The organism is Herbiconiux daphne (assembly GCF_024979295.1).
In the GTDB taxonomy this organism is placed as follows: Bacteria; Actinomycetota; Actinomycetes; order Actinomycetales; family Microbacteriaceae; genus Herbiconiux; species Herbiconiux daphnes.
Genome location: NZ_JANLCJ010000001.1, coordinates 726,277 through 956,962, shown reverse-complemented (window position 1 = coordinate 956,962; position 230,686 = coordinate 726,277). Strand labels below are relative to the sequence as shown.

206 protein-coding genes, 1 tRNA gene, 4 pseudogenes and 1 riboswitch (2 of these 212 running past the window's edge) are annotated in these 230,686 nt (G+C 69.0%); of the genes and pseudogenes, 76 read left to right on the top strand and 135 right to left on the bottom strand.

Annotated features, from left to right (window positions below):
- The 5 genes in view from gatA to mnmA are tightly spaced (at most 40 nt apart) and all read right to left on the bottom strand, a layout consistent with a single transcriptional unit that may run on beyond the window.
- On the bottom strand, positions 1–487 hold the 5' end (the start) of the coding sequence (gene gatA, locus N1032_RS04800) for an Asp-tRNA(Asn)/Glu-tRNA(Gln) amidotransferase subunit GatA (RefSeq protein ID WP_259537804.1). Its footprint begins 1,058 nt before the window's first position; only the first 487 of its 1,545 coding nucleotides appear in the window; it begins with the start codon at positions 485–487; its stop codon lies beyond the left edge, outside the window.
- Positions 487–786, bottom strand: a complete 300-nt coding sequence (gene gatC, locus N1032_RS04795) for an Asp-tRNA(Asn)/Glu-tRNA(Gln) amidotransferase subunit GatC (protein ID WP_259537803.1) — start codon at positions 784–786, stop codon at positions 487–489. Before gatC ends, gatA begins: the two co-directional genes overlap by 1 nt.
- 40 nt (positions 787–826) lie before the next feature.
- On the bottom strand, positions 827–2,137 hold the full coding sequence (locus N1032_RS04790) for an alpha/beta hydrolase (protein ID WP_259537802.1): 1,311 nt from the start codon (positions 2,135–2,137) through the stop codon (positions 827–829).
- A complete protein-coding gene (gene ligA, locus N1032_RS04785) occupies positions 2,134–4,701 on the bottom strand; it encodes an NAD-dependent DNA ligase LigA (RefSeq protein ID WP_259537801.1) in 2,568 nt (855 codons plus the stop codon). Before ligA ends, N1032_RS04790 begins: the two co-directional genes overlap by 4 nt.
- A complete protein-coding gene (mnmA, locus tag N1032_RS04780) occupies positions 4,701–5,888 on the bottom strand; it encodes a tRNA 2-thiouridine(34) synthase MnmA (RefSeq protein ID WP_259537800.1) in 1,188 nt (395 codons plus the stop codon). Before mnmA ends, ligA begins: the two co-directional genes overlap by 1 nt.
- Before the next feature lie 96 nt (positions 5,889–5,984).
- On the opposite strand from mnmA, the gene N1032_RS04775 reads away from it, so the two are divergent.
- Positions 5,985–6,962, top strand: coding sequence for an endonuclease/exonuclease/phosphatase family protein (locus tag N1032_RS04775; protein WP_259537799.1), 978 nt, complete (start codon positions 5,985–5,987; stop codon positions 6,960–6,962).
- Positions 6,963–7,101: 139 nt separating this feature from the next.
- Here the strand turns inward: N1032_RS04775 and N1032_RS04770 are convergent, their stop codons facing one another.
- Both N1032_RS04770 and N1032_RS04765 read right to left on the bottom strand, forming a co-directional pair.
- Positions 7,102–8,034, bottom strand: a complete 933-nt coding sequence (locus tag N1032_RS04770; protein ID WP_259537798.1) for a hypothetical protein — start codon at positions 8,032–8,034, stop codon at positions 7,102–7,104.
- A 205-nt stretch (positions 8,035–8,239) separates the two neighbouring features.
- Positions 8,240–9,439: a cysteine desulfurase family protein gene (locus tag N1032_RS04765; protein WP_259537994.1), complete on the bottom strand. Its 1,200-nt coding sequence runs from the start codon at positions 9,437–9,439 to the stop codon at positions 8,240–8,242.
- A gap of 62 nt (positions 9,440–9,501) precedes the next feature.
- Between N1032_RS04765 and glgX the strand changes: the two genes are divergently transcribed.
- Entirely contained in the window at positions 9,502–11,562 is a 2,061-nt protein-coding gene (gene glgX / locus N1032_RS04760) for a glycogen debranching protein GlgX (protein WP_259537796.1), read from the top strand.
- 133 nt (positions 11,563–11,695) lie between these two features.
- Here the strand turns inward: glgX and N1032_RS04755 are convergent, their stop codons facing one another.
- A complete protein-coding gene (locus tag N1032_RS04755; protein WP_259537794.1) occupies positions 11,696–13,165 on the bottom strand; it encodes a DHA2 family efflux MFS transporter permease subunit in 1,470 nt (489 codons plus the stop codon).
- Between the two features lie 77 nt (positions 13,166–13,242).
- Between N1032_RS04755 and N1032_RS04750 the strand changes: the two genes are divergently transcribed.
- Complete coding sequence (locus N1032_RS04750; protein WP_259537793.1) at positions 13,243–13,866, top strand: TetR/AcrR family transcriptional regulator; 624 nt, start codon at positions 13,243–13,245, stop codon at positions 13,864–13,866.
- A 641-nt stretch (positions 13,867–14,507) separates the two neighbouring features.
- Here the strand turns inward: N1032_RS04750 and glgP are convergent.
- Positions 14,508–17,108 (bottom strand): alpha-glucan family phosphorylase, encoded by a 2,601-nt coding sequence (gene glgP / locus N1032_RS04745; RefSeq protein WP_259537792.1) that lies wholly within the window; start codon positions 17,106–17,108, stop codon positions 14,508–14,510.
- 177 nt (positions 17,109–17,285) lie between these two features.
- On the opposite strand from glgP, the gene N1032_RS04740 reads away from it, so the two are divergent.
- From N1032_RS04740 to N1032_RS04730, 3 genes are all read left to right on the top strand, one after another.
- On the top strand, positions 17,286–19,343 hold the full coding sequence (locus N1032_RS04740; RefSeq protein WP_310795918.1) for a maltotransferase domain-containing protein: 2,058 nt from the start codon (positions 17,286–17,288) through the stop codon (positions 19,341–19,343).
- The gene (gene glgB / locus N1032_RS04735; RefSeq protein ID WP_407932999.1) at positions 19,343–21,562 is read left to right on the top strand and encodes a 1,4-alpha-glucan branching protein GlgB; all 2,220 of its coding nucleotides are present in this window, start codon (positions 19,343–19,345) and stop codon (positions 21,560–21,562) included. Before N1032_RS04740 ends, glgB begins: the two co-directional genes overlap by 1 nt.
- Before the next feature lie 123 nt (positions 21,563–21,685).
- Positions 21,686–21,811, top strand: coding sequence for a hypothetical protein (locus N1032_RS04730; protein ID WP_259537790.1), 126 nt, complete (start codon positions 21,686–21,688; stop codon positions 21,809–21,811).
- Here N1032_RS04730 and N1032_RS04725 read toward each other — a convergent pair.
- Both N1032_RS04725 and N1032_RS04720 read right to left on the bottom strand, forming a co-directional pair.
- Positions 21,808–22,776 carry a tetratricopeptide repeat protein gene (locus N1032_RS04725; RefSeq protein WP_407932998.1) on the bottom strand — a complete coding sequence of 323 codons (969 nt, stop codon included), beginning with the start codon at positions 22,774–22,776 and terminating at the stop codon, positions 21,808–21,810. The genes N1032_RS04730 and N1032_RS04725 overlap by 4 nt on opposite strands.
- Positions 22,773–24,590: a hypothetical protein gene (locus tag N1032_RS04720; protein WP_259537788.1), complete on the bottom strand. Its 1,818-nt coding sequence runs from the start codon at positions 24,588–24,590 to the stop codon at positions 22,773–22,775. Before N1032_RS04720 ends, N1032_RS04725 begins: the two co-directional genes overlap by 4 nt.
- 180 nt (positions 24,591–24,770) lie before the next feature.
- On the opposite strand from N1032_RS04720, the gene N1032_RS04715 reads away from it, so the two are divergent.
- Positions 24,771–25,826, top strand: coding sequence for an AI-2E family transporter (locus N1032_RS04715; protein ID WP_259537787.1), 1,056 nt, complete (start codon positions 24,771–24,773; stop codon positions 25,824–25,826).
- A 39-nt stretch (positions 25,827–25,865) separates the two neighbouring features.
- On the opposite strand, the gene N1032_RS04710 is transcribed toward N1032_RS04715, so the two are convergent.
- The 16 genes from N1032_RS04710 to N1032_RS04635 form a co-directional block, all read right to left on the bottom strand.
- Positions 25,866–26,585 carry an alpha/beta hydrolase gene (locus N1032_RS04710; RefSeq protein WP_259537785.1) on the bottom strand — a complete coding sequence of 240 codons (720 nt, stop codon included), beginning with the start codon at positions 26,583–26,585 and terminating at the stop codon, positions 25,866–25,868.
- Positions 26,586–26,589: 4 nt separating this feature from the next.
- Positions 26,590–26,892 carry a hypothetical protein gene (locus N1032_RS04705; RefSeq protein WP_259537784.1) on the bottom strand — a complete coding sequence of 101 codons (303 nt, stop codon included), beginning with the start codon at positions 26,890–26,892 and terminating at the stop codon, positions 26,590–26,592.
- Positions 26,893–26,992: 100 nt separating this feature from the next.
- Positions 26,993–28,624: a cation:proton antiporter gene (locus N1032_RS04700; protein ID WP_259537783.1), complete on the bottom strand. Its 1,632-nt coding sequence runs from the start codon at positions 28,622–28,624 to the stop codon at positions 26,993–26,995.
- 82 nt (positions 28,625–28,706) lie between these two features.
- Positions 28,707–29,360, bottom strand: a complete 654-nt coding sequence (locus N1032_RS04695; RefSeq protein WP_259537782.1) for an aggregation-promoting factor C-terminal-like domain-containing protein — start codon at positions 29,358–29,360, stop codon at positions 28,707–28,709.
- Positions 29,361–29,365: 5 nt separating this feature from the next.
- Positions 29,366–30,055, bottom strand: a complete 690-nt coding sequence (locus N1032_RS28260) for an aggregation-promoting factor C-terminal-like domain-containing protein (RefSeq protein WP_310795917.1) — start codon at positions 30,053–30,055, stop codon at positions 29,366–29,368.
- Between the two features lie 27 nt (positions 30,056–30,082).
- Positions 30,083–31,789 carry a dipeptide ABC transporter ATP-binding protein gene (locus N1032_RS04685; RefSeq protein ID WP_259537781.1) on the bottom strand — a complete coding sequence of 569 codons (1,707 nt, stop codon included), beginning with the start codon at positions 31,787–31,789 and terminating at the stop codon, positions 30,083–30,085.
- The gene (locus tag N1032_RS04680; protein WP_259537780.1) at positions 31,786–32,823 is read right to left on the bottom strand and encodes an ABC transporter permease; all 1,038 of its coding nucleotides are present in this window, start codon (positions 32,821–32,823) and stop codon (positions 31,786–31,788) included. The genes N1032_RS04685 and N1032_RS04680 overlap by 4 nt, the downstream gene beginning before the upstream one ends.
- A 2-nt stretch (positions 32,824–32,825) precedes the next feature.
- Complete coding sequence (locus N1032_RS04675) at positions 32,826–33,911, bottom strand: ABC transporter permease (protein WP_259537778.1); 1,086 nt, start codon at positions 33,909–33,911, stop codon at positions 32,826–32,828.
- Positions 33,912–33,984: 73 nt separating this feature from the next.
- A complete protein-coding gene (locus N1032_RS04670) occupies positions 33,985–35,610 on the bottom strand; it encodes an ABC transporter substrate-binding protein (RefSeq protein WP_259537990.1) in 1,626 nt (541 codons plus the stop codon).
- 201 nt (positions 35,611–35,811) lie between these two features.
- Positions 35,812–36,369 carry a DivIVA domain-containing protein gene (locus N1032_RS04665; protein ID WP_259537776.1) on the bottom strand — a complete coding sequence of 186 codons (558 nt, stop codon included), beginning with the start codon at positions 36,367–36,369 and terminating at the stop codon, positions 35,812–35,814.
- Between the two features lie 48 nt (positions 36,370–36,417).
- A complete protein-coding gene (locus N1032_RS04660; RefSeq protein ID WP_259537775.1) occupies positions 36,418–37,374 on the bottom strand; it encodes a phosphatidate cytidylyltransferase in 957 nt (318 codons plus the stop codon).
- A gap of 19 nt (positions 37,375–37,393) precedes the next feature.
- On the bottom strand, positions 37,394–37,948 hold the full coding sequence (frr, locus tag N1032_RS04655; RefSeq protein WP_259537774.1) for a ribosome recycling factor: 555 nt from the start codon (positions 37,946–37,948) through the stop codon (positions 37,394–37,396).
- A 48-nt stretch (positions 37,949–37,996) separates the two neighbouring features.
- Positions 37,997–38,716 carry a UMP kinase gene (gene pyrH / locus N1032_RS04650; protein ID WP_259537773.1) on the bottom strand — a complete coding sequence of 240 codons (720 nt, stop codon included), beginning with the start codon at positions 38,714–38,716 and terminating at the stop codon, positions 37,997–37,999.
- A 129-nt stretch (positions 38,717–38,845) separates the two neighbouring features.
- Complete coding sequence (gene tsf / locus N1032_RS04645) at positions 38,846–39,673, bottom strand: translation elongation factor Ts (protein WP_259537771.1); 828 nt, start codon at positions 39,671–39,673, stop codon at positions 38,846–38,848.
- 78 nt (positions 39,674–39,751) lie between these two features.
- Positions 39,752–40,777 carry a 30S ribosomal protein S2 gene (gene rpsB / locus N1032_RS04640; protein WP_259537770.1) on the bottom strand — a complete coding sequence of 342 codons (1,026 nt, stop codon included), beginning with the start codon at positions 40,775–40,777 and terminating at the stop codon, positions 39,752–39,754.
- 206 nt (positions 40,778–40,983) lie between these two features.
- Positions 40,984–42,492, bottom strand: a complete 1,509-nt coding sequence (locus N1032_RS04635; RefSeq protein ID WP_259537769.1) for a sugar porter family MFS transporter — start codon at positions 42,490–42,492, stop codon at positions 40,984–40,986.
- A gap of 88 nt (positions 42,493–42,580) precedes the next feature.
- On the opposite strand from N1032_RS04635, the pseudogene N1032_RS28255 reads away from it, so the two are divergent.
- Positions 42,581–43,123, top strand: a pseudogene (locus tag N1032_RS28255) (peptidoglycan DD-metalloendopeptidase family protein); the annotation flags it as partial.
- A gap of 133 nt (positions 43,124–43,256) precedes the next feature.
- Here the strand turns inward: N1032_RS28255 and N1032_RS04625 are convergent.
- From N1032_RS04625 to N1032_RS04580, 10 genes are all read right to left on the bottom strand, one after another.
- A complete protein-coding gene (locus tag N1032_RS04625; protein WP_259537768.1) occupies positions 43,257–44,192 on the bottom strand; it encodes a tyrosine recombinase XerC in 936 nt (311 codons plus the stop codon).
- A gap of 376 nt (positions 44,193–44,568) precedes the next feature.
- Positions 44,569–45,468: a phosphodiesterase gene (locus tag N1032_RS04620; protein ID WP_259537767.1), complete on the bottom strand. Its 900-nt coding sequence runs from the start codon at positions 45,466–45,468 to the stop codon at positions 44,569–44,571.
- A gap of 88 nt (positions 45,469–45,556) precedes the next feature.
- Positions 45,557–46,795 carry a DNA-processing protein DprA gene (dprA, locus tag N1032_RS04615; RefSeq protein ID WP_259537766.1) on the bottom strand — a complete coding sequence of 413 codons (1,239 nt, stop codon included), beginning with the start codon at positions 46,793–46,795 and terminating at the stop codon, positions 45,557–45,559.
- Positions 46,792–48,327, bottom strand: coding sequence for a YifB family Mg chelatase-like AAA ATPase (locus N1032_RS04610; protein WP_259537989.1), 1,536 nt, complete (start codon positions 48,325–48,327; stop codon positions 46,792–46,794). Before N1032_RS04610 ends, dprA begins: the two co-directional genes overlap by 4 nt.
- Positions 48,324–48,689, bottom strand: coding sequence for a YraN family protein (locus tag N1032_RS04605; RefSeq protein ID WP_259537765.1), 366 nt, complete (start codon positions 48,687–48,689; stop codon positions 48,324–48,326). Before N1032_RS04605 ends, N1032_RS04610 begins: the two co-directional genes overlap by 4 nt.
- A gap of 119 nt (positions 48,690–48,808) precedes the next feature.
- Positions 48,809–49,132 (bottom strand): DUF2469 domain-containing protein, encoded by a 324-nt coding sequence (locus N1032_RS04600; RefSeq protein WP_022898285.1) that lies wholly within the window; start codon positions 49,130–49,132, stop codon positions 48,809–48,811.
- Positions 49,133–49,144: 12 nt separating this feature from the next.
- Positions 49,145–49,867, bottom strand: a complete 723-nt coding sequence (locus tag N1032_RS04595; RefSeq protein ID WP_259537988.1) for a ribonuclease HII — start codon at positions 49,865–49,867, stop codon at positions 49,145–49,147.
- Positions 49,867–50,694, bottom strand: a complete 828-nt coding sequence (lepB, locus tag N1032_RS04590; RefSeq protein WP_259537762.1) for a signal peptidase I — start codon at positions 50,692–50,694, stop codon at positions 49,867–49,869. Before lepB ends, N1032_RS04595 begins: the two co-directional genes overlap by 1 nt.
- An 87-nt stretch (positions 50,695–50,781) precedes the next feature.
- Positions 50,782–51,129 carry a 50S ribosomal protein L19 gene (gene rplS / locus N1032_RS04585; RefSeq protein WP_259537758.1) on the bottom strand — a complete coding sequence of 116 codons (348 nt, stop codon included), beginning with the start codon at positions 51,127–51,129 and terminating at the stop codon, positions 50,782–50,784.
- A 174-nt stretch (positions 51,130–51,303) separates the two neighbouring features.
- Entirely contained in the window at positions 51,304–51,801 is a 498-nt protein-coding gene (locus tag N1032_RS04580) for an MFS transporter (RefSeq protein WP_259537757.1), read from the bottom strand.
- A 95-nt stretch (positions 51,802–51,896) separates the two neighbouring features.
- Here N1032_RS04580 and map point away from each other — a divergent pair, with 95 nt between their 5' ends.
- Positions 51,897–52,667, top strand: a complete 771-nt coding sequence (gene map / locus N1032_RS04575; protein ID WP_259537987.1) for a type I methionyl aminopeptidase — start codon at positions 51,897–51,899, stop codon at positions 52,665–52,667.
- Between the two features lie 72 nt (positions 52,668–52,739).
- Here map and trmD read toward each other — a convergent pair whose 3' ends face one another.
- The 5 genes from trmD to rpsP all read right to left on the bottom strand — a co-directional run bounded on the left by trmD (position 52,740) and on the right by rpsP (position 55,803).
- Positions 52,740–53,471: a tRNA (guanosine(37)-N1)-methyltransferase TrmD gene (trmD, locus tag N1032_RS04570; RefSeq protein WP_259537756.1), complete on the bottom strand. Its 732-nt coding sequence runs from the start codon at positions 53,469–53,471 to the stop codon at positions 52,740–52,742.
- Between the two features lie 22 nt (positions 53,472–53,493).
- The gene (locus N1032_RS04565) at positions 53,494–54,432 is read right to left on the bottom strand and encodes a type IV toxin-antitoxin system AbiEi family antitoxin domain-containing protein (protein WP_259537754.1); all 939 of its coding nucleotides are present in this window, start codon (positions 54,430–54,432) and stop codon (positions 53,494–53,496) included.
- 96 nt (positions 54,433–54,528) lie between these two features.
- Positions 54,529–55,125 carry a ribosome maturation factor RimM gene (gene rimM / locus N1032_RS04560; protein ID WP_259537986.1) on the bottom strand — a complete coding sequence of 199 codons (597 nt, stop codon included), beginning with the start codon at positions 55,123–55,125 and terminating at the stop codon, positions 54,529–54,531.
- Entirely contained in the window at positions 55,118–55,354 is a 237-nt protein-coding gene (locus tag N1032_RS04555; protein ID WP_259537752.1) for an RNA-binding protein, read from the bottom strand. Before N1032_RS04555 ends, rimM begins: the two co-directional genes overlap by 8 nt.
- A 2-nt stretch (positions 55,355–55,356) precedes the next feature.
- A complete protein-coding gene (gene rpsP, locus N1032_RS04550) occupies positions 55,357–55,803 on the bottom strand; it encodes a 30S ribosomal protein S16 (RefSeq protein ID WP_259537751.1) in 447 nt (148 codons plus the stop codon).
- A 174-nt stretch (positions 55,804–55,977) separates the two neighbouring features.
- Here rpsP and N1032_RS04545 point away from each other — a divergent pair, with 174 nt between their 5' ends.
- Positions 55,978–57,111, top strand: coding sequence for a glutamate--cysteine ligase (locus tag N1032_RS04545; RefSeq protein ID WP_259537750.1), 1,134 nt, complete (start codon positions 55,978–55,980; stop codon positions 57,109–57,111).
- A 175-nt stretch (positions 57,112–57,286) separates the two neighbouring features.
- On the opposite strand, the gene N1032_RS04540 is transcribed toward N1032_RS04545, so the two are convergent.
- Positions 57,287–58,099: an LLM class F420-dependent oxidoreductase gene (locus N1032_RS04540; RefSeq protein WP_259537748.1), complete on the bottom strand. Its 813-nt coding sequence runs from the start codon at positions 58,097–58,099 to the stop codon at positions 57,287–57,289.
- A 50-nt stretch (positions 58,100–58,149) separates the two neighbouring features.
- Positions 58,150–59,727 (bottom strand): signal recognition particle protein, encoded by a 1,578-nt coding sequence (ffh, locus tag N1032_RS04535; RefSeq protein WP_259537747.1) that lies wholly within the window; start codon positions 59,725–59,727, stop codon positions 58,150–58,152.
- A gap of 108 nt (positions 59,728–59,835) precedes the next feature.
- Between ffh and N1032_RS04530 the strand changes: the two genes are divergently transcribed.
- From N1032_RS04530 to N1032_RS04515, 4 genes are read left to right on the top strand one after another with little or no spacing between them, the layout of a single operon-like run.
- Complete coding sequence (locus N1032_RS04530) at positions 59,836–60,267, top strand: MarR family winged helix-turn-helix transcriptional regulator (protein WP_259537746.1); 432 nt, start codon at positions 59,836–59,838, stop codon at positions 60,265–60,267.
- Between the two features lie 34 nt (positions 60,268–60,301).
- A complete protein-coding gene (locus N1032_RS04525) occupies positions 60,302–61,660 on the top strand; it encodes an MFS transporter (RefSeq protein WP_259537744.1) in 1,359 nt (452 codons plus the stop codon).
- A gap of 37 nt (positions 61,661–61,697) precedes the next feature.
- On the top strand, positions 61,698–62,582 hold the full coding sequence (locus tag N1032_RS04520) for an LLM class flavin-dependent oxidoreductase (RefSeq protein ID WP_259537743.1): 885 nt from the start codon (positions 61,698–61,700) through the stop codon (positions 62,580–62,582).
- 60 nt (positions 62,583–62,642) lie between these two features.
- Positions 62,643–62,900 (top strand): LPXTG cell wall anchor domain-containing protein, encoded by a 258-nt coding sequence (locus N1032_RS04515; RefSeq protein ID WP_259537742.1) that lies wholly within the window; start codon positions 62,643–62,645, stop codon positions 62,898–62,900.
- A 27-nt stretch (positions 62,901–62,927) separates the two neighbouring features.
- Here N1032_RS04515 and N1032_RS04510 read toward each other — a convergent pair whose 3' ends face one another.
- Positions 62,928–65,204 (bottom strand): LLM class flavin-dependent oxidoreductase, encoded by a 2,277-nt coding sequence (locus tag N1032_RS04510; RefSeq protein ID WP_259537741.1) that lies wholly within the window; start codon positions 65,202–65,204, stop codon positions 62,928–62,930.
- Positions 65,205–65,269: 65 nt separating this feature from the next.
- Here N1032_RS04510 and N1032_RS04505 point away from each other — a divergent pair, with 65 nt between their 5' ends.
- The 5 genes from N1032_RS04505 to araA all read left to right on the top strand — a co-directional run bounded on the left by N1032_RS04505 (position 65,270) and on the right by araA (position 71,610).
- Positions 65,270–65,710 (top strand): winged helix-turn-helix transcriptional regulator, encoded by a 441-nt coding sequence (locus N1032_RS04505; RefSeq protein WP_259537740.1) that lies wholly within the window; start codon positions 65,270–65,272, stop codon positions 65,708–65,710.
- A 495-nt stretch (positions 65,711–66,205) separates the two neighbouring features.
- Positions 66,206–67,303 (top strand): LacI family DNA-binding transcriptional regulator, encoded by a 1,098-nt coding sequence (locus N1032_RS04500; protein ID WP_259537738.1) that lies wholly within the window; start codon positions 66,206–66,208, stop codon positions 67,301–67,303.
- Between the two features lie 115 nt (positions 67,304–67,418).
- A complete protein-coding gene (locus N1032_RS04495; RefSeq protein WP_259537737.1) occupies positions 67,419–69,158 on the top strand; it encodes a xylulokinase in 1,740 nt (579 codons plus the stop codon).
- A gap of 191 nt (positions 69,159–69,349) precedes the next feature.
- A complete protein-coding gene (locus N1032_RS04490) occupies positions 69,350–70,096 on the top strand; it encodes an L-ribulose-5-phosphate 4-epimerase (protein WP_259537985.1) in 747 nt (248 codons plus the stop codon).
- A complete protein-coding gene (araA, locus tag N1032_RS04485) occupies positions 70,093–71,610 on the top strand; it encodes an L-arabinose isomerase (protein WP_259537736.1) in 1,518 nt (505 codons plus the stop codon). Before N1032_RS04490 ends, araA begins: the two co-directional genes overlap by 4 nt.
- 96 nt (positions 71,611–71,706) lie before the next feature.
- Here araA and N1032_RS04480 read toward each other — a convergent pair whose 3' ends face one another.
- Genes N1032_RS04480 through N1032_RS04470 form a run of 3 tightly spaced genes read right to left on the bottom strand, consistent with a single transcriptional unit; the run spans position 71,707 to position 75,151 of the window.
- Positions 71,707–72,687: a sugar phosphate isomerase/epimerase family protein gene (locus N1032_RS04480; protein ID WP_259537735.1), complete on the bottom strand. Its 981-nt coding sequence runs from the start codon at positions 72,685–72,687 to the stop codon at positions 71,707–71,709.
- Positions 72,684–73,931, bottom strand: coding sequence for a dihydrodipicolinate synthase family protein (locus N1032_RS04475; RefSeq protein ID WP_259537734.1), 1,248 nt, complete (start codon positions 73,929–73,931; stop codon positions 72,684–72,686). Before N1032_RS04475 ends, N1032_RS04480 begins: the two co-directional genes overlap by 4 nt.
- The gene (locus N1032_RS04470) at positions 73,928–75,151 is read right to left on the bottom strand and encodes a Gfo/Idh/MocA family protein (RefSeq protein WP_259537984.1); all 1,224 of its coding nucleotides are present in this window, start codon (positions 75,149–75,151) and stop codon (positions 73,928–73,930) included. The genes N1032_RS04475 and N1032_RS04470 overlap by 4 nt, the downstream gene beginning before the upstream one ends.
- A gap of 531 nt (positions 75,152–75,682) precedes the next feature.
- Here N1032_RS04470 and N1032_RS04465 point away from each other — a divergent pair.
- Positions 75,683–76,519 carry an alpha/beta fold hydrolase gene (locus N1032_RS04465; protein ID WP_259537731.1) on the top strand — a complete coding sequence of 279 codons (837 nt, stop codon included), beginning with the start codon at positions 75,683–75,685 and terminating at the stop codon, positions 76,517–76,519.
- An 86-nt stretch (positions 76,520–76,605) separates the two neighbouring features.
- Here N1032_RS04465 and ftsY read toward each other — a convergent pair whose 3' ends face one another.
- The 5 genes from ftsY to N1032_RS04440 all read right to left on the bottom strand — a co-directional run bounded on the left by ftsY (position 76,606) and on the right by N1032_RS04440 (position 80,312).
- Positions 76,606–77,478 (bottom strand): signal recognition particle-docking protein FtsY, encoded by an 873-nt coding sequence (ftsY, locus tag N1032_RS04460; protein ID WP_259537729.1) that lies wholly within the window; start codon positions 77,476–77,478, stop codon positions 76,606–76,608.
- Positions 77,471–77,743: a mycoredoxin gene (locus N1032_RS04455; protein ID WP_259537725.1), complete on the bottom strand. Its 273-nt coding sequence runs from the start codon at positions 77,741–77,743 to the stop codon at positions 77,471–77,473. The genes ftsY and N1032_RS04455 overlap by 8 nt, the downstream gene beginning before the upstream one ends.
- A 28-nt stretch (positions 77,744–77,771) precedes the next feature.
- The gene (locus tag N1032_RS04450; protein WP_259537723.1) at positions 77,772–78,749 is read right to left on the bottom strand and encodes a ribose-phosphate diphosphokinase; all 978 of its coding nucleotides are present in this window, start codon (positions 78,747–78,749) and stop codon (positions 77,772–77,774) included.
- A complete protein-coding gene (gene glmU / locus N1032_RS04445) occupies positions 78,750–80,207 on the bottom strand; it encodes a bifunctional UDP-N-acetylglucosamine diphosphorylase/glucosamine-1-phosphate N-acetyltransferase GlmU (protein WP_259537722.1) in 1,458 nt (485 codons plus the stop codon).
- Between the two features lie 33 nt (positions 80,208–80,240).
- A tRNA-Gln gene (locus N1032_RS04440) sits at positions 80,241–80,312 on the bottom strand.
- Between the two features lie 118 nt (positions 80,313–80,430).
- Between N1032_RS04440 and N1032_RS04435 the strand changes: the two genes are divergently transcribed.
- Positions 80,431–80,931 carry a MarR family winged helix-turn-helix transcriptional regulator gene (locus tag N1032_RS04435; protein ID WP_259537720.1) on the top strand — a complete coding sequence of 167 codons (501 nt, stop codon included), beginning with the start codon at positions 80,431–80,433 and terminating at the stop codon, positions 80,929–80,931.
- On the opposite strand, the gene N1032_RS04430 is transcribed toward N1032_RS04435, so the two are convergent.
- The 3 genes from N1032_RS04430 to N1032_RS04420 all read right to left on the bottom strand — a co-directional run bounded on the left by N1032_RS04430 (position 80,928) and on the right by N1032_RS04420 (position 85,318).
- Positions 80,928–81,482, bottom strand: coding sequence for a cell wall-binding repeat-containing protein (locus N1032_RS04430; protein ID WP_259537983.1), 555 nt, complete (start codon positions 81,480–81,482; stop codon positions 80,928–80,930). The genes N1032_RS04435 and N1032_RS04430 overlap by 4 nt on opposite strands.
- A 30-nt stretch (positions 81,483–81,512) precedes the next feature.
- Positions 81,513–83,240, bottom strand: a complete 1,728-nt coding sequence (locus tag N1032_RS04425; protein ID WP_259537719.1) for a cell wall-binding repeat-containing protein — start codon at positions 83,238–83,240, stop codon at positions 81,513–81,515.
- Between the two features lie 206 nt (positions 83,241–83,446).
- Positions 83,447–85,318, bottom strand: coding sequence for an ABC-F family ATP-binding cassette domain-containing protein (locus N1032_RS04420; protein WP_259537718.1), 1,872 nt, complete (start codon positions 85,316–85,318; stop codon positions 83,447–83,449).
- 115 nt (positions 85,319–85,433) lie between these two features.
- Here N1032_RS04420 and N1032_RS04415 point away from each other — a divergent pair, with 115 nt between their 5' ends.
- Positions 85,434–86,453: a polyamine aminopropyltransferase gene (locus tag N1032_RS04415; RefSeq protein ID WP_259537717.1), complete on the top strand. Its 1,020-nt coding sequence runs from the start codon at positions 85,434–85,436 to the stop codon at positions 86,451–86,453.
- A 179-nt stretch (positions 86,454–86,632) separates the two neighbouring features.
- Here the strand turns inward: N1032_RS04415 and N1032_RS04410 are convergent, their stop codons facing one another.
- Genes N1032_RS04410 through N1032_RS04395 form a run of 4 tightly spaced genes read right to left on the bottom strand, consistent with a single transcriptional unit; the run spans position 86,633 to position 89,488 of the window.
- Complete coding sequence (locus tag N1032_RS04410; protein WP_259537714.1) at positions 86,633–87,121, bottom strand: YdeI/OmpD-associated family protein; 489 nt, start codon at positions 87,119–87,121, stop codon at positions 86,633–86,635.
- Between the two features lie 10 nt (positions 87,122–87,131).
- Positions 87,132–87,773, bottom strand: a complete 642-nt coding sequence (locus N1032_RS04405) for a Pr6Pr family membrane protein (protein ID WP_259537712.1) — start codon at positions 87,771–87,773, stop codon at positions 87,132–87,134.
- Between the two features lie 9 nt (positions 87,774–87,782).
- Positions 87,783–89,066: an RNA polymerase sigma factor gene (locus N1032_RS04400; RefSeq protein WP_259537711.1), complete on the bottom strand. Its 1,284-nt coding sequence runs from the start codon at positions 89,064–89,066 to the stop codon at positions 87,783–87,785.
- Positions 89,063–89,488 carry a YciI family protein gene (locus N1032_RS04395; protein WP_259537710.1) on the bottom strand — a complete coding sequence of 142 codons (426 nt, stop codon included), beginning with the start codon at positions 89,486–89,488 and terminating at the stop codon, positions 89,063–89,065. Before N1032_RS04395 ends, N1032_RS04400 begins: the two co-directional genes overlap by 4 nt.
- 122 nt (positions 89,489–89,610) lie before the next feature.
- Here N1032_RS04395 and N1032_RS04390 point away from each other — a divergent pair, with 122 nt between their 5' ends.
- Entirely contained in the window at positions 89,611–90,147 is a 537-nt protein-coding gene (locus N1032_RS04390) for an adenine phosphoribosyltransferase (RefSeq protein WP_456319115.1), read from the top strand.
- 85 nt (positions 90,148–90,232) lie between these two features.
- Here the strand turns inward: N1032_RS04390 and N1032_RS04385 are convergent, their stop codons facing one another.
- The 10 genes from N1032_RS04385 to rsmI all read right to left on the bottom strand — a co-directional run bounded on the left by N1032_RS04385 (position 90,233) and on the right by rsmI (position 101,464).
- A complete protein-coding gene (locus tag N1032_RS04385) occupies positions 90,233–91,168 on the bottom strand; it encodes a 4-(cytidine 5'-diphospho)-2-C-methyl-D-erythritol kinase (protein ID WP_259537708.1) in 936 nt (311 codons plus the stop codon).
- 9 nt (positions 91,169–91,177) lie between these two features.
- Entirely contained in the window at positions 91,178–91,960 is a 783-nt protein-coding gene (locus N1032_RS04380; RefSeq protein WP_259537706.1) for an alpha/beta fold hydrolase, read from the bottom strand.
- 222 nt (positions 91,961–92,182) lie between these two features.
- On the bottom strand, positions 92,183–93,550 hold the full coding sequence (locus N1032_RS04375; protein ID WP_259537705.1) for an NtaA/DmoA family FMN-dependent monooxygenase: 1,368 nt from the start codon (positions 93,548–93,550) through the stop codon (positions 92,183–92,185).
- A 41-nt stretch (positions 93,551–93,591) separates the two neighbouring features.
- Positions 93,592–94,749, bottom strand: a complete 1,158-nt coding sequence (locus N1032_RS04370; RefSeq protein ID WP_259537704.1) for an FAD-dependent oxidoreductase — start codon at positions 94,747–94,749, stop codon at positions 93,592–93,594.
- Between the two features lie 129 nt (positions 94,750–94,878).
- Positions 94,879–96,126, bottom strand: coding sequence for an alpha/beta hydrolase family protein (locus tag N1032_RS04365; RefSeq protein ID WP_259537703.1), 1,248 nt, complete (start codon positions 96,124–96,126; stop codon positions 94,879–94,881).
- Positions 96,127–96,175: 49 nt separating this feature from the next.
- A complete protein-coding gene (rsmA, locus tag N1032_RS04360) occupies positions 96,176–97,015 on the bottom strand; it encodes a 16S rRNA (adenine(1518)-N(6)/adenine(1519)-N(6))-dimethyltransferase RsmA (protein WP_259537981.1) in 840 nt (279 codons plus the stop codon).
- An 89-nt stretch (positions 97,016–97,104) separates the two neighbouring features.
- Entirely contained in the window at positions 97,105–97,986 is an 882-nt protein-coding gene (locus N1032_RS04355) for a TatD family hydrolase (RefSeq protein ID WP_407933007.1), read from the bottom strand.
- Between the two features lie 32 nt (positions 97,987–98,018).
- Positions 98,019–99,587 (bottom strand): methionine--tRNA ligase, encoded by a 1,569-nt coding sequence (gene metG, locus N1032_RS04350; protein WP_259537701.1) that lies wholly within the window; start codon positions 99,585–99,587, stop codon positions 98,019–98,021.
- Positions 99,588–99,638: 51 nt separating this feature from the next.
- Complete coding sequence (locus tag N1032_RS04345) at positions 99,639–100,562, bottom strand: NADP-dependent oxidoreductase (protein WP_259537700.1); 924 nt, start codon at positions 100,560–100,562, stop codon at positions 99,639–99,641.
- Positions 100,563–100,645: 83 nt separating this feature from the next.
- The gene (gene rsmI / locus N1032_RS04340) at positions 100,646–101,464 is read right to left on the bottom strand and encodes a 16S rRNA (cytidine(1402)-2'-O)-methyltransferase (protein ID WP_259537698.1); all 819 of its coding nucleotides are present in this window, start codon (positions 101,462–101,464) and stop codon (positions 100,646–100,648) included.
- Between the two features lie 62 nt (positions 101,465–101,526).
- Between rsmI and N1032_RS04335 the strand changes: the two genes are divergently transcribed.
- Positions 101,527–103,182 carry a dolichyl-phosphate-mannose--protein mannosyltransferase gene (locus tag N1032_RS04335; RefSeq protein WP_259537697.1) on the top strand — a complete coding sequence of 552 codons (1,656 nt, stop codon included), beginning with the start codon at positions 101,527–101,529 and terminating at the stop codon, positions 103,180–103,182.
- An 8-nt stretch (positions 103,183–103,190) separates the two neighbouring features.
- Positions 103,191–104,219 (top strand): YeiH family protein, encoded by a 1,029-nt coding sequence (locus N1032_RS04330; protein ID WP_259537695.1) that lies wholly within the window; start codon positions 103,191–103,193, stop codon positions 104,217–104,219.
- 761 nt (positions 104,220–104,980) lie between these two features.
- Here the strand turns inward: N1032_RS04330 and N1032_RS04325 are convergent.
- The gene (locus tag N1032_RS04325) at positions 104,981–105,295 is read right to left on the bottom strand and encodes a DMT family transporter (RefSeq protein ID WP_259537694.1); all 315 of its coding nucleotides are present in this window, start codon (positions 105,293–105,295) and stop codon (positions 104,981–104,983) included.
- Between the two features lie 15 nt (positions 105,296–105,310).
- Positions 105,311–105,373: riboswitch (guanidine-III (ykkC-III) riboswitch) on the bottom strand.
- A 62-nt stretch (positions 105,374–105,435) separates the two neighbouring features.
- On the opposite strand from N1032_RS04325, the gene N1032_RS04320 reads away from it, so the two are divergent.
- The gene (locus tag N1032_RS04320) at positions 105,436–109,254 is read left to right on the top strand and encodes an AfsR/SARP family transcriptional regulator (RefSeq protein WP_259537693.1); all 3,819 of its coding nucleotides are present in this window, start codon (positions 105,436–105,438) and stop codon (positions 109,252–109,254) included.
- 3 nt (positions 109,255–109,257) lie between these two features.
- Here the strand turns inward: N1032_RS04320 and N1032_RS04315 are convergent, their stop codons facing one another.
- Together N1032_RS04315 and N1032_RS04310 are read right to left on the bottom strand one after the other, a co-directional pair.
- Positions 109,258–110,073, bottom strand: a complete 816-nt coding sequence (locus N1032_RS04315; RefSeq protein ID WP_259537692.1) for an ABC transporter permease — start codon at positions 110,071–110,073, stop codon at positions 109,258–109,260.
- Positions 110,070–111,092 (bottom strand): ATP-binding cassette domain-containing protein, encoded by a 1,023-nt coding sequence (locus N1032_RS04310; protein WP_259537689.1) that lies wholly within the window; start codon positions 111,090–111,092, stop codon positions 110,070–110,072. The genes N1032_RS04315 and N1032_RS04310 overlap by 4 nt, the downstream gene beginning before the upstream one ends.
- Positions 111,093–111,314: 222 nt before the next feature.
- Between N1032_RS04310 and N1032_RS04305 the strand changes: the two genes are divergently transcribed.
- Positions 111,315–112,166, top strand: coding sequence for a sulfurtransferase (locus tag N1032_RS04305; protein ID WP_259537688.1), 852 nt, complete (start codon positions 111,315–111,317; stop codon positions 112,164–112,166).
- A gap of 127 nt (positions 112,167–112,293) precedes the next feature.
- Here the strand turns inward: N1032_RS04305 and N1032_RS04300 are convergent, their stop codons facing one another.
- The 4 genes from N1032_RS04300 to N1032_RS04285 all read right to left on the bottom strand — a co-directional run bounded on the left by N1032_RS04300 (position 112,294) and on the right by N1032_RS04285 (position 116,097).
- A complete protein-coding gene (locus N1032_RS04300; RefSeq protein WP_259537687.1) occupies positions 112,294–114,297 on the bottom strand; it encodes a thioredoxin domain-containing protein in 2,004 nt (667 codons plus the stop codon).
- Between the two features lie 82 nt (positions 114,298–114,379).
- Entirely contained in the window at positions 114,380–115,105 is a 726-nt protein-coding gene (locus tag N1032_RS04295) for a DUF1684 domain-containing protein (RefSeq protein ID WP_259537685.1), read from the bottom strand.
- A 34-nt stretch (positions 115,106–115,139) separates the two neighbouring features.
- A complete protein-coding gene (locus N1032_RS04290) occupies positions 115,140–115,436 on the bottom strand; it encodes a transcriptional regulator (RefSeq protein ID WP_259537684.1) in 297 nt (98 codons plus the stop codon).
- Entirely contained in the window at positions 115,429–116,097 is a 669-nt protein-coding gene (locus N1032_RS04285) for a hypothetical protein (protein ID WP_259537682.1), read from the bottom strand. The genes N1032_RS04290 and N1032_RS04285 overlap by 8 nt, the downstream gene beginning before the upstream one ends.
- Before the next feature lie 154 nt (positions 116,098–116,251).
- On the opposite strand from N1032_RS04285, the gene N1032_RS04280 reads away from it, so the two are divergent.
- The 4 genes from N1032_RS04280 (at position 116,252) to N1032_RS04265 (ending at position 123,468) form a co-directional block, all read left to right on the top strand.
- Complete coding sequence (locus N1032_RS04280; RefSeq protein WP_259537680.1) at positions 116,252–117,055, top strand: alpha/beta fold hydrolase; 804 nt, start codon at positions 116,252–116,254, stop codon at positions 117,053–117,055.
- An 89-nt stretch (positions 117,056–117,144) separates the two neighbouring features.
- Positions 117,145–121,281, top strand: a complete 4,137-nt coding sequence (hrpA, locus tag N1032_RS04275; RefSeq protein ID WP_259537678.1) for an ATP-dependent RNA helicase HrpA — start codon at positions 117,145–117,147, stop codon at positions 121,279–121,281.
- A 123-nt stretch (positions 121,282–121,404) separates the two neighbouring features.
- On the top strand, positions 121,405–122,613 hold the full coding sequence (locus tag N1032_RS04270) for an MFS transporter (RefSeq protein ID WP_259537675.1): 1,209 nt from the start codon (positions 121,405–121,407) through the stop codon (positions 122,611–122,613).
- 72 nt (positions 122,614–122,685) lie between these two features.
- Positions 122,686–123,468 carry an aldo/keto reductase gene (locus N1032_RS04265; RefSeq protein ID WP_310795924.1) on the top strand — a complete coding sequence of 261 codons (783 nt, stop codon included), beginning with the start codon at positions 122,686–122,688 and terminating at the stop codon, positions 123,466–123,468.
- Between the two features lie 66 nt (positions 123,469–123,534).
- Here the strand turns inward: N1032_RS04265 and N1032_RS04260 are convergent.
- A pseudogene (locus tag N1032_RS04260) lies at positions 123,535–124,515 on the bottom strand (aldo/keto reductase).
- A gap of 76 nt (positions 124,516–124,591) precedes the next feature.
- A complete protein-coding gene (locus N1032_RS04255) occupies positions 124,592–124,807 on the bottom strand; it encodes a hypothetical protein (RefSeq protein ID WP_259537670.1) in 216 nt (71 codons plus the stop codon).
- 163 nt (positions 124,808–124,970) lie between these two features.
- On the opposite strand from N1032_RS04255, the gene N1032_RS04250 reads away from it, so the two are divergent.
- Entirely contained in the window at positions 124,971–125,858 is an 888-nt protein-coding gene (locus N1032_RS04250; RefSeq protein WP_259537668.1) for a DUF4349 domain-containing protein, read from the top strand.
- Positions 125,859–125,919: 61 nt separating this feature from the next.
- Here the strand turns inward: N1032_RS04250 and N1032_RS04245 are convergent, their stop codons facing one another.
- From N1032_RS04245 to hutH, 9 genes are all read right to left on the bottom strand, one after another.
- Positions 125,920–127,194 carry a glycoside hydrolase family 3 N-terminal domain-containing protein gene (locus N1032_RS04245; protein WP_259537666.1) on the bottom strand — a complete coding sequence of 425 codons (1,275 nt, stop codon included), beginning with the start codon at positions 127,192–127,194 and terminating at the stop codon, positions 125,920–125,922.
- Positions 127,191–128,360 carry an acyl-CoA dehydrogenase family protein gene (locus N1032_RS04240; RefSeq protein WP_259537664.1) on the bottom strand — a complete coding sequence of 390 codons (1,170 nt, stop codon included), beginning with the start codon at positions 128,358–128,360 and terminating at the stop codon, positions 127,191–127,193. Before N1032_RS04240 ends, N1032_RS04245 begins: the two co-directional genes overlap by 4 nt.
- A gap of 9 nt (positions 128,361–128,369) precedes the next feature.
- The gene (locus N1032_RS04235; RefSeq protein WP_259537662.1) at positions 128,370–129,443 is read right to left on the bottom strand and encodes an LLM class flavin-dependent oxidoreductase; all 1,074 of its coding nucleotides are present in this window, start codon (positions 129,441–129,443) and stop codon (positions 128,370–128,372) included.
- Entirely contained in the window at positions 129,443–130,408 is a 966-nt protein-coding gene (locus N1032_RS04230) for an ATP-grasp domain-containing protein (protein WP_259537660.1), read from the bottom strand. The genes N1032_RS04235 and N1032_RS04230 overlap by 1 nt, the downstream gene beginning before the upstream one ends.
- 171 nt (positions 130,409–130,579) lie before the next feature.
- Entirely contained in the window at positions 130,580–131,791 is a 1,212-nt protein-coding gene (gene hutI, locus N1032_RS04225) for an imidazolonepropionase (RefSeq protein WP_259537658.1), read from the bottom strand.
- Positions 131,788–133,437: a formimidoylglutamate deiminase gene (locus N1032_RS04220; RefSeq protein WP_259537656.1), complete on the bottom strand. Its 1,650-nt coding sequence runs from the start codon at positions 133,435–133,437 to the stop codon at positions 131,788–131,790. The genes hutI and N1032_RS04220 overlap by 4 nt, the downstream gene beginning before the upstream one ends.
- A complete protein-coding gene (locus N1032_RS04215; RefSeq protein ID WP_259537654.1) occupies positions 133,434–134,822 on the bottom strand; it encodes an allantoate amidohydrolase in 1,389 nt (462 codons plus the stop codon). The genes N1032_RS04220 and N1032_RS04215 overlap by 4 nt, the downstream gene beginning before the upstream one ends.
- On the bottom strand, positions 134,819–136,492 hold the full coding sequence (gene hutU / locus N1032_RS04210; RefSeq protein WP_259537638.1) for a urocanate hydratase: 1,674 nt from the start codon (positions 136,490–136,492) through the stop codon (positions 134,819–134,821). The genes N1032_RS04215 and hutU overlap by 4 nt, the downstream gene beginning before the upstream one ends.
- Before the next feature lie 55 nt (positions 136,493–136,547).
- On the bottom strand, positions 136,548–138,137 hold the full coding sequence (gene hutH / locus N1032_RS04205) for a histidine ammonia-lyase (protein WP_259537636.1): 1,590 nt from the start codon (positions 138,135–138,137) through the stop codon (positions 136,548–136,550).
- 98 nt (positions 138,138–138,235) lie between these two features.
- Here hutH and N1032_RS04200 point away from each other — a divergent pair, with 98 nt between their 5' ends.
- A complete protein-coding gene (locus tag N1032_RS04200; protein WP_259537634.1) occupies positions 138,236–139,012 on the top strand; it encodes an IclR family transcriptional regulator in 777 nt (258 codons plus the stop codon).
- Between the two features lie 777 nt (positions 139,013–139,789).
- Here the strand turns inward: N1032_RS04200 and N1032_RS04195 are convergent.
- Positions 139,790–140,311, bottom strand: coding sequence for a gamma carbonic anhydrase family protein (locus N1032_RS04195; RefSeq protein WP_259537632.1), 522 nt, complete (start codon positions 140,309–140,311; stop codon positions 139,790–139,792).
- A gap of 19 nt (positions 140,312–140,330) precedes the next feature.
- Positions 140,331–142,019, bottom strand: a complete 1,689-nt coding sequence (locus N1032_RS04190; protein ID WP_259537630.1) for a Na+/H+ antiporter — start codon at positions 142,017–142,019, stop codon at positions 140,331–140,333.
- A gap of 45 nt (positions 142,020–142,064) precedes the next feature.
- Between N1032_RS04190 and N1032_RS04185 the strand changes: the two genes are divergently transcribed.
- Positions 142,065–142,466, top strand: coding sequence for a DUF3592 domain-containing protein (locus N1032_RS04185; RefSeq protein WP_259537628.1), 402 nt, complete (start codon positions 142,065–142,067; stop codon positions 142,464–142,466).
- A gap of 16 nt (positions 142,467–142,482) precedes the next feature.
- Entirely contained in the window at positions 142,483–143,703 is a 1,221-nt protein-coding gene (locus N1032_RS04180; protein WP_259537626.1) for a low temperature requirement protein A, read from the top strand.
- Between the two features lie 15 nt (positions 143,704–143,718).
- Here N1032_RS04180 and N1032_RS04175 read toward each other — a convergent pair whose 3' ends face one another.
- Positions 143,719–145,395, bottom strand: a complete 1,677-nt coding sequence (locus tag N1032_RS04175; RefSeq protein WP_259537624.1) for an AMP-binding protein — start codon at positions 145,393–145,395, stop codon at positions 143,719–143,721.
- Positions 145,396–145,454: 59 nt separating this feature from the next.
- Here N1032_RS04175 and N1032_RS04170 point away from each other — a divergent pair, with 59 nt between their 5' ends.
- Positions 145,455–145,607: a hypothetical protein gene (locus N1032_RS04170; RefSeq protein ID WP_259537622.1), complete on the top strand. Its 153-nt coding sequence runs from the start codon at positions 145,455–145,457 to the stop codon at positions 145,605–145,607.
- Here N1032_RS04170 and N1032_RS04165 read toward each other — a convergent pair.
- The 5 genes from N1032_RS04165 to N1032_RS04145 form a co-directional block, all read right to left on the bottom strand.
- Positions 145,604–145,816, bottom strand: a complete 213-nt coding sequence (locus N1032_RS04165; RefSeq protein ID WP_259537620.1) for a hypothetical protein — start codon at positions 145,814–145,816, stop codon at positions 145,604–145,606. The two genes, N1032_RS04170 and N1032_RS04165, sit on opposite strands and share 4 nt — an antisense overlap.
- Positions 145,817–145,861: 45 nt before the next feature.
- Positions 145,862–146,569 carry a hypothetical protein gene (locus N1032_RS04160; protein WP_259537617.1) on the bottom strand — a complete coding sequence of 236 codons (708 nt, stop codon included), beginning with the start codon at positions 146,567–146,569 and terminating at the stop codon, positions 145,862–145,864.
- Between the two features lie 138 nt (positions 146,570–146,707).
- On the bottom strand, positions 146,708–147,946 hold the full coding sequence (locus N1032_RS04155; RefSeq protein WP_259537615.1) for an FAD-dependent oxidoreductase: 1,239 nt from the start codon (positions 147,944–147,946) through the stop codon (positions 146,708–146,710).
- A gap of 112 nt (positions 147,947–148,058) precedes the next feature.
- The gene (locus N1032_RS04150; RefSeq protein WP_259537606.1) at positions 148,059–148,967 is read right to left on the bottom strand and encodes an endonuclease domain-containing protein; all 909 of its coding nucleotides are present in this window, start codon (positions 148,965–148,967) and stop codon (positions 148,059–148,061) included.
- Positions 148,968–149,143: 176 nt separating this feature from the next.
- The gene (locus tag N1032_RS04145; protein WP_259537604.1) at positions 149,144–150,763 is read right to left on the bottom strand and encodes a DUF7059 domain-containing protein; all 1,620 of its coding nucleotides are present in this window, start codon (positions 150,761–150,763) and stop codon (positions 149,144–149,146) included.
- Positions 150,764–150,792: 29 nt separating this feature from the next.
- On the opposite strand from N1032_RS04145, the gene N1032_RS04140 reads away from it, so the two are divergent.
- The 3 genes from N1032_RS04140 (at position 150,793) to N1032_RS28250 (ending at position 156,109) form a co-directional block, all read left to right on the top strand.
- Positions 150,793–152,352, top strand: coding sequence for a carboxylesterase/lipase family protein (locus N1032_RS04140; RefSeq protein WP_259537603.1), 1,560 nt, complete (start codon positions 150,793–150,795; stop codon positions 152,350–152,352).
- A gap of 99 nt (positions 152,353–152,451) precedes the next feature.
- Complete coding sequence (locus N1032_RS04135; protein WP_259537602.1) at positions 152,452–153,210, top strand: HAD-IIB family hydrolase; 759 nt, start codon at positions 152,452–152,454, stop codon at positions 153,208–153,210.
- Between the two features lie 253 nt (positions 153,211–153,463).
- A complete protein-coding gene (locus tag N1032_RS28250) occupies positions 153,464–156,109 on the top strand; it encodes a LuxR C-terminal-related transcriptional regulator (RefSeq protein WP_310795916.1) in 2,646 nt (881 codons plus the stop codon).
- Between the two features lie 33 nt (positions 156,110–156,142).
- Here N1032_RS28250 and N1032_RS04120 read toward each other — a convergent pair whose 3' ends face one another.
- Entirely contained in the window at positions 156,143–157,483 is a 1,341-nt protein-coding gene (locus N1032_RS04120) for a glycosyltransferase family 2 protein (RefSeq protein WP_259537601.1), read from the bottom strand.
- 359 nt (positions 157,484–157,842) lie between these two features.
- On the opposite strand from N1032_RS04120, the gene N1032_RS04115 reads away from it, so the two are divergent.
- From N1032_RS04115 to N1032_RS04090, 6 genes are read left to right on the top strand one after another with little or no spacing between them, the layout of a single operon-like run.
- On the top strand, positions 157,843–159,207 hold the full coding sequence (locus N1032_RS04115; RefSeq protein ID WP_259537600.1) for a nucleotide sugar dehydrogenase: 1,365 nt from the start codon (positions 157,843–157,845) through the stop codon (positions 159,205–159,207).
- Between the two features lie 52 nt (positions 159,208–159,259).
- On the top strand, positions 159,260–160,282 hold the full coding sequence (locus N1032_RS04110; protein WP_259537598.1) for an NAD-dependent epimerase/dehydratase family protein: 1,023 nt from the start codon (positions 159,260–159,262) through the stop codon (positions 160,280–160,282).
- On the top strand, positions 160,282–162,093 hold the full coding sequence (gene glmS / locus N1032_RS04105) for a glutamine--fructose-6-phosphate transaminase (isomerizing) (protein WP_259537597.1): 1,812 nt from the start codon (positions 160,282–160,284) through the stop codon (positions 162,091–162,093). Before N1032_RS04110 ends, glmS begins: the two co-directional genes overlap by 1 nt.
- A 28-nt stretch (positions 162,094–162,121) precedes the next feature.
- Complete coding sequence (locus N1032_RS04100; RefSeq protein WP_259537596.1) at positions 162,122–163,636, top strand: polysaccharide deacetylase family protein; 1,515 nt, start codon at positions 162,122–162,124, stop codon at positions 163,634–163,636.
- Positions 163,633–164,457, top strand: a complete 825-nt coding sequence (locus N1032_RS04095; protein ID WP_259537595.1) for a hypothetical protein — start codon at positions 163,633–163,635, stop codon at positions 164,455–164,457. The genes N1032_RS04100 and N1032_RS04095 overlap by 4 nt, the downstream gene beginning before the upstream one ends.
- Positions 164,458–164,499: 42 nt before the next feature.
- Positions 164,500–165,192, top strand: a complete 693-nt coding sequence (locus N1032_RS04090) for a FadR/GntR family transcriptional regulator (RefSeq protein ID WP_259537594.1) — start codon at positions 164,500–164,502, stop codon at positions 165,190–165,192.
- Between the two features lie 77 nt (positions 165,193–165,269).
- Here N1032_RS04090 and N1032_RS04085 read toward each other — a convergent pair whose 3' ends face one another.
- The 6 genes from N1032_RS04085 to N1032_RS04060 form a co-directional block, all read right to left on the bottom strand.
- The gene (locus tag N1032_RS04085) at positions 165,270–166,256 is read right to left on the bottom strand and encodes an ABC transporter substrate-binding protein (RefSeq protein ID WP_259537593.1); all 987 of its coding nucleotides are present in this window, start codon (positions 166,254–166,256) and stop codon (positions 165,270–165,272) included.
- Positions 166,257–166,353: 97 nt separating this feature from the next.
- Complete coding sequence (locus tag N1032_RS04080; RefSeq protein ID WP_259537592.1) at positions 166,354–167,364, bottom strand: ABC transporter permease; 1,011 nt, start codon at positions 167,362–167,364, stop codon at positions 166,354–166,356.
- Complete coding sequence (locus tag N1032_RS04075) at positions 167,364–168,878, bottom strand: sugar ABC transporter ATP-binding protein (protein WP_259537591.1); 1,515 nt, start codon at positions 168,876–168,878, stop codon at positions 167,364–167,366. The genes N1032_RS04080 and N1032_RS04075 overlap by 1 nt, the downstream gene beginning before the upstream one ends.
- Before the next feature lie 148 nt (positions 168,879–169,026).
- A complete protein-coding gene (locus N1032_RS04070) occupies positions 169,027–169,884 on the bottom strand; it encodes an amidohydrolase family protein (protein WP_259537590.1) in 858 nt (285 codons plus the stop codon).
- A complete protein-coding gene (locus tag N1032_RS04065; RefSeq protein ID WP_259537589.1) occupies positions 169,881–170,852 on the bottom strand; it encodes an aldo/keto reductase in 972 nt (323 codons plus the stop codon). The genes N1032_RS04070 and N1032_RS04065 overlap by 4 nt, the downstream gene beginning before the upstream one ends.
- 56 nt (positions 170,853–170,908) lie before the next feature.
- Complete coding sequence (locus tag N1032_RS04060; RefSeq protein ID WP_259537588.1) at positions 170,909–172,201, bottom strand: L-fuconate dehydratase; 1,293 nt, start codon at positions 172,199–172,201, stop codon at positions 170,909–170,911.
- Between the two features lie 151 nt (positions 172,202–172,352).
- Between N1032_RS04060 and N1032_RS04055 the strand changes: the two genes are divergently transcribed.
- From N1032_RS04055 to N1032_RS04025, 7 genes are read left to right on the top strand one after another with little or no spacing between them, the layout of a single operon-like run.
- Positions 172,353–173,201, top strand: a complete 849-nt coding sequence (locus N1032_RS04055) for a fumarylacetoacetate hydrolase family protein (protein ID WP_259537587.1) — start codon at positions 172,353–172,355, stop codon at positions 173,199–173,201.
- A gap of 48 nt (positions 173,202–173,249) precedes the next feature.
- Positions 173,250–173,996, top strand: coding sequence for an SDR family NAD(P)-dependent oxidoreductase (locus N1032_RS04050; protein WP_259537980.1), 747 nt, complete (start codon positions 173,250–173,252; stop codon positions 173,994–173,996).
- Positions 173,997–174,011: 15 nt separating this feature from the next.
- The gene (locus N1032_RS04045; protein ID WP_259537586.1) at positions 174,012–174,452 is read left to right on the top strand and encodes a hypothetical protein; all 441 of its coding nucleotides are present in this window, start codon (positions 174,012–174,014) and stop codon (positions 174,450–174,452) included.
- A 10-nt stretch (positions 174,453–174,462) separates the two neighbouring features.
- A complete protein-coding gene (gene alr, locus N1032_RS04040; RefSeq protein WP_259537585.1) occupies positions 174,463–175,608 on the top strand; it encodes an alanine racemase in 1,146 nt (381 codons plus the stop codon).
- Positions 175,605–176,606 (top strand): D-alanine--D-alanine ligase, encoded by a 1,002-nt coding sequence (locus N1032_RS04035; RefSeq protein ID WP_259537584.1) that lies wholly within the window; start codon positions 175,605–175,607, stop codon positions 176,604–176,606. Before alr ends, N1032_RS04035 begins: the two co-directional genes overlap by 4 nt.
- Positions 176,603–177,988, top strand: a complete 1,386-nt coding sequence (locus N1032_RS04030; protein WP_259537583.1) for a sensor histidine kinase — start codon at positions 176,603–176,605, stop codon at positions 177,986–177,988. Before N1032_RS04035 ends, N1032_RS04030 begins: the two co-directional genes overlap by 4 nt.
- Entirely contained in the window at positions 177,985–178,647 is a 663-nt protein-coding gene (locus N1032_RS04025) for a response regulator (RefSeq protein ID WP_259537582.1), read from the top strand. The genes N1032_RS04030 and N1032_RS04025 overlap by 4 nt, the downstream gene beginning before the upstream one ends.
- A 225-nt stretch (positions 178,648–178,872) precedes the next feature.
- Here the strand turns inward: N1032_RS04025 and N1032_RS04020 are convergent, their stop codons facing one another.
- Positions 178,873–179,715: an SDR family oxidoreductase gene (locus N1032_RS04020; RefSeq protein WP_259537581.1), complete on the bottom strand. Its 843-nt coding sequence runs from the start codon at positions 179,713–179,715 to the stop codon at positions 178,873–178,875.
- 170 nt (positions 179,716–179,885) lie between these two features.
- Between N1032_RS04020 and N1032_RS04015 the strand changes: the two genes are divergently transcribed.
- The 3 genes from N1032_RS04015 to N1032_RS04005 all read left to right on the top strand — a co-directional run bounded on the left by N1032_RS04015 (position 179,886) and on the right by N1032_RS04005 (position 182,291).
- Positions 179,886–180,842: a helix-turn-helix transcriptional regulator gene (locus N1032_RS04015; protein ID WP_259537580.1), complete on the top strand. Its 957-nt coding sequence runs from the start codon at positions 179,886–179,888 to the stop codon at positions 180,840–180,842.
- A gap of 2 nt (positions 180,843–180,844) precedes the next feature.
- Positions 180,845–181,438, top strand: coding sequence for a dihydrofolate reductase family protein (locus N1032_RS04010; protein WP_259537979.1), 594 nt, complete (start codon positions 180,845–180,847; stop codon positions 181,436–181,438).
- A gap of 199 nt (positions 181,439–181,637) precedes the next feature.
- Positions 181,638–182,291 (top strand): M15 family metallopeptidase, encoded by a 654-nt coding sequence (locus N1032_RS04005; protein WP_259537578.1) that lies wholly within the window; start codon positions 181,638–181,640, stop codon positions 182,289–182,291.
- Positions 182,292–182,309: 18 nt separating this feature from the next.
- Here N1032_RS04005 and N1032_RS04000 read toward each other — a convergent pair whose 3' ends face one another.
- The 3 genes from N1032_RS04000 to aceA form a co-directional block, all read right to left on the bottom strand.
- Positions 182,310–183,923, bottom strand: a complete 1,614-nt coding sequence (locus N1032_RS04000) for a Na+/H+ antiporter (protein ID WP_259537576.1) — start codon at positions 183,921–183,923, stop codon at positions 182,310–182,312.
- Positions 183,924–183,961: 38 nt separating this feature from the next.
- Positions 183,962–185,617, bottom strand: a complete 1,656-nt coding sequence (aceB, locus tag N1032_RS03995; protein WP_259537575.1) for a malate synthase A — start codon at positions 185,615–185,617, stop codon at positions 183,962–183,964.
- A gap of 90 nt (positions 185,618–185,707) precedes the next feature.
- Positions 185,708–187,009, bottom strand: coding sequence for an isocitrate lyase (aceA, locus tag N1032_RS03990; RefSeq protein WP_259537574.1), 1,302 nt, complete (start codon positions 187,007–187,009; stop codon positions 185,708–185,710).
- A 263-nt stretch (positions 187,010–187,272) separates the two neighbouring features.
- Between aceA and N1032_RS03985 the strand changes: the two genes are divergently transcribed.
- The 3 genes from N1032_RS03985 (at position 187,273) to N1032_RS03975 (ending at position 190,077) form a co-directional block, all read left to right on the top strand.
- The gene (locus tag N1032_RS03985; RefSeq protein ID WP_259537572.1) at positions 187,273–187,746 is read left to right on the top strand and encodes a cupin domain-containing protein; all 474 of its coding nucleotides are present in this window, start codon (positions 187,273–187,275) and stop codon (positions 187,744–187,746) included.
- Positions 187,743–188,471, top strand: a complete 729-nt coding sequence (locus N1032_RS03980; RefSeq protein WP_259537571.1) for an alpha/beta hydrolase family protein — start codon at positions 187,743–187,745, stop codon at positions 188,469–188,471. The genes N1032_RS03985 and N1032_RS03980 overlap by 4 nt, the downstream gene beginning before the upstream one ends.
- A 175-nt stretch (positions 188,472–188,646) precedes the next feature.
- Positions 188,647–190,077: a helix-turn-helix domain-containing protein gene (locus N1032_RS03975; protein ID WP_310795915.1), complete on the top strand. Its 1,431-nt coding sequence runs from the start codon at positions 188,647–188,649 to the stop codon at positions 190,075–190,077.
- 34 nt (positions 190,078–190,111) lie between these two features.
- Here the strand turns inward: N1032_RS03975 and N1032_RS03970 are convergent, their stop codons facing one another.
- From N1032_RS03970 to N1032_RS03960, 3 genes are all read right to left on the bottom strand, one after another.
- Positions 190,112–190,456 carry a hypothetical protein gene (locus N1032_RS03970; protein WP_407932997.1) on the bottom strand — a complete coding sequence of 115 codons (345 nt, stop codon included), beginning with the start codon at positions 190,454–190,456 and terminating at the stop codon, positions 190,112–190,114.
- Positions 190,456–190,890, bottom strand: a complete 435-nt coding sequence (locus tag N1032_RS03965) for a prevent-host-death protein (RefSeq protein ID WP_259537977.1) — start codon at positions 190,888–190,890, stop codon at positions 190,456–190,458. The genes N1032_RS03970 and N1032_RS03965 overlap by 1 nt, the downstream gene beginning before the upstream one ends.
- A gap of 112 nt (positions 190,891–191,002) precedes the next feature.
- A complete protein-coding gene (locus N1032_RS03960; RefSeq protein ID WP_259537569.1) occupies positions 191,003–192,025 on the bottom strand; it encodes an aldo/keto reductase in 1,023 nt (340 codons plus the stop codon).
- 93 nt (positions 192,026–192,118) lie between these two features.
- On the opposite strand from N1032_RS03960, the gene N1032_RS03955 reads away from it, so the two are divergent.
- A complete protein-coding gene (locus N1032_RS03955; protein ID WP_259537568.1) occupies positions 192,119–192,685 on the top strand; it encodes a TetR/AcrR family transcriptional regulator in 567 nt (188 codons plus the stop codon).
- A 21-nt stretch (positions 192,686–192,706) separates the two neighbouring features.
- Here the strand turns inward: N1032_RS03955 and N1032_RS03950 are convergent, their stop codons facing one another.
- A complete protein-coding gene (locus N1032_RS03950) occupies positions 192,707–193,321 on the bottom strand; it encodes a TetR/AcrR family transcriptional regulator (RefSeq protein WP_259537566.1) in 615 nt (204 codons plus the stop codon).
- A 121-nt stretch (positions 193,322–193,442) separates the two neighbouring features.
- Here N1032_RS03950 and N1032_RS03945 point away from each other — a divergent pair, with 121 nt between their 5' ends.
- Together N1032_RS03945 and N1032_RS03940 are read left to right on the top strand one after the other, a co-directional pair.
- Positions 193,443–193,841, top strand: a complete 399-nt coding sequence (locus N1032_RS03945; protein WP_259537565.1) for a nuclear transport factor 2 family protein — start codon at positions 193,443–193,445, stop codon at positions 193,839–193,841.
- A gap of 110 nt (positions 193,842–193,951) precedes the next feature.
- A complete protein-coding gene (locus tag N1032_RS03940) occupies positions 193,952–194,335 on the top strand; it encodes a cupin domain-containing protein (protein WP_259537564.1) in 384 nt (127 codons plus the stop codon).
- A gap of 273 nt (positions 194,336–194,608) precedes the next feature.
- On the opposite strand, the gene N1032_RS03935 is transcribed toward N1032_RS03940, so the two are convergent.
- Positions 194,609–195,010, bottom strand: coding sequence for a hypothetical protein (locus N1032_RS03935; protein WP_259537563.1), 402 nt, complete (start codon positions 195,008–195,010; stop codon positions 194,609–194,611).
- 52 nt (positions 195,011–195,062) lie between these two features.
- Between N1032_RS03935 and N1032_RS03930 the strand changes: the two genes are divergently transcribed.
- Positions 195,063–195,434, top strand: a complete 372-nt coding sequence (locus N1032_RS03930; protein WP_259537562.1) for a PH domain-containing protein — start codon at positions 195,063–195,065, stop codon at positions 195,432–195,434.
- Positions 195,435–195,999: 565 nt separating this feature from the next.
- On the opposite strand, the gene N1032_RS03925 is transcribed toward N1032_RS03930, so the two are convergent.
- From N1032_RS03925 to N1032_RS03915, 3 genes are read right to left on the bottom strand one after another with little or no spacing between them, the layout of a single operon-like run.
- The gene (locus tag N1032_RS03925) at positions 196,000–196,392 is read right to left on the bottom strand and encodes a hypothetical protein (RefSeq protein ID WP_259537561.1); all 393 of its coding nucleotides are present in this window, start codon (positions 196,390–196,392) and stop codon (positions 196,000–196,002) included.
- On the bottom strand, positions 196,335–196,580 hold the full coding sequence (locus N1032_RS03920) for a hypothetical protein (RefSeq protein WP_259537560.1): 246 nt from the start codon (positions 196,578–196,580) through the stop codon (positions 196,335–196,337). Before N1032_RS03920 ends, N1032_RS03925 begins: the two co-directional genes overlap by 58 nt.
- Positions 196,581–196,582: 2 nt before the next feature.
- Positions 196,583–197,167, bottom strand: a complete 585-nt coding sequence (locus N1032_RS03915) for a helix-turn-helix domain-containing protein (protein WP_259537559.1) — start codon at positions 197,165–197,167, stop codon at positions 196,583–196,585.
- 72 nt (positions 197,168–197,239) lie between these two features.
- Here N1032_RS03915 and N1032_RS03910 point away from each other — a divergent pair, with 72 nt between their 5' ends.
- Both N1032_RS03910 and N1032_RS03905 read left to right on the top strand, forming a co-directional pair.
- Positions 197,240–197,539 carry a cupin domain-containing protein gene (locus tag N1032_RS03910; protein WP_259537558.1) on the top strand — a complete coding sequence of 100 codons (300 nt, stop codon included), beginning with the start codon at positions 197,240–197,242 and terminating at the stop codon, positions 197,537–197,539.
- Entirely contained in the window at positions 197,533–197,703 is a 171-nt protein-coding gene (locus N1032_RS03905) for a cupin domain-containing protein (protein WP_259537556.1), read from the top strand. Before N1032_RS03910 ends, N1032_RS03905 begins: the two co-directional genes overlap by 7 nt.
- 238 nt (positions 197,704–197,941) lie before the next feature.
- Here N1032_RS03905 and N1032_RS03900 read toward each other — a convergent pair whose 3' ends face one another.
- Genes N1032_RS03900 through N1032_RS03870 form a run of 7 tightly spaced genes read right to left on the bottom strand, consistent with a single transcriptional unit; the run spans position 197,942 to position 203,579 of the window.
- Positions 197,942–198,964, bottom strand: a complete 1,023-nt coding sequence (locus N1032_RS03900; protein ID WP_259537555.1) for an NADPH:quinone reductase — start codon at positions 198,962–198,964, stop codon at positions 197,942–197,944.
- Positions 198,965–198,980: 16 nt separating this feature from the next.
- Positions 198,981–200,006, bottom strand: coding sequence for a major royal jelly family protein (locus N1032_RS03895; protein ID WP_259537554.1), 1,026 nt, complete (start codon positions 200,004–200,006; stop codon positions 198,981–198,983).
- Positions 200,007–200,017: 11 nt separating this feature from the next.
- Positions 200,018–200,443, bottom strand: coding sequence for a GlcG/HbpS family heme-binding protein (locus tag N1032_RS03890; protein WP_259537553.1), 426 nt, complete (start codon positions 200,441–200,443; stop codon positions 200,018–200,020).
- 57 nt (positions 200,444–200,500) lie between these two features.
- Positions 200,501–201,184: an alpha/beta fold hydrolase gene (locus N1032_RS03885; protein WP_259537551.1), complete on the bottom strand. Its 684-nt coding sequence runs from the start codon at positions 201,182–201,184 to the stop codon at positions 200,501–200,503.
- Between the two features lie 14 nt (positions 201,185–201,198).
- On the bottom strand, positions 201,199–201,678 hold the full coding sequence (locus N1032_RS03880) for a hypothetical protein (RefSeq protein ID WP_259537550.1): 480 nt from the start codon (positions 201,676–201,678) through the stop codon (positions 201,199–201,201).
- Positions 201,679–201,711: 33 nt separating this feature from the next.
- A complete protein-coding gene (locus N1032_RS03875) occupies positions 201,712–202,314 on the bottom strand; it encodes an HdeD family acid-resistance protein (RefSeq protein ID WP_259537549.1) in 603 nt (200 codons plus the stop codon).
- An 11-nt stretch (positions 202,315–202,325) separates the two neighbouring features.
- On the bottom strand, positions 202,326–203,579 hold the full coding sequence (locus N1032_RS03870; RefSeq protein ID WP_259537548.1) for a PucR family transcriptional regulator: 1,254 nt from the start codon (positions 203,577–203,579) through the stop codon (positions 202,326–202,328).
- A 331-nt stretch (positions 203,580–203,910) separates the two neighbouring features.
- Between N1032_RS03870 and N1032_RS03865 the strand changes: the two genes are divergently transcribed.
- The 3 genes from N1032_RS03865 to N1032_RS03855 all read left to right on the top strand — a co-directional run bounded on the left by N1032_RS03865 (position 203,911) and on the right by N1032_RS03855 (position 205,290).
- Entirely contained in the window at positions 203,911–204,159 is a 249-nt protein-coding gene (locus tag N1032_RS03865) for a phosphatase domain-containing protein (protein WP_259537547.1), read from the top strand.
- A 512-nt stretch (positions 204,160–204,671) separates the two neighbouring features.
- A complete protein-coding gene (locus N1032_RS03860; RefSeq protein ID WP_259537546.1) occupies positions 204,672–204,956 on the top strand; it encodes a hypothetical protein in 285 nt (94 codons plus the stop codon).
- Positions 204,943–205,290, top strand: coding sequence for a ribbon-helix-helix protein, CopG family (locus N1032_RS03855; protein ID WP_259537545.1), 348 nt, complete (start codon positions 204,943–204,945; stop codon positions 205,288–205,290). The genes N1032_RS03860 and N1032_RS03855 overlap by 14 nt, the downstream gene beginning before the upstream one ends.
- 145 nt (positions 205,291–205,435) lie before the next feature.
- Here N1032_RS03855 and N1032_RS03850 read toward each other — a convergent pair whose 3' ends face one another.
- Complete coding sequence (locus N1032_RS03850; RefSeq protein WP_259537542.1) at positions 205,436–205,624, bottom strand: hypothetical protein; 189 nt, start codon at positions 205,622–205,624, stop codon at positions 205,436–205,438.
- 352 nt (positions 205,625–205,976) lie between these two features.
- On the opposite strand from N1032_RS03850, the gene N1032_RS03845 reads away from it, so the two are divergent.
- Entirely contained in the window at positions 205,977–206,114 is a 138-nt protein-coding gene (locus tag N1032_RS03845) for a hypothetical protein (protein ID WP_259537541.1), read from the top strand.
- A gap of 242 nt (positions 206,115–206,356) precedes the next feature.
- Here the strand turns inward: N1032_RS03845 and N1032_RS03840 are convergent, their stop codons facing one another.
- The 3 genes and pseudogenes from N1032_RS03840 to N1032_RS28380 all read right to left on the bottom strand — a co-directional run.
- A complete protein-coding gene (locus tag N1032_RS03840) occupies positions 206,357–207,670 on the bottom strand; it encodes a S1 family peptidase (RefSeq protein ID WP_259537540.1) in 1,314 nt (437 codons plus the stop codon).
- A gap of 180 nt (positions 207,671–207,850) precedes the next feature.
- Positions 207,851–208,231 carry a hypothetical protein gene (locus tag N1032_RS03835; RefSeq protein ID WP_259537539.1) on the bottom strand — a complete coding sequence of 127 codons (381 nt, stop codon included), beginning with the start codon at positions 208,229–208,231 and terminating at the stop codon, positions 207,851–207,853.
- Positions 208,232–208,295: 64 nt separating this feature from the next.
- Positions 208,296–208,550: pseudogene (locus N1032_RS28380) on the bottom strand (MFS transporter); the annotation flags it as partial.
- A gap of 645 nt (positions 208,551–209,195) precedes the next feature.
- Between N1032_RS28380 and N1032_RS03825 the strand changes: the two are divergent.
- The 4 genes and pseudogenes from N1032_RS03825 (at position 209,196) to N1032_RS03810 (ending at position 214,312) form a co-directional block, all read left to right on the top strand.
- Entirely contained in the window at positions 209,196–210,110 is a 915-nt protein-coding gene (locus N1032_RS03825) for an AbiJ-NTD4 domain-containing protein (protein ID WP_259537537.1), read from the top strand.
- A 619-nt stretch (positions 210,111–210,729) separates the two neighbouring features.
- Positions 210,730–210,873 (top strand): annotated as a pseudogene (locus N1032_RS03820) (translation initiation factor IF-2 N-terminal domain-containing protein); the annotation flags it as partial.
- Between the two features lie 414 nt (positions 210,874–211,287).
- Positions 211,288–212,595: an ATP-binding protein gene (locus tag N1032_RS03815; RefSeq protein WP_259537976.1), complete on the top strand. Its 1,308-nt coding sequence runs from the start codon at positions 211,288–211,290 to the stop codon at positions 212,593–212,595.
- A 490-nt stretch (positions 212,596–213,085) separates the two neighbouring features.
- The gene (locus N1032_RS03810; RefSeq protein WP_259537536.1) at positions 213,086–214,312 is read left to right on the top strand and encodes a hypothetical protein; all 1,227 of its coding nucleotides are present in this window, start codon (positions 213,086–213,088) and stop codon (positions 214,310–214,312) included.
- Between the two features lie 226 nt (positions 214,313–214,538).
- Here the strand turns inward: N1032_RS03810 and N1032_RS03805 are convergent, their stop codons facing one another.
- From N1032_RS03805 to N1032_RS28375, 3 genes are all read right to left on the bottom strand, one after another.
- Complete coding sequence (locus N1032_RS03805) at positions 214,539–218,102, bottom strand: ATP-binding protein (protein ID WP_259537535.1); 3,564 nt, start codon at positions 218,100–218,102, stop codon at positions 214,539–214,541.
- Positions 218,103–218,617: 515 nt separating this feature from the next.
- A complete protein-coding gene (locus N1032_RS03800) occupies positions 218,618–218,818 on the bottom strand; it encodes a hypothetical protein (protein WP_259537534.1) in 201 nt (66 codons plus the stop codon).
- A gap of 754 nt (positions 218,819–219,572) precedes the next feature.
- Complete coding sequence (locus tag N1032_RS28375) at positions 219,573–219,767, bottom strand: ribbon-helix-helix protein, CopG family (protein WP_407932996.1); 195 nt, start codon at positions 219,765–219,767, stop codon at positions 219,573–219,575.
- An 80-nt stretch (positions 219,768–219,847) separates the two neighbouring features.
- Here N1032_RS28375 and N1032_RS03795 point away from each other — a divergent pair, with 80 nt between their 5' ends.
- From N1032_RS03795 to N1032_RS03785, 3 genes are read left to right on the top strand one after another with little or no spacing between them, the layout of a single operon-like run.
- Complete coding sequence (locus N1032_RS03795; RefSeq protein WP_259537531.1) at positions 219,848–219,994, top strand: hypothetical protein; 147 nt, start codon at positions 219,848–219,850, stop codon at positions 219,992–219,994.
- A complete protein-coding gene (locus N1032_RS03790) occupies positions 219,991–220,149 on the top strand; it encodes a hypothetical protein (RefSeq protein WP_259537530.1) in 159 nt (52 codons plus the stop codon). Before N1032_RS03795 ends, N1032_RS03790 begins: the two co-directional genes overlap by 4 nt.
- A 43-nt stretch (positions 220,150–220,192) precedes the next feature.
- Positions 220,193–220,612, top strand: coding sequence for a hypothetical protein (locus tag N1032_RS03785; protein ID WP_259537529.1), 420 nt, complete (start codon positions 220,193–220,195; stop codon positions 220,610–220,612).
- Between the two features lie 29 nt (positions 220,613–220,641).
- Here N1032_RS03785 and N1032_RS03780 read toward each other — a convergent pair whose 3' ends face one another.
- The 3 genes from N1032_RS03780 to N1032_RS03770 form a co-directional block, all read right to left on the bottom strand.
- Positions 220,642–222,201 carry a Fic family protein gene (locus N1032_RS03780; RefSeq protein WP_259537528.1) on the bottom strand — a complete coding sequence of 520 codons (1,560 nt, stop codon included), beginning with the start codon at positions 222,199–222,201 and terminating at the stop codon, positions 220,642–220,644.
- 288 nt (positions 222,202–222,489) lie between these two features.
- The gene (locus N1032_RS03775) at positions 222,490–223,752 is read right to left on the bottom strand and encodes a Glu/Leu/Phe/Val family dehydrogenase (RefSeq protein WP_259537527.1); all 1,263 of its coding nucleotides are present in this window, start codon (positions 223,750–223,752) and stop codon (positions 222,490–222,492) included.
- Between the two features lie 140 nt (positions 223,753–223,892).
- Positions 223,893–227,351 carry a bifunctional proline dehydrogenase/L-glutamate gamma-semialdehyde dehydrogenase gene (locus N1032_RS03770; protein WP_259537526.1) on the bottom strand — a complete coding sequence of 1,153 codons (3,459 nt, stop codon included), beginning with the start codon at positions 227,349–227,351 and terminating at the stop codon, positions 223,893–223,895.
- A gap of 128 nt (positions 227,352–227,479) precedes the next feature.
- Between N1032_RS03770 and N1032_RS03765 the strand changes: the two genes are divergently transcribed.
- Positions 227,480–228,388 (top strand): LysR family transcriptional regulator, encoded by a 909-nt coding sequence (locus N1032_RS03765; protein ID WP_259537524.1) that lies wholly within the window; start codon positions 227,480–227,482, stop codon positions 228,386–228,388.
- On the opposite strand, the gene N1032_RS03760 is transcribed toward N1032_RS03765, so the two are convergent.
- The 3 genes from N1032_RS03760 to N1032_RS03750 form a co-directional block, all read right to left on the bottom strand.
- Entirely contained in the window at positions 228,374–229,600 is a 1,227-nt protein-coding gene (locus N1032_RS03760) for a metal-dependent hydrolase family protein (RefSeq protein ID WP_259537523.1), read from the bottom strand. The two genes, N1032_RS03765 and N1032_RS03760, sit on opposite strands and share 15 nt — an antisense overlap.
- The gene (locus N1032_RS03755; protein ID WP_259537522.1) at positions 229,597–230,100 is read right to left on the bottom strand and encodes a GAF domain-containing protein; all 504 of its coding nucleotides are present in this window, start codon (positions 230,098–230,100) and stop codon (positions 229,597–229,599) included. The genes N1032_RS03760 and N1032_RS03755 overlap by 4 nt, the downstream gene beginning before the upstream one ends.
- A gap of 61 nt (positions 230,101–230,161) precedes the next feature.
- Positions 230,162–230,686, bottom strand: partial view of a PucR family transcriptional regulator gene (locus tag N1032_RS03750; RefSeq protein WP_259537519.1) — the final stretch only. It continues 978 nt past the right edge of the window; 525 of the gene's 1,503 nt are visible here — the last part of the coding sequence; its start codon lies off the right edge, out of view — the gene reads right to left on this strand; its stop codon occupies positions 230,162–230,164.

Genomic DNA, 230,686 nt, shown 5'->3' with positions numbered 1-230,686 from the left:
AGCCGCCGCCGGAGCCGCCGGGGATGCGCTCGAGGTCCCACGGGTTGTGGGTGGGACCGTAGGCGGAGTGCTCGGTCGACGAGCCCATGGCGAATTCGTCCATGTTCGTCTTGCCGATCGGCACGAGGCCGGCGGCGCGGAGCTTGGTCATGACGGTGGCGTCGTAGGGCGGAATCCAGCCCTCGAGAATGCGGCTGCCGCTTGTGGTGGGCATGTCGTTGGTGACGATGACGTCTTTGATGGCGATCGGCACGCCGGCGAGCGGATGCAGCGACTCACCGGCCGCCCGGCGCTGGTCGATCGCGGCCGCCGTCGCGAGGCTCAGGTCGGGGGCGGTGTGCAGGAAGGCGTGCACCTCGCCGTCGACCGCGGCGATGCGGTCGAGGTGGGCCTGGGTGGCTTCGACGGCGCTGATCTCGCTCGACGCGAGCTTCTGGGCAAGGGCGTCGGCCGAGAGCCGCACGAGTTCGTGGTCGTGGTGGGCCATCACTGCTCCTCTCCGAGGATCGCCGTGACGCGGAACCGCGAACCGTCGTGGTCGGGCGCACCGGCCAGGGCCTGCTCGGTGGTGAGGGTCGCGCCGGGCACGTCGTCGCGGTAGACGTTCTGCAGCGGGATCGGGTGGCTGGTCGCCGGCACGTCGGGCGTGGCGACCTCGGAGACCTTCGCGACGTTGTCGACGATCGAGCCGAGTTCGCTCGTGAGACTCTCGATCTCGTGGGGAGTCAGGGCGATCCGGGCGAGGTTGGCCAGATGGGCCACCTGCTCCTGGGTTATTTCGGACATGGTGCTCCGTGGTTCGATTCGCGAGGGGTGTAGGGCAATTCTATTCGGTGCCGTCATCCGGTTCGGCCGAGTGCGGTGCGCCGTCGGCCAGTGCTCCCACGGCGACGGGTGCCGCAGTGACCCGGTCGAGGAACTCGATCGTGCGGTCGAGGGCCACGAAGGCGTCGCCGTAGTCGAGATGGAACTGGTATTCGTGTGGCAACGACGGCACGTGATCGGCCGGCCAGAACAGCGGGGTGACATCGGCGCCGAGGGCGCGCAGGCGGTCGACGAGACGCTTCGACTGGCCGGCCGTGAGGCCGTCGCCGTTGCCGCCCGACACGAACGCCGGTGGAAAGGCGGCGGTGACGACGTCGAGAGTCGACATCGAACGCCCGGTCGCCGTGGTCGACCAGTGCTTGTCGCCGGTGTAGGCCCAGAGGGCCGCTTTGAATCCCCAACCGACGATGCCGGTCGCGTTCTCCATCGCCGCGAGGTCGTAGAGCCCGCAATGCAGCACCACGCCGGCCAGCTGGATGGCGTCGAGCGAGGGCCGGATGCCCAGCGACGCCGCGTAGGCGGCATCGGTCGTGAGCACGGCGAGTTGGCTCGCCAACTGCGCCCCCGCCGAGTCGCCGGCCAGCACGATGCGGCGCGGGTCGATGCCGAGCTCGTCGGCGTGGTCGACGAGGTGGCGGAGAGCCTCGTTCAGTTGAGTGAGCGCGGTGGGATAGGTCGCCTCGGGCGCGATCGTGTAGTCGAGGCCGACGGCAGCGTAGCCCCGCACGGCGAGCAGTTTCAGGTAGGGCAGCACGTCGGCCTTGCTCCCCGAGATCCACGCGCCGCCGTGGATCCAGACCACGACCGGCCGCGCTTCGGTGCTGGCCTGGGCACCGACTCCGGCTTCGGCTCCGGCCCCGTGTTCGGCCCCGTCTTCGGCTCCGTTTTCGGCTCCGTCTTCGGCTCCGGCCGCCGTCGGAGCCGGCGTCACGATGTCGAACGTCGTGTCGCCGCCGCGCACACGCCGAGCGCTGCCGGAGCGACCCGCCCGGCCTGGGTTCGGGGGCGCGTACCGGATGTCGCGACGCTCTACGAACCCAGAGCTCGGCACATGCGGTGCCATCTCGGCGAGGGTGGCGCGTGCGCCCCGCTCGAAGACCCGCCGGATGAGCAGTGCCGCCGGCCAGGGCGTCGCCCGGAGGGCCGCGACTAGCGCCACGACCATCGCGACAACCGCGCCGACCACGATCACCAGGCCGCGCGCCCGGAGACCGCTCGCGTGACCCGCCGCTGCCGCGCCGACGACAGTTGACCGGCCGCTCGGTCTGTGACCGGTCGCCTCACCCGCTGCCACCGACTGCACGCCGTTCATTCGGCCGGTCGGCCCTCGGGCCCACCCGGGTGAGTGTCGCCGGCACCGGCGTCGTCATCAGCTGTTTCCGCACCGCCTTCCGCGGTCGCATCGACGAGCTGTGAACCGGCATCCGGCGCGGCACCTGCCGGGGCGTCGGCGTCGGCGTCGGTCGGCTCGGAACCGGCATCCGGCGCGGCATCTGCCGGAGCGTCGGCGTCGGCGTCGGTCGGCTCGGAACCGGGAGGTGGGCCGAGCGCTTCCGGGCCCTGCGTCACCAGGATGGCGAACTCCGCCGCATCGATGATGCGAAGCCCCAGGGCTTCAGCCTTGCCGAGCTTCGAGCCCGCACCGGGGCCGGCCGCGACGAAGTCGGTCTTCTTGCTCACGCTCGACGCCGCCTTGCCGCCCGCTTCGATGATCGCCTCGAGTGCGCCCTCGCGCGTGAAGCCCTCCAGCGATCCGGTGGCGACGACGGTCACGCCCTCGAGCACTCCCCCGCTGCCGACGGCTGCTCCCGGGCCCGGGTGGCCGGGGGTTGTGAACTGCACGCCCGCCTCGGTCCAGCGATCGAGGATCTCGACGTGCCAGTCGACCGCGAACCACTCCATCAGGGCGTCGGCGATGATGCCGCCCACGCCGTCGACCGCGGCCAGCTCTTCGCGGGTGGCCGCGCGCATGGCCTCGAGCGACCCGAAGTAGTCGGCGAGCGCACGGGCCGCGACCGGACCGACGTGCCGGATGCTCAGCGCCACCAGCATCCGCCAGAGCGGCTTGGTCTTGGCCGACTCGATGTTGGCGAGCAACTCGATCGCGTTGCTCGACGGCACCGATTCGGCGTCGCCCCAGAACTCTTCGGCGTCGGGATCGAACGCCGGATCGGCGTCTCGGCCGCTCTTGCGCCGCTTGCGCCGGAACGGGGTCACGAGTTTCGGGGATCCGTCGTCGTTGAGCTTCTGCAACCCGGTCTCGTTGTCGCGCACGATCACGCGGATGGGGAACAGGTCGTCCATCCGCAGCGAGAACAGCCCGGCCTCGGTGACGAGCGGGGGTTCAGCGGGCTCGGAGGGCTGCGTGAGCGCCGCCGCCGACACCTCGCCGAGACCCTCGATGTCGAGCGCCCCGCGGGAGCCGACGTGTTCGACCCGGCCCCGCACCTGCGCCGGGCAACTGCGCGCGTTGGGGCAGCGCAGATCGATGTCGCCCTCTTTCGCCGGCGCGAGCTTGGTGCCGCACTCCGGGCAGAATTCGGGCATCACGAACTCGCGCTCGCTGCCGTCGCGCAACTCGACCACCGGACCGAGCACCTCGGGAATGACGTCACCGGCCTTGCGCAGCACGACCGTGTCGCCGATCAGCACACCCTTGGCCTTCACCACGTCTTGGTTGTGCAGGGTCGCCTGGCGCACCTCGGAGCCGGCCACCTCGACCTTCTCCATCACCGCGAACGGCGTGGCGCGCCCGGTGCGCCCGACGCTCACCACGATGTCGAGCAGCTTCGTGTTCACCTCTTCGGGCGGATATTTGTAGGCCGTCGCCCACCGCGGCGCCCGGCTGGTCGCGCCCAGCTCGGCGTGCAGCGCCAGGTCGTCGACCTTCACGACGATGCCGTCGATCTGGTGCTCCACGCTCGCCCGGTGCACACCGTAGTAACGGATGAACTCCGCCACCTTGCCGATCGTGTCGAACACCTTGTAGTGCGTCGAGGTCGGCAGGCCCCAGCTCGCCAACAGCTCGTAGACCTCGGACTGGGCCGCGACCGGCGGATCGGCCCACGCCCCGATGCCGTGCACGAGCATCTGCAGCCGGCTGAGGCGCGCGGCCACGAGCGCGAGCTGCTTCGCGTTCTTGCCCTCGGACTTCTGCCGCAGCGATCCCGCCGCCGCATTGCGGGGGTTCGCGAACACGCGCTCGCCGGCGGCCTCCTGGGCTGCGTTCAACTCGTCGAACGCGGCGACGGGAAAGAAGATCTCGCCTCTCACCTCGACGAGCGGCGGATGCCCAGAGCCCGACAACCGGGCGGGGATGGTCTTGATCTGCAGCACGTTCTCGGTGACGTCTTCGCCGACCACACCGTCGCCGCGGGTGGCCGCCGTGACGAGAACGCCGAACTCGTAGCGCAGGTTGATCGCGAGCCCGTCGATCTTCAGCTCGCTGAGATAGCGCACGGTGGAGCGACCCGCGTCGCGCTCGACCTTCGCGGCCCACTCGTCGAGCTCTTCTTCGCTGAACACGTTGTCGAGGCTCAGCATGCGCTCGGCGTGCGTGACCGGGGTGAACATGGTGGTGACCGCACGGCCGCCCACCGTCTGGGTGGGGCTGTCGGGCGACTGCAGCTCGGGGTGTTCGCGCTCCAGCTCGCCGAGCCGGCGAACCAGGGCGTCGTAGTCTTTGTCGCTCGCGGTCGAGGCGTTGTTCTCGTAGTACTCGTCGCGCAGCTCGAGGATGCGCGTGGTCAGTGCGTCGGCCTCGGCCTTCGCCTCTTCGAGATCGCTCGGCGTCTCGTCGGGGAGCGCCTCAGCGGCCCCCTCGGACACGCTCGACCCGTCGGCCCCATCGCCGCGGGAGGTGACGCGCGCCGCCATCAGACCGCGACGCCGCTCGAGACCGCCCCAGCACCCACCGGGACGGCACCAACCGGAACAGCACCCACCGGAACAGCACTGACCGTGCGGTCGATCGTGCACTGGCCCAGCACCCGTGTGCCGACGTAGACCACGGCCGTCTGACCCGGCGCGACTCCGTTCAACGGTGTGACGGGGGTGATGACGAGTTCGGAACCGACCTCGCCGTCGACCGTCGACTCCCGCACGCGCGCGACCGCGTCGACCGGGTCGGCGTGGGCCCGAATCTGCACCTGGCAGTCGAAATCGATCTGCGGGTGGGAGGGCGCGAGCCCCGCCCACGTGAAGCGCGAGCCGGCGATCTCGGCGATGTCGAGCGCCTCCTTCGGCCCGACCACGACCGTGTTCGTCACCGGACGCACCTCGAGCACGAACCGCGGCTTGCCGTCGGACGCCGGCATGCCGAGCTTGAGGCCGCGTCGCTGCCCCACGGTGAACGCGTGGGCGCCCTCGTGGGAGCCGACGACGGCACCCTCGCGGTCGACGATTTCACCGGTCGCGGTGCCGACCTTCTCGGCCAGCCAGCCGCTGGTGTTGCCGTCGGGGATGAAGCAGATGTCGTGGCTGTCGGGCTTGTTGGCTACTGAGAAGCCGCGCGCAGCGGCCTCCGCCCGCACCTCGGCCTTCGACGGCGTGGCCCCGAGTGGGAACATGCTGTGCGCGAGCTGCTCGGCAGTGAGCACGCCGAGCACGTAGGACTGGTCTTTCGCCCACGCAGCTGCGCGATGCAGCTCACGATTGCCCGCGGCATCCGTCGTCACCGTGGCGTAATGACCGGTGCACACCGCGTCGAACCCCAGGTCGAGTGCCTTCTCGAGCAGGGCGGCGAACTTGATGCGCTCGTTGCAGCGCATGCAGGGGTTGGGGGTGCGGCCTGCCGTGTATTCGGCGATGAAGTCGTCGACGACGTCGGCCTTGAAGCGCTCCGAGAAATCCCACACGTAATAAGGGATGCCGATCTTGTTGGCGGCGCGCTGCGCATCCATCGAGTCTTCGATCGTGCAGCACCCGCGGCTGCCGGTGCGGAGGGTGCCGGGCATGCGGCTGAGGGCGAGGTGCACCCCGACGACGTCGTGACCGGCCTCGACCGCCCGTGCGGCGGCGACCGCGGAGTCGACGCCTCCGCTCATTGCTGCGAGAACTTTCATACTTCCAGCATACGGTGGGGTTCTGACAGTCGGATTGTCCGCGATTCATTTGTGGATAAGGGGGAATGCCCAGTCTGCCGGTGCAGAATAGGCCTGATGTCAGCTCTACTCGAGGCGCCGCGAGAGACCCGAGACTCCTCATCGCGGAGGAGCACCCGCACGCGCTCGGGCCTCGCCGTGCTCGTGTGCATCGCGGCACTCGGCCTGGCGGCCGTGCTCGGTCTGCACGTGCTCGTGCCCGATCTGCTGGGCCTCGGCCTCATCGTCGATTCGGCGCTGCCATGGTTCGGTCTGGCCATTCCTGTGCTGCTCGTGCTCGCCTTCGTCACCCGCGCGAAGGGCGCGGTCATCGCCGCGCTCGTGCCGACGGTGGTGTGGGGCGTCATGTTCGTGCCCGCGATCGTGCCGCTGGCCTGGAGCGCCCCCGCGGCATCCGGTGACACCCTCACGATCGCGAGCCAGAACGTCGAGGCCGACTCCGGCACGGCCGCCGAATCGGCCACCGCGCTCGCAGCCTCGGGTGCGCAGGTCATCGCGCTGCAGGAGATGGATGCCGACGCGCGCGAGCAGGTCGAAGGGGTGCTGAGCGACTCCTACCCCTATTCCTACGGCATCGGCACCGTCGGAGTGTGGAGCACCTACCCGATCGAGAACGCCCAGGCGCTCGACCTCGGACTGGGCTGGCAGCGTGCGATCGCGGCCGACCTCGCGACGCCTACGGGTCTGGTGAGCATCTACGTGATCCACGCGGCATCCGCTCGCCCGGGCGACCACGCCGATCGCGACACCATGCTCGCGAATCTCGCCGACTACATCCCGCGCGACGAGAACGACCGCATCCTGATGGTGGGCGACTTCAACGCGGGCTCGTCGGACCGCACCATCGCCGGCCTCACCGGGCAGCTCTCCGAGGCCAATCAGACCGGCGGCGGCTTCGGCTTCACCTGGCCCGCCTCTTCGCCGGTAACGCGCCCCGACCACGTGCTGCAGCGCGGCATGGAGGTCACGTCGAACACCACGCTGCGGGTCGGCGGCTCCGACCACCTCGCGGTGCTCACGACCCTCAACCTGTAGCGTCGCGCGCCGCCCCCTGCCCGGGCACGCGCAAGCCGCACCCGCGGTCGCGCTCGCGGTCGCGCAAAACGTCGTTCCCACCCCGTTTCGGGTGCTTTTGCGCGACCGCGCCGCCCGCCGCCGCGCGCACAGCCCGCACTCACGCGCCGAGCGCCCACCGCACCCGCTCGACGGTGCCCGCTCGTTGCCGGAACAGGCCGCCCTTGCGCACCTCCACGACGGTCCACCCATCGGCGCGGAAGTCTTCGACGCGGGTCACGTCCTTCTCGAACTGGGCTTCGTCGGTGCGATGCTGGCCGCCGTTGTATTCGACGATCACGCGATGGGCGGGGTAGACGAGGTCGCCGTAGCCGAGCAGCCGGCCACGCGCGTCATGGATCGGCGCGTTCAGCAGCGGCTCGGGCAGGCCGGCGCGCATCAGGGCGAGGCGGAGCACGGTCTCGGGGCGCGACTCGGCCCCGACCCGAACCAGCGCGGCCGCCGTGCGGAGCCGCGCGGCGCCGGGTGCGCGAGCGGCCGAAGCGCGCTCGAGCAACTGCGGCAACGAGATGTGCGGCCGCGGGTCGCCGCGCGCCGAGACGATGGGCTTGAGCACGAGGTGATCACCCGCCGCGACCAGATCGTCGAAGGCGAGCAACGGGCCGAGCTGGCACCACGTCGATGCGGGGTCAGCCACTCGAACACCCGTGCGCTCCACAACCCGCACGCGTTCGTCGGCGAGTCGGTGGCCGATCACCCCGTTCGCCCGCGGCAGCGCGTGGGGCTTCAGCACCGACACGTCGAGCGGCCGATGCGCCATCGCGGGTGGGAGCGGCGCTCCCCAGAGCGCGGCTGCCGTGACGTGGCTGAAGAAGTGGCCGGCCGGGCAGCGTCGTTGGTAAGCGGCGCACAGGGTCAACAGGGCCGCCGGCGGGTCGGGCGGAAGCGCGAGGTCGGCAAGTCGCACTCCGTGGAAGGGGCGCGCGAGGTCTTGGCCCCGCAAGCGCCCCCTACCGATGCCCCGGGCCTCGCCCTCGGCAACCGAGAACGGATGCTCGAGAAGGTCCCTGGGGAGCGGGATGTGACGCGGCATCCCGCCATTGTGCGGGCCCGCAGGCCCCACGAGGAGTTATCCACAGCCCGGACGCCCTCCGCGAACCCACCCGGTCGCGCAAAAGCACCGAAACCTCGGTTGAGCGAGCCTTTTGCGCGACCGGGAGGCAAGTGGGGGAAGCGGGGATCGCGAGGCGTCCGGGGAAGCGGGGAGGACGGGGAAGAGACGCCGAAAAGCGGGCGCGTCAGCGGCCCGGCGTCACCACGCGGTCGGCGAAGCCGGCCTTGCGGGCCGACGCGTACGCGGCCGGCAGCGCGGCCACGAGCGCGTCGACCTCCGCCGCCGTGGTGCCGTGCCCCAGGGTGAACCGCAGCGCTCCGCGGGCTTCGTCGTCGGGCACCCCCATCGCCGTCAGCACGTGCGACACCTCGGGAACCCCGGCCTGGCACGCCGACCCCGTCGACACCGAGAACCCGGCCACGTCGAGCACGAACAGCAACGAGTCGCCCTCGCACCCCGGGAACGTGAAGTGGGCATTGCCCGGCAGGCGACCGGATGCCGCGGGGTCTCCCCTCAGCACGGCGTCGGGCACCGCGTTCCGCACGCCGGCCACGAGTCGGTCCCGCAGCACCGCGAGCTCCCCCACGAATGAGCCGCCACCGCCGAACTCGCGCAGCACCGCCGACGCCGCCGCCGCGAACGCCACCGCCCCCGCGACATCCTGGGTTCCCGAGCGCACGCGCTGCTGGTTGCCACCGTGGATGAGCGGCTCCACCTCGCTCCGGCGCGACAACAGCAGGGCCCCGATGCCCACCGGGCCGCCGATCTTGTGCGCCGAGATACTCATCGCGGCCGCGCCCACCGCGTCGAAGTCGAGCGGCAGGTAGCCGTAGGCGGCCACAGCGTCGACGTGCACCGGCACCCCGAAACGCGTGGCGACCGCGACGAGGGCGGCGACATCCTGAACCGTTCCGACCTCGTTGTTGGCCCACAGCACCGACACCAGCGAGACCGCGGCTCCGTGCTCCGCGAGCGCCTCGTCGAGCACCGAGGGTGCCAGACGCCCCAACGCGTCGACCGGCAACCACACCACGCGGGCGCCCTCGTGGCGCACGAGCCACTCCACCGCGTCGACGGTGGCGTGATGCTCGCCGCCGGGCACGAGCACCACCGGGCGGGCGGCATCCTGCTGCCTCTTCCAGAACAGTCCCTTGATGCCGAGGTTGATCGACTCGGTGCCGCCCGAGGTGAAGATGACCTCGATCGGCTCGGCGCCGACCGACGCGGCCACGACTTCGCGCGACTCCTCGAGCAGGCGTTTGGCCTGCTGGCCCTGACTGTGGATCGACGAGGGGTTGCCCACCACACCGAGTGCGTCGACGTAGGCCGAACGGGCCTCCGGAAGCATCGGCGTGGTGGCCGCGTGATCGAGGTAGACGGGCATCGGGTTCTCGGCGATTCCTTGCGATTTCATGGGATTTGTCGGCTGCAACTACTCTAAGTCTCATGACTGCGGCCGACCCATTCGCGCGGATGGGCGTGCGCCAGACTTCTCACGGCGGAGAGCTGCGCGTGTGGTCAGAGACGGCGACGAGCATCGAGCTCTGCCTCTATGACGACAAAGACCCCAACTGGGTCGTGAAGTCGGTTCCGCTGACACCGGATGCCGCGGGCGTCTGGACCGCGAGAACCCGCTCACTGGCTCCCGGCCGCCGCTACAGTCTGCGGGTCGACGGCCCGGATGGCCCGTTGAACGCGTTCGATCCCGAGCTCGCGCTGCTCGACCCCTACGCCCGCGGTCTCGTGCGATCGGGTCGCGAGCAGTGGCGGAGCGTGGTGGTCGACGAGGAGTTCAACTGGAACGGCGTCGGCAAGCCGAACACCCCGCTCGACCACACGGTCATCTACGAGGCCCACGTCAAAGGGTTGTCGAAGCTCAACAACCGCATCCCCGAGAACCTGCGTGGAACCTACGCCGGCCTCGCCCACGACACCAGCATCGGCTACCTCAAGAGCCTCGGCGTCACGGCGGTGGAGTTGCTGCCCGTGCACGCGTTCGTCTCCGAGCAGCGGCTGCAGAAGCAGGGGCTCACCAATTACTGGGGCTACAACACCCTCGGCTTCTTCGCGCCGCACAACCTCTACGCCTCGCGCGCCGCTCAGGGTCAGGGGCCGAGCGCCGTGCTGCGCGAGTTCAAGGGCATGGTGAAGCTGCTGCACGAGGCCGGCATCGAGGTCATTCTCGACGTGGTCTACAACCACACCGCCGAAGAGGGGCGGATGGGCCCGACCACGAGCTTCCGCGGCATCGACAACGCCGGGTACTACCGGCAGACCAGCCGCGGCGACTACGTCGACGTCACCGGCTGCGGCAACTCGATCAACACGTCCACCCCCGCCGTGTCGCGCATGATCCTCGACTCGCTCAAGTACTGGGCCAACGACGTGCAGGTCGACGGCTTCCGGTTCGACCTGGCCGCCACGCTCGGGCGCAACGCCGACAACTATTTCGACCACGAGCATCCGCTCATCACCGGCATCGTGAGCGACCCCGAGCTCGCGGGCGTGAAGATGATCGCCGAGCCGTGGGACGTCGGCATGGGCGGCTGGCAGACAGGCAACTTCCCGGCCGGCTGGTCGGAGTGGAACGACCGCTTCCGCGACCGCATGCGCAAGTTCTGGCTGCGTGACATCAAGTCGATCCGCGAGAACGGGAACCCCGGCGACGGCGTCGGCATGCTGGCCACGCGCATCGCGGGCTCGTCGAACACCTTCGCGCAGCAGCGCGGGCCGCTCGCCTCGGTGAACTTCGTCACCGCCCACGACGGCTTCACCCTCGCCGACCTCACCGCCTACAACGTCAAGCACAACGTGGGCAACGGCGAGGCCAACCGCGACGGCAGCGACAACAACATGTCGTACAACCACGGCATCGAGGGCCCCACCACCTCGCGCACCATCGAGCAGTCGCGGCGGCGGGCCATGCGCAACCTCATGGGCACCCTGCTGCTCTCGGCCGGCGTGCCGATGATCACGGCGGGCGACGAGTTCGGGCGCAGCCAGAAGGGCAACAACAACGCCTACTGCCACGACTCCGAGCTCACCTGGCTGAGCTGGGACCGCCGCACCTGGCAGAAAGACCTCTGGCGCACCACGCAGCACCTGCTCCGGATGCGCCGCGAGAACCCCGCGCTGCGACCGGTGCACTACGGCGTGTTCGGTGAGCGCACCCCGAGTGCGAGCCAGATGGACTGGTATGACGCGGGCGGCGACACCATGTCGGTGCCCGACTGGAACTCGCCCGAGAACCGCACCCTCATCTACGTGGCGGCGTCGACGCCCGAGCACGAGGAGCTCAATCGCATCCTCACGGTCATCCACGGTGTCGAGGCGCCCGAGCGCGTGACCCTGCCGTCGCACGACGGGGTCGAGGCCTATGAGCTCCTCTGGGACTCGGCGCAGGACACGCCCGCCCCGCACCACCACGACCAGCCGCTCCCCCGGTTCGCCCCGGGCGACGTCGTGGATGTCGCGCCCACGTCGATGCAGCTCTATAGAGCTGTCTAGAGGGCTACCCAGAAGTCCAGCACGCACTCGCCGACCGCGGGCCGCGCTCGACGACCCAGGGTGAGCGCGCGGCCGCGACAGCGACCGCACGCGAACATGTCGCCCGCGCCGCAGAGGCGGCGGCGCGGACGCGTCAGTGCCGCTCTTGGCTGCGACCAGCAGGCAAGAGCAGCGCTGTAAGCGCAGCTAGCAAAAGCGCGGCCGCCCCCACCCAGATTGCCGGGATGGCGGCATCCACGTAGCCCGTGGGGGTGAACTCGCCGCCGTTGGCCGTGAAGATCGCGGTGAGCACGGCGATGCCGAGGGCCACGCCGATCTCGCGCAGGGTGGAGTTGGTGCCCGAGGCCTTCGCGTTGTCCTGCGGCGACATGTTCACGAGCACCGCCGTCGACGACGGGGCGAACACGAGCCCCATGCCGACCCCGGCGAACAGGAACGCCGGCAGCAGCGTGCCGTAGGCGACATCCGGAGTCATCGTGAACGCGAACCAGCCCACACCGATCGCCTGCAGCGACAGCCCCACGACGATGAGAAGTCGCGTGCCCACCCGCGGCACGATGAAGCCGGCGAGGGGCGCGATGACCATGGGGGCGAGCGTCCACGGCATGGTCAGGATGCCGGCCTCGAGCGGCGTCTTGCCCTGAACGATCTGCAGGAACTGGATGAGGATGAAGATCGCCCCGAAGATGCCGAAGCTGAATACGAGGCCCACCACGTTCGCCACCGAGAAGCTGCGGTCGCGGAACAGCCGCAAGGGCAGCAGCGGGTTCGCCGCGCGCGACTCCCAGAGCACGAACGCCGCCAGCAGCACGGCGCCGCCGATGATCGATCCGAGCACCTCGAGGCTCGACCAGCCGGCGTCGTTGCCCCGGATGATTCCGTAGACCACGCCCAGCACCCCGACTCCCGCGAGCAGCACACCCACGAGGTCGGCCCGCAGGCGCGCCCCGAAAGAGTTCGGCAGCGCGAGCAGCACGAGCGGGAACGTGACGATGCCGACCGGCACGTTGAGCCAGAAGATCGCGTCCCAGTTCCAGCCCTGGATGACCGCGCCACCGATGAGCGGACCGAGCGCCACACCGAGACCCGAGATTCCACCCCAGATGCCGATCGCGAGCGGCCGCATGCGGGCGCTGACCGAGCCGACCAGCAGCGTCAGCGACAGCGGCATGAGTGCGGCGGCGCCGGCGCCCTGCACGGCGCGGGCCGCGATGAGCATCCACGGTTCGGTGCTCACCGCGCAGAGCGCCGAGGCGACCGTGAAGATGCCGATGCCCCAGAGGAACACGGTGCGCCGCCCGAGCCGATCGCCGAGGGCGACCGCGAACAGCATGAGGCTCGCGAAGCTGAGCGTGTAGGCGTTGACGAACCACTGCAGCTGCTCCACCGAGGCCGAGAGCTGTTCGCCGAGCACGGGCAGGGCGCTCGTGACCACGAGGTTGTCGAGCGTCGCCATGAACATCGGCAGCGAGGCGGCCAGCACCGCGAGCCAGATCGGGATGCGCCGCTTCGGGGCCGGGCCGACGGCGCCTTCTGCCTTGGCAGCGCCGGGCACCCCGGACGTGCCCGCCGGCGTCTGCGGCACGGACTGCGTGATCGCCATGAGCAATCCTCTCGAGAGTTTGGTAATCAAATGATTACAACCATCACCCTAAGTAATCAGCTGATACCATGTCAAGCGTGACCGACAAGAAGCTCCGGATGCCGGCAGACGAGCGCCGCGCCCTCATCATCGATGCCGCGACGACCGTGTTCGGAGACGCCGGCTACGCCGGCGCCACGACCGACATGGTGGCGCGGGCGGCCGGCGTCAGCCAGCCCTACGTGGTGCGCATGTTCGGCACGAAGGAGCGGTTGTTCCTCGAGGTGCTGCACCGCGCGCTCGAGCGCCTGCTCGCGTCGTTCCGAGAGGCCATCGCCGCCGATCCGGCCGTGCCGCTCGAGCGCCGCCTGGGCCTTGCGTATTTCGAGCTGACCACCGACCGCGGCATCCTGTTGTCACTCATGCACGCCTTCGCGCTCGGGGCAGACCCCGTCATCGGCCCGGCCGCGCGCTGCGGCTTTCTCGACGTCTACCGCCTGCTGCGCGACGAAGCCGGCATGACCGCCGCCCAGGCGACCGACTTCCTCGCCGGGGGCATGCTCGCCAACGTCGTGCTCGGCGTGCGCATGCTCGACGACTACGACACCGACCCCACGGTGCGCGAACTCATGCAGTCGGTCTTCCCCGAGAAGCTCGACATCATCCGCAGCTCGCACCCGGCACTCCGGGCCCCCGCCGCGTCGCGCGCGGCGCGGGACTGACCCCCCCCCCCCCCCCCCCGCCCCGTGAGAAGTCACAATCCGGTGCAAATGCCCCGGGAAGCATCGAAAAGTGACTTCTCGGCGAGGTAGGCGCGTTTGGAGCGAAATCTCGGCCCGCCCCACCCGCCGCACCACGCCCAGTCCCGCGAGAAGTCACAGTCCGGTGCAAATGCCTACGTGAAGCACCGAAAAGTGACTTCTCGGCGGTAGTGGGGGCGTCGGGAGCGAAATCTCGGCCCACCCCGCTCGCGGCGCACCCAGCTCGACGCCACGCGAGAAGTCACTATCCGGTGCAAACGCCCAAGGGAAGCACGTAAAAGTGACTTCTCGGCGGAAGTGGGGCGTCGTGAGCGTAATCTCGGCCCGCCCCACTCGCGGCGCACCCAGCCCGGCGCCACGCGAGAAGTCACAATCCGGTGCAAATGCCCCCGGGAAGCACGCAAAAGTGACTTCTCGGCGGAGGTGGGCGCTGTGGCGACGAGGAGCCTACCGCCACGACGCCCGCGCCACGACGCCCCGCGAGAAGTCACTATTCGGTGCAAATGCCCACGAGGAGCACCCGAAAGTGACTTCTCGGGCGCGTGGGGCACCGGGAGGAGGGGCAGCGGTCCGCGCCTCAGCACCCCGCGCGCGGACCCACGTCAGTGCGCGACAGCGATGAGACCCATCTCCGCGGGCGACGCCAAGTAGGCGTGCTTCGGCACCACACGCACGGTGTAGCCGAACGAGCCGGCGCGCGCGAGTTCGACGGTGCCCGAGTAGACGCGGGGGGCCGACTCGTCGACGTCGGCCGAGGAGGGCGCCCCCGACGGGTGCGCGGCACCGGCGTGCGGGGTGGTCAACTCGACCGTGGCCGGGTCGGAGAGGTCGTCGCCGTGCACGGCGTGGCCGTAGACCACCTCGACCGCCACGTCGTCGGGGGTGAGCCCATCGAGCTGGATGTGCGCTCGCACGTGCAACGTGTCGCCGACCTGCGGGGTGTCATCGAGGCCGCCGGACTCGACGTGCACGACCGAGACGCCCGACCAGGCAGCGCGCACCTTCGCCTTCCACGCCGAGAGCTCACGAGCGGCCTCGTAGTCGTCGGCCGACATCGCGCGCTCGGCCTCGGCGGCGGGCACGTAGAGGCGCTCGACGTATTCGCGCACCATGCGCTCGGCCGAAAGCTCGGGCGAGAGGGTCGCCAGCGTGTGCCGGATCGACTGCAGCCAGTTCGCCGGGATGCCGTCGGAGTCGCGGTCGTAGAAGCGCGGCGCGACCTGGTTCTCCATCAGGTCGTAGAGCGCCTCCGACTCGAGGGTGTCACGCTCCTCGCTGTCGCCCGCCGAGTCGGCCGTGGGAATCGCCCAGCCGTCTTCGCCGTCGTAGTACTCGTTCCACCAGCCGTCGAGGATCGAGAGGTTGAGCCCGCCGTTGAGCGCCGCCTTCATGCCCGAGGTGCCACAGGCCTCCAACGGACGCAGCGGGTTGTTGAGCCAGACATCCGTTCCCGGATAGAGCAACTGCGCCATGCCGATGTCGTAGTTCGGCAGGAACACGATGCGATTGCGCACCTCGGGGTCGGAGGCGAACTGCACCAGCTTCTGAATCAGCCGCTTGCCCTCCTCGTCGGCCGGGTGCGACTTGCCGGCGATCACGAACTGGATCGGCCGCTCCGGGTTCAGCAGGATCGACTTCAGCCGCACCGGGTCGTGCAGCATGAGCGTGAGCCGCTTGTAGGTGGGCACCCGCCGCGCGAACCCGATGGTCAGCACGTTCGGGTCGAGCAGCGTCTGGAACCACGACGGCGGAATCGAATCGGGGTTCTGCTCGCGCCACGCTTCGGTCACGCGGCGTCGCGCGTCGTGCACGAGCTGCCGCCGCATGTCGCCGCGCACCGCCCAGATCTCGCCGTCGCTCACCTCTGCGGAGTGCCAGTCGACCCGGGTGGTGTCGCCCGAACCGAGCTTGGTGCTGGCCAGGGCCTGCAGCAGCGGGTCGGTCCAGGTGGGCGCGTGCACACCGTTGGTCACCGAGGTGATCGGCACGTCGTCGCGGTCGAAGCCGGGCCAGAGCGGCGCGAACATGCCCCGGCTCACGTCGCCGTGCAGCTTCGAGACGCCGTTGGCGCGCTGCCCGAGCCGCAGCCCGAGCACCGCCATGTTGAACACGTCGGGCGACCCGCCGTCGTAGTCCTCGGCGCCCAGCGCGAGCACCGAGGCCACCTCGAGGCCGGGCAGCATGTCGGTGGAGAAGTAGCGCTCGACGAGCGAACGGTCGAACCGGTCGATGCCCGCCGGAACCGGGGTGTGCGTGGTGAACACGGTGCCCGCGCGCACGACCTGCAGCGCCTCGTCGAACGAGAGCCCGCCGCCGATCAGGCTCGAGATGCGCTCGAGGCCCTGGAACCCGGCGTGCCCTTCATTGGTGTGGTAGACCTCCGGCATGGGCGCGTCGGTCAGTTCCGACAGCACCTCGAGCGCCCGCACCCCGCCGATGCCGAGCAGCAGCTCCTGCAGCAGACGGTGCTCGCCGCCGCCGCCGTAGAGGCGGTCGGTCACCGAGCGCAGGTCGTCGTCGTTGTCGGGGATGTCGGTGTCGAGCAGCAGCAGCCGCACCCGCCCCACCTGCGCCTGCCAGATGCGGGCGTAGAGCGCGCGATCGCCGGGCAGGGCGAGAACGATCTGCGCCGGGGTGCCGTCGGCGAGCCGCAGCACCGACAGCGGCAGACCGTCGGGGTCGAGCACCGGGTAGCTCTCCTCCTGCCAGCCGTCGCGCGAGATCGACTGGGTGAAGTAGCCCGAGCGATAGAACAGGCCCACGCCGATGATCGGCACGCCGAGATCGGATGCCGCCTTCAGATGATCCCCGGCCAGGATGCCGAGGCCGCCCGAGTACTGCGGAAGGGCTGCCGCGATGCCGAACTCCGGCGAGAAGTAGCCGATGGACTGCGGACGCGGGCCGTCGAGCGACTGGTACCAGCGCGGCTCGCCGAGGTAGGCGTCGAGATCGCCGCGCAGGCTGTTCGCCCACGCCACGAAGCCCTGGTCGGCCGCGAGCTGGTCGAGGCGCTCGGGGCTCACGGCGCCCAGCAGGGCGACGGGATCGCCCTGCGTCGACCGCCAGTCGTCGGGCGAGATGTGGGCGAAGATCTGCCGGGTGGGCTCGTGCCACGCCCAGCGGAGATTGGCCGCCAACTCGCCGAGAGCCGACAACGACTCGGGCAGAACGGATCGGACGGTGAACCTGCGGATCGCCTTCACGCGATTATCTCCTTCTTCGGCGTCGGGACGCCTGTCGAACGACGGTCGCCGTGGTGCAGGGAGACGACCGCCCCAGCCTAGAGCAGTCGTGTGACGAGGTCATGTCGGCCGTGCGGCCCCGCGTCGAGAGTGCCCGCCACACCTTGCAGCAGGGGTCTTTGTCGGTAGGGTCGGATTGTGGCAGCATCTCGAGACACGACGGCACCGAAGCCCTTCCAGCCCGCGATCGGACGCATCCCGATCCTTCAGGCGTTCCCCCAGGTCGACGGCGGGCGATGGCCCGCCAAGGGCTTCGTCGGCGAGGTCATCCCGTTCGGGGCCATCGTGTTCCGCGAGGGGCACGACGCGGTCGGCGCCCACCTCGAGCTCGAGGCGCCCGACGGCACCCTGATCGACCGACCACTAACCCGCACCTACCCGTGGGACGACGAGTGGCGCGGGCTCGCGCAGGTCACCTCGCCCGGTCACTGGCGCTTCCGCATCCGCGGCTACTCCGACGACTACGCCACCTGGGCCCACAACGCCACCATCAAGATCGCGGCCGGCATCGACGTCGAGCTCATGTTCGACATCGGCGCGCAGCTGTTCTCGCGCCTGGCCGCCGAGCAGACCCGTCCCGCCGACGAGCGCGACCTGTTCGCGCGGGTCTCGGCCGAACTGCGCCAGACCGCAGGGCCCGCGAGCGAGCGCCTCGGCCTCGCCTACGGCACCGCGGTGACCGACGCCCTGCGGGTGCACCCGGCGCAGAGCCTCGTCACCTACTCCGACTGGCTGCCGCTCAAGGTCGAGCGCACCCGCGCCGGAGCGGGCTCGTGGTACGAGTTCTTCCCGCGCTCGATCGGCGCGAAGCAGTCGGCCGACGGCACCTGGAAGAGCGGCACCTTCCGCTCGGCCGCGAAGCGCCTGCCGCAGGTGGCCGAGATGGGCTTCGACGTGCTCTATCTGCCCCCGATCCACCCCATCGGCGAGGCATTCCGCAAGGGCCGCAACAACACGCTCGACCCCAAGCCCGGCGACCCGGGCTCCCCGTGGGCCATCGGCGGCGCGGCCGGCGGTCACGACACGGTGCACCCCGAGCTCGGCACGATCGCCGACTTCAAGTACTTCCTCGGCCAGGCCAAGAAGGCCGGGCTCGAGGTGGCGCTCGACTTCGCCCTGCAGGCCTCGCCCGATCACCCGTGGGTGACGGCGCATCCGGAGTGGTTCACCACGCTGCCCGACGGGTCGATCGCCTACGCCGAGAACCCGCCCAAGAAATACCAGGACATCTACCCCATCAACTTCGACAACGACTCCGACGGCATCCGGGTCGAGGCGCTGCGCCTGCTGGAGTACTGGATCTCGCTCGGCGTCAAGATCTTCCGCGTCGACAACCCGCACACCAAGCCGCTCGATTTCTGGGAGTGGGTCATCCACGAGGTCAACACCGCGCATCCGGAGGTCGTCTTCCTCGCCGAGGCCTTCACCCGGCCGGCTCCGATGCGCGCCCTGGCCAAGGTGGGTTTCCAGCAGTCCTACAGCTACTTCACCTGGCGCAACACGAAGGTCGAGATCGAGGAGTTCTTCACGAGCATCTCGCAGGAGACGGATGCCTACTACCGCCCCAATCTCTTCGTGAACACGCCCGACATCCTCACCGAGTACCTGCAGTTCGGCGGTCGGCCGGCCTATCGCATCCGTTCGGTGCTCGCGGCCACCGGAGCGCCGTCGTGGGGGGTGTATTCCGGGTTCGAGCTGATCGAGAACGTGGCGCGCCCCGGTGCCGAAGAGAACATCGACAACGAGAAGTACGAGTTCCGTCCGCGCGACTTCGCGGCCGCCGAAGAGAGCGGGCACTCGATCGCGCCCGACATCACGCAACTCAACCGGATCCGCCGCGACCACCCGGCCCTCGGCCAGCTGCGCAACCTGCGGTTCCACGGCAGCGACGACGACTCGATCGTGGTCTACTCCAAGCACCTCGACGCCGAGTTCACGCCCGACGGCGTCGCCGACACCGTGATCGTGGTGGTGAACGTCGACCCGCACTCGGTGCGCGAGACCACGGTGCACCTCGACCTCGCGCTGCTCGGCCTGCCGGCGGGGGCGACGTTCGAGGTCACCGACCTCTTGTCGGAGAACGTGTGGGAGTGGTCGACCGACAACTACGTGCGACTCGACGCCTTCACGCAGCCCTCCCACATCCTGCACGTCTCCCACCGACCCGATCACGACAACGAAGGTGGCGCATCCTGATGTCGCATCCCGATGGCACGACAGCCCTGACTCTTCCCGAGATCCCGGTCGACGTGCTCGCGCGCGTCGCGAGCGGCTCGTACTACAACCCGCACGAGGTGCTCGGTCAGCACCTCGTGAACGCGACGGATGTCTCCGACCCGGTCACCGTCATCCGCACGCTCCGCCCGCTGGCCAGCGAGGTCAGCGCCGTGCTCTCCAACGGCGCCCGCGCGCAGCTCACGCACCTCTACGGCGGCATCTGGCAGGGCTTCACCCTGACCGGGCTGAACGACTACCGCATCGAGGCCCGCTACGATGACGGCAGCGTCTGGACGGCCGACGAGCCCTACCGCTTCTCGCCGACGCTCGGCGATCTCGATCTGCACCTGATCGGCGAGGGCCGGCACGAGCGGCTGTGGGACGTTCTGGGCGCCCGCGTCGAAGAGAAGTGGGGCGTCGACGAACCCTCGGCCGGCACCGCGTTCGCCGTCTGGGCGCCGCACGCCAAGGCCGTGCGGGTGATCGGCGACTTCAACGGCTGGGACGGCGTGCGGCACGCCATGCGCAGCCTCGGCTCCACCGGCGTGTGGGAGTTGTTCATCCCTGAGCTCGGGGCCGGCAGCAACTACAAGTTCGAGATCCTCACCCAGGCCGATCAGTGGGTGCGCCGCGCCGACCCGATGGCGCGCTACACCGAGGTGCCGCCCCTGACCGCCTCGGTCATCGGCACGACGTCATACGAGTGGAACGACGCCGAATGGATGCGCCAGCGCGCCGCCCATGACCCGCACACGCACCCGATGAGCGTCTACGAGATGCACGTCGGCTCGTGGAAGCTCGGGCTCGACTACCGGTCGCTGGCCGACGAGCTCATCCCCTACCTGCAGAACCTCGGGTTCACGCACGTGGAGTTCATGCCCTTGGCGGAGCATCCGTTCGGCGGCTCGTGGGGCTACCAGGTCACGTCGTACTACGCCCCGACCTCGCGGTTCGGTCACCCCGACGACCTGCGCTACCTGATCGACCGCCTGCACCAGGCGGGCATCGGGGTGCTCGTCGACTGGGTGCCCGGGCACTTTCCGAAAGACGAGTGGGCGCTCGCCCGGTTCGACGGCGAGGCCGTCTACGAGCACCCCGACCCACGACGCGGTGAGCAGCCCGACTGGGGCACCCTGGTGTTCAACTTCGGCAACAGCCAGGTGCGCAACTTCCTCGTGGCGAACGCGCTCTACTGGCTCGAGGAGTTCCACCTCGACGGCCTGCGGGTCGACGCAGTCGCGAGCATGCTCTACCTCGACTACTCGCGCAAAGAGGGCGAGTGGCTGCCCAACCAGTACGGCGGCCGCGAGAACCTCGAGGCCATCAGCCTGCTGCAGGAGGCGACGGCGACGGCCTACAAGACCAACCCCGGCATCGTCATGATCGCCGAGGAGTCGACCTCGTGGCCCGGCGTCACCCACCCCACCGACCGCGGAGGCCTCGGCTTCGGCATGAAGTGGAACATGGGCTGGATGCACGACACGCTCAACTACATCGAGCAGGACCCGATGTGGCGGTCGTATCACCACGGCGAGATCACGTTCAGCTTTCTCTACGCCTTCAGCGAGAACTTCATGCTGCCGATCTCGCACGACGAGGTCGTGCACGGCAAGGGATCACTGCTCAGCAAGATGCCCGGCGACCACTGGCAGATGCTCGCCAACCTGCGCGCCTACCTCGGCTTCATGTGGGCGCACCCCGGCAAGCAGCTGCTGTTCATGGGCCAGGAGTTCGGGCAGCCGTCGGAGTGGAGCGAGGAGCGCGGCCTCGACTGGTGGATTCTCGACCAGCCGGTGCACCAGCAGTTGCTGGCCCTCGTGGCACACCTCAACCGGGTCTACAAAGAGAACCCGGCCCTGTGGGCACTCGACAACGAGCCGGCGGGCTTCGAGTGGATCGACGGCGGGTCGTCGTCGCAAAACCTCGTGTCGTTCCTGCGCTGGGACTCCGAAGGCAACCCGATCGCCATCCTGATGAACTTCTCGGGCGCTCCGGTCGGCCCCTACCGCGTCGGCCTGCCCTTCGGCGGCCGCTGGGACGAACTCGTCAACACCGACGCCGTCGAATACGGCGGCTCGGGCGTGGGCAACTACGGCTCCGTCGAGGCCGAGTACGTGCCCTGGTCGGGCCGCCCGGCCTCCGTCGAGCTCACCCTGCCCCCGCTGGCGGCGCTGTTCTTGAAGCCGCACAAAGGTTAGGGACGCGAAGGGGGCTGGATTCTCACTCCCCGCCTAAGGGTTGAGCGGAGCTCAAAGGCGGCGGGGAGGAAGAATCCAGCCCCCTTCGCTGTGCTTGAGCACGGCACTGCACGCAACAGGCCTTTGTCGACGACCCAAGGTGACGGCGTGGCCGCGCGAGCGACCGCGTCGTCACATGTCGCGCGGCGCCTGGCAGGGACCGGCGACGCCCGTCGCAGCCGCGCGAAGCACGGCCGCGACGGCAGCTAGTACAGCAGGGCGGCCAGGCGGCGGCGCGCCGTGGCGACACGGGGGTCGTCGGTGCCCACGACCTCGAAGAGTTCGAGGAGGCGGGTGCGGATGAGGTCTTTGCCGGCGGCATCCTGTTTCGGGAACAGGGTGAGCAGGCGGTCGAAGGCGTCGTCGATGTGGCCGCCGGAGAGATCGAGGTCGGCGACCAGCAGCTGGGCCTCGAGGTCGTCGGGGTTCGCGGCCGCGGCGTTGCGGATCTCGTCGAGCGACTTGTCCTGCAGCCGTGCGAGCAGCTTGACCTGTGCCAGACCCGCCACCGCGAGCGAATCGCGGGGGTTCTGGGCGATGGCCGTCTGGTATTCCTTGATGGCGGTGGCGTAGTCGCCGTTCGCGATGGCGTCGTAGGCCTCGGCGTGGTGCGGCGGCAGGGGTTCTTCGACGGGCTCGGCCGGAGCGGCATCCGGGTCGACGCCCTCGACCGCGACGGTGCCGGTGACGCCGTTCTGCGCGGCCAGCTGCAGCACCTGCTCGATGACCGCGCGCACGTCGGCCTCGGGGTAGGCGCCCGCGAAGAGCGACACGGGGCGGCCGCCGACGAGGGCGGCGACCGTGGGCACCGACTGCGCCTGGAAGGCCTGAGCGAGCTGCGGGTTGGCCTCGACGTCGACGCCGACGAGCACGATGCGACCGGCGTATTCGGTGACGACCTTCGCCAGCACGGCGCTCAGCTCGGTGCTCTGCTCGGCCCAGGACGCCTTGAGGTCGACGATGACGGGAACCGTGTTCGACAGGTCGATGAACTGGGTGAACGTGGTGTCATCGGCCTCGAGCACGAGCGAGGGCAGCACGCCGACGGGGGCGCCGGGCGCGGCCGGAGCGCCCGCGGCACCGGCACCGGGCGCCGGCGAGTTGGCGCGGTTCACGAGCGACGACAGGTCGACGGCGCCGCGCAGGTTGGCGGCGGAGGGCGGGGGCATGCTCACGGCAACTCCTTCGCTTGAACGAGGCCCTGGCTGAAGCCCAGCAACTCGGCCTTACCAGTGTCTCCGAACGGGGGGATGTAGAACAACAGCTGATAGCCGTACACCGCTTCAACGCCCTTGGCGGTCTCGGTGATTCCCGACAGGGCCTTCACCGCGCCCTCGGCGCTCACCGTGGCACCCGACTCCACGGGCTTCACGGTCTCGGACTCGCTGAGGTCGACCGCCACGAGGGCGCCCGACTCGCTGGTGGCGAGGGCGATGCTCTGACCGGATGCCGCCACCTGGGCGAAATCGATGGTGGCCGTGGTGGGCAGGCCGGCCTTCTTCGCGTTCTTGTAGTCGACGCCGACCTGGGTGCGCAGGGTGTCGCCCGTGGCATCGATCTGGTCGATGTACTGGCTGGAGTCGCCGACCGACAGGATGTCGGCATACGCCGTCTTCAGCTGGTCGGGGGTCATCTTCAGCAGCTTGGTGTCGGGCGCCAGGCGGGTCGTGCCCACGCTCGCCGCGGCGACGGGAGGAAGGCTCGTGTCGGGCTCGAGCGTGATCTCGTAGTAGACCTTGAAGTTCGACCGCGGGGTCTCCTGCACGAGCATGAGTGCCACCGGGGGCACCGCGGCGTCGTCGCCCTGCACGATCGTGAAGACCGTCTTCGGCCACACGTCACTCGCCTGCGGCAGCACCACCTGCAGCGGACCGGCCGGGATGGCCTGCGGCGCCGGGTATTCCGGGTAGCCGGCACGGATGGCGTAGGTGGCCGACCGGAGTTCGAGGGCGGGGCCCGAGAAGCGGTTGGCCAGGGTGTCGGTGCTGCTCGAGGCATCCGCTTCGGCCGTGACCGACGAGATGTTCGCGACGATCGCCTCGAGCTGCGCCTCGGTGACGGCGGGGATGGGGCTGTCGTCGTCGACGGCCTCGGTGGGCTCGGTCGAGTCGGTGGCGGGCGTCGCCGTCGAACCGTCGGCACCGGGCGTCGCGGTGGCCGCGGCCGTGCCGGTGGCGGCCGGCGCGGGCTGGGGCCAGTAGTCGGCCGAGCAACCGCCCAGGGCGACGAGTGAGGCGAGCGCGATCGGAACCGCGATCGCCGGGGCGATGGAGCGGCGGCCGCGCCTGACGCCCGACTCGATGGCGTTGGTGCGCGAGGCCGAGAAGCGCTTGCCCTTCGGCAGTGCCGGCGGCTTCCGCCGAGGCCGCTGGGAGCGGCGCATGTGCAGCAGCCCCAGGATGAGCAGCACGAGGCCGGCGAGCAGGAACGCGACGCCCGCCACCAGCAGGGGGCCGACCCACGGGGTGGCGTTGGCGATGGGCCACGAGATCTTGATGGTCGTGGGCGCGGGCTGCGAGCCGTCGGAGGCGACGATCACGGAGTAGCCGGCGGGCAGGTTGACGGTGCGGTACATCGCGCCGTCGGCCGTGAACTGCTCGAGCCAGAGGTCACTGCCGGCCGGGTTCGCCGAGCCGCTCGCGACGTTGTCGGCGGCATCCGGATCGGCCGGGACCGCGGTCGACACCAGGTCGCCGGTGGTGGAATCGGCCGTGACCGAGTCGTATTCGGAGCCGTCGAGCCACGCCGCGACGTCGGCCGTGCGGCCGTAGGCGGCGAAAACGGTGTCGCTGCCGCTCAGCACGAGGGTCTGCTTGCCGTCGTGCGCACGGAGCGCCGACGAGTCGATCATGGCGTAGGGAACATCGCCGTCGAGCTCGACCGTCGAGGTCACGGTGTTCGGCGGAAGGAACACGGTTCGTTGCGCGACGCCGACGCCGATCAGCGCGGTCGCGATGATGAAGGCGAAGATGGCGAAGATAAAGCGCACGAAGACTCCTGACAAAGACATTAAAAGATAGCCGATGGAGCCTGGCGTCTCACACAGGGTACGTTCAGGGGGCGTTCACCACGACACGGAACCCGCGTGCGTCGATGCATGATCGTGATCTTCGGCGCCCCATAGGATTGAGCAACGTCCGCCGGGACGCCGCATCCGAGGGAGCCCTCCGTGAAGATTCAGAACGCGTTCACGCTCGGCCTCGTGGCCACGCTCGGGGTGGGCGTCGGCCTTCTGATCCTTGGGGCCGTGGTGTCTCTGGCCACGATCCTCACCTACATCGGCGTGGCGCTGTTCATCGCGCTGGGCCTCGATCCGATCATCTCGTGGCTCGAACGCAAGCACTGGCCGCGCTGGCTGGCCATCCTCACGGTGCTCGTCGCGGTTCTGGGCGTCTTCACAGGCCTGGTGTTCGCCGTGGTGCCGATCATCGTCGAGCAGATGTCGCAGTTGTTCGGTCTGGTTCCGAACCTCATCAACCAGGTTCTCGATCAGAACTGGCGCGACAGCGTCACCGATCAGCTCGGCGGATTCATCGACGTCAACGAGGTCTACAACGCCGTGGTGACCTACTTCCAAGACGCCGGAAACGTCACGGCCCTGGCCGGCGGCGCGCTCGAGGTGGGCATCGGCATCGCCAGCGGCTTCTTCGGGGCCGTCGTGGTGCTCATCCTGACCCTCTATTTCACGGCATCGCTCGGCGGCATGAAGCGCTCGGTCTACCGGCTCGTGCCGGCCTCGAAGCGGGAGCGCTTCGCCGACCTCAGCGAGCAGGTGACGGGAGCGGTGGGCCGCTACGTCGTGGGGCAGATCAGTCTGGGCCTCATCAACGGTGTGCTGAGCTTCATCTTCCTGTCGATCATCCAGGCTCCGTTCCCCGCGGTGCTGGCCTTCCTCGCCGGCGTGCTGTCGCTCATCCCGCTGGTCGGAACCATCTCGGGCTCGACCATCATCGTGCTGGTCTGCCTCATCCCCGGGCTCGGGTCGCCTCTCACCGCGCTGGTCGCGGCGATCTACTACATCGTCTACATGCAGGTGGAGGCCTACCTGCTGAGCCCGAAGATCATGAACCGCGCGGTCTCGGTGCCCGGCTCGATCGTGGTGATCGCGGCGCTGGCGGGTGGCACGCTGCTCGGGGTGCTCGGCGCCCTGGTGGCCATCCCGATCGCGGCGAGCTTCCTGCTCATCATCAAGCAGGTCGTCATCCCGATCCAGAACGAGCGCTGACCGTTCGGGCGCCGCGCCGATCGGGCGCCATCCGGCCGGTCAGGCCTCGTAGGTCTCCGGCAGCGGGTAGGCGGCCGCGTTGACGCGCGCCACGATCTCGTTGAGCACCCGGCGGGTCTGGGGCTCCCCCACCCACAGGTGCTTGGCGCCCTCGACCTCGACCAGTTCCATGCTGGGCACCGAGGCGAACCGTTCCCGCGCTTCGGCCGGCCGCAGGAAGTCGTCGTGCTCCGGAACGAGCGCGACCAGGCGCTTGCCGTTGCCCTCCCAGGCCGCCACCTCGTCGGCGCTCGCCCGGTGCAGGGGCGGCGACAGCAGGATGGCGCCGTCGATCGGGTACTGCGCACCGTAGCGCAGCACCAGTTCGGTGCCGAACGACCAGCCGACGAGCCACGGATGCGGCAGCCCCCGCTCGGCCACGAAGTCCATCGCCGCCTTGAGGTCGAAGCGCTCGCCCTCGCCGTGGTCGAACGCGCCCTCGCTCGTGCCCCGCGGCGACGAGACGCCGCGCAGGTTGAACCGCAGCACGGCCAGGTCGGCGAGCGCAGGGAGTCGTGCCGCGGCTTTGCGGAGCACGTGCGAGTCCATGAAGCCGCCGTGGGTGGGCAGCGGATGCAGCGTCACCAGCGTGGCGACCGGGTCGCCCGACACCGGCAGCGCGAGTTCTCCCACGAGGGTGAGCCCGTCGTCGGTGTGCAGCTCGATCTCCTCGCGGCGCGAGGGCAGCTCGGTGTTGCTGCGGATGAGGGTGGTGGTCACGGCGTCAGCCTCCGATTCTCCAGCAGTGGGTGTGCCAGTGCCGCCGGGCGGCGAGGTCGCTCGCGTCGCCGAGCACGCCGTCGGCCCGCCAGGTGACCAGGTGGGCGACTCCGGGGGCGACGGTCAGGCCGCAGCCGGGGCAGATGTAGCCCTTCACCGCACTCGCCGCCGACACCGGCTGCACGTTCCAGGCTCCGTCACGACGGTGCTCGACCTTCTTCCAGCCCGCGAGCAGCCGCGAGAGGTCGTTCTCGTCGTCGCCGTCCCCGTCTGCGGCGCGACGGCGCGGACGGTTGTTGCGAGGCATACCCCAAGTCTACGAGCGACTCCTCCCGCCGAGTTGCGCCAAAGTGACCGTCCCGCGGACGCGGACGGTCACTTTGGCGCAATTCGGCGGGAGGGGGGGGTCAGTGGGGGCCATCGGAGGACTGCAGGCGCGACTCCTCCTGGTCGAGCATGACCTGCGCCCGCACGAGGATGCGGGAGGAGTACTCGCCCCGCGTGCGCGCGTCGAGCAGCGCGGCCCGCTCGGCCCGCAGCACCGAGAGGCGCAGCACGCGGTACTGCTCGTGCGGCGCCGATCCGCCCGCGTCGGCCGCGTGCGCCCGCTCCCAGGCCGACTCGCTACGCAGGTCGGCGTCGCTGCGCACCCGGTCGACCACGCTCTCGTCGACCACCTCGCCGTTCGGCAAGCTGACCTCGGGTGTCTCGAGCACCCGCAGGCCCGCCGCGCGGAGCTCGTCGACGAGCGTCGCGAACTCCGCGTGATCGGCCGCCTCGTCGATGCCCTTGAGCCGGGTGACCCGGATGATCCAGGGCAGCGTGCCACCCTGCAGGATGAGCGTGACGATCGACACCGTGAAGGCGATCAGCACGAGCTGGTTGCGGTAGGGCGTGCCCTCGGGCAGCGACTGCGCGGCCGCCACCGTGACGACGCCGCGCATGCCCGCCCAGGAGAGCACCACGCCACCTCGCCAGCCCGTGGCCTCCGCGGCATCCGTTCCCCCCGGATCCCGCCGATGCGCACGCGCCTGCTGCACCGCGAGCAGCGGCCCCACGAACGCGAACCGGATGACGAGCAGCACGAGAGCGGCGCCGAGGCCCAGCACGACCGAGCCCACGGCGTTGAGGTTCTGACTCTCGCTGCTCTGCACGGTGGCCGCGACGAAGATGTCTTTCAGCTCGAGCCCCATCAGCAGGAACACGCCGTTCTCGAGCAGGAACTGGATGGTTCGCCAGTTGAGGCGCTCGCTGATGCGCGTCGACGCCGTGAAGTGTTTCGCCCCCATGTGCCCGGTGTAGAGACCGGCGACCACGACGCTGAGAACTCCGGATGCGCCGATCGCCTCGGCCGGGATGTAGGCGATGAACGGAATGATGAACGACACCGCGGTGGTGAGCACGGAGTCGTTGATCTTCGACCGCAGGAAGACCGTCACGAAGCCGATGACGAGACCGATGGCGATGGCCGCCACCGACGAATACGCGAAGTCGACGACGCCGCCGCCGACGCCGCCGAGTGCCAGGGTGCCGGCCGTGGCGCCGATCGCGGTGCGCAGCAGCACGAGGGCCGACGCGTCGTTCACGAGACTCTCGCCCTCGAGCACGGCGATCAGGCGCGGCGGAAGACCGAGGCGCTTTCCGATCGAGGTGGCGGCGACGGCATCCGTGGGGCTGATCACCGCGCCGAGGGCGATGGCCGCGGCGATGTCGAGGTCGGGCAGGATGAGGAACAGCAGGAAACCGGTGATGAAGGCGCTGACGATCACGAGCAGCACCGAGAGCACCGAGATGGCGCCGAAGTTCTTGCGGAAGTCGACCAGCGGCAGGTTGATGGCCGACGAGTAGAGCAGCGGCGGCAGCACTCCGGCCAGGATGACCTCCGACGGCACGTGCACCGGAGGCACGCCGGGGATGATCGAGATGCCCAGGCCGATGACGACGAGCACGATCGGGGTCGCGAGACGCAGTTTCGGCGACAGCACCGACACGCCGACGATGATGATCAGGCAGATCACTGCGACGAGCTCGAGCCTCATGCGCTCAGCCTACTGAAACGCCGCCGCTCGCTCGGCGCGCCGCCACCAGGCGTCTGACCTGCCGGTCAGGGGCACGACGGGATCAGTACCAGCCGCGGTTCTCCGACGACGCCCACGCCTCACACGGCGTGCCGTAGGAGCCGGCGATGTACTGCAGGCCCCAGTTGATCTGCACGTTGGGGTCGGACTCCCAGCCCGGGCCCATCTTGCTGCCCGGCAGGGCCTGCGGGATGCCATAGGCGCCCGAGGGGTTCGACGCGGTCGGGTTCCAGCCCGATTCGCGGTTCCACAGCGCGAGTAGGTAGTAGTAGTTCTGCTCGCCCCAGCCGTAGCCCATGACGGCCTGGTAGGCGATGTCCTGCAACGACCCCGGGGCGGGCGGGCCCGGCGTGGGCACCACGTTGGTCTCGCAACCGCCTCCCGCAGCGGCAGCGGCGGGCTCGTCGGTCGTCACGGCCGGCAGGGCGACGGGAACCGCCACGGGCTCCGGCGCCGGGGGCTCTTTCACCGTGTAGCCGTCGCGGGTGACCGCGGATGCCGCGCCTCCTGCGACCGAGAGCGACTGCTCTCCTCCGGCCGACGCGATCACCGTCGGTGCGAACCCCTGCGACGCGTTCGCGCCGACCGAGTGCGGGTCGACGGCGAAGAGCAGCACGAAAGCAGCGGCGACCCCGAACGCCATCACTTGAAGCCCGACGCGCACGACGGGGTTGGTGGAGGTTCGGGTGGAGGACATCTGCATCAATACCAGTGCACGGCGTCGGAATGCGCAAGGGCGGTGACCGGATCGCCGTAGACGCCCTGGATGTAGTTGAGGCCCCAGGTGATCTGCGTGGCCGGGTTGGTGAGCCAGTCGTCGCCGGCCGACGCCATCTTCTTGCCGGGCAGGGCCTGCGGGATGCCGTAGGCGCAGCTGGAGGCGTTGAGGGCGTTGACCCGCCAGCCCGATTCGCGGCTCCACAGCGCGATGAGGGCGTCAAGCTGCGGGCCGGTCCAGCCGCGCTCGGCGGCGAGGGCTGCCGCGATGACCTGGGCTCCGGCGGGGTCGGCGACCGCGGCATCCGGATTCGGGCAGCCGGAATCGCTCGTCGACGAGCTCGTCGACTCGGTCGACACCTTCGTCTCGACGATCACGGGCTTCGGCGCCTCGGTGACCGAGTAGGCGTCGCGGAAGATGCTCGCGGCCACGGTGCCGCTCACGTCGAGTCGCTGCGCCGAGGCGGTCTCGGCCGTGAAGGTGCCCTCGAACGATGACGAGGCGGATGCCGCGCCGATGTTCGGGGCGACCACGGTGACGAAGACGCTGGCGGTGACGGCGGCCAGCCCGAGGCCCTGCAGCACCACCCGGCCGGTGTTCGTGGTTCGCCGACCGACGCCACGAACCCGGGGTGGGGTCTGCGTGCGCGCTTCGATCAAGGAGTGCTTTGCCACGATTTGAACGATTTTAGCCCATGCGACCTAATTCGCCCCAGCCTCGGCCTGGATGCGGGCCAGAAGGGTGCGCCGGGCGGCCTGTTCCACGGGGTCGGGAACGGGCAGCGAGGCGATGAGACGGCGGGTGTAAGGGTCTTGAGGGTCGCCCAGCACCTCGGCTCCCGTGCCCTCCTCGACGAGCTTCCCGTGGTAGAGCACGGCGATGCGATCGGCCAGCAGGTCGACCACCGCGAGGTCGTGGCTGATGAAGAGCGCGGCGAACCCGAACTCGAGCTGCAACTCGGCGAACAGCTCGAGCACCCGAGCCTGCACCGACACGTCGAGCGCGGAGGTCGGCTCGTCGGCGATGAGCAGCTTCGGCCCGAGGGCGAGCCCGCGCGCGAGGCTGGCCCGCTGCCGCTGGCCGCCGCTCAGCTCGTGCGGGAACCGGTCGCCGTAGCTCTTCGGCAGCTGCACGGCCTCGAGCAGCTCGTCGACGCGCTTGCGGGCCTGGGCCGGGTTCTTCGCGCGGCCGTGGATGACGAGCGGTTCGGCGACGGCGTCGGCGATCGTGAGCAGCGGGTTGAAGCTCGCCGCCGGGTCTTGGAAGACGAAGCCGATGTCGGCGCGCAGCGGCTTGAACCGGCGCTCCTGGAAGTCGAGCATCTCGAACCCGAGCACCTTGAGCGAGCCGCCCGTGATGCGGGTGAGGCCGCCGATGGCGCGGCCGATCGTGGTCTTGCCCGATCCGCTCTCGCCGACGAGCCCGAGCACCTCGCCCGGGCCGATCGAGAACGACACGTCGTCGACTGCCCGGAAGCCCTTGGCTCCGAAGCGGCCCGGGTATTCGATCGTGAGATGGGATGCCTCGACCACCGGCACGTCGACGACACCGCCCTCGTTGCGCTCGGCCCGCACCCGTTGCCGCTCCTCGGTGCGCACCCGGCCCTGGCCGATGCGGGGCACGGCGTCGAGCAGCCGCCGGGTGTAGTCGGCCTGCGGCGACGCGAACAGCGTCTTGGCGTCGGCTTCTTCGACGACCTTGCCCTGGTACATCACCGCGACGCGGTCGGCGAGGTCGGCCACGACGCCCATGTTGTGGGTGATGAGCACGATGGCGGTGTCGAACTCGTCGCGCAGGCGCCGCAGCAGCTCGAGGATCTCGGCCTGCACCGTCACGTCGAGCGCCGTGGTGGGCTCGTCGGCGACGATCAGGCCGGGGTTCAGCACCAGGGCCGACGCGATCACGACGCGCTGCTTCTGGCCGCCCGAGAACTGGTGCGGATAGTGGTTCACCCGCACCTCGGGGTCGGGGATGCCGACCTTGCGCAGGATCTCGATGGCCTCGAGCTTCGCCTCGGCCCGGGAGTACTTGCCGTGGGCGCGCAGCCCCTCGGCGATCTGCCAGCCGACCGTGTAGACGGGGTTGAGCGCGGTGGAGGGCTCCTGGAACACCATCGACACGTCGGCGCCGCGCACGGCCCGCAACTGCTTCTTGGTCAGCGACACGACGTCGGAGACCGAGTCGCCCTCACTGCTCGTCAGCAGCACGGCGCCGCCGACGGTGGCGGTCTCGGGCAGGAGGCCCAGGATCGTCTTGGCGGTGACCGTCTTGCCACTGCCCGACTCCCCCACGATGGCGAGCACCTCACCGCGGTTGACCGTGAGGCTCACGCCGTCGACGGCCTTGACGGCACCGGCATCCGTGGCGAACGAGATGGTCAGGTCGCTGATGTCGACGACGGGGGTCATGCGTTCTCCTCCTGGATGTCGAGGTCGGAGGGCAGCGGGCGGTCGACCGAGGTGAGCGACATCGTGCCCGACTTCTCCTTGACCCGCTTGCGCCCGCGCAGACGCGGGTCGGCGAGGTCGTTGAGGCTCTCGCCCACCAGGGTGATGCCCATCACGGCCAGCACGATCGCGAGGCCCGGGTAGAGCGCCGTCCACCAGATGCCGCTCGTGACGTCGGAGAGCGCCTTGTTGAGGTCGTAGCCCCACTCCGCTGCGGCCGTGGGCTCGATTCCGAAGCCGAGGAAGCCGAGGCCCGCGAGCGTCAGCAGCGCCTCGGACGAGTTGAGCGTGAAGATGATCGGCAGCGTGCGGGTGGCGTTGCGCAGCACGTGCCGGAACATGATGCGCGGGGCCGAGGCGCCGAGCATCTTGGCCGATTCGACGTAGGGCTCCGCCTTGATGCGGATGGTCTCGGCCCGGATGACGCGGAAGTACTGCGGGATGAACACCACCGTGATCGACAGCGCGGCCGCCAGGATGCCGCCCCAGAGGCTCGACTGGCCGCCCGAGATCGCGATCGACAGCACGATCGCGAGCAGCAGCGACGGGAACGCGTAGATCGCGTCGGCGATGACGACGAGCACCCGGTCGAGCCAGCCACCGATGTAGCCCGACACGAGACCCAGCAGGATGCCGGCGAAGATCGAGCACAGCACGGCGATGATGATCACCAGGATGGCGGTCTGCGCACCCCAGATCACGCGCGAGAACACGTCGTAGCCGCCGACGGTGGTGCCCATGATGTGGGCTGCGCTCGGGGGCTGCTGTGCCCCGAACGGACCCGAGGCATCGCGCAACTGGGCGAAGCCGTAGGGCGCGATGAAGGGCGCGAAGATGGCGACCAGGATGAAGACGGCGGTCAGGGCGAGGCCGGCGATCAGCATGCCGCGTTGCAGGCCGACGCTCTGGCGCAGCTGCTTGAGAACGGGCAGCCGGCTGAGCAGCCCGGGCTTGGTGGGCGGCAACGTGGTGACGGGTTCGGCGGTGGTGGTCATGCCTAGTACCTCACTCGCGGGTCGATGAGCGCCGCGATGATGTCGACGATGAAGTTGGTGAGGGCCACGATCACGGCCAGCAGGGCGACGATGCCCTGCACCGCCACGAAGTCGCGGGCCGCCAGGTAGGCCGCGAGCTGAAAGCCGAGGCCTTTCCATTCGAAGGTGGTCTCTGTCAGCACCGCGCCGCCGAGCAGAAGCGCGATCTGCAGGCCGATCACCGTGATGATCGGAATGAGCGCGGGCTTGAAAGCGTGCTTGCGCACGAGCCGGGCTTCACCGACACCGCGTGAGCGGGCGGCATCCACGTAGTCGGTGCCGAGCGTGCCGATGACGTTGGTGCGCACGAGCCGCAGGAAGACGCCCGCGGTGAGCAGGCCCAGGGCGATGCCGGGCAGCACGGCGTGGGCGAGCACGTCGCCGATCGCCGCCGGGTTGCCGAGGGCGATGGCGTCGATGAGGTAGATGCCGGTCTTGTTGGGCAGGGTCTGCATCGAGAGCTCGGTGCGCGTCGTCGCGCGCCCGGCCACCGGGAGCCACTGCAGCCAGACCGAGAAGACGAGCTTCAGCAGCATGCCGGCGAAGAACACCGGGGTGGCATACCAGAGGATGGCGAAGATGCGCAGCACGGCGTCGGGCAGGCGGTCGCGGTAGTAGGCGGCGAGCATGCCGAGCGGGATGCCGACGATGAAGGCCACGATCAGGGCGTAGAAGGCCAGTTCGAGCGTCGCGCCACCGTAGGTGAGCAGCACCTCGGTGATGGGGCGGTTGTCGCTGATGGTGTTGCCGAAGTTGCCGGTGAACACCTGGCCGAGGTATTCGAGGTATTGCACGATCACCGGCCGGTCGTAGCCGGCGGCGTGGATGCGCTCCTGCAGCTGATCGGCGGTGAGCCGGCCGCCCTGCGCGGCCGTGATCGGGTCGCCGACCGTGCGCAGCAGGATGAAGACGAGGGTGACCAGGATGAAGATGGTCGGAAAGATCAGAAGGAACCGCACGAGCAGGTAGCGCGCGAACCCGCCTCCGGCGCTCTTGGGTTTCGGGGCGACCACCGACGGTGCGTCGGTCGGAAGCAGACTTGTCGTCATCGTTGCCAATCAGTCGGTGACCGAACGAAGGGCGGCCGGTGTGAACCGGCCGCCCCCGTTGCGGATGTGAGTGCTAGCCCTTAGTCAGCGGAGCGTAGCGGAACTTGAAGGATGCGTCGAGGGTGACCCCGTCGACATCCGTTCCCGCCACCGCGACCTGGGCGCCCTGCAGGTAGGGAACCGTCGAGAGATCGGCGGCCACCTTGGCCTGGATGTCCTCGATGATCGCCTGGCGAGCGGCCGGGTCGGCCGTCGACGCCTGCTGCAGGATGAGGTCGTTGACCTCGGGGTTGTCGTAGTGGTTGCCGAGGAAGTTCTCCGTGAGGAAGAACGGCGTCAGGTAGTTGTCGGCGTCGGAGTAGTCGGGGAACCAACCCAGCTGGTAGGCCGGGTAGAGGTCTGCCGTGCGGTCCTTCGCGTACTGCACCCACTCGGTCGACTGCAGGTTGACCGTGAACAGTCCGTCGGCCTCGAGCTGGTCTTTGATCAGCGCGTACTCGTCACCCGAGGAGGGGCCGTAGTGGTCGGGGCTGTACTGCAGGTTCAGCTCGACGGGCGTGGTGACGCCGGCGGCCTCGAGGGTCGACTTGGCCTTGTCGGCCGAGGGGCCGCCCTGGCCGTCACCGTAGAGGTCTTTCAGCACCTCGGTCGCGCCGGTCAGACCGGCGGGAACGAAGGAGTACAGGGGCGTGTAGGTGCCCTTGTAGACCTGGTCGGCGATCTCGTCGCGGTCGATCAGGTCGGCGACGGCCTGACGGACCGCGGTGGCCTTCACGGCATCCGGCTCGGTTGAGGTGGCGCCGAAGGGCTGCGTGTCGAAGTTGAACGTGATGTAGCGGATCTCTCCACCCGGGCCGTCCCACACCTTGACCTTGTCGTTCTTCGACAGGTCGTCGACGTCGGTGGCCGAGAGGCTGCGGAACGCCACGTCGATGTTGCCCTCCTGCACGTCGAGCTTGAGGTTCGACGAGTCGGCGTAGTACTTGGCGTTGATCGGCGACTCGGCGGCGGGCAGCACACCCTTGTAGCCGTCGAAGGGCTCGTAGGAGATGAGGTTGTTGAAGTCGTAGCTCGTGATCTTGTACTGACCGGCGAACGCCTCGCCCTTCACGATGTCTTCGTCGGGCGTGATCGCGTCGGCGGAGAAGACCTCTTCGTCGACGATCGGGCCGGCCGGGCTCGACAGGATCTGCGGGAAGACCTGGTCGTCGGGGTTCTTCAGGTTGAAGACCACGGTCAGGTCGTCGGGGGCGTCGACGCTGTCGAGGTTGTAGAGCAGCGACGACGGGCCGTTGGGGTCGGCGATCGCGATGTCGCGGTCGAAGGTGAACTTCACGTCGGACGAGGTGAGCTCGTTGCCGTTCGCGAAGGTGAGCCCCTCTTTGAGCTTGACCGTGTATTCGGTCGGGCCCGTGAATTCGGCGCTCTCGGCGATGTCGGGCTCGACGTCGGGGCTGCCGTAGGGGGTGTTCATGAGGAACGGGAAGACCTGGTTCATCACGGCGAACGAGCCGTTGTCGTAGGAGCCGGCCGGGTCGAGCGTGGTGACCTTGTCGGTGGTGCCGACGATGATGGCGTCGCCTGCGCTGGCGGTGTCGCCTCCCGAGCCACCGGCGCAGCCGGTCAGAACGAGTGCGAAGGCGGCCCCACCGGCCGCGACGACGAGTGATCGCCGGGCGAATTTGGATGCGGATGTCATATCCGTCATTACCTCTTCCTGTTGTGTCGTGCGAAGCGCTAGCCGAGCGCCAGAAATCGCCTCAGCACGCTTTTGCTGTGAGACATGGCTAACACATAGCTCTGTCGTCGCCCAACCGGCGGGGTCTCCGGGAGCGGATTCTTTACGCGATCGAAATGTTCGGCGCAATGTGCGCACTAATTACCCATTCGGCGCAAGAAATCAGCGCACGGCCAGCATCACGTCGACCGCGGCATCCAGCACGGCGTCGACCTGCAGTTCGCTGTAGCCGCCTCGTTTCGATCGGAACACGGCGGTGCGCACGTCGGTGACCGTGACATCCGCGCCGGCGCGGAAGTATTCGATCAGCCCGTCGGCGAAGGCGTCGACGTCTTTGGGGTGGTAGCCCACGCGCAAGAATCCCGCGCGATCGAACTTCTGGCCGTCGGGCCGCTCCAGCCGCACGAGGATCTCGGCCGCCCGGTTGCGCGCCCCGGCGAACCACTCCTCGTCACCCGCCGCCTGATAGGCGCGGTCGCGTTCCCGCAGGGCGAAGGCGTCTTCGAGCCGCTCGAGCGCGGCGTCGACTGCCGGCGCGTAGTAGCCGCCCTTGCGCATTGTGAAGGCCATGTGCCGCACCATGTCGCTGGTCAGCGAGTAGTCGCCGGATGCCGCGTCCCGGTCGTCGTAGGCCAGGCGCGCCTTGTTCAGAAAGTCGTCGACCTCGTTCACGTCGTAGCCGAGGCTCGAACTGCGGGTGCGGGGAAAAGGAACGCTCACGCGTCTATTGTGCCAACGATTCGCCCGCAACTCTGCCTGCTGGCGCGCTCAGCTCGCGAAAACGACCCACAGCACGTAGGCCGCGGCGGCCGAGGGGAGGATGGAATCGAGCCGGTCGAGGAACCCGCCGTGGCCCGGAAGCCACGAACTCATGTCTTTGATGCCGATGTCGCGCTTCAGCAGCGACTCCGACAGATCGCCGACCGTGGCGGTGGTCACGATGACCGCGCCGAGGATGAGACCGAACCACCAGGGCTGCTGCAACATGAAGATCGCCAGCAGCACTCCCCCGATGAGCGCCACCAGCGCAGCGCCGGCGAGGCCCTCCCAGGTCTTCTTCGGGCTGATGGTGGGCGCCATCGGGTGCTTGCCGAAGTTCAACCCGCTCGCGTAGGCGCCGACGTCGGTCAGCACCACCACCACGATGAACGCCAGCACCCACCACTGGCCACCCTCCTGGGCGAGCAGCAGCACGGCGACACTGCCGAGGAACGACACGTAGACCTGCACGAAGGTGCTGGCGGCGAGATCGCGCACGAGCCCGGCGGCATCCGGTCGCGGCGGCAGGAAGGCCACCTCGACCAGGCGCCACAGCGCCACGAAGACCACGCCGCCCACGAACACCAGCCACTGGCCCTCGGCGCCCCAGAAATAGGATGCCGGCACCAGCGCGACCCCGGCGATCATGGTGGGGATGCGCGGCACGTGAATCGAGGCGTGCCGCAGCGCGGTGGCCAGCTCGAGGGTGGCGAACGCGACCAGCACGGCGGCGAGGATCATGAAGATCCACTTGAAGAACACCAGGCTCAGCACCATCACCGCCGCCAGCACGAGGCCGATGGCGATGGCGGAGATGAGGTTGCGGCCCGACCGCGCCGTTATGCGCTCGTTGGCTTCGTCGAACTGCTCTTTGCGGGCCTTGACCTGAGCCTGGATGTCGGCGCGCGAAAGCGACCTCGGCCGCCTGGTCGGTGGCGTCCGGCTCGGGCCGGGTTCGTGGCTCATGGCAGGCGACCCTTCGAGGTCAGACCTCGAGGAGCTCGGCTTCTTTGCGCTTCAAGGCGTCGTCGACCGCGTCGACCGACTTCTTGGTGATGAGTTCGAGCTCCTTCTCGCCGCGCGAGACCTCGTCGTCGCCGACCTCGCTCTTCAGCGCGTCGAGGTCGTCTTTCGCCTTGCGCCGGATGTTGCGGATCGACACCTTGCCGTCTTCGGCCTTGGTGCGCACGATCTTCACGTATTCCTTGCGGCGCTCCTCGGTGAGGTCGGGCAGGGTGATGCGGATGATGTTGCCGTCGTTGGTGGGGTTCGCGCCCAGGTTCGGAACGTCGCGGATCGCCTGCTCGATGTCGCGCAGCGCACCCTTGTCGTAAGGCGTCACGATGAGCGTGCGCGCCTCGGGGTTCTGCAGCGAGGCGAGCTGCGCCAGCGGGGTCGGGGTGCCGTAGTAGGGAACCATGATCTTCTGGAACAGCGCGGGGTTCGCGCGGCCCGTGCGCACCGTCGAGAAGTCGTCTTTCGCCACATCGACGGCTTTGTTCATGCGCTCGGTCGCGTCGGCCAGTACATCCGCAATCACTTCGAACTCCTTCGGGATCAGTCGTGTCAAGTGTAGTCAGTGCTGCCGTCAGTCCGAGGTGACGAGGGTTCCGATGCGCTCGCCGCGGATGGCCTTGGCGATGTTGCCGGCCGGCTCCATGCCGAAGACGTGCATGGGCATGCCGTTGTCCATGCAGAGGCTGAAGGCGGTGGAGTCGACCACTTTGAGGCCCTGCTGCAGCGCCTCGTTGTAGGTGAGCTTCTCGAGCTTCACGGCATCCGCCACGATGCGCGGGTCGGCGGAGTAGACCCCGTCGACGCCGTTCTTGGCCACGAGCACCTCGTCGGCGTGCGTCTCGAGAGCTCGCTGGGCCGCGACCGTGTCGGTCGAGAAGTAGGGCAGCCCGGCGCCGGCGCCGAAGATGACGACGCGGCCCTTCTCGAGGTGCCGGATGGCGCGGCGCGGAATGTAGGGCTCGGCGACCTGGGTCATCGAGATGGCGCTCTGCACGCGCGTCTCGGCCCCGGCCTGCTCGAGGAAGTCCTGCAGGGCGAGGGCGTTCATCACGGTGCCCAGCATGCCCATGTAGTCGGCGCGCCCGCGGTCCATGCCGCGCTGGGAGAGTTCGGCGCCACGGAAGAAGTTGCCGCCGCCCACGACGATCGCGACCTCGACCTCTTTGGCCGCTTCCGCGATCTCACGGGCGAGACCGCTGACGACGTCGGGATTGACCCCGAGCGAGCCGCCCCCGAATGCTTCACCGGAAAGTTTGAGTAGTACCCTGCGCTTGTGTTCCGGCTCTGACATTCGCGTCGCGTCCCTTCGTCGTGCCTGTCTCAGGCTATCGTTCCCGCGAACGGCCGGAAGCCGCGGCGGGCAGGAAAAAGGGCCCGGATCTGTCGACCCGAGCCCTTTCTCGTGAGTTCTCTTCCGAGCTTACGCGCCGACCTTGAAGCGGGCGAAACCGGTGACTTGGATGCCGGCATCCGCCAGCACCTTCGAGACCGAGAGCTTGTTGTCCTTCGCGTAGTCCTGCTCGAGCAGGGCGACCTGCTTGAAGTAGGCCGTGACGCGACCCTCGACGATCTTGGGCAGGGCCGCTTCGGGCTTGCCCTCGTTCTTCGAGATCTCGGTCACGAGCGCGCGCTCCTTCTCGACCGCGTCGGCCGGAACGTCTTCGCGAGCGAGGTACTGCGGGTCGGCGAACGAGATGTGCTGCGCGATGGAGCGAGCGGTCTCGGCGTCGTCGCCCGTGTAGGCCACGACCACGCCGACCTGCGGGGGCAGGTCTTTGCTGGTCTTGTGCAGGTAGATCTCGAACGCGTCGCCGGTGAGGCGCACGATGCGTCGGAGCTCGATCTTCTCGCCCAGGATCGCGGCCTCGTCGTTGATGACGTCGGCCACGGTCTTGTCGCCGGCCGGGGCGGCCAGCGCCTCGTCGACGGTGGAAGCACCGGCGGCGAACGCGGCGTCGAGCACGACGTTCGCGAGCGCGATGAACTTGTCGCCCTTGGCCACGAAGTCGGTCTCGCAGGCGAGCTCGATCATCGTGGCGGCGCCGTCGCCCTGGGTGGCGGCGACGAGGCCCTCGCTCGTGGAGCGGTCGGCACGCTTCGCGTTGCCCTTCGCACCCTTGAGACGCAGGATCTCGACGGCCTTCTCCATGTCACCATCGGCCTCGACGAGGGCGTTCTTGGTGTCGACCATGCCGGTGCCGAGCTGCTCGCGCAGCGCCTTCACATCGGCCAGGCTGATTGTTGCCATTTGCTACTGACTCCTTGAGATGTTGTCTGCGTCGCCGTTGTTCGCGGCGACGTGGAGGTGTCTGTGCCCGACGCGCCTCTACTCGGCGGCGGGGGTCTTCTCGGCGGGGGTGGCCTCGGCTTCGATCTTCGCCTCGGTCTCGGCGTCGGACTCCACGTGGTGCTCGACGACCAGCGACGGGTCGGTGATCTCGGCCAGGTCGGCCACGGCACCGGCGTCGGCGTCGTTCTCTTCGGTGGGCGTCTCGGCGGCGATGACCTCGGCCACGGCTTCGACGTTCTCGGGGCCGGTGACGAGACCGTCGACGGCCTCGATCTTCTCGGCCTCGCTCTGCGGGGTCTCCGACGCCTGCAGCAGCTCGCGCTCCCACTCGGCCAGCGGCTCGGCGGGGGCGTCGCCCTCTTCGGGCTTCTGGTGACGCTGGATGAGGCCCTCGGCGGCGGCGTCGGCCACGATGCGGGTCAGCAGGGCGACGGAACGGATCGCGTCGTCGTTGCCCGGAATCGGGTAGGTGACCTCGTCGGGGTCGCAGTTGGTGTCGAGGATGCCGATGACCGGGATGCCCAGCTTCTTGGCCTCGTCGATCGCGAGGTGCTCTTTCTTGGTGTCGACGACCCACAGCGCCGACGGCGTCTTGGTGAGGTTGCGGATGCCGCCGAGCGACTTGTGCAGCTTGTCGAGCTCGCGCTTCTTGATGAGCAGCTCTTTCTTCGTGAACCCGCTCTTCGCGGTGTCTTCGAAGTCGAGCTCCTCGAGCTCCTTCATGCGGGCGAGTCGCTTCGACACCGTCTGGAAGTTGGTGAGGAGGCCACCGAGCCAGCGCTGGTTCACGTAGGGCTGGCCGACGCGGGTCGCCTGCTCGGCGATGGACTCCTGAGCCTGCTTCTTCGTGCCGACGAAGAGGATGGTGCCGCCGTGGGCGACCGTCTCCTTGACGAAGTCGTAGGCCTTGTCGATGTAGCCGAGCGACTGCTGCAGGTCGATGATGTAGATGCCGGAACGCTCGGTGAAGATGAAGCGCTTCATCTTCGGGTTCCAACGGCGGGTCTGGTGCCCGAAATGCACGCCGCTGTCGAGCAGCTGGCGAATGGTTACGACGGCCATGAGCCGGTCTCCTGTTCTCAGCGCGCGCCACAGCCTCCACGGCCGGGGGCACGCCATTCTCGGTTTCTCTTCGCGACGGTGGCCGCGAATCCTGGTGCCCGGCGCGCATCCGACCCCCTCGTGAGAAAGGGACCGATTGGATGCGGACTGCCGATTGGGCACGCGTAGTCACCCCGACATGCGAGGTGCTCCGAGAATCATACCATTCAGCTGGGTGTGGCGGCGGCCTCGCGTTTGCGGCCGCGTTCGACCTTCAAGCTGTCCATGCTCTCGAGCGACCGGCCCTTGGTCTCGGGCACCGCGAAGAACACGAACACGAACGACACCAGGGCGAAGAACGTGTAGAGCCCGTAGGTGAAGGCGAGCGAGAAGGCCGACAGCGCCGGGAAGGTCTCGGTGATGGCGAAGTTGGTCAGCCACTGCGCCGCCGCGGCGACACCGAGCGCCTTGCCGCGGATGCGGTTCGGGAAGATCTCGCCGAGCAACACCCAGACGATCGGGCCCCAGGTGGCGCCGAAGAAGATGACGAAGAGGTTCGCACCCACCAGGGCGAGCGGGCCCCAGGCCCCGGGCAGCTGCGGGGCGCCGTCGACGAGCTGCGACTGCGAGAACGCCACCGCCATCAGGCCGAGCGACACCACCATGCCGGCAGAACCCGTGAGCAGCAGGGGGCGGCGGCCGATCTTGTCGACGAAGAAGATGGCCACGAAGGTCACGGCGACGTTGATGATGCTGGTGACCACCGAGATGGTGAAGCTCGTGCTCGAGTCCGTGGTGTCGAAGCCGACCGAGCTCCAGAGGCTGGTGGAGTAGTAGAAGATGACGTTGATGCCGACCAGCTGCTGGAACATCGACAGCAGGATGCCGACCCAGACCACGGGGAGCAGACCGAACATCTTGCCGCGGAGGCTGGCGGTGCGGGCGTTCTCGCGGTCTTCGCGCAGGCTCTTCTCGATCTCGTCGAGGGCAGGGTCGACCTCGCTGGCCGGGATGACGCTGGCGAGCACTTTTCGCGCGTCTTCCTTGCGGTCTTTGCCGGCGAGATAGCGCGGGGACTCCGGAAGCCGCCAGGCGAGCAGGCCGTAGACGATGGCGGGCACGGCGCAGGCGATGAACATCCAGCGCCAGGCGTCCTGACCGAACCAGAGCGGTTCGTTGGCGCCGCCCGCCGCGCCCTGCAGCAGGGTGTCGGAGAGCAGGGCCGCGAAGATACCGAGGGTGATCGCGAGCTGCTGCAGGCTGGCGAGGCTGCCGCGCACGGCCTTCGGCGCGATCTCGGCGATGTAGGCCGGGGCGATGACGCTCGCGATGCCGATTCCGAGACCGCCGATGACGCGCCAGGCGATGAGGTCCCAGACGGCGAACGCGAAGCCCGAGCCGATCGACGAGACGAGGAAGAGTCCGGCGCCGATGAGCATGACCGGGATGCGGCCGATGCGGTCGGCGAGCCGGCCTGCGAAATAGGCGCCGATCGCGCAGCCGAGCAGCGCACAGGCGACCACGAAGCCGGACAGTAGCGGGAGGTCGCCGAGAGCGAAGTCCTCGTCGATCGCCTTCACCGCGCCGTTGATGACGGAGGAGTCGAAACCGAAGAGGAACCCGCCGAGGGCCGCAGCGATCGACAGGGCGATGACCTTGCGGCGCAGCTTGCCGGCAAGGTGGGGATCGTCGGCCTTGGGTGTCGGTCGGGCGGTTCCAGGGTCATTCGTGGTCATGACGGACTCCTTCGTGCCGATGTCGTACCGGGGCGCGGGCTTCCCGTCCGCTCCCCCACAACATCGATCCTGGCACGAATAGTGCACAATGGCGGCCAACTCGTTCCGCGGCGCGCGGCTCGTCGCCAGGGTAGGCGGCATGGAGCTGTGGAGCGTGGTGCGTCGAGTGGCGGGGTGGGCCGCGCGGGTCGGGGTGGGGTGCGCGGTGTTGGTGGCGCTGGTGGTGGCGGCCGGGGCCGCCGGGCCGGCTGGAGCGGCACCGGTGGGGTCGGCGGCGGCCGATGCGGAGGCGGGCGGGATCGCGCGTGCGGCGGTCTCGGGTGGCCGGCGGGAGTGGCAATGGCCGGTGGTGGCGCCGGCGGTAGTGGTGGCCGAGTTCGTGGCGCCGGCCGACCGTTACAGCGCGGGTCATCGAGGTGCCGACCTCGCGGCCGCTGCCGGCGCGATGGTTTTGGCGCCGCACGACGGCGTGGTCGCGTTCGCCGGACCGGTCGGCGGCCGACCGGTGGTGGCGATCGAGCATCCGGATGGCTATCGGTCGAGCGTCGAACCCGTGATCGCGCTGGAGGGTGTGGCGGTCGGAACGCCGGTCGCTCGAGGTCAGCCGATCGGCAGGGTGGCCGTCGGCGGTCATTGTGGCAGTGCGTGTCTGCACTTCGGCGTGAGGCTCGGCGAGGCCTATTTGAACCCGCGGTCACTGGTGGGCGTCGTTCCGCGGGCCGTGTTACTGCCTCTGCAGAGGGCACTCCAGGGTGCCGGCGCGCTCAGGCGCGGGGGTGCGCCGCCTGATAGGAGGCGCGAAGGCGCTCGACGGTCACGTGCGTGTAGATCTGGGTGGTGCCGAGACTCGCGTGGCCGAGCATCTCCTGCACCGCCCGCAGGTCGGCTCCCCCATCGAGCAGGTGGGTGGCGGCGGTATGACGAAGAGCGTGCGGGCCTGCGGGACCGGTCCCGGGAACCGATTCGAGCAGTCGTGCCACGAGCTCGTAGACCGATCGGGTTCCGAGACGTCCGCCCCGCACCCCGACGAACAGGGCGCGCCCACTGGCTCTGGTGGACGGCGGCACCGCGGCGGATTGCCGTTGCAGGAGGTTTGGCCGCGAGCGCGCGAGGTAGTCCGCCAGGGCGAGATGCGCCGGTTGTCCGAACGGAACGACGCGTTCCTTCGAACCCTTGCCGATCACGCGAACCGTGCGACGGTCGAGATCGAGATCGTCGAGGTCGATGCCGACGAGTTCTGAGACGCGCAGGGCCGAGGCGTAGAGCAGTTCGACCACGGCCAGGTCGCGCAGAGCGACGGGATCGCCGTCGCGTGCCGCCTGTTGCAGATGGTCGAGCACGCCCCCCATGGAGTCGTTGGAGAGCACGCGCGGAAGGGTGCGGTCGGGCTTCGGTGCCCGCAGCCGCGTGGCGGCGTCGATCCCGATCGCGCCCGAACGCCGCAACCACGCCGAGAACGTCTTCACGGTGGCGGAGCGGCGCGCGAGGGTCGACTTGGCGAGCTCCCGTTGTGAGGCGGCCCAGAGCCAGTCCCGGTAGAGGTCGAGGTCGAGCTGCGCCACGTCGTCCACACCGCGAGCGGCGGCGAATCGTTCGAGGTCGGCGAGATCGGAGTCGTACGACCGCGCAGTGTGCTCCGAGTACCCGCGCTCGAGTCGCAGGTAGCGCCCGTAGTCGGCGCGTGCGTCCGAGATCTTCACTCCCCCAGCATGCCCGCAACCCGCCGATTCCCGACGCCCCGACGCGGCGCGCTGCCCACCCGGCAAGCCGCCGATTCGCGACGCCCCAACGCGGCGCACTGCCCACCCGGCAAGCCGCCGATTCGCGACGCCCCAACGCGGCGCACTACCCACCCGGCAAGCCGCCGATTCCCGACGCCCCAGCGCGGCGCACTGCGCACCCGAGCGCCCGCCGGTTCGTGACGCCCGACGCGGCGCGCGGCGCACCCGGCGTCGCACCTGGCCAGTCTCGAGGCCTAGCCGACTCGTGCAGACGCACACTCACAGGGCGAGCCCACGCAGAATCCCTGTCGGCGCGCCGCGAGGATGACGGGCCGGCCTTGCGTGGCGGGGGCTGTCAGGTCGCGGCGGGCGGCGACTGGCGCGAGAAGGCCTCGCGCTGCTCGGCTTCGGGGAGGGCGTAGACGCGGTCGACGAATTCGTTGTCGAAGCCCGAGACCACCGGAAAGTCGCCGATGGGCACGATGGAGTGCACGATGCGGTCGTCGTAGACGTGCACGATCGAGAACGACTGTCCCCCGCCGACGCCGGCGAGCCGACCGCGCACGGCGGCGACATCCATCGTGTAGCAGGTGGCGGCGGCGACCGAGACCTGCACTCCTGCGAACATGCTCGTGGTGGAGTAGTGCAGGTGACCGCCGAGAATGGCTCGCACGTCGCTGCCGGCGATGACGTCGGCGAGTTCGTTCTGACGCTGCAGCTCGAGGATGGGCATGAGCGGGATGGTGGTCGGAATCGGCGGGTGATGCAGCGCCACGATCGTGCCTTCGGGCGCCGGGTCGGCGAGTTCAGCCCGCAACCACGCGAGTTGCTCGGCCGAGAGTTCGCCGTGGTGGTAGCCGGGAACGCTCGTGTCGAGGGCGATCAGCCGCAGGCCGCCCAGGCGGATGCTCGTCACCACCGGATCACCCAGCGGCGCCTCGTCGAGCAGGTCGACCCGCATCCGGGCCCGGTCGTCGTGGTTGCCCATGACCCACAGCACCCGGGCACCGAGTCGCTCGGCCGCCGGATCGACGATGCTCCGGATGCGCCGATAGGCGTCTTCTTCACCGAGGTCGGCGATGTCTCCGGTGAACACGAGAGCCTCGGGGCGGATGCCCGAGTTCTCGAGCTGGCGCAGCGCCTGCGTCAACGTCGCGTCGGTGTCGACCGTGCCGTAGAGGGGCTTCTCGCCGGCGAGGAAGTGCGTGTCGCTGATGTGGACGATCGTGTGCAGGGGCTCACCGTATTGAGACATGACCACCAGTGTCGCAGACCGAGGTTGCCGGCTCGGAACTCGGGGGTCACGCGCAGGTGTACGCCACACTCAGCACGCGCTCGCCCGCTCACGTTCTCGTCCACCCGATCGGCGTCTCGCGCACGGCGCCATCCAGGGCGAGGGCGCCGAGCACGCCGGCGACGGCTCGCGGCGACATCCCGGCCCGCTGCGAGATGTCGGCGGTCGAGCGTGCCGATCGACGGCTCAGCGAGTCGAGCACCCGAACCGATTCGGAGTCAGCCCCGGACTCGGCCTCGCGAAAGCCCGGCAAGGGCACGTCGACCGGCCCGAGCACCAGTTCGACCACCTCGGCCGCCGACGTGACGCACACCGCATCGAACTCCCGCATCAGCCGGTGGCACCCGGCCGAGGTGACGCTCGTCACCGGCCCGGGGACCGCGCCCAGCGGGCGCCCCATCGCCGCCGCGTGACCGGCGGTGTTGAGCGAGCCCGACCGACGCCCGGCCTCGACCACGACCGTGGCGTGACTCGCCGCCGCGATCAACCTGTTGCGTTGCAGAAACCGCCACTTCGTGGGCGCCGCTCCGCACGCGACCTCGGACGCGATCGCCCCTACCGCCTCGATGCGCAGCAGCAGATCGTGGTGGGCGGCGGGATAGAGCCGGTCGACCCCGCCGGCGAGATAGGCGATGGTCGTGCCGCGACTCGCGATCGCGGCCCGGTGGGCCATGCCGTCGATGCCGTAGGCCGCGCCCGAGACCACCGCGAACCCGCGGTCGCAGAGACCTGACGCGAGATCCATCGCCACGTGCTCGCCGTAGTTCGTGGCATCGCGCGAGCCGACGATCGCGACCGACCCGCCCGGATGGTTCAGCCGCCGCACGTCGCCGCGCACCCAGAGCGCCAACGGTGCGTGCTCGCCGAGCGCCTCGAATCCCCGAGGCCAGGCATCGTCGGCCGGGCTCAACAGCCGGGCACGGCAGTGAGCCGCCGAGCGGAGCGCCGCCACGACGAGCCGCGACGACAGACGAGGTCGCCACCGGTCGAACGCGCCCGCGAGGTCGGCGTCGGCCAGGTCGTGGCCGCCGGCCGGCAGAGCCGCCAGCGCCGCCAGCCAGTCCTCGGGCTGTCGTTGCTCGATCAGCATCGAGAGAGCGCGATCGGCGCCGAGAGCCGCCACCACGAACCCCGCGATGGCGTCGCCGGGCTCGGCCAGCAGCGACCAGGCCGCGGTCGCGAACAGCCGTGCGATCGCCGCGTCGTCGAGCTCGACGCCCGGCCCCGCAGCGCTCGTCTTCTCTATCAAGGACCGCACCAGTGCGGTGTCGAGCTCGTAGACGCTCATGCCGCCACCGACTTGCGCAGATAGAGCGCCCAGCCGACCTGCGACTCGGTGGGGGCCGACCCGCCCTCGAGATCGGCGATCGTCCACGCCACACGCAGCACGCGGTCGTAGCCACGCATGGTGAGGGTTCCACGTTCCAAGGCGCGATCGATGGCGGCCGTCACCCCACCGGCCAGTCGCCGCCCGCGGGCGCGGAACCACGATCCTGGCACCTCGCTGTTCGTCTTCCACGGAGTGCCGCGCAGCCGGTCTCGCGCCACCGACCGAGCGGCCTCCACCCGGGCCCGCGCATCCGCTGTAGTGGTGCGCGACCCGTCGTCGGCCACGAGCCGCATCGCCGACGCCGTCACGCGGTTGACCCGCAACTGCAGGTCGACCCGGTCGAGCAGCGGGCCCGACAACCGGGCGAGATAACGCCGCCGCGCCATCGGGGTGCAGGTGCAGGCGATGTCGCTCGTGCCGAACTGCCCGCACGGGCACGGATTCGCCGCCAGCACGAGCTGGAATCGGCCCGGGAAGTGCGCGATGGCATTGGCCCGGTGGATCGTGATGGTTCCCGACTCGAGCGGCTGACGCAGCGAGTCGAGAACCGAGCTGGGAAACTCGGGGGCTTCGTCGAGGAAGAGCACGCCGTGGGCGGCCCGCGCTGCGGCACCCGGACGGATCAGCTTCGAACCACCGCCCACGAGCGCTGCCGCCGACGACGTGTGGTGCGGGCACTCGAGAGGTGGGCGCACGATGAGCCCGCTGAGCGGGCGACCGGCCAGCGACGACAGTGACGTCACCACGAGCGACTGCTCCGGATCGAGGTCGGGCAGCAGCCCGGGCAGCCGCTGCGCGAGCATCGTCTTTCCGGCTCCAGGGGGCCCGAGCATCATCAAGTGGTGCCCTCCGGCCGCGGCCACGACGAGCGCCTCGACCGCGTCGGGATTGCCGACGACGTCGCCCAGGTCTCCCGCCGGCTGGTCGACATCGACCCGCGGGTGCTGCACGAGGGGCTCGACGGGCGTCGGGTCGAGTTCGGCGCCGTGGTGGATGAGGGCGTCGCGCAGCGATGCCACCGTCGTGATCTCGACATCCGGAACCAGATGCGCCTCGTCGTCGTTGCCCCGGGGCACCACGAAGCGGCGGAAGCCCGCCGCACGCGCCGCGACGATGGCCGGCAGAACGCCTTGCATCGGCCGCACCCGCCCGTCGAGGCTGAGCTCGCCGAGATGCACGACCGACGAGATCGCGTCGGCCGCGATGCTGCCCTCGGCGGCCAGCACGGCCACGGCGATCGCCAGATCGTAGGCGGAGCCGTGCTTCGGCAACGACGCGGGCGACAGGTTCACCACGATCTTCTTCGCCGGCAACGGGCAGCCGTCGTTCGCGGCGGCAGCCCGCACACGGTCTTTCGCGTCGGAGAGCGCCGCGTCGGGCAGGCCGATGAGCTGGAAGCCCGGGATGGCGTTGGCGATGTGCGCCTCGACTTCCACCACGGCGCCGGTCATGCCCAGCAGGGCCACCGAGAGAGTGCGCGCGACCATCAGACCACCGCGCGCAGGTGGCTGATGACGGGCTCGCCGTCGGCCGGGCACAGGATGCCGACGACGTCGACCCGCACATCACGATGTCGTTCGCCGTCGGACGCGTGCGCGGCCACCCACGCGGCCGCGAGCAGATGCAACCGCCGCAGCTTCGCCGGCGTGATGGCCTCGAAGGGGTGCCCATAGGCATCCGTCGTTCTCGTCTTCACCTCGACGATCACGAGCACCGCGCCGTCGTAGGCCACGATGTCGATCTCGCCGACCGGGCATCTCCAATTGCTGGCCACCACCCGGAACCCGGATGCGGTCAGATGGTCGGCCGCGAGCTTCTCGCCGCGCCGACCCAGTTCGTCTTTCGCCTTCATGTGGCTACCTCCGCCACCAGGGTGCGGGAGCGGAGGGGCGGATAGCGCGGAGGAGCCGAACTGGGGAGAACTTCTAGCCCTGCCCGAGGTGGTGCAGGAGAAGTCGGGCAGCCGCCGGACTACTCGTCGAGCGCGAGTTCTTTCGGCAGCTCGAAGTCTTTGCTCGAGAGCTCTTCGACGTTGACGTCTTTGAAGGTCAGCACGCGCACCGACTTCACGAAGCGGTCGGAACGATAGACGTCCCACACCCACACGTCGTTCATGGTGAGCTCGAAGTAGAAGTCGTGCTCGGTGTCGCGGCGTGCGAGCTCGACCTCGTTCGCGAGGTAGAACCGGCGCTCGGTCTCGATCACGTACTTGAACTGCGAGACCACGTCGCGATATTCGCGGTAGAGGGCCAGCTCGACCTCGCGGTCGTAGTCTTCGAATTCGTCTTCGTCCATCGTGGCTCCAGTCTAGGCCGCGGAGCCGTCGGCCCGCGCCGCGTCGAATTCCTCGAAGCCGTCGAGCATCGGAGTCGGGTCGCCGTTGACGAAGCTCGACAGCCAGGTGTGCCGGTGCAGATCGGTGGCGCCGAGCGACAGGATGCCGCTGCGGTGCTCTTCGCTGCCATATCCCTTGTTGCGCGCCCAACCGTAGCCTGGGAACACATCGTCGTGCTCGATCATCATGCGATCGCGGGCGACCTTGGAGAGAACAGAGGCGGCAGCGACCGACGCGCAATCGCGGTCGGCCTTGATGCGGGTGCGCACCGTGAGCGGTGTGGAGATCGCCCGCGAGAGGTAGTCGAAGTTGCCGTCGAGCAGCACGGTCGCGGACTGCACGTCGACCCCCGCGGCGATCAGCTCGGTCAGCGCTCGCTGGCCGGCGAGCCCGAGGCAGGCGGTGATGCCGAGGGCATCGATCTCGAAGGCCGAGGCGTAGCCGACCGCGTGCGCGACCCCCCAGCGGCCCGCGACCGGCGCGAGCTCCTCCCGCCGCTGCTCGGAGAGCATCTTGGAGTCACGCAGGCCCTTCGGCACGCGGGTCGACCGGCGCACCTCGACCACGCACAACCCGACCGCCACCGGGCCGGCGAGAGCGCCGCGCCCCACTTCGTCGCAGCCGATGATCACGCCGTCCTGCCGGCCGAGCAGCTTGCGCTCGAACGCGAGCGTCGGGTCGGCGACGGGAGTCATCACTCCGGGCTCCCCGCCGACGAGACGGCCGGCGCGGGCTCCGGCGTCGTGCTCGAGGGCCCCGCCCCCTCGACGGCCACGTCCGCGGCATCCGGAACCCCGCTGAAGACGGAGCCGTAGTTGTCGAGCCAGGTCCAGTGCTCGACCGGCCAGGTGACGAGCACGGCCCGGCCGACGACGTTGTCTTCGGGCACGAAGCCGTTGCCCGGTTTGTCTTGGTTGAAGCGGGAGTCGGCGGAGTTGTAGCGGTTGTCGCCCATGACCCAGAGCGAGTTCGCGGGAACGGTGATGTCGAAGGGCTCCTGCGACACGGCCGAGACGCCGTCGGGCAGCTTGAGGTAGGCGGACTCATCGAGCGGCACGCCGTTGACCGACATCTGCCCGAGCGCGTTGCAGCACACCACGTGGTCGCCGGGCAGGCCGATCACGCGCTTGATGAGGTGGTCGTTCGCGTCGTCGGCGGCGAGCCCGACACCCTGCAGCACCCAGTCGAGCGCGGCGGCGACCGGGTTCTTCTGCACCTCGATGGCCGGGGGCAGCCAGCCGCCCGGATCTTTGAAGACGACGACGTCGCCGCGCGAGAGCGGCATCACCTTCGGCTCGAGCTGGTTGACGAGGATGCGGTCGTCGATCTGGAGGGTGTTCTCCATCGACCCCGACGGGATGTAGAACGAACGCACCAAGAAGGTCTTGATGAGAACGGATGCGACCAATGCGATCACGAAGATGATCAGCAGATCGCGCGCGAAGAGCCACGCACTGCGCGACCTCTTCGAGCGTCGGTCGTCTTTCTGATCTTGCCGTGAGGGCAGAGATGTTTCTGTCATTTAACCACCTGAGCTCCCGAACCACTGTAGTGGTCGGGAGCTCAGGATAACTCTCGGCGTGCGCGCGGCACGCGGCGAATTCAAAGGCTACGCGTCGCGCTTCTCTTTGATCTTCGCCTTCTTGCCGCGCAGGTTGCGCAGGTAGTAAAGCTTCGCGCGGCGCACGTCACCGCGGGTGACGACCTCGATGTGGTCGATCACCGGGGAGTGCACCGGGAAGGTGCGCTCGACGCCCACCTGGAAGCTGACCTTGCGCACGGTGAAGCTCTCGCGCACGCCCTCGTTCTTGCGGGCGATCACGACACCCTGGAAGATCTGGATACGCGAACGCGTACCTTCGACGATGTTCACGTGCACCTTGACGGTGTCGCCGGCACGGAAGTCGGGGATGTCGGTGCGGAGCGAGGCCGCATCGACGGAATCGAGGATATGCATTGTTGTTCGCATTCTGCGCCCGCCACGGGTCGAGCACGGCTTTGAAGTCGGTAAGTGATGTGCCGGATGATTGCTGGCTCCCCTGTGGCAGAGCCGGGCCGTGGCACAAGGGTCAATTGTGCCACAGATCGCACGGATGCCGCAAAGCGCTGCCGCGGCATCCGCTCGCCTCGCTCAGATGCGGGGTGGGATGCGGCGATCGCTCGTCTCGATGACGATGTACTCGCCATCGATGCGGGGCTTCTGCGGAGGGCTCTGGATGCGCGCGGCCTGCGCCTCGAAGTTCGCCAGCGCCGTGCGCACGCGGCGCCTGGTCTCGACCACGAGCTGGATGATGCCCGACCAGAACAGGGCGATGACGGCGATGACGCTCAGTGTGCCGAGCAGCGCGGTGGCGGGCGTGAAGAAGCCGACGGCGATGATGAGGCCGTGCAGCACGGTCAGGAGGGCCACATCGAGCCACGAGACGGCACGCTCGGCGCGCACGTCTTTGCGGGCGAAGATGAGGCCCGCGGTGGCCAGCATGCCGACGGTCAGCATCATGACGCCGACGATGAGGCCGAGGATCTGCCAGGAGGTGGCGGCGAAGATTCCCCAGCCCACCAGGATCCAGGCGGGGAGGATCACCGCAGCGGGGAACTGCCAGTAGAAGAAAGCCCGACGGATGAACACGCCACTAGAGTATGCAGCCACTCCGGATGTTCGCTGAGACTCCGGTCGGTAGGGTCTTCATGGGCGCTACGAAGACGCCCGATGAAAGGAGCATCATGATCGAGCTCAAGACCCCCGCCGAGATCGAGCAGATGCGTCCGGCCGGCGCGTTCGTCGCCGAGGTGCTCACCGAACTGGCCGCGCGGGTCGCGGTGGGCGTGAACCTGCTGAAGCTCGATCAGATCGCCCACGACATGATCCGGGCCCGGGGTGCGGAGTCGTGCTACATCGACTACCACCCGTCGTTCGGCGCCTCGCCGTTCGGCAAGGTGCTCTGCACGAGCGTGAACGACGCGGTGCTGCACGGGCTGCCCTTCGACTACGCGCTGCGGGAGGGCGACGTGGTGAGCCTCGACTTCGCGGCCTCCGTCGACGGCTGGGTGTCGGACTCGGCGCTCACCGTGATCGTGGGCACCCCGCGCTCGCCCGAAGACACGCGGTTGATCGAGGTCACCACCGAGGCCCTCGCCGCCGGCATCGCTGCGGCTCAGCCCGGCGGACGCCTCGGCGACATCTCGGCGGCCATCGGCGCGGTCGCCTCGGCGGCCGGCTACGGCATCAACACCGACTTCGGCGGGCACGGGGTTGGCCGCACCATGCACGGCGACCCGCACGTGCCGAACAACGGCCGCGCCGGCCGCGGTCTGCCGTTGCGGCCGGGGCTCGTCATCGCCATCGAGCCGTGGTTCCTCGAGAGCACCGACAAGATCTACACCGACAAAGACGGCTGGACGCTGCGCTCAGCCGACGGCTCGACGGGGGCGCACATGGAGCACACCGTCGCCATCACCGAGTCGGGGCCGCTCGTGCTGACCGCCCGTTCGTAGGGACGGGTCGCCGGGTCACTCCTGCGGCGGGTCGTTCCGGCGGCGGCTCTGGCGGGTCGTTCTGGCGGGTCGCTACGCCGGGTCGCCGGCGCCCGGCGGCAGCAGGTCGGGCCGCACCCGGCGCGTGCGCTCGAGCTGCTGTTCGCGGCGCCAGCGGTCGATCGCGCCGTGGTTTCCGCTCAGCAGCACGGGCGGCACCTCGAGGCCCCGCCACTGGGCCGGTTTGGTGTAGCTCGGATACTCGAGCAACCCGTCCTCGTGCGACTCCTCGACGAGGCTCTCGGGGTTGCCGACGACCCCCGGGATGAGCCGCCCGATCGCCTCGATCATCGCCATCACCGCGACCTCTCCCCCGTTCAGCACGTAGTCGCCGATGCTCACGAGCCTCACCTCGGCGCGGGTGGCGGCGTGCTCGAAGACACGCTGGTCGATGCCCTCGTAGCGCCCGCAGCCGAACACGAGGTGCTCGCGCCCGGCGAGTTCGCGCGCCATCTTCTGGGTGAACACCTCGCCCGCCGGTGACGGGAAGATGACCACGGGGGCTCCCGTGCCGGTGACGGGATCCGCGGCGTCCGTCGGTCCGAGGATCGTGTCGAGCGCCTCGCCCCACGGCTCCGGCTTCATCACCATGCCGGCGCCGCCGCCATAGGGGGTGTCGTCGACGGTGCGGTGGCGGTCGTGGGTGAACTCCCGCAGGTTGTGGGCGGTCACGTCGAGCAGGCCGGTCTGGCGAGCCTTGCCGAGCAGCGAGATGTCGAGCACGTCGAAGAACTCGGGAAAGATCGTGACGACGTCGATGCGCATGCGCAAAGCCTAGCCGCGGCGTTCAGGGCGAGATCGCGGAGGCCGCCGGGCCCGCGAGGCCCGCGCGCCGGTGTCGCGGGCTCCAGCGGTGCTCCTCGCGCGCGACCAGAGCGCGGATCAGGGCGATCACGCGACCCCACTCCGTCATCACCTGGTCGTAGGTGAGGCGCACGACGAGGTAGCCCTGCTCGAGAAGCGCGAGGTCGCGGCGACGGTCTTCGTCGTAGGCCGTGTTGGTCGAATGGAACTCGCGCCCGTCGAGCTCGACCACGAGGCGGTCTCCCACGAGCAGATCGACGCGACCGGCCCCGGAGATCGGCACCTGCGTGCGGTAGGGGATGTTGTAGCGGTGCAGGCCGAGGCGCGCCTTGGTCTCGAGGCCGGATTGCGAGGTGCCGTCGACGAGGTCGAGGTAACGCTGGTACGACGGGGGCAGCTCGCCCAGGAGGAAGGCGAGATCAGTGAGCGAGATGCGGTTCTTGTTGAGGGCCGAGTCGAGGGTGACGATGGCGTCGGCCTTGCTCTGGCAGGCGATGGAGTGCAGCAGCGCCCACTCGAGGGTGTCGACCGGGCCGACGGGCTCGTCGAGACCGTAGGCGCGACGGGAGCGGTGCACGACGACACCCCAGCGCTCGGGGTCGCCGAGCGGCACGCGGCGGTCATGGGGCGCGGCCAGGTGAGTCGCCCGGTTCGCCACCCGCACGTGCAGCCGATCGTCGCGTGCACACCAGAGCCGCTCGTGCCGCAGCACCGAGAGGCAACTGAGCCGCCCGCCGACGCGGACGGCCCGCAGCACTTCCGGCGGGCCGTCCGGCAGGCCGACCCAGCCCGAACGCAGGCGCAGGATCTCGCCCGAGCGGATCGCCCGGCCTATCGCGGACAGGCTCACCCCGGCGAGCTGCAACTGCACGGTCGATGCCACCCCGCCTTCCATCGCGAGCCGCTCTAGAACCTGATTCATGCTCACATAATGACGGGCGGCGCGAAAAAAGCTGCAAATAACGAAGACCGACGCCCTATATGGGGTCGGTCTTCGTTATTTGCAGCTTTTTCTGCCTCAGGCGGAGGGGGTCGCGCCCTCGTCCGCCGGGGGCGGGGTGTCGTCGGGGTCGTCGGGCAGCTCCTCGAAGAGGCCCGCCGGCGGCGTGACCGTCACGATGCCCGCCGCGAGGTCGACCGACGGCACGATCGCCTTGACGAACGGCACCATCACCTCTCCCCCGGGAGTCTTGACGATGAGCAGGTCTTGCGCCGGCAGGTGCTCGACGAGCTTGACCGAGCCGACCTCGACGCCGTCGCGCACGACTTTCAGCCCGACGAGCTGGTGGTCGTACCACGCGTCTTCCTCGTCAGACGTCGCGTTCTCGTCGAGGTCGATCCAGAGGATCGCCTTGACGAGCGCCTCCGCCGCGGAACGGTCGGCAACGTCTTTGAAGAATCCCACCGGGTGCCCGTTGTACCAGCGCAACTCGTTCAATTCGAGCGACTTGCCGTGCCACGGTGACGAGGTAGGCACCTGCAAGGTGAACACCGCGCCCGGAACGAAGCGTCGTTCCGGGTCGTCGGTGAACAGCTCCAGCTTGATCGCGCCCTTCAGCCCGTGGGCTTTGGTGAGGCGGCCGACCCGGAGTTGGGTCTTCTTGTTCTCAGAAATCGGTGTCCACCACGTCTACGCGCACGCGCTTGCCGTCGGCCAGCGCGCTGACGAGGGTGCGCAGCGCTTTCGCCGTGCGACCCGAGCGGCCGATCACGCGGCCGAGGTCGTCGGGGTGCACGCGCACCTCGAGAACCTCGCCGCGCGGCGAGCTCTTCGTGATGACCCGCACCTCGTCGGGGTTGTCGACGATCCCCTTGACGAGGTGCTCGAGAGCCGGAGCGAGCAAGGTCAGGCCTTGTCTGCGTCTTCGGCGACCGCGGCGTCGGCCTCGGTCGCGTCAGCAGCCTCGGCCTGGGCGGGAGCCTCGACCGGTGCGGCCTTGGGCTCGGCCTTTGGCTTCAGGACCGGCTTCTTCTTCTCGTCGGCGACGAAGGCTTCCTTCTCGCCCTTGACCTTGACGGTCGACACGGCGTCTTTGTCGCCCTTGAACTTGCCCCAGTCACCCGTGAGCTTCAGAAGGGCGGCGACCTGCTCGGTCGGCTGTGCGCCGACGCCGAGCCAGTAGAGCGCACGCTCGGAGTCGACCTTGATGACCGAGGGCTCCTCGGTCGGGTGGTACTGACCGATCTCCTCGATGACGCGACCGTCGCGCTTGGTGCGCGAGTCGGCCACGACGATGCGGTAGTAGGGCGCCCGGATCTTGCCGAGACGCTTAAGACGGATTTTGACAGCCACAATTCTCCTGTGTGATGTTGAGGTGGGCGAACTGACAGCCGTGAGCGTGGGGGCACACTCGGCAAAAGCTCTAAGGGAATCCGTGCCGCCTGATTAGAGGGTCGGGCGAGGACGGACTCGACTGGCTATTCTGACAGATAACGCGCTCGAAGCGGTAATTCCGAAGGGTTTCCCATGCAGATCAGGTTCGCCGAGTCCGAACGATCCACCCTCGGCATCGAGTGGGAGGTCGCGCTGGTCGAGCGCAGCTCCGGCGATCTGGTGTCGGTGGCCGGCGAGGTGCTCCAGACGCTGCAGGGCCCGAACGGCGAACCGCACCCCCAGATTACGGGCGAACTGCTGCTCAACACCGTCGAGCTGGTGACCCGGGTGCACCACCGCGTCGCCGACGGCGTCGCGGATCTGCAGGCCCAGCTCGCCGAAGTGCGGGCCATCACCGACCCCCTCGACGTCGAGCTCATGTGCGCCGGATCGCACCCCTTCGGCCAGTGGTTCGAGCAGACCGTCACCGACAAGGAGCGCTACCACAAGCTCATCGACCGCACCCAGTGGTGGGGCCGCAACATGATGATCTGGGGCATCCACGTGCACGTCGGCATCGACGACCGCGAGAAGGCCCTGCCGATCGTGAACTCGCTGCTCAACTATTACCCGCACCTGCAGGCACTCAGCGCGTCGAGCCCGTTCTGGGGCGGCGTGAACACGGGCTACGCGAGCAACCGCGCGCTGATGTTCCAGCAGTTGCCGACGGCGGGCCTGCCCTACCAGTTCGGCGGCTGGGCGAACTACGAGGAGTACGTCGACGACCTCATCCACACCGGCGTGATCAGCGACCACACCGAGGTGCGGTGGGACATCCGGCCGAGCCCCCAGTGGGGCACGGTCGAGATGCGCGCCTGCGACGGACTCTCGAGCCCCGAGGAGATCGGAGCCGTCGCCGCCCTCATCCAGTGCCTCGTCGACGACATGTCGCAGCGCCTCGACGACGGCGAGGAGCTGCCGACCATGCAGCCCTGGTTCGTGCGCGAGAACAAGTGGCGCGCGGCCCGTTACGGAATGGATGCCGAGATCATCCTCAATTCCGCCGGCGACGAACAGCTGGTGACGGATGCCGTGCGCGGCGAACTCGAACGCCTCGCCCCGGCCGCCGAACGGCTCGGCTGCGCTGCTGAACTCGACCAGGTCAACCTGATCCTCGACCACGGCGCCAGCTACCAGCGCCAACTCCGCGTGGCCGAAGAAAACGGCGGCAGCCTCCGCGCGGTAGTCGCCTCCCTCACCAAGGAACTCCGCCACGGATTGAACTAGCCCCGTCGTTCCGACACTTCAGCCGGCATCGAACGCAACAGGCCGTACTCGACGACCCAAGGTGAAGGCGTGGCCGCGCAGCGACCGCGTCTTCACATGTCGCGTCGCGCCGGGCGGGGACCGGCGCGACCCGAGGAGGCCGCGCGCAGCACGGCCCCCGAGGCAGCCAGCACAGCTATGAGCTCACGCTGTCCCGCCACCTCACCAGATCCCGCACGCCCTGCATGTCGATGTCGGGGCCCGTCACTCCGAGGGTGAAGAGGGTGACGCCGAGTTCGAGCTGGCGGTCCATGTCGGGCAGGCCGTCGCCGCGGGCTCCGCGGGTGCCGACCGAGATCTCGATCTCGGAGACGTCGCGGCCGACCTTCTCGGCCCACTCGCCGAGAACGCCGAGCTTGCGCTCGAGGGTCGCGGTGTCTGAGAACGAGTGCCAGATGTCGGCGTGCTGGGCCACGATGCGCAGGGTCTTCTTCTCGCCGCCACCGCCGATCAGCACGGGGATGTCGCGCGTGGGCGCCGGGTTGAGCTTCGCCCAGCGCGCTTCGATGCGCGGCAGTGCCTCCGACAGTGAGTCGAGCCGCTGGCCGGCGGTGCCGAACTCGTAGCCGTACTCGTCGTAGTCGCGCTCGAACCATCCCGAGCCGATGCCGAAGACCAGGCGGCCGACCCCGCCGTCTTTCGCCGAGATGTGGTCGACCGTGCGGGCCATGTCGGCCAGCAGGTCGGGGTTGCGGTAGCTGTTGCAGGTCACGAGCGGACCGAACTGGATGCGCGAGGTCTGCTCGGCCCAGGCGGCCAGCATCGTCCAGCCCTCGAAGTGCAGGCCGTCGGGGTCACCCGAGAGCGGGAAGAAGTGGTCCCAGTTGAAGGCGATGTCGACGCCGAGGTCTTCGAGCTCGGCGAGGGTGTCGCGAATGGTCTGGTAGGAGGAGTGCTGGGGAGCGATCTGCACGCCGATGCGGACCGGCCGAGAAGAGGGGGTTGTCATGGTTCCAGCCTAGGCACGCATGATGCCCCGGCGCGCCACGCCCCGAACCGCTAGCGCAGGAACCGCTGCAGCGCCTCGAGCTCTTCAGGGCTCGGGTTGCCCGGTGCGCCCTCGGCGGGCTTGGAGCCGAGACCGAAGCCCGCTCCCCCGCCCGAACCGGCCGCGATCGCCGGCTTCTGCCCCGAGGCGAGCGCCGCGTTCTCGGCCGCGCGCTTGGCAGGGTTGCCCGACCGCGAGCCCTTCTTCTTGGGCTGCTGCTTGCCGCGGCCGCCGCCGAACCCGGCGCCGGGGATGGGCCCCATCCCGGGCACGTTCGGCACGCCACCCTTGGCCACGGTCTTCATCATCTTCGACGCCTGGTCGAAGCGCTGCACGAGCTGGTTGACGTCGGTGACCGTCATTCCCGATCCGCGCGCGATGCGAAGCCGCCGCGAACCGTTCAGCAGCTTGGGGTTCTGCCGCTCGGCCTTGGTCATCGACTGGATGATCGCCTCGGTGCGCACGATCTCTTTCTCGTCGAAGTTCTCGAGCTGCTGCTTGAGGCCGCCGGCACCGGGCAGCATGCCCATCATCTTCTTGATCGAGCCGACGTTGCGCAGCTGCTGCATCTGCTTCAAGAAGTCTTCGAGCGTGAACGAATCGGTCGCGAACTTCTCGGCGACCTTGCGTGCCTCGTCTTCGTCGAACGCCGACTGCGCCTGCTCGATCAGCGACAGGATGTCGCCGAGATCGAGAATTCGCGACGCCATCCGGTCGGGGTAGAACGGCTCGAAGTCGTCGAGCGTCTCGCCCGTCGAGGCGAAGATGATCGGGCGGCCGGTGACCGAGGCCACCGAGAGAGCCGCACCACCGCGGGCGTCGCCGTCGAGCTTGGTGAGCACGACGCCGGTGAAGTCGACGCCCTCCTGGAAGGCGCGAGCCGTGGCCACGGCATCCTGGCCGATCATCGCGTCGATGACGAAGAGCACCTCGTCGGGGTCGACGGCCTTGCGGATGTCGGCAGCCTGCTTCATCATCTCGGCATCGACGCCGAGGCGACCCGCGGTGTCGACGATGACCGTGTCGTACTGCTTGTCGATGGCGAACTTGATGGAGTCTTTCGCCACGCGCACCGGGTTGCCGACGCCGTTGCCGGGCTCGGGCGCGAACACCGGCACGCCGGCCTGGCCGCCCACGATCTGCAGCTGGTTCACCGCGTTCGGGCGCTGGAGGTCGGCCGCGACGAGGATGGGCGTGTGCCCCTCCTTCGCCAGCCACTTGGCGAGCTTGCCCGCGAGCGTGGTCTTTCCGGCGCCCTGGAGGCCCGCGAGCATGATGATGGTCGGCGGCTTCTTCGCGAATTCGAGGCGGCGCTGCTGCCCGCCGAGAATCTCGACCAGTTCTTCGTTGACGATCTGCACCACCTGCTGCGCCGGGTTCAGCGCGCGGTTGACCTCGTCGCCGAGCGCGCGCTCGCGCACCTTGCCGGTGAAGTCCTTCACGACCTCGAGGGCGACGTCGGCATCGAGCAGGGCGCGACGGATCTCACGCACGGTGCTGTCGACATCCGCGGGGCTCAGCTTTCCCTTCGTGCGCAGGTTCTTGAAGGTTTCGGCGAGCCGGTCCGAGAGATTTCCAAAAGTAGCCATCGTGCACCCAGTTTAACCGGTCGAGCCCGGCAATCGGCTGCGTTCGCGGAGCGCACAGCGCCACCACGACCATTTCGTTAGCAAGGCTAATGAGCGTATGCTAACTACATGCCTGAAACCGCCCCCGCCCTCTCGCTCAGCAGTGACCTGCGCAACGCGACCCTGCGGCTGGCCCGGCGCATCCGGCTCGAGAAGGCTGACGACGAACTGAGCGAGTCGCAGACCAGCGTGCTCGCCTACCTCTCGCGCAACGGCGAGCAGACCCCGAACGCCCTCGCCGCCTGGGAGCACGTGTCGCCGCCCTCGATGAACCGCACCCTCAACGCCCTCGAGAGCGCGGGCTACATCGCGCGTACGCCGTCGGGCGACGACCGCCGCAAGGTGATCGTGTCGGTGACGGATGCCGGCCATGCGGTGGTCGCCGAGACCCGCCGTCGTCGCGACGCCTGGCTCGACCGGCGGCTCGCCGCGTTGACCGCGACCGAGCGCGCCACCCTGGAGTCGGCCGCCGGCGTCATCCGAAAGGTGCTCGAACAGTGACGGCGCCCGTCAGCCGACCGGCCGGAGGTGTCGGGTGAGCGCGATGTTCCGCTCGCTGGCGAGCATCAACTACCGCATCTGGTTCGCCGGTGCGCTCGTGTCGAACGTCGGCACCTGGATGCAGCGCACCGCTCAGGACTGGATCGTGCTCACCGAGCTCACCGACCACGACGCGGCCGCGCTCGGCATCACGGTGGCCCTGCAACTCGGGCCGCAGCTGTTGCTGGTGCCGGTGTCGGGCCTGATCGCCGATCGCCTGAACCGGCGGCACACCCTGATGGCCACGCAGATCGCGATGGGCGTGCTCGGAGCCGGCCTCGGCATCATCGTGCTTGCCGGGGTGGCGCAGCTCTGGATCGTCTACGTCTTCGCGCTGCTGCTCGGCGTCGCCTCAGCCATCGACGCGCCGGTGCGCCAGACCTTCGTGGCCGAGCTCGTCTCGGGCGCCAACGTGTCGAACGCCGTGGCGCTCAACTCGGCGTCGTTCAACGCGGCGCGCACCATCGGGCCCGCCATCGCCGGGGTGCTGGTGGCGGTGATCGGCGCCGGCTGGGTGTTCATGATCAACGCCCTGACGTTCGCGGCGGTGGTGGTGTCGCTGAAGTTCATCCGCATCGGCGCCGCCCAGCTGATGGCGAAGGCGCCGCGGCAAAAGGGGCAGCTGCTGGCGGGTTTCCGCTACGTGCGCGGCCGACCCGACATCGTCATCATCTTCGTGATCGTGTTCATCATCGGCACGTTCGGCTTCAACTACCAGATCTTCACCTCGACCATGGCGACCGTGACCTTCGGCCAGGGCTCGGCCGGCTTCGGCCTGCTGTCGTCGATCATGGCGGTCGGTTCCGTGGCCGGGGCGCTCGTGTCGGCGAGCCGCGACCGGCCGCGGGTGCGACTCGTCTTCCTCGCCACGGCGGGATTCGGCGTGAGCGCTCTGGCCGCTGCGCTGTCTCCCGGCTACTGGGTGTTCGCCGGCACCCTCGTGCTGATCGGCTTCTGCGGCCAGATTCTGATGACCACGGCGAACGGCACCGTGCAGACCACCACCGATCCGATGATGCGGGGCCGCGTGATGGCCCTCTACATGGCCATCTTCATGGGCGGCACGCCGATCGGCGCACCCCTCGTGGGCGCGATCGCGAACACCCTCGGCCCGCGCTGGGCCCTGGGGGTGGCCGCCATCGCCGGGTTCGCCGCGTTCGGTGTGGGCCTCGTCTGGCTCGTGCGGCACCGCCACCTGCGCGTGCGCTTCGGGGAACGCCGGCGCCCCCGCCTGGTGTTCGGCAGCGCGGGCGACGAGACGCTCACCGGTTCGATCAGAGCCGTGGATGCCGCCGACGAAGAGGAACTCGAAGAAGACCTCGCCCTCGACGAGGCCGAGGCGAAACGAGCCTGACGTCGACGGTGTCGGCGCCGGGTGCTTGACTCGTCGCATGCGACACGGAATCGTCATCCTGCCCCAAGACCCCTGGCCCGAGGCCCGCCGCAAATGGGTGCTCGCCGAGCAACTCGGCTTCGATCACGCCTGGACCTACGATCACCTCTCCTGGCGCTCGCTCGCCGACCAGCCCTGGGGGGCCACCCTGCCCACGCTCACGGCGGCGGCGATGGTGACCGAACGCATCCGGTTGGGCACCTTCGTGGCCTCGCCCAACTTTCGGCACCCAGTTCCGTTCGCCAAAGAACTCGCCACCGTCGACGACATCGCGGGCGGGCGGCTCACGCTCGGGGTCGGATCGGGCGGCACGGGGTTCGACGCATTCGTGCTGGGCCAAGAAGAGCTCACGCCCCGCCAGCGCCACGAGCGGTTCGCCGAGTTCGTGACGATGCTCGACGAACTGCTGCGCTTCGAGCAGCCCGGCTCCTCCGGCATCTCGAGTGCCGGCTCGTGGTTCACGGCGCACGAGGCACGCATGGTCGGAGCCCCGGCGCAGTCGCCGCGGCTGCCGTTCGTGGTCGCGGCCAACGGGCCCAAGGGGCTTGCACTCGTCGCCCGATTCGGCGAGGGGTGGGTGACCACGGGAGACGAGAGACTCACGGGCGACGCGTGGTGGCGTGGGGTCGCCGAGCTGTCGCACCGGCTGGATGAAGCGGCGGCGGCATCCGGTCGCGACCCCCGATCGATCGACCGCTACCTGTCGCTCGACTCCAGCGCCGTCTATGCGCTCGAGTCGGCGAGCGCGTTCGCCGACTCGTCGCGGCGGGCGGAGGAGCTCGGCTTCACCGACGTGATCACCCACTGGCCTCGGGCGGAGGGCATCTACGCCGGGTCGGAAGACGTGCTCGTCGCGGCCGCCGACGCGATGCGGGCCTCGTGAACGCGATGCCGGCGTCAGGAGGGGGTGCAGAACGCGGGCCGAGGGGGCTACGGTGAGGGCATGAGTATCGGAGGCGGAATCGCGCTGATCGTGATCGGCGCCATCTTGACGTTTGCGCTGAACTTCGAGGTGGAGTGGATCAACCTCGACCTCGTCGGCTACATCTTCATGGCGGCCGGCCTCGTGATCCTGATCATCGGGCTCGTGTTCCTGCTGCGCCGCCGGCAGTCGGTGTCGACCACGCGCACCGGCATCGACCCGGCCAACGGGCAGCAGGTCACCCAGCGCCGCAGCGAGAGCGACGACCCGCTGCGCTGAATGAGCGGGGCTTCGATCCGCTGAGGCTCAGCCCTGCATGAGGCGCGGCACGACGTTGAAGTTGTCGCGGAAGACGTTCTGCGGGTCGAGGCGCTCTTTGAGGGCGCGCAGCCGCTCGAGTGTGGCCGGCGGGAACGCGTCGGCGATGCGCTCGGGCCGCAGGTCGGTCTCGAAGCTCAGGTAGAGTCCGTCGAAATGTTCGGCGAGGTCGTCCCAGAGCACGTCGAGGCGATCGCGATTCGAGCCGAAGGCGACGACGGCGAAGTTGGCCGAGCGGTTGCCGTAGGCGGTGGCGTGCGGGTCGACGTCGGCGACCGCCCCGCCCACCGCACGGATCTGGAAGAAGTACACGGCGCCGGTGGCCAGCATCCGTTCGGCCGCGGCCGCGAACTCGGGTGTGATGTGCTCGATCAGTCCCGACCGTGCGACGGGGTCGCCCTGCCCGTCGTGGTCGCCGCCCTGCGCGTTGGCCATGATGCCCGAGTAGGGAATCAGCTGCACCGACTGATCGAGCAGCGGGGCGATCTCGGCGAGCGGCTGCAGGCGCTCGATGATGGTCTCGGGGTCGCTCGAGTCGACCACGGCGAGCACCTGGGCCACGGCCGGCTGCCCCGGGCGCGGACGGCCCATGATCATGAAGCTCGTGAGGTCGCGTGGGGCGGCCTCGACCTGCGCTCCCCACGCCTCGAGGAAACCGGCGGTGTCGCTCGCGTCGAACGCGAGCTGGGCCCAGCCGAGGTCGCCGACCTCGTCGACCTCGAACTCGAACGACACCACGATGCCGAAGTTGGCGCCCGCACCGCGCACCGCCCAGAACAGGTCGGGGTTCTCGTCGGCGCTCGCCCGCACGACCGATCCGTCGGCGAGCACCACGGTCGCGGCGCGCAGATGGTCGATGGTGAGACCATGCTCGCGCACCAGCCAGCCGATGCCGCCCGCCGTGGCGAGCCCGCCCACGCCCACTCCCCCGTAGTCGCCCGAACTGAGCGCCCAGCCGTGCCGGCCGAGTTCGGCGGCCACGTCCATCCAGCGGGCGCCCGGTTCGAGGCGCACCCGCTTCGAGGCCTCGTCGAGCACCTCGATCGCGTTGAGCTTGGAGAGGTCGATCACGATGCCGCCGTCGTTGGTCGAACGGCCGCTGATGCCGTGGCCGCCGGAGCGCACGGCGAGGGGAACGTCGGGATGCGCTCGGGCGAAGGCCAGCGCTTCGACGACCTCGTCGACCGACCGCACCTGGAACACCAGTCCGGGCGACCCTCCGCGCATGTAGGTGGAGCGCACGCGCGAGAAGTCGAGGTCGCCCGGCTCGATCACGGTGGCGGCGAGCGATTCCGGCACGGCGTCGTAGTCGATGCCCTCACGACGGCGGGCGAGCGCGATGGAGTTGCGCACCCGGCGCTCGACGGTGCTGTCGACGCCGAGTTCACGTTCGACCGCCTCGCGCAGCGCCGGTGCCACCTCGAGCGCGAACTGCTGCATCACGGCGGCGTCGTCCGACGCAAGGATGAACGTGCCGATGCCCTCCTCGAGCACGAGCGGCAGCAGCTGCTCCACCCATTGCGCGGCCGGGCCGTCGAGCATGCCGCCGCTCACGGGCGAGAACCGGCCGCCGATGTTGAGGAGCCGGCGGATCTCGCGCGGGTCGCGCCCGGCATCCGTCGCCGCCTCGTCGATGGTGGCCTGTCCGCGCCGCAGATCGCCGGGCTGCAGGTAGGCGAGCGACGGGAGCCAGCCGTCGCCTTTGCGCCCGGTGAGCCGCAGCATCCGGGGCTTCAGGGCGCCGATCCAGATGGGGATCTCGTGGGCTGCGGCGGGACCGCGTTTGGCACCGTCGACATGGTGCACGTCGCCGGGCACGCGGAGGGGGCTGCGGTCGCCGACGTTCCAGATGCCCCGGATGACGTCGATCGCCTCACTGAGGGCGTCGACGGCTTGGCCGGGGGTGAGGCGTGTTCCGCCCATGGCGGCGATGGCGTCCCAGAACCCGCCGGCGCCGAGCGCGAGGTCGAAGCGGCCTCCCGAGAGCAGGTCAAGGCTCACTGAGGCGCGCGCGGTGACCGCCGGCGGGCGGAGCGGAACGTTGAGCACGTTGGGTGCGATGTGGATGCGCTCGGTCTGGGCGGCGACCCAGGTCATGAGGGTCCAGGTGTCGTGGAAGCCGGGCTGGTAGGGGTGGTCTTGAAAGGTCACCAGGTCGTAGCCGAGCTGCTCGCTGAGCTGGGCGCGGGTCACGGCAGCGGCCGGCGGGTTGTTCGCGGGGGTGATGAAGGTTCCGAACTGCAGGCGGTGACCGTAGTGAGGCATGCCACCAGCATGCGACGTGGATCGGCCTGTGACCAAACACGCCGTTAGTGACTTACTATAGGTGAGTGACTAATGAATGGCACCACATCGACGACGCGGAGTGCCGACGGTTCCAGTCGTCGGTCGAACTGGTCGGAAAGCGGTGGAGCTCAGGCATCCTGCTGGCGGTCGCGCAGGGCGCCGAACGGTTCACCGAGATTCTCGCCACCGTCACCGGGCTCAGCGACCGGCTGCTCTCGCAGCGCCTCAAGGAGCTCGAGCAGGCGGGCCTGCTGCAGCGGGCGGTGATCGCGACCACGCCCGTGCAGGTGAGGTACCACCTGACCGAGCGCGGCGCCGACCTGATGCGGTCGCTGCAGCCGCTCGTGGCGTGGGGGCAGCGGTGGGGCGCGGGGGCTGGTGGTAGTGCTGGTGCCGGTGGTGCTGGTGCCGGTGCTGAAGAGATCGACCGCGAAGCTCTGCGGGCGAAAGCCCCGACAGACTCCCCGTTGGCGCGCTCGAACTGAACCTCCCGGCGGCTCCGCGGCTGTGGTGTCGGGAGGCCGCAGGGCGCCCGACCCGCCGTTGGGAGGCCACGACGGCCTCCCGACGACCGATTGGCCGCCCGAAGGCGCGACGAGGACGTCGGCGAATGGCGCCGAGGGGTTCGGCCGACGGTCGACTCGCCGGTACCCTCGGGAGGCCGCAGAAGACTCTGGCACCGTCGGGAGGCCGCTGGGGCCTCCCGAGCACCGATCGGCCTCCCGATGCTGCGCCGATGTGGTGAACCGCTTCAGTCGGCGCTGCGTCTTGAGCACGCTCAGGAGGCAGCAGGAGTCCATGGCTCCCTCGGGAGGCCGCAGAGGACTGCCGCGCCGTCGGGAGGCCGCTGCGGCCTCCCGAGGGCGGGTCGGCCTCCTGACGGCGGGGTCGGGCGGGGTGAGGGGCGCGCGGGCGGCGGCATCCGGGGCCGCGGACTGTGCGCGAGGTGGGGCGACGAGGGCGGCGTGCATAATCGAGGCATGACGCTCGAACGCAATTCCGAGGCGGCGCGGCCGCGCGCGGCGAGCGTGTTCGACGTGGCGAAGGCGGCCGGAGTCTCGCACCAGACGGTGTCGCGGGTGCTCAACGAGCATCCGAGTGTGCGCCCGGCGACGAAGCAGAAGGTGCTCGACGCGATGGCCGCCCTCAACTACCGGCCGAACCTCGCGGCCCGGGCGCTCGTGACCAGCCGATCGCGCATCATCGGCATCCTCTCGACCTCGAGCGGCGAATACGGACCGGCGTCGAGCATCGCCGGCGTCGAAGCCGCCGCTCGGAGTCGCGGTTACAGCGTCAACATCGCGAACGCCGACGGATCCGACCAGGCCTCCATCGACGAAGCCCTCAACCACCTCGCCGATCTGTCGGTCGAGGGTCTCGTGGTGGTCGCACCACAGCTGCACGTGCTGGCCGCGCTGTCGACGCGGTCGTTCGGCATCCCCTACGTCACGCTGCAACGACTCGGCACGTTGCCGGCAGGCGACCCGGATGCCGCGGCCGCGGCGTCGGCCGGCGCGACCGATGCCGTTCCGTCCGCCGACCCCGGCACCACCCCTAGCCCGCCCGTCGAACTCGCACTCGACCAGGTCGACGGCGCGAGGATGGCGACCGCCCACCTGATCGCGCTCGGCCACCGTCGGATCGCGCACGTCGCCGGCCCCGCCGACTGGGTCGACGCATCCTCTCGGCTCGCGGGCTTCGAGGCTGAGATGGCGGCGAACGGCCTGACCGCGACGGCGGTGGTCGACGGCGACTGGAGCGCGACCTCGGGTTTTCGGGCGTCGCCCAGGCTGCTCGAGAGCGGAACGACGGCGGTGTTCTCGTCGAACGACCAGATGGCGCTCGGGCTGATCCATGCCTTCCACGTCGCCGGGCTCGACCTGCCGCGCCAGATGAGCGTCGTGGGATTCGACGACATCCCCGAGGCCGAGCACTTCTGGCCGCCGCTCACCACCGTGCGGCAGGACTTCGACGAGCTCGGGCGCCGCTGCGTCGCCCAGCTGCTCGGCGACGAAGCAGCGCCCCCGTCGGTCGACCCCTCGCTCGTCGACCGCGCCTCCTCCGCGCGGCCCGAGTAGCCGGGCGACCGAGACTTTCGTCAGGGAGGCGGCTTTCGTCTCGCAGGTGGATGTCGTACACTCGATCCGAAATGTGATCGATCACATGCAGCGAGCCGAAGGAGCCCCGTCGCCCATGAGCGAGTCACCCGCCGAGCTAGACACCCCCGCCGACGAGGCCACCCCCGCCGCCCGCACCAACGCCGCCGCCGCCATCGCCGCGGGCCGCGCCTCGCTCGGCATCGAACTCGGATCCACCCGCATCAAGGCCTGCCTCATCGGCGACGACCCCTCGGTGGTGCTCGCGGTCGGCAGCCACGACTGGGAGAACCAGTTCGTCGACCGCATCTGGACCTACTCGCTCAACGACGTCTGGTCGGGCCTCCAGGCCGCCTACGCCGACCTCGTCGCCGACGTCGCGACCCGCTACGGCGTGACCCCCACGACCTTCGGTGCCATCGGCGTCTCGGCCATGATGCACGGCTACCTCGCGCTCGACGGCGACGGCGAGTTGCTCGTGCCGTTCCGCACCTGGCGCAACACCACCACCGGCCCGGCGGCGGCGCAGTTGAGCGAGCTGTTCGGCGTCAACATCCCGCTGCGCTGGTCGATCGCCCATCTGCAGCAGGCCGTGCTCGACCAGGAGCCGCACTTGCAGCAGCTCGCCGGCATCACCACCCTCGCCGGCTACGTGCACCAGCGGCTGACCGGCCGCAACGTGCTCGGGGTCGGTGATGCGTCGGGCATGTTCCCCATCGACTCGTCGACCAACGACTACGACGCCGAACTCGTCGAGCGCTACGACGAGCTCGTCGCCCAGGCGGCGCCCGGGCTGCGCCTCGAGAATCTGCTGCCCGACGTGCTCGTGGCGGGCGAATCCGCCGGCGAACTCACCGCCGACGGCGCCGCGCTCCTCGACCCGACCGGAACGCTCCAGCCCGGCGCACTCCTCTGCCCACCCGAGGGCGACGCCGGCACCGGCATGGTCGCGACCTGCTCGGTCGCGCCGCGCACCGGCAACGTCAGTGCCGGCACGAGCATCTTCGCGATGGTCGTGCTCGAGCGCCCCCTCGCTGAGGTTCACCACGAGCTCGACCTCGTCACCACCCCGGCGGGCGACGCCGTGGCGATGGTGCACTGCAACAACGGCGCCAGCGAGCTCGCCGCGTGGGCCGCACTCTTCGGCCGCTTCAGCGCCGCGGCCGGCTCGCCCATCGACGACGACCGCGTGTTCGACGTGCTGTTCCGCGAGGCGCTCGCCGGCGAACCCGACGCGGGCGGACTCCTCGCCTACAACCACCTCGCCGGCGAACCCATCGCCGGACTCACCGAGGGCCGCCCACTCGTCGTGCGCACCCCCGACAGCCGCCTGACCCTGCCAAACTTCATGCGCGCGCAGCTCTACGGCGTGTTCGGCACCCTCGCCCTCGGCATGCGCGTGCTCGCCGACGAGAACGTCACGCTCGACCAGATGTTCGCCCACGGAGGCATGTTCCGCACCGCGGGTGTGGCCCAGCGCTTCCTCGCCGGCGCCCTCGACGCCCCCGTCTCGGTCGCCGCCACCGCCTCGGAGGGCGGCGCGTGGGGCATCGCCGTGCTGGCCGCCTACGCGTCGTCGGTCGCCCGGGCCACCGCATCGACGGGGGCTCCGGATGCCGCCACCACCACCTCGACGAGCACACCGGATGCCGCCACCCCCGCCGCAGCCGGCCTCGACGGGCTGGCGCTCGACCGCTACCTCCGCGACCACGTGTTCGCCGGCACCACGTTCGAGACCGCGGCCCCCGACCCGGCCGACGTCGCCGGGTTCACCACCTACCTCGACCGTTACCACGCCGGCCTCGCCGTCGAGCGCGCCGCGGTCGACGCGCTGTAACCGGACGCCACCCAAACCAGCGGCCCCCGCCACCACGCCAAACGACCCCCGCCACCCCACCAACGACACCCACCATCCACCACCCACCAGCGACACCCACCACCCCCACCAACGACACCCACCTCGTCCACCCCCACCCCCCACCCACAAGGAGCCGCCCAGTGACACCACTCGACGACCTCGACACCCCGGTGTCCGCGACCACCGCGCCCGCGGCATCCGGAGCCCCCTTCGCCCCCTCGCCCGAGCTCGCCGCCTCGATCGACGCCGTGCGCGCCGACGTCGCGAAGCTGCACGCGCAACTCACCCGCTACGGACTCGTGGTGTGGACGGGCGGCAACATCTCGGGCCGCGTGCCCGGGGCCGACCTCTTCGTCATCAAGCCCTCGGGCGTCGACTACGACGACCTCGCGGCCGAGAACATGATCCTCTGCGACCTCGACGGCGCCGTCATCCCGGGCACGCCAGGCTCCGACCGGTCGCCGTCGAGCGACACCGCGGCGCACGCCTACGTCTACCGCAACATGCCCGACGTCGGTGGTGTGGTGCACACCCACTCCCCCTACGCGGTGGCCTGGGCGGCGCGCGGTGAGTCGATCCCGTGCGTCACCACGGCGATGGCCGACGAGTTCGGCGGCGAGGTGCCGATCGGACCGTTCGCCATCATCGGCGACGACTCGATCGGCCGCGGCATCGTCGAGACGCTGAAGGGCCACCGCTCGCGGGCGGTGCTGATGAAGAATCACGGCCCCTTCACCATCGGCAAGAACGCGCGCGACGCCGTCAAGGCCGCCGTGATGGTCGAAGACGTCGCCCGCACCGTGTTTCTCACCCGCCAGCTCGGCGAACCTCAGCCCATTCCGGCCGAGGCCATCGACTCCCTCTTCAACCGCTACCAGAACGTCTACGGACAAGACCCGACGGGATCACTGAATTGAGCACTCTCCCCACCACCCTCGAACCCTATGAGATCTGGTTCTTCACCGGCAGCCAGAACCTCTACGGCGAAGAGACCCTCCGCCAGGTCGCCGAGCAGTCGCAGCAGATCGCGGCGACGCTCGACGACGCATCGGTCATCCCTGTGAAGATCGTGTGGAAGCCGGTGCTGAAAGACAGCGACTCCATCCGCCGCGCCGCCCTCGACGTGAACGCCGACGACAAGGTGATCGGCGTCATCGCGTGGATGCACACCTTCAGCCCCGCGAAGATGTGGATCGCCGGACTCGACGCCCTGCAGAAGCCGCTGCTGCACCTGCACACGCAGGCGAACGTCGAGCTGCCTTACGCCGACATCGACTTCGACTTCATGAACCTGAACCAGGCGGCCCACGGTGACCGCGAGTTCGGCTACATCCAGACCCGCATGAGCGTGGCGCGCAAGACCGTGGTGGGTCACGCGTCGAACCCGATCGTGCAGCAGCAGATCGCCGACTGGGCGCGCGCGTCGGCCGGATGGCAGGCCGTCAAGACACTCAAGCTCGCACGCTTCGGCGACAACATGCGCTACGTGGCGGTGACCGAAGGCGACAAGACCGAGGCCGAGATCCGGTTCGGGGTGCAGGTCAACACCTGGGGCGTCAACGAGCTGGCCGAGGCGGTCGACGCGGCGAGCGAGACGGATGTCGATGCTCTCGTGGCCGAGTACGAAGAGCTCTACGACGTGGTGCCCGAGTTGCGCAAGGGCGGTGACCGGCACCAGTCCCTGCGCGATGGCGCCGCGATCGAGCTCGGCCTGCGCTCGTTCCTCGAGGCGGGCGGCTTCGGCGCGTTCACGACGAGCTTTGAAGACCTCGGTTCGCTCAAGCAGCTGCCTGGCCTCGCCGTGCAGCGGTTGATGGCCGAGGGCTACGGCTTCGGCGCCGAGGGCGACTGGAAGACCGCCATCCTCGTGCGTGCCGCCAACGTGATGGGCGCCGGGCTGCCCGGTGGCGCGTCGCTGATGGAGGACTACACCTACGACCTGGTCGAGGGAGCCGAGACGATCCTGGGCGCCCACATGCTCGAAGTGAGCCCGTCGCTCACCACGGCGAAGCCGACCCTCGAGATCCACCCGCTCGGCATCGGCGGCAAAGACGACCCGGTGCGCCTGGTGTTCACGGCCGACCCCGGCCCCGCGGTGGTGGTGGCGATGAGCGACATGCGCGACCGGTTCCGCCTCGTGGCCAACGTGGTGGAGGTCGTGGAGCCTCGCGCCCCGCTGCCGAACCTTCCGGTGGGCCGCGCGGTGTGGCGCCCGGAGCCGTCGTTCGCGACCTCCGCCGCCGCCTGGCTGACCGCCGGGGCCGCGCACCACACCGTGATGTCGACGGCCGTGGGCATCGAGGTGTTCGAGGACTTCGCGGCGATCGCGAAGACCGAGCTGCTCACCATCGACGCCGACACCACCCTCAAGGGCTTCGCCAACGAGGTGCGCTGGAACCAGGCCTACTACCGCCTGGCGCAGGGCCTCTAGCCCGGCACGACCCTTCGCGAGTGGGCACTTTCGGCGGCAAAACCCTCGGTTTTGCGCCGAAAGTGCCCACTCGCGAAGGGGAGGGCGGGGTGAAGGTCAGAGGTGGGGGTGCACGAGGGTCGCGTAGCGGCGCGCCAGGGTGGCCAGAACCTCGGCGCCGGGAGCCGCCCAGACCTCGGCGTTGAAGATCTCGACCTCGATGTCGCCGGTGTAGCCCGCGGTCGCCACCGCCCGCGTGAACGCGGGGAAGTCGATGTGCCCGTCGCCCATCATGCCGCGCGAAAGCAGCGTGTCGGCGGGCAACGGGGTGATCCAGTCGCAGACCTGGTAGCTCACGATGCGCTCCCCCGCGCCGGCCCGCGCGATCTGCTGCTCGACGCCCGGCTCCCACCAGAGGTGGAACGTATCGACCACCACGCCGACCTCGTCGGCCGCGAACTGCTCGGCGATGTCGAGCGCCTGCGCCAGGGTCGACACGACCCCGCGGTCGGCGGCGAAGATCGGGTTCATCGGTTCGATGCCGAGCACGACCCCGCGGGCCTTCGCTTCCAGCGCGAGCGCGGCCACGGCCTCCGCTGCGCGACTACGCGCCCCGACCAGGTCTTTCGACCCCTCGGGCAGCCCGCCCGGCACGAGCACCAGGGTGGGTGCACCGAGTGCCGCCGCCTCGTCGAGCGCCCGCAGGTTCTCGTCGTGGGCGTTGCGTCTTTCGACCGGGTCGGCCGTGGTGAAGAACCCGCCGCGGCAGATGGTCGACACCCGGAGTCCGGATGCCTCGATCCACCCCACGGCGGTCGCGAGACCGACCTCGGCGATGGGTTCGCGCCAGAGTCCGATCGACGAGAGGCCGGCCGCGACGGTTCCGTCGATGGCCTCCCGCAGGTTCCAGTTCGCCGTGGTGCGCTGGTTGAGCGACAACCGCGCGAGCCGGGCATCGCCGGCACGGGGCGTCGGCGTGCCGGCCGGGAGGCCGCTCGGCACGTCGAACTCGGCCTCGGGGGCGACGCCGCCGGCGGGAATCGGGTTTGACCCTTTGCCCGAATCGACGAGGCCGACCGGCGGCCGGACATCCGTCATCGCGTCGCCCCGAGGGTGGCCGCCACCAGGCCGAGGCGGTGCGCCGCGAGCTCGGGGTCGGGCAGCAGCCGCGCCCCGTTGAGCAGCTCGAACACCCGGGCCAGGTGTGGCAGGCTGCGCGCCGACTGGAGGCCGCCCACCATCTGGAACCCGTTCTGCTGCCCCGTCAACCACGACGTGAAGGCGATGCCCACCTTGTAATAGAACGTGGGCGCCTCGAAGATGTGCCGCGAGAGCTCGAGCGTCGGCGCCATCTCGGCGTCGTAGCGGTCGAGATCGCCGTCGTCGAGCGCGGCGAGAGCAGCGGATGCCGCGGGCGCGATGGCCGCGAAGGCGCCGAGCAGCGCGTCGGAATGCCCCTGGTCGTCGCCCCGGATGAGTTCGGGGTAGTTGAAGTCGTCGCCGGTGTAGAGGCGCACGCCCGCCGGAAGCGCGCGCCGCAACGCGACCTCGTGCGACGCGTCGAGCAACGACACCTTGACGCCGTCGACCTTGCCGGCGTGGGCGCGAACGAGCTCGAGGAACGTGTCGGTCGCGGCCGCGACATCCGTCGACCCCCAGTAGCCCGCGAGCTGCGGGTCGAACGCCTCGCCCAGCCAGTGCAGCACGACCGGCTGCGACACCTGGCTGAGGATGCGATCGTAGGTGGCGAGGTAGTCGTCGGGACCGGTGGCGGCGCGGGCGAGATGGCGCGATGCCATCACGATCACCTGCGAGCCGGTGCCCTCGACGAAGGCGACCTGCTCGAGGTAGGCGTTCTGCACGTCGGCGAGCGTCGCCGACGTGCCCGCGGCGGCCGCGACGGCCGCATCAAGCAGGTGGTCGGTGCCGGCGCCCGAGGCGATACGCGCGCCGAACTCCTTCGCCTGCGCGGCGCTGCGCGAGATGAGCTGCCGGATGGCGGGCCAGTCGAGGCCCATGTTGCGCTGCGCCGTGTCCATGGCTTCGGCCACACCGAGGCCGTAGCGGAACAGGTTGCGGCGAAAGGCGAGCGTCGCCTCCCAGTCGATGGCGGCCGGGGCGCCGGGCACGTTGTCGCCGTGCGGGTCGGCCACCACGTGGGCCGCCGCGAACGCCACCCGCGAGGAGTAGGGCTGCGGATGCTCGACCCAGGCACGCGGTGCGTTCAACTCGATCTCGCGCCAGCCGTCGGCGGTCGGCAACGAGACGGTGCCGAGGGCTGCGGGCGAGGGGGCTGCGGCATCCGGGGCCGTCGCGGGGGCGGCATCCGTGGTGCTCGTCATGCCTCGACCCTCTCGGACTCGACCCTCTCGATCTCGGCCAGCACGGCCTCGGGTGAGGGAGCGGACGGGGAACCGGAGGCGGACGGGGACGTCGGTGCCGCGTCGACCTTCTCGATCACGATGCGGCGCCCCTCGGCCGACGACTGCAGGCCGGCGTCGACCAGCTGCAGCCCGCGCACGCCCGCGGCGAGGTCGTAGGGGTGCGGGCGGCCGGCGACCACGTCGTGCAGGAACTGCTCCCACTGGGCGCGGAAGCCGTTGGTGAACTCCTGGTTGTCGGGAATCTGGGTCCACTGCGACGGGAAGTCCTGGTCGGTGGGCAGGTCGGGGTTCCAGACGGGCTTCGGGGTGTTGACGCGCGGCTGCACCTTGCAGCCGAACAGCCCGGCGACGGCCGAACCGAGGGTGCCGTCGACCTGGAACTCCACCAGTTCGCCGCGGTCGACCCGCACCGCCCAGCTGGAGTTGATCTGGGCGATGATGTCGCCCTCGAGCTCGAAGATGCCGTAGGCCGCGTCGTCGGCGGTCGCTTCGTAGCGGTTGCCCTGCTCGTCCCAGCGCTCGTGGATGTGGGTGACGGCCTTGCTCGAGACCGCCTCGACCCGGCCGAAGAGGTTCTCGAGCACGTAGTTCCAGTGGCAGTACATGTCGAGCGTCATGCCGCCGCCGTCTTCTTCGCGGTAGTTCCAGCTCGGGCGCTGCGCGGGCAGGAAGTCGCCCTCGAACACCCAGTAGCCGAACTCGCCGCGCACGCTGAGGATGCGGCCGAAGAAGCCCGAGTCGATCAGGCGCTTGAGTTTCAGCAGGCCGGGGAGGTAGAGCTTGTCGTGCACGACACCGTTGATGACCCCCGCCGCATCGGCCGCCGCCACGAGCTCGAGGCCGTCGGCGACGGAGTTGGCGATGGGCTTCTCGGTGTAGATGTGCTTGCCGGCGGCGATGGCCTGCAGGATGGCGTCTTTGCGGGCGCTCGTCACCTGGGCGTCGAAGTAGATGGTCGCCGTCTCGTCGGCCAGGGCCTCGGCGAGGTCGGTGGTGTACTCGGCCACGTTGTGCAGGGCCGCGAGTTCGGCGAGCTTCTCGGCGTTGCGGCCCACGAGGATCGGCTCCACCTGGATGCGGTCGCCGTTCGGCAGGAGCACGCCCCCGTCGTCGCGGATCGCGAGGATCGACCTCACGAGGTGCTGTCGGTAGCCCATGCGCCCGGTGACGCCGTTCATGATGATGCGGAGTGTCTGCGTCGACACGGCGCCTCCGTTCTGTCGGGGTCTGTCTGCGCTTCCGCCTTCGCGGTGGAAAGCGCTTTCCATCTCCCACGACTATGACAGAAACTCCTGCGCGAGTCCAGCCCCAGGCCGCGCGAGCCCTGCGTGCCGGGTTGGGGGTGCCGCGCGGCACCCGTTGAGTTGCGCCAAAGTGCCCGACGAGCGAGCTCGATCGGGCACTTTGGCGCAACTCAACAGCCGGCGCTCGGCGCGCAGCGCCGGGCGCCGGGCGCTGGGGGCGGCGGCGCTAGGGCTGCGAGTTGCGGCGCACGGGCTGGCGACGGTAGCCGTCGCGTCGCACCTCGACGACGGAGGCCGCCGCGCCGAGTGCTGCGATGAGGGCGAGAACCGTCAGGAAGATCATCATGAGTGCACCTCCAGATGCGTCGGGTGGCCACGAGCGTAGCGGCCACTTGACCTTGCTCGCTCGATTGGCTCAATCATCCGCTGAATTTGGCCTCACCTCAAGATGCCACATTGCTCGCGGTGGACACTGCCGCCGCCGACGTCGAGTGCGGGTACCGTGAAGAGGTGGACTTCGCGACCAACCCCGCCGACGGCACACGCATCGCCTACCGAGCGATCGGCGAGGGCTCCCCGCTCGTGCTCGTGCACGGCACCGCCCTCTCGCAGGCGATCTGGCGCGGGTTCGGCTACCTGCGCGAGTTCACCCGCGACCACCGGGTCATCACGCTCGACCTGCGCGGCCACGGCCGCAGCGACAAGCCGCACTCGGCCGGCTCCTACGCCATGCACCTGTTCGCCGCCGACGTGCTCGCCGTGCTCGACGCGCTCGAGATCGAGGCCGCCCACTACGCCGGCTACTCCCTTGGCGGGCGGGTCGGCTTCTCACTCGCGGCGGCGCATCCCGGCCGGCTTCGCAGCTTCGTCAGTCTCGCCGGCGCGCCCGGCACCGGCGGCGGTGCCTTCGACCGCGTCTTCTTTCCGGGCAGCCTGCAGGCGCTCGAGTCGGGCGGCATGGCCGGCTTCCTCGAGGGGTGGGAGCGGGCATCCGGAGCCCCACTCGACCCCATCACCCGTGGCGCCTTCGCCGCCAACGACGCCGCCGCTCTGGCCGCCTACATGCGCGAGACCGAGCGCGACGAGCGGGTTCCGGATGCCGCCCTCGCCGCCCTGCCGATGCCCGTGCTGCTCGCGGCCGGCTCGCGCGACCCCGAACGCCTGCGCGCCGCCCACCACGTGCGCGGCCTGCTCCCCACCGCCGAACTCGCCGTGATCGAGGGCGCCACCCATGCCGACACCCCGCGCCACCCCGAGGCCCTCGCCCTCACCCGCGCCTTCCTCGACCGCCTCGCCCCCTAGCCCCACCTTCGCCGAGTTGCGCCAAAGTGCCCGACGAGCGCGCTCGTTCGGGCACTTTGGCGCAACTCGGCGAAGGGGGAAGGGGGCTAGCCCACGAGGTTCTGGGCGAAGACGTGGGGGGTGAAGCCGGTGAGGTCGTTGATGCCCTCGCCCTGGCCGACGAGCTTGATCGGGATGCCCGTCTTCTCCTGCACCGCGAGCACGAACCCGGCCTTCGCCGAACCGTCGAGCTTCGTGATGACGAGGCCCGTGACCCCCGCGTGCTGGATGAAGGCGTCGGCCTGCGCGAGCCCGTTCTGCCCGGTCGTGGCGTCGAGCACGAGCAGCACCTCGGCGATCGGCGCCTGCTTCTCGATGACGCGACGGATCTTGCCCAGCTCGTCCATCAGACCCCCCTTGGTCTGCAGGCGTCCGGCCGTGTCGATCAGCACGATCTCGGTGCCCGTGCGCTTGGCCATCTCGATGGTCTGGAAGGCGACGGATGCCGGGTCTTGCCCCTCGTGCTGCGGACGCACCACCGCGGCACCGGCGCGCTCGGCCCAGGTGGCGAGCTGCTCCACCGCGGCGGCACGGAACGTGTCGGCCGCCCCGACCACCACCGAGCGGTTGTAGGTCTTGAGGAAGCGCGCGAACTTGCCGATCGTGGTCGTCTTGCCCACGCCGTTCACGCCCACGACCAGCACCACGGCCGGGCGCTCGGTGAGCTTCAGCGTGGGGTCGTATTTCGACAGGCGCTCCTCGATCGACTCGCGGAGCATCCGCTGCAGGTCTTTCGGGTCGGTGGTCGAATAGCGCTGCACCTTGGCCCGCAGGTCGTCGACCACCTCGTCGGTGACCGCGGGGCCGAAGTCGGCCTTGATCAGCGCGTCTTCGAGGTCGGTCCAGGTGTCGTCGTCGATGGTGCGCTTGGCGAACATGCCTCGCAGGGCGCCCGATAGCGACCAGGGGCGATCAGCCAATGCGCTCAGCCACTTCGCGCACCGAGGGGTTGGTCGCGGTCGAGCCGTCGGGGAAGACGACCGTGGGAACCGTCTGGTTGCCGCCGTTGACCGAGGCCACCAGTTCGGCCGTGCCGTCGACCTCTTCGATGTTCACCTCGGTGAACGGGATGCCCTGGGCGTTGAGCTGCGACTTGAGGCGCGCGCAGTAGCCGCACCAGCTGGTCGAGAACATGGTGATGCCGCCGGCATCCGGCGTGTAGGTGTCGATCGAGGCGATGCTCATGACACCCAGTTTAAGCCCGGTCGGCGGCCTAGGCGTCGCCGTCGAACATCGTGGTGACCGACCCGTCGCTGAAGACCTCGTTGATGGCCCGGGCGATCAGAGGCGCGATGGGGAGCACGGTCAGGCGGTCCCAGTGCTTCTCGGGCGGCAGCGGCAGGGTGTCGGTGACCACCACCTGGTCGATCGACGGCGACTGCAGGATCTCGGTGGCCGGGTCGGAGAACACGGCGTGCGTCGCGGCGACCACGACCCCGGTCGCGCCGGCGGCCTTGAGTGCCTCGGCAGCCGCCACGATGGTGCGCCCGGTGTCGATGAGGTCGTCGACGAGCAGGCAGACGCGGCCGTTCACGTCACCGACGATCTCGTGCACGCTGACCTGATTGGGCACGCGCGGATCGCGGCGCTTGTGGATGATGGCGAGCGGGGCGCCGAGCTTGTCGCTCCAGATGTCGGCCACGCGCACGCGGCCCATGTCGGGGCTCACGACCGTGAGGGTCGACGGATCGAGCGACTGGCGCATGTGCTCGAGCAGCACCGGCATCGCGAAGAGGTGGTCGACGGGGCCGTCGAAGAAGCCCTGGATCTGCGCCGCGTGCAGGTCGACCGACATGATGCGGTCGGCGCCGGCGGCCTTGAAGAGATCGGCCACCAGCCGGGCCGAGATCGGCTCGCGGCCGCGGCCCTTCTTGTCTTGCCGGGCGTAGGGGTAGAACGGGGCCACGACGGTGATGCGCTTGGCGGAGGCGCGCTTCAGGGCGTCGACCATGATGAGCTGCTCCATGAGCCACTCGTTGATCGGGGCGGTGTGCGACTGGATGACGAACACGTCGCTGCCTCGCACGCTCTCGCCGTAGCGGATGTAGAGCTCGCCGTTCGCGAACGTGCGCGCCTCGGTGTCGACGAGCTTCGTGCCGAGTTCGGCAGCGATGTCCTGCGCCAGCTTCGGATGCGCTCGCCCCGAGACGACGACGAGGCTCTTCTCTCCGCTGGCCTTGATTCCGGACACCTATTCTCCAGTCTGTTCGGCCTCGACGGCCGTCTGCGACCCGGCCGCCTGCGCCGCCGTCGCCGCATCCGTTCCGGGCCGATTCTGCTCGACCCACCCAGCCATGTTGCGCTGAGGTGCCACGTTGATCGCCAGAGCGCCCGCCGGAACGTCTTTGCGAACGACCGTGCCGGCGCCGGTGTAAGCACCGTCACCAATCCTAACCGGGGCGACGAACACGTTGTGCGACCCGGTGCGAACATGCGAGCCCACCTGGGTGCGGTGCTTGTTCACGCCGTCGTAGTTGGCGGTGATCGTGCCGGCGCCGACGTTCGAGCCCACGCCGACCTCGGTGTCGCCGATGTAGGACAGGTGCGGCACCTTGCTGCCGGCCCCGATGTGCGAGTTCTTCGTCTCGACGAACGTGCCGATCTTGCCGTCGGCGTCGAGCACCGTGTTGGGCCGCAGGTAGGAGAAGGGGCCCACGGATGCGCCGGCGCCGATGACGCTGAGCGTCGCGTCGGTGCGCTTCACGACCGCGTTCTCGCCGACCTCGCAATCGACGAGGGTGGTGTCGGGGCCGATGGTGGCGCCGCGGGCGATGGTGGTGGCGCCCTTGATCTGGGTGCCGGGCAGCAGCTCGACGTCTTCGCCGAAGCTGGCCTTGAGGTCGATCCAGGTGGTGGCCGGGTCGTGCACCGTGACGCCGTTGAGCTGCCAGCCGCGCACGATCAGGGCGTTGAGCTTGGCGGCGGCCTCGCTGAGCTGCGCGCGGTCGTTGACGCCCGCGACCAGCCACGGCTCCGAGACCGCGAGAGCCGCGACATCCGACCCCGCCCGGCGCAGCAGGCCGATGACGTCGGTGAGGTATTTCTCGCCCTGCGCGTTGGCCGTGGTGACATGGGCGAGCTGGTCGCGCAGTTCGGCGACACCGAAGACGTAGACGCCGGCGTTGATCTCACGCAGGGCGCGCTCGGAGTCGGTGGCGTCTTTGTGCTCGACGATGCGGTCGAGCAGTCCGTCGGGGGTGCGCACGATGCGGCCGTAGCCGGTGGCGTCGTCGAGTTCAGCAGAGAGCAGGGTCGCGGCCGCGGCGGTGGCGCGGTGCTCGGCGATGAGTCCGCGCAGGGTGTCGGCGTCGAGCAGCGGCACGTCGCCCGAGACGACGAGCACGTCGCCGTCGAAGTCGGCGGGCAGACCGGCGACGGCCTGTTCGACGGCGCGGCCGGTGCCGGGCACGTCGTCTTGGTCGACGATGATGCTCGAGGGGAAGTGGTCGGCGATCACCTCGACGACACGGTCGCGCTCGTGGCGCACGACCGAGACGGTGTAGGCGGCATCCAGTTCGCCGGCGGTGGCGAGCACGTGCCCGATGAGCGGCACGCCCGCGATCTCGTGCAGGAGCTTGGGCGTCTGCGACTTCATGCGGGTGCCCTGGCCGGCGGCCAGGACGATGATGGCGAGTCTCTGGTCAGTCATGTCGTTCCTCTTCCCATTCCCGGCCGAAAACCGCTCCGCCTCCAGGGTTCGAACCTAGACCTAACAGCTCCAAAGGCTGTCGTGCTGCCATTACACCAAGGCGGACCACCGGGATGGCTCCCGATGCAGTAGTCCAGTCTGCCAGACGCGGCGCGTGCTGGGCCTCCTCGGCGTGGGCCGGGGCGCCACTTCCGCCCGCGGCCGGGATGACGATAATGGGTGGATGACCAACAGGGACGCCCGCGACTCGGTCGACGAGATAGTCGAAGCCTGGATGCGCGAGCACCCGGGGCTCGACTTCTCGCCGCTGAAGATCTTGTCGCGCGTCACGCGGCTGGCGAAGCAGCTCGAGAAGACCAGGCGGGCCTCGTTCGCGACGGCCGGGCTGGAGTCGTGGGAGTTCGACGTGCTCGCCGCGCTGCGCCGCGCAGGGCATCCGCATGAGCTCAGCCCGAAGGCGCTGCTCGGGCAGACCTACGTGTCGAGCGGCACCATGACGAATCGCATCGACGGCATGGTGCGGCGCGGCCTCGTGGAGCGGCGCACCGACCCCAACGACGGGCGCGGCGTGCTGGTGTCGATGACGGATGACGGGCGAGACCGGGTCGACGCGGCCATCTCGCATCTCGTGGACGCCGAGACCGAGCTGCTCTCGGGGCTGTCGAAGGCCGACCAGGAGCGTCTCGCGGCGTTGCTGCGGCGGTTGTCGCTCGACATGGCCTAGGGCTCGCGGCCGGCCGCGCCCGTCGGCACCCCGTCACCGACTGGCCGGAGGTACTTCGCGAGCGCCGTCTTCACGGCGTCGGAAACGGTGTTCGTTCCGCCGAGAACGACGATGCGGGTCGGATTGAGTCGGTCGAGTTCTGCGGCGACGGCCGCGGGAATCTGATCGGCTGTCACGAGCAGCACGGGACCACGGTTCTGCATCGCGGCAGCGGAACCCGACAGCGCGTCGGGGAACACGGCCCCGGATGCGACATACACGATGTGCGCCTGCTCTTTGAAGGCCGTGGCCGAGACCGCCGCCGAGACGGCGAACCGGTCAGCACCGTCGATGCGGATGGTCGGCGCCGTGGCGCCCAGCTCGGTCACGACCTTCTCGTCGATGGTGTTGCGGCCACCGAGCACGACGATCCGGCTCGGCGCGAGCCGCTGGAGCTCGGTCGCGACGGACGCGGGGATCGCGTCTTTGGTCACGAGCAATACCGGCCCGCCGGCGCTCCCGGCAGCGGCCGAGCCCGACAGAGCGTCGGGGAATGTCGCCCCCGACGCGATGAAGACCGGCGGATGCTCCCCGCCCGCAGATCAGGCACGGCCGAACACCGACTTCGACACGTTCGCCGACACATCATAACGATCAGCGCCATCGACTCGCGTCACCGACGGCGCGTAGGCCGACAAGGCCGATTGCACGGTCGAGTCGATGCTGTTCGTTCCTCCGAGCACGACGATCCGCTGCGGCGCCAGTCGATGCAGCTCAATGCCCACGAGTGTCGGGATCGCGTCCTTCGTCACCAGCAGCACCGGCCCCCGCTCCGCGCCGGCAGCGGCAGACCCGGACAGCGCGTCGGCGAACCCGGCCCCGGATGCGATGTAGACCACCGGAACACCCGTACCGAAGGCGTCGGTCGCGACCCCGGCCGACACCGCGAACCGGTCAGCCCCACCAATCCGATCGACACGCGGCACCTCCCGAAGGTCATGCACGAAGATCTGCGGCCGCCGGCCCGTCACGCCCGGCACGGCATCCGTCGCATCCGATGCGAACACCACCTTGTCACCGTTCGCAGTGAGCGCCGGGTCTGCGGAATACCCGTCGCACATCCCGCCGGTGACCGCCGAACGGCACACCAACGACGTTCGGAGGACACCGAAAGTGCGAACGTAAGCCCTGGCGGACACCATAGGTCTCAACCCCCCGGTCTCGGGGACAAGACTTGTGGCGTTCGAGTTGAAGGCGATGCGTGAGCCGTCGGCCGAAATATCAGGGTCGAAACTGTCGCCGTTCGCGAACGACGTTCCTGCGACATCGAGCGACACGGCGACAGTGCCGTTGACGTCGAGATCTCTGAGGTAGACCTGCGACAGCCCGTTTCCGCCAAGCCTGGTGAGGTTCGCGGCCGTGCTCGTGAATGCGACCTCGCGGCCGTCGCGAGACAGTGAGGGGGAGCTGGAGTCGCTCACGCCGGCGTCTGCGCCAGAAACACCGACGCTGACCATCTCGATCATCGACCGGTCAGTATCGTTCACGTATATCTGCGTCGAGCCTCCGGTATCCACACCGGTGAGCGACGCCGCCGTCGCGAAAGCAACAGCCCCTCCATAGGCGGACACCGAGGGGAACATCGCGTCGAGCGCAGCGGCATGTCCGGAGGCGTCGCCACTCACCAGCGAGGTCACATCCCGCTCGCGACTGAAGACCTCGAACACGCCGGGCGTGGGAACCGCGGTCAAATTCGTCGCGTTACTCGAGAAAACGATCCTCGCTCCGTCTTCTGAGATGTCGACCTGGATGGCCCGTCCGTTCGCGGCACCGGGCACCACGTCGTTCGTCGCACTGACGAGAGCGATCGTGCCGCTCGCCCGCGACCACAACAGCACCTGCGCAACGGCGAACCGCGTGCTGACCAGATTGGTGGCTGTGGAGATGAATGCGACGAAATTGCCGTCGCCAGAGATGACAGCGCGGTCGGATTCCCCGTCTCCGAACACCCCCGAGGCGGCGCTGACCGCACGGGTCGACCCGTCGGCGGTGTCGCGAAGAAACACCTGACTGTGACGGGCCGTGGTCGGGACCGACACGAGGTTGGACGCCATGGAGCTGAACACCACGAACCGCCCATCGGATGACACCGAGGGTTGCGACGAGTAGTCGTTGCCGATCTGGCCCGGCATCGAATCGGCGACACTGACCAGTTTCGTTTCTGCCGGCGTCAACGTTTCCGCATACGCCGGCGTGCCCGCTGAAGACGCCAGACTTGCAAGCATGATCAGGACGGCCACTGGCCGCATCAGGAACGGGGGACGCGCCATCTCGACCTCATTCCTTCCCCCGTAGTACTGAGCATAGCTCAATTATTCCCGGCTCGTGAGAAATACGCACCGACTGCAGAGAGATGTTGATGAAGGATGAGGGGCGCGACCGGGTCGGCGCGGCCATCTCGCATCCGAGACCGTGTTACCGTCGGGGGTTCTCGAAGGCAGACCAAGAGCGTCTCGCGGCCGCGTTGCGGCGGGGGTCAGTCGAGCAGCTCCGAGAGCTCGAGCCAGCGGGTCTCGAGGGTGGTGATCTGCTCCTCGAGCGCGGAGAGATCGGCGGTGAGCGCGGCGAGACCGACGTAGTCGCTCTGGTCGAACTCGGCGATGCGGTGGTGCTGGGCGTCGATCTGACCGGTGAGCTTGTTGATGCGGCGCTCGAGCGACGAGCGCTCCTTCTCCGCGGTGCGCAACTCGGCGCCCGAGAGTGCGGGGGCAGCGACGGCGGCACCGGATGCCGCACCCGAGGTGCCGGCCGACGCGAGAGCCGCGGCATCCGTTCCCCCGGCGGGCAGGCTCGACGAGGTGCCGCCCGGTCCGCGATCGCGGGCGCGCGCGTCGGCCGAGCCCGCCCCCTGCTTGCGCAGCGTGAGGTATTGCTCGAGCCCACCCGGCAGGTGCCGGAACTTTTGGTCGAGCACCGCGTACTGCTGGTCGGTGACGCGCTCGAGCAGGTAGCGGTCGTGCGAGACCACGAGCAGCGTGCCCGGGAACGAGTCGAGCAGGTCTTCCAGCGCCGCGAGCATGTCGGTGTCGAGGTCGTTGGTGGGCTCGTCGAGGATGAGCACGTTCGGCTCGTCGAGCAGAATCAGCAGCAGCTGCAAGCGGCGCTTCTGGCCTCCCGAGAGGTCTTTGACGGGCGTGGTGAGCTGGGCGCTGGTGAAGCCCAGGCGCTCGAGCAGCTGACCGGGCGTGAGCTCCTTGCCGCCCGCGACATACGAGGTGCGATAGCGGCCGATGACCTCGCTGACGCGGTCGTTCATCACGTCTTCGAGCTCGGCGAGCTGCTGGGTGAGGCTCGCGATCTTGACGGTCTTGCCGCGCTTCACCCGGCCCGAGGTCGGTTCGACCGCGCCGGTGACCAAGCCGAGCAGCGTCGACTTTCCGGCGCCGTTGACGCCCAGGATGCCGGTGCGCTCGCCCGGGGCGATGCGCCACTCGACGTCTTGAAGCACGGGCCGGCCGTCGAACGAGACCGAGGCGTCGAGGATGTCGACCACGTCTTTGCCGAGGCGGGCGGTGGCCATCTGGGTGAGCGACACGGTGTCGCGCACGGGCGGTTCGTCGGCGATCAGCTCTGCCGCGGCATCCATGCGGAACTTCGGCTTCGACGTGCGGGCCGGCGCGCCGCGGCGCAGCCACGCGAGCTCCTTCTTCATGAGGTTCTGGCGCTTCGACTCCATCGTGCTCGCCATGCGGTCGCGCTCGACGCGCTGCAGGATGTAGGCGGCGTATCCGCCCTCGAAGGGCTCGATCAGGCGGTCGTGCACCTCCCAGGTGTCGGTCGACACCTCGTCGAGGAACCACCGGTCGTGCGTCACGACGGCGAGTCCGCCCGAGCCGGCGGGCCAGCGGCGCTTGAGGTGCTGAGCGAGCCAGGCGATGCCCTCGACGTCGAGGTGGTTGGTGGGCTCGTCGAGGAAGATGATGTCCCAGTCGCCCACCAGCAGGGCCGCGAGCGCCACCCGACGGCGCTGCCCGCCGGACAGCGTGCCGATGACGGCGTTCCAGTCGATGTCGCCGAGCAGGCCGCCGATGACGTCGCGCACCCGCGCGTCGCCCGCCCACTCGTGCTCGTCGAGGTCGCCGACGACCGCCTGGGCGACGGTGAGCGAGGAGTCGACGGTGTCGGCCTGGTCGAGCATGCCGAGGGTCACGCCGCGGCGGCGGGTGACGCGCCCGCTGTCGGGTTGAATGCGCCCCGAGAGCAGCGAGAGCAGCGTCGACTTGCCGTCGCCGTTGCGGCCGACGATGCCGACGCGGTCGCCCTCGTTCAGGCCCACGGTGACGGAATCGAAGATGACTCGGGTCGGATATTCGAGATGGAGCGCCTCAGCGCCCAGAAGATGAGCCACCCGTCGAGGGTACCCGGTTCACCTGGGGCCCCGGCCGGGTTTCGCGCTGGGTTTCGCGCTGGGCGTCGCGCTGGCCGTCGCGCTGGCCGTCGTGGCAGCGACGTAAACTGTGCGGGTGCCGAAGCATCGCAGGTCGTTCTCACTGCAACTCGATCACCGCCGGGCCCGGCTGACCCTGCTCGACCGCAAGGCGGCACGCTACGAGCTCGAGGTCGACGGCATTCCGCAATCGGTGGTGTCGGTCAACGACCCCACGACGCTCGAGTACCCCTACATCCGGCACATCGCTCGAGCACTGGATGCCGCGGCACCCACGGGAGGGCCGCTGTTCACCGTGCACCTCGGCGCCGGCGCGCTCACGCTTCCCCGCTACGTCGAGGCGACCCGGCCGGGGTCGCCGCAACTCGTGGTGGAGTTCGAGCCCGCGCTCTTCGAGGCGGTGGTGACCGCGCTGCCGCTCGCCGAGGGCAACGACGTGCGCGTGGTCTTCGGCGATGCCCGCGCCGTGGCGGATGCGCCGCTGCCGGCGACGACGGATGCCGGCCCGGGGGCAGGTGACGGCCAGGTGCCGGGTGTCGGCGCGGCGGCGGATGCCGGCACGGGGGCGGGTGTCGGCCAAGCGGCGGGTGACGGCCAGGCGGCGAGCCTCAGCCCCGAGAGGCCGCCCGCCGCGGCCGGCGTGCCCGTCGCCGACGACACCTCCTGGGTCGGCGCCGAGTTCACGGTGGTGGACCTCTGGGACGCCGCCGTCATCCACCAGCGCGTCGCGACCCTCGAGTTCTACCGGCGCGTGGCAGCGCGGGCGGCCGAGGGCGGAGTGGTGGCGGTGAACCTGCTCGACGGGCATCCGTTCGATTACTCCCGGCGGCAGGCCGTGACGCTCGCGGCCGTGTTCGCGCACGTGGCGGTGGTGCTCGACGCGGGTCCCGACGACGACGAGGGCCCGCTCGGCAACGTGCTGGTGTTCGCCAGCGACGAGCCGCTCGAGCTCGTGGCGCGCCCCGACCTGCTCAGCACACCTCAGCCGCACGTGCTGCACGGTGCGACGCTCGAGGCCTGGACCGCCGATGCCGCCCTCATGACCGACGCCGACGGCACCGACTCCCCCGACCCCGACGACCCGCGCTGGGACTGACCTCCGCCCACCACCACCGCCCGGCCCCACCGTGCAGTGCGGCGCCGGGCGGCGGTGGCTGGTCGGTCGCTACGGACGCGGCTTCGGAGGCATGGTGCCCATGACGGTGGCCTTTCTCGATCGGGACGGGGGTTCGGCCACCGTATGCCCGGCGCGCCCTCCAGCCGCCTGAGTAATCTCTACTTCACTCGTTTGCGCTCGGCGACCATCGCCGGCAGCCGGGCGATGCGCGCAGCGCGCGTGTCGGGCCTCTTGGCGCCGTCGATCCACTGCTGATATTCGCGCTGATGGCTGTAACTCAAGGCCTCGAACGCCTCGGCCTGCCCGCTCTCGGCGAGCGCGGCGCGGGCGTCGGCTCCCAGCTCCACCACGCGCGGAGCCTCGTCGACCCGCAGCACGACGTGCACCCGATCGCCCGCCTCCTTGCCGATGCGCGCCCGGATCTCCTTGAGCAGCACGAGCATGTGCTCGTCGCCGCCCATCTTCATCAACGACCCCCGGTAGGGCTCGCCATCGATGGTGGCGGCGACGGGAACGCGGCCCTTCACCCCGAAGAGCTCGGGCACGCTGAACGGGAAGATCACCCACGCACTCGCGTTGGCGACATCCGTGTTACGCACGATCACGGCGTCGAACTCGACGGCGCCCGGGTCTCGGTAGTCGACCATGACGCCGACGCTACCGAGCGCCGCGCAGGACGCGTGTGCGGCTCAACCCGATCACCGCGCAGGCCATCAGCCCGATGAAGCCCGCGATCGCGACCACGTAGACGGCGACCGCGCCGTAGCCCCCGGGTTGCGCGGGGTTGAGGAACGGGTAGGGATACCACCCCACGATCGGCCCCCTGATCATGGTGTACACCGACCACACCAGCGGGAACGCGATGATGACCCAGATCGACTGCCAGCGCAGCGGCGACTTGCCCGGCGCGAGGATCCACACCAGAACGATGTAGATCGGTGCGATCAGGTGCAGCACCTCGTTCGACCACGCGAGCGTGCGGCCCTGCTCGAGCGTGATGCCGCGCAGCAGCAGGTTGTAGACCACGCCCGTCGTGGCCATGTAGGTCACCACGGCCGCGAGCGACAGGTTGAACCAGGCCGGATCCCGCCGCCGCGTGAAGCCGTAATAGGCGCCGATCAGCAGCGCCACCGCGGCGAGCGCGTTCGACAGGATGGTGAAGTAGCTGAAGAAGTTCACCAGGAAATGCGCGACGCCCTCGGCCGGGGTGACCTCGAGGCTGTAGATGAGCTGCCCCACGATCGCGGCGATGATGATGCCCGCCGCGACGATGCGGATGACCCCGAAGACTGTGCGCATGGCCACACTCTAGCGAGGGGTGCCGACGTCGAGACCGGCCGCTTTCGCCCGCAGCACGTCGCGCTCGCGCTCGTTGGCGGTCAGCGCGGCGGCCGCCTCGAGCTCCCGCCGCGCCTCGGTGAACCGGCCGAGGCGCGAGAGCAGCTCACCGCGCACGCTCGGCAGCAGGTGCGACCCGGCGAGCGCGCCCTGCGCGACGAGCCCGTCGACCACGAGCAGAGCGGATGCCGGCCCGGTGGCCATCGACACCGCCACCGCCCGGTTCAGCTCCACCAGCGGGTTGGGTGCGATGCGCCCGAGTGCCTCGTAGAGCAGCACGATCTGCGCCCAGTCGGTGTCGTCGACGCTCGGAGCCACGGCATGGCACTCGGCGATGGCGGCCTGCAGCGCGTAGTTGCCCCGCCCGCGGCCGAGCGCCCGCGCGCTCGAGTCGGCCCGCGCGAGGGCTGCCCGGCCGCGCACGATCTGGGCGCGATCCCAACGCGATCGGTCCTGGTCGGCCAGCAGCACCGGTGTGCCGTCGGCCCGCACCCGGGCGGCGAAGCGCGAGGCCTGCAGCTCCATCAACGCGACCAGGGCGTGCACCTCGGGCTCGCGCGGCAGCAGTCCTTCGAGCACGCGGCCGATGCGCAGGGCTTCGTTCGCGAGCTCGGTGCGCATCCAGCGGTCACCGGATGTCGCGGCATACCCCTCGGTGAAGATCAGGTAGACCACCCCGAGCACCGGCCCGAGCCGCGCTCGCCATTCACTGGGGTCGGGCACCTCGAAGGGCACCTTCGCCGCCGCCAGGGTCTTCTTCGCGCGCACGATGCGCTGCTGCACGGTCGCCACGGGAACGAGGAAGAGCCGCGCGAGCTCCTCGGTGGTGAGCCCGCCGATCACCTTCAGGGTGAGGGCGACCTGGGCCTCGCGCGAGAGCACGGGGTGGCAGGCCGTGAAGACCAGCCGCAGCACGTCGTCGTCGATCGGCTGCCAGGAGTCGACCGCCGCGGGCTCTCCCGTTGCCCCGCCCCACCGGGCTTCGAGGTCGTGCGCCAGCGCGCGGTAGCGGTCGTCGAGGCGCTCGCGCCGGCGCCAGCCGTCGATCGCCTTGCGCTTCGCCACGGCGGTGAGCCAGGCGCCGGGGTTCTGCGGCACGCCCGACTCCGGCCACTGGGCCAGCGCGTCGACCACCGCCTCCTGCGCCAGGTCTTCGGCGAGGCCGACGTCGCCCGTCATCGTCGCGAGCGTCGCGACGACGCGCGCGCTCTCGATGCGCCAGACGGCGTCGACCGTGCGCCGCACGTCGGTCATTTCGAGCTCTGCTCCTCGCGCCAGCCCTCTTCCTTCTTGAGGAACTCGTTGTCGGCGAAGTCCTGGAAGTCGCTCATGTCGGTGACCCGGCGCACCTCGAGCTTCGAGCCCTCGCCGAGCGGCGCGCGGCTGGCCCACTCGGCGGCCTCCTCCTTCGACGACACCTCGATGATCCAGAATCCGCTGAACAGCTCGTGGGTCTCGCCGTAGGGGCCGTCGGTGACGATGGGGGTCTCGGCCGAGAAGTCGACGACGAAGTTCTGCGACATGTCGTCGGCCAGTCCGTCGCCGGCCAGCAGCACGCCCGCCTTCATCATCGACTCGTTGTAGGCGCCCATCTGGTTGATGATCTGCTCGAAATCGGCCTTCTCGTAGGCCTTCTTGGCCGCCTCGGTCGATCGCATGATCAGCATGAACTTCATGATTGTCTCCTTGTGGGTGGGGCCGCCGATTGCGTCCTCTAACTATGACGTCGAACGGCGGGCGCACGGATCGACATCGCCCGGAAAAAAGTTTCGCCGGCGTGCGCGAATAGCATGGCAAGGTGCCAGAAACCGACATCGCCGCCATCATCCGCGGCGGAATGACCGAGACGCCCGACTTTCCGCAGCCCGGCATCCTGTTCCGCGACCTGTCGGGCCTGTTCGCCGACGGCCCGTCGCTGCGCGCGGTCGCGGGCGCCCTGCTCGACGGGTTCGGCGAGATGGACGCCGTGGTGGGCGTCGAGGCGCGGGGCTTCGTGCTCGGCACCGCCGCCGCCGTGAACGCGGGGCTCGGGATGCTCGCGGTGCGGAAGGCCGGCAAGCTGCCGGGCGACGTGCTCACCGAGAGCTACGACCTGGAGTACGGCACCGCCGCGCTGCAGGTGCACCCCGATACGCTGCCGGCGGGCTCCCGGGTGGTGATCGTCGACGACGTGCTCGCCACCGGCGGCACCCTGGCCGCGACCTTGCGGTTGATGGAGCGAGCCGGGTGGCGGGTGGTCGGGATCGCGGTCGTCATCGAGCTGGTCGACCTCGGCGGCCGCGCCGCGCTCGAGGCCCTCACCGACGCACCGATCGAGGCGCTGCTCACGCTCTGAGGCGCGAATCAGCGGAGATTCGCGGGTTCGTGCACCCCTGATGGACGAACCGACGATTTCCCGCTGATTCGGAGCGCGCGACGGCTCAGTCGCCGACGACGCGCGCGCCCGCGACCGGGCCGGTGACCCGCACCACGTGGTAGCGGGCGGCGCTCAGCGCGATCTGCAGCTCGAGCGCCCCGTCGATGTCGGCGGCCAGGAACGCGACGGTCGGCCCGGAGCCGGAGACGAGGCCGGCGAGGGCGCCGTTCTCCTCGCCCACTTCGAGCACGGCGGCGAGCCCCGGGCTCAGGTGCAGCGCCGGCGCCTGCAGGTCGTTGTGCAGCGACTCGGCGAGCATGTGCGGGTCGCCCGCACGCAGCGCCTGCAACACGTCGGCGTCAACCGTCGGCTGGCCGCGGGCGGGGAAGATGTCTTGCGAGTGCCGCTCGCGGTGCCGGTCGAGCTCGCGGTAGACCTCGGGAGTCGACACGCCGTGGTCGGGCAGCACCAGGATCCAGTGGAACTGACCCTTCGCGAGGGCCGGGCTCAGCTGGTCGCCGCGGCCCGTTCCGATCGCGGTTCCGCCGGTGAACGCGAAGGGCACGTCGGCGCCGAGTTCGGAGGCGAGGGTGAGCAGCTCTTCGCGGCCGACATCCGTTCCCCAGAGCGTGTCGCAGGCCAGGAGGGTGGCCGCCGCGTCGGCCGAGCCGCCGCCCATGCCACCCGCGATCGGCACGTTCTTGTCGATCGTCAACCGCACGCCCTCGCGGTAACCGGTCTTGCGCGCCAGCAACCGGGCCGCGCGGATGGCGAGGTTCGAGCCGTCGGTCTCGAGCGACGAGGTGTCGATGTGGCCGCCGAACTCGACCGAGAAATCGCTGGCCGGCGACGCGTAGACGTCTTCGTAGAGCGAGACCGCCTGGTAGGCCGTCGCGACGTCGTGGTAACCGTCGTCCATCACGGCGCCGACCTTGAGGAACACGTTGATCTTGCCCGGAGCCCTCACGTGCACGGTCTTCGTGAGGCCCCGATTGGTCATGCCTCCAACCTATCCCACGAGGCGGAGGGCTTCTGCGACCACCCTCTCAGGGTCGTCGCGCTGGACGGAATGGCCGGCGCCGGCCACCACGGTGTAGCCGAAATCGCCGGCCGCGACGGTCAGCCGATCACCCTCGGCGGCCGAGAACGATGCGCCCAGCGCGGGGTCGGCGGCCAGCACCCGCACGGCGACCGACGCCGGGATGCGCGCCGCGACCGGCTCCAGCTGCCACTCGGAGTTGTCGCGCACGGTGTGCTCGATCACGAACGCGCTCACCAGGCGAACGGCGTTCGCCTTCTGCACCGCGTCTTCGAGCTGCCAGCGCGGGTTCTTCTGCAGCAGCGCGGCCGGATCGGTCTGGTCGAGGTCGCCGAGCAGGTCGGCGACCAGCGCCTCGACGTCGGAGGGCAGCACCGAGAACACGGGGTCGACGAGCAGCAGGGCACGGGCCCACCGGGCGTGTGCCTCGGCCGTGACCGTGGCCACGGCACCGCCGAGGGAGTGCCCGATCACGAGATCCCACGGCCCGTCGTGGGATGGTATGAGAGCGGCCACGTCGGCGGCGTGGTCGGCGAGGGCGTAGCGCGTGGTGCGCGGCGATGCACCGTGCCCGCGCAGGTCGGGAGCGGTGACCGACCACCCCGCCTCGGCGAGAGCGCTCGCCACCCGCCACCAGGTGCCGGCCGACGACCCCAGGCCGTGGAGCAGCAGGGCGGCCGGGCGGGCATCGGGGGCGCCCCACCGCAGGGTCGGGAGGCGAACGGCGAACGGAGCGGGCGGGTTCGAGGTCACGACTCGATCCTCGCACCCGCGCCGTCGGCGCGTGCGGGCCCGACGGTCACAGAAGCGCGATTTCCCGCCAGCGCCGAGGCTGATCGGTCAGCGGATGCGGAAATAACGACGACCGACCCCGTATATGCCGCCGCTCTTCGGAATTTCGTCATCCGCTAACCGATACCGTCGCCGGCCCGGAGCCCCGAGCCCGCCCCGCGAGCCCCACGCTCCGAGCCCCGCCTACGCCGACGCGCGCGCCGGCTCGGCGCCCACCCGCGAACCGCCGTCCGCCACCGCGTGCCGGTTCTCGGGCACCGCGAGACCCAGGTGCGACCGCAGCGTGTCGCCCTCGTACTCGCCGCGGAACAGGCCCCGCGCCCGCAGGATCGGCAGCACCTCGCCGGTGAACCGCCGAAAATCGCTCGGCAGGTTCTGCAGCAGGATGATGCCGTCGAGCGCCCCCTCGGTGAACCACCGCTCGAGCTCGTCGGCCACGGTCTCGGCCGTGCCCGCGAAGGGCGACGGCGTGAACCCGGTGAAATGCAGCACGGTCTCGCGCAGCGTGAGCCCGTGCTCGCGGGCGTAGGCCTTGATCACCCGCGACTGGGTGCGCGCGCTGAGCTCGCCGATGTCGCCGAGCTCGGGGAACGGGGCGTCGAGATCGTACTGCGTGAAGTCGTGCCACCCGAAGGCACGGCTGAAGATGCCGAGCTGCTTGTCGAACGGCTTGGCGTCGTGGATGGCGCGCTCGATCGCGCGGGCCTCCTCGACCGTGTCGGCGACGATCGGCGACACCCCGGGCAGCACCAGGATCTCGTCGCCGCCGCGGCCGCGCGCGAGTGCCCGGGCCTTGATGTCGGTGTAGAACGCCTGACCGGCCTCGAGCGACGGCGCGAAGGTGAAGACCGCCTCGGCCACCTCGGCACCGAGATCGCGCCCCTCGTCGGAGTTGCCGGCCTGGAAGATGACCGGCTGCCCCTGAGGCGACCGGATGGCGTTGAGCGGCCCCTCGACGTCGTAGTACTGCCCGTGGTGGCTCACCGGGTGCAGCTTCGACGCGTCGACGAACCGGTCGCCCTCGACGTCGTAGGGGAAGGCGTCGTCTTCGTAGGAATCCCAGAGCTCCTGCACCACGCGCACGTGCTCGAGGGCCCGGCCGTAGCGCTCGGTGTAGTCGTAGTGCTGCTCGCGGCCGTACTGGCCTGCCGTGCCCTCGTCGGTGGAGGTGACGATGTTCCAGCCCGCGCGACCGCCTGAGATGAGATCGAGCGAGGCGAACCGCCGGGCCGTGTTGAACGGCGAGTTGTACGAGGTCGACAGCGTGCCCACGAGGCCGATGCGCGAGGTGGCCGTCGAGACCGCGGCGAGGATGGTGAGCGGCTCGAGCCGGTTGAGATAGTGCGGCGGCGAGTCGGGGGTGATGAAGGTCGAGTCGGCGATGAAGAAGAAGTCGAGCTTGCCCTCTTCGGCGATGCGAGCCCATTCGATGTACTTCTCGATGCGCACGCCGGCGTCGGGGGCGAGCTCGGGGTTCTTCCAGAGCGAGTGCTGGCCCGGTCCGCCCACGCCGTGGTAGGCCGCGCCGATTCTGAGGTGTCGTGTCGTCATAGCCACGATTGTGACGAGCGGGCCAAACAAACGGTGTTTGTTTACCGTTTGTTTCGAGCCGCTCGCAGCGAGAACATCGCCGGAGCCCGGATGCCGTCGACCAGGTCGGCCAGCAGCCGCCCCACCACCGGGGTGAACTTGAAACCGTGGCCCGAGAAGCCGGCTCCGACCGCCACCGGCCCGATGCGGTCGATCACGAAGTGGGAGTCGCGGGTCGACGTGTAGGTGCAACTGATCTCGGCGAACGCGTCGGGGTCGACCCCCGGCAGCCACTCCCCCGCGTAGCGGCGCAGGGCGGCGAGCTGCCGGGGCTCCGACCGGAAGGTGCGCGCATCCGGATCGGCGACCGGCCCCACCCCGTGCCAGCCGGCCTTGATGCCCTCGCCCGGCGTCTGCACGCCGTAGACCGGCGAGCGCCAGTAGCCGTAGCGCCGGTCGCCGGCCGTCGGGTAGTGGTTGAACCCGGGCCACGCCGCGGCCGGGTCACGGGGCCGGAAGTGGGCGGGCTGCTCCTGCGTGACGGTGAGCCGCGGCAGCACGACGGCGCCGCCCACGAGCTTCGCCGTCCAGGCCCCGAGGGTGACGACGAGGCGGCGGCACTCGAAAACCTCCGGCTCGCCGAGGGGCTCGCCCGCGGCATCCGTTCGCACCACCTCGACCTGAGCCCGCTCGTCGCCGAGAATGCGGATGCGGGTGACCCGCGCGTGGTGCTCGACCTGCGCCCCGTGGGCCACCGCGGCCGCCTGCAGCGCCGCCACGCTCGCGTCGGCATCGATGCGGCCCGCCTGCGGGAGGTGCAGCACGGTCTGATCGAACCGGATGCCGGGCCAGCGCTCGTCGGCGAGCGCGGGTGGCACGAACTCGGCGTCGAAACCGAAGTTCGGCAGCACCCGGGCGATCTCGTCGAACTCGGGGTTCTGACCGTGGTTCACCATGCCGGTCTGCTCGAGCAGCCGCTCGCCGGTCTCACGCTCGAGCTCCCGCCATTCGCGGTGCGCGTCGGTCAGCATGCGCAGGTAGACGGGGTCGCTGTAGGCGAGGTTGAAGTTGCGCGAGGCCCCGTGCGACGCTCCGAGAACGTGCCCGGGCGCGAATCGCTCGAACAGCGTCACCTCGGCACCCCGGCGGGCGAGCTGCCAGGCGGCGGCGGATCCCATCGCCCCACCGCCCACGACGATGGTGTCGAGGTGCGTTGGCATGCTCTGAAAATATGTGCCCCGCACGGGTGGCGCGAGTCGGTCGAAACACAAGGTAAGACGAAGACCCTTTGTGACGGATGCCGCGACGGATGCCACGACGGATGCAGCCGCCGCTGGGCTCGGGCAGCGCTAGCCGGCGCGGCCCAGCTGCTCGTCGAAGAAGCCGAACATGCGCGCCTCGGTCAGCTGCCGCCCGAGCGGCTGGCAGTGGAAGTTCGCTCCCTGCTCCCGGGTGAATCGGGCGAGCACTTTCTCACCGGGCAGGGCGTCGAAGAGCTGCTGCGACTGACCGGGCCAGAACTGCTCGTCGTCGGGCGATGTGATGAGCAACGGGGTGCTGATCTGTTGCACGACATCGCGCAGGTTGTAGCCGAGCACCGCGGTGTAGGTGTCGAAGTCGGTCGACATGCCGTAAGGCCGACGACGGAACGCCAGCGTCGCTGCGAGCTTCGGATCGGCCGACGCCTGCTGCATGCCGCCGTTGAAATCGGCGGAGTCACCCGAGGTCAGCAGGTCGATCATCGCCGTCGGCAGGTGCGCCGTCCACGATGTCGACACGTCCATCACACCGGGATCGGCGACGGCCGCGACGAAGCGCTTCTCGAACGCGAGGGCCCGTGGCAGCCAGTATCCGGCTTGGCTGATGCCGTAGGCGAGCAGCCTCGTCGCATCGACATCGGTGCGCGCCGCGAGGGTGTCGACGACGGGCGTCAGCACGGCCTCCCAGTCGGGGCGGAACGGCACCCCGTGGTCGAACAGCATCGTCTGCTGACCCGGCCCGTCGTAGAGGAACGCGTTCCATCCGCGAGCCACGGCGGTCGACGCTCCGGCCGCCCACAACGACGAGATCGAGCCGTCGCTGCCGTTGGTGAGCACGAGCGTCGGGCGGGGCGCGCCCGAGTCATCCGGGCGGAACAGATAGCCCGGCAGCGTCGTGTTCTCGTAGGGCACCGCCACACGCTGGGCAGCGGCACCGGATGCGTCGACGAACGCGTCGAAGGCCGCCCGGTGCAGCGCGAACACGGGCGCGAACAGGGTCTGATCGGTCATGGCATCGCTGAACCCGATGGAGCGGGAGTAGGCATCCGCGGCCCCGAGGAAGAAGCGGGCGGCCGCCTGCTGGTGACCCGCGGTGGCACTCGCCTCGGCCTCGGCGTGGAGGGCGTCGGCCGCCGCCCGCCATGCGACGTACCAGCTGTCGGCGTCGCCGTCTTTCACCCGCGCGATGGTGGCGAGCACCAGACCCACGTCGAAGAATCCCTGCGCCGCGTTGCCGAGAGCGGTTCTCGCCTCGAAGTCGAAGTCGGGGTCGCGGAAGAAGCCGGTCGAGAACACAGCGTTCGGGGTGCTCGCCGCCGCGGTCGGGGAATCGGTCATCGGCTCTCCTCATCTCGGGTTCGCCCGAGCCCAGGCCAGCGAGCGGGCGTCACCGGAGCGAAGCCTTCGCCACGGCCAAGAAGTCGTGTACCGAGAGCTGCTCGCCGCGCGAGGTCGGCTCGACGCCGGCGTCGGTCAGGATGCGCGACGCGGCCTGCGAGTCGCCGAGCACCACCGAGAGCGACTGGCGCAGCATCTTGCGCCGCTGCTGGAACGCGGCGTCGACGATCTCGAACGTGCGCACCCGCAGCTCCTCCGACGCGAGCCCCGTGCCCACCCGCTCGAACCCCACGAGCACCGAGTCGACGTTGGGCACCGGCCAGAACACCTGACGGCTCACCTGCCCGGCGGTGCGCCAGGTGCCATACCACGCCGCCTTCACGCTCGGACTGCCGTAGACCTTCGACCCCGGCGGGGCGGCGAGACGGTGGCCCACCTCGGCCTGCACCATCACGACACCCGCCGTGATCGACGGAAAGTGCTCGAGCAGGTGCAGCAGCACGGGCACCGACACGTTGTAGGGCAGGTTCGCGACGAGGCGCGACGGCTCGCCGGGCAGCTCCCGGATGCGCAGGGCGTCGTCGCGGATGACGGTGAGCTGAGCGTCGGGGGCGAGCTGCGAGACCGTCAGCGGCAGCTGCTCGGCCAGTCGCCGGTCGATCTCGACCGCCACGACCGAGGCGCCGGCTTCGAGCAGCCCGAGGGTCAGCGATCCGAGGCCCGGACCCACCTCCACGACGGTGTCGCCGGGCTCGACCTTCGCCACCCGCACGATCTTGCGCACCGTGTTGGCGTCGATGACGAAGTTCTGCCCGAGCTTCTTGGTGGGGTTGAGGTCGAGCAGGGCGGCGAGATCACGGATCTCGGCCGGACCGAGCAGGGAGACCACGGATGAATCGGCCGCACCGGCCGCCGCGCCGCCGGGTTGCTCGCCGCCGGGCTGGTCGCCGCCGGACTGCTCGCCGCCGGGCTGCTCGGTCACGACGCCTGCACGGGGTCGTCTTCCCAGCGGCCGTAGACGAGCTCGGTGTTCGACGAGATCTGCGCGGCCAGCATCGACACGTCGGTGCCGAGGTGCGCTGCCATCGCGCGGAGGGTGTGGGGAATGAGGTAGGGCGCGTTGGGGCGGCCGCGGTAGGGCATCGGCGTGAGGTAGGGCGCATCCGTCTCGACCAGCAGCAGCGCCCGCGGGGCGACCTCGAGCGCCTCGCGCAGGTTGCCCGCGTTCTTGAACGTGACGTTGCCGGCGAACGACATGTACCAGCCGTTCTCGGTGCAGATCTCGGCGAGCTCGGCGTCACCCGAGAAGCAGTGGAACACCGTGCGCTCGGGAGCCCCGACGCGTTTCAGCGTCTCGATCACCTCGGTGTGCGCGTCGCGGTCGTGGATCTGCAGCGCGATGCCGTTCTCTTTCGCGATCTCGATGTGGGCCTCGAACGACCGGTACTGCGCCGCCCGCCCGTCGTCGCCGGTGCGATAGAAGTCGAGCCCGGTCTCGCCGACCGCGCGCACCCGCGGCCAGGTGGCGAGCTCGGCGATCTCGGCGAGCGCCGCCTCGAGGCCGCCGGCGGCGTCGTATTCGGGGGCGTCGTTGGGGTGGATCGCCACCGCCGCCAGCATGCGCGGCTCGCGGGCCGCCTGCTCGGCCGACCAGCGGCTCGTCTCGAGATCGGTGCCGACCTGCACCACCCCGCGCACGCCGACCGCCGACGCCCGGTCGAGGTGCTCGTGGTAGTCGATCGGGTCGTCGCCGTCGGCGACCTCGAGGTGCGTGTGGTTGTCGTAGACCGGCACCACCAGCGCCTCGGGCAGCGGCGGGTAGGTCTGGTCGCCGCGCTCCGAAGGCTCGCGCTTGCGCAGGTAGGCGGGCGGCTCCTGCGGGTCGACGAACGTCAAGACGCCTCGACCTCGATGCGGGGGAACAGCGCCTGCAGAGGCTCGACGCGGGGCTCGCCCTTCCACTCCCAGGCGGAGCGGATCGGCTGCTCCTCGACCGATCCCGTGCCCGACAGCGCCGCCCACAGCTTGGCCGCGGCCTCGGGCACCACGGGCGACAGCAGCACGGCGAGGGTGCCGAGGCCGCGCACGGCGGTGTTGAGCACGGTGGCCAGGCGGTCGGCGTTCGCCGGGTCTTTGGCGAGCACCCAGGGCTCCTGCAGCGTGATGTAGCCGTTGAGCTCGTCGACCAGCTGCCAGATCGCGGCGATCGCCTCGTGCACGGCCAGGCGCTCGATGGCCTCGTCGGCGGCGGCGGTCGCGCGCTTCTCGGTGGCACGGATGGCGGTCTCGGCCTCGGTGACCGTCGAGGGCACGGCATCCGGAATCGTGCCGTCGTGGTAGCGCGTGACCATCGCGATCACCCGCGACGCGAGGTTGCCGAAGCCGTTCGCGAGCTCGGCCTGGTAGCGCGCCGACAGGTCTTCCCAGCTGAACGAGCCGTCTTGACCGAAGCTGATGGCGCGCATGAAGTAGTAGCGGAACGCATCGGAGCCGAAGGTGTCGGTGATCTGCTCGGGCGCGATGCCGGTGAGCTTCGACTTCGACATCTTCTCGCCGCCGACGAGCAGCCAGCCGTGGCCGTAGACCTGCTTCGGCACCTCGAGCCCTGCGGCCATCAGCATGGCGGGCCAGATCACCGCGTGGAAGCGGGCGATGTCTTTGCCGACGATGTGCGTCGCCGGCCAGCGGCGCTCGAACTCGGCCTGGTCGTAGCCGTAGCCGATCGCGGTGATGTAGTTCAGCAGCGCGTCGAACCACACGTAGACGACGTGCGACTCGTCCCACGGCACCTTGATGCCCCAGTCGAAGGTCTGGCGCGAGATCGAGAGGTCGGTGAGACCGCGGCGCACGAAGGCGACGATCTCGTTGCGCACGCTCTCGGGCTGAACGAAGTCGGGGCGGGCGGCATAGAGGTCGAGCAGCGGCTGGGTGAAGTCGCTCATGCGGAAGAAGTAGTTGCGCTCCTTCAGCAGCTCGACCGGCTTCGAGTGGATCTTGCAGACCAGCTGGCCCTCGTATTGCCCGGTGCCCTCTTCGAGGTCGGTGAGCTGCTTGTACTCCTCGCAGCCGACGCAGTAGTAGCCCTCGTACTCGCCGGTGTAGATGTAGCCGGCGTCGTAGAGGCGCTGCAGGAAGAGCTGCACGTTGATCTCGTGCCGGTCGTCGGTGGTGCGGATGAAGTCGTCGTTCGAGATGTCGATCGTGTTGAGCAGCGGCTGCCAGGCCTCGGCGACGAGCTTGTCGCTCCACTCCTTCGGCGTCATGCCGTTCGCGGTCGCGGTGCGCAGGATCTTCTGGCCGTGCTCGTCGGTGCCGGTGAGGAACCAGGTGTCGTCGCCCGCCTGCCGGTGCCATCGGGCGAGCACATCGGCCGCGACCTCGGTGTAGGCGTGCCCGATGTGAGGAACGTCGTTCACGTAGAAGATCGGCGTTGTGACATAGAACGAGGAGCCGTCGGACATGCTGACCATCCTAAAGGCCCCGGATGCCGCGGCGGCGCTGTGTGACCGGGCTCACTCCATGCGCAACACGATCTTGCCTCGCACGTGCTCGTTCCCGAGCCGGTCGTAGGCCTCGGCGACCCGTTCGAGTGGATAGACGGCCTCGATGGGCACCCGGAGGGCGCCTTCGACGATGAGGGCGGCGAGCTCTCGGATGGTGGGGCTGCCACCGCCCTTCGCGTTGCCCTCGGCCTTCACGCCGAACCGGTCGACCGCCGCGAAGTCGGCGATGGTGTCGATGCGGTCGGGCGCGACCCCGAGCTCGATGGCCAACTCGACGTTGCCGCTGCCGAAGGTGTCGATGAACGCGTCGACGCCGTCGGGCGCCGCCTCGCGGATGCGCTCGGCCACCCCGTCGCCGTAGGTCACCGGAATGATGTCGAAACCGCGCAGGAAGTCGTGGTCGGCTTCGCGAGCGGTGCCGATCACCACCGCGCCGGCGTGGTGCGCGAGCTGCGCCGCGATGATGCCCACTCCTCCAGCGGCTCCGGCCACGACCACCACGTCGCCCGCACCTGCTCCGACCGCACGCACGGCCGCGAAGGCGGTGGTGCCGGCGACGTAGAGGGTCGACGCCTCTTCCCAGGTGACGCCGGCGGGCTTCGCGGTGACGTTCTCGGCCGGCACCACGACGTCGGTCGCCTGCGACGAACGCTCGTCGCTGAAGCCGATCACCTCGTCAACGAGTCCGAACGAGGTCACTCCGTCGCCGAGAGCCGACACCCGGCCCGCGAAGTCGCTGCCCTGCCCCGACGGGAACGTGGCCGGGAACTGCTCGTGCCAGAGGCCTTCGCGGATCTTCGCCTCGCCCGGGTTGATCGACGCGGCCACCACCTCGACGCGCACCTGCCCCGGTGCCGGGTCGGGCCGGTCGACCTCCACGACCTTCAGCACATCGCTGCCACCGTAGTTCGAGAACCGGACTGCTTTCGTCATCGAGACCTCCTGGGTTGCGCGTTCTCTTCCATCCAACCCCGATCCGCCGGCGGGTATGCCCGTTCCCGGCGGCGGAATCGCGCTCAGCGCTTCGCGGCCAGGGCGCCCTCGTAGAGGTCGCGGCGGCTGAGCCCCGTGGCTTCGGCGATGCTCGCGGCGGCGTCTTTCAGACGGTAGCCGTCGCTGACGAGTTCCTGCACCTGCGTCACGCCGGTGGCCAGGTCGACCTCGAGCGCCTGGGCTCCGGCCACGACGATGCAGATCTCGCCCTTCACCCCGGCCGCCGCCCACTCGGCGAGCTCGGCCGCGGTGCCGCGCTTCGCCTCCTCATAGAACTTCGTGAGCTCGCGCACCACCACCACCCGGCGGTCGGCGCCCAGCACGGCGGCGAGGTCGGCCAGCGAGTCGGCGAGACGGTTCGGCGACTCGAAGAACACCATCGTGCGCGGTTCGCGCTCGAGGGCCCGGAAGGCCGACATCCGTTCGCCGTGCTTGCGCGGCAGGAATCCCTCGAAGGTGAAGCGGTCGGTGGGCAGTCCCGACAGGGCGAGGGCCGTGACCACCGCCGACGGGCCGGGCACGACGGTCACGTCGACGCCGGCCTCGACCGCGGCCACGACGAGTTGGTAGCCCGGATCGGAGACCGTCGGCATGCCGGCGTCGCTCAGCAGCACGAGATCGGTGTCGCGGGCGAGCTCGACCAGACCGGCCGACTTCTCGCGCTCGTTGTGTTCGTGCAACGGGATGAGCCGGGGCCGGTTCTCGATTCCGAGGCCGCGCAGCAGCTTCGCCGTGACGCGGGTGTCTTCGGCCGCGACCACCTCAGCGGCCTCGAGCAGTTCGATCAGCCGCAGCGAGGCATCCTTGAGGTTGCCGATGGGCGTCGCGGCGAGAATGAGCATGGGTCCAGTGTCGCATTCGCGTCGCGAGGGCTCCGCGGAAGCGCAGCCGTTAGCATGGCCCGGTGAGCACAGAGGTGACGCCAGGCCCCCCGACCGGCCCCGTCGACGTCGCGGTCTCTGTCGACGACGCCGCCCCGCCCCCTCCCGCGCACGCGGTCGAGCCCACCGGCTCGCGCCTCGACGACTGGTGGGTGCGCACCATCAGCACGCCGGCACGCGAGCGGCTCTGGCGCTGGGGCGCGCCGCTCGCCGTCACCCTTCTGGCCGCGGTGCTGCGCCTGGTCGACCTCGCGCATCCGCATGCCCTCGTGTTCGACGAGACGTTCTATGTGAAAGACGCCTGGACCACCTGGAACCTCGGCTACGAGGCCAATTGGCCCGCGAACCCGGATGCGCAGTTCGCCGCCGGCGACACCGACATCTTTCAGAACACCGGTTCGTTCGCCGTGCATCCGCCGCTCGGCAAGTGGATCATCGGTCTCGGCATGGCGGCCTTCGGCCCCGACAGCTCGGTCGGCTGGCGGATCGCGGTGGCGGTGGCCGGCATCCTGCTCGTCCTGCTCACCGCGCTGATCGCGACCAAGCTGTTCAAGTCGACCCTGCTCGGCGCCATCGCCGGGTTCCTGCTGGCCATCGACGGCCACGCCATCGTGATGAGCCGGGTGGGTCTGCTCGACGGGCTGGTGGCGTTGTTCTGCCTGCTCGGGGTCGGCGCCGTGCTGATGGATCGCGACTGGCACGCCACGAGACTCGCGGCCGCCGTGGCCGCCCGAACGGTCGGCGACGAGAAACCGGCCTGGGGCCCGGTGCTCTGGTGGCGGCCGTGGCTGCTGGCGGCGGCGCTCGCCTTCGGCTTCGGGTCGGGCATCAAGTGGTCGGCCTTCTACTTTCTCGCCGCGTTCGGCCTCTATCTGATCGTCGTCGACGCTCTCGCCCGGCGCCGGCTCGGCATACCGTTCTGGTTCAGCTCGGCGGTGCTGAAGCAAGGGCCCGCGACATTCCTGCTGCTGGTGCCGACCGCGGCCGCGGCCTACCTGGTGACCTGGATCGGCTGGTTCGCGACCTCCGGCGGCATGTATCGCAACTGGGCGCAGAGCGCGGGCGGCGAGTGGACGGGCGCGTTGTCGTGGGTGCCGCTGTCGGTGCAGAACTGGTGGCACCTCGAAGTGGCGGTCTACGACTACCACGTCAACGAGCACTCGCCGCATCCCTACCAGGCCAACCCGTTCTCGTGGCTGTTCCTGGTGCGGCCGACGCAGATGTTCGTGCAGTCGCTCGACCCGAGCGCGTGCGGCGGGCAGGTCTGCTACGAGAACATCACGTCGATCGCCAACCCGGTCATCTGGTGGTGTTCGACGGCGGCGCTGTTCTATCTGGTCTACCGGCTGGTGCGCAAGCGCGAGTGGCAGGTGGCGCTCGTGCTGATGGGCATGGTGGCCGGCTACCTGCCATGGCTGCTCTACGTGAACCGCACGATCTTCCAGTTCTACACGATCGCGTTCGAGCCCTACATGATTCTGGCGCTCACCTTCGTGGTGGGGCTGGCGCTCGGTTCGCGCAGTGATCCGCGCTGGTTGCGCAGCCGCAACATCGCGATCGTGGGGGCGTTCCTGCTGTTGTGCTCGCTGGTGTCGGCGTTCTTCTACCCCGTCTGGGTCGGCATGCCCGTGCCCGCGTGGTTCCTCAGCCTGCACTACTGGTTGCCCACCTGGCGATGAGGGCCGCGATGGGCGGCCTCGGCGGCCTCGCGGGCCTTGCAGTCGCCGGGGCGGCAGCGCTGGTGGCCTTCGGGCTGCATCTGCTGCTGCCGGCGGTTCCGCTGCTCACCGCGGCGGTGGGGCTCGGCATGGTCGCGGGCCAGATCCCGGCGTGCCAACGGCTGCTCGACGGGGTGCTGAAGCCGGGGATCGCGATCGCGGCCCGGCGGCTGCTGCGCATCGGCATCGTGCTGCTCGGGCTGAAGCTCAGCCTGGTCGACATCGCCGGGCTCGGTTGGCAGACGATCGTGCTGATCGTGCTGATCGTCGCCATCACCTTCGTGGCGACGTTGTTCTTCGGGCGGCTGATGCGGCTGCCCGGCACCCAGCCCATCCTGATCGCGGCCGGCTTCTCGATCTGCGGCGCGTCGGCGATCGGCGCGATGAGCGCCGTGACGCGCAGCAAAGACGAGGACACCGCGACCCCCATCGCCCTGGTGACGCTGTGCGGAACGCTCGCGATCTTCATCCTGCCCGTGCTGCGCATCCCGCTCGGCCTGTCGGTCGAGGACTTCGGCGTCTGGGTGGGGCTCAGCGTGCACGACGTGGGGCAGGTGGTCGCCACCGCCCAGATCGCCGGGCCGGTCGCCCTCGCGGCGGCGGTGGTCGTGAAGCTCACCCGGGTGCTCACGCTCGCGCCGATGGTGGCGATCGTCGGCCTCGTGGAACGGCGAGCAGATGCCCGCAACGACGCCCTCGGCGCGGGCCACCCCGACTACGTCGAGCGCCCGGCGGCGCGGCGGCCGCCGATCGTGCCGCTGTTCATCGTGGGGTTCATCGCGGCGGTGCTCGTGCGCACCGTCGTGCCCCTGCCCGACGCGGTGCTGAACGTCGCCGACATCGTGCAGACCGCCCTGCTCGCAATGGCGCTGTTCGCCCTCGGCACGAACATCCGGTTCCGCACCCTCGCCCGCACGGGCTGGCGCGCCTTCATCGTGGGACTCGCCTCGTGGGCCCTGATCGCGGGCCTGTCGCTCGGCGCGGTGCTGCTGCACTAGTCGCACCCAACCCCCACTCCCCCGAGAAGTCACTTTCGGGCGCATCCCGCCCCCTTCCGCACCGAATAATGACTTCTCGCGGGCCCGGCCGGAGTGGCTGGCCTCGGACCCACTACCCCACTCCGCCGAGAAGTCATTCTTGGTTGCTTCCCGCCCTCATTTACACCGAATAGTGACGTCTCGCGGGTCCTGGTCGGAGTGGGTGGGCGGACTGGGGTGTGGTCGGGCGAGCCGGCGGGGTGGTCCGCGCGGGGCGTGACGGCGACAGTGATGGGCATGGAGCGACCGGGCTGTGGCAGGCGGCGGGTGGCCGGTGGCAGGTGGCAGGTCACTCGACCTCCACCTCCGCCGAGAAGTCACTATTGGATGCTTGTGGCCGGCATTTGCACCGGAAAGTGACTTCTCGCGGGGGCGCGGAGGGGTAGGCGGAGCGGTGACGGTCCCCGACCTGCGCCGAGACGGCACTTTTGGGTGCTTGGAGGGCGTATTTGCAACGAGAAGTGACTTCTCGCGGAAGAGGCGCGGCGCTCTGGAGCAGGGCAGCGCGAACTTCTCGCGGAGGGCGCGCGGCGCTTTGCGGTGGGGGCGCGGCGCCTTGGGGTGGGGGCGGCACGGCAGCGCACGCAACGGGCCCTTGCCGACGACCCAGGCTGAGCCCGTGGCCGCGCCAGCGACCGCGCGCTCAGGTGCCGCGGCGCGCCGCAGAGGCGGCGGCGCGCCCCGTGGACGCCGCGCGAAGCACGGCGCCCACGGCAGCTAGCTCAGTGCACCACCTTCAGCCCCACCACGCACCCCACGATGCCGAGCACGAGCAGCAGCTTGGGCAGCGAGAAGCCCTCGCCGCCGAAAGCCATGGCGTAGAGCACGGTGAGCGAGGCGCCGATGCCGACCCAGACGGCATACGAGGTGCCGACGGGCAGGGTGCGCATGGCGAAGGCGAGGCCACCCATGCTCGCGACGAGTGCGGCGACGAACACGACGGTGGGCCAGAGCTTCGTGAAGCCGGCGGACTTGCCGAGAGCCGTGGCCCAGACGGCTTCGAGAACTCCGGATGCGATGAGAACGATCCAGGACATGACGATCCACTCCTCGTGGTCAGTCTTGTCGCTCTCCGGGTACTGCGCCCTCGTCCGGAAGCCGCTCTGCGGCCTTGGCTCCAGTGTGGCACGCGTGCCTGATCAGGTGCTGGGCAGAGCATCTGACTAGCATTGCCGGGGTGAAGCAGCAACCGTCGGATCCGCAGCAGTCCCTGCGCGTCGCGGTGCTCGGCCCGGTGGCGGTGCGACAGCCGGGCGACGGCTTCGTGGAGCCCGGCGGGCACCGGGCCAAAGCGCTCATCGTGGCGCTCGCCCTGGCCGCGCCACGCGCGCTCGGATCCGACCGGCTGATCGAGGAGACCTGGGCTGACGAACCTCCCCGCGGCGCCCGTGCGGCCCTGCAGACGCTCGTGTCCCGCATCCGCTCGGCCCTCGGCGACGACCTGATCGAGTCCACGCCATCGGGCTACCGGCTCGGCGACACCGCGACCCTCGACCTGCGCGAGGCCGAGCGGCTGCTCGACGAGGCCCGCGTCGACCTCACCGATGAACGGTGGCCGGATGCCGCCACGAACGCCGCGACCGCCCTCGCGCTCTGGCGCGGCGCCCCGGGCGCCGACCTCGATGGCGACACCCTCGCGTCGGCGCTCATCGATCGCGCGGCCCGCGTGCTCGACGGTCTGGAGACCGTGCTCGCCACGGCATCCCTCGCCCTCGATCTCGCCGTGGAGGCCGAGGCGCTCGCCCGCCGACTGTGCCTGCGCTCGCCCTTCGACGACAGCGCACACCTGCTGCTCATGCGCGCGCTCGACGCCCTCGGCCGATCGACGGAGGCCGTGGGCGTCTACGCCACCTTCCGCGAGCGCGTGCAGGACGCCTTCGGCACCAGCCCCGCCCTCGAACTCCAGTCGCTCAACCTGGAATTGCTCGCCCGCGAGGCCGAATCCGGCCCGGCTGGCGATGGGCGCTGGACTGCCCACGGCGAGGTGAGCTCAACGGGTGGGCGCGGCGAAGGCGTTCCCCGTGGCCGCGGCGAAGCCCTTCCAGGTGGGCGTGGCGAGGCCGGTCGGAATGCAGGCGATGACTCTGGCGCGGCGACAGCAGGCGCCGCAGCTCGCGGTGGGTGCCTCGGGAGCGGGCTCGATGCCGAGGAGCGGGTGGCGACGGGAGTCGACGTCGGGCGTCTCGAGGTCGACCATGGTCCACGCAGCGCCGACGCGGCATCCGGCGGCCCGGTCGATATGACGACAGACGACGCGACCCGAACCCGAGCAACGCCCACGCCCGACGCCGGGTCGGCGCGCGGAAACGACGGCGGCCAAGAACCGCTGCTCGGCAGTCGAGGCGCGCCCTCGACCGACGCTGTGACCAGGCACGAGACGCTCGCGAGCGACGGCCGAGCAGCAGCCCCGCCCGCGCGCGAAGGCGCGCCCGCACCCGCGCGGCCCGGGGCCGGCGCGCCCCGCCGGGCGGCGGTGGCACGCGGCATCCGGGCGGCTCCGAACGCGCTCATCGGGCGTGACGGGGCCGTCGCCGAGATCGAGCGGCTGATGGCCGGCGCACGGGTGACCACCATCCTGGGCCCGGGCGGCCTCGGCAAGACCCGCGTCGCCCACGAGGTAGCCGCACGGGCCCTGTCGTGGTTCGGGGCGGTGATCGTGGTCGAGCTCGCGAGCGTGCGCTCGGCCGACGACGTGATCTTCGGGTTGGCGTCGGCGCTCGGCATCCGCGAGGTGGCGTCGACCAAGCGCATCGGCGACCAGGTCGTGCGCGCCGACCTGCGAACCCGGGTGGTCGCCCGCCTCGCCGAGGCGCCGACGCTGCTCGTGCTCGACAACTGCGAGCACGTGATCGACGCCGCCGCCGAGTGGAGCGCCTCGCTCACCGCCGAACTCCCCGCACTCACCGTGCTCACGACGAGCCGCACTCCTCTCGCCATCTCGAGCGAACGCGTGTTCGCGCTCGCGCCGCTCGGAGCGACGGATGCCGCCACCGCGCCCGAGGCCCTCGCCGACGACCCCGCCGTGCGCCTGTTCCTCGACCGGGCCACCGCTGCCCGCCCCGGCGCGCAGCTGCCGCTCGACGCGGTGGCTCGACTCTGCGCCCGGCTCGACGGACTTCCGCTCGCCATCGAACTCGCCGCGGCGCGCATCCGGTCGATGCCCCTCGACGAGGTCGAGCGGCGCCTCTCGAACCGGTTCGCCCTGCTCGCGGGCGGCGACCGCTCGGCACCCGAGCGCCACCGCACCCTGCTCGCCGTGATCGAGTGGAGCTGGAACCTGCTGGCCACCGACGAACAACTCGCCCTCGCCCGGCTCTCGGAGTTCGCCGACGGCTTCAGCGCCGACGCGGCGCAGGCCGTGACGGGCGGCGGCAGCAGCCCCAGCGGCACCGGCGCCGACCCCGACGTCACCGACCTGCTCGACGCCCTCGTGGCCCAGTCGCTCGTCACCTTGCGCGAGACCGCCTCCGGCGTGCGCTACCGCATGCTCGAGACCGTGCGGGAGTTCGGGCAGCTGCAACTCGACCGCGCCGGCACCCGGATGGAGGTGCGCGACGCCCTGTTCGCCTGGGCGGTCGAGTTCTCGGCCCGCCTGCAGCCGCAGATGGACGGCCGCCGTCAGGTCGCGACCTTCGCGGCCATCGCGGTCGAAGAGGTCAACCTGATCGACGTGCTGCGCCGCGCCATCGACGCCGAGCGCCCCGACGTCGTGGTGTCGGTGTTCGGTCTGCTCGGCTACTACTGGACCTTGCGCAGCGCCCACTCCGAGGTGCTCGCGTTCAGCCGGCCGGTGTTCGAGAGCATCCGCCGCTACGACCCCACCCCGGCGGAGGTGCAGCACCTCGCGGCCGTGCTGCTCATCATCAGCGCGACGACGATGATCGCCGACCTGCGGTTCGCGGTGCTGCCGCTCTCACGGCTGCGCCGCATCGTCGCCGCGGAGGGCATCGACGACGACCGCCTGCGGGCGATGGCCTCGATCCTGCTGGCCGCCGGCGACGAGCAGCGCGTGACAGCTGCGATCGAGGCGGCGGCCTCGTCGCCCGACCGCGCCACGGCCATGGTGGGCGCGTTGGTCGGCAGCGTCTCGGCCGAGAACGACGGGCGCCGCGACGACGCGATCCGTCTGGCCCGCGGCGCCGTGCGGCTCGCCGACTCCATCGGCGACACCTGGGGCGGGGCGATGGCGAGCCAGATGCTCGGTTCGCTGCACAGCCAGAGCGCCGAACCCGAGGAGGCGCTGCGCTGGGCCCGGCGCGCGCGCATCGGGCTGACGCAGATCGGCGCCGCCGAAGACATCCGGCAGCTCGAGTGGACCGTCGCCACCAACGACATCTCGGTGGGCGAGCTCGACGAGGCCCTCGAGATCTTCGAGCGCCTGATCGAGTCGCCCGGAGAGACCGACGGCGTCGACATCGCCTCGATCGGGCTCGCCGGCAAGGCCGAGGTCTACCGGGCCCACGGCCGCCTCGACGAGGCGCGGGAGCTGCACCTGCGCGCCCTCACCTCGTTCGGCGCCCCCGGCACCCGGGCGTCGCCGTGGTATCGCATGGTGCTCTCGGCCGTGCTCACCACTCTCGTGGTCGACGAGACCGGTCGCGACGGCGAAGACGTGGTCATCGCCCGCCGCCTGCGCGCGCGCACCCTGGCGAGCCTGCGGTGGATGTCAGGCTTCGTCGATCGGCCGGTGCTCGGTGCCTCGGTCATCGGGCTCGCCGTCTGGGTCGAAGACCGGGCCCGGGCATCCGCGGGGTTCCCCATTCCTGCCGGCGTCGGGTTGGAGCTGCTCGCCCTCGCCCACGTGCTCTCGGCCCGCCAAGACGCGCCTGCCCTGCACCTCGACCCGCTCTTCGCGCGCTTCGGCCGCAGCTTCACCCCCGACGAGATCGCGGGAGCCCTGGATGCCGCCGCCGCGGTGACGGCAGACGAGAGGCCCGGCCGTGTCGCAGAGTTGCTGCGCACGCCGGGCCCCTGGTCGTGGGCTCCGCGGGTGTGACCGCTAGGCCTTCTTCATGTAGGCGCGCACGGTGAGCGGCGCGAAGATCGCGACGATCACGGCGGCACCGAGCAGCGACAGCCAGGCATCCGAGGTCCACATGCCGTTGTTCGCCAGGTCGCGCACGGCGGTGACGAGGTGCGACACCGGGTTGATGTTGACGAACCACTGCAGGAACGGCGGCATCGTGTCGGGCGACACGAACGCGTTCGAGAGGAACGTCAGCGGGAACAGCACGAGGAACGAGATGCCCTGCACGCTCGACGCGCTGCGGGCGATGACGCCGAAGAACGCGAAGATCCAGCTGATCGCCCACGAGCTCACGATCACGAGCAGCGCGGCCACCACCACGTTGCCGAGGCCGCCCTCGGGGCGGTAGCCGAGCACGAAACCCATCACGAAGGTGAGCGTCGTGGCGATCGCGTAGCGCACGGTGTCGGCCAGCAGCGCTCCGGCGAGCGGCGCGATGCGGGCGATCGGCAGCGACTTGAAGCGGTCGAACACGCCCTTGTCCATGTCTTCGCGCAGTTGCACGCCGGTGACGACCGAGGTCGTGATGACGGTCTGCACGAGGATGCCGGGGATGAGGGTGGGCAGGTAGTCTGCCACGCTGCCGGCGATGGCCCCACCGAAGATGTAGGAGAACATCAGGGTGAAGATGATCGGCTGCAGGGTGACGTCGATCAGCTGCTCGGGGGTGCGGCGGATCTTGAGCAACCCGCGCCAGGCCATGCTGAACGAGTTCTGCACGGTCTGCCCGATGCTGACGTGGTTCTTGAGGGTGCGGGAGGCACCCGGGGTGATGGTGAGCGAGCTCATCGTGCGTCCTCCAGTTCGCGTTCGGGGCCGCCCGCGGCGGCGGCCTTCGCGGCGTCGGCCGCTTCTTCTTCGGTGGCCGAGTGGCCGGTGAGCGCCAGGAACACCTCGTCGAGCGTGGGCTGCTGCACCGAGAGCTCCGCCACCGCGATGCCCTCCTCGCGTAGCCGCAGCAACAGGTCGGTGACCGTGTCGGGGTCGCTCATGGGCGCCGTGATGCGGCCGGCCTCGGGCGTGAGCACCGACTCGACGCCGAGCACGTCGAGAATGGCGAGCCTCGCCCGCTGCAGGTTGGCGGCATCCGCGAGCTTCAGCAGCAGCGAGGCCGACCCGACCGAGTTCTTCAGCTCGGTCGCGGTGCCCTCGGCCACCACGATGCCGCGGTCGATGACCGCGATGCGGTCGGCGAGCTGGTCGGCCTCGTCGAGGTACTGCGTGGTGAGCAGCACGGTCGAACCTGTGGCGACCAGGCGGCGGATGGTGTCCCACATCTGCGAGCGGGTGCGCGGGTCGAGGCCCGTGGTGGGTTCGTCGAGAAAGATCAGCGGGGGCTGCGAGATGAGGCTCGCGGCCAGGTCGAGCCGTCGGCGCATGCCGCCGGAGAAGTTCTTGAGGGGGCGCTTGGCGGCTTCGGTGAGCCCGAACTCCTCGAGCAGCTCGGCCGACTTGCGGCGCGAGTCGGCGCGGCTGAGCCCGTTGAGGCGCGAGAAGAGCACCAGGTTCTCGGTGGCGCTCAGGGTCTCGTCGACGGAGGCGTATTGACCGGTGACGCCGATCAGCTGCCGCACGATCTGCGGTTCGCGACGGATGTCGTGACCGAAGATCGTGGCATCGCCCCCGTCGGGCTTGAGAAGTGTGGCGAGCATGCGGATGGTCGTGGTCTTGCCGGCGCCGTTCGGGCCGAGCACGCCGTAGACGGTGCCGGTGCGCACGCTGAGGTCGACACCGTCGACCGCTCTGTTGTCTCCGAACACTTTGACGAGCCCGTGGGCCTCGACGGCCCACTCGGTTGATTTCGGCATTCGATCTCCTTTCGATCGTTGCGAACGTGATGTGAAGTTCGAGGTCGATCGTGCCGCGGGGCGCTTACATCGCACTCACACGGTGCTTACATCGAGCCGGAGGGCCGCTGACATCGGTGGAGAGGCCTGTCGCGCGTGGTCGGAGACAGCCGCCGTTACCTTCACGTTACTTTCTGTTGCAACCCACAGGCTGGCGTCGGAGGCAGCGCCTAGCGTTGAGCCGTGACCACAATCGACCCCCCTCGAGTCGCTCCCCAGCTCGCGTCGCCCCTCGTGTCGACGCAGTGGCTGGCCGACCACCTCGGCTCCGACAGCATCGTCGTGCTCGACGCCACGGTGCAGCAGTCGCGGTCGGCTGAAGGCGGCGCGCTCTGGCTGAGCGGGCTGCAGCACTTCCTGGTGCACGGCCACGTTCCCGGCGCCGTGTTCGCCGACGTACTGGCCCAGTTCTCCGACGCCGGCGCGGGCCATGCGTTCGCTCGCCCGTCGGTCGACCGGTTCGAAGCCGCGGCGGCATCCGTCGGCGTCGACAACGACACCACGGTGATCGTCTACGACACCGACGGCGGCGAGTGGGCGGCACGGCTGTGGTGGCTCTTCCGGGCGTTCGGCCACGACCGGGTCGCGGTGCTCGACGGCGGTTACACCAAGTGGTTCAGGGAAGACCGGCCGGTGCACACCGGTGCGGTCGAGCCGCGCGAGGCCCTCTTCATCGGCACCGAGCGACCTGAGTCCTGGGCCGGCCGGGCCGAAGTCGAGCAGATCGCTGCCGGCATCGCGCCGGGCGCACTGGTGTTCGCGGGCGGAGACACGATCGGGGGAATTCCCGGCAGCGTGACGATCGCGGCATCGGCGCTGCACGACCGCGAGGCGCAGCGACTGCTGAAGCCGGCCGTTCTGCGGGAGCGCTTCGCTGCGGTGCTCGGGGCGAAGCGCGTGGTGACCTATTGCGCGGCGGGGGTGGCGGCGGCATCCGACGCTCTCGCCTTGACACTGCTGGGAGTGCCCTCGGTGGCGGTCTACGACGGGCCGCTCGAGCCGTGGGTCGATCCGGCCGGCGGTCGCGCCGTCTGACGCGGTCGCGCTGGGCCGCGGCCTGGGGTGCGGCGCCCCTGGGGGCGGCGCGGTAGGGTGTCGCCGAGCAGGGTGCTGCAAAGCAGGGTGCCGCCACGCGGGGTGCGGCCAAACGAGGTGCGGCGGCCTAGGGCGCGGTGAGCTCCGACGCCATCGTGGCCGGCAGCCGGCAGACGAAGTCGAAGCAGCGATAGGCGGTGGGCTGCCCATCTCGCGCCACGCGGTCGGCGAAGAGCTCGAATCCGGCGTCGGCGAGAGTGCGCGCCTCCTGCTCGGTGGCGCGGGCGACGATGGCGGCTGCGGTCCAGGTGCGCACGGCGGCCTCCAGGCCCGCGGCGGCCATCGCGCGAGCATCCGATTCGGGCGCGCCGGCCACGCCCGTCTCGCCGGCGGCACCGATAGCGCCAGCCGCGCTCGTCGTGCCAGTCGCGCCGACAGCGTCAGCCCCGCCCGACACGTCAGCCGCACCCGCCGCGTCAGCCGCGCCCGCCGCGCCGACCGAGTCGGGCTCGATCAGCACGAGCTGCTCGGCCGGCCGCGCCAGCTTCACGAATACCTGCAGCGTCGCGCCGAACGAGATCGGGCGCGCCTGGGCCTCGCCGGTGAGCGGCGCCAACGCCGCCACGGCCGCGTCGCGATAGCGGCTCGCCGCGGTGAGTGAATGCAGCAGCAGGCAGGCCGACGCCACCGCGCTGGTGCCCGAGGGGTAGGCGCCCTCCGACGGATCCAGGTCGACCGCGAGCCCCTGCGACCGCAGCACCGGGTCTCCCCCGCCCGGTGCCGCGAACCCGGAGTCGAGCACCGCGTCGATCAGCATCTGCCCGGCCATGGCATACCGCGCCGACCCGCTCACGGCCGCGAGCCGCAGCAGGCCCTCGGACAGCATGCCGTAGTCCTCGAGCGTGGCAGCGGCCGACGACACCCGGCCGTCGATCGAGGCGCGCACGAGCGATCCCCCCGGCGCCGCGTGCGCGCCGAGCAGGTAGTCGGCGGCGTGTTCCGCCGCCCTCGACCAGTCCTCCCGGGCGAACACGAACGAGGCCTGCGCGAGCGCACCGATCGCCAGACCGTTCCAGCCCGAGAGCACCTTCTCGTCGAGCGCGGGGGGCGTCTGCCCGGCTCGGGCCGCCGCGTCGAGGCGGTAGTAGCCGCCCTCGACGCGCGCGCCGTCGACGGTGCTCTCGGAATCCTGTGCCGACGCGAAGCCGCCCGAGGGCAGCTGCATCACGTCGATCAGAAACCCCGCGATGCCCGACGCGGCATCCCGCGCCCACTCGAGCGACGGTTCCCGGGCCCAGAGCATCGTGTAGGCGTCGAGCAGCAGGGCGTTGTCGTAGAGCATGCGCTCGTAGTGCGGCTCGCTCCAGTCGCGCCGAGTCGCATAGCGGAAGAAGCCGCCCTCGACCCCGTCGCGCAGCTCAGAACCGGCCATGGCCTCGAGCATCCGCGTGGCCAGGGCCGTCGCATCGGGCGACCCCAGCTCGAGCAAGAACCGAAGCACCGGCGCCACCGGGAACTTCGGCGCCCCGCCGAACCCGCCGAACTGCACGTCTTCATACTGCGCGAGCTCGCTCACGAGGGGCCCGAAGTCGTCGATGAGGGCTCCGGATGCGCCGGCCGCCAGACCCTGCTGGCCGGCCGCGAGCGCATCGGCCACCTGGTCGGCCGAGACGAGCACGTCGGAGCGATGGGTGGTCCAGGCATCCGTCACCGCCCCCAGCACCTGCTGGAACGACGGATGCCCCGGCAGCGGCGTGGGCGGTGAATACGTTCCCCCGTAGAACGCCTTGCCCTCGGGCGTGACGAACACGTTGAGGGGCCAGCCGAGCTCCTGGGTGAAGGCACCGGCGGCCGCGAGGTAGACCGTGTCGACCTCGGGGTGCTCTTCGCGGTCGACCTTGATGGCCACGAAGTGCTCGTTGAGGTAGGCGGCGAGGGCGGGATCGCTGAAGGTCTCGCGCGCCATCACGTGGCACCAGTGGCAGGTGGAGTAGCCGATCGACACGAGCACCGGCACGTCGCGCTCCCGCGCGGCCGCGAACGCCTGCTCTCCCCAAGGGAACCAGTCGACGGGGTTCTCGGCGTGCGACCGCAGGTAGGGGCTGATCGCGTCGGCAAGGCGATTGGTCATGGGTCAAGCCTCCCACTCGCGCCGGGTCAGCGGGCAGTGGGGAGCGCGCGCAGCCGGGCGAGCCGGTGGCGGGCCGAACCGGTCAGCGGGTGACGACGTTCTTCTCGCCCGCGCGCACGGGCATGGTGAGCCGGTTCTGCGCGGGCGGAAGGGGGCAGACGTAGAAGTCGGCGAAGACGCACGGAGGCAGATAGGCGCGGTTGAAGTCGACGGGGATGTCGCCCTCGCTGCCGTCGTGGTGGATTCGGAGAAACCGGAACCGGTAGGTCTCCGAGCCGCTGGTGGCGTCGGAGATGACGACCTGCATGTTCGTCGGCGACCCGGTGGCGAGCAGCTCGACGGTCTCACCGGCGATCTCGACGGTGATCGTGCCGGCGAGGCTCTCGTTCTCGACGTAGCCGTCGATCTCGTCGACCGCGAGAGTGTCGCCCTCGGCGGCAGGCGTGAAGTTGCCGATGAGCGCCCACGACTCATCGGGCGCGAATGCGTCGATGTCGGCGACCGCGGCCCGCGTCGGGGCTTCGGGGTCGAAGATGCGCAGAGCCACCTGGTCGTCGCGCCGGAAGTGCCGCAGCACCCGCCCGCCGAGCAGCACCTCGCCGCCCTGCTCGATGGTGAAGGAGTCGCCGACGATCGACGCGCCGTCGAGGTACCACTCGCCGTCGAGGGAGTCGAGGCGTTGTGGGTCGAGCGAGAGCCAGTCGGTGGCGACCAGGGAGGCGATGCCGTGCGGTGCGGTGACCATTCTCAACCGGGCCTCGTGCCACTTCTGCCAGGACTCGTCGAATTCCCGCTCGCGCTCATTCACCCGCCCGAGCCTACGCCGTGCGTGGGGCGGGTCGTCATGACGTGCCCCCGAGCAGGTCGCGGAGGGCCTCGGTGTAGTCCTCGAAGGCGCGACGGCCCGAGCGCGTGAGCGCGAGGTAGGTGACGGGAGTGCGAGCCTCGTGAGTCTTCGAGACGCCGACGTAGCCGGCATCCTCGAGCTTGCGCAGGTGGGTGGAGAGGTTGCCGGCGGTCATGTCGAGCAGTTCCTGCAGGCGCGGGAAGGTGATGGCCTCGTCGGCGTCGAGGGTGGCCAGCGCCGACACGATGCGCAGCCTCGCCTGTGCGTGGATGACCGGGTCGAGTTCAGACATGACCGGCCGCCTTACGACGGAGCCCGGCGGTGTAACGGGCGACCACGATCGACATCACGAGCAGTGCTCCGCCGCCCGCGATGGCGAGGAAGAGGTAGTGGTTCGGATAGCCGAAGAACGGCGAGACGACGGCGATCAGCACGATCCACGACCCGAGATAGATCATGAGCTTCGCGCGGTAGAGCGCCGCCGAGAAGAGGAACAGGATGCCGGTCATCATCACGTAGGCGACCGGATAGAAGATCGCCACCAGGTCGCCCGACATGCCGTTGAACTGCAGGCCGGAGGCGAACAGCCACACCCCGACCATGCTCACCGACCAGGTAGCCCCGTAGACCGTGCCCTGGAACGCGCTCGCAGCGCTCGGCCGCACGCCCTTGCTGCTGCGCACCCCGAGCACGATCGACACCACGATGGCGGCGGCCACCAGCAGCGCGAACGTCACGGCGGCGGTGGGCAGGGGGATGGAGAACGCCGGCTTCGCGCCGTCGATCAGCCACAGGATGAGGAACCCGACACCCCAGGCGATGCCCCAGGCGAGCTCGATGAGCCACACGAACGCCGCCTGCTGGTAGTGCACGCTCTGCTGTTGCTTCGTCAGCAGGGCCATCATCGCGGCGGGGTCGAGCGCCGTGTCGTCGGGCTCCGGTCGATCGGTCATGGTGCGCCTCGTCTCTGGAAGGTGTCTGGTTTGCGGTGCAAACTTCTTTGCTACTCACTTTGTATCGCAAAGTTGTTTGCGCGTCAATGGCATGGGCCGCGCGAGTGCGCGAGAATGGGCGGCAGCCGAACACCGATCGACGAAGGAGTCGAGCATGACCGACTACACCACCAGCTCGCGCGGCGATCGCGTCGCCTACGACGTGCGCGGCGACGGCCCCGCACTGGTGTTCGTGACCGGCGCCGGGGCCGACCGCGCCGGCGACCCCGTGCTGACCCGCACGGCCGAGCTCGCCGCGTCACGCGGACTCACCACCCTCACGTTCGACCGCCTGGGCCGGGGCGAGAGCCGCGACGTCGCCGACGGACCGCTCGACCTCGACCGCGAGCTCGAGGCCCTCCGCGCGGTCATCGACGTCGCGGGCAGCCTCGCGGTGCTCTGCGGACACTCCTCGGGTTGCGCCATCGCCCTGAGAGCAGCGGATGCCGGCCTGCCCGTGATGGGACTGGCCCTGTGGGAGGGTCCGCTCGCCGCCGCCGCGGCGGCCACCCGCGAGTGGCGCGACGAGTTCGAGCGCCGCCTCGACTCCGGCGACCTCGCTGCCGCCCAGGAGCAGTACATGCGCGACATGCCACCGGAGTGGCTCGAGGGGGCGAAGAACTCGGGCGCCTGGGAGAGCATCATCGCCGGGGCTCCGGCGCTGCGCGCCGACGCGCAGGCATTGGTGTGGGCCACGGCGGCGCTCGAGAACGGCGGGCTCGGCGGCATCCGGGTTCCGGTGCTCGCGATGTATGCGGAGCAGACCTTCCCGGGCATGTTCGAGGCGGCGGAGCGCGTGGCGCTCGCCGTCAGCACCACCACGGTGCGCGAGATGCCGGGCGCGCACCACACCTGGGAGCCGGAGTCGATGGCCGCCGAACTCGCCGAGTTCGTGCGCGCCTGCGCCGCCACCGACTGACGGGGTCGCCCGTGGGCTGATCGCCGACCGTCCGCCTGCAGCGCACACGGGCGTGCCGGCCCGGCATCTCGTCGTACGATGAAAGGCTCATGCCCGCCGACTCCCCACTTCGCATCGTCTTTCCGCCCGAGCTGCCCGTCAGCCAGCGCAAAGACGACATCGCGCGCGCCATCCGCGATCACCAGGTGGTGATCGTGGCCGGTGCCACCGGGTCGGGCAAGACCACGCAGCTGCCGAAGATCTGCCTCGAGCTCGGCCGCGAGAGCATCGGTCACACCCAGCCGCGACGCCTCGCGGCCCGCACCATCGCCGAGCGCATCGCCGAAGAACTGGGGCAGGAGGTCGGCGGCCTCGTCGGCTACCAGGTGCGTTTCACCGACCGCGCGAGCAAAGAGACGCGCATCAAGCTGATGACCGACGGCATCCTGCTCAACGAGATGAACCACGACCGGCTGCTCTCGCGCTACGACACGATCATCATCGACGAGGCGCACGAGCGCAGCCTCAACATCGACTTCTTGCTCGGCTACCTCAAGCAGCTGCTGCCGCGCCGGCCCGATCTCAAGCTCATCATCACGAGCGCCACCATCGACCCCGAGAGCTTCGCGCGGCACTTCGCGGCCGCCGACGGCTCGCCGGCCCCGATCGTCGAGGTCTCGGGCCGCACCTTCCCGGTCGAGATCCGCTACCGCCCGCTGGCTCCGGATGCCGCGGACGACGACGACGACACCGACACCGACGTCGACGCCCCCACCACCCCTGCTGTTTCTCGTCGAGTTGCGCCAAAAGGCCGCTCCGGGGGCCCCCGGAGTGGCACTTTGGCGCAACTCGACGGAAGGGGCGGGGAGCGGGAGGCCAAAGACCTGTTCGAGGCGATCGGCGACGCGCTCGACGAGCTGGCGCGCGAGAAGCCGGGCGACGTGCTCGTGTTCCTGTCGGGCGAGAACGAGATCCGCGACGCCGAGGAGGTGCTTCGGGGCCGGCTCGCGTCGACGGGCGCGGCCGCCTCGACCGAGCTGCTGCCTCTCTACGGGCGGCTCAGCGCGGCCGACCAGCACAAGGTGTTCACGAAGAGCACGAGTGCCGGCATCCGTCGCCGCGTGGTGCTCGCCACGAACGTCGCCGAGACGAGCCTCACCGTGCCGGGCATCAAATACGTGATCGACGGCGGAACGGCGCGCATCAGCCGCTACTCGGTGCGCTCGAAGGTGCAGCGACTGCCGATCGAGCCGATCTCGCAGGCGAGCGCCAACCAGCGATCGGGCCGGTCGGGGCGCACGAGCGATGGCATCGCCATCCGCCTCTACTCCGAAGACGACTTCGATCGCCGGCCCGAGTTCACCGACCCCGAGATCCTGCGCACGAACCTCGCCGCCGTCATCCTGCAGATGATCTCGCTCGGGCTGGGCGACATCGCCTCGTTCCCCTTCTTGCAGCCGCCGGACTCCCGCGGCATCAAAGACGGCCTCGACCTGCTCACCGAGCTCAACGCCGTCAAGGGCACGGGCCGTGACGGGCATCCGGCGCTGACCTCGGTCGGCCGCGATCTGGCTCGGCTGCCGATCGAGCCGCGGTTCGCGCGCATGGTGGTGGAGTCGAAGCGCACGGGGACCAGCCGAGAGGTGCTGGCCATCGTCGCGGGGCTCACCATTCAAGACCCCCGGGAGCGCCCGCTCGAGAAACGCGGCCGCGCCGACGAGTTGCACGGGCGCTTCGCCGACCAGACGAGCGACTTCCTCACACTGCTGAATCTCTGGAACTACCTCGAAGAGAAGCAGCGCGAGCTGTCGTCGAGCGCGTTCCGGCGCCTGTGCAAGGCCGAGTTCCTCAACTACCTGCGCATCCGCGAGTGGCAAGACGTCTACCGCCAGCTGCGGCAGCTCGCCAAGCCGCTCGGGCTCACCATCGGCGACCCGAGCGTGAACCCCGACGGCATCCACAAGTCGATCCTCTCGGGTCTGCTCTCGCAGATCGGCCTGCGCGACCTGGTGAAGAAGGACTACCTCGGCGCCCGCCAGACCCGGTTCCTCATCTTTCCCGGATCGACCCTCGCCAAGAAGCAGCCCGCCGCCGTGATGAGCGCCGAGCTGGTCGAGACCAGCCGACTGTTCGCGCGCATGAACGCCGCGATCGACCCGGCCTGGGCCGAGCCGCTCGCCGGAGATCTGCTGAAGCGCAGCTACTCCGAGCCGCACTGGGAGAAGAAGCAGGGCGCGGCCGTGGTCTACGAGCGCGTGACGCTGTTCGGGGTGCCGATCGTCGCGAAGCGCCGGGTGCAGTTCGCCCGCGTCGACCCTGATTACGCCCGCGAGCTGTTCATCCGGCACGCCCTCGTCGAGGGCGAATGGGAGTCGCAGCAAGCCTTCGACCGGGCCAACCGGGCCTTCCGCCGCGACCTCGAGCAGCTCGAGGAGCGCAGCCGGCGGCGCGACATCCTGCTCGACGACGAGGCCGTGTTCGAGTTCTACCAGGCCCGCATCCCGCGCGACGTCGTGTCGCAGCGCAGCTTCGAGGGCTGGTGGAAGAAGGCCCGGCACGACGACCCCGAGCTACTCACGATGACCCTCGACACCCTGCTGCCCGAGGGGGCTCCGGATGTCGACGAGAACGAGTTCCCCGCCCAGTGGCAGCAGGGCGACCAGCGTCTCGCGCTGAGCTACCGTTTCGAGCCGGGCGCGGCCGACGACGGGGTCACGGCGACCGTGCCGCTCGCGCTGCTGCCGCGCCTCGACGAGGTGGCCTTCGAGTCGCAGGTGCCGGGGTTGCGGCGTGAGCTCGTGACCGCGCTGATCCGCTCGCTGCCGAAGCGGCTGCGGGTCAACTTCGTGCCGGCCACCGACTGGGCCGCGCGGCTGCTCGACGAGCTGGGGCCCGACGGGGCCGACGGGGCCGGCGGGGCCGGCGGCTTCCTGGCCCGGCTCGCCGGTGCCATGACCCGCGCAGCCCACGTGCCGGTCACGGCCGCCGACTTCGACCGGGAGCGTCTGCCCGAGCACCTGCGGGTCACGTTCCGGGTGGTCGACGAGCGCGGGCGCACGGTCGGCGCCGGCAAGGAGCTCGCCGCGCTGCAGGCCGAGCTCGCCGACGCGGCCCGGGCGAGCATCACGCGCGCCTCGGCCCGGGCGGTCGAGGGCGGGGGCTCCGAGCGCGAGCGCGGCCGGACGAGCGGAACGGATGCCGGCACGAGCGCGAGTGGTGGCGGCGACGACGGGCGCGGTGGGCGCGGCGGGCCCGGCGGCACGAGCCCGGCGACCGGGGGTCGCGGCACCGCGGGCGCCGACGGCGCCTTGAGCGGAGACCTCGCTGGAGCATCACCGGCGGCCCGGATCGCGGGCGCCCGCGGCGCGGCATCCGGAGGCTTCGTCGAACGCGCCGGTCTCACCAGCTGGAGCTTCGGCGAGCTGCCGCGTTTCGTCGACACCGCGCAGCACGGCGGGGTGATCCGGGCCTACCCGGCGCTCGTCGACGAGAAGACGTCGGTGGCCGTGCGGCTGATGGCCACCGCGGCCGAACAGGCGCGCGAGACGCCGGCCGGGGTGCGCCGACTGCTGCTGCTCGCGGTGCCGAGCCCGGCATCCTATGTGCGCGAGCATCTCACCCAGAACGAGAAGCTGCTGCTCGCGACGAGCCCCTACCAGAACGTCAACGCGCTGTTCGACGACGCGATGCTCGCAGCCGCAGACGAAGCGTTGCGGGCGCTGCACCCCGACGGCCTGGTCTGGGCGCCGGCCGAGTTCGAGGCCGTGCGCGACCGGCTCTCGAAGGCGGTGCTGCCGCTGCTCGATCAGACGATCGGCACGGTGCTGCGCATTCTCACCGCCGCGCGCGACGCCGAGCGGGCGATCAAGACAGTGACCAGCATGACCCTGCTGCCGGCCATCACCGACGCCCGCGAGCAGCTCGCCGCCCTGGTGCGGGCGGGCTTCGTGTCGCAGACCGGTCTCGCGCGGCTCGGCAATCTGCCCCGCTACCTGGCCGGAATCACCTACCGGCTCGAGAAACTCCCCGAGAACCCGGGCCGCGACCGCGCCTGGATGACCGAGGTGCAGACCGCGACCGCCCGCCTGCGCGAGGCCGGTGGCGACATCCCGCTCGCCCCGCACTCGCCCGAGAACATCGTGCGCGCCCGCTGGCTCATCGAGGAGTTGCGCGTCGGCCTCTTCGCGCAGCCCCTGGGCACCGCCGAGCCCGCCTCCCTGCAACGAGTAACCAAGCTCCTCACCTAACCCCTCCCCCTTCGCCGAGTTGCGCCAAAGTGCCCTTCCCGCACGCGGGGATGGGCACTTTGGCGCAACTCGGCGATCGGGGGCGGGAGCAGGGCAGGTGGGCAGACCCGCTACCATCTTTGAGTGAGCAGCTACACGAGCCTTCTGAAGACCCGCGGGGTCGCCCGCATCATCGCTGCTCAGCTGACCGCCCGTTTTCCGTTCGGGATGCTGTCGCTCGCGTTCCTGCTGCACATCGAGCACACCTACGACTCCTACGGCGTCGCCGGCCTCGTGCTCGCGGCGCTCAGCATCGGGCAGGCCATCGCCGGGCCCCTGACGAGCCGGCTGATGGGCGTGTGGGGCATGCGCCGCGTCATCCTGCTCACCATGATCATCTGCGCGCTCGCCATCTCGGCCATCGCCCTGCTGCCGCTCACCATCCCTGCCGCGATGGGGGTCGCCTTCGTCGCCGGGCTCACGATGCCGCCCATCCAGCCGGCCGTGCGAACCATCTACCCCAAGATGGTGAACTCGAAGCAGCTCACCCCGCTGTTCTCGCTCGACGCCTCGGCGCAAGAGATCATCTGGGTGCTGGGGCCGGTCATCACCACGTTCGTGTCGATCCAGATCGGCACGGTGCAGGGCATCCTGCTCGCCGTGGCGTTCCTGGTGGGCGGCGGCATCTGGTTCCTCACGAGCCCCGAGCTCGGCCGCGTGCGCATCCCGCGCTCGAAGCGCAAGCTCGGCGCCGTGCTCAAGAAGCCCGCCGTGCTGCTCGCCACGATCGTCGGGTTCTTGCTCGTCGCCACCTGCGCGGCCATCGAGGCCGGCGTCGTCGCGACGTTCGGCGAGGGCGGCTTCGAGGCCGGACTCGTGCTCGCCGTGTTCGCCGTCGGTTCGCTCGTGGGCGGTCTCTCGCTCGGCCACAAGCCGATCGGCCCGTGGGCGCTGGCCCGCCGCATGGCGATCGTGTTCGTCGGAACCGCGATCGCCGCCGCGTGGCTCAACGTGTGGTGGCTCGCCATCACCCTCTTCGTCGCCGGAATCGGCATCGCTCCCGCCCTCGCGGTGATGTTCGCCATCGTGTCGTCGAGCGTGCGCTTCAGCGACACGGCCGAGGCCTACGGCTGGGTCGGCACCGGCCAGCTCATCGGCGCCGCGGTCGGCTCCGCCCTCGCGGGGTTCCTCATCGACGGCGTGGGCCCCATCGGCGCCTTCGTGGTGGCGGCCGCGCTCGCACTGCTCGGATTCCTCGTGCCGCTGCTCGGCAAACGGTTCCACCCCGACCTCCGCGGTCGCGACGCCAGCCCGCTGCCCGACACCGAGCCGGTGCAGGCCATCACGAGCTGACGCCCCCCGCGGCATAATGGGCGGGTGCTCGATGCCCTTTCCCCCACCATCACGCTCAACGACGGCCACACCATGCCGCAACTCGGACTCGGCGTCTACAAGACCACGGATGCCGAAGCCACGCACGCCGTGTCGTTCGCGTTGCAGCACGGCTACCGACTGGTCGACACGGCGGCGATGTATCTCAACGAGCGTGGCGTGGGCGACGGCGTCCGCGCCAGCGGTCTCGCGCGAGACGAGGTGTTCGTCACCACGAAGGTGTGGTTCACCGACAACGGCTACGAATCGACCCTGCGGTCGTTCGACGAGAGCCTCGACCGGCTGGGGTTCGACTACGTCGATCTCTACATGATCCACTGGCCGGCGCCGCGCAACGACAAGTACGTCGACACCTGGCGCGCTCTCGAGCGGCTGCGCGACGAGGGCCGGGCGCGCTCGATCGGCGTGGCGAACTTCCACGCGAAGCATCTCGAGCGGCTGCTCGGCGAGACCGACGTCTTGCCGGCGGTGAACCAGGTGGAGCTGCATCCGTGGCTGCCGCAGACCGAGCTCACCGTGTTCGATCGCTCGCACGGCATCCTCACGCAGGACTGGTCGCCGCTCGCCCGCGGGCACGTGCTCGACAGCGGGCCGCTCGCCGCCCTCGCCGCGAAGCACGGCACGAGCCCGGCTCAGGTCGTGCTGCGCTGGCACGTGCAGCGCGGCAACGCGGTGATTCCGAAATCGGTCACGCCCGAGCGCATCGAGCAGAACATCGACGTGTTCGACTTCGAGCTCGACGCCGATGACCTCGCGGTGATCGCGTCACTCGAATCGGGCGAGCGCACCGGCGTCGACCCCGACGACCGCAACTAGCGAGCGGTCGACCGCCAGGGGCCGGGCGCCGGGCGCCGGCTGCTCCCCCGTTCGTGCGCTCGGTCGCTACCAGCGCCCGTGCACGGCCGCGCGAAAGTACCGGTCGTAGATCTCGTGCGCACCCGCGTCGAACGTCGGCGGCAGCTCGACCGAGCCGGCGGCCGCGTTGCCCTCGGCCTGGGCGCGATTACGCGCGCCAGGGATGACGGAGCTGACCCCGGGCTGCGCCGCGACCCAGGCGATCGCCGCCGCGGCCGGAGTGACGCCCTCGGGCACGAGGGCCGCGAACTCGCGCGCAGCCGCCACACCCTGCTCGAAGTCGACTCCCTAGAACGTCTCGCCCACGTCGAACGCGCTGCCGTCGCGGTTGTAGGAGCGATGGTCGTCGGCCGCGAATTCAGTGTCGACGGTGTATTTGCCGCTGAGTAGCCCTGACGCGAGCGGCACGCGGGCGATGATGCCGACCCCGGCGTCGCGGGCGGCCGGCAGCACGGCGTCAAGCGGCTTCAGGCGGAACGCGTTGAGGATGATCTGCACGCTCGCCGTGCCCGGCCGAGCTATGGCGGCGAGGGCCTCATCGGCGGTCTCGACACTGACGCCGTAGTTCGCGATCGCCCCGTCGTCGACGAGCGTGTCGAGCGCGTCGTAGACGGCGTCGCTCGAGAACACGGGCGTGGGCGGGCAGTGCAACTGCACCAGGTCGAGCACCTCGACCCCGAGGTTGCGCCGGGAGCGGTCGGTCCAGGCGCGGAAGTTGTCGAGGGTGAACTCCCCCGGCTCCTGAGGGCCGCGCCGGCCCATCTTCGTGGCCACCGTGACGCCCGAGCCCGGGTGTTCGCGCAGGAAGCGGCCGATCAGCTGTTCGCTGCGGCCGTCGCCATAGACGTCGGCGGTGTCGAAGAACGTGACGCCGGCGTCGACGGATGCGCTGAGCACGTCGAGCGCGGCCGTCTCGTCGACGTCACCCCAGTCGGCGCCGAGCTGCCAGGTTCCGAGGCCGACGATGGATACAGGGCGGCCGGTGCGGCCGAGGGTGCGTTCGAGCATGCTCTCGACCCTACGCGACCGCCCTGATCGCGGCATCCGCCGGTCGGCAAATGCGCTGGTCGGCGACGACGGGTCGTCAGTCGCGGAGTTTCTCTTTGTAGTCGTTCTTGGCCTGGGTGGCGTCGCGCTCAGCCTCGGCGCGCTTCACGTCGCTCTCGGCGCGCTTCACCTCGGCGTCGGCCTTGACCTCATCGGCCTTGTCGCTCACGCGCTCCTTGGCGTCGTCGACGGCTTCGCCGATCTTCTTGCCGGTGGCTGCCGCGGCGTCTTTAGCATCGTCGATGAATCCCATGACGTCCTCCTTCGTTCTGTGATCGTCACTCCCACCGTAGAGCGCGGCTCGCACCCTCGCCCGCGGGTTCCAGCTTCCTCCCAGGCCCGGCCGCGATAACGACCGGATAACCATCCGCCCGGCCCCAGCCAGGTCTCAGAGAAGCTTCTCTAGGGTGAGCCTCATGAGACGACTATTCCTCGCTTCCGCGGCCGTGGCCGCTGCTCTCGTGCTCGCCGGGTGCTCGGCCTCGAGCGGGTCGTCGTCGGCTCCGTCGCAGCCGTCGGAGATGACGGCGCCCGACCAGGGCACCCGTTCCGACGGATCGACCACCGAGGGCGGCGTGGCCGCCGACGGCTCGATCGCCGCCGACCAGAGCGTCATCACCACGGGCTGGATCACCGTCACCGTCGACGACCCCACCGCCGCCACGGATGCCGCCATCGACCTGGTCGAGTCGCTCGACGGTCGCATCGACTCGCGCAGCCAGCAGGCCGGCAGCGACAATCAGCGCGCCAGCGCGCAGCTCACCATCCGGGTGCCGGCCGACGACGTCGACGCCGCCGTCGACGGGCTGAAAGAGCTGGGCACCGTCGAGTCGGTGCAGCTGAGTTCGAGCGACGTCACCCTGCAGGTGCGCGACCTCGACGCGCAGATCGCGGCGCTGCAGGCATCCGTCGACCGGCTGCTCGCGCTCGTCGACGACGCCGCCACGACCGCCGACCTGATCGAGCTCGAGACCGCCCTCAGCGACCGCCAGGGGCAACTCGACAGCCTGACCTCGCAGAAGCAGTACCTCGCCGATCAGATCGACTACTCCACCATCACCCTCGACCTGCAGCAGAAGGGCGCGCTGCCCTCGAACGTTCCGGGCGACTTCTGGAGCGGCCTGGCCACCGGCTGGGCGTCGCTCACGGCGGCGCTGTCGGGCTTCGTGGTGGTGGTCGGGGTGCTCATTCCGTGGCTGCTGCCGCTCGCCGTGATCGCGGCGGTGATCGTGCTCATCGTGGTGCTCACGCACCGCAAGAAGACGCCCACTCCGCCCACCCCGCCGGCACCGCCCACGGCCTGATCGCGCGAGCCGCGCTTGGCGACCCGGGCAGCCCGGCGCCCCGCACAACGCGGCGCCCCGCTCAGTCCATCGCGTAGAGGTCGCGACGCAACTCGAGCACGCGCAGTGCCGCGTCGTTGATGGTCTCCGGCGCGATCGTGCCGGCCTGCACGGCCGCGACGACCGACGCCGTCATGGCGGGCAGGTCGATGGCGGTGTTGTAGAGCAGCAGGTCGTTGCCGGCGTTGATCGCGGCGACGGCGTTCGCGGTGCGGTCGGCGTAGGCCGGCACGCCAGAGTTCTCGAGCATGAGCATGTCGTCGGTCACGGCGACCCCGTCGAAACCGAGCTGGTCGCGCAGCACCCGGTGCCACGGCGCCGACAGCGAGGCCGGCGCGGCGTCGACGGAGGAATACACCAGGTGCCCGAACATCACGAGCGGCGCCCCGGCATCGATGCCCGCCGCGAACGGCGGCGCGTCATCCGTCAGCCACTGATCGACCGGCAGATCGGTCGACGGCAATGAACTGTGCGAGTCGCCCGGCGCGGCGCCGTGGCCGGGGAAGTGCTTGAGCGTGCTCAGCACCTTACCCGACTCGGCGCCGACCGCGGCGGCCACGCGGTCGCTCGACGACGCGGCATCCGTGCCGAGCGCACGCTCGAAGATGAACGACGACGGGTCGTCGGTGACGTCGGCCACGATGCCGAAGTTGACCGTCATGCCGGTCGCTTTCAGCAGGTCGGCTCGCTGGGCGAAGGCGTCGGCGGTGGCGGATGCCGGCTCGTGCTTGAGCGTCTCGGCCGAGGCGAAGGTGTCGGCCTGCAGCCGGGCGACCACTCCGCCCTCTTCGTCGATCGCCACGAGCGTGCCCAGGCCGTCGCTCTCGTGCAGCGCCGACGTGAGCGCCTCGGCCTGCTCGGCCGAACCGGGCACGTTGTCGCCGAGCAGCAGCAGACCGCCCGGATGATAGGCGGCGAGGTAGCCCTGCAGCGCGGCGGCGTCGGCGCCGGGCACGTGCACCATGAACAGCGATGCGACCTTCTGCTCGAGGGTCATGGTGTCGAGCCGCACCTTCGCGTAGAGACGGTTGCGCGCCTCGGGCGACAGCACCGGGTAAGCCCCTCGGGTGCGCCCGGCCGCGTCGTCTGCCTGGTCGCCGCCGGGGGCGGTGCCGGATGCCGACGCAGGCGCCGATCCGCCGGCGGTCAGGCCGTTCGGCCCACCCGCCCAGCTGCTCGTGCACCCCGCCGTCGTCGCGGCGACGACCACGATCACCGCACCCAGCACGAGCCGTGCCCGGGCGCGCAGCCGTGGTCGGCGCCCTCTCGCCCCCGCCGTGGGCCCCGGGCGATTCACTCGGGAATCGGCCCGAGCAGCGCGTTGGCCACAGTGGAGTGCGCCGATTCGCCGTCGGAGGGATGGAAGATGCCGGCTACCACATCGCGGTAGAGCCGCCCGAGCTCGCTCGAGGCGTAGAGCGCCGAGCCGCCCGACACCCGCAGCGCCTGGTCGACCACGAAGCGGGCGCTCTCGGTGGCGCGCACCTTGAGCCCGACGAGTTTCGGGAACCAGGCCGGCCCGTGCTGCACGAGGGCGTCGACGTCGCCGGCGAGCGCCTCGATCTGCGGCAGGATGCCGTCGTGGGCGATGCCCGCCTCGGCCACCTTCCAGCGGATGTCGGGGTCGTGCGCATAGGGCCGCCCGCCAGCCTTCATCGAGGTGCGGCGGTGCGCCGCCTCGACGGCGAGCTCGATCGCGCGCTGGCTGATGCCGGTGTAGACCGCCGCCAGCAGGATCTCGAAGTTCGCGAAGATGCCGAAGATCAGCGGGTCGGCGCTCGGCCCCGCGGGCAGGCGTCGGAAGACCCGGGATGCCGGCGCCACCGCGCCCTCCAGCACGGTGGTGTTGCTCTGGCTCGCCCGCATCGCGAGGGTGTTCCAGTCGGCGATGGTGGTGACGCCCTCGGCCTCGCGGTCGAGGAAGGCGTGCACGAGCAGCGGCGCCTCGGGATCGGTGTCGTCGCGGCCGAACACGCCGAGCCTGGTCCACACCGGCGACAGCGACGTGAAGATCTTGCGGCCCGTGAAGCGGTAGCCGCCGTCGGCGAGTGGCTCGGCGACGGTGTTCGAGCCGAACAGCACGAGATCGTTGCCGGCCTCGCTGTTGCCGAACGCGAAGATCTCGCCGTTCGCGGCATCCGTCAGCACCCACGCTAGCGAGTCGTCGCCGCGGTCGAGCAGCACCTTGGCCACACCCGTCCACACCAGGTGCATGTTGATGGCCAGCGCGGTGGCCGGGGCCGCCGTCGCGAGCCTCGTCTGCTCGCGGGCGACCCGTGCGAGGCCGAAGCCCAGGCCGCCGAGCGACTCGGGTGTGAACATGCGCAGGTAGCCCACGGCGGCGAGCTCGCTCAGGTCGTCGGTGGGGAACGTGTTGTCGCGATCGTGCGTCGCCGCCCGCGAACGGATGCGAGCCAGCAGCTCGTCGTCGATCAGCGAGGCGGCAGGGGTGGTTTCTGCCATGCCAGAAGGCTATCGGCCGGGGCTGACAGCCGCCTTCGACGGCTCGGCCGCCTCGAGCGCGCGCACCCGTGGGATGACCTGCTCGGCGAAGCGCTGCATCTCGCGCAGATGCGGTGAGAACTGCAGCAGCAGCAGGTCGACCCCGGCATCGGAGAACTCCCGGATGCGCCGCGCGACCTGGTCGGGAGTGCCCACGAGGTCGGGCCGCAGCCCCCGGTTCGACACCGAGTAGTCGCGCAGGTCGACCGCGGTGTCGAGCTGCGACTTCGACACGAAGTCTTGATAGGACTCGTAGGCCGCGCCGCCCCGCACATCGGTGATGCGTTCGAGCTCGGCCTCGGCCTCCTGCTCGGTGTCGCGCACGATGGCGTAGGCGGCCATGCCGAACGACGAGAACGGCACGTCGGTGACCGCCGCCCGCCGGGTGGTGAGATCGAGCACCTTCGCCCGCAGCTCGTCGGGCGTGCCGCCGTGGGTGACGTAGGCATCGGCGAAGCGGGCGATCGCCTGCTTGCCGCCCTCGCTCTCGCCGCCGGCATAGATCGTCGGCGTCACCTGGGGCTTGGGCGAGAGATAGGTGTTCTCGACCGTGTAGTACTCGCCCGAGAAGCTGTAGGGCGTCGTCGACCACAGCCCCTTGAGAATCTCGACGAACTCGAGGCTGCGGCGGTAGCGGTCGTCGTGCTCCGAGAAGATGCCGCCGTACTGCCGCGCCTCCTCGGCCCACCACGCCGACACCACGTTGAGCGAGAACCGGCCGCCCGAGATGTCGTCGATCGTGGCCGCACGTTTCGCCGCCACGGCGGGCAGGTGGTAGCCGGGCCGGATGGCGGTCATGATCTCGAGCCGTTCGGTGACGGCGGCCACGGCGGCGGTGAGCTCCCACGCGTCGAGGCTGGGGGCCTGCTGCCCCTTGATGTCGTTGAGATTGAGCTCAGCGATGAGCGTGAGGTCGAAGCCGATGCGCTCGGCGGTCTGGGCGATCTGCTTCACGTGCTCGAAGGTGGTGGGGGTCTCTTCGTCGTCGACATTGCGCAGCCAGCCGCCGAAAATCGGCGTCCAGTAGCCGAACGTCATGGCCATCAGGCGCTCCTGCCCGCGAGCGCCGGGGCGGCATCCGGAACCTGCTCGAGCAACCCGCCCAGGAACTTCGCGATCTCGCGCGGGCCCGATACGGGGCTCGAGGCCTCGACGTCGGGGTTGTAGTTGGTGTTGGTGTTGATGTCGTAGGTCACGCGGCGGCCGTCGGCGGTCTCGATGAACTCGATGCCGGCGATCTCGATGCCGTTCTGGGCGAGGAAGCCTTCGTAACGGGCCACGAGCGGATCGGAGCCGAACCCCTCGCGCACCTGGAACATCGGTGTGATCGTGCCGTCGGCTCCGGGCACCGCGCACGCGTCGGCCGGGCAGAGCTCGAAGCTGCCCGACGACGTGTCGACCCGCACCGCGTAGACGAAACGGCCGCCCACGAACTCGGCGCGGGTGATGAACGGCTCGGCCGACACGAGGTATTCCTGCAGCAGCGTGATGCCGTCGATCGGCTCTTCGAAGTCGGGGCCGGCGACGTAGGCGTCGAACTGCTCGTAGCTGTCGAACCGGCGCACACCGAGGCCCTTGCCGCCCTGGTTGTGCTTCGAGATGAACGGCAACCCGAACTCGCGCGCGCGGGCGGCGAGGCCGTCGCGGCCGAAGACCGCGATCGTGCGGGGCACGTCGAAGCCGGCGCGGGTGAGGGCCAGGTGCTGCTGCACCTTGCTCACTTCGAGGTCGATCACCGAGCGGCCGTTCACGACGCGTGCCCCCGAGGCCTCGAGCCACGAGAGCACGGCGCGGGTGTAGTCCTTGGAGCGGGTGTTGCCGCGGGTGTGGGCCGAGGCGCTCATGCGCGACCAGTAGACGCCGGGGGCTGGGCGCGCGGCGAGGTCGATGCTGCCGTCGGTGAGCAGCAGCTGCTCGAGCGGCACCCCTTCGGCGGCGAACGCGGCCTCGAGCGGGGGCAGCCACTCGGGGTTCTCGTGGATGACGAAGACGCGGGGCGAAGCGGTCATGCGTCGAGTCTACGAGGGGGCGGCGGGTGGTGGCGGCGGGGTGTTACGCCGCATGGCGGTGGGGGGTGTCGTGCCGCTGGGCGGCGGCGGGTGTCACGCCGCTGGGCGGCGGGGGGGTGTCACGCCGCTTGGCGGTGGGGGGGTGTCACGCCGGATGGCGGTGGCGGGCTGTCAAGACGATAGGCGGCGGCGCACGCCGTGGCGCCAGACCGCGCTGACGAGAGGAACCCCCGGGCGGTAGGCGAGGTGGGCCACGGATGGCGCGTCGAGCACCTGAAGATCGGCGCGACCCCCGACGACCACCTGCCCCACCCCGTCGGCCACCGGATCGGGCCGGTCACCCGTGCGCGCACCGCCGCGGAGCGCGAGCGCGGCCCCGCGGGTCGCCGCCCAGACGGCCTCCTCGACGGTCAGTCCCATCTGCAGCACGGCGGTGGCGATGCAGAACGGCATCGACGTGGTGTAGGAGCTGCCCGGATTGCAGTTCGTGGCGAGGGCGATCGCGGCGCCGGCATCCAGCAGGCGGCGGGCCGGGGCGAAGGGCTGGCGGGTGGAGAGGTCGCAGGCCGGCAGCAGCGTCGCCACCGTGGAGCTCGCGGCGAGAGCGTCGACGTCGGCGGCCGACAGGTGGTTGCAGTGGTCGACGCTCGACGCGCCCAGGTCGACGGCGAGGGCGACGCCGCCGCTCTCGCCGAGCTGGTTGCCGTGCACGCGCAGACCCAGCCCGGCGGCGCGGCCGGCGGCGAGCACCTCGCGGCTCTCGTCGACGTCGAAGGCGCCGGTCTCGCAGAACACGTCGACGAACTGCACGAACGGGCGCACGGCGTCGAGCATCGGGCCGGTGACGAGGTCGAGGTAGTCGCGACGGTCGACCCCGACGGGCACGACGTGCGCGCCGAGGTAGCTGACGAGGTCGGCGACCCCGGCGGCCGCGCGTGCCGACCGCAGCTCGGTGGCGACGTCGAGGCCGTAGCCGGTCTTGGTCTCGACGAACGTGGTGCCCTGCACCTCGGCCTCGGCACGGAGTCGCCGTCCGCCGGCCTCGAGCTGCTCGGCGGTGGCGGCGCGGGTGGCGGTGACTGTGGTCTGGATGCCGCCCGCCGCATACGGGCGCCCGGCGAGCCGCGACTCGAACTCGGCCGAGCGATCGCCCGCGAAGATCAGGTGGGTGTGGCTGTCGACCCAGCCGGGAAGCACGGCGCGCCCCGCGACATCCGTTCGCGTGTCGGCGGCGGGGGCGCGGTGGGCGGGACCGATCCAGGCGATGCGGCCGTCGTCGCCGATCAGCAGGGCGGCGTCGCGCAGCCGGTTCGGTCCGCCGGCACCGGGCTCGTGCTGCTGGGTGGTGAGTTCGGCGATGCCGGTGATGAGCTCGGTCGTCATGCGGTGGGGGCCCTTCGGGTGGGGGTCGCGTCGGCGGGGCGGGGGTGGTCGTCGGGGTGGGGGCGGTCGTCGGGGTGGAGGCGGTCGTCGGGGTGGAGGCGGTCGTCGGGGTGGAGGTGGTCGTTGGGTCGGGGGCGGTCGCCCGGGTGGGGGCGGGCATCGAGGTGGGGGCTGGCATCGGGGTGGGGGCGGGCATCGGGGTGGGGGCGGTCGGCGAGGTGGAGGCGGGCGTCGAGCTCGGCGAGGGCGCCGTGGAGGAGGCTCGACGGGTGCACCCCCGAGGCGAGCCGGCCGTCGGCGACCGCGACGTGCCCGCCCACGATCACCCGGCGCACATCGGAGGCGGTCGCGGCGAGCACGAGTTGGGCCGGGTCGCAGCCGACCGTTCGCGCGGAGTCCGTCGCCACCTCCACCAGGTCGCACGGGTCGCCGACCCGCAGCGAGGCGCCACCGAGTCCGAGCGAGGCGTAGCCCGCCGACGTGCCCGCCGCGAGCAGAGCGGCGGGTGAGAAGCGTCCGCGGCGTTGCGACGCCAGCCGCTCGCCGCTCTCGAGCGCGCGCAGTTCGAGAAAGGGGTCGATGACGGCGTTCTGGTCGGATCCGAGCGCGATCGGGGTGCCCGCTGCGGCGAGCGATCGCGCCGGCCCGATTCCATCGCCGAGGTCGGCCTCGGTGGTCGGGCACATCACCACGGTGGCTCCGGATGCCGCGATCAGCGCGCGGTCGGCCTCGGTGAGGTGCGTGGCGTGCACCAGGCTGGTTCGCGCGCTGAGCGCACCCGCCTCGGCGAGCAGGGCGGTGGGCGTCACGCCGTAGGCGGCGAGGCAGTCGTCGTTCTCCTGCCGCTGTTCTGAGAGATGGATGTGCAAGGGCACGTCGCGGAGCAACCCGGCGACGATCTCGCGGATCGCCCCCGGCGACACCGCCCGCACCGAGTGGATGGCGGCACCGAGAGCGACCGTGGCGGGCGCGGTGGTGCCGGTCGTCGCGCCGGGCGCGGTCGTCTCGCCGGTCCCGGGCCCCCCGGAGCCGTGCGGCCCAGCCACGTCGGCCGCGAGCGCGTCGCGCAGGGAGTGCCAGCGCTCCAGCCACGCGGCCGCCGATCCGTCGCTGAAACGCTGTTGCCCGGGCTCGAGCGCCCGGCCGATGCCCCCCTCGAGGTAGCAGGTGTCGAGCAGGGTGAGCCGGATGCCGGTCTCGCGCGCCGCCCGCACGAGCGCGAGCTCCATCGCGTGCGGCTCGTCGTAGCCGCGGCCGTCGGGCCGGTGGTGCACGTAGTGGAACTCGCCGACCGCGGTGTAGCCCGCCGCCAGCATCTCAACGAAGACTCCGCGCGCGAGCCGGTGGTAGAGCGCCGGGTCGAGCGCGGCCGCAACCCGGTACATGCGCTCGCGCCAACGCCAGAAGTCGCCGCCCTCGTCGTGGGTGCGACCGCGCAACGCCCGATGGAACGCGTGCGAGTGGGCGTCGCCGAATCCCGGCAGCACCGTGCCCAGCACGACATCGGATGCCTCGGCCACCGCCCCCGGAACGAACGCCGTGATGGTGCCGCCGGCGTCGTGCTCGATGCGCACCGATCGGTGGGTGGCGGCATCCGCCCCGCCCGTGACGACGGTGTCGCACCAGAACGCCCCCGCGCCGGTCACAGCAGCGACCTCAGCAGCGTCTCGAGCGCCTCGACGCCGGCCACGCAGTCGTCGGCCTCGGCGAACTCGTCGGCGGCGTGCGAGATGCCGGTCGGATTGCGCACGAACAGCATTGCGCTCGGCACGACCGGGGCGAGCACTCCGGCGTCGTGGCCGGCTCCCGACGCGAGCACCGGCACGCCGCCGAGCACCGCCGACAGCTCGCCGCTCAGCACACGATCGAACGTGACCGCGTCGGCCCACGATTCTTCCGCGATGGCGGCCGTGACGGCGCCGACGTGCGATGCGACGCGGCGCACATCGCGGCCGGCATTCCGGTCGGCGTCCCGGCGAGCGTCGCCCCGAGAACGGAGGTCGTGGCCCTCGTCGGCGCCGGCGTCGAGGCCGAGCTCGTCGCTGATGCGCGCCACCAGCTGCCGCACCTCGTCTTCGGTGGTCGCCCGAGCATCCAGCCAGGCCGTGACCGTCGACGCGATCACATTAGTGCCGCCGGGCACTACCTCGATGCGCCCCACCGTTGCGCGGGGCTCCGCCCCGACACCGCCACCCGCACCCGCGCCCATGCCGGCCGCCGCACCCGCACCGCCGCCACCCGCACCCGCACCCGCACCCGCGGCGAGCGCCGCCCGCTCCACCGCCACGATCGCGCGCCCGGCCGCCGCCATCGGGTCGCGGCGCCCCTGCATCGGCGTCGCGCCCGCGTGATTGCCCTCGCCGCGGAAGGTCAGGCGCCACCGACCGTGCGCGAGGATCGACGACGCGAGCGCGAGCGGCTGCCCCAGATCGATCAGTCCCCGCCCCTGCTCCACGTGCAGTTCGATGAACAGCCCGATGCGCCCCAGGGCTTCGCGGTCGACACCGAAGCCCGACGGGTCGAGCCCCGCACCGCGCGCCGCCTCGGCCAACGAGACGCCCTCGGCGTCGACGAGCGCTCGCGCCCGGTCGGCGTCGAGCTGCCCGGTCATCAACCGCGAGCCGAGGCACGCGACCCCGAACCGCGATCCCTCCTCCTCGGCGAACACCACCACCGCGCACGGCCGCGAGGGCCGGAATCCCGAGGCCCGCAGCCGGCCGATCGCCTCCAGCGCCGACACCACGCCCAGCGGTCCGTCGAAGGCTCCCCCGCCCGGCACCGAGTCGAGGTGGCTGCCGGTGACGACCGCGTCCGGTCCGGGGGCACCCCACCACGCCCACAGGTTGCCGTTCCGATCGGTCTCGACGTCGAGGCCGGCCGCGCCGGCACGCGCCACGAACCACGCCCGCAGCTCGAGGTCGGCTGGCTGCCAGACGTGCCGCGAATACCCGCCGCGCCGCGCATCCCGCCCCACGTCGCGAATCTCGTTCAGCCCGGCCAGCTCGCCGTGCGCGAGCAGCGCGGCGCTCACTCGCCCTCCTGCATCGGCACCCGCAGCCCCCGCTCCTCCGCCACCTGCACCGCACGCGGGTAGCCCGCATCGACGTGCCGCATCACGCCGGTGCCCGGGTCGTTCACGAGCACCCGCTCGATCTTCTCGGCGGCCAGCGGTGTGCCGTCGGCCACCACGACCTGCCCCGCGTGGATCGACCGCCCTATGCCGACGCCGCCACCGTGGTGCAGCGACACCCACGTCGCCCCCGACGCGGTGTTGAGCAGCGCGTTCAGCAGCGGCCAGTCGGCGATCGCATCCGACCCGTCGGCCATGCCCTCGGTCTCACGGTAGGGCGACGCGACCGACCCCGAGTCGAGGTGGTCGCGGCCGATCACGATCGGCGCGCTCAGTTCGCCCGACGCGACCATCTCGTTGAACCTCAGTCCCGCCAGGTGACGCTCCTGGTAGCCGAGCCAGCAGATGCGTGCCGGCAGACCCTCGAAGTGCACCTTCTCGCCGGCGGCGGTGATCCATCGCCGCAGCTTGTCGTCGTGCGGGAAGAGCTCGAGGATCGCCCGATCGGTCGCCGCGATGTCGGCCGGGTCGCCCGAGAGCGCCACCCACCGAAAAGGCCCCTTTCCCTCGGCGAACAGCGGCCGGATGTAGGCCGGCACGAACCCCGGAAAGTCGAACGCCCGCGCATACCCGCCGAGCTCGGCCTCGGCCCGGATGGAGTTGCCGTAGTCGAACACCTCGGCGCCGGCATCCTGAAACCCCACCATCGCCTGCACCTGCGCCGCCATCGACGCCCGCGACCGCTCGGTGAAGCCCTCGGGATCGGCCTCGGCCGCGCCCCGCCACTCGTCGAGCGTCACGCCGAGCGGCAGATAGCTCAGCGGATCGTGCGCCGACGTCTGATCGGTGACGATGTCGATCGCCACCCCCCGCGCGAGCAGCTCGGGGAACACGGATGCCGCGTTGCCCACGAGCCCGATCGACACCGCCCGGCGCTCAGCCTTGGCCCGCAACCCGCGTTCGATCGCCACGTCGATGTCGTCGGTCACCTCGTCGAGGTAGCCGTGCTCGACCCGTCGCCGGAGCCGCGCCGGGTCGACGTCGACCACGATCACCGCCCCCTCGTTGAGCGTCACCGCCAGCGGCTGCGCGCCGCCCATGCCTCCGGCGCCGCCGGTCAGGGTGAGCGTTCCGGCCAGGCTGCCCCCGAACGACTTGTCGGCGATGGCCGCGAAGGTCTCGTAGGTGCCCTGCAGAATGCCCTGGGTGCCGATGTAGATCCAGCTGCCGGCGGTCATCTGCCCGTACATCGTGAGCCCAGCGGCCTCGAGCCGCCGGAACTCCGGCCAGGTCGCCCAGTCGCCGACCAGGTTCGAGTTGGCGATGAGCACCCGCGGCGCCCACTCGTGCGTGCGGAACACCCCGACCGGCTTGCCCGACTGCACGAGCAGGGTCTCGTCGGCCTCGAGTCCGGTGAGCGTGCGCACGATCGCGTCGTAGGCCTCCCAGCTGCGCGCGGCCTTGCCGGTGCCGCCGTAGACGACCAGGTCGTCGGGCCGCTCGGCGACCTCGGGGTCGAGGTTGTTCATCAGCATGCGCAACGGCGCCTCGGTCTGCCAGCTCTTCGCGGTGAGGGTTGTGCCGCGTGCGGCGCGCACCGGGCGGGGGCCCGAGGGAACAGGAGCGGTCATCGGCGGCAGCCTTTCGAGGGTCGGCGGTCCGGCCGCGGCGGCCGGGCGGGGTGGTTCATGCGAGTTCTCCGATGCGACCGGATGCCGCGCGCAGCAGCTCCCCGCCGCTCACGAGGTGCACGCTCGCCTCGATCTCGGGCGACAGGAATCGGTCGGGCCCGGGCCCCTCGACCGCGCCCCGGAGCCGCTCGACCACGGCTCCCGTGGCGGGCCCGGGCTCGAGCGGCGCCCGCAGGTCGAGGCCGCGGGCGGCGGTCATGATCTCGATCGCGAGCACCCGGGTGAGCCCGTCGATCGTGCCGCGCAGCTTGCGGGCCGCGTGCCAGCCCATCGACACGTGGTCCTCCTGCATCGCCGACGAGGGGATGGAGTCGACCGAGGCCGGGGCCGCGAGCCGCTTCAGCTCGGACACGATGCCGGCCGAGGTGTACTGCGCGATCATCAGGCCGCTGTCGACCCCCGCGTCGTGCGCGAGGAAGGCCGGCAGGCCGTGGCTGCGCTTCGGGTCGAGCAACCGGTCGGTGCGGCGTTCGGCCATACTCGCGACATCCGCCATCACGATGGCCAGGAAGTCGAGCGCGTAGGCGACGGGGGCGCCGTGGAAGTTGCCGTTCGACTCCACCCGGCCGTCGGGCAGCACCACCGGATTGTCGATGGCGGCCGCGAGCTCGCGCTCGGCCACCAGGCGCGCATGCGCGAGCGTGTCGCGGGCCGCGCCGTGCACCTGGGGTGCGCAGCGCAGCGAGTAGGCATCTTGCACCACGGTATGCTCGGGGCCCTTGTGGCTCGCGACGATGGGCGAACCGGCGAGGAGACGGCGCAGGTTCGACGCGCTGGCGGCTTGGCCCGGGTGCGGGCGCAGCGCGGCCAGGTCGGCGGCGAAGGCGGCATCCGTTCCCATCAGGGCCTCGACCGACCTGGCCGCCGACACGTCGGCGGTGCTCAGCAGGCGTTCGAGGTCGTCGATGGCCAGGCACAGCATGCCGAGCATGCCGTCGGTGCCGTTGATGAGCGCGAGACCTTCTTTCTCGGCGAGCACGACCGGGGTGAGACCGGCATCGGCCAGCGCGTCGGCGGCCGGCCGCTCGCGCCCCGAGGCGTCGCGCACGGTTCCTTCGCCCATCAGCGCGAGTGCGCAGTGCGCGAGCGGCGCGAGGTCGCCCGAGCAGCCGAGCGAGCCGTACTCGCGCACCACCGGGGTGATGCCGGCGTTCAGCAGGCCGGCATAGAGCTCGGCGGTCTGCGGCCGGATGCCGGTGCGCCCGGTCACGAGGGTCGACAGGCGCAGCAGCATCAGGGCGCGCACGGTCTCGCGCTCGACCTCGGCGCCCGACCCCGCCGCGTGCGAGCGCACCAGGCTCTGCTGCAGCTGGGCGCGCTTCTCGTCGGCGATGAACGTGGTGGCGAGCGCGCCGAACCCGGTCGAGATGCCGTAGTGGGGCTTCTCGTCCGACGCGAGGGCGTCGATGACCGCCCGGCTGCCGGCGACGGCGTCGAGGGCGTCCGGATCGATCTCGATCGGCGCGCCGTGCCGGGCGACCGCGACGACGTCGGCCACCGACACCGGGCCGGTGCCCACCACGGCAGGAGCGACGGATGCCGCGGCGGCGGTGCGGAGCGTGGTGGAGAGCGTGGAGAGCGACATGAACCCATGCAAGTGCTTTGCGGCCGCGGGCGGTGGTGCCTGGCTATGCTCGTGTCTCGGATACGAGACAATCGAGCGAGGGCGAAGGAGAGGCGCACATGGTCGACGAGGTTCCCGCGGCGCGCAGCACCCTGCGCATCCTGAGCTTCATGGCGGCTCAGCGCGGCCCGGTGGCGGCCTCGACGATCGCCACGGCGCTCGAGCTGCCCCGGTCGAGCGTCTACAAGCTGCTCGGAGTGCTCGAGCAGCACGGCTTCGTGCTGCACTTTCCCGAGCTGCGGCGCTACGGCGTCGGCATCGCGGCGTTCGAGCTGAGCTCGGGTTACTCCCGGCAGGCGCCGCTCGCCCGGCTGGGCAGCCCGATTCTCGCGACCCTGGTCGACAAGATCGGCGAGAGCGCGCACCTCGCCGTGCTGCACGGGCGCGACGTGCTCTACATCGTGGAGGAGCGCGCGCCCCGGCGGCCGGCGCTGGTGACGGATGTCGGCGTGCGACTTCCGAGCCACCTCACCGCGAGCGGTCGCGCGTTGCTGGCGGCCCTGCCGGCCGCCCAGGTGCGGGCGCTCTTCCCGGATCGCGCCGCCTTCGCACACCGCCTCGACACCCCTCAGCACCCCGGCATCGAGACCTACGGTGCGCTCAAGCGAGTGCTGGCGGGCGTGCGCGAGCAGGGCTTCGCCACCGAAGACGGCGACGTCACCGAGGGCATCGCGTCGGTCGGCGTCGCCGTGCGCGACCACGCCGGCTGGCCCGCCGCCGCCATCGCGGTCACCTTCCCGACCGCCGCGATCGAGCAGTCCGCGTGGCCCGCCCTGGCCCACGACGTGAAGCACTTCGCGGCCGAGCTGACGCGGCGCATCCGGGGGCTGTACTAGTTGCCGGCGCGGCCGTGCTTCGCGCGGCTGCGCCGGGTCGCGCCGGTCCCTGCCCGGCGCGACGCGACATGTGAGCGCGCGGTCGCTGGCGCGGCCGCACGCTCACCCTGGGTCGTCGAGTACGGCCCGTTGCGTGCAGTGCCGCACTGCGGCCGCGGGCCGCACAGTGCCGCGGGTGGGCCGCACAGTGCCCTGGGTGGCTGGCGTTCGGCGGATGCGGAGCCGTTCCCACCCCCGCGAGAAGTCAAAACTCGGTGCAAAACGGGCGGGAATGGAACGGAAAGTGACTTCTCGGCGAAGTGGAACGGTTCGGGAGGGCGGGCGGGGGCCAAGCGGTTCGGGAGGGCGGGTGGGGGCCAAGCGGTTCGGGAGGCCGGGCGGCGCGAAAGACTGGGGGACTCGGGGCATCCGGGGCTCGTGTAGCGACGAGCACCCGCCCCCACACCCACGCACACTCCTACCCCCCACCCCCTTCCCCCGAGATCCTCCACCCACTCCCGAGAAGTCAAAATTCGGAGGAAAGAGGGCGGGAATGGAACGGAACGTGACTTCTCGGCGAGGTGGGACGGTTCGGGAGGCCGGGCAGCACGGCGCGCGAGGCCGGGTGGCGCGGGCGGCTACGGGAAGCGGGGCATCCGGGGCTCGTGTAGCGACGCGCACCCCGCCCTCACACCCACGCGCACTACCCCCTCTCCCTCACCCCGAGTTCCTCCACCGACCGCCGCGGGGATGGAACGATAAGTGACTTCTCGGCGAGGTGGAGTGGGGCGGGGCGGGTCAGGGGGCGGGGCGGTGAGCGGCGGCGTGGGCGGCGCTGAGGCGGAGGTAGGTGGCGGCGTTGCGCTCGATGGCCTGGCGTTCTTCGGGGGTGAGGTCGCGGCGCACCTTGGCGGGCACGCCGGCCACGAGTGATCCCGGGGGCACGACGGTGCCCTCGAGCACCACGGCGCCCGCCGCCACGAGTGACCCCGTGCCGATGACCGCGCCGTTCAGCACGGTCGCGTGCATGCCGATCAGGCACGAGTCCTCGATCGTGCAGCCGTGCAGCACCGCGCCGTGACCCACGCTCACGCCCGCCCCGATGCTCGTGGGCTTGCCGGCGTCGCAGTGCACCACCACGTTGTCCTGCAGGTTCGACCCCTCGCCGAGCGTGATCGCGTCGGTGTCGCCCCGCACCACCGCGCCGTAGAACACGCTCGATCGCGCCGCCAGCGTCACCGCCCCCACCACCACGGCGGTCGGCGCGAGCCACGCGGATTCGTCGATCGTGGGGGTCGTTCCGTCGAAAGTGACGATCATCGAGGTGCCTCTCCTGGCGTCAGAGCCGGTTGCCGAGGCGCGACACGATGGCGGCCTCCTGGTAGTCGAGCTGCTCGAGGAACTCCCGGGCCGCGTCGTCGTCGAGCTTGTTGTGGTTGCGTTCGTCGACCACCGCATCGCGCTGCGCCTGCAGCACCCGGCGGTAGAGCGCGCCGAACGCGCGGCCCTCGGTGCTCGACCCGTCGGGCTCGGCGTCGCGCTCGGTGTGCTCGGTGCGCTGCTCGACCACGCGCGAGACCTGGGCGATGAGCGCGGGCGAGACGCCCTTCGGCGGCTCCTTCACGAACTCGTCGAACACCTTCGAGGCGGCGGCCCGAGCCACGGCGTGGGCGTGCTCCCGCTGCTGCTTGTCGAACTCGTCCTGCGTCGGGTCGCTGAGCTTGAGGGCCTTGATCAGCGACGGCAGTGTGAGCCCCTGGACGAGCAGCGTGCCGACGGCAACGATGAACGCGATGGCCTGGATCTCGGCGCGGCCGGGGAACGGATCGCCGTTCGACAGCACGAGCGGCACACCGGCGGCGGCCGCCAGGGTGACGACACCGCGCATGCCCGTCCACGACACCACGACGCTCTCGCGCCAGTTGAGGAACACCGGGAACTGGCGCGGCCGCCGGCCACGCGCCACCCGCGCCTCGTTCTTCACCCGCAGGCGTTCGCGCAGGCGCTCGTCGCGGTCGTACGTGCGGCGCAGGAGCCGGTCGGTCAGGGTGTGCCGTCCGAACGACAAGAACACCCACACCGGCCTGATCAGCAGCACCACCAGGAGAATGAGCGCGCCCGCCCCGAACACGAACCACACCGACTGCCCGGCTTCCTGCAGGTCTTGGATCACGAACCGCAGCTGCAGCCCCATGTAGGCGAACACGAACGCCTCGAGCAGCACGTCGAGCGAGCTCCACACCTGCCGCTCCTGCAGCCTCGTGGAATAGCGCGCACGGCTCGAGCTGCCACCGATCGCGAACCCCGCGGCGACCACGGCGAGAACCCCGGATGCCCCGAGCTGTTCCGCGAGCAGGTAGGCGGCGAAGGGCACGATGAGTCCGAGCACGGTCTCGAGGCCCGAGTCGTTCAGCAGGCGCCGGATCATCGTGGCCACCGTCGCCAGCACGAGCCCGGTCACGATCCCGACCACCGAGCTGTAGAGGAACAGCAGCACCGGGTTCTCGACCAGGGTGTGCGTGCCCACGACCGCGGCGACCGTGATCGAGAACAGCGTCAGCGCCGCGGCGTCGTTGACGAGGCTCTCACCGGTGAGGATCGACATGACCCGTTTCGGCAGCCCGAGCTTGCGCCCGATGGCCACCGCCGCCACGGCATCCGGAGGCGCGACGATGGCGCCGAGCACCACAGCGGTGCTGATGGTGAGCGTCGGCACGATCCAGGCCGCGAACAGCCCCACCACCAGCGCCGTCACGATGACGAGCCCCACGCCGAGACCGAGGATGGGCCGCAGATTGCGCACGAACGAGACGAACGAGAAGTTGAGGGCGGCCGAATAGAGCAGCGGCGGCAGCACCAGACCGAGGATGATGTCGGAGTCGAGTTCGAGCCTCGTGAACCCCGGGATGAACGAGGCGGCGAACCCCACGAGCGTGATCACGAGCGCGGGCTGCAGGCCCCGCCGCTGGGCGATGCCGGTCACCGCGATCGCCCCGACGATCACGAGAAGGAGTTGGACGCCGTTCACCGTGCCACTCTATCCGCCGCGCTTTTGCCCAATAGGGTGTGAACCATGGATGATCCGATCGGCGCGGTGTCGTTGATCTCGGAGCTCTTCAGCTGGATCGGTCTGGGCGCGGGCGCGGTCATGCTCGTGATCGGCCTGCTGCGCGGCGCGTACTTCCGCGGCTGGAGCGAGACCCTCGGCGTCGTGGTCGTCAACGCGAACGGCGATCTCGCCTACCGCTGGCTCGGCGAGGACGGGCTGCTCTACGAGGCCCCCTCCATCGACGACGACAGCCAGGTGCTCGAACCGGGCGACGACGTGACCGTCTACGTCAGCCCGCGCGATCCGGCCGTGGGGCGCATCGACGATCCCCGGCACGAGGGCCGGGCGCTGCGCACCACCGGCTGGATCCTGCTCGCGCTCGGCGCCGCCGCCGTGGTGCTGCAGTTCGTGCTGCTGTTCGGCTGACCCTAGGCTTGCCCCCATGGCGAAGAAGTCCGTTCCGCATGCTCTGAGCGGCCTCGTTCCGGTGGTGCGGATGCGTGCCCGCAGCATCGAAGAGCCCGGCCGGGTCTCCAGCCCGCTCGAGCTGCTCTTCGACCTCACCTTCGTGGTGGCGGTGTCGTCGATCGTCACGCAGCTGGCGCACGCGATCGCCGAAGGCCACGTGGCGACGGCTCTGCCCAACTACCTGATGGTGTTCTTCGCCATCTGGTGGGCCTGGCTCAACTTCACCTGGTTCGCGTCGGCCTACGACACCGACGACGTGCCCTACCGGCTGCTCACCATGCTGCAGATGGGCGGCGTGCTCGTGCTGGCCGCGGGCGTGCCCAGCGCGTTCGGCGAGGGCGACTACGGGCTCGTGACGCTCGGCTACTTCATCATGCGGCTCGCCCTCGTGGCACAGTGGCTGCGCGCGGCGGCGCAGGATCCCGACGGCCGCACCACGGCGCTGCGCTACGCCCTCGGCATCGCGGTGGTGCAGGCGCTGTGGATCGTGCGGCTGTTCACCACCCAGGGCCTTCCGTTCGGCGGGCAGGTCGCCGTGTTCGCGCTGCTCGCGGTGGCCGAGATGGCGGTGCCGCCGTGGGCGGAACGGCACCGTCGCACCAATTGGCATCCGCATCACGTGGCCGAGCGCTACAGCCTGTTCACGATCATCCTGCTGGGCGAGTCGGTGCTCGCCTCGAGCGAGGGCGTGCAGAGCATCGTGAGCGCCGGGTCGTCGTCGGGCGAGTTCGTGCTGATCGCGGCATCCGGTCTCGCGCTGCTGTTCGGGCTGTGGTGGGTCTACTTTCTCGAACCCGCGCACGAGGGGCTCGAGCGCAACCGCCGGCGGTCGTACTTCTGGGGCTACGGCCACTACGTGATCTTCGCGGCGCTCGCCGCGCTCGGCGCCGGACTCGAGGTGAGCGTCGAGGCGCTCGGCCACCACATCGAGGCGCCACCCGTGGCCGTGGCCTACGCGATCGCGATTCCGGTGGCGGTGTTCCTGGTGGCGATGTGGGTGCTCTACCGGCCGCTGCTCGGCCCGACGGTCATTCCTCCCGCGCTCTCCCTCGGCGCGGCGGTGGCCGTGTTGCTCGTGCCGCTGCTGACCGGAGCGGTGCCGCTCGCCGTCGTGGTGCTGCTGATCACCCTCGTGATCGCGGCCGTGATCGCCGTCACGATCGTGCTCCGCCGCCCGCCGACCCCGGCGACCTGAGGCCGCGGGGGCAAGCTACAGCAGGTCTCGGAGCTCGCGGCGCAGCACCTTGCCGACGTTCGACTTCGGCAGCTCGTCGCGGAAGACGATGCGCTTCGGCCGCTTGTAGCCGGCGAGCTCGCCCTTGAGGTAGGTCTTCAGCTCGTCTTCGGTGAGCGAGTCGTCGGCCTTCACGACGAACAGCACGACACCCTCGCCCGACCGGTCGTCGGGAACGCCGATCACGCCGGCATCCTTCACCTTCGGGTGGGCCATCGCCACCTCTTCGACCTCGCTCGGGTAGACGTTGAAGCCCGACACGACGATCATGTCCTTCTTGCGGTCGACGATCGTGATGTAGCCGTCGTCGGCCATCGAAGCGATGTCGCCGGTCAGCAGCCAGCCGTCTTTCAGCACGGCGGCGGTCTCGTCGGGCTGGTTCCAGTAGCCCTGCATCACCTGCGGACCGCGCACGCACATCTCGCCCGACTCGCCGAACGGCACCGGGTTGCCGTCGTCGTCGCGCATCTCGATGTCGGTCGAGGGCAGCGGCAGCCCGATCGTGCCGACGCGGGGCTCGGCCCAGGTGGGGTTGACCGCCACCACCGGCGATGCCTCGGTGAGTCCGTAGCCCTCGAGGATGTCTTTGCCCGTGGCGTCGTGCCAGGCGCTCGCGGTCGAGCCGCGCAACGCCATGCCGCCCGCGACGGTGAGCTTGACCGGCCCGAAGTCGAGCGCGCGGAAGTCGGCGCGGTCGAGCAGCGAGGCGGCGAGGGTGCTGACGAGGATGAGCACGCTCGGCTTGGTCGCGGCGATGGTCTTGGTGAGCCCCGCGGTGTCGCGCGGGTTCGTGATGAGCACGTTGTGGGCGCCGTAGTTGAAGAACGCGAGGCAGTTCACCGTGAGGCAGAAGATGTGGTACATCGGCAGCGCCGCGATCACGGTCTCGGCGCCCTCGTCGAGTCGCAGGCGCATCGGCGCGAGCATCTGCGCCTGGTTCGACAGCAGGTTGTCGTGGGTCACCACGGCGGCCTTCGTGCCGCCCGTGGTGCCGCCGGTGTACTGGAGCAGGGCGATGTCGTCGCGCTCGACGGGCGGAAGAGCTACGGATGCGTGCCGCGCGCCGGCCGCGAGCGCGCCGCGGAACGAGATGGTCGCCGTGAGCGTGTGCTTCGGCACGAGCTTCTGCACGTGCTTGACCACGAAGTTCGTGAGCACCCGCTTCACGGGTGGCAGCAGGTCGCCGACATCGGTGAGGATGACGTGCTTCAACGACGTCTCGGCGAGCACGGCGTCGAGCTTGTCGGCGAAGTTCTGCAGCACCACGATGGCCACGGCGCCCGAGTCGACGAACACCTTCTTCATCTCGTGAGCGGTGTAGAGCGGGTTGGCGTTCACCACGACGAGGCCGGCTTTGAGTGCGCCGTAGACGGCGACCGGGTATTGCAGCAGGTTCGGCATCTGCAGCACGATGCGGTCGCCCTTTCCGAGCCCCAGCTCACCGACGAGGAACGCAGCGAACCGGTCGCTCAACCGGTTCACCTCGCGGAACGACAGCACGGTGCCCAGGTTGGAGTACGCCGGCCGCTCGGCGTAGCGCTTCGAGGTGGTCTCGACGAGCTCGCCGATGGAGTCGTAGGCGACGGGGTCGATGGTCGGCGAGAGGTCGGGAGAGAAACTGCGCAGCCACGGACGGCTCTCGTAAACGTTCATCGCCTTCTTCGCTGTCGACGGGGGTGGGCTGCGTCTACGGTACCCGCTATCGTCGACACATGAGCAACGACGACGACGAGTACGACGACCGCCCTTCGGGCTTCATCGGTCGCCTCGGGCATGCGCGAACGCTGGCCTGGATCGTCATCGTCGGCCTCGTGGCCCTCAGCGTCGGCGCGATCTCGGTGGTGTTCGCGCTGCAGGGCACCTAGAGGGCCGGAGCCCCCGCCGAGTCGTCGTCGGGGGTCGCGTCGTCGATCAGTTCCTGATCCCACTCGGCGATGGCCGCCTCGGCCTCTTCGCGGGTGTCGAACGGGCCGAGCGACGGCGCTCCGGGGAACTCGTCGGGGTTGAGGTCGGTCGCGACGTAGTAGGTGACGATGTCGTCTTGCTCGTGCTCGACGATGCGCAGGTCAGTCATACCGACAGACTCTACCGACTCGCACGGGGGCTGCGAGGCACCCGGTCAGAAATCGAATCCGCCACCGAAGTCGCCGCCACCGCCGAAGTCGCCGCCCCCGAAGTCGCCGCTGCCGCCCGACCAGTCGCCGCCGGAGCTGTCACCCCAGCCGCCATCGGCCGACACGCCGCCGGATGCATCGCCGCCGGCATCCGTGCCGCCGTCGCCGCCGCCGTCGCCGCCGTTGTCGCCGCCGGAGTCGCCGTTGTCGCCGCTCGCGTCGTTCGCGACGGGGTCGGGGAGGAACGCGCTCACGAGCGCCGAGCCGATGACATAGCCGGCCACGGTGCCGAGCAGCGAGCTCGCGACCATGCTGCCGAAGCCCATGCCGCCGCCACCGGCGCGGCCGGCGCCGTTGAACGAGCGCTCGAGGGTTCCGGGCTGGCGGAGTTCTGAGCGGGTGGCCGACTGCGCCAGCGAGTGTGCGTCGTCGCCGCGCGGCTGCTCGCCGGCGGGAGCGTTCTGGCTCAGCTGGTCGAACAGCAGGCGCCGCTGCTCGGGGGTGAGCTTCGTGAAGGCCTCTTCGTGCACCTGCTCGATGGTCTCGGGGGGCGCGGTGCGCAGCAGGTAGCGGTAGCGCTCGACGGCGATCTCGTCGTCGGACCGGGCCGGAGCCGCGCTCGGCGCGGCGGGAGGAGTCTGGTTCTGGGGCGGGTAGTAGCCCTGTGGCTGCTGCGGTTCTTCGCGGCCGAGGAGGCGGTCGAGGAAGCCCATGGTGAACGCTCCGATCTGAGCGGGCGCCGGATGCGCCGTCGCTTGCTGCTATTCTCCCGTCGCCGTCTGAAGAATCACTGTGCCCGGGCTTACGTGCGCTGGGTGGTCATCGTGCTCTGGGATGCCTGCGCTCGGCGGTCACGGCGCTCCGACGACGACCTCGCTGATGGTCTCGGGCCGGAACCCGCGGCCGATCAGCGTTGGGGCGACCCGGCGGATGACCGGCACCATGAGGTTGAGCGCCGCCCGCTGCCCCGCCGTCGGGGGGCTCGCCAGCAGGGGCTCGGCGTTCGGCTTGGCGATCGCGGCGTGCAGCCGCAGCTGGAGGGCCTGCATCGCCCGCACGGGCGGCAGCCTGCGGCGCTCGATCGCGGCCAGATCGCGCTCCCCCGCGCCGCCGGTAAGCAGCGGCTCGGCCAGGCGGTTGGCGGTCGCGACGGCATCCTGGATCGCGTAGTTCACGCCCACGCCGAACGCGGGCGACATGGCGTGGGCGGCGTCGCCGATGCAGAGCAGGCCAGGCCGGTGCCAGGTGTCGAGCCGGGCGACCTGCACGTTGAGCAGCTTCACCTGCTGCCAGTCGGTGAGCGTGTCGACCACCGGCGCGAGCGGCTTCGCCGCGTGCACGAGGGAGTCACGGAAGGCGGCGAGCCCGTTCGCCCGCACGTCGGCGAACCGGCCCTTCGGAATGACCGACCCCGCCTGGAAGTGGTCTCGGCGGTCGATGGTGAGCACGAGCGACCCGCGGTCGATGTAGGCGAGCGTCGGCGGCGGCTCGACCGGCGGCTTGGGCAACTCGAACCAGAGCACGTCGATGCCGACGCCGAACTCCCTCGGCTCGAGGCCGGTGGCCGCCCTCACGGTCGACGAGCGGCCGTCGGCGGCGACGGTCAGGCGTGCGACCACCTCGAGTTCGCCGTCGGCGTCGGTCGCGGTCACGCCGGTGACGGCGGCCCCGGCCCGGCGCACGCCGGTGGCCGCCGTGTTCATCAGCAGACGGAACGACGGGAACCGCTTCGCCCTGCCGGCGAGAAAGCTGAGGAAGTCCCACTGCGGCATGAAGGTGAGGAAGTCGTCGGGCGGCGGCAGCTCGCCGAAGTCGACGGCGTGGATGCGGGTGCCGTTCACCACGAAATCGAGGGTGCGCACCTCGCTGTGGGCGATGGCGAGGAACTCGTCGCGCAGGCCCAGCTGGCCCAGAAGCCCGAGCGTCGACGGATGGATCGTGTCGCCCCGGAAGTCGCGGAAGAAGTCGGCGTGCTTCTCGAGCACCACCACGTCGACCCCGATGCGGCCGAGCAGGTAGCCGAGCATGATTCCCGCGGGCCCGCCGCCCACGATGCACACGTCGGTCTCGATGGTGCGCAGCTTCGCCATGTCAGCACTCTAGGGCGGCGCCTCCCGGCGAGGAAGTTTCGGGAGGAGCTGTGCCCGTGCGGGGCACGGTAGCCCCCGCTTTGCTCCTGCTCCTCCCCAAATCGTCGACGTCTCAATCACAGAGTCCGGCCCGGCGATGACGCGGCTGCCACCGATGCTCGTCGAGGGCCACCATCTGCCGGATGGCGGCGATCACCTCGGCCCACTGGAAGGTCACCTGCCAGTAGTTGAGGCGAACGACGACGTAGCCGCGCCTCAGGAGGGCGAGATCGCGGCGGTAGTCCTCCCCCAGCTGCGACGTCTCGGAATGCCACCGCCGCCCGTCGAGCTCCAGCACCAGTCGATCGCCGATGAGGATGTCGACCCGTCCCACCCCGCTGACGGCGACTTGGGTGCGGTGCGGAATGCGCGCGGCCCTGAGCCCCAGGCGGGCCTTCGTCTCCAGACCGGATTGACAGCCCGGATCGATCAGGTCGAAGAGTTGGGCGTACTTCACCGGCAGCGGGTCGAGCAGTTCGGCGAGTTCGAACATCGAGAACAGGCCCCGGTTCGCTGCCGAATCCAGCGAGGCCACAGCATCCATCCGCGGCTGACACATCACGGCGTGCGCCAGTGCGATGCCGATGGGGTCGATCGCCGTCGCTCCCAGCGGCTGGGCGGTGAGTGCACGGTGCAGCACCCGCTGCGGACCGGCCACGAATCGCGCGTTCGCTCGCCGGGGCCCGGCGGCCGGCGAATGCCCGGCGTGACGGCCGATCCGCACGTGGGGGCGGGCATCCTGCTCCGTCCAGACGCCGTGCCTCTGCAGCACGGAGACACAGCTGAGCCGGCCGCCGATGCGCACGGCGTCGACGAGCGAAGCCGGGGCGGTGGGCAACCCCACCCAACCGCGAGCCACTCGCGCGAGGGTGAGGGACCGGATCGCGGACGCGATCTCGGCCGGGGCGAAGCCGGCGGCGTGCAGGGCGGTGGTGCTGGCGACGCCACCGACCTGGGCGACATAGTCGGGAAGCAGATGCATGACGCGAGGATGCCCTGCGACCGCACCCGGAATCGCCGCCAGCGCAGATCTGTGGAGAATTCCGGTCGGCTCGCGAATGTGCCGTAGTTTCGGGAGGACTCCCGTCAGGTCGGGCCCGCAGAGCGCTCGAAGCGCGTGCGCTCCTCCCGAACCGCGACTCTGACCGGTCGCGGCTACTAGGCGGGGCGCAGGAAGCCGTCGTCGAGCAGGCCGCGCACGCTCGGCAGCAGGTCGGCGCGCAGCGCGGCGGCGTCGACGTCGAGCAGCTGGGCGATCGCGTCGACGATCGCGCCGAGGCCGAGGTCGCCGTCGCACGCGCCGACGAGCGCGGCCAACCCGGTGTCGAGCGGCACCGACCGCGCGAAGCCGCCGCCCTGGCGCAGCGTCATCACGACGGGGTCGTCGTGCCCCGGCCAGTAGTGCCGCTCCTCGGTCACGTCGGAGGCGTAGACGACGGTCTCGCGCGCAAGCGCCGCGTCGTCGCGGTGCACCTGCCAGTCATGACCGGCCAGGCAGTCGGCGAGGTGGTCGCCGAGGCCGACGGGGTTCGCGCCGAGCGCCGAGTCGACGCGCTCGTAGCGGGCGAGAGTGGGCTCCGGATGCCCCGGGCCCGCCGGCCGCCGCAGCAGCACGTAGCCGAACCCCACCTCCTGCACCCCGCGCGCTTCGAAGTCGTCGAGCCAGGCTCCGTAGAGCGCGTCGAACTCCGGGGTGCCCGGCCGGGTGCCGCCGTCGCGGATCCAGGTCTCGGCGTAGGTCGGCGCATCCTGCCGCTCCCGCTCGATCACCCAGGCGTCGACCGTCGGGCCGTCGGTGCCCCCTGCGCCGCCCGTGCCGCCTGCGCCGCCCGTGCCGTCGACCCATGAGCGCACCCGCTCGAGCCCGTCCCGGCTCTCGGTCCGGTCGCGCCCGACGGCGCCACGGTACTCCCAATTGCCGAGCAGCTGCGCGATGCCTCCCGGCGTCAGGTGCTCGCCCGCCTGGCGCACGACCTGCTCCACCAGGGCGTCGCCCACGAACCCGCCGTCGCGGTATTCGTAGTGCGGCACCCCGTCGACCCGCGGGGTGATGACGAACGGCGGATTCGACACGATGCGGTCGAACCGCTCCCCCTCGACCGGCTCGAACAGGCTGCCGTGCCGGAACTCGATCGACCGGATGCCGTTCAGCCGCGCGTTGAGCTCGGCCATCGCGAGCGCCCGGTGCGAGATGTCGGTCGCGACCACGCGCCGCGCGTGCCGGGCGGCGTGCATGGCCTGGATGCCGCATCCGGTGCCGAGGTCGAGCACGGAGTCGGCCGGGGTCGGGATCATCAGGCCACTGAGGGTCATCGACGCGCCGCCGATGCCGAGCACGTGATCTTCGTCGAGCGCCCGCCCGAGCACGGCCTCGCCCAGGTCGGAGACGATCCACCAGCTGCCCGCGCCGAACGAGTCGACGAAGCTGTACGGCCGCAGATCGAGCAGGGCCCGCACGAGGCCACCGGATGCGCCACCGGATGCGTCGCCCACGAGCCCCAGCGAGCGCGCCCCCGAGGTTCCGAGACGCGGCAGCGCGGCATCCAGCTCCGCGACGGCGACCGCCTCGCCGAGCACGAACAGCCGGGCGAGCGTCGACACCGGCGTGACCGGCGCGCCCTCGGCCCGCAGTCGCGCTACAGCACGTTCGGCGGGCAGGCGCCGACCGCGGAACAGAGCGGATGCCGCGGCCTCACCCCAGAGCGAGTCGAGCACGTCGACGCGGTAGCGGGCCGCCGTGAGGTCCTCACGCAGCAGGTCGATCGATTGGTGGTCCACCCGTTCATTCAACTCGCTACAGTGGCCTCATGCTCGCAGCGCCCGCCGACGACGCCGTCGATCCGCTGGTCGTCGAGACCGCATCCGGTGCCGTGCGGGGCTTCGAGCTCGACGGCCTGCGCCACTGGCGCAGCGTCCCCTACGCCGCTCCTCCGGTCGGCGAACGGCGGTTCCGCAGCCCGGAGCCGCCCGTGCCGTGGACGGGTGTGCTCGAGACGACCGCCTTCGGCCACGCCGCCCCGCAGCACGAGAACAAGGCGATCACGCTGCCCGAGGGCATCACGCAGTCCGAGGACTGCCTCACCCTCAACGTGATCGTCGGCCGCGACTCCCGCGCCCCGAGGCCGGTCATGGTGTGGATCCACGGCGGCGCCTACGTCGCCGGCTCCAGCGCCCAGCCGCTGTTCGACGGCTCGGCCCTCGTGCAGCACGGCGACGTGGTGTTCGTGAGCCTCAACTACCGGCTCGGCGCCCTCGGCTTTCTCGACTTCTCGTCGTTCGCCACCGCCGACGAGCCCTTCGACACCAACGTCGGCCTGCGCGACATCCTGGCGGCCCTGAGCTGGGTGCAGCGCAACATCGCCGGGTTCGGCGGCGACGCGGGCAACGTGACCCTGTTCGGCGAGTCGGCGGGTGCGGGCTGCGTGACGACGCTGCTCACCTCTCCCGCGGCATCCGGTCTGTTCCATCGCGCGATCGCCGAGAGCTCGCCGGCCACCTCGGTCTACTCCGCGCACCGGGCCGCCACGGTCGCCAACCGGTTCCTGCAGCTCGCCGGCGTGCAGCCCGCCGATGCCGCTGAGCTGCGCCGCCGGCCCGCCGCCGAGCTCAGTCAGGCCGCCTTCGACCTGGTGAATGCGGTCGCGGCCGAGTCGCCCGGCACGCTCGCCATCGCGCCGGTGGTCGACGGCGACCTGGTGCCGGTGCATCCGATCGACGCGTTCGAGGCCGGAACCCAGCTGCCCGTGCCCCTCATCATCGGCACGAATCACGACGAGGCCTCGCTGTTCCGCCTCATGAAGTCGCCGCTCATGCCCATCACGGCGCAATCGGTGCACGCGATGTTCGCCGAGATCGCCGCCGAACGTCCCGACCTCGCCGGCGCCGAGGCGCAGATCGAGAGCGCCTACCCGGGGTTCCCGCACCACCGCACGCCGGCCGAGGTGTCGCGCGACGCCGGGTTCCGCATGCCCTCGATCTGGCTGGCGACGGCGCACAGCCGGGTGGCGCCCACGCGCATGTACCGGTTCGATCACTCGCCACCGATGCTCACGGTGCTCGGCATCGGCGCCACCCACGGCGCCGAGATCGCCTACGTCTTCGGCACCCTCAACCTGGCCCGCAAAGACCCGAGCTTCGACCTCGGCGGCCTCGCCGAAGCCCGGCGGGTCTCCGCCGCCCTGCAGCGCCGCTGGCTCGCCTTCGCCACCGACGGCGACCCGCGCGGCGTCGACGGCGCGCCCGACTGGCCCGTCTACTACGCCGTCACCCGCAGCACCCTCATCGTCGACCACGGCGAGCGCATGGCCGACGACCCGGATGCCGCCATCCGTGCCGCGTGGGGCGACCGCGTCATCGGCTTCGACTGACCTGACGGCGGGCGTCACGAACGTCTGCGACAATCGGAGGTCGGAGCGCGACGACGCGCGCTCCGCTCACCGCCATTCCGACTAGAGGAGAACTCCGCTGTGACGACGAACGTCCGCCTGGTCGCTTTCGACCTCGACGACACGCTCGCGCCTTCGAAGGCGCCGGTCGACCCCCGCATGGCCGATCTGCTCGTGAAACTGCTCGACGTGGTGGAGGTCTGCGTCATCTCGGGCGGCCAGTTCGGCCAGTTCCAGTCGCAGCTGGTGGCGAACCTGCCGGCGGGCGCGGGCGACCGTCTCTCGCGGCTGCACCTCATGCCCACCTGCGGCACGCAGTACTACCGCTACGCCGACGGCGACTGGCAGCAGGTCTACGCCGAGAACCTCACCGACGACCAGAAGCAGCGCGCGATGGCGTCGCTCGAGAGCTGCGCCAAGCGCCTCGGCCTCTGGGAGACCGAGACCTGGGGCCCCATTCTCGAAGACCGCGGGTCGCAGATCACCTTCTCGGCCCTCGGCCAGGGTGCGCCGATCGATGCCAAGACCGCCTGGGATCCGACCGGCGCGAAGAAGGAGTCGCTGCGCGCCGCGGTCGCGGCCGAGCTGCCCGACCTCGAGCCGCGATCGGGCGGATCGACCTCGGTCGACATCACCCGTGCGGGCATCGACAAGGCCTACGGCATGAGCCGGCTGGCCGAGCTGACCGGCATCCCGCTCGACGAGATGCTCTTCGTCGGCGACCGCCTCGACGAGGGCGGCAATGACTATCCTGTGAAAGCCCTCGGCGTGCCCACGTATGCTGTGGAGGGTTGGCACGACACCGCAGACTTCGTCGGGGACTTCCTCTCGACGCGCTGACGGCACGTCACCCGGAGGGGGGAGGCACGCTCTGAGCAACGCGGGAAGAACTTGTTTACACCCGTCGAATAGGGTAGAAATCGGTTACCCATCATCACCGTGTCATGCCCGATACGGCCGAGTAGACAGTGTCGTCATGACGAGTGCTATAGACCACGCGACCCGAGTCGCTGAGACGAATTCCGCGCGCCCCCGAAGCGCCGGCCGGCGCGGCTGTGCGGCTCCGGTCGACTGACCTGGAACGGGGAACCTGATGGAGTTCATCGCACACCGCGGCGAGCTCGACTTCATCGCGCAGATCGCCACCGCCCCTGCCGAGAGCGCGGTCGTGTTCGTGGGCGAGCCCGGCATCGGCAAGTCGCACCTGCTGGCGGCCGCCCTCGCCGAGGCGCAGGTGCAGGCCGTGCTGCTGCACGCCAACCCCGCCGAGGCCGCCTGGCCGCTGTCGGGCTTCTCGCGCATCTTCGCCTCGATCGGCGACTCGCGCGCCGTGGAGTTCGGCGGCCGGTTCACCCTGCGCTCCACCGACCCCCAGTTCATGTTCGCGGCCGCCCGCGACCTGCTCTCCCTGCTGCGCGGGCTGAGCCTTCCGCCCCTGCTCGTGCTGGTCGACGACCTCGACAAGATGGACCCCGAGACCCAGACCCTCATCGGGTTCATGGCCGGCCGCCTCGCCGGCACCGGCCTCCGCTTCGTGGCCACGGCCGAGCGCATCGGCGACGACAGCCCGCTCGCCGGGTTCCAGCAGCGCGAGGTGCACCGGCTCACCGTCAACGAGGCCGTCGAGCTCGCGCTGGCCGAGCTCGGACCGGGAACGGATGTCGGAACCCTCCAGATCGTCGCCGGTCAGGCCGACGGCAACCCCCTCGTGATGATGGAGGCCGCCAACTCGCTCAGCCACGAGCAGGTCGCGGGCCGCGAACCGCTCGTGCTGCCGAGCCGGCCCACCGAGGCCATCAAGGCCGCAGCTGCCCAGCGCCTGGCCGGCATCGCCGATGCCCAACTGGCCATGCTCGAGACCATCGCGCTCGCTCCCGTGAGCCAGATCAGTGCCCTCACCCGCCAGAGCACCGACGACATCGACGCGCTCGAAGACGTGCTCTACTCCGGACTCGCCATCGCCCACGGCCAGTACGTGCGGCTCGTCGAGCCCCTGCTGCGCTCATCGTTGTACTGGGGCATGAAGCCCCGCGACCGGCGACTGCGGCACAGCGAGCTCGCCGAGTCGAACACCGGGGTCGACGACCGGCTGCGCGCCTGGCACGCCAGTTTCGCGGGCCCGGATGCCGCCCTGACCGACGACCTCCTCGTCGCCGCGACCGGTTTCGCCGAGGAGGGCGACATCGCCGCCGCGGTCGAGCTCGCCGAGCGGGCCCTGCTCATCGCCGTCGATCTCGAAGCCCATCACGTGCTCGTGTTCCGGTTCGCCTCGGCGCTGCGCAGTCAGGCCGAGCTCGAGCTGGCGGAGCGCTACCTGCTGCACGTGCGCTTCGACAAGACCTCGGCGGCGCTCAACATGGCCCTCGCGAGCGAGCGCATCGTGATCGAGTTCGAGAAGTCGCAGATCGTGCCGAGCGGCGACGTCGACGCCGCCGTGAGCCTCTACGGCGACGACGACCCGTCGGGCGCGGTGCGCCTGCTGTCGTCGGTGACCTCGTTCCACGCCGGGCGGTGGGAGGTCGACGAGGGCCGCCGCAGCTGGGGCCTCGCGGGCAAGTTCACCGACCGCGCGTCGGCCGAGGCGGTCGCCGCCTCGCACGAGGCGCTCTCGATGCTCGACGCCGTCGACAGCAGACCCGTCGACGAGCCGCCCGCCACCCGCATCAGCTCCGAGTCGCTGCAGGCCCGCTCCCCCTCGTCGCTCATCTCGTTCGCCACGATGCTCACCTACCGCGAACGCTACGCCCAGGCGCGGCGGGTCTACGCGGTGCTGTTCAGCAAGCCCGACCTCGAGCCCCTGGCCGAGGAATGGGCGCGCTCGATGGCGTGCACCAACGAGTTGCGGGCCGGCGACTTCCACCGGGCACGGCTTGCGGTGGAGGACTGGCTGTCGGTGTCGCTGCCGGTCACGAGCCACCGCTCGGTGCGATCGCTGCTGCTCGCCTGGTACTCCTACTCGAAGGAGCGCCTCGACGAGGCCCGCGCGCACTCGGCCGAGTGCTTGGCGCTCGCGTCGGAGGAACGCAACCAGGCGGTGCTCGCTCGCATCTTCACCTACCAGGGTCAGGCCTCGCTGCTCGAAGGCGACCCCGAGGAGGCGGTGCGCGTGCTGCTGCTCGCCGATGCGACGGCCGCGCACATCAGCAACCCGTCGCTGCTGCGGCACGCCGCCGACCTGGTGGAGGCCTGCGTTCTCACCGGCCGCATGCGCGAAGCCGAGTCGGTGCTGCGGCGCATGCTCGAGCAGCAGCAGCAACGGCCCACCCGCTGGCTCTCGCTCGCCGTCGGGCGGGCACGCGCGATGGTGGCGCCCGACGACCTGGCGCCGACGCTGTTCCGCGAGGCGGTGTCGTCGTACGACGGCCACGACCACAGCTTCGACCACGGCCGCACGCTGCTCGCGCAGGCCGACCGCCTCGCCAAGCTCGGTCACGCGCAGGCGGCCGAGCACGCGGCCTCCGCTGCGACCGCCGCGTTCGAGAACGCCGGGGCCACGCTCTGGGCGCGCCGCTACGTGGCGCAGGCCGAGCCCGCGCCGGCCGTGCCCGCGAGCGCGGTGCTGGCCCTGCTCACGCCCGAGGAGCGCGAGGTGGCCGAGATGGTGCGCAAGGGCTTCCGCAACCGTGAGATCGCGGCCGAGCTCTACATCTCACTGCGCACCGTCGAGCTGCGGCTCACCCACATCTACCGCAAGGTCGGAGCACGCTCGCGCTCGCACCTCGCGTCGCTGCTCAACTGAGCCGACGCAGCCGACGCGACCGGCCCCGCGCCGTCAGGTCGCCGACGACGACGCCATCACGGGCGCCGGAGCGTGCTCGGGCACCGGGGCAGCACCGGCCGCGGCATCCGGTCGTGCCGCCCGCCGCGACGGGCTCTTCCAGCTGCCGGTCGAGCGGCTGAACATCGCCTCGAACAGCGCCACCATGCACAGCAGCGCGTCGACCACCCGGAAGAACGGAAAGAAGACGCCGTAGACCAGGTAGACGGGCTTCTTCGCCACCACCGCCGCGAGCAGGGTGAGCACGTAGTCGGGCAGCACCACCGCGAGCACGAGGGCGAGCGGCGGCAGGAGGGCCGCCAGATCGGCGGCGGTGCCCGAGGGATCGAGGCCGACATCCGTGGCCACCGAGGCCCCGGTCGAGAGCATCACGGCCGGCAGCAACAGGATGAGCACCACGCTCGAGAGCACCAGTTCGAGGATGAACAGGCTGAGCGACAGCCAGAAGAACCGCATCTGGAACCGGTGCCGGCCCACGGTCTGCCAGAACCCGAGGTTCCAGCGTTCGACCTGCTTCACGTAGTCGACGAGCGTGTCGGGGTCTTGGGTGAGGGCGATGGCCGCATTCGGATGGAACGCGATGCGGCCGAGGCGCTTGGCGTGCACCTCGAACGTCATGTTGTAGTCCTCGATCTTGAGCCCCTGCGCCGCGATGTCGATCTCCGACAGGATGCTCGTGCGGTACATGCTCGCGAACCCGGGAACGATCGGCACCACGTTGGCGTACCGGCCGGCCTGCCCGAACTTGAACAGGTATTGCATCGCGATGTAGACGCGCTCGCGGTAGGCCACGAGCAGGCGGCCGAAGAAGGTCGGCGAACGCGGGTTGAACAGGGTCGACGCCCGCCCGGCCACGGCCACGACGGTCGGGTCGGCGAACTCGCCCAGCCCCGTCTCGAAGTAGTCGGCCGTGAGGTGGGTGTCGGCGTCGAGCAGCAGCAGCACCTCGAACCGTTCGGCGATCTCGAACTGCTTGATCGCCTCGACCAGAGCGCCCGCCTTGCCGCGGTTGGGGCTCAGCTCGAGCACGGTTGCGCCGTGGGCCCGGGCGATGGCGGCGGTGTCGTCGGTCGATCCGTCGGAGACGACGAACACGTTGATGTTGTGGCCGAACGATTCGAGCGACCCGATCGTGTGCCCGATCACCACCTCTTCGTTGTGCGCGGCGATGAGAATGGCCACCTGGTCGCGGGTCGGCGCCTCCGACCGGGCGTGCTCATAGGCATACCGATTGCGCCGTATGCCGGCAGCGATCAGCCGAATTCCACCGGCCGTCGTCCAGAGGATCGTGTTCACCCCGAGAACGAGGACGATGACGATCAAGAACGAGATCATCGCGGTCTTCCCCTTACGTTCACGGGCAAACCTAGTTGAGGTGACCCGGCCGACCACCCGCACGTCGATGCGGGAAACCGCAGTTCGAGGCACCCCTCCGCAGGGGCGCGCGAACCCTGCGTTGAAAACCGCAGTCCCTTCCCGATCCGATTGACGCACCGCTCGGCCGCCGGGGATGGTGTCTGCGGGGGGCAGAGGCCGAACACTCGAATTCATCTCTCAACCCGGACCCGAATGCGTCGCACGGCGGCGAGATGAATGAACCTCTCACCCGGAGGACACCCAGTCATTCGTCTCGCCGCTGACGACGGCGCGTTCCCACCGCCATTGACACGCGCCAGACGACAAGGGAGTAAGCCGTGACCACGTTCGACAGCATCACCCGATCCGACCAGATCGAACAGCCCGCCCGATTCGCACAGTCAGCCCGATGGACCGTCGCCGACCTGCCGGCCGCGGAGCCGGAGTTCGAGTTCGACGTGGCCATCGTCGGGCTCGGCTACGTGGGGCTGCCCACCGCGCTGGCCTACCACGGCTCCAACAGCCGGGTGCTGGCGCTCGACGTCTCCGAGCGCCGCATCGAGGTGATCCGGTCGAACAACGCCGACCTGCTCGACATCGACCGCGCCCGCCTGCTGGTGGCGCTCGACCACCCGGGCTTCGTGCTCTCGACCGACCCCGACGACCTGCGCCGCGCCGCCGCCGTCATCGTGTGCGTGCCGACGCCCGTCGACGAGCACCTCATCCCCGACCTGTCGATCCTCAAGGCGGCCACGCAGATGGTGGTCGACCACGCGGTGCCCGGCCAGGTTCTCATGCTCACCTCGACCTCCTACGTCGGCTGCACCGACGACCTGCTCGTGAAGCCGCTCGTCAACCGCGGGTTCACCGTGGGCTCCGACGTCTTCGTGGCCTTCAGCGCCGAGCGCATCGACCCGGGCAACGCGACGTTCGACCACGACGAGGTTCCCCGCGTCGTGGGCGGCGCGACCGCGGAGTGCGAAGAGGAGGCGACCAAGCTCCTGCTCCGCTACGTGACCAACGTGCACCGCGTGCGCTCGCTCGCCGCGGCCGAGATGACCAAACTCTTGGAGAATACGTTTCGCGCTGTCAACATCGCCCTGGCCAATGAGTTCGCCGACATCTGCAAGTCCCTCGACCTAGACATCGCCGATGTCGTCGACGCGGCATCCACGAAGCCCTACGGCTACATGCCCTTCCTGCCCGGCCCCGGTGTCGGCGGGCACTGCATCCCCTGCGACCCGCACTACCTGCTGTGGCAGCTGCGCAAGCAGCGCGTCGCCGCGCCCATGATCACGCAGGCCATGGTCGAGATCGCCGCCCGCCCGAACCGGGTGGTCGACCGCGTGCAGGAGGTTCTCTCCGACGCCGGCTACGGCCTCACCGGCTCCCGCGTGCTCGTCATCGGCATCGCCTACAAGCCGGATGTCGCCGACCTGCGTGAATCGCCGGCCCTCGAGATCCTCGACGGCCTGATCGAACGCGGCGCCAACGTGGCGTTCCTCGACGGGCACTTCGAGGGCGTGACGCTGCCGAGCGGCACGTCGCTGCTGGCCGAGACCGACCCCGTGGCCTACGGCGCCGACCTCGTGCTGCTGCACACGCGGCACTCCGACACCGACCTGTCGTGGATCGCACCCGGCCAGCTCGTGCTCGACACCACCTACCGCGGCGTCGACGTGCCCCAGCGCGTCATCCTGTAACACCCTGCACCACACATCCCATCCGACCCGAACTCGAAATGGACAGCACACAATGAAAAGCGTCATCACCGGCGGAGCCGGCTTCATCGGGAGCCACTTGGTCGAATATCTGCTCGAGCTGGGCGACGACGTCGTCGTGCTCGACGACATGTCGACCGGCGCCCCGCGCAACCTGATCGACTCGCTCGTCAACCCGCGGCTCTCGATCGTTCACGGCTCCGTGCTCGACCGCGAGCTCGTGGCCGAGACGGTGCGCGGAGCCGACCGGGTGTTCCACCTGGCCGCGGCCGTGGGGGTGAAGCTCATCGTCGAGCAGCCCCTCACGAGTCTGCGCACCAACATCCACGGCACCGAGAACGTGCTCGACGCCTGCGTCGAGGCGGGCGCCACGCTGCTGCTGGTCTCGACCAGCGAGATCTACGGCAAGAACACCGCCGACAAGCTGCACGAAGACTCCGACCGCATTCTCGGGTCGCCCCTGAAGTCGCGCTGGACCTACGCCGCGGCCAAGGGCATCGACGAGGCCTTCGCCCACGCGTACTGGACCGAATACGGACTGGATGTCGCCATCGTGCGCCTGTTCAACACCGTCGGCCCGCGGCAGACGGGCCGCTACGGCATGGTCGTTCCCAACCTCGTCGGACAGGCGCTCCGCGGCGAGCCGCTCACGGTCTACGGCGACGGCAACCAGACCCGCTGCTTCAGCTACGTCGGCGACGTGGTGCCGGCGATCGTGCGCCTGGTCGAGGAGCCCACCGCCTACGGCAACGCCTTCAACCTCGGAGGCGCCGAGGAGATCTCGATCATCAACCTCGCCCACCGCATCATCGACGTCACCGGCAGCAAGTCGACCGTGAGCTTCGTCAGCTACGGCGACGCCTACGCCGCCGGGTTCGAAGACATGCGGCGCCGGGTGCCCGACAACAGCCGGGCTTACGCGCTGGTGGGATTCGTGCCGGCCACGCCGCTCGACGAGATCATCCGCCGCGTCGCCGAGGAGATGCTCACGTCGCGCTCGCTCGAACGCGAGGCCGCCGGCATCCGCACCATCGCGTTCGACTCCCGAGGTGTGTGATGTGCGGCATCGTCGCCTGCCGCATGGATGAATCGGCCGGCCCTTTTCTGATCGACGCGCTGAAGCTGCTCGAGTACCGCGGCTACGACTCCGCCGGAGTCGCCATCCGCACCGTCGACGGCACCACCGCCTCGTCGCGCACCACCCAGCGGGTCGAGACGCTGGAACGCCAGCTCGACGGCTGGGTGGGGCCGGCGCTCTCGGGCACCGGCATCGGCCACACCCGGTGGGCCACCCACGGCGCCGTGACCGAGACGAACGCCCACCCGCACACCGACTGCCTCGACCGCGTCAGCATCGTGCACAACGGCATCATCGAGAACGCCGATGCGCTGCGCCTGCGCCTGCAGACGACCGGGCACGTGTTCGCCTCGGAGGTCGACAGCGAGGTGGTCAGCCACCTGATCGAAGACGAGCTGATCGTCACCGGCGATCTGCGCACGGCCGTCACCTCCGCCACGGCGCAGCTCGACGGCTCGTGGGCCATCGTGGCGCTCGACGCGCAGACCGGCCGTATGGTGGCCGCCGCCCACCGGTCGCCCCTGCTGGTCGCCCGCTCCGGCCGCGGCGTGTTCGCCGCGAGCGACATCAACGCGATCGCCGAGTGGGTCGACGAGTTCCAGGCGATGAGCGACGGCGACGTCGTCGAGCTCGCCGACGAGTTCAGCTGGACCAGGAGCGGGGCGCACTCCGCTCCCCCGTCGTTCGTGGCGTCGACCTGGTCGGGCGCGACCCACGGGCTCGCCGGCCACGCCGACTACATGGGCAAGGAGATCGAGGAGCAGCCCGAGACGGCCGCCCGAATCATCGATCGCCTGGCGCCCTCGATCGCCGACGGATCGCTCTGGGCGAGCCTCTCGGTGCCCGCGTTCGAGCGCGTCGCCGTGCTCGGCTGCGGCACCTCGCTCAACGCCGGCCGGGTCATCGCCTCGGCCTTCGGTGCCCTCGGCGACGTGCCCAACTCGTCGCTCATCGCGAGCGAGGCGTCGACCGCCATCGTCGAGCCGCGCACGCTCGTCATCGCCCTCAGCCAATCCGGCGAGACCGCCGACGTGCTGCGCGCGATCGACGACCTCGACCTCGGCACCTCGTCGCTCGTCGCCCTCACCAACAGCGACCACTCGACCCTGGCGCGCCGGGCCGATTCGATGCTGAACTGCCACGCCGGCCCCGAGATCGGTGTGGCCGCCACGAAGACCTTCGTCGCCCAGGTGATCACCGGGGTGGCGATGGCCCTGTCCGCCCTTGCGGCGACACGGAGGATCGACCGCGACTACGCGCGGCGTCAGGTCGACGACCTCCGGCGCATCCCCGATCTCCTCGCCCATGCAATCGCGGCATCGCAGAAGGCGATCCCGCCGCTCATCGACGAGATCCGGGATGCGCAGGGCTTTCTCTTCCTCGGCCGCGGCTCGGGCGTGGTCTACGCCGCCGAGGGCGCGCTCAAGCTGAAGGAACTCACATACCGCTGGGCCGAGCACTACCCGGCCGGCGAGCTCAAGCACGGCCCGCTCGCGCTCGTCGAGGCCGGCACCCCGGTGGTGGTCATCGATTCGGGCGACCGCCGCATCGAGAGCAACATCGCCGAGGTCGAGGCCCGTGGCGGCCGCGTCATCCGCATCGGCGGCGCCGGCAGCACCGTTCCGGCCCTCGGCCTCAGCCTCGGCACCCCGATGCCGGGCGGGATCGACCGGTGGGGGCCGCTGGAGTCGGTCGTGCCGCTGCAGATCCTCGCCCGCGACCTCGCGCTCGCGCTCGGCCGCGACGTCGACAAGCCGCGCAACCTCGCCAAATCGGTCACCGTCGAATAGCCGCATCATCATCGAGAGAGAGATCATCGTGCACCGAAGCACCGCCCCCGTCGTTCGAAAGCCCTGGCGCCCGATGGCGGCGGTGCTCGCTGCACTGGCCCTCGTCGGCGCGGTCGCCCTGCCGGCGACCGCGAACGCCGCGGTTCCCCAGGCGGCCAAGCCGCAGACCGTGATCAGTCTCACGTTCGACGACGGCAACGCGAATCAGCTGGCCGCCGCCGCGCAGATGAACACCTACAAGATGAAGGGCACCTTCTATGTGGTGTCGGGCTTCATCGGTGCGGCCAATTACCTCACCCGCGCCAACCTCGACACCCTGAAGGCCGCCGGTCACGAGATCGGCGGGCACACTGTGAATCATCCCGACCTCGCCGTGCTGCCGGCCGACGAGGTGGCACGCCAGATCTGCAACGACCGCAGCGTGTTGATGAGCTGGGGCTACTCGGTGAAGAGCTTCGCCTACCCCTTCGCCTCCAGCATCCCGGCGAACGAGACCGCGGCGAAGAACTGCGGCTACAACAGCGCCCGCATGCTGGGCGACCTGCGCAGCCGGTTCGGATGCTCCGGATGCAGCTACACCGAGAAGATCCCGCCGGCCAAGCCCTTCTACCTCAAGGCGCTCGATCAGGTCGACAACACCTGGACCCTCGCCGACCTGAAGACCTCGGTCACCAACGCCGAGAAGACCGGCGGCTGGGTTCCGTTCACGTTCCACAACATCTGCGCCAGCGGGTGCGATCTGAACGTGACGCCCACGGTGTTCGGTCAGTTCCTGCAATGGCTCGCGCCCCGCGCCACCACCAACAACACGGTGGTGAAGACGGTCGACGCGGTCGTCGGCGGAGCCCTCAAGCCGGCCGTGGCCGGCCCCGTCACCGCACCCGCCGGCCCCGGCGTGAACGCCGTGGTCAACCCGAGCCTCGAAGCGGCCGGCGCCAACGGTCTGCCCAACTGCTGGATGACCGGCGGCTACGGCTCGAACACCCCCAGCATCACGTGGACGTCGCCGGCCCGCACGGGTTCGGTCGCCGGCTACGTGTCGGTCGCCAACTACGTCGACGGCGACGCGAAACTGCTGCCGGCCTTCGACCTGGGCGCCTGCACGCCGACCGTCGTGACCGGCCATACCTACTCGATGAGGGCGTGGTACACCTCCACCACCGTGACGCAGTTCGCCATCTACCTGAGGTCGACCGCCGGGGTGTGGCAGTACTGGACATCGAGTCCGTGGTTCGCCGCGAACCCGGTCTTCTCCGAGGCCGTGTTCACGACGCCGGCCATTCCGGCGGGCTTCACCGGCATCAGTTTCGGTCTCAACGTGTTCAGCAACGGCACCCTGGTGACCGACGACTACTCGCTCTACGACACCGTCGGGGCACCCGCTCCGGTGACCGTCGCGGCACCGCCGGCACCCACGGCGGCGCCGAACGTGCAGGGTCCGGTCGAGGTGCACATGAACGACGGCACCGATGCCAAGGCCGGTGGCACGGCGCAGGACATCAGCGGCACCGCCCCGACCGACGCGACCGGCGGGTCGGAGTGACCCGTTCCCCGTCGGCCGGAGCCCCGGTGACACCGCGTCTGAGGCGCGGCGTCACCGGGGCTCTGGCGATCGGAATCACCGCAACCGCCCTCAGCGGCTGCTCGTTCGTCACGGGGTGCGTCGAGCTCTCCGGATGTGGAGACACCGTGGCCACCACCCCGACCGACGCGCTCGGATATCCCGTGCACACCGGCATCGTCGCCACCACGTTCTGGGTAGGCGAGATCTTCGACCCCACCGCCGACGACGGAAGCCAGGTGTATTCCACCTACGACGCGAACTGGCTCGCGAACTACGGCGGCTGCGACGGCACCACCGCCGGCGGAACGTGCGAGACCGAGGCGCGCAGTGCCGCGAACGACTGGTTCCCCACCGAGATGACGCCCCTCGAGAACCCGTTCTACCTCGACCTGCCCTTCGACGACGTCAACGACCCCGCGGCGTTCGCGCGACGCGACGAGGTGGTGCCGTGGGCCGGCGAGGAACCGTATGTCTCGCACCGGGGCGACCCCGACTTCAGTTACATGAAGAACCGCTGGGTGGCCATCAGCTACGGCGGCGCCACCTGCTACGCCCAGATCGAAGACGCGGGCCCCGGCGAATACGACGACGCCGAATACGTGTTCGGCGACGACGACCGCCGGCCGCTGAACGCCCGCTACGGCGGAGCGGGCATGGATGTCTCGCCCGCGGTGGTCGGATGCCTGGGGTTCGACGAGCTCAACGGCGAACAGGCGGGCGTCTCGTGGACCTTCGTCGACGACGCCGATGTACCGCCCGGCCCGTGGACGACCGTCGTCACCACAAGTCAGGTGCAGTGACCGCCCAGGCGACACGAGGATGCTCAAAGGTAGGATCACTGCATGGCGGTGACCGACGAAGCGATCCTCAAGATCAAAGACATGATCCTCACCGGCGAGCTCGGCCCCGGTGACCGGCTGCCGCCCGAGAAGGAGCTGAGCGAACGTCTCGGCCTCTCGCGCAGCTCAATGCGCGAGGCCGTCAAAGCCCTCGAGGTCATCCGGGTGCTCGACGTGCGGCGAGGCGACGGCACCTACGTGACGAGCCTCGAGCCGCGCCTGCTGCTCGAGGCCATGACCTTCGTCGTCGACCTGCACGACGACGACTCGATCCTCGAGCTGTTCGCCGTGCGGCGCATCCTCGAACCCGCGGCCGCAGCACTGGCATCCGCTCGTCTCGACCACGACGGCATCGGCGCGTTGCGGGCGCAGGTGGCGGCCGTGGAGGGCTCGTCGAGCGTCGAAGAGCTCGTCGCGCACGACCTCGAGTTCCACGCCGCGATCGTCGAGGCAGCCGGCAACTCCTACCTGACCACGTTGATCGAGTCGCTGTCAGGCCACACCATCCGGGCCCGGGTCTGGCGCGGGCTCACGCAGGAGAACGCCACCGAGCGCACCCTCTCCGAGCATTCCGCGATCGTCGACGCCCTCGAGATCGGCGACGCCAAGCTGGCCGAGGCGCTCATGGTGGCGCACATCTCCGGCGTCGAACGCTGGCTGCGCCAGTGGACCCAAGGCACCCTCGAGTCCGACTGAACGAGAAGGTGCCCCGCCTTCTCGTGAAGACGGGGCACCGGGCCGGGCCGCGGAGCGGTCGGATGATTCGCGGGCGGTTACTCGTAGAGAACGGCCGCGATCTCGGGGTCGTCGATGTTGTCGGCGGTGTACCAGAAGTAGCCGGTGTCGATCGACTTCGGCAGCTCTTCGCCGTCGATCGCCGCGACCGCGGCCTTGACGGTCTCGTAGCCGATGCCGACCGGGTTCTGGGTGATCGCGCCGAGCATGAGCCCGTCTTTGATCGCGTCGATCTGGGCCTTGCCCGAGTCGAAGCCGACCACGGTGAGCTGGCCCGGCTGCAGGCCCAGCTCCTTGACGGCCTGCACCACGCCGATCGCCGAGCCCTCGTTGCTGCCGTAGATGCCCTTGAGGTCGGGGTTCGCGGCGATGATGGCCTTGGCGAGGTCGGCCGACTTGGCCTGGTCGCCACCGCCGTACTGGATGTCGACGATCTCGATGCCGGGCTCGTTCTCCTCCATGTACTCCACGAAGCCGTCGCGGCGGTCGACGCCGGTGACGCTCGTCTGGTCGTGAACGACGAGCGCGACCTTGCCCTCTCCGCCGATGGCCTCCGCCATCTGCTTCGCGGCCTCGGCGGCGGCCGCCTTGTTGTCGGTGGCGGCGGTGGTGACCGGGATGTCGCTGTCGACACCGGAGTCGAACGCGACCACCGGGATGCCGGCATCCTGAGCCTGCTGCAGCAGCGGGCCCGCGGCCTGACTGTCGAGAGCAGCGAAGCCCACGGCTGCGGGCTGCTTGTCGAGAGCGGTCTGCAGCATCTGGATCTGCTGGTCGACGTCGGCCTCGGTGTCGGGGCCTTCGAAGGTGATCTCGACCCCGAACTCGTCGGCGGCCTGCTCGGCGCCCTGTTTCACGGCCTGCCAGAACTGGTGCTGGAAGCCCTTCGACACGATGGCGACGTAGGGGGTGTCACCGCCTGCGGCGGCGTCGGTCGAGCCGGTCGATCCGCCCGAGGAGCAGCCGGCCATGGCCGCGGTCAGCGCTACGGCGCCGACGACGGCCCCGAACAGTCTCTTCTTCATTGAATGACTCCTTTGTGATGGTGGTGGATTCTGGTGCGGGGATGGAGATGAATGGGGTGCACGGGGACGGGAGGGACGGATGCGTGGTCCGCTCCGCTCAGGCGCTACGGCGGCGCAGCATGTCGAGGTAGACGGCGATGAGGATGACGAGGCCGACGGCGACCGACTGCCACTCCTGCGGCACCGAGATGATGCGCAGGCCGTTGGTGAGCACGGCCATGATGAGGGCGCCGATGACCGTGCCCACGATGGAGCCCTTGCCGCCCTGCAGCGAGGTGCCGCCGATCACCACGGCCGCGATGGCCTCGAGCTCGAGGCCCATGCCGCCGGTGGGCTGGGCCGAGCTCAACCGCGAGGCGGAGAGCACGCCCGCGATGCCGACGAACAGGCCCGAGATCGTGTAGATGATGATCTTCCACTTCACGACGTTGACCCCCGAGAGGGCCGTGGCCGCTTCGTTCGAGCCGATCGAGAACGTGTAGCGGCCCACGATCGTCTTCGACAGCAGCAGGGCCGAGAGCACGATCAGCACGATGAACACCGCCACACCGAGCGGAAAGCGCACGCCGGGGATGATCGAGAGGTTCATGATCGACTGGAAGTCGGGGGTCTCCTTGAAGTAGATCGGCTTGGTGCCCGAGATCACGAGGGCGAGTCCGGCCGCGATGAGCATCATGCCGAGGGTCGCGATGAACGGCGGGATCTTGAGCACGGCCACGTTGAAACCGTTGACCACGCCGATCAGGGCGCCGAACAGCACCGCTCCGAGCACTCCGGCCCAGAGCGGCCAGCCCCAGTAGGTGAGGAAGACACCGGCCATGACGCCGCAGAGGATCATGCCGGTGCCGATCGAGAGGTCGATGCCGCCGGTGATGATGACGAAGGTCGTGCCGAGCGCGAGGGTGCCGGTGACCGTCGCCGCGGTGAAGATGCTGATGATGTTCGCGGTGGTGAAGAAGTGCGGGCTCGCGATCGAGAAGAAGATCACGATCACGATCAGGCTCGCGAACGCCAGCAGCTGCTGCAGGGAGCCCCGCAGTGCTCCTCTCGCCGCGTTCGGCCGCGCCTCGGCGGGCTTCGGGGTGGGGGTCTCGGTCGTGAGCGTCATTACTTCACCGTTCCGTAGGCGCTGAAGCGCGTGGCGTAATCCATGATGTTCTCCTGGGTGGCGTCGGCATTCTCGAGCACGGCCGTGAGCCGGCCCTCGCACATCACCGCGACGCGGTGCGAGAGGCGCAGCACCTCGGGCAGCTCCGACGAGATCATGATGATCGCCTTGCCGCCGGCCGCCAGCTGGTTGAGCAGGGCGTAGATCTCGTCTTTCGCGCCCACGTCGATGCCGCGGGTGGGTTCGTCGAAGATCAGCACGTCGCAGTCCTTCGCGAGCCATTTGGCGATCACGACCTTCTGCTGGTTGCCGCCCGAGAGGTTCTTCACCAGCTGCGAGGTCGACGGTGTCTTGATGCGCAGCGCCGTCACGTACTCCCGGGCCGTGCGCTCGATCTTCTTGTCTTTGACGAAGCCGAGGGCGCCGATGTACTCCGAGAGCGAGGCGAGCACCACGTTCTCGCGCACGTTGCGCTCGAGCAGCACGCCGAGCTGCTTGCGGTCTTCGGACAGGTAGCCGATGCCGAGCTTGGCGGCCTCAGCCGGATTGTTGATGACGACCGGGCGCCCGTGCAGGGTGATGGTGCCGGACTCCGATCGGTCGGCGCCCACGATCGCACGCGCCACCTCGGTGCGGCCCGCCCCCATCAACCCCGCGAACCCGAGGATCTCGCCCTTGCGCAACTCGAAGCTCACGTCTTTGAGCAGCGACTTCGTCGACAGCCCCTCGACGGCGAGCACCGTCTCGCGAGGCGCCGACTCGTCCGACTGGCGCTGCTCGCTCACGATCTCGCGACCGACCATGAGCGAGATCACCTCCGAGGTCGGCGTCGTCGCGGTCTCGACCGTGCCCACGTAGCGCCCGTCGCGCAGCACCGTGATGCGGTCGCTGATCTGGCGCAGTTCGTGCATGCGGTGCGAGATGTAGATGACCCCGGTCGTCGGCGTCGTGAACCGCCGGATGAGGTCGAAGAGGGTGTCGACCTCGGCGTCGTTGAGGGCCGCAGTCGGCTCGTCCATGATCAGCACGCGGGCGTTGTAGCTCAGGGCTTTCGCGATCTCGACCATCTGCTGCTTCGCCACGGTGAGGCCGCCGACGACCTCCGACGGGTCGAGCGCGAGGCCCAGCCGGTCGAACAGTTCGCGGGTCTTGCGGTTGAGCGACCGCTCCGACAGGAAGACGCCTCCGCTGCGGGGCTCGCGGCCGATGAAGATGTTCTGCGCGATCGTGAGGTCGGGCATCAGGTTGAACTCCTGATGGATGATGCTGATGCCGAGTTCCTGCGCCTGCTTGGGTCCCGTGATCGCGAGCTGCTCGCCACTCAGGAAGAACTCGCCCTCGTCGGGTGTGTAGACCCCCGAGAGCAGCTTCATCAGCGTCGACTTGCCGGCCCCGTTCTCGCCCACCAGAGCGAGCACCTCGCCCGCCCGCAGGTCGAGGTGCACGTCGTCGAGGGCCTTCACACCGGGAAAGCTCTTGCTGGCGCCCACCACCTCGAGCAGCGGCGCACTCATCGCTTGCTCGATCCGGGGAAGATCGGATGAATCATTCTCACAACGCCTATCTCTTCTTTGAGTTTTCGGTGAAATTCAGTATCGTCAGCCGCATCCCAGGGTGTCAACAACTGTCGCGGTCGGCGGATAACGATTAGACATCGGATCTTTACGTCGTCGTGACCGGCCCCTCTCGGGCATAGACCCGCAGCGCGGTGCCGCCGAGCACGGCAGCGCTTTCGTCACTCCCCAGCTCACCGATCAAGCCCGCGAGAACGTCGAAGGTCGGCCCGTAGCCACCGTCGGGCACGGTGATCGGCCAGTCGCTCCCCCACATCATGCGAGCGGGCCCGAAGGCGTCGAGCGTGATCTGCCACACCTCGCGCAGCGCGTCGGCCGAGTAGTCGGTGTGCGGCATCCGGAGCCCCGACACCTTGGCGATCGTGTTCGGCAGCCGGGCGGCGCGCTCGAACTCCTCGCGCCAGTCCGCGAAGTCGGCACCACCCCGCGGCGGCTTGCCGAGGTGGTCGATGACGACCGTGAGGTCGGGCACGGCGCCGGCCACGGCGGTGACCTGAGCGAGGTGGCGGGGCCACGCGTTCGGTACGTCGAAGGCGAGACCGTGCCGCGCGACGAGGGCGAGCGACCGGCGCACGGCGGGCATGTCGAGGAAGTCGTCGCGCGGGTCGTCGTGCACCAGGTGCCGCACTCCGCAGAACGCCGGATGCCGCCGCCGGCGCTCGAGCTGAGCCTCGGCGGTCTCGGGCTCGTCGAGCCGCACCCACCCCACGACGCCGGTCACCCACGGGTTCTCGTCGGCCACGCGCAGCATCGCGTCGGTGTCGGCGTCGGTGTCGTCGGCCTGCACCAGCACGGCGCCGTCGATGCGGGCGGCGGCGAGCTCCACCTCGGCGTCGTGCGCCGTGAAGTCGGCGTAGAGCTCCCCCGACTCGGGCGTGAGCCAGGAGTACCCGCCCGCGCCAAGGCTCCACAGGTGCAGGTGGGCGTCGATGACGTGAGCGGTCATGGGTGGATCAGCCCTTCGTCGGTCAGCCGCTGCCAGAACGCCTCCGGAATCGGGGCATCCATGCGCTCGACGTTCTGCCGCAACTGCTCGGGCGTCGAGCTGCCGGTCACGACGCTCGCGACGAGCGGATCGCGCAGGCTGTACTGCAGCGCCGCAGCGGGCAGCTCGACGTCGAAGCTCTGCGCGATCGCCGCGATGGACTGGGCTCGGGCGAGCACCTCGGGCGGCACGCCGCCGTAGTCGTAGCGGGCCTTGGTCGCGGGATCGTTGGTGGCGAGCAGCCCGGAGTTGAACACCGAGGCGTTCACGATGCGCACCCCGTTGGCGGTGCAGGCCTCGAGCACGCCGGGATAGACCGGCTGCTCGGCGAGCGTGTAGCGCCCCGCCACCATGAGCACGTCGGCGAGACCCGTCAGCGCCGTCTCGAGCAGGGTCTCGGTGACCATCGATCCCACGCCGATCGCCCGCACGACGCCCTCGTCGCGCAGGCGGGCGAGGGCCGGGATGCCGTCGCTCATGCCGAGGGCGAGGTCGTGACGTTCCGGGTCGTGCAGGTAGAGCACGTCGACGCTGCCGAGGCCCAGGCGATCGAGCGACTCGTCGAGGCTCCGCCGCACGCCGTCGGGCGAGAAGTCCCAGACGCGTTTCAGATCGGCGGGAACGGCGTATTCGTTCTGCAGGTCGAGGGTTCCGGCGCCCTCGGGGTTCGGCCGGAGCAGGCGGCCCACCTTGGTCGAGATCACGTAGTCGTCGCGCGGCTTCGTCTGCAGGAAGGCGCCGAGCCGCCGCTCTGCCAGGCCGAGGCCGTAGTGCGGCGCGGTGTCGAAGTAGCGGATGCCCGACTCCCAGGCCACGTCGAGAATCTGCCAGGCCACGTCGTCGGTGAGCTCGCGGTAGAGGTTGCCCAGGTTGGCGGTGCCGAGGCCCAGGCGCCCGAAGGCGGGCAGGTGATTGGTGCTCTGTGTCATCGGTGCTCTCCTCGGATGCGTTCGGCTCAGTCGCGCGTGGTTCGGGCCCGCTGGGCTCAGACCCGCTCGGCGGATTCGAACTCGAACTCGGAACGGCTCGACGCCCGCATCTCGCCGCCCGAGCCGGGCAGCAGCGGCGGCCAGTAACGGCCGTCGTACACGTCGACCGGGGCCAGGAAGTGCTCGTGCAGGTGGTCGACGAACTCGATCATGCGACCTTCGCGTGAGCCGCTCACGGCCACGAAGTCGACGTACGACAGGTGCTGCACGAGCTCGCAGAGCCCCACGCCGCCCGCGTGCGGGCACACCGGCACGCCGAACTTCGCCGCCAGCAGCAGGATCACGATGTTCTCGTTGACTCCCGCCACCCGGGTGGCGTCGATCTGCAGGATGCCGAGCGCGTCGGCCTGCAGGAACTGCTTGAACATCACCCGGTTGGCCATGTGCTCGCCGGTGGCCACGGGGATGGGAGCGACCCCGCGGGCGATCGCGGCATGACCGAGCACGTCGTCGGGGCTCGTGGGCTCTTCGATCCAGGCGATGTCGAACGGCTGCAGCCGGCGCATCCAGTCGATCGCCTGCTGAACGTCCCAGCGCTGGTTGGCGTCGGTCGCGATGCGGATGTCGGGGCCCACCGTCTCGCGGGCGATGCGCAGGCGCCGGATGTCGTCGTCGATGTCGCCGCCGACCTTGAGCTTGATCTGGGCGAAGCCGTCGTCGACGGCCTCGCGGCACAGCCGGGCCAGCTTCTCGTCGTCGTAGCCGAGCCAGCCAGGGCTCGTGGTGTAGGCGGGATAGCCCGAGTCGAGCAGCGCCTGTTCGCGCTCGGCGCGGCCGGGCACCGCGGCACGGAAGATGTCGAGCGCCTCGGCGGGCGTGATGGCGTCGGTGAGGTAGCGGAAGTCGACGAGTTCCACGAGCTCTTCGGGCGACATCCGGCCGAGCAATTGCCACAACGGCAGGCCGGCGCGTTTGGCCTTGAGGTCCCAGAGGGCGTTCACCACGGCGCCGATGGCCATGTGCATGACGCCCTTTTCGGGGCCGAGCCAGCGCAGCTGCGAGTCGTAGACGAGCTCGCGCCAGGTGGCGCCCATCGAGCCGAGCAGCTCTTCGACGTCGCGGCCGAGCAGGTGGCCTTCGAGCGCCCGGATGCCGGCCACCTGCACGTCGTTGCCCCGGCCGATGGTGAACACGAAGCCGTGACCCTCGAGGCCGTCGGCCGCGTCGGTGATGATGCGCAGGTAGGCGGCGGAGTAGTCGGGGTCGGGGTTCATCGCGTCGGAACCGTCGAGCATGGTCGAGGTGGGAAACCGGATGTCTGTGGTTTCGATCGCCGTGATGGTGCTCACCGTGTGCCTCCCTTGGCTGTCGGCCGAGCATAAACATCCGATGTCTCGTCTGTCAAGTGGCGCGAATAGTCCGAAAGCGGCGATAAAGGCAGGACTTCGGGCGCTATAGTTCTGATGTTATTGGCCATCCCGCTACGACGAAAGCAGTTCGATGAGATTCGCCAGAATCGGCGCGATCGGTGAGGAACGCCCCGCGCTCCTCGTCGACGGCACCTACTACGACCTCTCCGGCGTCACCGACGACATCACCGGCGGCTTCCTCTCGACCGGCGGCCCTGAGCGCGCCCGGGCCGCTTTCGACGGCGGCGAGCTGCCCGAGCTTCCCGGTGCCGCGAGCGCCCGCGTCGGCGCTCCGATCGCCCGGCCGAGCGCCGTCGTGTGCATCGGCATGAACTATGCCGCCCACGCGGCGGAGTCGGGATCGGCCCCTCCGACGGTGCCCATCCTGTTTCTGAAGACCCCGAACACGGTGGTCGGGCCCGACGACGTGGCCCGCATCCCCCGCGGCAGCACCAAGACCGACTGGGAGGTCGAGCTGGGCGTCGTGATCGGCGAGCGGGCCTCCTACCTCGACTCGCCGGCCGACAGCATCCGTCACATCGCGGGCTTCGTGGTGGCCAACGACCTCTCGGAACGCGAGTGGCAGCTCGAGATCTCGGGCGGCCAGTGGTCGAAGGGCAAGAGCGCCCCCGGCTTCACACCGGTGGGACCCTGGCTCGTGACCCCCGACGAGGTCGACTACCGCGACCTGCGGCTGCAGAGCCGGGTGAACGGCGAACCACGGCAGGATTCGACCACCGCCGACCTCATCTTCGACGTCGACCGCATCGTCTACGACCTGAGCCAATATCTGACGCTCGAGCCCGGCGACCTGGTGCTGACCGGCACGCCCGAGGGCGTGGCGCTCTCGGGGCGGTTTCCCTACCTCAAGGCCGGCGACGTGGTCGAGATCGAGATCGACGGGCTCGGACTTCAGCGCCAGGAGTTCGTCGACGCCTGAGCGTCGGCCCCGCATCATCCGTCAGTCGTTCGAAGGAGAACTGCAGTGCTGGAATTCTCAGAGCTCGTTGCCGTGGTGACGGGCGGTGCCTCGGGCATCGGCGCCGCCATCGCCGACCGCCTCGCCGAGGGCGGCGCCCAGGTGGCCGTGCTCGACCTCAACCCGGCCGGCGCGAACCCGGCGCACTTCGCGGTGGCCGCGAACGTCGCCGACGACGAGTCGGTGAAGGCGGCGATCGCTCAGGTGGCCGAGCGGTTCCGCCGCATCGACATCGTGGTGAACAACGCCGGCATCGGCGCGGTGGGCACCGTGGCCGACAACGACGACGACGAGTGGCACCGCGTGTTCGACATCAACGTGGTGGGCATGGCGCGGGTCACCCGCGCCGCGCTGCCCTACCTGCGCGAGTCGCCGTCGGCCGCCGTGGTGAACACGTCGTCGATCGCGGCGACCGCAGGCATTCCTCAGCGGGCGCTCTATTCGGCGACCAAGGGCGCGGTGCTGTCGCTCACCCGGGCGATGGCGGCCGACCACTTGCGCGAGGGCATCCGGGTCAACTCCGTGAACCCCGGCACCGCCGACACCCCCTGGGTGGCGCGGCTGCTCGATTCGGCCGACGACCCGGCCGCCGAGCGCGCGGCCCTCGACTCGCGGCAGCCGCACGGCCGACTCGTCGCCGCCGCCGAGGTGGCCGATGCGGTGGCCTACCTGGCGAGCCCGCGCTCGGGCTCGACCACGGGGGCCTCGATCGCGGTCGACGGCGGCATGCAGAACCTGCGGCTGCGGCCGGAGTAGGCGTCGCTCCGCTGCGTGCCACCCGTTTCGGGAGGGGCACGCGCGCACGGGCGCCGCATCCGGCCCGGCGACGGCCAGCTCCTCCCCCCGGCGGCGCATCAGCTCCCGCGGCGGCGGGTGGGCACCCGCGGCGGGGGCGCCGCGCCCGGGCCGGCGACGGCCAGCTCCTCCCCACGGCGGCTATCGCCTCCGTTTCGGGAGGAGCACGCGCGCACCGGCGCGGCATCCGGCTCTGCAACAGCCAGCTCCTCCCGCTGGCGACGGAACGGCGGCCGCGGCGGAGGCGCCGGACGCGGGCCGGCGACGGCCGGCTCCTCCCGTGGCGGCGGATCGGCACCCGTTTCGGGAGGAGTACGCGCGCACTGGCGCGGCATGCGGCCCGGTGAGGGCCTGCTCCTCCCCACGGCGGCGGATCGGCACCCGCGGCGGAGGCGCCGGCACCATCGGCGTGCGTAGCGTCGCCTGCATGATGTCATTCCGGGTCGCCGAGCGCACCGCCGATGCCCTGCTCACCATCGATCTCGACGCCGTCGCCGCGAACACCAGGCTCTTCGCCGAACGCACGGCCGGCGAGCTCATCGCCGTGGTCAAAGCCGATGGCTACGGCCACGGCGCGGCAGATGTCGCCGCCACCGCGCTCGCCAACGGCGCCTCCCGTCTCGGGGTGGCCCGGCTCGACGAGGCCCTGGCGCTGCGCGACCAGGGTCTCTCGGCGCCGATCATCAGTTGGCTGACCGACGCACGCGACGACGCCTTCGCGCCGGCGGTCGACGCGGGCATCGAGCTGGCCGTGCCGAGTCTCGCGCACTTGCTGTCGCTGGCGCGCACCGACGGCGTCGCCAAGGTGCACCTGCACCTCGACACCGGGCTGGCCCGTGACGGCGCCGAGCCCGCCCGATGGATCGACCTCTGCCGCGCGGCGCGAGAGGCCGAGTTCCACGGGCAGGTGCGGGTGGTGGGCATCATGGGCCATCTGGCCGAAGCCGACGACCCGGCGGCGCCGAGCAACAGCACGGGCCGCCGGCGATTCGAGTGGGCGGTCGACGTGGCTCGCCTCTGCGGCCTGCGGCCGCACCTGCTGCACCTCGCGGCGACCTCCGCCACCCTGACTCTGCCGGCCACCCATTATTCGGCGTCGCGGGTGGGCGCCGGCCTGGTCGGCATCGACCTCTCGCGCACGACGCGACTGCGGCAGCCGATGACCCTCACCGCTCCGCTGCTGGCGGTGCGCTCGGTGGCCGCCGGCACGCCCGCCGGTTACGGCCACGACTGGGCGGCGCCCCGCGCGACCCGCCTCGGGCTGGTCGGGCTCGGTTACGCCGACGGCATCCCACGGTCGTCGGCGGCGGGTGCCCACGTTCTCGTGCGCGGCCGTCGGGTGGCACTCGCGGGCCGCATCTCGATGGACCAGCTCGTCGTCGACCTGGCCGACACGGGCGCGATGGCCGGTGACGAGGTGACGCTGTTCGGGCCGGGCGATCGGGGTGAACCGACGATCGCCGATTGGGCGGGGTGGTCGGACACCATCGAGCACGAGATCGTCACCCGGGTGGGCGCTCGGGTGCGGCGCTCAGTCACGGCGACGACGCTCGCGGTGGGAGCACGCGCATGAGCCGGCTGCGGGTGGTGGTGATCGGAGGCGGCCGGAACGGCGAGCACGAGGTGTCACTCGCCTCGGCGGCAGCGGTCGCCCGGGCCCTCGACCCTCGTCGCTACGACGTCGTGCCGCTCACGATCGACCGCGCCGGCGACTGGAGGGGCGCCGACGGCGAGGCGCTCGGGTTGCGCCGGGCCATCGACGAGGTGCGCGCGTGCGACCTCGTCATTCCGGTGGTGCACGGCCGGCACGGCGAAGACGGCACCCTCGCGGCGCTCTGCGAGCTGGCCGGCACGCGTTATGTCGGCTCGGGAGTGACGGCGGGCGCCATCGGCATGGACAAGCACCTGACGAAGCTGGTCGCGAACTCGGTGGGAGTGCCGACCGCCCGCGGTGTGCTGCTGCGCCGCGAGAACGCCCACGCCTACCGATTCCGCGAGCCGGTGGTGGTGAAGCCGGTGACGGCGGGGTCGAGCCTCGGCGTCACGCTCGTGCACGCGGCATCCGAGTTGCCGGGCGCGATCGATGCGGCCTTGGCGTTCGACGACCGTGTGCTGGTGGAGCAAGTGGTCGTGGGGCGCGAGATCGACATCGCGGTCGTGCGCCGCGCCGACGGCTCGATGCTGGTGTCGCCGGCCCTCGAGATCGAGCACGACGGGCTCTTCGACCACGAGGCGAAGTACGATGGGCGGGCGGTGTTCCACGTTCCCGCCCGGCTCGACGTCGGCGAGCGCTGGGAGCTCGAACGCGCGGCCGTGCGCCTCTACGACGCCCTCGACTGCGCGGGCCTCGTGCGCCTCGACTTCTTTCTCACGGCCGACGGACCGGTGCTCAACGAGGTGAACACTACGCCAGGCCTCACTGCGGAGTCGCAGGTACCGCGCATGTTCCGGGCGGCCGGTGTCTCCTACCCGCAGCTGCTCGACCTGCTCGTCGACGACGCCCTCGCCGGCCCACCACCGGGCCCGGTGGCGGCCGGTCTCTCAGCACAGCGGGCGATACTGTCAGCATGAACACCCCGACCGTGCGCTCCTGGGCTCCCGATCTCGCGGCCGGTCTCGCCGTGCTGGTGCTCGGGCTCTGGGAGGCGTACGCCAATGCCCACGCCGGGTACGACTACGGTCTCGGGCCCTGGCTGGTCGTCTTCGGCACCGCCGCGGCCGTGTCGCTCGTGCGTCGCAACGGGTGGTGGTCACTCGGCATCCTGTGGGCGGTGCTCGTGCTGCAGGTGGCGACGGCCACCGATCTGATGCTCATCCAGCTCGCGGTCGTCGGCATCGCCTTCGGCCTCGCCCGCTGGGGGTCGAAGCCGCTGCTCTGGGCCAGCGGAGCCTCCATCCCGTTCGCCACGGTGCTCGGCCTCGGCTACATCGGGCTGCTCGCCAACGGCATCTGGGGCACGAGGGTGGCCCGAAACCTGATCGTTCCGCTGGTCGACAGCGGCATCCCGTGGCCGCTCGTGGTGCTGCCGATGATCGCCGGACTTCTGGCGCTGCCGTGGTTCGCGGGGCTCGCCGCACGCTACTGGGGCGCGGCCCGGATGTCGCAGCGATCGCAGGCGGAAGCCGAGGCCGAGGCGCTCGCGGCCCAACACGAGCGTGCCCGCATGACCGAGATCGCCACCCTGCGCGAGGGTCAGGCGCGGCTCGCCCGCGACGTGCACGACGTGGTGGGCCACTCGCTCACGGTCATCCTGGCGCAGGCCGAGTCGGCGCAGTTCCTCGACGGAGACGACCCCGAGGCGCTGAAGCGCACGATGACGACCATCGCCGAGTCGGCGCGGTCGTCGCTGCAGGAGGTGCGCGCCGTGCTGACCTCGCCCGACGGCGGTCACGGGCAGCGCACCGACCTCGACACCCTCATCGACGCCACGCGGGCGAGCGGCTACGAGATCACGGTGGCCGACGCCGGGTCGCCGCGCCCGTTGCCGCCCGAGTTGGCGACGGTCGCGTTCCGGGTGCTGCAGGAGATGCTCACCAATGCCATCAAGCACGGGCGGCGCGACGGCACGGTCGCGGTGGAGCGCGACTGGGGCGACGAGCGGCTGCGGCTGTCGGTGGCGAACGAGGCCGCCGAGGGCGATGGAGACGGCGCCGGCGCCGTCGCCGTCGTGGCCGATGCGGTCAGCGGGGCCGACGCAACCAACGGCCCCGCCGTCACCGCCGAGGGAGCGCGCGCCGACGACAGCTCACGCCCGCCCGCCGGCAGCGCTCCGGCACACGGCACGAGCACGAGCACGAGCACGGGCAACGGCATCGGCGGCATGCGCCGCCGGCTCGAGTCGGTGGGCGGGTCGCTCGAGCTGCGGCAGAGCTACGGCACCGGCTCGGTGTTCACGGCGATCGCGTCGCTGCCCGTGCGAGCACCCCGACCGCTCGAGGTGGCGCAGTCGTGAGCGAGCCGATCCGCGTGCTGCTCGTCGACGATCAGCCGCTCTTCCGTGAGGGCATGCGCGTGATCATCGACGCCCAGCCCGGCCTCGAGGTCGTCGGAGCCGCCAGCGACGGCGCCGAGGCCGTCGAACTCGTCGACTCGCTGTCACCCGACGTCGTGCTGATGGACATCCGGATGCCGGAACTCGACGGCGTCGAAGCCACCCGCCGCATCTTCGTGCCCGAGCGGGCGCGGCAGCGCGATCGACCGGTGCGGGTGCTCGTGCTCACCACCTTCGACCTCGACGATCGAGCCGCCACCGCCATCCGTCACGGCGCGAGCGGATTCATCCTCAAAGACACGACGCCCGCCATGCTGATCGACGCCATCCGCACCGTGCACGCGGGCAACGCGGTGCTCGCACCCGAGAACCTCGCCGCACTCCTCACCGGCCGGTTCCAGGAGCGGGCGCCGGCGCCGGCCGAGTTCGGCCTGCTCACCGAGAAGGAGCGCGACGTGTTCGACGCCGTCGCCCGGGGCGCGTCGAACGCCGAGGTCGCCAAGGCGCTGTTCACGAGCGAGTCGACGGTGAAGACCCACGTCGGGGCCATTCTGCGCAAGCTCGCCCTGCGCGACCGGGTGCAGATCGTCGTCTTCGCCTACGAGCACGACCTCATCTGATCGGCTGTTCCGCGCCTGGTGTCTCGGGCCCGAGCCGACGCATCAGGGTGCGGTCCCAGCGCAGGACGCACCCGGTGTCGGTTCTCAGCCGATCGACCGCGATGAAGTCGGGGTCGACCCCGAAGACCTGAGCCTTCTGAATCAGCGGAATTTCGCGGGTTCGCGCATGAGGGCGGCTCTAACGTGCGAATTTCCGCTGATTCGAACCGCTACCCAGCCGTGAGCTCAGTCGTCGAACGAGAGCGAGGCCGACAGGTCGCGGTTCGCCTCGATCTGGGCGCGGATGGTGGCGAGGTTCTGCTCCTCCCCCGCCATGGCGTCGGCACCGGCCAGGAAGCGCAGGGGCAGCGCGCCCGAGTCGGATAGCGTGACGATCGCTCGGCCGAGCTTCTGCGGGTCGCCACCCTGCGTGCCGTTCATGCCCTTCCACGCCTCGATGGTCGAAGCGGTGTGCTCGGCGTAGTCGTCGATGGTCAGCTCGGGCCAGATGGTCGAAGCGCCCTCGACCAGCAGCTCGGTGCGGAAGAACCCCGGCTCGACGGCCATGGTCGAGATGCCGAAGGGTGCCACGTCGAAACGGAGCGACTCCATCCAGCCCTCGAGCGCGAACTTCGAGGCGGCGTAGGCGGCGACGAACTCCTGCCCGATCAGCCCGGCCATCGAGGTGACAGTGATCACCTGGCCCGACCGCTGCCGTCGCATCACCGGCAGGATGGCGCGGGTGATGGTGAGCGGCCCGAAGAAGTTGGTCTCCATCTGAGCTCGCAGCTGCTCCGGGCTGATGTTCTCGAAGAAGCCGGCGACGAAGTTGCCGGCGTTGTTCACGAGCACGTCGATGCGGCCGAACCGCTCGAGGGCGGCATCCGTCGCCGTCTGCGCGGCCGCGGCATCGGTGATGTCGAGGGCGACGGTGAGCAGGTTCTCGTGCGCGCCCACGGCGTCGAGCACCCGCTGCGGGTCGCGGCCGGTCGCGACCACGTGGTGGCCGGCGGCGAGCGCCGCGCGGGCGATCTCGATTCCGAGGCCGCGGCCGGCTCCGGTGATGAACCAGACATTCTTCTCAGGCATGGTGTTTCGGTCTCTCTTGTTCGATGGGCTGGCACCGGATGCGCCGTCGGGCGGTTGCGGTGACGTGATGTCTTCGAGTCAAAGCGATCCATCGCGGGCGAGGCAGACCCTCCCTATCCGGTTAATGGCAGACACCCCCTCGATTCGGGTCGTCGGCGTAGATTCGGGGCATGGAGACTCCGAACGACATCCGCGAGTTCCTGACCACGCGGCGGGCCAGGCTGAGCCTCGCCCAGGCCGGCCTGCCCGATTACGGCGGCCGGCGCCGCGTGCCCGGACTCCGCCGGGAAGAGGTCGCGCTGCTGGCCGGCATGAGCTCGGAATACTATGTGCGGCTCGAACGCGGCAACGCACGCGGCGTCTCCGAGGCGGTGCTCGAAGGGGTCAGCCGCGCGCTGCAGCTCGACGACGCCGAGCGCTCGCACCTCTACGACCTGGTGCGAGCGGCCAACGAGGGCCGGCAACCGCAGCGCCGTCGCGGGGCCGCTCGCGCGCCGCAGATCCGGCCCGCACTGCAGCAGTTGCTCGACACGATGACCGACGTGCCGGCGTTCGTGCAGAACGGTCGGCTCGACATCCTGGCGATCAACGCGCTCGGACGCGAGGTGTTTTCAGAGCTCTTCGTGCAGCCACAGCGGCCGGCCAACTTCGCGCGGTTCGTCTTTCTCGACCCACGGGCCGCCGCGTTCTATCGCAACGCCGACGACGCCGGCGCGCAGACCGTCGCCCTCCTCCGCGCCGAGGCGGGGCGGGCGCCGCACGACCGCATCCTCAGCGACCTGGTGGGCGAACTCTCCACCCGCAGTGAGCCCTTCCGCGCGCTCTGGGCGTCGCACGATGTGCGCGAGCACCGCACCGGCGTGAAGGCCATCACCCATCCCGACGTGGGCGACCTCGACCTCGACTTCGAGGCCATGACCCTCGCGGCCGACCGCGGGCTGCAGCTCATCGCCTACAGCGCGCCGGCCGGATCGCCGTCGGCCGATGCGCTGCGGGTGCTCGCGAGCTGGACTGCGCCGCCGGCCGGAGCAGACCCCGGGCCGTCGGTGCTCACAGAAAAGACGGTGGCCGCCGAAACGACGGAGCTCACAGAAAAGACAGTGCTCACAGAAGAGAACGGTGCGTGACCATGAGAGAACTCGTGTTGAAGATGTCGATGTCGCTCGACGGTTTCATCGCCGGCGAGCGCGCCGAGTCGGATTGGATGTTCCGCGCGAGCACTCCCGACTCGGCGGCGTGGCTGATCGAAACCCTGTCGGGAGCGGGAACGCACATCTCGGGCCGGCGGCTGTTCGAGACCTGGGCGGGGCTCTGGCCGGTGTCGCCGAGCCCGGTGGCGGCGCCGATGAACGCTCATCCGAAGGTCCTGTTCACCCGGCAGGCGACGTACCGGCCCGCCGAGCACGTGGCCGAGAACGCGTCGTCGGCGGTCGCCTCCGAATGGGGCGGATCCCGGGTGGCGAACGGCGATCTGGTCGCCGAGATCGAGCGGCTGAAGCAAGAGCCCGGCGACTACATCCTCGCCCAGGGCGGCGTCGAGTTCGGCCGCAGCCTCGTGCGGGCCGGCCTGATCGACGAGTACCGGCTGGCCGTGCTGCCCGTCGCGCTCGGCCAGGGCGAGGGCTTGTTCAGCGGGCTGACGGATGAACTCGACCTGACGCTGACCGGGTCGACCACGTTCGCCGGCGGCGTGATGGTGAACGTCTACCGCCCGGCGAGCTGATCGAGCTGAGTTGAGTTGAGCTGAGCTGACCGGGGCCTGCCGGGGCGGCCCGCCGAGCGGGCCCCGGCACCTGCGGACCGATCGGTTCGCCGGAGGTACCGCGGCACGTCGACCTGCGGGGTGCTGATCGGGCCGCGCTGCCGATTCGCTCGGGCGAGCGCGTGGCGAGGCTGGATCCTGTCTCGAAAGGATCGTCATCGTGCCATTCCGCCCTCTCTCCCACCCCCTCTCCGTGGCCCTCGGTGCCGCTGCCCTGCTCGCCGTGAGCGGATGCGCGTCGGCCGCGGCCCTCACATCGTCGCAGGGAGTAGTCGAGCCGGCTCGACCCTCCTTCGCCGGTGATTCCGACGACACCGGCGGCGGCTCCGGCGACGACTTCGGCGACGGTTCCGGCGGCGACCCGGCCCGCCCCCTCGGCCCCGACGACGGCTACATCCCCGACGGCGACACCGTCGCCCTCACCGACGACGTGCCGGCGGTCACCCGCCTCGACCCCGCCCTGCGCGCGGCGCTCACGAGCGCCGAAGCGGCAGCCGCAGCCGACGGCGACGGCGACGTGCGCTTCACCCTCGTCGACGGCTGGCGCAGCGACCGCTACCAGCAGTTTCTGTTCGACCGCGCCGTCGACCGCTACGGCGACGCCGACGAAGCCGCCCGGTGGGTGAAGACCCCTGCCGAGTCGAAGCACGTCAGCGGCCAGGCCGTCGACATCGCCACCGCCGACGCCATGGACTGGCTCAACCGGTTCGGCGCCCCGTTCGGCCTCTGCCAGGTCTACGCCAACGAGGCCTGGCACTTCGAGCTCGCGGCGGTCGACGGCCGCCCCGACCAGCTTCCGGATGCCGCGGGCTGAGCGAAACGGGCCGACCCCCTACGACGGGCTCTTGTCGCCGCGCCGGTGCCCCAGGTTGAGCTCGGTCTCCTCCACGTCGATCTTCGCGAGCACCGATTTCACGGCCCGCTCCTGGTAGCGGCCCTCGGCCCGCGCCGACAGCACCGCCTCGCGTTCGGCCTGGATCATCACGCGCCGCAACCGGTTGTAGGCCTCTGCGGGCTCCTCGAACCCCTCCGCCGCCGGGTTCTCGAGCGCGTCGCTCAAGAAGGTCGCGTTGATGCGCAGGCGGTCGACGACGCGCTGCTCGACGGCATCCGTCACCTCGGATTCCAGCCGCGCCAGCCCGAAGTTCTGCGCCTCGGCGAGCAGCATGCGCACCTCGGTCATCTCCTGCGAGAAGTCGGGCGGCGGCAGCTTGAGCAACCGGATGAAGTAGGGCAGTGCGACGGTCTCGAGCAGCGTTCCCACCACCACCACGAACGCCAGGAACTGCAAGAAGGCCCGACCTGGAGTCTCTTCGGGCAGCAGGAAGACGGCCGCGAGCGTGACCACGCCCCGGATGCCGGCGAGCGACACCGCGATGCCGGTGCGCCAGCTCCACCCCCGTTGTCGCAGCAGTCGGGGGCCGAACCGGTAGACCGAGGTGGTGAACAGCATCCACACCAGCCGGGCGAGGAAGATGACGAGCAGAAGCGCGATCGAGATCACGATCGTCTGCCACACGCCCGGGCCGTCGGACAGCGCGGCTTTGAGAATCGAGAACAGGCTGAGCCCGATGAACAGGAACACCGCGTTCTCGAGCAGGAACTGGATGGTGCGCCAGTTGAGCGACTCGGCGATGCGCGACTCCGCCGTTTGGATGACCGGCGCGCGGAACCCGAGGTAGAGCCCGGCGACGACCACGGCGAGCACGCCCGAGCCGTGCAGGAACTGCGCCGGGATGAAGGCCAGGTAGGGCGTGATCAGCGAGAGGCTGGTGTCGAGCACGGGCGCCTTGAGCTGCTTGCGGATGAACCCCAGCACGAACCCCACGATGAGCCCCACCCCGACGCCCACGACCACGGCGATCACGAACTCGAGCACGATGCCCCAGGGCGTGAGCGGCGCCGCACCCACGTTCGCGGCGCTCATGATGGCGGCGATGGCGGCGTTCAGGGCCACGAGGGCGGTCGCGTCGTTGAGCAGGCTCTCGCCCTCGAGCACCGTGACGAGCCGCCGGGGCAGATTCAGCCGACCCGCGATGGCGGTCACCGCGACCGCGTCGGTAGGAGCAACGACGGCACCGAAGGCGAACGCGGCCGCGAGCGAGATGGCCGGCACGATCAGCCAGGCGGTGAGCCCGACCGTCACGACGGTGAAGGCCACCAGGCCCACCGAGAGCAGCAGGATGCCGTCGCGCCTCGCCCGCACGTCGGAGAACGAGGTGCGGATGGCGGCGGCGAACAGCAGCGGCGGTAGCAGCCCGTAGAGGATGAAGTCGGGCTCGACCTCGATGGTCGGCACCCACGGGATGAACGACACCGCGGCACCCACCAGCACGAGCACGATCGGGGCCGACCAGCCGACCCTGCGCGAGAGGCCCGTGACCGTCACGGTGACCGCGACGAAGGCGACCACCCAGACGATCGTCGCCACCGGATCCACAGTCATGCCCACCATTATGGTGGGCACGACCGCGGCCGGTGGCGTCAGGCGGCCGCCATCTGCGCTTTGCTCTCACGCGCCGACGGCTGGTCGACGAGGTAGTGGGCGTAGGCCGGAATGGTGAGGAAGGTCGGGAAGTCGTCTTCGAGGGCGACCATCCGCACGATGTTCTCGGCGTCGTCGAACCGGTCGGAGAGCGAGCGGTCCTGCTCGCGCAGCACCTCGTGCAGCAGATGCCCGACGTGCTCGCGCGTGATGCGGGTGCCCTGCTCGGTCACGATGCCCTGGTGGATCCACTGCCACAGCTGCGACCGCGAGATCTCCGCCGTCGCCGCGTCTTCCATCAGGTTGTCGAGAGCCGCGGCGCCCACCCCGCGGAGCCAGCTCTCGATGTAGCGCAGGGCGATCGACACGTTCGACCGCACCCCGGCATCCGTCACCCGCGGTTCGAGCGAGCTGAGATCGACGAGTTGGGCCGCCGTCACCTCGACCTCGGGCCGGGTGCGCTCGAGCTGGTTCGGGCGGTCGCCGAGCACCGCGTCGAACTCGGCTCGGGCGGTGTCGATGAGCCCCGGATGCGCCACCCAGGTGCCGTCGAACCCGTCGCCGGCCTCGCGGCGCTTGTCGTCGGCCACCTTGGCGAGTGCGCGCTCGGTGACCTCGGGGTCGCGGCGGTTCGGGATGAAGGCGCTCATGCCTCCGATGGCATATGCCCCCCGCTTGTGGCAGGTCTGCACGAGCAGCTCGGTGTAGGCGCGCATGAACGGCACCGTCATGGTGATCTGATCGCGGTCGGGCAGCACGAAGCTGCGGCCGCGGTCGCGGTAGTTCTTGATCAGGCTGAAGATGTAGTCCCAGCGGCCGGCGTTGAGACCGGCGGCGTGGTCGCGCAGCTCGTAGAGGATCTCGTCCATCTCGAACGCGGCCGGGATGGTCTCGATCAGGATGGTCGCGCGGATGGTGCCGTGCGGGATGCCGATGGCGTTCTCGCTGAAGGTGAACACGTCGTCCCACAGCCGGGCCTCGAGGTGGTTCTCGAGCTTCGGCAGGTAGAAGTAGGGCCCGCGCCCGGTCTCGATCAGCGCCTGAGCGTTATGGAAGAAGTAGAGCCCGAAGTCGGTGAGGCTCGCCGACGCGGCCCGGCGGTGGCCGGCGCGATCGGTGAAGGCCAGGTGCTTCTCCACCAGGTGCCAGCCACGGGGGCGCATGATGATGGTCGGCGTCTGGTCGGTCTCGACGCGGTATTGCCGGCCGTCGTCGCTCGTGTAGTCGACCTGACCGCGGATGGCGTCGAATAGGTTCACCTGACCGCCGATGACGTTGCTCCAGGTGGGGCTCGTGGCGTCTTCGAGGTCGGCGAGCCAGGCCCTGGCGCCGGAGTTGAGCGCGTTGATCGTCATCTTGCGGTCGGTGGGCCCCGTGATCTCGACGCGGCGGTCTTCGAGCCCGGGCCCGGCGCCGGCGACGCGCCATTCGGTGTTCTCGCGCACCGATGCGGTCTCGGGCAGGAACCGCAGGTCGCGGCCGTTCTCGATCGACTTGCGACGCAGCATCCGGTCGTTCAGCCGTTCTTGCCGGCGGCCGGCGAACTGCGCGTGCAGTCGGGCGAGAAAGTGCAGGGCCTCGGGGGTGAGGATCTCGTCGAAGCGGTCGCCGAGCTCGGCGTTCACGCTGATGGTGGGAGTGGTGTGCGGAGACATGTCAGGGGCCTTTCGGAGTCGATTCGATTCGTGTCTGCGGTGGAGCGGTGCCGAGCGGAACGGTGCCGGGCGGAGCCGAGCGATTCGGCGTCAGTGGAACTGCTCGGATTCGGTCGACCCCACGAGCGCGAGCGTGGCGCTCTCGGGGTTCAGGGCCGTGGCGATTCGATCGAAATAGCCGGTGCCGACTTCGCGCTGGTGGCGCGTCGCCGTGTAACCGTCGGCCTCGGAGGCGAATTCGGCCTCCTGCAGCTCGACGTAAGCGCTCATGTGGGTCTCGCCGTAGCCGCGGGCGAGCGTGTACATGGAGTGGTTGAGGGCGTGGAAACCCGCGAGGGTGATGAACTGGAACGCGTAGCCCATCGCCGACAGGTCGCTCTGGAAGGTGGCGATCTGCGCATCCGTGAGCTTGCTCTTCCAGTTGAAGCTCGGGCTGCAGTTGTAGGCGAGCAGCTTGCCGGGGAACTCGGCGTGCACTGCCTCGGCGAAGCGTCGGGCGAGCTCGATGTCGGGTTCGGATGACTCGACCCAGAGCAGGTCGGCATAGGGAGCGTAGGCGAGGCCGCGCGAGATGACGGTGTCGATGCCGGGGGTGGTTCCGTAGAAGCCCTCGGGGGTGCGGGTGCCGTCGAGGAAGGGCTGGTCGCGGGAGTCGACGTCGCTCGTGATGAGGTTGGCGGCGAGCGAGTCGGTGCGCGCGATGATGATGGTCGGCACGCCGGCGACATCCGCCGCCAGCCGTGCCGCGTTGAGGGTGCGGATGTGCTGCGAGGTGGGGATGAGCACCTTGCCACCCATGTGCCCGCACTTCTTCTCGCTGGCGAGCTGGTCTTCCCAGTGCACGCCCGCGGCCCCCGCCTGGATCATCGACTTCATGAGCTCGTAGGCGTTGAGCGGCCCTCCGAAGCCGGCCTCGGCATCTGCCACGATCGGGGCAAGCCAATCGATGTCGCTCTCGGCGCTGCCCGTCTCGGCGAACTCGATCTGGTCGGCGCGCAGTAGCGCGTTGTTGATGCGGCGCACCACGGCCGGCACCGAGTTGGCCGGGTAGAGGCTCTGGTCGGGGTAGGTCTGGCCGCTGAGGTTGGCGTCGGCGGCGACCTGCCAGCCCGAGAGGTAGATGGCCTTGAGCCCGGCGCGCACCTGCTGCACGGCCTGATTGCCGGTGAGGGCGCCGAGGGCGGCGACCCATTCGCCGTCGCGGTGGAGCAAGTTCCAGAGATTTTCGGCGCCGCGGGCGGCGAGGGTGTTGTCTTCGGCCACTCGTCCGCGCAGGGCCACGACGTCGTCGGCGCTGTAGTCGCGCTGAATGCCGTTCCAGCGGGCGTCGGTCTTCCAGCTCCGCTCGAGGTCGGCGGCGGTCTGGGTCTGGTCTCCGGGGCGGGTGGTCATGACGGGTGCTCCAATGCGGTCTGCCATCGCAGCGGGAAAGCTGCTCGAGTTCGACTCTGCGGCCTTCGCACCCCGTCAAGTCCGGGCTCGTCGCCAGAAGTACCGGCGTTCTTCTGCTCTCAGGAAGAACAGCGGATGTCGCGGCCCGGCGCATCCCGAGCGCTCACGTGTTACAACCTCGTGACGAGTGAAAACTTTTCGTGCAATCCGGTGGCGCCTCGGGCACACTGGCTCCACTGCATCTTGGAACGAGGGGAACGACGATGACCGAGGAAATCATTCTGGGAGACCTGCCGGCCGGCATCGTGCGGGCCGACGAGGCCTTCGGGGGCCGCGTCTGGAACGTGCTGGGCCACACCTACACGACCAAGATCGAGAGTGCGAGCACCTACTCGTGGCTCTCGTTCGACCCGGCGGGCACCGGTGTTCCCCCGCACGTTCACCCCACGCAAGACGAGTTCATCTATGTGTTCGAGGGCGTCTACACGCTCTATCTCGACGGGCAGTGGACCACCGCCGGCCCCGGCGACCTGGTGCAGATGCCGCGCAACCTGCCGCACGCCTACTACAACAAGCAGGAGTCAGACGCGAAGTCGTTGTTCTGGGTCAGCCCCGGCGGCAAGCTGGCGAACCTGTTCAGCCTGCTGCACAACGTGACCGACCCCGACGAGGTGGTTCGGCTCTCCGCGGCCAACGGCGTCGACTTTCTCGCGCCGGGCACCGTCGAAGGAGCGTGACGGCGACAGCGGCCGGGCCGGCCGGGCCCGACCGAACCCTGCGCTACGGACCGGGCGACGATCAGCACCTCTCGTTCTCCGTGCCGCGCGGGCAGGCGCGCGGCACGGTGGTGTTGATCCACGGAGGCTATTGGCGAGCGCCGTTCACGGCCGACCTCATGCGACCGCTCGTGCCCGAGTTCACCGATCGGGGCTGGGCGGTGGCGAACGTGGAGTATCGACGGGGCCGGGCCGGGTGGCCGGCGATGCGCGACGACCTCGCGTCGGCGCTGGCTCTGGCGCGGTCGCAGAGCTCGGACGCGCGACTGGCGATCTTCGGGCACTCGGTGGGCGGCCAGCTGGCCTTGCTCGGCGGGGAGCCCGGTGACGCGATCGTGGCGCTGGCGCCCGTCACCGACCTCGCGCGCGGCTACCGGGAGGGCATCGGCGAGGGGGCGGTCGCCGAGTTCTTCGGCGAGCGGCCCGACGCGATTGCCGAGACGTATGCAGCGGCTTCCCCGCTGGCGCAGCTGCCACCGCGCGGCGAGGTCATGATCGTGCACGGCGCCGACGACGCCCGCGTGCCCGTCGGCCACACCCGCGACTACCTCGTGGGCGCCCAGGCGGCCGGCGCCCGAGCGAGTCTTCTCGAATTGCCGCAGCTTTCGCACCTGGACGCGATCGCGCCCGACGCCCCGCACTGGCCGAAGGTGCACGCGTGGCTCGGTCAGTGGGCAGGCCGCTGAGGGGCGGCATCCGTCGGTCGAATTGCCGCCCGAATTCGGCGATTCAGAGCGCACCACTCGCCTTCGCAACGAATTACCCCGAAAGTTTCGCGATTCTTCTGTTTTTCTGAAGATCCGGGGGTGAGGGGCTGTCGGCATGCCCCCACAACCTTCCGGGCCCGTCGAAGATGACTACATGCTCGATTCATTGACGATCGGCCGTCGCATCCGCCAGCTGCGTTCCGAGCGCGGCCTGACCCTCGACGATCTCGGTGCCGCGATCGGCCGTGCGCCCTCGCAGGTGTCGGTGATCGAGAACGGCAGGCGCGAGCTGAAGCTCGGCGAGCTGCAGCGTTTCGCCACCGTCTTCGACGTGTCGATCGACCAGCTGCTCTCGTCGGAGCCTCCCACCCGCCGGGCGGCGCTCGAGATCGCGCTGGAGCGGGCGCAGCGGGGCCCGCTGTTCGCGTCGCTCAACCTGCCGGCCCTGCCGGTGCGCAAGTCGCTCAGCGACGACGCGATCAAGACCATCCTGGGCCTGCACCGCGAGCTCGAACGCATCCACGGTGAGCGCGCGGCCACCCCCGAGGAGGCCCGCCGGGCGAACACCGAGCTGCGCCGCACGATGCGCCGGCGCCACAACTACTTCGCCGATCTGGAGCAGACGGCGGCATCCCTTCACGCGGCCGTGGGCCATGCAGGTGGGCCGTTGTCGCAGCGCCTGGTGTCTGATCTCGCTTCGCATCTCGGCTTCACGCTGCACTACGTGGGCGACTTGCCCGGTTCGACCCGCTCGGTCACCGATCTGCGCAACGGCCGCATCTATGTGCCGCTCGGTCAGTCACCGGATGCCGACCCCCGCTCGGTCGTGCTGCAGGCGTTGTCGTCGCACGTGCTGCGGCACGCCGAACCGCGCGACTACGCCGAGTTCCTGCAACAGCGGGTCGAGACCAACTATCTGGCCGCGGCGCTGCTCATTCCCGAGAGTGGGGCGGTCGGCATCCTGTCGGCGGCGAAGGATGCGCGCGAGCTGTCGGTGGAAGATCTGCGTGACGCCTTCGGTGTGAGCTATGAGACGGCTGCCCACCGTTTCACGAATCTGGCCACGCACCATCTCGACATTCCCGTGCACTTTCTCAAGGTGCACGAGAACGGCACCCTGTCGAAGGCCTACGAGAACGACAACGTGACCTTCCCGACCGATGCCCTGGGCTCGGTGGAGGGGCAGACGGTGTGCCGCTTCTGGAGTGCGCGGCGGGTGTTCGATGTGGAAGACCGCTTCAGCCCCTACCACCAGTACACCGACAAGCCGACGGGCACCTACTGGTGCACCTCACGCATCCAGGCGGGGGCGACCGGCCAGTTCTCGGTCTCGGTGGGAACGGCGTTCGCGCACGCGAAGTGGTTCCGCGGTCGCGACACGGCGAACCGGTTCACATCGACCTGCCCCGACGAGTCGTGCTGCCGTCGCCCGCCCGAGGCGCTCGCGGCCGCCTGGGCCGGCCAGTCGCACCCCTCCGCGCGCCTCAACTCGTCGCTGCTCGCCGCCATGCCCACCAGCGGGTTCACCGGCGTCGACACCACCGAGGTCTTCGAGTTCCTCGACCGCCATGCGCCGGGCGCGTGACCTGCGGAGGGCCAAGGAGCGCAGCAAGTTCGTTCTACTTCGTGGCGTTCGGATGATGGGTGTGAACCTGCTCCAAATAGACGACCTGACCGGAGACATAGAACCAGATGCGCGCATCGCCCTGGCGCGTGGGCTTGTGCTGCCACCGCGTGTATTGCTCTCGACCCTGTGTCACAACGCCGAGGGCGCCCTTCAGCGGATAGTTCGCTGGAGTCACCTCCAAGGGCGAACGCGTCAAGAAATCCCACGAGTCGGTCAACGCGTTTCGGCTCGTCGCTCGAAGGTCTGTCCATCCTTTCTGGGCCTGAACCGACGCGAAGCGGATCTCGTACTCACTCTTCTTCGTGGGACGATGAACTTTCACCTCCTGCCCGATCATCAGGGGCGGTCGACCCGGATCTCGTCTCCCAGCCAGTCGACGGGTGAGTCGACCAGACCGGCGGCGAGCGCCGTCGCCGTCTCGCGCCACGACGTCAACTCCGCAGCGATCAGATGCGCTTGTCCGGTCGCGAACGATGCTCGAGCCGCGTCGACGAGATCGGCAGCGCACCGCACCCGATCAGCCTGGCCCAGGGCCAGCATCCAGGGATACGCGTTGGCCATCCGCTCTGCAAGACTCCCCCGGTCGTCGATGGCCACCGCAATCAGTTGTGCGGCGAACTGGAGTAGCTGCTCGCGAGAGTCAGAGTCACGCTGCGACATGAGAACGAGATTCTCGCCATCGCGCCGGGTCACGCTGACGGGTGCTTCCTCCGCGGCCGCGAACACGCGCGGCGCGTTTCGACTGAGATCTGATGACGGGAACGCGAGCATGCTTTCATCATACTTCAGATTATGTTCTGAACTCCGGTCAAGAGTCAGTTCAGCCATGTCGCCTCCCAGTCGAGTCAGTTGCCAAGTATTGCTCATCTTAGCTGGCGGCTGGCTACCGCGCCGACCGTGACCCGTCGGGACGCCGGCGCAGTGCGGCATCCGTGACCTCGGGCCCGCGATAGACCATGTCCATCGCGCCGATGCTCTCGCCGGGCGGAACGATGGCGTCGATGCGGTCGAGGATCTCGTCTGACAACGACACGTCGGCGCCGGCGAGGGTGTCTTCGAGTTGTTCCATGGTGCGTGGCCCCGCGATCGCGGAGGTGACACCCGGATGCGCGATCGTGAACGCCATCGCCAGGTGCGTCAGCGGCAGGCCCACCTCCTGCGCCAGCTGGACGAGTTCTTCGATGGCCGCGAGCCGGCGCTCGTCACGGAAGTGCCGCATGCCGGTGCTTGCCCGGAAGTTGTCGTTGCTCTGACCCGCGCGGTACTTACCCGAGAGCGCGCCGCCGGCGAGCGGGCTGTAGACAAGCGTGCCCATGCCGTAGCGCTGGGCCACGGGCAGAATCTCGCGCTCGATCTCGCGGTCGAGAATGGAGTAGTTCGGCTGCTCGGTGCGGAATCGTTCCAAGCCGCGCCGTTCCGACATCCATTGGGCTTCGACGATCTCGGAGCCGCGCATCGACGACGTGCCGATCGCGAGCACCTTGCCCTCGCGCACGAGGTCGGTGAGGGCGGATAGCGTTTCGTCGATGTCGGTCTCGGGGTCGGGACGGTGCAGCTGGTAGAGGTCGATGCGGTCGGTGCGCAGATTGCGGAGGGAGCGTTCGACGGCCTGCCGGATCCACCGGCGCGAGGCACCCCGGTGGTTCACGTCGTCGTCGACGGGCCCCCAGAACTTGGTGGCGAGCACGACCTCGTCGCGTCTGCCGACCAGTGCTTCGCCGACGACCTCCTCGGAGTCGCCGTAGCGATCGGCGGTGTCGATGAAGTTGATGCCGCCGTCGAGCGCGCGATGGATGATGCGCACGCCTTCCTGCCGGTCGGGGTTGCCGAACGAGCCGAGCATCATGGCGCCGAGCGCATAAGGCGTCACCTTCATTCCGGTGCGGCCGAGGGGGCGATACTGCATGGGGTCCTCCTGTAGGATCGGATACGGAACATCGTTCCGCAATCTCTCGACCACTATACGGAACGTTGTTCCGAATAAGCAAGGGGCTCTGTCGTGACCTCATCGGATGCGCCGCGCAAGGTGCGAGCGGATGCGCGCCAGAACCTCGACACCCTGCTGGTCGCGGCACGGACGGTGTTCGCTCGCTCGGGGGTGGATGCCCCTGCCCGTGACATCGCGGCAGAGGCGGGCGTCGGGGTCGGCACGCTCTACCGGCACTTCCCGAACCGGGCCGAGCTGGTGGCCGCCGTCTTCACGACGGAGATCGATGCCACGGCTGCGGCCGCGACCTCCCTGCTGGAGGAGCACCCGCCCGGCGAGGCCCTCGACCTGTGGATCACCCGCTTCACCCGCTTCGTCGCCACCAAGCAGGGGCTGTCCGCCGCGCTACGCTCGGGCGATCCGGCGTTCGACGCCCTCCCCGCGCACTTCACCGCCAAACTGGGCCCGGCCATCACGTCGCTGCTCGACGCGGCGGCTGCGGCCGGCGAGGTGCGCCCCGGCGTCGATCCCCTCGAACTCCTCCAGGCGGTTGGCGACCTGAGTCACCGCGCCCCCTCCCCCGACGGGTCGCCGAACCCGATGGTGCGGCTCCTGCTCGACGGCCTCCACGTGCGCTAGCGCCGGGACGCTCCGTGGAGATCAGGTCGCGGCGTCAGCGCCCTTGGCGCCCTCCGCGCCGAGACTGAGCGCTCTCTCGAAGGCCTGGCGCGTGGCCTGAACCAGGTTCTCGGGCTGGGCCGTAGCGCGAGCGGTCTCATAACAAGCAAGCGCGATCTGGCTGGCGAAACTCGCCACCGCCTCATCCCACCCGTTCTCGACGAGCAGGGCGCCGAGGCGGCGGGCGATCAGCTGCGCCTTGGCCGCACCGCGCCCCTGCAACACGATGTTGCCCTCGACGAGCTGCTCGTGACGCCGGTATTCGTCGGGATCTTCGCTGATGTGCGCGCACACCTGCAGGAACAGCGGTTGCACTGCTCGGAGTGCGCCGGCAGCCGACCGGGAACTGGTGGGCGCGGAGTCGAGGTTCCCGAGCGTCAGCGCGTCGAGGATCGCCTGCTCGCGCGCGAAGACGACCTCCTGCTTGTCGCCGAAGTGCCGGAAGAACGTCGTGCGGCCGACTTCGGCCCGTTCGGCGATGTCAGACACCGAGACGCTGTCGAAGCCGTGCTCGGCGAACAACTCTGCCGCCGCCCGCAGGATGCGCTCACGGGCCGCCTTCTGCTTGCGCTCGATCAGAGGAACAACCGACGTCATGGCACGACTCTATCGCACTGCGTACAGTTCGGGTCTCTAAACCAGTGTGGCTTGCATTCCGTTTGGTACTGAGTACCATTGCCGTATCCGCGAAAGTCGCGGCCGAGACGAGGGACGAATCATGAACAACGACGACCGCTGGAACATCACCGACACATTGAGCCTGGTAGGACACGTCTTCGATGACGGACGGCTCGACGAGATCGACGCCGTCTTCACCGCCGACATCGTCTACGACATGAGCGCCCTGGGGATGCCGGTGATCACCGGCATCGACGGCGCACGCGCAGCGGCGCAGCAGATGGGCACCCACGGCCCCATCGCCCACTTCGTGACCAATGTGGTCATCGTCAGCGAGAACGGCGACGAGGTCGCGGTCGACTCCAAGGGCCTCATGCTCATGGCAGACCAGACCACGAACGCCGCGGTCGTCAACCACGACGTGCTGCGCCGCACGCCCAACGGATGGCGCATCGCGCGCCGTGTCATCGTTCCGACGGGTTCCAACCGATCAGCCTGAGGCGCATCTGCGCGTCACACGGAGCAACTGTTCACGTCCTACAACGGGCAGGCTCCATCGCTGGCGCCTTCGACGCACTGCGCGCGCGGCCCAGGGCCGACGATGGAGCCATGACTTCTCTTCACGGAATCGACATCTCCGCTGAACTCCGCCAGGTAGAGGCTCACTGGACCCCGCGGGTCGTCGGACGCGTGAACGACCAGTACGTGAAGGTGGCGAAGCTGCTCGGCGAGCTGGTGTGGCACGCCCACGACGCCGAGGACGAGATGTTCCTCGTCGTCTCCGGTCGGCTGCGCATCCAGCTCCCGGGCGACGAGGAGGTCGTGCTCACTCCGGGACAGTTCTACGTCGTGCCTCGAGGCGTGCGGCACAATCCCGTCGCGGAGGAGGAGGTCGAGATCGTGCTCATCGAAACCGTCACGACCGCACACACGGGCGACGTCGTGGTCTCGGGCACTGTTCCGGTCGAGAGGCAACTCGGCGACTTCCGCTGAGCCTGCGGCTCGCCACGGTGTGAAGCGAAGTGCCTCGTTCAGCCGAAGTTTCTGGTTTGCAACTTCAGTTGCACCGTAGTCTCCACTGCCATATCTCTTGAGACATCATCACTTTCGTTGACCCTTCGACTTGCAAGCCCCTACGCGGCAGCCGTTTGTCGACAGATGATTGATATCTGGAGCGAAGCCCAGCCCGCCCGTGACGCCAGCTCGCCCAGCCTCGCCGACTTCGTTGTGAGCCGCATGAGCTGCGCCCAGACGAGGCGGAACCCTTCACGGGTGAAACCGGGGCTCGGTCGTGTAGAGACCATATGTGGCGTCCGTCAGGGTCATCGTCGGGATCACGCAGACGTTGTTGATCCCCTCCGCGAACTCATCGATGAGCGAATCGCTCGGCAATCCTGTTCCGCCGTCAATCTTGTTTCTAGCCGCCGTGAGAATATCCGCTGCTCCTGCAAACTGTTGAGCAGGAGTCATGACGTTCAGCCAGTCATCGCAAGTCGTCTCGGAGTACGAAGCGGTCCAGGTCTGCGTGTATTTATCGACCGCGGCGGGTGTGACATCCGGCGTCGAACACGACGAAAGGAGAATCGCACCTGCGGCAATGATTAGGGAAGCGCAAATTCGCGTGGCTACATCGCCCATGATCACCCCCGAAGCTATGGCATCGATCATAGCTCCGCCCCTGCCGACCCTTCGACAGTCGTCGATCTGCGAGACTAGCGCGATGGAAGCCGCCGCACTTATGACCTGGACCCTTCAAAACGAGATTCCCATCCCACCCGATGTGACCCCACTTCTCCTCGACGGCGAACAAGCCATCGCCGCATTCAAAACCTTCCGAGACTCCGCCGTCTTCACCACCAAGCGGCTCATCGTCAGAGACGCCCAGGGAATCACGGGCAAGAAGGTCGAGATCTATTCCCTTCCTTACTCATCCATCAACATGTGGTCCTCCGAGAACGCCGGCAAACTCGACTTCAACTCCGAAATCGAACTCTGGACACGAGCAGGCCACATCAAGGTCAAGCTCTCGAAGGGCGCAGATGTACGCCGCCTCGACAGCCTCATCGCCTGGGCCGTACTACAATCTCACTAGCGCCATTTATGTTCGTGCCGTGACGCAGCCATACTTCATATGTTGCGTTTTGGCATGAGATTGCAGCACCATTGCCGATCTCGTCGATGACCCTGGCACAGACATCTCCCGCGTCGCGGACGCTCCGAGGGATGCTGAACGTTCCGGCGCAGATCTGGACACCAGACGGCTCATCCAACTGCAGGGCACCCACTCCAAGCGTCTCGTATACCCGAGAGGAGCCGACCTCTACTCGCTCCGATTAGTGACGCAGTTCGATGAGGAACGGCTGCGATTTGCTGACGCACACCAACCCAAGCGAAATGTCGCGGCGCTTTCGAACGACCGCGTTCTTTCCGCACTCTCCTCCCTCGAGCACCTGAATACGCGACACAGCCCGGTGAAATCGGCGACGAGGCCCAACCGCCGCACGATCAGACGCCGAGCTTCTCCCCCGCAACATCTCGGCGCTTGCGATGGAGACACTTGCCGACAACCCGATCACGGTGATCGGCGGCGCCCGTCAAGTCGGCAAGAGCACATTTGTATGGCACCTCATCGAAACGCGCGCCCTCATCGTTCGCAATCACAACGCAAACCGCTCCGGCGTCTCGGGCACGTGGGGCGGGCCCTCGGCGAGGATCGCCGCGACGATGCTCACCGCGCGTGGAGCGAGACTGTCGCCAGGATAGAACTCCTCATAGAAGTCCTCGCAAGCCTCGAGGGTATGCACGTGACACAGCCCGAGAGGGCGACGGATGTCACCGGTATCACGGCCAGGCCGGTTGGCCCGCAGCTTCATAGCGAGCAGAGCCTCCTTGGAAGCCACCTGGATGAGGATGCCGTCCTGGTCGTAGATCGTCTCCCATTCGACTTCGCGCCCAAGCGTCGGGAGTGCATCAGCTCCGGTGACTTCGAAGTTCAGCCAGGCCTGGTCCCAGTCGTGTCGCTCGGCGACCCGCGCGGCGGCAGCCGCCACTTCTTCGTCACTGCCGGGGCGAACGTGGAGTGAGTCGAGATCTTGCGTAGTCCCGCGATCGAAGTAACGCAGGGCCAGTGCAGCCCCGCCCACGAGTCGGATGCCCGCCACTGATCGCCCGCACGGAGCTCGGCGATGAGCTCGCGCAGGCCCGCGATGATGTCGTCGCGGTCCAGAGCGCCGGGCATGGTCAGACGCTAGCGAAGGTGTCACGCCAGGCGAGTACGCCCCGCTCGGCGAACTCATCGGGCACCTCGGAACGCGGCGGCACCGGGTCTGCGGGATCCACCTCAAGCGTCCGCGGTTTTGCCAGAAAGCGCCCTGGCTGGTCGACCCAGGCCGGCAGCGGGATGCCCTCCGCATCCAGCCGCCACGCCACGAGTGCTGCGATCGCGGCATCCCAGACCGGGTCACCGGTCGACTCAGGCTCGGCGAGGCCAAGGATCCCTCGAACGAGGCCGTGCTCGGCGAGAAGGTTGTCGTTGAGCTGCAGCAAGGCGCGCAAAGCGCGATCCTTATCGCTCTCTCCGAGCTGCTTACGAATCTCCGCGGCCGCCGTCGCGGCATCGTCCCGACGAGTGGGGGCCGAGTAGAGCCGATGGCCCGCGCCGGCGAGTAGCCGATCGATCGTGCTGAAACCTGCGTCGCGACCCCGTTCAGAACGCGAAACGCTCCCCTGGTCGATCTGAGCGCGATCGGCGAGTTGCTCCTGGGTGAGCCGGCGACTCCTACGGGCGGCGCGAATCAACGTGGATGCATTTGTCACGTAGGTCACCTCCCCAGGCTCTCAATTAAAATGTCTTGAACACCATAATTCTAGCCGACCCATCGACGGTACCGTCTCGCTGTGCACGTCCTACTACGAAGGGCCTCCATCGCTGGCGCCCTCGACCTGTGGACCCTGCGCCCCAAGGCCGACGATGGAACCATGACCGCTCTTCCTGCAATCGACGTCGCCGCCGAACTCCGCCAGGTCACGGCTCACTGGACCCCACGGGTCGTCGGGCGGGTGAACGACCAGTACGTGAACGTCGCGAAGCTGCTCGGTGAGCTGGTGTGGCACGGACACGACGCCGAGGACGAGATGTTCCTCGTCGTCTCCGGCCGTCTCCGCATCCAGCTGCCGGGTGACGAAGGGTCGTGCTGACGCCAGGTCAGTTCTACGTGGTTCCTCGAGGGGTTCAGCACAATCCCGTCGCCGACGAGGAGGTCGAGATCGTGCTCATCGAGACCGTCACGACCGCACACACCGGCGATGTCGTGGTCGAGGGCACCGTTCCGGTCGAGAGGCAGGTCGGCGACTTCCGCTGAGCCGAAAAAAGCCAGGGCCGTCTCTCATGGTCCGCGCTCGCGCTTCCGACGATGACTTCGCAGCGTTCACGCGGCTGCGCGACGAGGCAGGCCGCACGGAGGCCGAGCTGCTGCGCAAGGCAAGGCATCTTCTGATCGCTCAGCGCAAGTTGGCGAGCCGATCTGGGCAGAGAGCATATCCTCGTCGATGAGACCAAGGCACGCGCCCACCGGGCGGCGGCCGCGGAACCCTATTGCGTCAACGTTCATCCGCCACATCGATGAGAACCTTCCCCACCGCGTGATTCTCGACGGCCGCGTGTGCCGCGGCGGTCTCTGCGAGAGGGAATCGAGTGATGGGAAGCCCGGCTTCCTCACCGACGCCGAGTGCACCGGATGCGACCGCGGCATTCACCGATCGAACGGCTGCCTGCTTCTCGGCTGCAGTGGTTGTGTAGGTGAGCACGAACGACATCTGGATGTTCTTGGTCATGGCGCTGCGCGAAGGGACCACGATGCTGTCCCCTCCGGGCGTGTAGATGGAGATGCCTCCATTGGGAGCGATCACGGAGACGTCCATAGGGAGGTTGACGCGGGCATTCACCTCCACGACGATCTGGGGGCCGCGCGGAATGGCGCGCCTTATCTCTGTCGCAGCATCGGTGTGGCGGTAGTCGACCACGTGATGAGCTCCGGCAGCTCGCGCCAGTGCCGCCTTCGTCTCATCACTCACGGTCGTGATGACTTCTGCTCCCGCCCACACCGCAAGCTGGATCGCCGCGTGCCCGACCGCTCCCGCACCGCCCGCGACGAGCACCGCGCGCCCCTCGAGCGATCCCTGGCGGAGTTCGGACGGACCGCCCGCGAACGATGTGAGAGTGCGATGGGCCGTCAGTGCGGGGATCCCGAGGGAGGCTCCGATCTCGAAGCCGACATGGTCGGGAAGCGCGACCACATGTATGGCGGGAACGACGACGTATTCCTGGGCTGTGCCCTCGGATCGCCGCCACGCAGCATCCCAGAGCCAGACCCGATCGCCCGGATGGAGACGATCGACCCCCTCGCCGACCGCATCGATGATGCCCGCTCCGTCTTGACCGGGTACGTGGGGCTCGCTGAAGCGCTCCCCACGCCCGTTCCGCCGCGCATCGATGTCGGTGGGGTTGACCCCCGCGACGATCACGCGAATGCGGACCTCCCCCGGGCCGGGGTCGGGCACAGGCCGCTCTATCAGCTGGAGAACGTCGACGGAGCCGGGTTCGAAATAGGCGATCGATTTCACAGGGCGATCCTGTCTCTCAGAGATGGTCGTTGTTCGCTGGTCCGACGCCGACATCGATCGAATACACGTGGAGCCGCGACTCGAGCGGGGCGGGTGCCCCGGAGAAGATCGTCATCCGGTTGAGTTCGGCCGCGGGCAGCCAGAGGCGGTTTGCGGCGTCGATCCACATCGCGTCGACCCAGAGCAGACGATCGTCCTGGATGAGGAGCGTCCGCTCGCCGGTCGGTGCGATGGTCCAGATCGCCCGGGCGTTGGTATCGCTGATGAAGATCGTGCCGTCGGCGCCTATCGCCGTGCCTCCGGTGGATGTGGTCTGCGCGTGAAGGACCACCAGCTTCGCGAGGTCCGCATCCTTCAGCTCAGAGTCGTCGATGGCTTTCGTGGGCACCGCCCAGAGGGGGCCGCAGCACGCCTGGAAGTAGAGCACGGAGCCATCGGGCGACACCTCGAGCTGGTCAGCGTGCAGCAGGACCTCGGCGCCATCGACGTCACGCAGCACGGCACCTTCGGCCGAAACGGCCTCGCCGGCCGTGGTCGTGACGTCTCCATCGAGTGCCCTGCGGGCTGCGCCGGTCGCGAGATCGAGGACGATCAGTCCGGGATCTCCGGCGTCGGTCAGGTAGGCGGTCGTCGCGTTGAAGCGCACATCGTCGATCCCGCTTCGAGGAGAAGTGACGTCGTCGAGAAGGTAGACGCGCTCGACGACATTCGAGCCCAGGCTGATCTTCACCAGCTTCGGACCGCCCTTCACGGGGGTGCCCCCGAGCCCTGGGCCACCCACGTCGACGACCCAGAGCGCCCCGTCGGGCCCGACGCGTTGCGCGTTGGCGCGCACGAAATGCGTCGCGGCATCCTTTCCCGGCTCCCAGGAGTTCCACTCCTCGTCGGGGAACGGAGTCGGTGATCCCTCCACGATCTCTGAGATCTGAGGGCCCGGCGTGCCATCGATCCGAGGCTGCACAATGAACAGCCGGCCACCGGGGCTCGAACTCACCCCCGTGCACGGGAAATCGAGGGTCAGCTCGGTTCGCAGTGAGGGCATCACGGGGCGTCTCAGACCGCACTCTTCGCGGCGAGTGCCACAACGTGGTCCTGGTCGGGGGTTCCGCCTCCTGCGCCCACCGCCCCGATCACGACTCCGTCGGCGTCGGTGATCGGCACCGCTCCCGCGACGAAGGCGAGTGCTGCGGCGGTGGATGTCTGGATGGTGAACAGGGGTGCGCCGGGTTGGACGCCGGCCTGCAGATCGGCGGTGGCCGCGCCGAAGTAGGCGGAGGTGCGTGCCTTCGCGATCGACGTGTCGATCGAGGCCAATGCAGCGCCGTCCATCCGGGCGTGGGCGACGAGATTGCCCGAGCCATCGAGTACGGCGAGCGTGTACGGGATTCCGAGTTCGGTCGCCTTGTCGATTCCGGCGTCGATGATCGAGCGAGCTGCTTGCAACGGCAGGACGATCGGTGAAACCTGGGTCGTCGTCACGGTGTTCCTTTCCAGGAGAAAGAAAGTGGCTGGGAGGGGGCGTCGGCGTTGCGGCGGTCAGACCGCGGCCGCCGCTTCCGAGATGAAGGCGGCGACTTCTTCCGGGTGGGAGAGCATCGGGACATGGCTGCTCTCCAGAGTGAGAGTGTGCGCGCTCATGCGGGCGGCAGAGTCCTTCTCGACGGCGGGCGGGATGGTGCGGTCGTGCTCGGCGACGATGTACCAGCTCGGCTTCACCCTCCAGGCTGCGGTAGAGATCGTGTCGTCGAAGCACCGCGCTGCCAGAGGGCCTTGTGTGGCGTAGATGACGTCGGTCTCGCCCGCAGGGAGGTCCTGCGCGAAGTCTTCGCGCACGCCCTTCGGCGTGAGCGCGACGTACCCTTCCCCGTAGGGCTTGATCTCGGCGGCTCCTGGCGCCGGGTCGTAGTCGGCCCACCACTGGTTGAACGACGAGCCGCTGTCGGGCGCACCGGCGGCGACGTAGACCAGGCCCTCGACTGCGCTGTGGTTGCCGGCTTCGGTGATGACGGCGCCGCCCCAGGAATGGCCGACGAGAAGCACCCGGCCGTCCATCTGCTCGATCACGCGGTGCACGGCGGCGACGTCATCAGCCAGCGAGCTGAGCGGATTCTGCACGGCGATCGCGTGGAAGCCGCGCGCTTTCAGCAAGGGGATGACCTTGGACCAGCAGGATCCATCCGCGAATGCCCCGTGGACCAAGACAATGTGTTCGACTGACATGGGTGTTCTCCTATCTAAAGATCTGAAGTGGTGATGGATGTCGCCAGCCGGGCGCTGGTCGGCTCAGGACGTTCGGCAGACTTCGCCTCGTCGGCGGCCAGTCGCGCGTCGGCCGCGGCGAGCACGTAGTACTCGGCCTCCTGCAGGGCGTAGACGGCGAAGTCGATCGCATCTTCGGCGTCGAGCTCCGCGTTGTCCGCAGCCCGGTCGGCTCGGTCGGCCTTCCGGTTCGCCTTCCTCGCCGCGGCATCCGCCTTGAGAGATGCGAACCCGTCGGCGACGGACTTCTGGAGGTCCGCCCATCCGAGGGCCAACGAGTCGGCATCGGCACTCGCCTGCGCGGAGAGTTCGCTCTGCGCCTGGTCGAGCGAGCCGCGCAGTTCGGTGAGTCGTTCGTGGACTTTGGCAGAGTTCTTCGTGTGCAGGTCGGCTGCTGAGTCCTCGAGGTTCTTGGCCTGGACGCTGAGGGCGCTGAGCTGGTCGGAGAGTGGCATGGATTCTTCCTTTCGCGGTGGGGAACGGGATGGTCAATGGGAGGTCAGGGTCATGGCGGTGGTTCGCACTGATCGCACCGTGAACGCTGCGGCGATCTCGGCAACTCCCCGGAAGATCGCCGTGATGCTGACGTAGGTGACCAGCACCACGACGCTCGCGTCGAAGGAGGCGGAGGCGAGGAATCCGAGGACGATCTGGGCGATGCCCGAGACAAGCTGCAGCCACCAACCGGGAATCGCGGTGCTGAACAGGCTGGTGACGACATCGAAGGTTCCGGCGAAGACGAAGTAGAAACCCGTCACCAGGGCGAGCGACACGAACGCGTCACCCGGCCGGATGAAGATGACGATCGCCCCCACGACGAGCAGCACGGCGAAGACGACGTGCCAGACCCGCCAGCCTCCCGGTGTGACGACCGCCCGGAGGACTTCTCCGGCCGCCGCCAGCAGCACCATCACGCCGAAGACGATCGAGACGACTTCGATGGTCGAACGGTCGAAGCGGAGTACGACGAATCCGACGGTGATCCAGGCGATTCCGGCGATGAGCGGCACCCACCAAGCGCCACCGACAGCTCGTGCGACTGACTCGATGGGGCTTCGGGCGGTGTCCGGGATGGTGTCCGTTGTGGTCATGGAATGTCTCCTCACGTTCGGTTCTGGGTGTAGCCACAGAGGGCGAGATAGACCTCGGCGGCGTCTTTGGGGCGCGAAAGCCGGCGCCCGGTCAGCTCTTCGATTCGCTGGATGCGGTTGCGCACCGTGTTCGGGTGCACGAACAGTCCCGGGGCGGCTTCGGCCGCCGATCCGCCGTGCTCGAACCATGCCTCCAGGGTTTCGAGAAGCGCTCTTCTCTCGAGTTCGCTTGTAGCCAGAACCTGCCCGAGCACATGATCGGTGACGACCTGGCTGACGTCCAGGGACGCCGCTGCCGACATGGCCACCGGGACATCGTCGAACGCGGTGATGGTTCCGGATGGCGTTGCGGCCAATGCGGTGCGTGCCAGTCGCACCATCAGCGGGATCCGCCCGGCATCGTCGAATCGCGGGCTGAGCCCGGCCGTCGACCGGGTGCCGGACAGCAGCGCCTGCACGACCGGAACGAGCCCGGCCTCATGGCTGCCGATGATGCCCAGCTGGACCGTTGAGACCATCACCCATGCCGAGACCGCACCCAGTTCCGCCAGCTGGGCCTCCACGGATGCCAGCCAGGTCGATCGGTCGTGAAGTGCGTCAGCGGCGACGACAGTCAGGTGACTGCCGCGCGGAAAGCCGAGGCGGTCGAGGGTCTCGGTGGGATTCCCGGCTTCGCGGGCGTCGAGCAGGCCGTACAGCAGGCCGGACCGCGATTGCTGCTCGCTCAGCAGCCGGCGGGTCTGCTCAAATCGGTAACCGTTCTCCAGTGCATTCGTGTAGGCGTCGTGCATCAACCAGATCTCGGAGGCCACGTCGACCAGGTCCCCTTCGGAGACCGTCCCGAGTGCTCGCGCATGTCGCACGATCTCGTTCCACAGAAACTTCGACCCGCACCTCATCGCATCGACGACATGCTCGAGCGGCACACCCTCCTTCGCGCGATCGACTCCGAGTTCGCGAGACGCGCTGAGCTTGAGGTCGGTCGACTCGTCCAGGCTCAGCAGGGAATCCACGTGCGCCGCCGTCGACGCGGCCAGTGACGCCTGCGACACCGATCTCTTCAGCCGGTAGAAGGGCACCTCGGCTCGGATCGTCTGGGCCATGCGCGATGCCAACGTCGGATCGCTGTGATTGAGTCCCGAGGTCAACGCCTGCAGAAGCTCCCAGTTGACCCGCGGAATGCTGTTCTGCAGTCCGCCGAGGTAGTCCGCATCGCGGCTCGTCGGCTGCTCGTCGAGCTCGTCATCTGATGTCTGTGCTGGCACGCTCTTATTCCCCCATTCCGTGTCGAGCGTCGTTGCCCCGCGTCCGTTCGCTGTCGTTTCCGAGAATCCCGCACGGAACGCCAGACGCCTATGGTCCCGGCCGAACTCTGGTTCGGGTCACAACGCCCTGCGACCTTCGGTGTGAGTGCCCACAATCCGTTCATCCGTTGGTCATCACCGGGGAGGACGACGATGGTGCAGCCACGCAACCGCTTTCTCTCCCCAGTCAAACGCGTCTCGACCAGGCCGACCAGGCCGGACAGCTGAAGAGCACAGATATCTCGCCATCACGCCGAGTCACGCCAATGCTTGACGGTCATTTGCGCTCGGCATGCGCGCCGACCACGACAACCGCCGCGACGACGACGTGAAGCGCGACCTCCTCATCCGAATGAGGCGCCTGTACGACGTCGACCCCGTCCTCGCGATCGACGACAACCCCATCGTCATCGCTCTCTGGCGCTCCCTCGACATCCCGACCGTTCGCGTACCCGGCTGGGATGAGCACATGCCCACTGCCAGGCCAATGGGCCCCAATTATCGACGATACCGAAAGGAGAATCCCGATGGCAGCAGATGAGATAGATTACGAGGCCTTGGCCGCCGGCTCACCCACCCGAAGTGGAACGAGAGCCCACCGGGAACTTCATGGCGATGAGGCGGCCGCTCATGGCCGGGCCTTCCTGCTACGGGAGTGCGGCTCCGAGGAAGCACTCCAGGCGGCGTTGCGACCAGGCACGCCCGAACTAGGCACCAGAAAGCCGGGATTTTCTCCAACAGTGCGCGCTCGCGTCTTCGAGGCCAACGGCTCGAGATTCGGGAAGACACACTGGGGAAGCGGCGAATAGCCACCGGGAAATCAGCAATCAGCCATCGGGGGATCAGCACCGAGATGCCAGGATGTCGATTCCTGACCGCCCCTTCGCCGCCATGCACTGCCCCACCGGCGTGCGGGGAGCGAACATTAGGAATAGTCACTTATTTTACTAGGCTCGTAGGCATGAAGTTTCATCAGACGACTGCGCCGCAGAACCCCTTGCGACCCGAGACTTTACGTGACCACATAATGCGGCTACAGTTAGCCATCAATCGATGACCCCGCGTTGGGAGCCGTCAAGCGAGAAACATGGGGTGCCCCGCCATGATCAGATTCACGCGATTCTCCATGCCAGCTACGTACGCATTCTCGACGGGCAGGTGCCAGAAGGACGCATCGTGATCTACATCGGACCAGCTCACGCGCAGACCGATCGCGAACTGGAGATCCTCGTGCACGAGCATCCTGATTCCGGCAAAGAGGCATCGATTTTTCACGCCATGCCCCTGGGCCCTAAGTACCGACGGTTCCGATTGGAGAATCCCGATGGCTGGAGATGAGATCGACTACGAAGCCCTGGCTGCCCGGCTCACCGACACCGACGTGCACACGGGAGCCCACAAAGAGCTGTACGGCGAAGACGCGGCTGCTCATGGCCGGGCCTTTCTGCTGCGGGAGTACGGTTCCGAGGATGCGCTCAAGGCCGCTATGCGACCGGGCAGGCCCAAACTCGGCACCAGAAAGCCGGGACCGTCTCCAACGGTGCGCGCTCGCGTCTCCGAGGAGGACTTCGCCGCCTTCACGCGGCTGCGTGAAGAGACGGGCCGTTCTGAGGCCGAACTGCTGCGTGAGGCGGTGCACCTTCTGCTTGCCCAGCACAAATTGGCGAGCTGAGGTAGTCACCGACTCTGCGACCAAGCTCCCAGCGGGTGGGCGGGCCGGCGGCGTGAGCGTCACCCCAGCCCGAGCTCACCCTCCAGCAGCACGGTCAGGCACACGATGAACCCAATGCTGCCGCCACCAACCGTGGCGTGATAGATCAACGGAGCCGTCCCTCGAACAGCGAGTTCGCGACGGCGTAGCCGAAACCGACGCCGAGCGCTCGGATGTGCGCGGGGAACACCTCCGCCGTGGCGGTGCCGTTCACCGACAGGTAGCACGCCAGAACCGCGAACGCGAGAACGAGGTGCCCAGCACCGCCGGGGGGCGACGTTACCTGAGCGGCCACGGTCACCAGCACACCGGCGCCCACGGAGCCCAGCGCCCGAAGGCGACGAGCAGGGGCTTCCGGCCGATCCGGTCGCTCAGTGCTCCGCCGAGCGGCTGCATCAGCATCAGCGCGACGAGGGCGGCGAGCACGAGTCCGGTCGCGGCAAGCTCGCCCGACGTGCCGTCTGGTCCGAAGAACGTCTCGCGAACAAGGGAATGGTCACCGTCGCGATGGAGAATGCGGCACTTCGGCCTAGTTACCGTGTACGAGCGTGCGCTCCCCCAGCGGATTGTGAAGTGACACAGCTCGATCCTCGGTCGTCAAAGAATCCGCGCACGCCTCAGCGAGGCCGGTCAGAAGGATCGGCCTAATGGTGACGCTCGACTCCGACTCGACAACGTCCACCCGATCGAGCCGCTCGCAGCCGCCGCCCACCGCCACGCCGATCGTGAGCGTCATCGCATCAGGACTCGAGGACAACAGCAGCCAGCTCGCCACCCGAGTGTAATCGTCTGCGTTCAGGGAGGGCTCTGGGGCGGCAGCAGTTTCGGAGGTCGACCAGCCGATGGTTCCGCCGGAGGAATCGCCCTGCGACGCGCACCCTGCCAAGAGGCCGACCACCGCCAACGCAACGAATCCGGCAGCCGCCCTCACCTTCTTTCGAAGCCACATGGTCACAGAATCCACCTCTCCCTATCCACCGATTTCGCCCGACGCGGACGAGCCTTCTGGACTGCCGGCCGTATCGCTTCAGTTGACGGCGAGTCCCCATGTGCCCATGACCGGGCCGATAGACACGAACCATCCGTGCCCAGAACATGTCCGATGGGTCTGCGGCGACCAATTGGTGCACCTGACCTCGTAGTGAGGATCATGCAGGTTGTGCAGCCCCATTGCACGAACCCCACCGGAACCGTACGCGTAGACCGGTCCTCCGCTGTCACCTTGGCCGATGCTCTGATCGAGAGACCCGTAATAGTAATTCTCGGCACAGACAGTCCGGCCGAGCCCCGTGATCGAGTTCGATAAGCAGCTGTTCACCGAGATGATGGTCAGGCAGCGCTCTCCCTCGAATGCGCCGCTGGAGCATACCAGGGCTCCGACAACCGGCGCACCAGCCCCGCCGAACGCAGCCTTCGTCGTGGTCGACGTCCCACCCGTGAATGTGAGGTTGGACGATGGCGCGCTGACAAGTTCCGCGTCGAAGGCGTTATTCCTGAGGTCTCGGGCAACTACGGTTCCCAGATACCCTCCCGCCCCGAGCGGGATCGAGGCCGACTTGTTGAATACGGAGCTGCCAACGGTGAAGCAGTGTGCCGCGGTCACCAAGAACTGCTGGCCCGCTGCATTGTGAGTAGGTATACCGCTCGTACAGTCCTCAGATCCATTGCTGATGAAATCTCCGGCGTTCCACGAAGGCGCGTCTACATGTCGGCTCGCCGCGTCGGGAGTCGCGCGAGTCGTCTCTGGCACAGACACAGCAGTCAGAGCTGGCCCGAACATCTCTTCAACCTGAGCGAGTTGTGCATCGGTGCCCCCCAGCACCGTCACGCGCTCTTTGCCAGTCACCGGATCCGGGCCGAACTCGCCTACGACGATGCCGATCTGATTCAGCGCGTCTACCGCTTCGAGAATCTTCTGATGAGCGGACAGCTGTGAAGCCTGCGTTGACTCTCTCACCTCGAACTCAAGCTCAGCCGCGGGTATAGCACCTTGGATTTCCGCCTCGATTTGTGGATCCCGCTCGGTCAACCAGACAACGACCTGGGTTGCTCCATTAGTCAGAGACACACCGGAATAGAGATCGACATACCTCTGCGAAGCAAACTCCTCCACCGCGTTGGCAGCGCGTTGCGCATCACCAGACGCGACGAGCTGGCTCAGGGAGAATTCACCGACCCTCTCCTCGAGTGCATCAGGTCGGGAGTTGTCCGCGTTGGCAGACTGGGCAAGTGGCCCCGTACCGCCCAGTACCGCGGCCGCCACCATCGAGCAAAGCAGTACCACCGCGCTTCGTCTCATCTCCAAGGCTCCTCCGCTCCATATCCTGTAGCGGCCGAACATAGCATTAATCTGATGATTCTTCATATTAATAATAGCGGGCCCGATTAGGCGCCCTCGCACCGACGCCGTCCGACTCACGGGTCGGCCCGCTCTCGTGGATCCACGAGGAACACCGCGCATGGAGCGGCTGCGACGGTGACGTATTGTCACGGCTCAGTGACGACCCCGAAAGCGGATCACTTACACGATCGGGCGCCACGTGTTGCGAAACAACGCCTTCATCGTCGAAGACTGGCCTGACCTCGCCGGCTTCGGCGAGGAGGAGACGGCGGCGGATGACGCGCCGGCAGATGAGGCGGTGCCGGCCCCGGATGCGCCGCGCTTGAATCCGCGCGCCCACCACTGCGACGCAAGCCCGGCCACCCCGCCGGCCACGAATGCGACCCGCCACCCCCACTCCGAAATGCCCACACGATCGCTGATCAGCAGCAGCGCCAGAAGGCAGGCCTGAGCGAGCACGAGACCGCCGACGATCGTGGTGGCCTGGAACGAGGCGAAGAATCCGCGGTGGCCCCGCGTACCCGACTCCGACAACAACACCGTGGCGGCCGCGTACTTCACCCCCGGTGGCGATGCCCTGCAGCAGACTCACGACCACGAGGATCACGGCCGCCCACGCCCCGACCGCACGCTCGGTCGGGGCAAGCGCGAGAACGACGGATCCGGCCGACATCATCGTGACCGCCGCCACGAGCGCCCGTTGCCTCCCTCGCGTGTCGGCGAGTCGGCCGAAGAGCCAGGAGCCGAGCGGGCGAACCACGAACGTCAAGGCGAAGAGCCCGTAGACGTAGATCAGCGAATCGGTCGAGTCGGGATCGAAGAACTCGGTACGGAAATACGGAGCGAAGGTGGCGTAGAGGTAGAGGTTGAACCACTGCACGAGATTGGGCACCGACCCCGCCAGGATGACCCCCACCTGAGCGCGCCGATCCGGACGCGCCCCGGCTGCGGCCGACAGGGTGGGAATCACTCGACGACCCTGCCGAATATGCTCCCCGGGCTGCCTTTCTCCGCACAGCAACCTCCCGTCGGCGATCGGTCGCACCAAGCCTGGGGCGTTGGCCACCACGATCGATACAGCCGCGAAGCCGCTCGTGGTCCTCCGCGCTAAACGGAGGCCTTACTGTGGGCACCGTCGCGGGTGAGCTCGCGAGGCAGCAAGCGTAGGCATTCGAAGGCATCCCGGATGCTCCGCGACCGCGACGATTGCGGCCCAGGGTCGACATCACTCTCGGAGACCGCCGCCATGACAACGACGGCATCAAAAATAGATCCACATCGAGTCCAGGCACAGCGGGCTTCGCGGCATTGCAATACCTGCGAGACCACCTCGGAGATCGATCCGTCGCGAGAATCGCGCCCTGCCTCGGAGAACGACCGGTTCCGTTCCCCGGAACGACGAGAATGTCAAGTATTGAGACGTGGGCTAGTGCGCCTGGGCTCCGAGCACGATGATCCTGCTACATTCGCACCACATCCCCGCCAAGGTAGCTTCGGTTACCTCATCCCCAAGAAGAGGTTACGCGTGGCACGTTTCTCCGACCGCGCCGGGTTCACTGAGGACCCGGGCCCGGCGCAGGTCGACGACCTCGACCCACGAACGCGGGATGCCCTCTGGAATGTGGTTGAGGCAGAAGTTGCGATATCAGTCAGTCCAGCTGGCTCCCCGCAGCTTAAGGCACTCCTGGAGTCACCTAGCGTTCTGGTAGCAACGGGGATCATGTCGGCTCTGCGACCGCCGCTTCCGACTCTTCTGCCTTTCGTTCGGCGCCTCTGGGTCGACTTGTGGGATGTTCGGGCCTCCACGGTCAGCGATGAGACTCCTGGCCAACTGTTGGCCGCTGTCGAGTTGGTTTTCGTCGATGGACAACTATCGGAGGTCTTCGACGTGATCGAGGTACTTGTTGAGTGCGTAAGGGAACGTGACCCTTCCGCGGCCGCACTACTCATCACACGAGTGAACTTGGTCGCCGAACGGCGAAACATTGCCTACCGCCTCGTGGGCGGCATCTTCCTTGCAGTCACGGACGACCTAGAGCGTGACGCCGTTGAGATAGCCCAAGTTAACGCAGCGGATTATGAGGGCCCACGAGAACAACTCAAGAGAGCCCACCGGTTGCTACGTCACGAAGAATGGGCGTCATCGATCCAAGCCTCCATCAATGCAGCAGAGGGAGCCGCGCGGATTGTGCTCGACGATGACGGACCGACTCTTGGGGCAGCTCTCAGCGAGCTGCAGAAGTCGGGCACGATTCCGCCGGCGTTTCGGAACGCGTGGCGCGCCTTCTACGGTTACACCAGCGACGACAACCGCCACGGCGGCCGCTACGACTCGACCGCTGACCGCAAGACGGCGACATTCTTCCTGATCAGTAGCTCCGCATTCATCAGTTACATGCTCAGCATCGACTCCCACCGAGAGCCCATCCATACGCGATGAAGCGGAGGGCCGCGTTGCGTTGTGGTTCTAGCTGGCCAGGAAGTAAGTCAGGCCAAGAGCGATAAGTCCGCCGACCAGCGGAAGCACCGATAATCGGAAGACCGTGAGTTCGGTGGCAAGCGTGTTTTCTCCGGTTGCGATCGAGTGCGCGAACCTTGTGGCAGTGACTTTCAAGATGGGTGGATACTGCTGCGACAGAAGCACTGTCTCTACTCCACCGAGGTCTTTACGAGCGACGACGACGCTTGCTGCGCCAAGGACTGAGAGCAGGATCGCGACAGCACTGGCTAGCCAGCCAGGAGGTTTGCTGTAGCGGAGGGAAGCACAAGCCCGGTGAGACCATGCACCCCGAGTGCGGTGGAAAAAAGAACTTGGGCGCGCGAGCGGACGTTCTCGAGATCCTGACGTTGCCGGCTGAGTTGGAAACGCGCCTGATCGATGAGTAGCTGGTAGTCATTGTCATTCCAGCCGGTGAGATCGCCACGCTGGTGCGTGGGGACGATACCGGCTCAATCCGCCGCTCCGTGACAGCTCACAGCTACGCTCGGCTTGGGGACCTTCTGTCTGCGGAGTTGGCCGAACTCATCCCTTTCGATTCGGAGAAATATTGGGGGCGACAATGGCGGCAAAGCCACGTGTGCACGAGGTAGCGGCCGAACTCGGGCTGGACGTAAAGGTCGTGCTGGCAAGGCTCAAGGAAATGGGTCAGTTCGTGAAGGGTCCGTCTTCCTCGATCGAACCTCCTGTCGCAAGGAGAGTCAGAGAATCCTTCCGTCCCGAGACCCAGGAACATACGCGCCAGGACTCTCCCATACGTCGGCGACCAACGACTGACACCCTGTCGCCATCCGGCACGACTTCAGCCCGGCCTCGGAACGATGATCTCCATGCCGCCGCAGATGTTCTAGCTGTAGATCCAGTGGCTCCCTCAAGTCGTCAATTCGGTTGGTATTCAGATCCGGTCACCGCACCCCGTCAGCCTGATTTACTCCGAGCCATCGGAAGGGCTGAAGCGCGCTTTTCAGCACTAGCAGGGCAGAAGCGGGCTCTTGCTCGGCTGGGCTCTCAGATTGTCCATATCGCCCCAGCAAAGGTTGGTGTGTTAGACGGTTCAACGGTCGCCTTGGTCCGCTTTAGCGGAGCCATCGAGTCAGCATTTGGGTTTACGCGCGAAGTAATGGTGCTCTACACGCCGTACCCAGATCTTCAGCTCCGCACATACGAAGGCGCGTTCGAGGAGCTGAGGGCGCTCAAGGGAAATGTCACCCCCGACGTCATCTTCGTTTGGTCGAAGGACCGCCGCGCACCTCTCAAGCTCGACGATTGGTCTTCCCCGGGTCGTCTCGCTATTCCGTTCGTGTTTGACGAAGAGAACGAGCTGGGCCTTGTGGCCCTCCTCCGAGAGCATCTACACGTACGTGACCTCTTCAATGAGACGACGCCGGTGTCGGGGACTACTTTCTTCGGCCGGAAGACCTTGCTGCAATCTCTGCGCGACGATGTTCTGAATCAGAGCGTTTCAGGGATTTTTGGACTTCGGAAGGCGGGCAAGACAAGTATTCTTTACGAGCTGCGCGAGAAGCTTGAAGCCGACAACGTTGTGTCCGTCCTAATTGACCTGGAGGCTTACCCGTCTCCGCCCGATGATCCCGTGGACGACATCTGCGAGGATTTACGGCGGCGCCTAATGGAGGAGCTACGCCGGCGAGGGCTGGGCGTAAGCAAACTTGCAGCTCTTCCCGAGTACCCAACCATTCTTCAGCTTCGAAATGCGTTACAAGCGCTCGTCCGAAAGCTAGAACAGGATGGCTACCGTCTTCTCCTGATGCTGGATGAGATCGAGTACTTGACACCGGCTGAAGTTGACATCGCAGAGGGGCCGATGCCCCGCATTTCGCAGTTCCTGGCTGCCCTAAGAAGTCTTGTCCAGGAGAGTCCGAACTTCACTTTTCTGCTTTCTGGGCTGACGAGCGCCATCCTGGAGAGCGGTCGGCTGTACGGCCGCCCGAATCCTCTGTTTTCGTGGGCAAAGCTGCGTTATGTAGGTCCGCTTGAAAAGCCAGAAGCCGACAGGCTGGCAACGTACCTCGGAGCACGTATGGGCATCGCTATCGACCCCGGGGCGCTTATCACCCTTTACCAGGCGTCCGGTGGGCACGCGTATCTGTATCGAAATCTTGCCTCGACGGTCGTAGCGAGCTTGCCGATGGAAGACATGCAGCGGCGAATTACTCGCTCTGCCGTGCTCCGCCAGTACGACGGGTGGGCAACGGCCGTCCGCGGGCATGTCAACGAGATGATCGATCACGTTGGGCGCTACTACCCGACTGAGGGTTTGGTCTTGGAGCTTATGCGCGAGAACCCCAAGGAGCTACAAGATCTCGCGCGAGATGAACCGCAAGCAGCCCGCAGACTCCGCAACCTCGGGGTGCTCCACACCGTTGACGGCAAGGATGAGTTGAGCGTTCTGCTGGATCTCGCATGAGCGTCGACGCCATTTCTGCTTGGACGGAGGAACTCCTCCAACAGTGCGCTCGGTGGAATATCATTTTTGTCCAGCTTGGGGAAGCGTTTCCGTCAGCTCGTGACGCGATCGTTCCATGCGTGGATAGCGTTATCAGCGTCGAGGAGTATGCCTCTGGTGGCGGGTCAGAATGCACCATCCGGCTTGTCCTGGACGTGGAGCGTCTCCTCGATCCCAGTGCGCCCAGCTTGGGTCGCCTTCGCGAGCGCATCGCGACAATGGGACACGCGTGGTTCTCGTCTCGCGCCAGCCCAGAATCGCCTTCCCCAATCCCCCAGGCAGCGAAGTACTGCGGGACGCGAAGTTAGTTCCTCCGCCATCGCATTCATCCAATGAGGGTGCGCTCACTGACTTCGGATTGGAAGCAACGGAGGAGGGGACCCCGTCGGAAGTCGTCCTGGCTCAAGCGCTTCGTGAATTGGGGGAGGCAGCCTGCGCCGGTCTCGACTCTATGCTCTATGAGGACGGCCGTGAGGCGTTCGAGCTGACCGCCATAGATGAACTTCTCCAAGATGCGCTGATCAGTTCTGGCTTGGCCTACGCCGTTGGCGACGAATTGCGGTGGGCCATCGCCGACGCAAGACCGCGCCTACGTGCCGCGCTCGGCGACGTCATAGCCGGAATGCGCAGACCTCAGCCCGATTTCCCTCAGATTTCGGAGAGCTGCTGGACGATTGAGCGGCTGGTGAAGCAAGCTCTTCGCGCACGCGCAAAGGCTCTCTGGGGGGCAGCATGGGGATCAGAGCTTCTGGGATCAACGCAGAGCATGACAGCGCTTACTCGTGCGCGAAACGCGTCTTATGCCGCAGCGATCAGTCTTGTAGACCTACGCGATCCTCTCGAGTGGCTTTCCCTGGCGGAAGTTCTTGAGCTCCGCACTGCTTCGGGAGTCGGCACCCTGGGGATATCGGAGGCGATGTGGGCGAAGCTCCGTATCGAGTTGTTGCCGGTGAAGGACCGCATTGAGCGGAGCCAACTCATGCGAAAGCAGGACGTCGACCTGACCCGTCGCTGGGTCAGCCTGTTGTCGACGCGCTTATCAACCTCGGGATCGCGAAGCATGGAGGAATCAATTGCTTCATCTGTACTTCCACAACGCGAGGTGGTGGGAAGGATACGCGACGAGCTCTCCGACAATCCGCGCTTTCACGGAGATGTGGCGAAGGACCTGATGTCGCTGGTAGTGGCGACCGTTCGATTTCTTGCTCACGTCCTCGAGGAAAGGCCTTACTACGCAGCGGCATTCTCGACGCGCAACGATGCCCCGCTTGAGCGCGACCTCCAAGATGCATTCAAGGCCTACCTCGACATGAGCGACTTGGCCGGGAGATCAGCGGTAGAAGTCTCGAGCATCGGGGGTGGTCGAGCAGACGTCGTCCTCTATTTCGGTGATGGAACGAGATATGTCACCGAGGTCAAGCGGAAGTTCAAACACACCACGCGTCCTGAACTCGAAGCTGCTTACCTACCCCAAACAGTCGCCTACCAGCTGGCGAACGTGCCGTTCAGTCAACTGTTGGTGCTGGATCTTAGTGACGGAAGAGATGTACAACTGGAGCACCTAGATGAATCGATATGGGTAACTCATAGTCGAGATTCCTTAGGCGCCGTCGTCGCTAGTTCAGTTGTGGCAGTCGTGCGGGCAAATAGGCCGAGCCCAAGCAGGCGCCAGTCGTGAGATTACGTGCTGACAGGACGTGCTGACTCAACTAATCGCAAGTGTTTCGTCGGCTATCGCTCACGGTGGAGTCATGGAACGGGCGGCGTCCGTGGTCCACGAAGCGCAACCTCGTCGATAGGAAGTGAGGGGCTGGCACCGCGACGTCCGTTGATCTCCTCGAGAACGAGTGTGGCGGTCTTCGCAATCGTCTACCTCGGGGCTGGAAGTCCAAGCAGCTTCGGAGCTAGAGTCTCGGTCCATGAACCTCGACAAAATCGTTGACTTGGGTCGCATAAATTGCTCGTAAATTCGCGGGAAACGATTCACCAAAATGGTCATATTGGACGGTCCGCTCCCCTCGAATAACGCATACAAGCGCGAGTCGCCGCGAAGTCAGGTACGCGTCCACCAAGGCCTTGCGGACATACAGGTACGTAGAACCGAAGGCCGGGCCCGGGTGGCGACGAAACAGCGTCACTACTTGGCTGGATTGATCGAGGAGGTCCGCTGAGCCGTCCGCGCCACGAAGCTTGTGGAATGACGTGAATGACGGAGATGGGAACGTCACACTCCCCAGCTGGTTCAAGGAGCTGTGGTAGCTCTCCCAGCCCCAAGTACGGGTGGTCGCCTCAACCTTGATACCGGCCCTCCACCGCCCATTGGCAAACGAGGCGAAAGCTCGATCCGCTAGATGCCTCGGCGCTCCATCCGCTCGGCGAACATCGCTGCCGAATCGGGTAGACCAGGGAACCTCGCCCAGGAACGTGTAATGGTCCGTGCCAGACTCCGGGATATCGCCGTACTGCGGAGGGTGTGCCTGTAGCTCGGCCATCACTGCAGGAACCGAGGCCCTCGGGACGAAGGCTGTAGTTAGGCCTGCGCGAATCTCGCGCGCATGTCCGACATCTTCATTAATCACTGCGTCGAGCAGCAGCCAAGGCCCCTGGTGCCCGTCGACCTCGCTCAGCGCCAGGATCGATTTGTAGTCCGGGACCTCGCCATCCGTGAGCCAGTTTTCCTGATTGACGAACGTTGGGGCAAACGTCTCGAACAGAGGCGGTCGCCAAACTGGTGGCTCTCTAGGAAAGGTGGGGTCAATATCAACGTCCGTTGAACGAGGCTCCTGTAGCGGAAAACCTTCCACTAGCCCTTGCCTACTTCGAATTCCGTACATTTCGAAGTATGCGATCCAGGCATACTTCTTGCCATAGCGGTCAACACGCTCGCCAGTCGAGCGCGTCGCCCCATAACGAGCGATCACGCGGTCAATGTCCTCAAATTCTCGTACTCGGTATCCCAGCATTCCGACGCGATCTGCGATCTGTCTTCGGATTCCTACGTACTCCGTGTTGTCCATGTCATAGTTTCTCCGGCCATTCACGAGTCGCCCCATCGTGTAGTTGCCGAAATCCATATGGATAGCGTGTTCTCCGTCTGTCGTGTCTGCCTCTGAGATGGCAGTCAGATCTCGAAATGGCGACTCTTCAGGTGCGGGCACTCGCGCCAGCATTGATTTCTCGGCCCTTGATAGTGCCCGCGGCCGGAGCAGCAATAGCACCCTTATCAAGTCCTCCGCGTAAGACCTGGTAAGAGCATGCCAGGTGGAGTTCTTCGAATTGACAGCGAGCACGTTCGCGAAGAGGTGGTCGGCAAGGCGAGTCAGTGCTTGGTCAAACTCCGGATGTCGATCGCGGTGACCCCAATGGCGAAGTGCCACACCGTACGAGGCTGCCATAACCCGTTCCCCTAGGTATGGGTCATTGAATTGGAGCGCGTGCGTCACGAGTTCGAACAAGGAGCGCGGAGCAGTCTCCCCAACCGTGACCATAGCTCGCGTGGCCCTGTCCCGGACTGCCCGGTCAGTCGTCACAGTCAGCATGGCCAACAGTCTGAGCAAATTCTCCGCGGCATCCGCATCAGAACTTGGCACCTTTGAAGCTGCCCGCTCGCTCCACGCCAACAAACGATGCACATTCGCTGCGCCCTCAGATTGGCGTATGAACTCTGACCACTTCAAATCGCGGTTTGGCATGTTCATCTCGCTTAGTTTGTTCCACAGCCAAGTCCCGTTCCACGGGTGCCGATGACGAGCCGCCAGACCGAGAAGGACCTCAAATATCTGGCTGGAGAGGTGCGGATCGCCCCTGAGTAGAGATGCCACCACCCGTTCAGTGTGATCAGTAAAGGCGCCCGCATCCCTCCAATAGAGTCCCTCTACAAATGCATCGGAGATGGGAGCCCGACGAAGTCGATCCTTCGGTAGATATGCGATCAGTTCTCTTGACTCGCCAGCCGGAAGCCTCTTCACACGCTCGGGGAACTCGACCATGAGCGCTGAAGCGATACCAGGCTCCGCAAAGGTAGAGCCCATTCGATCGACCTGAAACACCGCGCCCAGTCGACGACTCTTGTAGAAGGAGCGCCGCACTCGCCCAACTGTGCCCACGTCCAACTCGGACAACAAGAGATGCCGCGCAACAAGGTGGTCAGAAAACCGCTGATACGGAAGGCTGAAGACCTCGTGGTAACTTCCTTCGCTGTATCGCAGTTGTTCGACCAGGAGACCCGATGAGACCATGTCGCGAACGAGTTCTTTTGCCGCCTGAACGCTAATCCCCAGCTGCGATACAGCCTCCGTCTCCACGTCTGCGGGGGTCAGCCATTCCTGGCGCAGATTGGCTAAGCGACCTGCTAGGCCCGCGAAGCCACTGCTCGGGTGACCTTTGAGAAGGTACCAACATGCCATCCTGGGCAACTCGTGACGTGTCTCTATGTCCGAGCCGACGGCGCCTACGAAGTTTTCCAGGACGTAAGTCATGCCCTTCTGCCCCGACGAGATCCCGTCCAGGTGCCGCTGCTGAGTACGTCGGGACAGACGCACCAGCCCTTCGCAAAGCAGCTTGAGAAAAAGCGGACGCGCGAATTCCACGGCTAGTAGAGGTACGTGCAGCGCGGGCAGCCGATAGTGGTCGAAGAACTCGAGTTGAGCGTCGAATTCTTGATCCCCGAATCCAGGGTGATACAAGACGCACAGCCGGCTGAAATCGCGAGCACGAAACATCTGCTGTTCGAATGGCGCTCTGCAGGTGAGTAGTAACGCGACGTTCTCGTGCCGCGCGACTGTTCTCAATAACGTCGGCAAACGCGTATTCCAAGCCGATCGGTCGGCCTCGTTGACCGCGTCGATCACGATTAGTGCTCGTCGACCGGCCTGAACTGCCGCATCTCCCAGCTCACGAAGCAGAGATTCTGAGTTCGAGAAACCAATCTCGTTCGCCAACTCGGTAAGTGGGTCCCCGCCGTCAAGCGTGGGCGCTAAGACCGCGACTGCGGGAATGTGCTCAGCAAGCGCAGCAAGGACGATATCGCAGGCAAAATGAGTCTTCCCGGTGCCCCATTCTCCGAGCAGAAGCGTAGGCATTCTGTTCAGTGCGGTTCGACCTTCGTGGTGCTCAAGAATTTCGACGATGGGATAAAGGAAATCCTCAAGCTCGGACATCGTCCGCAAGTGGGAATCGATTGTTTCTCTTTGAGCTGGCTCACGGTCCGTTGCCGCTTCAGCCGCCGCGAGGGACGCCAGATCGGCACGCAACTTTGATTCTCTAGTCGCGATCGCTTCCCGGACCAGCCTTAAGTGCCGCTGTAAACGCTTGAAACCCGCTCTGACGCCACCGGCAGATGACGCATCTGCAATCGACTCGAGATCAGAGGCAAGAGAGGAAAATGTAATAGTTCGTCGCCTAAAGGTGGCCTTGGCAGCAACACTAACGGCCGCGCGACTCGAACGAATTTCGTCGGCAGCCGACATGAGCCGGGCGCGAAAAGAGTTGGAAAGACAAAGGGCCCCTACAGCTCGGTCCAACGATTCGATAGCTAGGTTTGGCGAGCCCGGCGAGAAAGCGGGGGAATAGCGCGGGCCAGCCGCGCGAACGGTTCGGTCGGTAACCGCTCGGAGCGACCGGAAAAGAGTTTCGAACATTCGTCAACACTCTCCGGTGATGTATGAAATCGTCTGTGCACGACGTATGGACCGCCCGGTGAGAATCTGAACATCTGAAACGAACCGATCAACATTCTCGTCTGTATCAGCTTCAGAACTGGCCATCATTTGCGCGCCTCCCACTGGTCACCCTTCTTCACGAACGTATTGCACAGTCACATTTCTGATAAGGACTTCTGTGCCTAGGCCTACTGGCGCTGAGGTGTGCTTCCCCGCCTCGTCAGCTCTCTTTGCCGATGGCGACAAGGGTGAAAACCTGACGCCAGGGAGCGAACTTTGAGCCGGGCGGCCGCAGGAACGAACGTCCAGGCGGCCGCACGTCCTCACCTCGCGAGAACCTGCTCCGCCAGATGGCGGACGAGCTCGACGTCAATCCTAAAATTTGGATCATCGGCCTCCGGGTTGAGATCGACCCCGGTGGCCGTCGTGCCGCCGTTCGAGCGGATCTGCTCGGCGCCGCCCCCGGCGAGCGCCTGGCAGACGATGTTCTCGCCCATAGCGAAGAAGTCGTTTGTGAAGTTCATCGTGGTTCCCCCATCGTTCCTGCTGGGGCCATTGTCCAGAATGGGCGTAACCCCGTCTAGTGCACCAACGACAGGAGGTGTGGTGACTGTAGCGACGGGCCGACCTAGTCGAAGGAGATGCCCCTGCCCGACTGAAGCGACCTCGGCCAAGGCTTGCACGCAAGCTTCGTCATCTCCGACGACCCCGACGGCGAGCACGACACCATCTTGGTGATGCACGAGCACCCGGCCGCCGACGCTCTAAAGTCATCAAGGGCGTCCCGGGAATGGTGGCCGCCGTGGGCCCCGTGACGGCCGGAGGGCTCGGCTCGCGGTGCGTCGTTTTTTCCATCCGCGGGCAGCGTCGCGTGGTGGGTATTGCGGGGAGCAGCCTTACATGTAGAGGCGGCGGTGATGCCGTTGCGGTGCCAACCAACGGCCACCCTCGATACGTGGATCGCGGAATTTGCCGCCGCGGAGAGGCACCATCGAAGACCTCCATATGGAAGAGGTGGGCGACCTCTTCGAACAGGCATCCGACGATCCGGGCGACCTGGATCTCAACGACTTACCCTATGCGGCGGAGGTGCGCGCATCCGCTGGCCTCCCGCCCAACACCAGTGCCAGTCTGCCGCTGCGGCGGCGTGTGCAGCACAGGCTAGACACGCTCGAGGCGGCGGATCACCGACTCGACTCGTCTCGGGTCGTGGCTGGTCGAGTTCTCCCCGCCGGGCGGCCCGTGTGGTGGGTGCGGCGACGCCAGGTGCACCTCCGATTAGGCGGAACCTGTGGAGTCTTGACTCCCCATTCCATGCGTCGAGTCATTCACATCCTGGACGTAGCGAGTAAGCGCGTCACGCACGACGTCACTGACTGTTCGCCCTTCAACTGCGGCCTTCGCTTGAGCGGCTTCGTAGAGATCAGTTGGAATGCGAAACCCACGCTTGGGTGTCTTGGGCTGATTTGGCACGACGTCAGTCTCTCAGAAGCCCAACGAGCAATCATCATTTAATGCTTGTATGGTGTGGCCACACCCGTTAGAGTTGCAGTATGACAGCCAACAGAATGGAGCTGATCGTCGGGGTCCCCGACCAGCTCGAACGGACGGCTCGTCTTATTGCCGCGGCACGAGGCGAGGACATCAATGCAGTGGTCTGCGCGGCCCTGCGCGAGTACATCGGGGCGGTGCCGCTGTGAGCGTGCACGAACGGTTCAGCGGCCGGCTCCGGCGCTGCCGGCAATGCGGCATCCGGGTGCCCCGCAGCGAGATGGTCTACGACCACCGAGCCTGCTCCGAAGACTGCGCCAACAACCTCTGGTTCAAGGAGACGTTCGACGCTTTCGTGGACTAGACGAAGGATTCGACGGCACCATCTGGCTCAGTAGCATGAGCGCATGATCGCTCTCGCCGCATCAGCACGAGCGCTCAGAGTGTTCCAAGTCGTGTGGGTGCTCGGCTTCCTCGTGGGAACAACCACTCACACGGCGGATCTGATCGTCGGCGGATTGAACGTCTACAGCGACTTCCCTCTCGGCGTCCGGCTGTTCTGGGTGTCACTGACGTTCCTGGATCCGGCCACCGCTGCGCTGATCATCTTTCGACGGCGCTCCGGCATCGTGCTCGGCATCGCCGTGATCGTCGCCGACATCGCAGTGAACTGGGCCGTCTTCGTTATGGTCGGCGGACTCTCGTTGTTCGGCGTCATCAGCCAGAGCCTGTTTGCGGCGCTCATCGTTGTCACGGCTCGACTCCTATGGAGGTGGTTCGGGCCATCTGCTTCACGAGAACACGGCAACCTGAGCAGAGAGGCCTGACCGCCCACGATTGCGGGACACCGTACGGCTCAGGTGCCGTCCGAGCCGGCCCCTGCCGCAACGGCCGCATCCAGGAATGAGGGTTGCGGCTCCGGCGTGGTTGCGGAGGGGTAGGGGATGTCGTCCAGCTCGAACAGTTCGCCGAATTTGAGCAGCTTCAGATGGATGCCTTCGCGATCGGCAACGCCGGCGTCGTAGAGCGCGTTCGTCGCGCGCACGTATCGATCGCCTGTCTCTAGGTCGGGGAATTCGCCTCTGGCCACCCAGTCCTGAGCGAACGCCAGAACAGTGTGGAGGCCGTCGGGGCCGTTTCCGGCGGTCGCACGGGAAAGTCCCGACATGTAGTCGTTTCGCAGCACAGTCGGGATCACGATTCGATGCATTCCTGCGGGAACCAGCTCGGCATTCATAGCGACCCTCGCTGAGCGCCCGTTGCCATCGATGAAAGGATGCACCTCGCTCACCAGGAACATCGTGTAGACAGCTCGCTGGAACGGATCGGTGAGAATCTGCCCTTCCTCCCACCCAGCGCGAAGAGTTCCCACGACGTGTCCCGGGTCGACGAACACGGTCGCGCCCGCCTGATTCCGTTGCGTCTTCCACTCCCCCGGATGCTTCTGCGGGTGCGCCGCCATCATCACTCGATGCCGGTCGCGAAGCGCATCCATGAACTCGTCCGCGTCAGCCGGCCGACGCGACATTTCGGCGACATCCGACACGATCACCCAGGTGGAGCGGATGTCGTGCGCGTCTTCGGGCTTGCCGACATCGGCATCGAGGAAGACGACTCGTTCGGCCTCGTCGATCGTGAGAGTGGAACCCTCGATGTAGTTCGAGAAGTACGCCTCATAGAACGGGACCATCTGAGCGCGCCGTTGGTCGGCGACGAACCGTTGCACCGGATGCAGCCGCTGGAGGTCCGCAGCCACCTGCCGGAATAGCGCCACCCGCGCCTGGTCGTACGTTTCACCGCGCTGCGCCGCGTTCATAGCCCGGCTGCTTGTCTTCACGATGGTGTTGCCGCGAGCGGCATCCACAAAGACTCGCACCGACTCGGCTGCGACCTTATTTGCATCGCGATCGACGATCGCGAGCATGTTCTCGACCTGCCGCGGCGTGTAGGTCGTGACGATCTTGACGACGTGATCGTGGAGTTCTTCCCTCGTGAGCCGGCGTTGCACTGACCCGGGCCGCCCTCGCTTTTCGGCGTTGTCGACGAGCGCGCGCGCCGGACTCGAGCCAAACAGCCGCCCGTTAGGGTCGAGGGGAACGTCGTCGGGCCGATGGTTGTCAGACCGGCCGTCGGGGTAGACAATCAGTCCCGGGAGAACGAGTTTCGATCCGCGTGCGTGACTCACATACAGTTCGCCACCGATCGGTCGGAGGGCAAAGCCGGAGCGGTCGGAGATCACGGCGCCTGGCAACATCTTGCCGACGATGGTCATCCAATTGTCGCGAACCACGTCAGTGGGATCGCGGTTCACGTCATCAGACCAGAGCCCGCGGGCGATGGAGACGATCTCGCCGGCGGCAACTTTTCGGGCGCGCGTGCCTACCGAGGGGAAGTCGCTTGCGACGAACACACCCACTGACACTCCGATCATTGATCTGGGGAATCCGGTCTTCGCGCCCCGGTTTAGGCACCGATTCAAGAAAATATTACCGCTTGTGATCATTTTTTCGGCTAATTAATTCCTCTGCGGATAGAGATCTGAGGAATTAGGACTTCGAGGTGCTTCAGCGAGGGCGCCCTGGTGTGGCGCTCGTCGCCCGACTGAGTCGTGGTGACTGGTCAGCGTAGTGCGTTGAGGCCGGGCGCTTGACGGCGAGGTCGCGCGCTAACGACGCAGCTCCCAGCGATCCGAACGGGCCGCGGGTCAGGGATAGAGACCTCGGACCTTGTGTGCTTCAGCGACCCGGTGGACGGCGATGGCGGTCGCCGATTCCCGGAGGGTGCGTCCCGTGCGGACTGATTCGTCGCGGATCAGCGCCCACCCTGCGAGCATCCTCTCGACCAGGCGGCTTTCGACTCGATTGGCCGTCCACCAGTAGGCCTGATTGGCCTGAACCCACTCGAAGTAGCTGACCACCACCCCTCCCGAGTTGGCGAGGATGTCGGGGACGACGTCAATGCCCTTGTCTTTCAGTATGAGGTCGGCATCCGGTGTGGTCGGGCCGTTCGCGCCTTCGACGATGATTCGGGCGCGGATGCTCTCCGCATTGTGGGCGGTGATGACTCCCTCCACCGCGCAGGGGGCGAGCAGGTCGACGTCGAGTTCCAGAAGGTCATCGTGTTCGATCTCGTCGGCACCGGTGAAGCCCGCCACCGATCCGTGCCGCCCGACGTATTCCTGCAGCGCCGCGATGTCGATGCCGCGCTCAGAGTAGAGCGCGGCATACTGGTCGCTCACTCCGACGACGCGCATTCCTGCTTCGGAAAAGAACCGTGCTGTTCCTGCGCCCACCTTTCCGAACCCTTGGACTGCTGCGGTGCCGCCATCCGCTGCGATTCCGGCGTTCTCGAGCGCAGCAAGACCGACTCGTGCGACGCCGATGGAGGTGGCATCTGCTCGTCCCCGAGAACCGCCGATGTGCAGCGGCTTTCCGGTCACGACGCCGGGCACGGTGTATCCGCGGGCGACCGAGATGGTGTCCATCATCCACGCCATCGTCTGCTCATCTGTCCCGATGTCGGGGGCAGGGATGTCTCTCTCCGGCCCGATGAATCCGGCGAGTTCTGACGTGTACCGTCGGGTGACGCGCTCCAGCTCGGCCCGGGAATGCAAGCGGGGATCGATCGTCACCCCGCCTTTCGCTCCCCCGTACGGCAGGTCGATGAGGGCACACTTCCACGTCATCCACATGGCTAGGGCGCGCACCTCGTCGAGGTTCACGGTGGGCGCGAAACGGATGCCGCCCTTGGCGGGCCCGCGCGAGAGATTGTGTTGCACTCGATGTCCGGTGAAGACCGTCACGTGGCCGCCATCGTGGCGGAGGGGTACTCCGACGGTCATCTCACGTCGGGGATGGGCGAGCATCGCGTGGAGTCCCTCGTCGAGAGAAAGGTACTGTGCGGCCTCGGACAGCTGCCGTCTGGCTGAGACGAGCGGCTGTTCCTCGGTGAGTGCTTCGACTGTCATGACGTCCTTCAGTTGTAGCCGAGTACGACGACGGAGCTCGTCGGGCAGAGGACGATAGTCGCGGCGTCTGCCACTGCCTCACCAGGAGGGGCTTCTTCGAGGTCGATCATCGGTGATCCTTTCTCAGAGACGCGTCGGGTTCAGATCATGGCGTCAGTCAGGTGGTTAGGCGTTCCGAATCGGTGAGCCGTGATCGACACGGCCTGTTCCCGCAGGTACGGGAGCAGCTCGATCCGGCCGGCCTCGGTGACGGGGTTGGCGTAGATCGCCAGGTCGGGCCGCCCGCCGGTGGCGGCGGTCACCGATTCGACGCCGGCACCCAGCAGTCGCACCCGGCCGCTGCCGAAGGCAGTGACCCGCGACGCCCACGCCGTGTCACTCTCGACCACGACCGCCGTGGCAACGGAGGAGAGAGCGGCTTCGATGTCAGCGGGGAGCCAGTGCGCGCTCGAGATGACCATCTCGGTGCCGGAGAGCGCACCGGCCAGGACGGTCCTGACCAGATCGGCTACCGGAGCGTCGCTGCCGAGCCGGACCAGGATCGGTCGGTCCAGTGGTGCATATCGGAACACGTTGCGCTCAGCCGAGAGCTGCGAGACATCCTTGGCAGTGAAATGGCTCTGCCAGGCTGCGGCGTCGCTCTTCGCCGCTCGTTCGAGCGAATCGGCCTCTACCCGGGTCAGCACCGCCCGAGACGCCGCGAGCAGCGCGGCGACGTTCTTGTCCGTCGCGGCCGCTCCCTGCCTCGCCGGCGCGGAGACCCACGAACCGAGACCGATCAGGTAATTGGGCCCACCTGCCTTGGTTCCCGCGCCCACCGCTGACTTCTTCCATCCGCCGAACGGCTGGCGGCGGACGATGGCTCCCGTGATTCCCCGGTTCACGTAGAGGTTTCCCGCCTGAACGGTGTTCAGCCACAGGTCGATCTCTTCAGGGTCGAGCGCATGCAGTCCAGAGGTGAGTCCGTAGTCGACCTCGTTCACGATGTCGACTGCGTCCGTCAGGGTGGAGGCCGTCATGATGCCGAGGATCGGTCCGAAGTACTCCGTGCGGTGGTACTCCGAGCCACGGGCTACGCCGTCGCGGACTCCGGGGCTCCACAGCTTTCCTGTGGCGTCGAGCTGGGTCGGCTCGATCAACCACCGCTCTCCGGCACCCAGCTGCGTCAGCCCTTCGAGGAGCTTGCCGGCGGCGGGTTCGATGATCGGGCCCATTTGAGTAGCGGGGTTGGTCGGGTAGTCGACGGTCAGCGACGACACGGCGTCGAGCAGCTGGGTGCGGAACCGGTGCGATCGGGCGACCGAGCCGACGAGCACCACCAGCGACGCGGCGGAGCACTTCTGCCCCGCGTGCCCGAAAGCGGATGAGACGACATCCTTAACGGCGAGGTCGAGGTCGGCGGAGGGAGTGACGATGATCGCGTTCTTGCCGCTGGTCTCCGCGAGAAGCGGGAGATCATGGCGGAAAGACCTGAACAGCTCAGCGGTCTCATACGCTCCGGTCAGGATGACCCGGTCCACGTTCGGGTCGGAGACCAGCTGCGTGCCGAGCTGGCGTTCACCGACCTGCAGCAGTCGCAGCGTATCGGCCGGCACACCGGCCTCCCACATGCACTCCGCGATCAAAGCGCCGCATCGCGCGGTGAGCGCCGCCGGTTTCAGGATGGCGGCGGAACCGGCGGCCAGAGCCGCGAGTGCACCACCGGCGGGGATGGCGACGGGAAAGTTCCAGGGCGGCGTGATCAGCGTGAGGTTCGATGGGGTGAATTCGGCCCCGTCGATCGTGTCGAGTTCCAATGCGAGCTCGGCGTAGTAGTGGGCGAAGTCGATCGCTTCTGAGACCTCGGGGTCGGCCTGATCGATCGTCTTGCCGGCCTCGGCGGCCATGACCTCGAGAAAGTCGGCGCGGCGGCGTTCCATCTCGTCACCGACCTTGTGCAGCACGGTCGCGCGGTAGTTCGCCGAGAGCTTTCCCCAGGCCTTGCCGGCCTCCTTCGTGCTGCTGATGACGGCGCGCAGGGTCGTCTCATCCCGGATGACGGATGCCTGGACGCTCTCGACGCCGAGCTGGGAGGTGGCGGCGCGCTGCAGGATGCGGCTCGCAGCCTGACGGTTGGCCTCGACGGACGGGTCGGTGTCGGGGGTGTTCTCGAACGCACCGAGCGTGGGCCGCGGTACGGCGGCGTGCCGGTCGGCGACCTTGTGCGTGGCCGGCACGCGACCGTCGAGGGCCGCGACCGACGCGATGAAGCGCTGCCGTTCCCGCTCGAAGAGGGGCTCGTTCTTCTCGAGCTCGAAGACGGCCGACATGAAGTTCTCCGATGACGCGCCTTCCTCGAGGCGCCGGATCAGGTAGGCGATCGCCACATCGAACTCCGCCGGCGAAACCACCGGTGTGTACAGCAGCAGCGAACCGACCTCGCGGCGCACGGCTTCGGCTTGGCCCTGGGCCATGCCGAGGAGCATTTCGTACTCGATGCCGTCGCGCACGTCGCGGCGGCCGGCGAGCAGCCAGGAGTAGGCGACATCGAAGAGGTTGTGGCCGGCCACTCCGATCCGCACGTTGCGGATGCGCTCGGGGTGCAGCGCGTAGTCGACCACGCGCTTGTAGTTGGTGTCGGACTCCTGTTTGGTGTTCCAGGTGGCGAGCGGCCATCCGTGGATGGAGGCTTCCACCTGCTCCATCGGGAGATTCGCGCCTTTGACGATCCGCACCTTGATCGCCGCGCCCCCGCGCGCTCGGCGGAGGGCGCTCCACTCCTGCAGCCGGATCATCGCCGACAACGCGTCGGGTAGATACGCCTGGAGGACGATGCCGGCTTCGAGATCGAGGAACTCCGGCTGATCGAGGATGCGGGTGAACACCGCGATCGTGAGATCGAGATCCTTGTACTCCTCCATGTCGAGGTTGATGAACTTCGGCGTCGGGGCGTTCGCGGCCCGCGTGAAGAGGGGGGTGAGTTCGGCGACGATGTCGTCGACCGACTGATCGAACGCCCAGGGGTTGTGGGGGGCGACTGTGGACGAGACCTTGATGGAGACGTAGTCGACGTCGTCTCGGGCAAGGAGCCGATGGGTTCCGTCGAGTCGGCGGGCAGCCTCCTTTCGGCCCAGCACCGCCTCGCCGAGGAGGTTGACGTTGAGTCGAACACCGTCGCGCTTGATCTTGGCGATAGCGGCGCCGAGCCGAGCGTCGGTGGCGTCGATGATGAGGTGGCTCACCATGTCGCGCAGAACCTTTCGAGCGATCGGCACGACCACTCCCGGAAGAACGGGCGCGAGGGCCCCGCCGAGTTTGACGGCGCCCCGCATCGGTGCCGGCAGGAATGCGGGAACCTGGGGCGCGATCGACTTCAGTGTCTCCGCCGCCACACGACGGTCCTCCGGTCGAACCACGCCGTCGACGAAGCCGACGGTGAATCCCAGACCACTCGGGTCTTTCAGCACTCCCGCGAGGCGCTCGCCTGACGGGTCGGTCGGGAAGGCCGACGCTTCGCGCAGCCACCGACGCACGAGCGCGACCGTGTCGGCGACGAGTCCCTCGTCGACCGAATCAGGCGAGGGAGTTGCAGAACCGGTGAGTGCGACCGTGGTAGCCATTCGAACCCTTCTTAGAAGACTTCACCCGTAGGTGATCTGACCCCTAGTATTCGCATGGAGACGCTTGAACAAAAGCGACTGTTTCTTATCACTACTCATCACTCGAACTGATGTATTTCGGAGAACCCATGCTCGACTTGCACAGACTCGTCCTCTTACGCGAACTGTCCATCCGAGGGACGATGGCTGCTGTTGCAGAGGCGCTCCAGTACAGTCCCTCGGCCGTCTCTCAACAACTGACCTTGTTGGAGAAGGAGTCGAACGCGGTGCTGCTTCGCAAGACCGGTCGCACCGTGCAGTTGACCCCGCTGGCCGAGATCCTGGTGAAGGCTGCGGAGGAATTGAGCAACACCTTGGAGCGGGCAGAAGCGGAGCTACACGCAGCTGACACCAGCGTGAGAGGGCGGGTTCGGGTGGCGGTGTTCCAGTCCGCTGCGCTGGCCCTGATGCCGGTGGCGTTGACGAAGATGAAGACGGATCATCCCGATGTCCGGGTGGAGATGGTGCAGAAGGAACCCGAGGAGGCCTTGCATGAGACCTGGTCGAGGGACTTCGACATGGTCATCGCCGAGCAATATCCCGCCCACGCAGCGCCGTGGCTGTCAGGACTCATCCGTCGCGACCTGACGACCGACGCGATACGGCTCGCCGTCCCGGACACGTTCGACGGCGGGGCGATCGGAGATGCCGCGCATCTGCCCTGGGTCATGGAGCCCCGAGGCACGGCGTCGAGGCACTTCGCAGAGCAGAGCTGCCGGATAGCCGGCTTCGAGCCCGACGTGCGTTTCGAGACGGCGGACCTCCAGACCCACATCCGTCTGGTGGAATCCGGCAATGCGGTGGCACTGATGCCTGATCTGGTGTGGGCGGGGCGTCCCGCATCGTGCAGGCTACTCACCCTCGCCGACGAACCGCGTCGCACGATCTTCACGGCCCAGCGCGCATCCGGCGTGGACTGGCCCGCGGCAAGGGCGTTCCTGGCGACCTTGGAGCAGGCAGCCCGAGAGATGGAAGGGACTCTCTCAGTCTCGAGGTGACGAGGTGACGAGCACGCCGTCGAGCACGATCCGCGGCCGCCGCTCGATCCACAGCAGCGACGGGGTCTCGAGAGGGTTGCCGTCGAAGATCAGCACGTCGCCGAACGCCCCGGGTGCGATCCGTCCGATCCGGTCGTTCTGCAGCAGTGCCGCGTTCACCGAGGTGACGCTGCGCAGCGTCTCGAGCACACCGGTGACGTCGCTCTGCAGGCGTAGTCCCTGCAGCTGCTCGCTCTCGAGCGAGCCCATCAGATCCGAACCGAAACCCACCGGAACACCCGCAGCCCGCGCACGCTCGATCGCCACCGTACCGCTGTGAAGCACCTCCGCGTTCTTGGCGAGGCCGACGGCGGTCATCCCGAGCGCACTGCCGTGCCGCGCCATCGCGTCGTAGGTCGCCAGCGTGGGCACCAGGTAGGCGCCCGCCTCGGCCATCGCGAGGGCCGCCTCCTCGTCAAGCAGGTTTCCGTGCTCGATGGAACGCACCCCGCCGCGCAGGGCGTGCAGGATCGCTTCGGGCGAATAGGCGTGGGCCACGACATAGCTCCCCCGGCGGCGCGCCTCCTCCGCGACCACTCGGATCTCGTCGAGCGAATACTGCGCGATCGTCAGGGGGTCGGAGGGCGAAGTGACACCCCCGGACGCCATGATCTTGATCGCGTGCGCTCCGCCGTGGAAGCGGGTGCGAACGGCCGTGCGGAGCGCCTCAGGACCGTCGACGATCTCGAGCCCGGGGCCGCCGTGAAAGCAGAGCGTGTCGTCCGGAGCGGTCGGATCGCCGTGCCCACCGGTCTGACTGAGCGCAGCACCGGTGTAGAAGTAGCGAGGGGCGGTCAGCAGGCCCTCCTCGATCGCGGTGTGCAGGCCCACATCGCCTCCCGCGACATCCCGCACGCTCGTGAAGCCACGGTGCAACGCCGCACCGAGGCGCTTGCGCGCGCTCAGCGCGAGGTAGCTCAGCAGCCGGGTCTCGTTGCGCAGCAGATCGAGCGACACCGCATAGGCGTGCAGATGCGCGTCGATGAACCCCGGCGTGACGACCCCACCGCGCGCATCGAGCTCGGCGATGTCGGCCGGCACGCGCTCATCGGGGGCGACGATGGTGCCGTCGAGGATGACCAGGTCCCGGGCGACGAGCGATTCCGACGACCCGTCGAAGAGGAGCCCGTTCCGGATGCGCAACGAACCGTTGCGTGTGCGGAACGTCGTCATCGGACGGCCCCGGGAACGGTGCCGGAAGCTGTGCCGGATGCGGTCTCGGGAAAGGCCTCGTCGCGTGCGGCGACGACTGCTTCAGTGGCCTCGGCTGTGATCTCCAGCGCGACCGCCGCGGAATCCTCGTCGAGGCTTCCCTCGGCCCCGAGGAAGTTGACCGAGCCGATCGTCTCACCCTGATACACGACCGGGGTGTTCACGATCGCACCGCAGCCGAGTGACTCGATAGTCTCCCAGTCGACGAAGAACGCCCGCACGGACTCACGGTCGGCGCCGAGGAAAGGCTGCTGACCCGCCACGACCTGCTCGAGCCAGATCGGCGAGGTGTGCGCGGGATCGAGGCGCTTGCGCCCTCCCACCGCGTAGACCTCGGGGTGGGTGGAGAACACCCGCGAGACCTCCTGCTTGTCGGGCGTGAGCACGGTGACGGTGACGAGGATGCTACCGAGGCGTTGGATGGCGGCGTCGGCGGCCTGATCGAGGGTGAGGTGTGGCATGGCGTGGCTCCGGTTCGAGAGGGTGGTCAGTGGTCGGTCATCAGTGGTCGGTGGTCGGTGGTCAGAGCTCAGCGGTCGGCCTCGTGGCGACCGGCAGCGCTCGGAGATCGAGCGCCGAGAGCAGCAGGTGGGTCGACAGAAGTCGTTCGGGATGGCTGAGGGTGACGCCCAGGGTCGCCGCGTGCCGCAGTCGCAGCTGCACGGTGTTGCGATGCACCCCCAGGTGCTCGGCCGCCGCCGTGACGGAACCCGCGCAGTCGAGGTAGCTCACCACCGTCGCGATGATCTCCGAAGCCTGCGGGTCGGCCAGCAGCGCCGGATACGTGGTCAGGGCGAGATCGAGCGCGTCCTCGGCGGGCAGCAGTCGTCGGAGCAGCGGCGGGCCGAACCGCCGGAAGTCGAGCACGGGTCCGCCCGGTTCGGCGAGTCGTGCCGCCAGTCCGGCCCTCCGCAAGAGGCTCGTCACCTGCTCCGTGCCATGCGGGTCGTGCGCCACGCCGACGGCGGCCCCGAGGTCACCGAGCCCCGAATCGGCGAGCCGCTGCAGCGCGTCGTCGAGCTCGGCCGCGGGCTCGGCGAGCGGCAC

Bases quoted from the DNA above. Each gene is read 5' to 3' on its own strand.
- gatC (WP_259537803.1), bottom strand. From the start codon at position 786: ATGTCCGAAATAACCCAGGAGCAGGTGGCCCATCTGGCCAACCTCGCC.
- N1032_RS04790 (WP_259537802.1), bottom strand. From the start codon at position 2,137: ATGAACGGCGTGCAGTCGGTGGCAGCGGGTGAGGCGACCGGTCACAGA.
- ligA (WP_259537801.1), bottom strand. From the start codon at position 4,701: ATGGCGGCGCGCGTCACCTCCCGCGGCGATGGGGCCGACGGGTCGAGC.
- mnmA (WP_259537800.1), bottom strand. From the start codon at position 5,888: ATGAAAGTTCTCGCAGCAATGAGCGGAGGCGTCGACTCCGCGGTCGCC.
- N1032_RS04775 (WP_259537799.1), top strand. From the start codon at position 5,985: ATGTCAGCTCTACTCGAGGCGCCGCGAGAGACCCGAGACTCCTCATCG.
- N1032_RS04770 (WP_259537798.1), bottom strand. From the start codon at position 8,034: ATGCCGCGTCACATCCCGCTCCCCAGGGACCTTCTCGAGCATCCGTTC.
- N1032_RS04765 (WP_259537994.1), bottom strand. From the start codon at position 9,439: ATGCCCGTCTACCTCGATCACGCGGCCACCACGCCGATGCTTCCGGAG.
- glgX (WP_259537796.1), top strand. From the start codon at position 9,502: ATGACTGCGGCCGACCCATTCGCGCGGATGGGCGTGCGCCAGACTTCT.
- N1032_RS04755 (WP_259537794.1), bottom strand. From the start codon at position 13,165: ATGGCGATCACGCAGTCCGTGCCGCAGACGCCGGCGGGCACGTCCGGG.
- glgB (WP_407932999.1), top strand. From the start codon at position 19,343: ATGTCGCATCCCGATGGCACGACAGCCCTGACTCTTCCCGAGATCCCG.
- N1032_RS04705 (WP_259537784.1), bottom strand. From the start codon at position 26,892: ATGCCTCGCAACAACCGTCCGCGCCGTCGCGCCGCAGACGGGGACGGC.
- N1032_RS04700 (WP_259537783.1), bottom strand. From the start codon at position 28,624: ATGAGGCTCGAGCTCGTCGCAGTGATCTGCCTGATCATCATCGTCGGC.
- N1032_RS04695 (WP_259537782.1), bottom strand. From the start codon at position 29,360: ATGTCCTCCACCCGAACCTCCACCAACCCCGTCGTGCGCGTCGGGCTT.
- N1032_RS04685 (WP_259537781.1), bottom strand. From the start codon at position 31,789: ATGACCCCCGTCGTCGACATCAGCGACCTGACCATCTCGTTCGCCACG.
- N1032_RS04680 (WP_259537780.1), bottom strand. From the start codon at position 32,823: ATGACCACCACCGCCGAACCCGTCACCACGTTGCCGCCCACCAAGCCC.
- N1032_RS04675 (WP_259537778.1), bottom strand. From the start codon at position 33,911: ATGACGACAAGTCTGCTTCCGACCGACGCACCGTCGGTGGTCGCCCCG.
- N1032_RS04670 (WP_259537990.1), bottom strand. From the start codon at position 35,610: ATGACATCCGCATCCAAATTCGCCCGGCGATCACTCGTCGTCGCGGCC.
- N1032_RS04660 (WP_259537775.1), bottom strand. From the start codon at position 37,374: ATGAGCCACGAACCCGGCCCGAGCCGGACGCCACCGACCAGGCGGCCG.
- pyrH (WP_259537773.1), bottom strand. From the start codon at position 38,716: ATGTCAGAGCCGGAACACAAGCGCAGGGTACTACTCAAACTTTCCGGT.
- tsf (WP_259537771.1), bottom strand. From the start codon at position 39,673: ATGGCAACAATCAGCCTGGCCGATGTGAAGGCGCTGCGCGAGCAGCTC.
- rpsB (WP_259537770.1), bottom strand. From the start codon at position 40,777: ATGGCCGTCGTAACCATTCGCCAGCTGCTCGACAGCGGCGTGCATTTC.
- N1032_RS04635 (WP_259537769.1), bottom strand. From the start codon at position 42,492: ATGACCACGAATGACCCTGGAACCGCCCGACCGACACCCAAGGCCGAC.
- N1032_RS04620 (WP_259537767.1), bottom strand. From the start codon at position 45,468: ATGTCTCAATACGGTGAGCCCCTGCACACGATCGTCCACATCAGCGAC.
- dprA (WP_259537766.1), bottom strand. From the start codon at position 46,795: ATGAGCGTCTACGAGCTCGACACCGCACTGGTGCGGTCCTTGATAGAG.
- N1032_RS04605 (WP_259537765.1), bottom strand. From the start codon at position 48,689: ATGAAGGCGAAAGACGAACTGGGTCGGCGCGGCGAGAAGCTCGCGGCC.
- N1032_RS04600 (WP_022898285.1), bottom strand. From the start codon at position 49,132: ATGGACGAAGACGAATTCGAAGACTACGACCGCGAGGTCGAGCTGGCC.
- N1032_RS04595 (WP_259537988.1), bottom strand. From the start codon at position 49,867: ATGACTCCCGTCGCCGACCCGACGCTCGCGTTCGAGCGCAAGCTGCTC.
- lepB (WP_259537762.1), bottom strand. From the start codon at position 50,694: ATGACAGAAACATCTCTGCCCTCACGGCAAGATCAGAAAGACGACCGA.
- rplS (WP_259537758.1), bottom strand. From the start codon at position 51,129: ATGCATATCCTCGATTCCGTCGATGCGGCCTCGCTCCGCACCGACATC.
- map (WP_259537987.1), top strand. From the start codon at position 51,897: ATGATCGAGCTCAAGACCCCCGCCGAGATCGAGCAGATGCGTCCGGCC.
- trmD (WP_259537756.1), bottom strand. From the start codon at position 53,471: ATGCGCATCGACGTCGTCACGATCTTTCCCGAGTTCTTCGACGTGCTC.
- N1032_RS04565 (WP_259537754.1), bottom strand. From the start codon at position 54,432: ATGAATCAGGTTCTAGAGCGGCTCGCGATGGAAGGCGGGGTGGCATCG.
- N1032_RS04545 (WP_259537750.1), top strand. From the start codon at position 55,978: ATGCAGATCAGGTTCGCCGAGTCCGAACGATCCACCCTCGGCATCGAG.
- N1032_RS04540 (WP_259537748.1), bottom strand. From the start codon at position 58,099: ATGACAACCCCCTCTTCTCGGCCGGTCCGCATCGGCGTGCAGATCGCT.
- ffh (WP_259537747.1), bottom strand. From the start codon at position 59,727: ATGGCTACTTTTGGAAATCTCTCGGACCGGCTCGCCGAAACCTTCAAG.
- N1032_RS04530 (WP_259537746.1), top strand. From the start codon at position 59,836: ATGCCTGAAACCGCCCCCGCCCTCTCGCTCAGCAGTGACCTGCGCAAC.
- N1032_RS04520 (WP_259537743.1), top strand. From the start codon at position 61,698: ATGCGACACGGAATCGTCATCCTGCCCCAAGACCCCTGGCCCGAGGCC.
- N1032_RS04515 (WP_259537742.1), top strand. From the start codon at position 62,643: ATGAGTATCGGAGGCGGAATCGCGCTGATCGTGATCGGCGCCATCTTG.
- N1032_RS04510 (WP_259537741.1), bottom strand. From the start codon at position 65,204: ATGCCTCACTACGGTCACCGCCTGCAGTTCGGAACCTTCATCACCCCC.
- N1032_RS04500 (WP_259537738.1), top strand. From the start codon at position 66,206: ATGACGCTCGAACGCAATTCCGAGGCGGCGCGGCCGCGCGCGGCGAGC.
- N1032_RS04495 (WP_259537737.1), top strand. From the start codon at position 67,419: ATGAGCGAGTCACCCGCCGAGCTAGACACCCCCGCCGACGAGGCCACC.
- N1032_RS04480 (WP_259537735.1), bottom strand. From the start codon at position 72,687: ATGACGGATGTCCGGCCGCCGGTCGGCCTCGTCGATTCGGGCAAAGGG.
- N1032_RS04475 (WP_259537734.1), bottom strand. From the start codon at position 73,931: ATGACGAGCACCACGGATGCCGCCCCCGCGACGGCCCCGGATGCCGCA.
- N1032_RS04470 (WP_259537984.1), bottom strand. From the start codon at position 75,151: ATGAACGGCGTCACCGGGCGCATGGGCTACCGACAGCACCTCGTGAGG.
- N1032_RS04455 (WP_259537725.1), bottom strand. From the start codon at position 77,743: ATGAGCATCGCCTCGATCGACACCTACACGCCGGATGCCGGCGGCATC.
- glmU (WP_259537722.1), bottom strand. From the start codon at position 80,207: ATGACTGACCAGAGACTCGCCATCATCGTCCTGGCCGCCGGCCAGGGC.
- N1032_RS04435 (WP_259537720.1), top strand. From the start codon at position 80,431: ATGACCAACAGGGACGCCCGCGACTCGGTCGACGAGATAGTCGAAGCC.
- N1032_RS04425 (WP_259537719.1), bottom strand. From the start codon at position 83,240: ATGGCGCGTCCCCCGTTCCTGATGCGGCCAGTGGCCGTCCTGATCATG.
- N1032_RS04410 (WP_259537714.1), bottom strand. From the start codon at position 87,121: ATGGTCGACTACCGAGACCCGGGCGCCGTCGAGTTCGACGCCGTGATC.
- N1032_RS04405 (WP_259537712.1), bottom strand. From the start codon at position 87,773: ATGCGCACAGTCTTCGGGGTCATCCGCATCGTCGCGGCGGGCATCATC.
- N1032_RS04400 (WP_259537711.1), bottom strand. From the start codon at position 89,066: ATGACCGACGTGCGGCGCACGGTCGACGCCGTCTGGCGCATCGAGAGC.
- N1032_RS04395 (WP_259537710.1), bottom strand. From the start codon at position 89,488: ATGAAGTTCATGCTGATCATGCGATCGACCGAGGCGGCCAAGAAGGCC.
- N1032_RS04385 (WP_259537708.1), bottom strand. From the start codon at position 91,168: ATGACCAATCGGGGCCTCACGAAGACCGTGCACGTGAGGGCTCCGGGC.
- N1032_RS04375 (WP_259537705.1), bottom strand. From the start codon at position 93,550: ATGACGACACGACACCTCAGAATCGGCGCGGCCTACCACGGCGTGGGC.
- N1032_RS04370 (WP_259537704.1), bottom strand. From the start codon at position 94,749: ATGCCAACGCACCTCGACACCATCGTCGTGGGCGGTGGGGCGATGGGA.
- N1032_RS04365 (WP_259537703.1), bottom strand. From the start codon at position 96,126: ATGACCGATTCCCCGACCGCGGCGGCGAGCACCCCGAACGCTGTGTTC.
- metG (WP_259537701.1), bottom strand. From the start codon at position 99,587: ATGTCCGACGGCTCCTCGTTCTATGTCACAACGCCGATCTTCTACGTG.
- N1032_RS04345 (WP_259537700.1), bottom strand. From the start codon at position 100,562: ATGACGAAAGCAGTCCGGTTCTCGAACTACGGTGGCAGCGATGTGCTG.
- rsmI (WP_259537698.1), bottom strand. From the start codon at position 101,464: ATGCTCATTCTCGCCGCGACGCCCATCGGCAACCTCAAGGATGCCTCG.
- N1032_RS04330 (WP_259537695.1), top strand. From the start codon at position 103,191: ATGGGCGGCCTCGGCGGCCTCGCGGGCCTTGCAGTCGCCGGGGCGGCA.
- N1032_RS04325 (WP_259537694.1), bottom strand. From the start codon at position 105,295: ATGTCCTGGATCGTTCTCATCGCATCCGGAGTTCTCGAAGCCGTCTGG.
- N1032_RS04315 (WP_259537692.1), bottom strand. From the start codon at position 110,073: ATGAGCTCGCTCACCATCACCCCGGGTGCCTCCCGCACCCTCAAGAAC.
- N1032_RS04310 (WP_259537689.1), bottom strand. From the start codon at position 111,092: ATGCCGAAATCAACCGAGTGGGCCGTCGAGGCCCACGGGCTCGTCAAA.
- N1032_RS04300 (WP_259537687.1), bottom strand. From the start codon at position 114,297: ATGACCAATCGCCTTGCCGACGCGATCAGCCCCTACCTGCGGTCGCAC.
- N1032_RS04290 (WP_259537684.1), bottom strand. From the start codon at position 115,436: ATGTCTGAACTCGACCCGGTCATCCACGCACAGGCGAGGCTGCGCATC.
- N1032_RS04285 (WP_259537682.1), bottom strand. From the start codon at position 116,097: ATGACCGATCGACCGGAGCCCGACGACACGGCGCTCGACCCCGCCGCG.
- N1032_RS04280 (WP_259537680.1), top strand. From the start codon at position 116,252: ATGACCGACTACACCACCAGCTCGCGCGGCGATCGCGTCGCCTACGAC.
- hrpA (WP_259537678.1), top strand. From the start codon at position 117,145: ATGCCCGCCGACTCCCCACTTCGCATCGTCTTTCCGCCCGAGCTGCCC.
- N1032_RS04265 (WP_310795924.1), top strand. From the start codon at position 122,686: ATGCCGCAACTCGGACTCGGCGTCTACAAGACCACGGATGCCGAAGCC.
- N1032_RS04255 (WP_259537670.1), bottom strand. From the start codon at position 124,807: ATGGGATTCATCGACGATGCTAAAGACGCCGCGGCAGCCACCGGCAAG.
- N1032_RS04250 (WP_259537668.1), top strand. From the start codon at position 124,971: ATGAGACGACTATTCCTCGCTTCCGCGGCCGTGGCCGCTGCTCTCGTG.
- N1032_RS04240 (WP_259537664.1), bottom strand. From the start codon at position 128,360: ATGGCAGAAACCACCCCTGCCGCCTCGCTGATCGACGACGAGCTGCTG.
- N1032_RS04235 (WP_259537662.1), bottom strand. From the start codon at position 129,443: ATGGCCATGACGTTCGGCTACTGGACGCCGATTTTCGGCGGCTGGCTG.
- N1032_RS04230 (WP_259537660.1), bottom strand. From the start codon at position 130,408: ATGACCGCTTCGCCCCGCGTCTTCGTCATCCACGAGAACCCCGAGTGG.
- hutI (WP_259537658.1), bottom strand. From the start codon at position 131,791: ATGACGACCGAGCTCATCACCGGCATCGCCGAACTCACCACCCAGCAG.
- hutU (WP_259537638.1), bottom strand. From the start codon at position 136,492: ATGACCGCTCCTGTTCCCTCGGGCCCCCGCCCGGTGCGCGCCGCACGC.
- hutH (WP_259537636.1), bottom strand. From the start codon at position 138,137: ATGTCGCTCTCCACGCTCTCCACCACGCTCCGCACCGCCGCCGCGGCA.
- N1032_RS04200 (WP_259537634.1), top strand. From the start codon at position 138,236: ATGGTCGACGAGGTTCCCGCGGCGCGCAGCACCCTGCGCATCCTGAGC.
- N1032_RS04195 (WP_259537632.1), bottom strand. From the start codon at position 140,311: ATGATCGTCACTTTCGACGGAACGACCCCCACGATCGACGAATCCGCG.
- N1032_RS04185 (WP_259537628.1), top strand. From the start codon at position 142,065: ATGGATGATCCGATCGGCGCGGTGTCGTTGATCTCGGAGCTCTTCAGC.
- N1032_RS04180 (WP_259537626.1), top strand. From the start codon at position 142,483: ATGGCGAAGAAGTCCGTTCCGCATGCTCTGAGCGGCCTCGTTCCGGTG.
- N1032_RS04175 (WP_259537624.1), bottom strand. From the start codon at position 145,395: ATGAACGTTTACGAGAGCCGTCCGTGGCTGCGCAGTTTCTCTCCCGAC.
- N1032_RS04170 (WP_259537622.1), top strand. From the start codon at position 145,455: ATGAGCAACGACGACGACGAGTACGACGACCGCCCTTCGGGCTTCATC.
- N1032_RS04165 (WP_259537620.1), bottom strand. From the start codon at position 145,816: ATGACTGACCTGCGCATCGTCGAGCACGAGCAAGACGACATCGTCACC.
- N1032_RS04160 (WP_259537617.1), bottom strand. From the start codon at position 146,569: ATGGGCTTCCTCGACCGCCTCCTCGGCCGCGAAGAACCGCAGCAGCCA.
- N1032_RS04155 (WP_259537615.1), bottom strand. From the start codon at position 147,946: ATGGCGAAGCTGCGCACCATCGAGACCGACGTGTGCATCGTGGGCGGC.
- N1032_RS04150 (WP_259537606.1), bottom strand. From the start codon at position 148,967: ATGCATCTGCTTCCCGACTATGTCGCCCAGGTCGGTGGCGTCGCCAGC.
- N1032_RS04140 (WP_259537603.1), top strand. From the start codon at position 150,793: ATGCTCGCAGCGCCCGCCGACGACGCCGTCGATCCGCTGGTCGTCGAG.
- N1032_RS28250 (WP_310795916.1), top strand. From the start codon at position 153,464: ATGGAGTTCATCGCACACCGCGGCGAGCTCGACTTCATCGCGCAGATC.
- N1032_RS04120 (WP_259537601.1), bottom strand. From the start codon at position 157,483: ATGATCTCGTTCTTGATCGTCATCGTCCTCGTTCTCGGGGTGAACACG.
- N1032_RS04110 (WP_259537598.1), top strand. From the start codon at position 159,260: ATGAAAAGCGTCATCACCGGCGGAGCCGGCTTCATCGGGAGCCACTTG.
- glmS (WP_259537597.1), top strand. From the start codon at position 160,282: ATGTGCGGCATCGTCGCCTGCCGCATGGATGAATCGGCCGGCCCTTTT.
- N1032_RS04090 (WP_259537594.1), top strand. From the start codon at position 164,500: ATGGCGGTGACCGACGAAGCGATCCTCAAGATCAAAGACATGATCCTC.
- N1032_RS04085 (WP_259537593.1), bottom strand. From the start codon at position 166,256: ATGAAGAAGAGACTGTTCGGGGCCGTCGTCGGCGCCGTAGCGCTGACC.
- N1032_RS04080 (WP_259537592.1), bottom strand. From the start codon at position 167,364: ATGACGCTCACGACCGAGACCCCCACCCCGAAGCCCGCCGAGGCGCGG.
- N1032_RS04075 (WP_259537591.1), bottom strand. From the start codon at position 168,878: ATGAGTGCGCCGCTGCTCGAGGTGGTGGGCGCCAGCAAGAGCTTTCCC.
- N1032_RS04070 (WP_259537590.1), bottom strand. From the start codon at position 169,884: ATGACCGCTCACGTCATCGACGCCCACCTGCACCTGTGGAGCCTTGGC.
- N1032_RS04065 (WP_259537589.1), bottom strand. From the start codon at position 170,852: ATGACACAGAGCACCAATCACCTGCCCGCCTTCGGGCGCCTGGGCCTC.
- N1032_RS04055 (WP_259537587.1), top strand. From the start codon at position 172,353: ATGAGATTCGCCAGAATCGGCGCGATCGGTGAGGAACGCCCCGCGCTC.
- alr (WP_259537585.1), top strand. From the start codon at position 174,463: ATGATGTCATTCCGGGTCGCCGAGCGCACCGCCGATGCCCTGCTCACC.
- N1032_RS04035 (WP_259537584.1), top strand. From the start codon at position 175,605: ATGAGCCGGCTGCGGGTGGTGGTGATCGGAGGCGGCCGGAACGGCGAG.
- N1032_RS04030 (WP_259537583.1), top strand. From the start codon at position 176,603: ATGAACACCCCGACCGTGCGCTCCTGGGCTCCCGATCTCGCGGCCGGT.
- N1032_RS04020 (WP_259537581.1), bottom strand. From the start codon at position 179,715: ATGCCTGAGAAGAATGTCTGGTTCATCACCGGAGCCGGCCGCGGCCTC.
- N1032_RS04015 (WP_259537580.1), top strand. From the start codon at position 179,886: ATGGAGACTCCGAACGACATCCGCGAGTTCCTGACCACGCGGCGGGCC.
- N1032_RS04010 (WP_259537979.1), top strand. From the start codon at position 180,845: ATGAGAGAACTCGTGTTGAAGATGTCGATGTCGCTCGACGGTTTCATC.
- N1032_RS04000 (WP_259537576.1), bottom strand. From the start codon at position 183,923: ATGACTGTGGATCCGGTGGCGACGATCGTCTGGGTGGTCGCCTTCGTC.
- aceB (WP_259537575.1), bottom strand. From the start codon at position 185,617: ATGTCTCCGCACACCACTCCCACCATCAGCGTGAACGCCGAGCTCGGC.
- aceA (WP_259537574.1), bottom strand. From the start codon at position 187,009: ATGACCACCCGCCCCGGAGACCAGACCCAGACCGCCGCCGACCTCGAG.
- N1032_RS03985 (WP_259537572.1), top strand. From the start codon at position 187,273: ATGACCGAGGAAATCATTCTGGGAGACCTGCCGGCCGGCATCGTGCGG.
- N1032_RS03975 (WP_310795915.1), top strand. From the start codon at position 188,647: ATGCTCGATTCATTGACGATCGGCCGTCGCATCCGCCAGCTGCGTTCC.
- N1032_RS03970 (WP_407932997.1), bottom strand. From the start codon at position 190,456: ATGATCGGGCAGGAGGTGAAAGTTCATCGTCCCACGAAGAAGAGTGAG.
- N1032_RS03965 (WP_259537977.1), bottom strand. From the start codon at position 190,890: ATGCTCGCGTTCCCGTCATCAGATCTCAGTCGAAACGCGCCGCGCGTG.
- N1032_RS03960 (WP_259537569.1), bottom strand. From the start codon at position 192,025: ATGCAGTATCGCCCCCTCGGCCGCACCGGAATGAAGGTGACGCCTTAT.
- N1032_RS03950 (WP_259537566.1), bottom strand. From the start codon at position 193,321: ATGACGTCGGTTGTTCCTCTGATCGAGCGCAAGCAGAAGGCGGCCCGT.
- N1032_RS03945 (WP_259537565.1), top strand. From the start codon at position 193,443: ATGAACAACGACGACCGCTGGAACATCACCGACACATTGAGCCTGGTA.
- N1032_RS03940 (WP_259537564.1), top strand. From the start codon at position 193,952: ATGACTTCTCTTCACGGAATCGACATCTCCGCTGAACTCCGCCAGGTA.
- N1032_RS03935 (WP_259537563.1), bottom strand. From the start codon at position 195,010: ATGATCGATGCCATAGCTTCGGGGGTGATCATGGGCGATGTAGCCACG.
- N1032_RS03930 (WP_259537562.1), top strand. From the start codon at position 195,063: ATGGAAGCCGCCGCACTTATGACCTGGACCCTTCAAAACGAGATTCCC.
- N1032_RS03920 (WP_259537560.1), bottom strand. From the start codon at position 196,580: ATGCCCGGCGCTCTGGACCGCGACGACATCATCGCGGGCCTGCGCGAG.
- N1032_RS03895 (WP_259537554.1), bottom strand. From the start codon at position 200,006: ATGCCCTCACTGCGAACCGAGCTGACCCTCGATTTCCCGTGCACGGGG.
- N1032_RS03885 (WP_259537551.1), bottom strand. From the start codon at position 201,184: ATGTCAGTCGAACACATTGTCTTGGTCCACGGGGCATTCGCGGATGGA.
- N1032_RS03880 (WP_259537550.1), bottom strand. From the start codon at position 201,678: ATGCCACTCTCCGACCAGCTCAGCGCCCTCAGCGTCCAGGCCAAGAAC.
- N1032_RS03875 (WP_259537549.1), bottom strand. From the start codon at position 202,314: ATGACCACAACGGACACCATCCCGGACACCGCCCGAAGCCCCATCGAG.
- N1032_RS03865 (WP_259537547.1), top strand. From the start codon at position 203,911: ATGCGCGCCGACCACGACAACCGCCGCGACGACGACGTGAAGCGCGAC.
- N1032_RS03860 (WP_259537546.1), top strand. From the start codon at position 204,672: ATGACCCCGCGTTGGGAGCCGTCAAGCGAGAAACATGGGGTGCCCCGC.
- N1032_RS03855 (WP_259537545.1), top strand. From the start codon at position 204,943: ATGGCTGGAGATGAGATCGACTACGAAGCCCTGGCTGCCCGGCTCACC.
- N1032_RS03845 (WP_259537541.1), top strand. From the start codon at position 205,977: ATGGTGACGCTCGACTCCGACTCGACAACGTCCACCCGATCGAGCCGC.
- N1032_RS03840 (WP_259537540.1), bottom strand. From the start codon at position 207,670: ATGTTCGGCCGCTACAGGATATGGAGCGGAGGAGCCTTGGAGATGAGA.
- N1032_RS03815 (WP_259537976.1), top strand. From the start codon at position 211,288: ATGGTGCTCTACACGCCGTACCCAGATCTTCAGCTCCGCACATACGAA.
- N1032_RS03810 (WP_259537536.1), top strand. From the start codon at position 213,086: ATGCTCTATGAGGACGGCCGTGAGGCGTTCGAGCTGACCGCCATAGAT.
- N1032_RS03805 (WP_259537535.1), bottom strand. From the start codon at position 218,102: ATGTCGGCTGCCGACGAAATTCGTTCGAGTCGCGCGGCCGTTAGTGTT.
- N1032_RS03800 (WP_259537534.1), bottom strand. From the start codon at position 218,818: ATGAACTTCACAAACGACTTCTTCGCTATGGGCGAGAACATCGTCTGC.
- N1032_RS03795 (WP_259537531.1), top strand. From the start codon at position 219,848: ATGACAGCCAACAGAATGGAGCTGATCGTCGGGGTCCCCGACCAGCTC.
- N1032_RS03785 (WP_259537529.1), top strand. From the start codon at position 220,193: ATGATCGCTCTCGCCGCATCAGCACGAGCGCTCAGAGTGTTCCAAGTC.
- N1032_RS03775 (WP_259537527.1), bottom strand. From the start codon at position 223,752: ATGACAGTCGAAGCACTCACCGAGGAACAGCCGCTCGTCTCAGCCAGA.
- N1032_RS03770 (WP_259537526.1), bottom strand. From the start codon at position 227,351: ATGGCTACCACGGTCGCACTCACCGGTTCTGCAACTCCCTCGCCTGAT.
- N1032_RS03765 (WP_259537524.1), top strand. From the start codon at position 227,480: ATGCTCGACTTGCACAGACTCGTCCTCTTACGCGAACTGTCCATCCGA.
- N1032_RS03760 (WP_259537523.1), bottom strand. From the start codon at position 229,600: ATGACGACGTTCCGCACACGCAACGGTTCGTTGCGCATCCGGAACGGG.
- N1032_RS03755 (WP_259537522.1), bottom strand. From the start codon at position 230,100: ATGCCACACCTCACCCTCGATCAGGCCGCCGACGCCGCCATCCAACGC.